Source organism: Brevibacterium sp. FME37 (assembly GCF_014897485.1).
Lineage (GTDB): Bacteria > Actinomycetota > Actinomycetes > Actinomycetales > Brevibacteriaceae > Brevibacterium.
This window is the reverse complement of sequence record NZ_JABUYE010000005.1, coordinates 57290-244987: the sequence shown is the minus strand read 5'-3', so window position 1 is coordinate 244987 and position 187698 is coordinate 57290. Positions and strand designations below refer to the sequence as shown.

Sequence of the window (187698 nt, the reverse complement as noted above, 5' to 3'; positions counted from 1 at the left end):
ACCAGGATCACGAATCCCGCTAGCTCGGGTGTCCACAAAACCAGGCTAACCTCAGGGCTCGGTGGGCTGCAGCCGCCTCGGCGAGGTGGAACGTCGTACCGACTCGACCGCGCAGTACTCCGGTCGCCAACAATTGGTTGATCGCTTTCGCCGCCTCGGCGAGGTCCGCGGCCGAAGCGTTGCTGATCGCGAACCCGAGCACGCTGGCGTCGCGGGTGTAGAGCTGGCCGATAGGCACCCTCGGCGACGATTCCATTCCGGCCATCACGATTACCCGCGCACCGTGCGCAAGAAGGGGAACGGACCCTTCGAAGTTATCGTCACCGCTGGCGTCCCACCAAACATCGACTCCGTGTGGGGCAGCCGATTCAACCTGTGTGTAGTAGTCGGGGGCATGTTTGTCGATGACGACGTCGGCTCCGCAGTCGGCGACCCACTGTTCGTCGTCGGCAGATGCACCGGCGATGACATGCGCACCCATAGCCGCAGCGAATTGGACGATCGCTGTGCCCACGGCGCCGCTGGCCGAACCGACCACGATCGTCTCCCCCGGCCGCAGCCGCGCCTCCCGAACGAGGCCTAAGTAGGCGGTTCCGGCCGCGTGCAGGGTGGGGGCCGCCTCGGCGGGGTCGATGGCTGCGGGAAGTGGGTACAGCCAGTCGACCGGTGCAACGACGTATTCGGCGAACGTGCCTTGGCGACCGTCATGGCCGAGGCTATTGGACCACACCCGATCGCCCGGGCTGAACTGCTTGACCGCCTCGCCGACGGTGACGACGGTTCCCACGAGATCTCGGCCGATGACGAAGAGGAACGGCAGCGGTGTGGGAAAGGCGCCGGAACGGACGAAGAGGTCGACGTGGTTGACCTCGCTGGCCTCCATGCGCACGAGTACCTCGCGCTCGCGAGGACGGGGCACCGGCAGCGCACCGACGTGGATGTCATCGGCGCTGCCGGTGGCCTCGATGAAGGCGGCTTGCATCCGATCGGGGAGGTCCACCGGTCTCATCTCCTCAGTGAATGTGGTTCGTTCACTGCCGACGATACCCCTAGGCGTTCGTGTCACTCGCCGCCGGAGTGTTCACTCCCCATCAATGTGTTCGGCGCTGGACTCCCTGGTGTTCTCAACATTGGCGACGACATCCTCGGACTTCAGCCGGGTCTTGATGCCGACAGCGAAGACGATGACGGTCATGATCAGGCAGGCCAGCTCGCCCCATCCGAAGGTGAGCACGCCCAGGCTGCCCTCGCCGTAGGTGCCGAGGAAGCTCAGCACAGCGAGGCCACCGAGCCACAGCAGCATCCACCAACCCGACTTGAACTGCAGCGGCGGGATCTTGCTGCGGTCGCTGAAGGCGTAGTGCAGCCCGAGGACGACGTAGCCCAGTGCCATCGCGATGAACAGCTTCCAGTTCGTGTCCCAGCCGGTCCAGAAGACGATGAGGTTGGCGGCGAGGAATCCGAGGAAGGGCAGTGTGTCACCACCCGGGAGACGGAACGGCCTTTCCTGATCCGGCAGCTGACGTCGCAGCGCGGCGACCGTGACCGGGCCGCTGCCGAACGAGATGACGGTGCCGGAGGTGATGAACCCGACCATCTTCGCCCACGATGGGAACGGGAAGAACAGGAAGCAGGCCACGATGAACGTCACCAGCAGACCGATCCAGGGAATCCCCCGCTTGCTCAGCTTCGTCAGCCCCGACGGTGCGTTGCCGACTCGAGCCTGCGAATACGACAGGCGGGGGCTGAGCGCGGTGAAGATCAGACCGGTGTCGGCCGGAGACACGACAGCGTCGATGTAGAGGATGACGGCCAGCCACATTGCGCCGAGCATGATCGCGATCTCCGCCCACGGGCCTGCCGAGTTCGAGAACGACAATCCGCCCCAGCCGTCTTTGAGCAGCTCGGTGGGGACGGCGCCGATGAAGGCGACCTGCAGGAGGATGTAGATGATGGCGGTGAGAACGATCGAACCGATCACGGCGAAGGGTACATTCTTCTGCGGGTTCTTCGTCTCCCCGGCGAATTCCACGCCCTGGCGGAAACCCAGGTAAGAGAAGACGATGCCTGCCGCCGGCAGGGAGGCGAAGACCGGGGCGAGTCCGTTGGGAGCGAAACCGCCGAATTCGGCCATGTGGAAGTGGCCCGGATTGAATGCGAGGATCGCCAGTCCCACGAACACCAGGACGATGACAGCGAGCTTCCACCACACGAGCACGTTGTTGAACTGAGCGAAGAACTTCACGCCGAACATGTTGATGACGCAGAAGACTGCGACCATGACGATGCTGACGAGGATGCCCGGTCCGGTGAGGACGAGCACCCCTTCCTTGGTCTCCATCAGCCAGGGCATATAACTCGAGGCGTATTGGACGGCTGCGAGCACTTCGATGCCGACGGTGCCGGCCGCTGCCAGCCAGGTGATCCAACCGCTGGTGTAGCTGGCGAAGGATCCAAACGCGTAGTGCGGATAGCGGACGACTCCGCCGGCGACGGGGAACATGACGCCGAGTTCCGAATAGTTCAGTGCCACGAAGATGATGAGAATGGCGCCGATGGCCCAGGACAGGATCGCTGCCGGACCCGCCATGCTGGCTGCGTCGAAGGCGCCGAAGAGCCAGCCTGATCCGATGATCGATCCGACGCCGGTGAAGAGCAGACCGGTTTTCCCGATATCGCGTTTGAGTCCTTTGTCGTGGACGACTGTCACGCTCGTGTGCGAGCCAGATGACAGTGGATTTCGTGAGGGCACCGTTGCCTCCCGTGATTGTGATGGCAGTTTTCCGGGGCCAGTTTTCCGCTGTCGGTCTGTGATGTCAATTACAAATGGGGCTCATCGTCGGAGGTCAGGAAGCCAAACGCCCCGGACACTGAATTTCCGTGTCCGGGGTCGAATGGTGGAACGTTTCGGGTCACTATGTGAAGTCTGTGGCGAACCAGGCACGGTTCGCCACGTTCGTGCGGGATGGTCGGGCCACCTCGGCGAGAGTCAGCGCTGTTTGTACACCCTCCGGGCGATGATGACGCCGACGAGTGAGAGCAGGGACAGGGCCGCGTAGTAGAAGCCGGGTACGGTCAGTTCTCCGGTGGCGCTGAGCAGTGCGGTGAGGATGAGCGGGGCGAAGCCGCCGAAGATCGCCACACCGAGGCTGTAGGCAATCGTCATGCCGGAGCTGCGCACCTGGACGGGGAAGAGTTCGGACAGCAGCGCGGGCATCGGACCGAAGTAGAAGACCATGAACAGGCCGACGATCGCCTCGCACACGGTCAGGATCGCGATCGAGGGATGGTTCGTGAGCAGGATGAACATCGGCCACGCGACGATGATGCCGACGATGGTCGTCGGGATCATCACGGTCGTCGCGCCCACCTTGTCGGCGAGCTTCCCGGAGAACGGGGAACCGATGAGGGTGATGACACCGGCAACGACGGCACCGGGGAACGCCGCCCACGGTTCGAGCCCGAGGTTGCCGACCGCGAACTGGGGCAGGAACGTAATGAGGTAGACCGAGATCGTGGCCATCGCGATGATGAGGAACGCCGCAACAAGGCGGCCGAAATGCTCGCCGAGGAGGGTCCGCAGCGGGTTGTCGATCTTCACTGAGGCCTTGAACTCAGGAGTGTCTTCCATCTTAGAGCGGATGTACCAGCCGACGGGGCCGATGAGCAGGCCGATCGCGAAGGCCACGCGCCAGCCCCAGGAGTGGAGTGCCTCTTCGCTCAGGGTCGAGCTGAAGATCCAGGAGATGCCGGCGGCGAGGAACATCGAGATGCCCTGGGTCGCGGTCTGGAAGGAGGCGTAGAAGGCCTTGCCGTGTTTGGCGTTCTCGGTGAGGAAGGCGGTGGCTGACCCGAACTCGCCGCCCGCGGAGATGCCCTGGATGATGCGGGCGATGATGAGGCCGATCGCGGCCCACACGCCGATGACCGACTCACCGGGCAGTACGACGATGATGAAGACGCCGAGCGTCATCAGACCGATCGTCAGCGACAGGGCCGACTTGCGGCCGTATTTGTCGGAGTAGCGGCCGATGATGACGGCGCCGAGGGGGCGGACGACGAACGTGATCGCGAACGTCGCCCAGGTCATCAGTTGTGCCGACAGACCTTCGCCGGGGTAGAACACCGCGGTGATGGAGGTCGCCATGAACCCGAAGAGGATGATGTCGTACCACTCGAGGGCGTTGCCCAATCCGGCCGCGAGGACGGCCTTGCGTGCCCGGGCCTTTTCCGCGCGAGTTTCGACGGTGTTCTGTGTCATTGCATGCCTCTTCTAGTTGGCGACGGGTCTCTGTCCGACGCCTGGTCAGTACTCAGGTAGTGAGTCTAATCGCATGCTTGAGACGAAGAGGCTGCTGTCCGTCACACTAGCCCTGCTCCGCTTCCTTCTCCTTCTCCGCCTTGTTGAAGTCCTGATATTCCTTGATGATGTCGGCGGCCGGGCCGTCTGCACGCAGAACCCCCTTTTCGATCCACAGAGCACGGTTGCAGGTGTCTTTGATCGTGCGCATCGAGTGCGAGACCAGGAAGACCGTACCGGCATTCTCGCGGATCGAACGGATCCGCCCCTCTGAACGGTCGCGGAACTTCTTGTCACCGACGTTGAGCGCCTCATCGACGATGAGGATCTCGTGCTGGACAGAAGTCGCGATGGCGAATTTCAGCCGCTGGGACATCCCCGAAGAATAGGTGCGCATCGGCAGGTCGATGAAGTCCTCGAGTCCGGTGAATTCGACGATGTCGTCGAACTTCTCCTCCACCTCTTCGCGGGTGAGGCCCAGGGCCAGGGAGCCGAGCATGATATTGCGGGCACCGGAAAGATCAGGGATCAGTGCTGCACCGACACCGAGGAGGTTCGGCCTCGAGCTTGCGTAGATCGTCCCCTCCGAAGTCGGCGTGAGACCCGTGATCGATCGCATGAGAGTGGACTTGCCGGAACCGTTGCTGCCGATGACACCGATGGATTCGTTCTTGTGCGCAACGAAGCTGACACCCTTGAGTGCATGGACTTCCTGGAGGCCGCGCTGGCGATCGAGCAGACCTCCCCCACCACCGAGCTTGAGCTTCTTGCCCGTGGCCATCGTCTTATAGCGGACGTGGACGTCATCACAGACAACGACCGGAGGGTTGTTCTTCGTGGTCTCCGGGAGACCGCCGGTGTCGTATGTTTCCTGCTCGCTCTGTTCGCTCTGCTCACTCATCGCGACCGTACCTTTCCTCGGCCTGCCAGAAGAAGACGAAGCCGATGATGAAGATGCCGAAGGCCCAGATTGCGAGGTGCCAGAAGTAGTCATAGGGAACATCGCGGCCCACCATGAGGATGCCGCGGGCAATCGCGAGCACGTTGTTCAGCGGCTGCCAGTCCGCAAACACCTGCCAAGCGGGGTCGGGGTTGATCTTCGCCACCATGACCTTGAGGTCGAAGAAGACACCGGAGGTGTAGAAGATCATGCGGGAGATGAAGGGGATGACTTGGCTGAGGTCTCTGAAGTGGACGGTGATGCGGGCGAAGATGAAGGCCACACCCTGGTTGAAGATCCAGAACAGGATGACCAGGGGAATGAAGAGGAACCAATCCCAGGCCGGTCGGGCCCCAAACATCATCGCCAGGATCATCATGAAGATCAGCGTGGGGATGAAGTTGAGCAGGTTCTGAAACACCTTGGAAATGGGCAGAACGATGCGTGGGAACGGCAGGGACTGTACAAGAGACGCGTTGCCGATGATCGACTTCGCACCGCCGTTCATCGAGGTGTTGAAGAACTCGAGGACGAAGACGCCGATGACGACGAAGGGAGCGAAATCATCGGGGCGCGCTGTCGCTCCCTGCATTATGACGCCGAAGACCGTGCCGTAGATCAGAGCCGAGAATGCCGGCCGCAGCAGCACCCAGAGCATGCCGAGACGATTGCGCTCGTTCTCGGACTGCATCCGGTACTTGGCGAGGGTATAGGTGAAGTCGCTGCGAGTGATGAGCTGTTTGATGTACTGGGGCAGTGACGGCCGCCCGCCGACTCTTTCGAGCCCGTGCTCCTCAGCTATCTTAGCCATATCCATGTACAGAAGTTTCTCTCGTCGGCGGCTGGGGGTCGATCACAGGAAGTCTACGTGATGAGGGTAGCCGATTCTCACAGTCGGCTGTGAGCCTTGAAGTCGAAATCCGGGTCCTCGATCTGGGCTCGAGTCGGAATGTTGTTACCTGTCAGTACTCGACGTGCAGCGGCCTGCATCGGAGGCCAGTTGAGTGTCTCGACGCCGATGAGCGCCGCGTCTGGGTTCGATCCATCGAAGTGGAAGACCTGGAATTTCTTGCCGCTGGGATCGTGCCTGATGACCGTGTCAGTGGCATCGGGGCTGGTCAGGCCGGCAGTGAAGACCTTTTCGGGGCCCTGGAAACTCCAGTGCCAGGGGATATCTGACCAGGGTTCAGCTGTGTCGCTGTCGTCGGTGCTCAGCAGTTCGGCGAGGTATTTTCCGTGGCTCTCGGCCACGGGTTCACATGCCCACGGATGGTCCAGGGCGAAGGGCCCGTCGGTGATCTGCGCGCAATCACCTGCCGCCCAGACTCCGGCGTGAGATGTTGCCAACTTCTCATTCACTTCCCACGTTTCGGCGGGTCGGAAGCCATCGATGGGAATCAGGGTGGGGCGGGCGCCGACGCTGGTGACGAACAGGTTGTGAGTGTTCGCGGGAATTTCATCTGGACTGCTCGTGTGGGCCACAAACCTCACGCCGGCTGCTGTGTGGGCATCGAACAGCGCCGAGCGCACAGGCGCAGAGAGCTGTTTGCGCAGGGGTTCATCGCCGCGCAGGTAGACGGTCGCCTCATGACCAGCCGCGACGGCCGAGGTGGCGACCTCCATACCTAAGTATCCGGAGCCGAGGACGCCGACGTTGAGCGCCTCGTCCGTCGTGGCCACCTGCTCGCGGATCCACTCGGCCTCGGACAGGTTGTACACGGGCAGGGCATCCGGGTAGCCGGGGATCTCCGGACGATTCGCTTCCATGCCTGTGGCCAAGATGGCGTGAGTGAAGTCCAGGGTCTCCCCCGACGACAGATGAACGGTGCCGGTGTGCTGGGACTTCGCGGTCGCCTCGGCGAGGGTGATCTCTGTTGCCTTGTCACGAACAAACGTGACGAGCTCACTGGATTCGAGGTGGAAGGGCAGGTGGTACCTGGAGTCGTCGAAGAGGTGCTTCGACAGTGGGGGCCGTTCGCTGGTCTCCCCCGCGGCGGGGTCGATGAGGGTGACCGCCTGGCCGCGTTCGCTGAGCTCCCGGGCGGCGGTGGTTCCGGCCAGCCCTGCACCGATGATGACGATCTTCTTTGCCATGTCTCCATGCTATGCCCGGTGGGAAAGACCCCAGGGACGGGTGCAAGCCGTTCGGGCCCGTGTTTAGACTGGGGCCATGGATGAAGAATCAGTCTCCGTAACAGAAATCCCAGAAGGCGCTGCCATCATCGACGTCCGTGAGGATGACGAGTGGGAAGCCGGGCACATCGACGGCGCACTGCATGTGCCGCTGGGCGATCTGCCGACCCGACTCGACGACCTTCCTCTCGATGACGATATGTACATCATCTGCCGCACCGGCGGTCGCTCTCACCGCGCTGTGGCCTGGCTGACGAACAACGGCTTCGACGCCTTCAACGTCATTGGCGGCATGGGGTCCTGGAACCTCGACCACGGCAAGCCGATCGTATCTGAGACCGGCGAGGAGCCGTGGGTGAAGTGAGTCCGCTTCTCTCAGGCTTACATCTCTCAGACCTACTTCCCTGAGGAGTGATCTGCCGGAGCGGGGATCTCGTCGGGACGGTATTTGGGCAGGCGTGAAGCCGGCAGGGCCGCGATCAGGCTGATGCCGGCGAGGATGAGGAATCCGATCTTCAGGGTGCGCAGACGCTGGTCGGCGTTGAGTTCGACGGCCTGTTCGATCTGAGCCGGCGTCGCCGTGGTCTCAACGAGGACGTCTTCGAGTTCGTCGTTGCTGATGAAGTTGACGTTGTCGAGGTCGACCTGGGCGACGAGGTCTTCCGGCAGCTCGGGATGATCATCAGCTGCACTCACGATTCCCGCGCTCAGCACGGTCACCAGCACGGCCCCCATCATCGCTGTGCCGACCGCCGAGGCGAGGTTCTGGGCGGTGCCGCGAATCGAGCCGACGTCGCCGGCCAGATGTTTCGGTGCGGCGGTGACGAGGACATTGAAGACGAGGGTGACGAGAGCTCCTTGGCCGATGCCGAAGACAATGAGGCCGAGGATCGTCGGCAGCGTCTCCCAGTTGTTCGTAACCACGAAGGCCAACCACACGAGCGCCACTGTGGTCAGCGCGAAGGAGAACAGGGCGATCGTGCGCGGTGAGTAGCGTTTGTAGAAGCGGACGATCAAGGTCGCTGTGACGAACACCGTGAGGTTGAACGGAAGCATCGCCAGGGACGTGTCGAAGGGAGTTCGCCCCTGGACCACCTGGATGTAGGTGGGAACGGTGAAGTTCACCGCCGCCTCCATCGCAACAATGACGAACATCGCGTACACGGCGGCACGCTCCGTGGGGCTGGCGAGGACACTGATGTCGACCAGCGGCACCTTGCCGTTGGCGATGCGTCTGCGCGTCCACATAAAAAAGGCCTGTCCGAGGACGACTCCGACGATGACGAAGACCGGTGCCGGGGAGAGGCCTGCGATGGAGAACGGGGCGCCGTCCTCAGCGCGGATGATGCCCCAGGCGTTGAGATTGTTGAATCCCATGGTCAGCAGCACGATCGCAGAGCCGATGAGCACCGAGGCGACGATATCGATGCGGATCGTGGGATCGCCCTTGTCCGAGTGCAGTTTGAAGCTCAGCGCGAAGACGATGGCGGCCAGGCCGAGGGTGATGAAGAAGATCGGCCGCCACCCGACCAGGGTGCCCAAGGTGCCGCCGATGAGGAAGGCACTCATTCCCGAGAATGCGCGGGCCGATCCCAGCGAACCCACAGCGGCGGCCTGCTGCGATCCCCGGTAGTTCTCTGCGATGAGTGCCACCAGAGCCGGAACGATGATGGCGGCAGCGGCACCAGCAAGAAACTGCCCACCGATCACCCACGCGACCGTGCGCGAGAAGATCATCAGCAGTGACGATGCGGCGAAGATGATGAGCACGAACCGGAAGATGATGACCCAGCCGATGCGCTGGCCCAGTTTCGCACCCGTCATGACAAGGGCCGCCACGGCGAGACCGTAGACGACGATCGTCGATGAGGCGACTGTGGGTGCCACCCCGAAGTCCTCAACCATCCCACCCAGAGAGATGGGGAGGGCTGAAACATTGAAGGACATGAGCACCTGGGCGAGGAAGAGCCCGATCATGGGTGTCCAGGATGCACGAACCTCAGCGTGGTCGGTCGGTTCGGCCGGGACAGTCATAGTGATTCCTTTCAGCGTTGACGAGGTGCGGGTGCTGGGGTGGAGGCGAAGAGATTGAGACCCAAAGCCCTGGAGAGGTCGAAGCAGGCCCGCTGGCCACGGACGCTGTTGCCGGCGGAGTCGAGCCGGGGAGAGAACGTGCCGAGCGCACCCTTGCCCGGAGCGATGGCGACGATTCCGCCCGCGACTCCCGATTTGGCCGGCAGACCGATCTCGAAGAGCCATTCGCCGCTGTTCTCATACATTCCGCACGAAGCCAGCAATGCGAGGGTGTCACGGGCCACCTCGGCGGAGACCACGCGTTCGCCGGTCACCGGGTTCACTCCCCCGTCTGCCAGAGTCGAACCCATCACCGCGAGATCGTGTGCGCTCACCGACAGTGAACACTGGCGGGTGTAGATGTCGACGCTGTCCAGAGGATCAGTGATGATCCTCCCGTAGCTCTCGAGCAGTCGGGCGATCGCCCCGGCATTGACCATCGAATTCATCGGATGCCCATCATTGAGTTCGATGGCCATCACAGAGTTGAAGGGCAGTCCCGTGTTGTTGACCCCGATGCGCTCATGGACGAATTCGTGACTGCGGGCCTGGCAGACGAGGGCGAAGACGAATGCCTTCGAGATCGACTGAATCGAGAAGGTCAGGTCGATGTCGCCTGCCTCATGGGCGCGGCCGGTGATATCGATGAGGCTGAGGCCAAACCATGTGGGATCCGCCTCGGCGAGGATGGGAATGTAGTCGGCGATCTCTCCGTCGTCGAGGTCACGGTAACGGCGATGAGCCTCGGCGAGGATCCGGGCCGTTGCAGAAGGGCCGAGCAGCTCGCCGGTGAAGGCACGCTGCTGGGGTTCAGTGGTGTCGCCTTCGAACACTGCCAATCTCCTCGTCGAGAGCAGGGATTGTTGTTCTAATTTGCTGATTTCAGCCTAATCTCCCGCAGGTGCCCTGGATAGGTGCCGACAGCGAATTTCCGGCGACGTTGGACACTCGCCGTCCACGATGCAAGAACTGGAGGCTCAGAACTGTGTGCATCGGTTCGGGTTTGGCATTGTAGAAGTATGACTACTCGCGCCGGCCAGCTGGCCCAGGATAGGGATCTCGTCGATATCCCCGCACTGCTTGACTCCTACTACGACCTCGTCCCCGACTCCTCAGTGCCAGCGCAGGCCGTGAGCTTCGGAACCTCGGGGCACCGCGGTTCGAGCTTCAACCGTGCCTTCAACGAAGCCCACATCGCAGCGATCACCGCCGCCATCGTCGACTTCCGTAAGAAGCAGGGCATCCACGGGCCGATCTTCTTAGGCCGTGACACCCACGCGCTGAGCGAACCCGCAATCCTCACCGTCCTCGAGGTCCTCGCCGCAGCGGAGGTGCCTGTGCTCATCGATGAGCGTGATGGCTTCACCCCCACCCCGGTGCTCTCCCACGCGATCCTCGGGTTCAATGCCGGGAAGACCGCAACGGATGCCCAAGCCGATGGCATCATCGTGACACCCAGCCACAACCCGCCCTCCGACGGCGGCATCAAGTACAACCCGCCCCACGGCGGTCCGGCAGGCTCCGAGACGACGACCTGGATCGCCGAGCGTGCGAACTCCTACCTTGGAGCCGGGTGGGAGAAGATCCCGCGCACCGGTTTCCAGCGGGCCTTCCACCTGGAGAACACAGAGAACTTCGACTTCATCGCCAATTACACCGAGGACCTCGAGTCGGTCATCGACCTCGATGTGATCCGCGGCTCCGATATCCATATCGGCGCCGACCCGCTGGGAGGTGCAAGCGTCGACTACTGGGCCGCGATCGCCGAGGACTTCGACCTCAACCTCACCGTCGTTCACCCCGAGATCGATCCCGCCTGGTCGTTCATGACTCTGGACTGGGACGAGAACATCCGTATGGACTGCTCCTCGCCCTACGCCATGGCCGGGCTCATCGCCTCCCGCAATGACTTCGATATCGCCACGGGCAATGACGCCGATGCCGACCGTCATGGCATCGTCACCCCGGATGCCGGGCTGATGAACCCCAACCACTATCTGGCGACCGCGATCGACTACCTGCTCGACAACCGGCCCGAATGGTCCACCAGCGCAGGCATCGGCAAGACACTGGTCACCTCGTCGATCGTTGACCGCATTGTGTCGGCACATGGTCGCCAGCTGTTCGAAGTACCTGTCGGGTTCAAATGGTTCGTCCCCGGACTCCTCGACTCGACACTGGCCTTCGGCGGCGAAGAATCCGCAGGAGCATCGTTCCTGCGCCGCAACGGCAAGGTCTGGTCAACGGACAAGGACGGCATCATCATGGCCCTCCTGGCCGCCGAGATGACGGCGAAGACCGGACAGACTCCGTCCCAGCGCTACGCAGGACTGGCCGCGAACTTCGGCACCAGCGCCTACGCCCGCCAGGATGCTCCGGCCACCCGGGAGCAGAAGGCGACACTGGGCTCACTCGACGCCTCCCAGGTGAAGGCGAAGACCGTCGGCGGTGAACCGGTGACCTCAACACTCACCTCGGCGCCGGGAAACAACGCACCCATCGGCGGGCTCAAGGTCACGACCGAGAACGCCTGGTTCGCGGTGCGCCCCTCCGGCACGGAAGACGTGTACAAGATCTATGCCGAGTCGCTGCGCGATGAGGACCACCTGCGGGCCGTCCAGCACGATGCACGGACCTTGGTGGATAGGGTGCTGGAGTAGGTCGGAGCGAAGGGGCTCCCCGTGGCCGGCCGGTTACAGCTCGACGTCCTGGTTCTGGGGCGGCAAGGCGGCGATGGCCGAGTGGTCTCGGCCCGTGTTGCCCAGGCCCGCCGCGCCTCCCGGCGAACCCAGTTCGTCGAAGAACTCGACGTTGTAGGTGTAGTAGTCCGCCCACTCCTCGGGGACATCGTCTTCATAGAAGATCGCTTCGACGGGGCAGACCGGTTCACAGGCCCCGCAGTCGATGCACTCGTCGGGATGGATGTAGAGACTGCGTTCGCCTTCGTAGATGCAGTCGACAGGACATTCGTCGACACACGACTTGTCCTTGACGTCAATGCACGGCTGCGCGATCACGTAGGTCATTCGGGCCTCCGCTCTCTGCTCGGATCGTCCACTTCCTCTGAGTGACGAATGGGATGAACCTCAGGGCCCACTCTAAGCCTTCGAACCCAGTCTTCATATGGCCCAGATCACGTCCGAGGAGAATGCAGAACCACCTCGGCGAGGTCCGGTCACAATCGGGTTTCACTGTGCGGACGAAAACGTCGCAAACCGCGCTCTGCAACAACCGTGTGTCACCGTCTGGTCGAATCCGCCGAGCACTCGTTCGCACCGCGTCACCAGGCAAGAGTCGTTGCCGTATGCGCCCCGTTGGCTCCGCGCACCTCGGCGACCGCCGCAGGACTGCAAACAAGTCGTCTCCTGGCTGTGACCCTCTCCGAGTTTCCTCTCAGACACTGTGGTCCTGGCTTCAAGTGCGGGCGCAATACTGGTCGGCGTCGATGATGTGTCACCTGCCCGGTGACCGCACTCAGCAAAGACATCATTCAGCGACGACATCTCGAAGAAGAAGGATCGATGACATGAAGACCACCATTCGCAATCGCGCAGCAGCCCTGGCCATCGCCGGTATTGCCAGCCTGGCCGGAGTCGGACTCGCCAGCGGACCCGCCCTGGCGGCCCCGGCACCCGCCGCAGCCACCAGCGCGGACGCAGAGCCGCAGTCCGTCCACTACCCGACGGACACCAACATCTATGCCGATGAGCTCGTGCGAGCTTGGGGTGCCGACAATACGGAGCGGGTCGAAGGATTCGCCACTGCAAGCGTCGCCAGCGACCTAGCCGCCCACGGCAATGAGAACGGGACCCATTGGGTTCAGACAGGCGAGGAGGGAGCCGCGGGAACGATCTATGTCGACTACAAGAACACCGTGACGGGAGAAACCATGTCTGTCGGTGTCGCCAACGAACAAGTGTCGAACGGCGGAGAATGGGGCTCACCCCACGGAGTCCATAGCGTCCAGTTCAACAACTGATACGGCACACACTGGTGCGAAGAACCCCGTCCCTGGAAGTCCGGGGGCGGGGTTCATCGTGTGCACGGTTGGGCGGAGCTGCCTCGGCGAAGGCGCCCTTTGATGTGACGCGAGGATTACAGGTGTGACTCCGGGGCGTTCTGCACGTAGTCCTCGAGGGTGTCGTTCTTGTACGCGTCCTGGACCTTCTTCAGTTCCTCTTCATCGACATTGACGATCGACTGACCGTCACTCGAGGTGCCGACGCCAGCGGTCGGGGAGGTGAAGAACTCGATGTCGCCGGGGCGGACGTCGCGCATGCCGAAGGCCGTCGCGGAGATGTACTGGGCGTCGAGTCCGGAGTCGACGTACATGTACGGGGCGAAGTTCTTGACCATATCCTGGATCTTCTTCGGGTTCGACAGGGTGTCGGCGGAGATGATCTCACTGGTCAGACCCCTGATGAAGGCCTGCTGGTTACGAGCGCGCTGGAAGTCGCCGTCCTTGAAGGACTTGCGTTCGCGCACAAAGGTCAGTGCCTCGTCACCGTCGAGGACGTTCTCTCCCCTCGTGAAGGTGTAGCCGTTCTTCTCAAACGACTGCTCCGAGTTCACGCTCACCCCGCCGAGGCTGTCGGTCAATGCCTTGAAGCCTTCGAAGTCGATGATCGCCACGTGGTCGAGGTCCGTACCGATGAAGTCCGACACCGTGGATACGGCCAGCGGAAGACCACCGTAGGAGAGCGCAGAGTTGATCTTGGCCTTGCCGTGGCCTTCGATGTCGACCCAGCTGTCACGCGGGATCGACATGACCTGGACCTTCGATCCGTTCTCGGGCAGGTGCATGACCATGATTGTGTCCGAGCGCAGTCCGCGGGAGTCGTTGACGTCGACCTGGTCCATCGGCTCATCGGAGCCCAGCAGCAGAATGTTCGTGCCGCCGTCTTCCTTGTCATCGGCACGCTTGGTGCCGAAGACCTGCTCGTCGGTGAGCTTGTTCGCGTTGTTGTCATAGGACCGGCCGACGTTCCATAGGTACAGACCCACGCCGAGCACGCCGAGGATGACGATCACGAGGATGACGACGAGGACCTTGCGCCACACCTTTTTCTTCTTGCGGCGGGGGCGCTGCGGTCGTTCGTCCTGGCTGTCGAAGAGATCATCGAAACTGCTGTTGTCCGTCATCGGCACTCCGGGTTTCAGTCAATGCGGCGGGAACGCCGGCGGGGAGAAGATACAATCTCGGCAACTATATAGCTTTTGTTACATTCTTCTTGACACCTTGCGCGCCGAGGTGACTCGACTCACCGGTAACAACGCCGTATTCGTATGGTGAGGGCTTGGTTCGCTGGGTAGACTTTTCTGGTGTTCAACAACTATCGGGAAATTCTGTCTCTTCCCGGTGCTCTCAAGTTCTCCTTGGCCGGTCTTGTTGCACGTATGCCCATCGCAGTTCTGGGCCTGGGAATCGTTCTGTTCATCCAGGGCGTCAGCGGCTCCTATGGTCTGGCAGGCATCGTTGCCGCCGTGTACATGATCATCCAAGCGCTTGCCGGGCCCGGGATCGCGCGTCTTGTCGACCGTCGCGGTCAAGCTGCTGTCATGGTGCCCATCGTCATCACGCACCTCGTGGCGCTCTCGCTGCTCATCGTCTGCGTCTACGCAGACTGGTGGGTGGGCCTCATCTTCGTCTTCGCCGGAATCGGTGGTGCCACTGTCGGCTCCGTCGGGTCGCTGGTGCGTTCCCGCTGGTCTCACATCGTGGATTCGCCGAAAAAGCTGCAGACCGCATTCTCGTGGGAATCCGTGGCCGATGAGCTGCTCTTCGTCACCGGCCCCGTCATCGCCACAGTGCTCGCCACCGCTGTGTTCCCACCGGCAGGCATCATACTTTCGATGCTCACCGCCGGAATCGGCTCGGCCCTGCTCTACGTGCAGAAGTCGACCGAACCCCCACCGATCGAACGCACCACAGAGGCTCGCGGCCACGTGTTTTCCAACCCAGGCATCTTCACGATCATCATCGTCAACGTCTTCCTCGGTGTGAACTTCGGCGCCATCGACGTCATCGCTGTGGCCTTCGCCGACGAGCAGGGAGTGAAATCCCTGGCCGGCATCCTGCTCAGCGCCTTCGCCCTGGGCTCACTCATCGCCGGCGCACTCTATGGGTCGCGAAACTGGAATTCAGCCACCCATCATCGCTTCGGCATCACCGTGTCCCTCCTTGCGCTCGGCGCCTGCTCGATGATGCTGGCACAAGGCATGATCTCCTACACGATCATCCTGTTCCTCGTCGGCTTCACGATCGCCCCGAGCCTCATCGGCGCGAACTCAGTGATCGAACAGCTCGCACCACCTCGGCGTCTGACCGAGGCGTTCGCCTGGCTGGGCACCTCGCTGGGCTTCGGCGTCGCCTTCGGATCGGCGATTGCCGGCAACATCATCGACGCGGCAAATGCCAAGACCGCGATGCTGCTGCCCGCCGGGTGCGCGATCGTCGGTGCGCTGCTGGCGCTGAGCCTGCTCAAGCTGCTCAACCCGAAACGCTCAAGTCACGAGGTGCGGGTCAACCGTCCAGGACGACAGGTGCGCATCGAGGGGTAGTGCGCACTGGGCTCGGACAGCAGGTTGCGGCTGCACCGCAAACCCTTCTCCAGTCCGAAACACCTTCCGAATGTCAACGATCTTTGACACACCTATGTCAACAATGCTTTACTTTCGATGTAAAGAATCATTGACATAGGGAGTGGGATGGAAGTTCAGACCTCGAACCTCAAACACGTCCGCAAGTCGGTCGGTCTCACTCAGGCTCAACTGGCCCAGCTCACCGGCGTATCGCGGCAGACGATCATCGCCACCGAACGTGGCGACTATGCTCCCAGCGTGTACCTGGCGCTGCGGATCGCCCGGGCCCTGGAGACCAGCGTGGAAGAGATCTTCGCGCTGAAGGAGGAATCATGAATAACAGCAACGCGAGCAAACCCCGTCCCAATGCATTCGCCGACAGAATCACCGGTCTCGACGATCCCTCGATGGGTGATGAACGGGAACGTGATGTCATCCTCCGCGCCTATACATTCGGCTCTGTCGTCTCGACACACGTCTTCTTCGCCCTCGCCGTACTCTTCGCCGTCATCGGCGCTGGCCTCTGGACCATCCCTTTGGTCCTTGGAACCGGAGTGGCCGGTCTCGCAGTGCCCGCATACTGCAAACGTGAGGGTGTCGATTTTACTCTGGCGGTCTCGCGGGCAGCCAATAAACGGATCGTTGTCTCCTACGCCGTATCAGCAGTATTCACCGCCGCTTGGGTGGCCGCAATCGCCTTCCAGCAGACCACCGGCCACCCCCTGATCGATGTCGGTCTTGGGTCACCGCTGGCTGGAGCCAGCAACGGCTCGTTTGTCACCGGCGCGATTATCGGCATAGTCATCGCCCTCACCGCATTCGCCGTCTTAAGACACCGCAAGCTCAAACGAGCGCGCCTCGAGGAGGAGAGCGCGGCAGATATCGAAGACGAAGAGTGAGCGAAGACTGCATGAAGAGTGAACAAAGAGGCGCGGGAAGTCGCGGCACCTATAATGTGAGTGATGCTTCTCCCCCAAATCAGTCGCTTGACAAATCAGTCGCTTGACGAATAGTTGACGGTCAACGTAGGAGGATCTGTTGAGAATCGAACTGGACCAAGACGCGTGCATCGGGGCTGGAAACTGCGTCATCACAGCCCCGGACTTATTCGACCAGCGGGATGATGACGGAGTGGCTTTTCTGCTTGAGGAGAATCCCTCTCCCGAACAGGAGAGCTCCGCCAAGGAGGCGGAAGCACTGTGTCCTGCCGCCGCAATCCGCATTCACAAAAAGTGACGAGAGTCGTTTCAGCGAAGAAGGTCGTCATTGTCGGTGCCGGCCCCGCCGGAATCGCGGCCGCCGATGCACTGCGGGCTCAAGGCCACACCGGAGAGATCCTGATCTTCGGCGAGGAACGCCATATGCCCTACGACAGACCACCACTGTCCAAACAGATATTGGCCGGTACCTGGTTGCCCGAAAGGGCCGAGCTGCGCACCGGTGAACTGCTGGCCGATGCCGATGTGACGCTGCGCCTCTGCACCAGAGTCGCCTCAGCAGATGTCGCAGCCCATCAGCTCACCCTCCATTCCGGCGAGCAGATCGCGTATGACGCTTTGATCATCGCCACTGGAGTCACCGCACGAGAGCTGCCGTTCGGACACCATCTCGACGGTGTCCACGTGATGCGCACTCTTGACGACGCTCTGACTCTGCAAACCGGTTTGGAGACGGCCCAACGACTCGCAGTCATCGGCGCAGGATTCCTCGGCGCAGAAGTCGCCGCCGTCGCTCGCTCGCTGGGCAAAGAGGTCACGTTGATCGATCCTCTCGAACTGCCGATGCAGAATGTGGTCGGCGACGAGATCGGATCCATGATCGCCGAGCTGCATCGCCACCATGGAGTCAAGCTTGAACTCGGACATGGCGTCAGCTCCATCGAGGACGGTATGGGGCAGGCCACCGGAGTCACACTCGACGATGGAAGAACGGTATCTGCGGATGCGATTCTCGTCGCCGTGGGAGCCCGGCCTGCCGTTGATTGGCTGCGGTCAAGCTCGGTTCCCCTGACCGCGTCGAATGAGCCCGGCGCCGGTGGTGTGCGCTGTGATGCGAGTGGACGCGCCACCGATGATGTCTGGGCCATCGGCGACGTCGCTGCATGGTGGGATCCCACACAGGAACGCCACGTGCGCGTGGAGCATCGGCAGACCGCGAATGAGCACGCTCTCTCCTGCGTACGCGACATCCTGGAACTCACGCCGGCCTCGGCGAAGTCCGTCCCGTACTTCTGGTCCGACCAGTACGATCTCAAACTGCGCAGCTTCGGCTTCCCCTCCCGTGACAGCGGATTTCACGTGGTCGAGGGAAGTCTTGAGGACCACCGATTCGTTGCCGCCTACACAGACGAATCAGGTCGCATCGTCGGCACAATCGGGTCCGGAATGTTCAAAGCGATGAATTGGTGGCGGTTGCAGATCCTTGACCGCCGGCTCCTCGGCGACGCCCTCCGTGACAGACAGATCACCAAGCGATCTGTCGAATAGTCTACGGAGAACTCCGCTTGATCGCTCAGCAGCACGTGCCTACGGTCAGGCCCAATTCCTGTGCGGCGAGGTGTCACCGACACCGGGGTTGAAGACATTGCACGGGTCGAGTTCCTTGAAGTGAGCTTCCATCTCCGGCGGCACACGGTAGAGGCGACCGTAGTTGTGCTCGGCAGGAACTGCGGCACCTCGTTCCTCAAGCAGCGCCATCATCTGCTTCTTCAACGCGACCGGGTCGACACCCTTCTTCGCCACGTGGTCCTGATGGAGGACGTGGCAGAAGAAGTGACCATAGTAGGAGCTGATGTGCAGCTGCTCGGCGATCTCCGGTGGCAGCACCTCGAGCCAGTCATCCTCGTCCCGACGCAGTGCGACATCGAAGGTGATCATGTCCGACGAGTCGTCACGGTTGAGGTTGAAGTACCGGGTTGCCGCGCTGGCGGCACCGAAACGGTGGAGCATGGCCGATTGAGCCTCATCGGCAGTGCAGATGAAGAAGTCACCGTCATGGCTCGCCTCGGCGAAGAAGGTCGTGAGGAACTCCTCGGTCCTCTGCTTCTGGTCACCGCTGACGACAAGCAGAAGGTGGTGTTCGAAGCGGTCGCGGTACTCCAGCATTCGGTCCGGCAGCTGCTGCGGCAACAGGCTGAACGCGCCTTGGGCGATGGAATCGGCGACTGTCTGGCCGAAGAACGGCAGTTTCGCGAAGACCCCGTTCGCCCAGTTCTTCAACGCGAAGAGCTTGATCTGTTCGCGGCTTCCGGCGTGCTTGACGGAGACGAACGTGTCCTTGCCGTACTTCTCGGCGAGATCGAAGGAGGGCCGTCCCATGTACTCGCCGGAGATCGGCAGCGGCATGTCCGAGGTCAGTATCGCCCGGCGCAGGGCCTCGAGCTCGGCGGGGCTGTCGGTGCCGATGTAAAAGGTCGTCGAGTCCTTCTGCTTGGGGAAGGTGCGGGTGCGCACGGCGAAGACCATGAGCTTGCCCGCCGACCCGGATGCTTCGTGGAGGAATTTCGGGTTGGCGTTGTAGCGTGCGGGAGAGTCGGCGATCTTGCGGACGTGCTCGCCGTATTCGGTCTCCGTGGCGTCCTCCGGCGGCGGCGTGACATCCGCGGGAGCCCAGTCGCCGCGCTGGAGCTTGTCGAGGATGTGCGCGGGATCGTCACCGAGTTCGACGCCGAGGTGGTTGACGAGTTCGACCTTGCCTTCGTCGTTGACTCGGGCGAAGATCGAGTGCTTCGTGAACGCCGGACCCTTGCGGATCTGGCTGCCTCCGGAGTTATTCGCGATGCCACCGACGACCGACGCACCGATCGAGGATGAGCCGATGACCGAATGTGGTTCACGGTCGTGGGCGGCCAGGGCGTCGTCGAGTTCGAAGAGCGTCGAGCCTGCCAGGCATACCGCTTCACGAGCGTCGTTGATGAGGTGGATCTCGTTGATGCGCAACGTCGAGATGATGACGATCTCACGGTCATAGTCCTGATCGCCGGGTCCCGACCCTCCGGTCAGTCCGGTGTTCGCCGACTGCGGGATGACGATGAGGTCGTGATCGACGCAGACCTGCAGGGCCCGCCACATGTCGACGAGGCTGCCCGGCTTGAGGACGGCGAGCACATTGCCGCCGCCGAAGCGATTGCCTTTGGCGAATGGTGCTGTCGCCCGGGCCGAGGTGAGCACGTGGTGTTTGCCCATGATGTCGTTGAAGGCGCTGACGGCTGGTGACGGCTTCTGGTGTGATTGTCCGAGCATGGTGTCGATCCCTATCTGGTCGTTGCGAGCTGTTGTCGTCGTTGAATATCGTCACTGGGCGCGCCGAGGTGACCTCAGTGCTCAGATCTCGGTTCCGTCGTCCTGCGCTTCCTGGTCTTTCTCGTCCTCCTGCATCCGTCTCTCAGCACGCAACCGGTGCCATTCGGCCAGTTTTTCGGCGATGACGCGTTCGTAGCCATTGCCGGTGGGCCGGTACACCCTCTGCGGCTCCATATCCTCGGGAAAATAGTTCGCCCCCGAGAAACCTCCGGGCCGGTCGGGATCGTACTCGTATCCTTCTCCATAACCGAGATTCTTCATCAGCTTCGTCGGGGCGTTGAGGATATTTGCCGGTGGCATGAGAGACCCCGTCTGCTTCGCGAGCTTCTTTGCTGCGTTGAATCCACGGTAGACGGCGATGGATTTCGGTGCGGTTGCGAGATAGACGACGGCTTGGGCGATGGCGAGCTCACCTTCTGGAGATCCGAGACGCTCGTAGACGTCCCATGCCGCCAGCGCCTGCTGGACGGCTTGCGGGTCGGCGATCGCGATGTCTTCGTTGGCGAACCTCACCAGACGTCGGGCGATGTAGAGCGGATCTTCACCCCCGTCGAGCATTCGTGCCAACCAGTACAGTGACGCGTCTGGGTCGGAGCCGCGCATCGCCTTGTGCAGGGCGGAGATGAGGTTGTAGTGGCCTTCCTGGCCTTTGTCGTAGATCGGTGCGCGCTGCTGAACCAGCTCGGCTAAGGCAGAAGGGTCAAGTGTCCCGCTGACTGTTTGGAGCTGTTCGATGAGGTTGAGCAGGTATCGACCGTCACCGTCGGCCATCGCCACCATCGCCTGCCGGGCCTGCGCGTCAACAGGAAGTGATCTTCCCGTGGCCGCTTCGGCACGTTCGATGAGTGTGGTCAGTGTCTGCTCGTTGAGTCGTCTGAGGACGAAGACCTGGGAGCGGGAGAGCAATGCTGAGTTGAGTTCGAAGCTGGGGTTCTCCGTGGTCGCACCGACGAGCACGACCGTACCGTCTTCCACGTAGGGGAGGAAGGAATCCTGCTGGGCGCGATTGAAGCGGTGGATCTCGTCAACGAACAGCATCGTGCCCTGGCCGATCTCGCGGCGCTTGGCAGCTGATTGGAAGACTTTGCGGAGTTCGGCGACACCGGAGAAGGTCGCTGAAACCGATTCGAAGACGAGGTTTGTTCGCTCAGCGAGGAGTCGCGCAATGGTTGTCTTCCCACAGCCTGGTGGCCCCCACAGCACCATGGAGACCAGTCGGCGTTCGTCGACCATCCGGCCGATGGGGGCGTCCTGTCCGAGCAGGTGCTCTTGTCCGAGCACGTCTTCGAGTGTCTTCGGGCGCAATCTATCGGCAAGGGGACGACCTGCCTCGTCAGGTTCAAACAGTGACGGCGGTTCCTGGCTCATAGCGGCACCTCCATCGTCATCGATTCGTCTGCGTGGTGAGGATTCCGTTTTCATCCTAGTTGCCCGTGGCAAGGGGCGTCGGTCGGTCCGCGTCTCTCACCCCGGCCGGTTCGAGGCGCGCGCCACAGCGCCAAGACAGAGCAGGCAGATCACGGCAACCCCAGCCAAGGAGAGGCTGTAGGGCATGACCGGCAGCAGGGCCGCGAGCACTGTAGGCAGCAGGAACCCGGAGTAGGCCAGCGAATAGTAGACGCCGGTGATGCCGGCCAGGTCGTCCGGTTCGGCGATGGCCTGGACGATGACCAGACCGGCCACCACACAGATGCCGTAGGCGATGCCGAGCACGATGGCCACGACCAGGGCGAGGACTGGATCCGCGACCAGGGACGCGACCACGGCGAGCGCTATCCCGAGGGTCATGAGCACGAGGCCGACGACGAGTGCGCGCCCGCCCGTCCACCGGTTGATCCGGGGAACGCTGTTCTGCACGAGCGCCCCGGCACCGAGGGTGACGACGGTGAGCACGGTTGCGTAGAGGGTCGTCCACTCCCCCAGCTCGTCCTGGACCAGTGCCGGCATCACAGCGTAGGCGATGCCCGCTGCACCGAAGACCCAGGGAGCCGCAGGGGCAATGAGGCGCACGAACGTGCGGTGTCCCACCAGGGGAACGCGCAGGCCTCTCCACCAGTGTTGAGAGCTCCGGTGTTCCCGCGACAGAGATTCCGGCGCGGCGAACAGGATGGCCAGGGCCACGATGCTGAGCAGTCCGTGCACCGCATAGGGTGTCGCCTCGGGGACTGGCCCCCATTGTGCCAGGCATCCGGTGACCGCGGCACCGACGGCGAATCCCAGGGTCAGAGTCAGTGCCGGGCGGCGAGCGCCTGCTGTGATTCCGGCCTTGTGGTCGAAGGGCGGCATCGAGAGTTCCTTGATCCAGCTCGTGCCCACCGACATCGCCACACCGACGCCCGCACCGGCGAGCACCCGGCCCAGACACAGAAGCCAGAAGAGGTCGAAGCCGATGCCGAGGAGCACACTGCCGACCAACGCCGCAATGGTGCCGACTATGAGCACGGGTTTGCGTCCGCGACGATCCGATATCGCCGAGGCGATCAGAAGTCCCGGGATCAGCCCGCCGACGTACATGCCCAGGAGAAGATTGGCCTGCCAGACCGCGTATCCTCCATCTTCCTCGTACATATGGACGAGCGGGGTGAAGTGATTGCCGCCCCAAGCAAGCAGGAAGATGGCAGGTGCAACGCGAAGCCAGGCACCGCCTCGGCGACGGACGGGTTCAGGGGGCATCGCTGTCGGGCCTGGCGTCGGCGTGGCCGAGTCTGAGGTCACCGCTGGATCGGGTGTCATCGGGTCCGGTTCTGCTGGAAGTGACCGTGATCGATGTGCTGGCGGACGAGTCTCGTAAATCGTGGGGAATCTCCTTGGCGGGCGCATTCGGTGAGCTGTTCGTGGTCGGCGAAGAGGTCTTCGAGAGCCGAGGGCAGATCGATGACGGCCTGGTAAGTCAGGCGAGCCAGGCGGGGGCCGATGGTGGAGAGCAGTTCGTCGGTGACTGCGTTCCGGCCGCTGCGAATGATGCGGGCATGGAAGGCGTAGTCACTGCTCGCGAAATCCAGCGGGGAGTCGCCGCTCAGAGCCTCGCGCTGCCGACCAAGGAGGAACTGCAGGTCCGCCGCCAAGGCCTCCATCACCTCGGCGTCGGCACTCAGGGCATGGACTGCGTCGATTTCGAACATGGCGCGCACGGCCAGCAGGTCCCGCCGCTCTTCGCCGGTGACCGTTGTGACAATGGCCCCTTTCTTGGGCACGAGGCGGACCAAGCGCCACCGCTCGAGTTGGAGCATAGCCTCCCGGGCCGGGGTGCGGCTGGCCTTCTGCGCCTCGGCGAGATCAGCCTCGGTGAGGAGCATTCCAGGTTCATACCGCTGTTCGATCACCTCGCGAGCGGCCCAGGCCGCCATCCGCGCAGCGATCGGAGAAGCGTCGTCGGTGGTCTCCCAGGGCAGCGTCAGCAGATCATTCACACACCCAAACTATCAGATGCATGCATTGATAGATGCATCAAGTCCGGACCGGAGCAATGCGACCTTGGACAGGACGCTCAGCTCGCCGATCGGCAGTCAGCACCAGCAATAAGGACAATGTCGACAACAAAGAATGCGTCATATTGTGTACTCAACGAACCTTGTCGGTTACTATGGTCTGCGGCGCCATTCAAGCGCTCAATGCCGAGCACATTAGCGGAGGAGATTCCCGGGCACCCACGAGCTGGGTATCCGGTGATGTGATCAACGTGGAATCAGTAGTCTGGAGCGCTATCGCCCTCAGCTTCATCGCCGGAATGCTGTCGAAAGCTCTGCCCCGAGTCCCGGGTGCACTCGTGGCCGCCGCGTGGGGAGCCGTTTCATTGGCAGCAACCGGAGTCTTCTTAACCACAGACACCACCGACGCGGGCCTGGAAATCGTCGCCATCGGACACCTGGCCACCTTCTCGGCCTTCCTCACAGGCTTCACGATGATCAGCCTGGTCGGAGATTGGAAGCGCGAGCTCGCCGCCTGAAGGACCCTCGCGGAGAGCTCGCGCTCGAAGGTTCCGACTCACTCGACGAGCTTGCCGACCTGGCTGATCTCGTCATCTCGCATGAGCTCGGCAACCTCGGGATCGACTGCTGGAATGCTCTCCTGCACGACTCCAGTGGACGGTGACCACACGAGGTTGACCTGCAAATTCTTGTTCTGTTCGGGGTAGTCGCTGCGGTTATGGCAGCCGCGGGTCTCCCTGCGCTCGAGTGCGCATTCCAGGGTTGCCCGAGCCGCGAGTGCCGAGGACTTGAGGTCGAAGGCGTGTGAGAGATCGGAGTAGCCGGCGATGTCCGGGTGAATTCCGACCTCACCCATGCGTGCCTCGATGCCGGCGAGTTTCTCGAGTCCTTCCAACAATCCAGCCTCATCGCGGACGACTCCGGCATGCTCGGTCATGAGATTGCGGATCTCGCGCTGCAGCGCCCGGACATTCTCCGTACCCTCGGAAGCGAGGAGATCATCGATCTCAGCCCGCGCCTCGGCGATGGCAGACCGCGACCGCACCTGCGCACCCAACTCTGATGAGTACGCGACGGCGGACTTTCCGACGATGCGGCCGAAAACGAGGAGTTCGATGAGCGAATTGCCGCCGAGGCGATTGGCCCCATGCAGCCCGGATGACGCTTCGCCGATGGCCCACAGCCCTTCGACGTCGGTGCTGTGCTCGACCGGGTCGACCCACACCCCGCCCATCGAATAGTGCGCGGTCGGGGCGATCTCGATGGGGCTGACGGTGATGTCGAGCATCTGCGTTTCCATCATCGTCTGGAACACGCGCGGCAGGCGGTTCATGATGGTCTCGCGCGGCAGGTGGGAGACATCGAGCCAGATGCCGCCGTTCTCCGTCCCGCGGCCCTCGGCGATCTCGGTGTAGGCGGCCAGAGCTACGCGGTCGCGGGTGGAGAGTTCCATGCGTTCTGGATCGTAGCGTTCCATGAACCGCTCCCCCAGTGCGTTGCGCAGAATTCCGCCCTCACCGCGTGCAGCCTCGGAGACCAGTGTTCCGGCGGCGTTCTCGGGTTCGATGATGCCCGAGGGGTGGAACTGGACGAGCTCGGCATCGCGCAGACGGGCTCCGGCTTCGACGGCCAGGCGGAAGGAATCACCGGTGTTCTCGTCGCGACGTGATGAGGTGCGGCGCCAGATCCGGTTGTGCCCACCAGCGGCGAGGATGACCGCGTCGGCATGGATCCGATACCGGGAGCCGTCGACGATGTCAAAGCCGAAGGCGCCGAAGATGCGCCCGTCGGCGACGAGGAGTTTGGTGATGTAGACGCGGTCGAGGATGGGGACGTTCAGGGCCTCGGCACGATGAATGAGGGTGCGCTGAATTTCGAGTCCCGTGTAATCGCCGGCGAAAGCGGTGCGACGCCAGGTATGGGCGCCGAAGAAGCGCTGCGAGATCCGACCGTCGTCCTCCTTCGCGAAGTCCATTCCATATCGCTCCAGGTCAGCGATTCCCTGTTCGGCTCCTTGGGTGACGATTTCGACGGTGCGGGGGTTGGCGAGGTCATAGGATTCCTTGATTGTGTCGGCGGCGTGCTGCTGCCAGGAGTCGTCGGGGTCCATCGTGGCCAGGGCCGCGTTGATGCCGCCGGCCGCCAGCGAGGTGTGGGCGTCGTCCTTGGGTCGCTTGCCGACGGCGAGGACGTCGGTGCCGGATTCGGCGACCTCGATCGCGGCCCGAAGACCGGATCCGCCGGTTCCGATGACCAGCACCGAGGTGGAGATCGTGTGTTCGTGTGTGCGGGAATTACCCTGTGTGGTCTTCGAATTCTGTGCTGTGGAGTTCATGTTTTCCACGCTAGGCTCGACCACCCCATGCGTCCAATGTATTGTTTCGCTTGACTCGATAGCGATACGCTATATCCATGAATTTGGAACAGCTCGCGAGCTTCGTCGAGGTCGCCAACACCGGTCACTTCACGAAGGCCGCTGCCACTCTTCACCTGGCGCAGCCGTCACTGAGTCGGCAGATTTCGACGCTGGAGAAGGAGCTCGGCTCCGAACTCTTCCATCGCGCCCATGGACACATCAGTCTCACCGCCGCGGGCGAAACGCTTCTGCCGAGTGCACGACGGATGCTCGCCGACGCCGAAGCGGTGCGCCGTGACATGGATGAGCTCGCGGGCCTGCGCAAGGGTCGCATCCGCCTGGGTGCGACGCCGACCTTGTGCGTCAGCCTCGTCGCCGAGGCGATCAGCAGCTTCCATCAGGAGCATCCCGGGGTCGAACTCGAGCTGGTCGAGAAGGGATCGCGGGAGCTCATTGAGGCGCTGGGTACGGGTGAGTTAGACCTTGCGCTCATCACGCGGACGCTGAGTCCGAGTGCGCAGATGCCGCGGCTGCGGATGCAGGGGGTGCTCAGTGAGGATCTGGTGGTGATTGCTGCCACGGAGGCAGGTGAGCCGCTACCGTCCGACGGTCGGGGCAGGTCCGCGCTCCTGCCAGGTGACACGGTGACTCTGGCGGAGGTCGCGGCACTCCCCCAGGTGCTGTTCCATCACGGATACGATCTGCGCGAAGCCACCTCGGCGGCCTTCGACGCCGCAGGACTGGTTCCGAACATCGTCGTCGAGGGCGCTGAGATGGATGCAGTGCTGCGGTTCGTCGAACGCGGTCTCGGCGTCGCCATTGTTCCCGCCATGGTCCTCGTCGACCGGCCCCGGCTGGTCTCAGCACAGCTGGTGGAGCCAAGCCTGAATCGGACGGTCAGCCTCGCCGCCCGCGGCGACGTACGGCCGACCAGAGCCGCCTCGGCGATGGAGACAACGATCCTCGACACCGCCCGGGCACTTGCCTCGGAGGACACCGGGCTGGCGGCGCATGTGCGGCTGGTGGGGTGAGGCAGGTTGTTCACCGTCGAATGTTTCAAGTCCGCGCACGGACTAGATAGCGTCAACGACCTCAATCGAGCCGCCTACAAACGTGTCGATTGTGTCGATGTCGTTGTAGATGCACCACGACTGATCGGCTGGCAATACGAGACTGACGGGACCATATTCGGCGTCGAGTTCGTTCAAGTCACGTAGAACAATCGAGCATTTGGCATAGGTGCGCCCTCTGTATCGGAACGGTTCGCAGCCAGACGGTTCCTCGTCGTTCGCCCACCCTTCCCATATGCAGGCAGACACTCGAGTTTCGACGTATTCAGCAAGCGCGTTCGCGATGAGAAGGGTGAAGACTTCGCTGCAGGTGTGACCCGTCAATATCGGATGCACTGCACGAAGGCCCACCTGAAAACAGGGCAATTCGGCAGAACCGATGGAGCCGAGCTTGTCGAGAACGGTCGGCCTCGCCAAGCGAGCGGACGTGCGCCCGGTCAGGTGAAACCTCTCGATCAGAACCAGGCGTCGGCGAGGAGCTTGAGCGAACGCTCCGCCACTGCAGGGTCGTAGGCGTAGGTGACGGTGATGAGCTCATCGGCACCGGTGCGCTCGACGAATTCCGACATCTGACGGGTGGCCGTCTCTGGTGAGCCGACGGCGCTGATCGCCAGCATCGGGCTCTCACCGCCTCGGGGCAGCTCACTGGGATCGACCGGCGGCTGGAGGTGGCGTCGACGGCCAAGAGCGATGTCGGTGAACATCTGCTTCACCGTGGTGAACTCGCGCTCTGCCTCCTCGTCCGTCTCGGCGACCAGCACATTGATGCCGGCCATGACATAGGGTTCGTCGATCTGTGCGGTTGGGGCCTCGGTGGTGAAGGAATCCCGATAGACACGGATAGCCTCATCGATCTGATTCGGCGCGAAATGCGAAGCCAGGGAGAACGGCAGACCCAGCTGACCGGCGATCGACGCGCCATTCATCGTCGAGCCGAGCACCCAGATGGGCACCTCCGTGCCGACGGAGACAGCGGACTCGATCGGTGCTGTGTGCGCCTTGCCTTCGGCGCCGAACCAGCCCTGCATGTCATAGATGTTCTGTGCGAAGTCCTGCGGTTCGGCCGAGGAGCGGCTCAGTGCCTGTGCCGTCATCCCGTCGGTGCCGGGCGCGCGGCCAAGCCCCAGATCGATGCGATCGCCGTGGATGTTGGCCAGTGTTCCGTACTGCTCGGCGACCATGAGCGGAGCATGGTTGGGCAGCATCACTCCTCCTGAACCCACACGGATCTTCTCGGTCACCGAGGCTGCCTGAGAGATGAGCAAGGCCGTCGCACTGGCGGCCAGTCCCATGGTGTTGTGGTGCTCGGCGAACCAGAGACGGGAGTAGCCGAGTTCATCGGCCAGGCGTGCGGCACGCATCGAGGTGTCGATGGCCTCGCGGGCGGAGGATCCGTCACGGATCGGGACGAGGTCGAGGATATTCAGTGGAACGGACAAAGCGATGCGGTCCTTCGGTCGAGCGTCGAGAAAGTTCAAAGATCAGCTTCCTGGGACAACAGCCGCTCGACATGGTTCTATTCCATCTCACACGCGAGGCCACAATAGACAAGTAGATTGATCAATTTATTTGTACAATAGAGCAATGCCCGATCCGAACCTTGCCGCCGAGTTCCGCAGTGCACTCCGTCCACTCATCCGCCGCTTCTACTCGGAACGGACGACCTCGCGCGGGAAGTCCGGCATCCTCACTCACCTGAATGAGCGGGGACCTGCCACCGCATCCGAACTCTCAGCGACAGAGAGGATCACACCGCAGGCAGTCGCCGTGGCTCTGCGCGAATTGGAAGATCTGTCGTATGTCGCACGCTCACGCGACGAGGTCGACCGACGCAAGGTCCGCGTCCAGATCACCGAGACGGGGCGCATCGCACTCGAACGCGAACATGCGGCCGGCACCCGGTGGCTCGCCGATGCTCTTGTCGAACATCTCGATGACTCCGAACGCGCGACGCTGTCAGCTGCCGTGCCCGTGCTGCGCAAACTCATGCGGGAGGCTGCGGATGAGTGAGCCCGAACCAGGCGGACGGCTGCTCCCCGCACTCATCTATGCGGCATTGTCGACGGCGATCGTCAGCTCGCTGGGCATGCTGCTCGTCCCGACGATCTCCTCCGAATTCCACGTCGCGATCAGCGCCGCCCAGTGGATGCTCACGATCAATCTACTCGTCGGCGCAATCGTCACCCCGGTGATGGGCCGCCTCAGCGATGGTCCACACAAGAAGAGACTCCTCCTCGGCGCTCTCACAATCATCCTCGTGGGTTCGGTGATCGCCGCTTTAGCGACCAACTTCGCCGTCTTCCTGATCGGGCGTGCGCTGCAAGGACTCAGCTACGGCATCGTGCCCATGACGATCGCACTGGCACGGCGCTATCTGCCTGCGGAGAAGAGCACGCGCGGCATCGCCAGCCTGTCGGTGACCGTGTCGACGGGAATGGGCATCGGGTACCCCCTGACGGGACTCATCGCGGGATCCCTCGACTATCAGTTCGCGTTCTGGTTCGCTGCGCTCTTCGTTGCCACAGCCATGGTCGTGGTGATCGTCGCTGTCCCATCGGGACCGGACACACAGGCGCCGCGAGTCCGCTTCGACGTACCAGGTGCGACAGTGCTCGCCTTCGGGCTCGCGGCGCTGCTGCTCGGGGTAAGCGAAGGAGAGATCTGGGGCTGGGCCACCCTGCCGACCCTGAGCTGCTTCGCGGTCGCGATCATCCTGTTCACGATCTGGGTCCTGCTCGAACTGAGGGTGAAGTATCCGCTGATCAATCTTCGGGTCCTCCGCAGCCCGGATGCTCTCGTCGCAAACCTCACGGCCATCACACTCGGCACGGTGATGTACATGGTGCTGTCGATCGGCAGCATCATCGCACAGGCGCCGAGCGAGACCGGATACGGTGTCGCCCTACCTGTGTTCTGGGCCGGGTTCGTGATGCTGCCGTTCTCGGTCGGAAGCTTCCTCGCCAACCGCCTCGTGCGACATCTAACGAAGCGGATTCGAATGACCACCCTACTGCTGCTGGGCGCGACACTGGTCACCACGTCATCACTTCTGCTGCTCTTCGCCCATACCCAACTCTGGGAGATCCTTGTCGGGATGTTCGTCGTCGGCATGGGTGTCGGCACCACCTATGCAGCGATGCCGGCGCTCATCGCCCGCACCGTCGCGACAGAGGAATTGGGCAGTGCGGTCAGCTTCAATCAGGTGCTGCGTACCGTCGGCGGTTCCTTCGGCAGTGCGATCTCCGGCGCGGTGCTTGCTGCGCACTTGGGTGCTGATGGCCATCCGAGCGCGAACGGCATCTTCCTGGCCCTCGCGATTTCAGCGATCGGTTGTGTCGCGGTGCTGATCGGCTTGCTCGCCGACCGGGTGCGCGGGGCGGGCGCTCAACGCTGAGGCAAGAGTCGCCCTCACCGCTGGAGCACCTGTGTCCAGGCGAAACCCGCATCGTTGGCAGGCAAAGAATGGTCCCGGAAGCGTTCACTTCCGGGACCATGCTCAGCTCGGAATACTCTGCCCTGGCCGGTCGCCTCTCGGTCGATCAACGCTCAGTCGGTTTTTCACGTCGCCGAGGACGACATTTTCCGACGCCGCGTTGCTTGAGAGGGGTTCTTCTGCGAAAGCCTGCAGCTCACTCGTCCTTCGGGCCGTCTCCCGAGTCATCACTCTTGGTGGTGCCGGGCAGGCCCTGTGCCTTGCGGCGCATGAGGAGGATGACGATGATGATGATGGCCAGACCGCCGACACCCAGCAACACGATCATCGGTGTCGACATGCCGGAATCGCTTCCGGTCGATTCGCCGATCTCGCCGCGCTCTTCGGTGTCCTTGCCCGGCTCGTCGACGACGCCGCCGCCGAGTCCGGCCTGTGAAGATTCTTCGACCGCACCGCCGGCGCCCTCGGCGTCAGAGATGGTGAAGTCGAAGTCACCAGAGATCGGGTGACCGTCCTGCGACACCACGCGCCAGGTGACTTTGTAGTCGCCGGGCTTGAGGTTGTCGGGCAGTGCGACGGTGAGCTTCTTGCCGTCGACAGCGAGCTCACCAGCAGAGACGTTCTTGCCGTCGATGACGACCTTGACCTCGGAGCCGACCTCCTGGACTTCACCGGAGAAGGTCATCTCAATCCATTCCGGCTGCTGGTCGACCGTCGATCCATCTTCGGGATTCGAAGACACGAGCTGGTCGTGAGCACTGGCCGGGGCAAAAGCAAAGACACTCAAGGCAGCCACCAGCAGGGCAGCGAAGCCGAGCTTGAGGGCGGACCACGTGGTTCGAGTCATGTCAGTTTTCTCCTTCAACAATTACCTTCAGTATCACCGAGTCTGCTCGGCCAAAGAGTGTAGATAGTCTGTGATTCCCGGCACGGACACTTCAATTGTCTCAAGAGTTTCTTCGAATTTCTTCAATTCCCCTGCCCACGGGTCCTCAACGTCCGGCGCCGGGGCATCAACGGCCTCCTCCTGAGACACTCGCGGATCGAATTCGCGCAGCATATGCAGCCGCGGGCGCGCCTCGGCGGGGAGGTCTCCGATGAGGTTCTGCAGGGCACGGTAATGTCTGCGGGTCATCGCGATGGCCACGTCACGTTCGGCCAACCAGTCGGGCGTGATCTGCCGGGCGACATGATCCTCGGTACGATACCCGGCCGTGCGCAGCACCCGCGCCTGCGTAGGGTCGATGGGGTTGCCGGCTTCCTCATCACTGATGCCGGCGGAATCAACAACCGCCTCGGCGTCGTTGAGTTCCAGATGATGTTGGAGCACACGTTCGGCCGTGACCGAACGACAGATATTGCCCGTACACACGAACACCACGGATGCCATCTTCATACGATTCTCCTGATCGATCCGATACCCGCAACGGCTGCGAGACACCGGCGCATCCGCACCGGTAACTTCTGACCGTTCTGCCTACTGATCACGATACTGTTGCACCATGACTTCTGAAACATCGACCGCTTCGGCGCGCCCTCAGGACGATCTGTTCCGCCACATCAACGGCGAGTGGATCGACTCGTTCACCATCCCCGACGACCGTGCCGGCGACGGCGCCATGCGCGAACTCTTCGACACAGCTGAGACCAAGGTCCGCGACATCATAACCGCCGTCTCCGACGCCCCGCAGGAGCCGGGCAGCGAAGGCCAGAAGGTCGCCGACGTGTACTCCTCGTTCATGGACCTCGACCAGATCAACTCGCTGGGCGTGACCCCTCTCGGCTCCTCCTTCGCCGCCATCGACGCCGCTGAGGACAAGTCCGAACTGGCAAATCTGCTGGGTCGCCTCGAAGTGGAAGGCATCGGCGGGGTCCTCGACGGCGGCGTCACCGCCGATGCGAAGGACTCCGACATCTACGCCCTCTACCTCCACCAGGGAGGCATCTCCCTGCCCGACGAGGACTACTACTTCAACGACGACCACGCCGAGGTGCGTGTGAAGTTCGTCGATTATGTGAAGAAGATGTCCGCCCTCGGTGGGATCGGTGCCAAGAGCAACGTCTCCGACGCCGAGGTGGCCGCCAAGGTGATGGCGTTCGAAACCTCCCTGGCCCGCCACCACTGGGACCGGGTCGCCTGCCGTGACGCAGAGAAGACCTACAACAAGGTCAGCCTCGACGAACTGCGCGAACTGGGCCCCGGCTTCGACTTCGACTCCTGGTTCGCGGCACTGGCCGCCGACGTCGATGAGGAACTGAGCTACGTGGTCATCGGCCAGCCCTCCTTCGTCACCGGCATGGCCGAGGTGTGGGACCAGACCGACATCGAGACGATCAAGACCTGGTTGCGCTTCTCCGTCCTCTCCGCCAACGCCGCACTGTTGACCGATGAGATCGTCGAGGAGAACTTCGACTTCAACGCCCGCACCCTCTCGGGCACCCCGGCTCTGCGGGAACGCTGGAAGCGCGGTGTCGGACTGGTGCAGGGCCTCCTCGGCGAGGCTGTGGGCAAACTCTACGTCGCGGCCGAGTTCCCGCCGGAGGCCAAAGCGGCGATCGACCACCTCGTGGCGATGCTCATCAGGGCCTACGACAAATCGATCAACGAGCTCGACTGGATGAGCGAAGAGACGAAGAAGAAGGCCCTGGTCAAGCTCTCGAAGTTCACACCGAAGGTCGGTTACCCCGAGGTGTGGCGCGAGTATCCGGCCGCGATCGACTCCTCTGACCTGGTGGGCAACGTCCGCCGCTGCGCCCGCGCCGAGCATGCGCGCCAGATCAAGCGCATCGGCAAGGAGATCGACCGCACCGAATGGCTGATGACGCCGCAGACCGTCAACGCCTACTACCACCCGGTGATGAACGAGATCGTCTTCCCAGCCGCGATCCTGCAGCCCCCGTTCTTCGATGCCGCCGGTGATGTGGCAGCGAACTTCGGTGCCATCGGCGCGGTCATCGGCCACGAGATCGGCCACGGATTCGATGACCAGGGTTCACGCTACGACGGCGACGGCAACCTCGTCGACTGGTGGACGGCCGAGGATCGGGAGCGCTTCGAGGAACGCACCAACGCCCTCATCGCCCAGTACGAGGCACTTGTTCCCGCCGGTCTGGACGAAGCGCAGCACGTCAACGGCGCGCTGACCGTGGGTGAGAACATCGGAGACCTGGGCGGACTGTCCATCGGCTGGAAAGCCCTCGAGTTGGAATTGGGACGGATGCCGTCAGCTGATGAGGCCGCGACGTTCTTCGAAGCCTGGGCCAAGGCCTGGCGGGCGAAGATGCGCACCGAGGAGCGCGTGCGTCGGCTGAGCATCGACCCGCACGCTCCGGAGGAGTTCCGCTGCAACCAGGTAGTGAAGAATATGACCGCCTTCCACGACACCTACGGCGTGGCTGAAACCGACGGCATGTACCTAGCTCCTGAAGAGCGCGTCACCATCTGGTAGGCGCTGTTTAGGCAGGCTTCCTCCCGGCAACCCGAAGGGCGCTGGGCAACCTCAGGGGACCAGTCCATCTGCAGGTTGCTCAGCGCCCTTCGGGTTGCTGAGATTGAAAGTCCTGGTCCCACACTCGCGTGATGTGCGCTATGCGCTATGCGCTGGGGGTTATGCGCTGTGGGATTGTGCTGCGCGCTCAGCGGTGCTGGCGGATGAGGCAGACCATGCGATAGTCGAACTCTTCCCAGCTCTTGATCGGGGCATCTGCGTACATCGCGGCCTCAAACTCGTCGAGCTCATGGAAGTCCGATTCCAGCGGGATGTCGTAGGGCATCTCGACGTAGAGAAGTCCGCTGACATCGGTATGCACGACGTCGAATCCGACATTCTTCGGCGCCAACTCGTTGTTCATCACGATGAGCAGTTTGCCTTCGGTGCCCGCGTACTCTTCCTCGATGTTGTCGACGTATCCCTGGGATTCGTGCAGTTCACGCTGTGCTCGGATGACGAATTCGGCGTAGGCGCCGATGCCGATGACGGGGATCCGAGAGGTCAGGGCTTCGGTCGCGACCTTGACCATCCGTGACCTCGCCTTGCGCGTCAGTGGGGTGACGTCGCCTCCGGACATGGCGACACCGTCGAAGCCGACCAGCGATTGTGCGATGTCATCGTGGTTCGGGTTGTGCATTGTGATATCGAGTCCGAAGCGGGCGTACCACGGCCGGGTCACCTTCGCGCTTTCTTCGTCCCACCACACGTAGAAGAGGAACGGCACATTGATGCCGGCTTCCGAGAAGTAGAACGGCGGGGTGCGCTCTCCCGCAGTGACCTCGAAGGGAACGACATTGCCCTCAATCGGTGCGGGGCAGGTGGCGAAGGCGGTGAACGCGAACGGGTAGTTCACGGCTCGGTTGAAGTCGACGACGAGTGAACCGTCATGATTCGGGACGCCCAAGTCGAGAGTCCTCCACGCCGGGGTGGTCACGCCATTCGTGGAGTCGTGGAAGTCCAGCTGCAGCCCGCTGGCGGGGTTGCCAGTGGCCAGAAGCTTCACCTCGCCGGCTTCGCTCGTGAAGGAAACTACTCCGACGGCCGGGGTCTCAACGTTGAGGCCATCCTGCGCTGTGTTGATCTTGTGCACTTCAGGCGTCTCAAAGGGAGTGAACTTCGCTAAGAACACGAAGCTGGGGTCCGGATCGAAGACTGGAACTTCGAAGAATTTGCCCAGCAGCGGCGACTTGGAATCCCGGACGCGGATTCCGATGCGACCTGCCCGGTCGATGAGTTCGTAGAGCACATTGCCGACAGTGAACCACTGAAGGGATCCTCCGGTGGGCAGCTTCGCGCTGAATCCATTCTCCTCGACCCGCACTTCAGGCCCTGAGATCTCTGGGATCTTCGGCAGAATCGTGGTGTCGCTCGGTACCGATGCCGAGCTGGAAGGGGACGCATCGTTGGTGCTCAGGCCTGCCTCGGCGGACTTACTCATGAGGTCGAAGGTCGCGGCAGCAGGACCGGCCTTGGTCCCAGGCTCCAGTGCCACGCTGACCCAGCCATCGTCGACGGTGAAGGTGCCGGGTGCGTCCGGCCAGGTCGTGGTCTCGTCGAGCCAATGCAGGCCGGACACGCTCAGCCAGCCGAAGGGAGTCGCCAGTGCCGAGTTCCTAGAATCCCGCCATGTGTTCCATTCGGTCACGAACTGGTTCACGTCGCACACTCCTTGCATTGCATTGCGTTGCTCCTCGGGCCTGGTACTCGGGCGATGGGCGATGAAGCCCGAGCGGCCGATGGCTCCTGTGGCACTGGATTCTTACCCTCCGTCGTCTCGACGCGGACTAGAAGACCAATGCCCTTGTAGCCAAAGCTACCGCAAACGATAGGCTGTGGAAATGAGCACATCGCCCGTGACACCACGTACGAAAACCCAGGTCGCAGCCGATCTGACGGACTTCATCAGTTCTTCTCCCAGCTCCTATCATGCCACCGCGACGGCGGCCGCACGATTGGAGTCCACTGGTTTCCGCCGACTCAAAGAGCGCGAGATTTGGGAACTCGAGCCCGGCCAGGGCTATTACGTCATCCGCGACGGCGCAATCATTGCATGGCGAACTCCAGCGAGCAAAGCTGATGTTTCCGGTGCTGATTCGGGTGGGTCGTCGGCTACGATTCCAGGTTTTCGCGTCTTCGGTTCTCACACGGATTCCCCAGCCTTCAAGCTCAAACCGGGCGAGGAATTCACTGCCGAAGGAACTCGTCAGATCGGCGTCGAAATCTACGGCGGACCACTGCTCAACTCGTGGCTCGATCGGGAACTGGCGCTGGCCGGGCAGCTCAGCCTCGCCGACGGTTCCGTCGTCCTCGCACAGACTCCGCCCATCGCGCGGATCCCGCAGCTGGCCATCCACCTCGATCGCCAGGTCAATGATGGTCTGACGCTGGACAAACAACGTCACACCACTCCGGTCATCGGTCTCGCGGATCTGGCTGAAGCCGATGTCATCGAGATCCTCGCCGCCTCCGCCGAGGTGGATCCTGAGCAGGTCGTGGGACACGACGTCTACACGATCCCGGTTCAGTCCCCCGGGCTCTTCGGTGCCCGGGAAGAGTTCTTTGCCGCACCGAGGTTGGATAACCTGTTGTCTGTCCACGCCGGTATCAGCGCCTTAGTGGAAGTCGATGCGGCGGCGCTGGATTCCGTCGCGCTCTTCGCCGGATTCGACCACGAGGAGATCGGGTCGAACTCACGCTCCGGTGCATGTGGGCCTTTCCTCGCCGACGTCACCGAACGCATCATCGCTTCCTTGTTCCCGGAGTCAACGCGCAGTGACTATTTGGCGTCGCTGGCTTCGTCGATCTGCGTGTCCTCCGACGCAGGTCATGCCGCCCACCCGAACTACCCGGAGCGTCATGATCCCCATGTTCGCCCCCACCTCGGCGGCGGTCCGCTGCTGAAACTCAATGCTCAGCAGCGCTATGCCACTGACGCTGTGGGCACGGCCGCCTGGTCGCAGGCATGCGCGGCGGCCGGTGTGGAGTACCAGAACTTCGTGTCGAACAACGCGATGCCCTGCGGGTCGACGATCGGCCCCCTGACCGCGGCCCGCCTGGGTATGACCACCGTCGATGTGGGCCCGGCACTGTATTCGATGCACTCGGCTCGCGAAATGGTCGCCATCGATGATGTGGTGGCGCTGGGAGCGGCGGCGAAGGCGTTCCTGCAGGGGTGAGCGCTGGAACTGTTCCAACGGTTTGGCCCTACTCGGCTTGGTCCATCGTGTTGGCACCAGCACTCGTCATGTAGCCAAGTTGCGGAACAGTACACGGGTTGCAACTTGTGTACTGTTCCGCAATCTGACGCAGCCGCCGGAAGCCACCGACGCCCAGCTGCTGGCTGCGTCCAGCCTGCTTCCTTCTAGGCGGTCAGTTCGACGCCGTTCCGCTACCGACACAGCGCCGCGCGGCTGCAGGATCAGCGCCGCCCGGCTACAGGACGCTGGCGAACAGCAGTTGAAGCGTGCCCCTCGGGGCCCATGTGGCCACCCTTTGAGATGAAACATGACTTGCTGGAAACGAGGGTAAATTGGAGCCATGAATTCTCCGACTCCGGTCTTCGACGCGCACCTGCACATCATCGATCCGAAACATCCTCTCGTCGAGAACAACGGCTACCTGCCGGACCCCTTCACGGTCGAGGACTATCTCATGCGCATCAGCGGCCTGGGTATTGCCGGCGGAGCAGTGGTCGCCGGGTCATTCCAAGGGTTCGACCAGTGCTACCTTGTCGATGCTCTGAGCATTCTTGGTCCCGACTTCGTCGGCGTGACCCAGCTTCCCACCGACACATGCGACGAACGCATCCTCGAACTCGACCGCGACGGTATAAAAGCTCTGCGCTTCAACGTCGCCCGAGGAGGCTCTGCAGTCTTGGACGACATGGAGTATATGGCTCGTCGGGTCCATGACCTCGTCGGGTGGCACTCGGAGCTTTACATCGATGCCCGCAGCATCGACGAGGATCTGGGTGAGCGCATCGCCGGACTGCCCGCGGTGAGCATCGATCATTTCGGCATGCACCGCGACGGACTGCCGGCCCTTCTGCGCCTGGTCGAACGAGGCGTCAAGGTGAAGGCGACAGGTTTCGGCCGTGTCGAACTCGATCCTGCCGCCACGATGCGAGCCATCGTCGACGTCGACCCCTCGGCGCTCATGGTAGGTACGGACCTGCCGTCGACCAGAGCTCCTCGAGCGTTCGAGAACTCAGATTTCGACATCATTCGTGACGCTCTGTCACCGAAGGAACTCACCGCCGCGTGCTGGGACAACGCCGCGGAATTCTATCTGGGACGCACGCGCGACTGATCCTAAAGCCTTGGCCTCTGTGGACCTCGATCAAGTAGCATTCCACGGATGAACTCCCAACGATCGAATCTCGCCTCCACCCTGCACAGCCTCGATGGTCGCAGCTACGGAAACTACAAGCAGATCCGTGGCAGCTACGAGTTCGGGCCGGTCACCGTGTTCATCGACCGGGTCCAGGTCGACCCTTTCGCCTCCCCGTCGAAGGTCCGGGTCAGGATCGACCGCGCCGAGGCGGGGTTCCCCACTGACATCACCAGCGAACGCGCAGATCGTATCGCGGCCGCCGACTTCCTCTTCCGCGTCGGCGATTCGTTCCTGCACCACAACGGTCGGCGCTCGATCATCCTCGGACGCCCGGGACAAGAGGTGCTTGAGCGCACCAATGTCGTCATCGATGACGAAGGCTTCGAGGCACGTCTGCTCGTCAATCTTCCGGCTCGCGGCAGACGTATCTTGGGCCACCAGGCCGCGGACATCCTCACTCGCGATCTCCCTGAACTCGCTGAGGCCATGTTCGTCCATGCCAATCTGCCCCAGGTCGATAAGGCAAACAGCGGTCGGCCCGGGCAGGTCAACGGCAGCCAGGCCGGTGAAAATCTGCGCGAACATGTCCAGCTCCACAGGGATCAGCTGGAACTGCAGAACCACCTCGGCGAGGCAGGTCTTCTCGCGTTCGTCGGCAACGGTGCGATCCTGCCGAGGCGATCCGGGGATTCGGATCTGCCGATGGAGTCGAACGCTGTGGCCTTCGCCAGCCCGAGTTCACTCGAGCACACCGTCACACTCTCGAGCGGACGCAGTCTCACAGGCATGGCGATCCCTCGTGGTGTCACAGTCATCGTCGGCGGCGGCTATCACGGCAAGTCGACGATTCTGCGCGCTCTCGAGCGCGGCGTCTACCCGCATATTGCAGGCGACGGCCGGGAATGGGTCATCACGGAACCCAGTGCCACCTCCATCCGGGCCGAGGACGGTCGCGCCGTGACCGGCGACGACATCTCGCCCTTCATCAACAATCTGCCATCCGGCACTGACACGAGAGCCTTCACCACGACGAACGCGAGCGGGTCCACCTCACAGGCAGCCAACCTCGTCGAAGCTGTGGAAGTCGGTGCACGTTCGCTGCTCATCGACGAGGACACCTCGGCGACGAACTTCATGATCCGCGACGACCGAATGCGCGCACTCATCCCCGCCGACCGCGAACCCATCACCCCTTTCGTCGACCGCATCCGTCCACTGTTCACCCACCGAGGCGTCTCCACCGTGCTGGTCGCCGGTGGATCGAGCGCATTCTTCGAGGTCGCCGACCATGTCATCGCCCTCGACGCCTACGTGCCCCAGGAAGTCACCGAGAAGGCGCACGAACTCGTGGGTATGAAATCAGCCGATGACACAGGAGAAGTGTTCACCACTCCGCAGCCTCGAGTCCCCACGGCGAAGGCACTGCGTCCCAGCTCGAAGACGAAGTCGGCGAAGGCGAAAGGGCTCGGTCAGGTTCAGTTCGGCAAGGCCTTCATCGATCTGACCGCGGTGTCCCAGCTCGTCGACCCGCAGCAGACGACGGGCATCGCCGAGGCGCTTGAGTATATGGCCGAGATCTTCGACGACCGGACCTCACTGACTGAGGCTCTGGCCGAGGTCGAGGACATGCTCGATGCGCAGGGAGTCGACGGTCTGACCGGCAATCGCGATCATCCGGGGCATGTCGCCCGCCCCCGTGCACAGGAGATCGCGGCAGCGCTCAACCGTTTCCGGGGGCTGCGACTCATCGACTGAGCCGACTCTCCGGAGTCGACTCGCCTTCAGAACCGGGGCACCTGTTCAGTGCTCCTCGACCTCTTTCGAGTCGGTCAGGGTGCGAATACCGAAGATCGACATCACCAGCACGATGCCGGCAAGGACCGTGAACGAAATCTGCTGTGAGTGCACAAAGCCCGCAACCATTGCCGAATCCCAGGCACCCTGCGGCAGTGTGCTGCCGAGAACCGTGGCCATGATCGTGCCGACGATCGCGACGCCCACGGCGTTGCCGAGCTCCTGAGCTGTGTCATTGAGCGCCGATCCGATCGACGTGTGCGTCTCAGGAAGTGCACCGAGGAGAGCGACGGCACCGGTCGTCATGATCGTCCGCATCCCCATGGTCATGATGAGCATCCCGATCGCGCACCAGATGAATCCGTGCGTGAGAGCGAAGATCCAGACGACGAGGCTGATGAGGACGAGTGCGATACCGCCGATCGAGGTCTTGCGGTGACCGAAGCGCGCCATGGCGCGATCAACGAACGGGCCGGCGAGCAGCATGCCTGCCACGAATGGCAGGTTCGCCAACCCCGCCTGGAACGCCGACCATCCCCAGGCGAACTGGTAGAGCTGAGTCGAGACGAACATGACGCCCACCATGGCGATCATTGTCGCGGTCTGGAGGATCGCTGAACCACTCACGGTCGGCAATGCGAGCAGCTTGAGATCGAGCATCGGGTCCTTGGCAGACTTCTCTCGCCAGATGAAGCCGATGAGGGACAGTACTCCGGCGGCGAAGATGATGATCGTCAGCGGTGCGCCCCAGCCGTTTTCAACCCCAGCGGTGAAGCCGTAGAGGAGAAAGCCCAGTGAGGCCACAGAAAGTATGCCGCCGGGGACGTCGGCATCACCTGCGCGCCGGTCAGCAGGGTCATCCTTGGCGATGCCGAACCGCACGCCGAGCCAGGCGATGAGCGCGACCGGTGCGTTGATCACTAGGAGTACTTGCCAGGGCCAGTTCGCGATCGCGAGTCCGGCAATTGTCGGACCGAGCGCGAAGCCGATCATTGAGACGACCACGATGAGGCCGATAGCCCTCGTCCGCAGATCGTCGCGGTCGAAGAGTCGAAATACCAGTGACATGGTCAATGGGGCGATGAATGCGGCGAAGATTCCTGACACTGCCCGCACCGCGATGAGCTGAGCGGGCGTGGAGACGAGCAGCACCGACAGTCCGGCAAGGCCGAAGAGCGCGAGACCGAAGAGGAGGGTCCAGCGGCGACCAAGCTTGTCACCCATTGTCCCGCCGACCATGAGCAATCCGCCGAACGTCAGCGAATAGGCGCCGACGATCCACTGCAGGTCAGATGGAGAAGCATTGAGGTCTCGCCCGATCGTCGGCAGAGCGACATTGAGAATCGAGTTATCGACCATCTCTACGAGCATGGTCAGGCACAGGGCGAGAAGAGCGGGCCAGGCAGCGCGGAGACTCTGCGGTTTGGCTGCTCGAGTCTCGGCGATTGAGGAGGTAACAGAGGAGGAGGACATATGCGTCCTTTCGCGTGTGGGTGATAGTCGGCTGGATAGCCGGTGCGAAAATAACATCAGGATCGAACGACGATCGATGATGGAACGCCGTTCGATGCATCGAACTATGTTCGAGAATAGAACGGTGTTTGGTTGAATGCAAATGGGTGGGTAGATTCAGAGACATGGATTCAGGTGCATCACGACGTTCGGTCCGAGATCTCGACACAGAAACAGAAAGTTCTGACAGCGGAGAAGATCAGAGCCCAGGCGGCACGGGCGGTCCAAGTGACACCACCCCACGTCGTCGCGGCGGACGGGGAAAGCCCCGTTCCCGCGCCTCTCTCTCGCTCGAGACAATCATCGACGCAGCGATTTCGACCCTCGACACAGTTGGAGCGGAGAAGGTCACACTGAGGGGGCTGGCAGCCGAGCTGCAGAGCGGGGTGGCGAGCCTGTACTGGTATGCCTCGGGCAAAGATGAGCTCATGGCGATAGTCGCCGACGAGCTGCTGGGGCGCGCTCTCGAGGAGGCCTCGGCCCTCGAGGAATCAGGGATGACCCGTCCGTCTACCTTTGCCGACTTCCCAGATCCGGAACCAGACACACGCACCAGCGACTCAACTGGTGAGGGGCTTGTGCAGATCCGGCGCCTGGTGCTGTGTCTCTTCATCCAGATGATTGAGCACCGCTGGCTGGCAGGGCAACTCATCAAGGCCGGACCCGATGAGCAGAACTCGCTGACATATTGGGAGCGGATCGGTCAGGCGCTGCAGAAGATGGAACTCAACGTCACCACACAGTTCCATGCCTCTCTGGCGGTCGTGAATTACGCATCCGGAATGGGGGCAGAAGTCTCACAGGGAGCCATCAACCGGGAGGCAGCGGTCGACGCCGAAGCAGAGTTCGCCGAGCAGGTTGACCACTGGTCGAGCTTCAGCCCTGAGCAGTTTCCGTTCGTCCATTCAGTGCTCGAAGAGTTCCAGAACTTCGACGACAAGTCGGAATTCGTTGCGGGCCTCGATCTTCTGCTGTCAGGGATCGAGCGCCAGACCTGGGGCTGAGCACATCGACGACGCAGATGGACCGCTGCCTGTAGCGATCGCCCGTAATGCTGACTCGCCTAACCGTCGAGGAGTGCGACGAGGTTCTCAACCGTCGTCACGGGCAGTGAGCACTGTGTTCCCTGGCAGACGATGGCGGCACCGTCGGGCACCTCGACCTCTGCACCGTTATCACCAGGGACGCCGGTTGAACCGGTGACCAATGTGACCCCAGGATGCCTGGCCGCGATGCTGTTCAGCGCGGCATCTCGGGTGGCGACACGGACTGGTTTGAGAGCTCGTTCGGACTGCCACAGCGCGTGACCGCAGCCGCGTGGGGCGCGTCCGGCGAGCGCCCTATAGACGCCGAGCAGCCGGTCGCGCAGGTCGAGTAGTCCTCCGGTGCTCAGGCCGTCGGTCTCAGCTCCGCCGTCCACGCCGATCTCTGCGAGCAGAAGTGCCACTTCTGCCGCGGCGGACCTGCCTGAGGGCACAGTATTGTCCACCGGATCGGAGGCTCTGACGTCGAGGATCTCGTCGCCCATGGAGTCGAAGACTTCGAGCGTCTCGCCCTCGGCGGTGAAGTCTGTGAACATCCTCGCGCTCCATGACTTCAGGTCACTCACCTGCACCGACGCTCCTGGGAGTTGGCGGACCATGATACCTGCAGTGACGAACTGCGCCCAGTCGGCGAGGCCTGCCTGGCCGGGTCCCGGGGTGCCACCGGTGAAGCTGCGGCGGACCTCGAAACCCGCATCGGCGCCGAAGCGTGCGACCATCGCTTCCCACAAGTGGACAGCTTCACTCCCCCAGCCCGCCGCCGGTTCGATGGCGGCGGAACCACCAACACCAGCACCGCCATCTGCACCAATGCCGCTTCCGTCGGACGCACCGGCGTACAAGGCGACCTCGGCCAATGCAGTGATTGCCAGCGAGTTCCATTCGGTGATCGTCTTCTCATCCCGCGCGGGCTGAGGGCGTGTGCCCAATAGGTGCCTCAGACTCTCCTGCTGTGCGACCGTCGCCGAGGTGGTCCACGGTGCAGGGTGGTTCTCGTCGAAGGGCACCTCGTCCATGCCCAACCAGTCGATGATGCGGATGGCGGCGACGACGGAACCGGAGAGTTCCGCGGCGGCCGGCGAATCGACGAGCTGCAGCAGTCCCTCCTCCCCCACCTCGGCGAACTCTTCGGGTGTCACGACGTAGGCGGCACCTTCTTCCAGCACATCGTCAGCATTGAGGGAGTCCGCGTCGAGTGCGGCGATGAATCGGTCACCATCGGACATGTCCGTGGTGAGGAAATTCGCGGTGTCGGTGACCTCGCGTTCGGCGAGCGCCAACCACTTCGAATCCGGGTTGAGTGCACGTTCGACCTTCGCCCATTGCACGGCGGCGCGAAGGTAGAGCGCATTGTCATAGAGCATCTTCTCGAAGTGCGGCACGAACCATTGGCGGTCGACGCTGTAACGGGCGATACCGCCGCGCACCTGGTCACGCATGCCGCCGCTGGCAATCCGGGCGAAGGTGCTGCGCACCGCGATGAGACAGTCGAGGACGAGCTCGCCTTCGAGGTGTCCGTCGGCTCCCAGCCTGTCGACCACGTCAAGGGCCAGTGCCCCTTCCCTCGCCGAGGTTGTTCCACCCAATCGTACGAATGTGGCCAGGAGCTGCATCAAGTTCATCAGCGGTGGGAACTTCGGGGCCTTGCCGAACCCGCCCCACGCGGGGTCATAGGAGTCGAGCAGGGACTCGGCAGCAGAGTCGAGTTCCTCGGCGCTGAGCAGCTCGGACGCGGCCTCGGCAGGCAGGGCATCCGAGACGGCACTGGCCATATCAGCCAGACCCCGATCCATGCGCGCCGTCATCTCGGTCACCTCATCGCGGCGCTCCGTCCACGACTGGGACACGGCGGCGAGCACCTGCGTGAACGCAGGCAGATTTCCCCGCGGGGCCGGTGGGAAGTACGTCCCGGCATAGAAGGGGCTGCCTTCCGGGGTCGCGAAGATCGTCATCGGCCACCCGCCTTGACCACGCATCGCCTGGAGGGCGTTCATGTAATAGGAGTCGATGTCCGGCAGCTCTTCGCGGTCGATCTTGATCGGCAGGAAGTTCTCATTGATGACGCGCGCGATGGCCTCGTCTTCGAAGGATTCATGAGCCATGACGTGGCACCAGTGGCAGGTGGAATAGCCGATCGAGATGAGCAGCGGCACGTCACGACGGGCCGCCTCGGCGAGGTTGCCCTTCGTCCACATTCGCCAGTCGACGGGATTGTCGGCGTGGGCGCGGAGGTACGGACTGGTGGACGACGCGAGTTCATTGGCCATGCCCCCAGCGTCTCATTCGAATGCCCCCGCTGAGAACCGGCTCGTCATTCCACCGGCGCGAATGCCCAACATGAGGGCAAGGAGCGATGAGGATTCGGGTGCCTTCAGCAGTCGTGCCTCCCCGTTGCTGCATGCCCATCCACTGAGCCATGTCCTCAGCAGAGCTGATCGTAACTATCAGCTGAGGTGCACTGACCAGGGCGCTCGATCTGCTCTCGGCCAGGGGGCCGACCCGCACAACAGCGGGAGGAAAATCCACCGGTCACCCACCAGAGGCCTTGCTCGCAATCCTCCGCTGCATCAGCAAGGTCGCTTCCTGAAAAGAACAGCCTTCCATGAGAGGATCCCACTATGGATGACTCGACCTCACTGGATGACTCGACCACGCTGAACGAGACGACTGCCAAAAACGCTTCGGCCCCGATGCGCTTCACCGTGATCGCACTCGCGTTCGTAGTTCACTTCGTCGCCTGGGTCGGCTACTGCTCACTCATGTTCGCAAAAGCCGAGTATTACTCCGCCCAGAGCCTGCCCGCCGGAATTGCCATGTCCGTCCTGGCCTGCCTGGCCGGCGCCGCTGCCATCGTCGTCGCACGCGAGCTCTCGCCCATTCCGCGCAGCATCGTCACCGTGCTCAGCATTGTCATCTTCGGAATCTCGGCCATCGCCGAGGTAGTGGGACACATCGAACGGCCGAGGCCGGAAATGTTGGCGCTGACCTTCACAGAAGTCGTGCTGCTCATCGGCGCATTCGTGTTCCCCTTCGTCATCGTAGGGGTCCTCGTCGCCGTGGTGGGCAAGACTGCAACGGATGGCAAGCCTCCAGTACCGACCAAGCTTCCGGCAGCGGGCCGGGCGACAACCGGTGCGGGGGTCGTTCTTCTTGTCTGCGTGGTGATCGTGTTCTGCTGCCACGTGCCGTTGTTCCAATTCCTCGGTCCGACTGCATTGCCCTCGTGGTACCGGCCGGCTTGGCCGATCGCCCTGAGCTCGGCAGTCGCCACGGTCGCCGCGGTGTTCCTCCTTGCACGCGCGCAGGGCCGCACTTCTTCACCAGGCTGGTCGCTGGCCATCAGAGTCTCCGGCTTCCTCACCCTGCTCTGCGCAATGTATCTGTGCAGTCTGGCGACCGGTGAGATTGTGGCCTTCCTACCGCTTGGCGACCTGAGCCGGCTGCTATGGCGGGGAGCCGTGTTGGGACTCTTCATCGGTGCAGTGGCTCTGTTCGTCTCTGCGGCAGCGGGGAAGCCTCGACGCTGACCTCAGAGGGCTTCGACGAACTCGACAAGCCGGTCGGGCCTGTTGGTGATGATGCCGTCAGCGCCGAGGTCAATAGCCTTCTCCATCTCCTCGACACTGTCGACGGTCCACACTAGGCTCGACATTCCCAGCTCGTGGACGTGGCCGAGGAAAGTCGAATCGGCCGCGATGTACTGAGGATTGACCTGGTCGACCCAGGTAGCGAAATCGTGCAGTTCGTCCGGGCAGAGCCTCCCCAGAACCCCGACGGGGACTTCAGGCGCCAGGGCATGGAACTCGCGGATGAAGGACCAATCGCCGGACTGGACGACGAGCATCCCCGCCGCCAATGCCCGGTCCAGATAATCGGGCACGGATGTCAGGGACTCAACAAGCACCTCGGCGATTCCGGGGTACTGGGCGGGATGCTTGACCTCGAGCAGCAGGCCGGTGCGGGTGGTGTGCACCAACTCCAGCACCTCGCCGAGGTGGGGCACGGTGACGCCGGCGAAGGAGGACCCCTTCCAGCTGCCGGCGTCGAGGGCTGCGATCTCGGCCGTCGTCATACCGCTTACGCTGAGGTCGGCACGCTCAGGGTGGAGCAAGCGGACGTTGGTGGTGCGCTCGAGAGTGTCGTCGTGGATGACGATGAGGTCGCCGTCCCTGTTCATATGCACATCGATTTCGATCATGTCCGCACCCTGCTCGATTCCGGCGGCGAAGGCGGGAATCGTGTTCTCGGGATACTTCGCCGAGGCTCCTCGGTGAGCGATGACCAGCGGTGGAACACGGACGTGGGAGGTAATTGCTGAGCAGGGGTTCAGGAGCGCGATGGGCATGTGGGGACTCCTCGACGATTGCTGCCGGTGACTGCGGGTCGGAGGCCGAATCGCGAAGACGGTCCACCGACGGTGCAGCCCATTGGCGATCAGATTAGTCATCACGAGCAAGTTCGCGATGTTATGAGAGTGGACTGGAGGTGAATCCTGGCCGTGCCGGGCTCACGAGCGCAGCCGTGGTTCGCTCTGCTCACCCACTGCTTCACTTTCCTTCAATGAGCCAATCGCCCCCACACCTGCGCACTACAGGAGCGGCTTGGTGGCAGACTGAAGACATACACAGCGGAAGTTCAGGCTTTCATCCGCCCGAACCTCTGATCGCATGATTGCCGAAGGAGGCTCAGTTCCATGGAGATGTTGCAGACCGCACTGGACGGCATCGATTCCGTATCGTCCTACGTTCTCGTTGCAGTGCTGATTCCCACTGGTTTGTATTTCACCATCCGCACCGGAGTAATCCAAGTGCGAATGCTGCCCGAAATGTTCCGCACGCTCGTCGAACCGGGAGGAAGAGATTCCGAGGGCAATAGGAACATCTCACCGTTCCGGGCCTTTTCCATCTCTGCCGCATCACGGGTGGGCACGGCCAATATTGCCGGCGTGGCCTTGGCCATCTCGCTGGGCGGCCCTGGTGCGATGTTCTGGATGTGGGTGACTGCCATCGTCGGCGGTGCCACCGCTTTCGCCGAGTCCGCACTCGGCCAGGTCTACAAGATGAAGGACGGCCCGAATTTCCGCGGCGGCCCGGCGTACTACATTCGGCACGGGATGAACATGAAATGGCTGGGTCTGATCTTCGCCGTGATCGTCGCCATCACCTACGGCATCGTGTTCAACACGGTGCAGTCGAACTCGATCGTTGACGCTGTCGGAACATCGTTCAACATTGAGGACTCGAACTTCGCATTCACAGCAATCGCCGGTGTGGTCATCGCCGTCGGTGCCTATGCGATCTTCGCCGGTGGAGCCAAGCGCATCTCGAACGTCTCCGCATACCTGGTGCCGATCATGGCCGGTCTCTACCTGATCGTCGGGATCATCGTCGTGGCGCTCAACCTCGGCGCCGTCCCCGACATGATCGCCACCATCTTCTCCGACGCATTCAGCATGAACTCGATCGCCGGTGGATCGCTTGGTTCCATCATGCTCATCGGCGTTCAGCGCGGCCTGTTCTCCAATGAGGCCGGAATCGGTTCCGTTCCGAATGCCGCGGCAACGGCCTCGGCGTCTCACCCAGCCAAGCAGGGATTCGTGCAGGCCCTGGGCGTGTACTTCGACACGATCCTCGTCTGCTCGATCACGGCGTTCATCATTCTGCTGTCCAACCCCAAGTACGGTGACTCCGGCGAGGGAATCCAGTTGACGCAGACGGCGCTGAGCGGGCAGCTCGGACAGTGGGCGATCCACTTCCTCACCTTCGCGATCTTCCTCTTCGCCTTCTCCTCCATCCTCGGCAACTACTACTATGGCGAAGCCAATATCGAGCACCTGACCACCAGCAGGGTCGCCCTGCGGGTGTATCAGCTGATCGTGATGGTGTCGGTCTTCATCGGAGCGATTGCCGCGCTGGACATCGTCTGGACCGCAGCAAACATCTTCATGGCGATCATGGCGCTGATCAACCTCTTCGCCCTGCTGATGCTTTCGCCGCTGGTGTTCAACCTGCTGAAGAACTACCAGGAGCAGCGCAAGCAGGGACTGGAGCCGGTCTTCCACCGCTCCGATCTGCCCACGTTCAAGCACATCAACACCACCGTCGACGCCTGGGACGGCACGGACGAGGTCACCACTGCGAAGTTCTGGCAGGACCGCGGCAAGAAGGTCCGCCCGGACGAGTGACACCGGCGTCCTGTTCACGCAGCGACAGCGCAATCGCATCGGGCGTTCCCCCTCACGGGAGCGCCCGATGCGCATTCACTGCAACCACTACAAGACGACTGGAAGGAAGTTTCCATGACTGTGGACCGCACAGAATTGGCCGAAGCCCTCGCCGAGGCGACCGGATGGTCGGTCATGGCCGATGCCCGCCGAGTGACGTTCACCAATGATGATCCACCGCAGGTGGTCATCTGGACTGTCACCGACGCTGAGATCGGCGAACTCCGTTACAGCCAAAACCGCATGGCCAAGTCGGCCGGAGCTCGACAGACTGCCGATCTAGGAGCATTGTGGCTGCCTGTCTACGAGGCGCTGGGTCCGTTCGAAGGATCCCGGGGATATATGCACGGGACAGAACTGATCATCCGCGAGTGATCTCGGTCAGGACTTGACCACCCTCACTCGCGGTTGGTCAGCGCTTGACTGACTTCGAGGTTGCCCCGGTTGCCCAACTGATCTGCCCGAAGGTGACCCGATAAGTCTTCTTGCTCTTCGTCTTAACCTTGTATGTGGCCTTGCCCTTCTTAGCGGTCACCGTCTTGATGGTTTTCCACTTGCTGCCGGACTTGACCTGGAATTTCACCTTCGGATTGTAGGTGACCTTCCCGTACTTCTCGGGGTTGTAGACCTTCGTCGTCGAGGTCAGAGTGACGGTCTTGCCGCTGCGCTTAGATGCGAGAGAGGCGTAGGTCTTGCCGCGAACGTAGAAGGAGCCCTTGGTGTAGTCGGTGCGCGCATACCAATGCGAGTTGTAGTTGGCATCATCATAGTCAGCGCTGATCTCAGAAGGCCCGATCCTGTACTTCCCTAGTCCCTCCAAACTCGGGCAGATCATTGCCCGATCTTTCGTTGAAGGCGAATGATAATTGCCAAAGTACGCGGAGGTGGTGCTTCCATGGCGGCCAGCAATATCTGCCTCCACGTCCCAACTGTCCACCTTCGACTTCTTGTACTTCATGTGAACATCAAAATATTTGCAGTTGCCGTTTGAGACAACCATGTTTTTCGCCGACAGCTTCGTCACGTCGAATGACATCGTCGCCGCCTCAGCGGACACAGCCGGACCGACAATGAGTGCCACAGCGGCAATAGCAGAGACAAGGGCACGCCTGATGAACTTCATGGAGACTCCAAAGAGTGGAATTGAACAGAGGAATGCCAGAGTCGGAGTCTTGGAATGTGTCAGTCGGCAGGCAGCGTCACGATACTTGAGGTGTCAATAAGCCGAACAGTATCACACCTGAATTCTGCCCGAGCGAAGAACCGTATCTACACAAAAACTGGTGGCCACGGAACCTCGGCGAAACCCGCAATAGCGGATCTTCCTTGGTTCCGTGACCACCAGTCATGGTGTCCGGAATCCCGCACCCAGCTTCAGCAGCAGATCAACGGATCAGCCACCTCGGCGATGGAGCTATTCAGCTCACAAAAGGATCTCAGTCCTCTTCGACGATGAGCGGGTAGACGCCGTTCTCGTCGTGGGTCTCGCGGCCGGTGACAGGCGGGTTGAACACGCAAGCCATGCGCAGTTCCTCGTCGGCGACAACGGTGTGCTTCTCGTGTCCGTCCAGGAGGTACATGGTGCCGTCGGAGAGGGGGTAGGTCTCGCCTGTCTCCTGGTCGGTCAGAGTGCCCTTGCCCTGCACGCAGTACACGGCTTCGACGTGGTTCTGGTAGTGGAAGGTCGAGGTGGTTCCGGCGTAGATCACGGTGTCGTGAAGCGAGAATCCGACTCGTTCCTTACCCAGCACCATGCGGCGGCTGCGCCAGGTCTCCGACTTGATATCGCGGTCTGTGTCGTTGAGGTCATCGCGGTTGACTACGTACATTCGTGGTCCTTTCAATCGGTACATCAGACGGGTTGCCGATGTGTCGGTCGAAATGTCGACCGATCCACCGGCAACGCGTCATACAAGTTTCATGGTTGAGTCTCGGCGAACCGAAGCTCAGTTTTTCAGGCTCTCGCGCTCAGCTGGGAGCAGGCTCAGACCGCCGCGGTTTCTTTGGCCGGAGCGAACTTCAGCACAGCAGCCTCGATGATGTCGAGGCCCTGTTCCAGATCGTGCGAGGAGATGGTCAGCGGAGGCATGATCTTCGTGACCTCATCCTTGGGACCGGAGGTCTCGAGGAGCAGGCCGTTCTCGAAGGCTTCTGCTGCCACCTTGCCGGCAACCTCGTCATCCTCGAAGAAGATTCCGGCGAGGAGTCCGCGTCCACGGATGGATGCTCCCTCTGCCTTCTCCACGATCGAGTCGAGGCGCTGGTGCAGTGCGGCGATTGTGTCGGCCAATTCGTTCTGGAACGTGTTGTCGGCCCAGAAGTTCTTGATCGCGGCGGTCGCCGTAACGAATGCGGGGTTGTTTCCGCGGAAGGTTCCGTTGTGCTCGCCTGGCTCCCAGACGTCGAGTTCGGGGCGGAACAGGGTCAGTGCCATCGGCAGACCCGATCCGGAGATCGACTTCGACAGGCAGACGATGTCTGGTTCGATGCCAGCCTCTTCGAAGCTGAAGAACGATCCGGTACGGCCACAGCCGGCCTGGACGTCGTCGACGATGAGCAGGATGTCGTGCTTCTTGGTGAGCTCGGACAGAGCGCGCAGCCATTCGGCACGTGCGGCGCGGAGGCCGCCTTCGCCCTGCACGGTCTCAACGATGACAGCGGCTGGCTTGTCGACGCCCGAGCCGGAGTCTTCGAGGACCTTTTCAAGCCACAGGAAGTCAGGAATCTCACCGTCGAAGTAGTCGTCGTAGGGAATCTTCGAGCTGTTGGTCAGCGGGATGCCTGCGCCTTCGCGCTTCATCGAGTTGCCGGTCACCGACAGCGAGCCCAGGGTCATGCCGTGGAATGCGTTGGTGAAGGACAGCATGTGCTGACGGCCCGTAACCTTACGAGCCAGCTTCAGTGCAGCCTCGACGGTGTTGGTTCCCGTTGGTCCGGGGAACATCACGGTGTAGTCGAGTCCGCGGGGCTTGAGGATGAGGTCCTGGAAGGTTTCGAGGAACTCACGCTTAGCTGGGGTCTTCATGTCCAGCGAGTGCAGGACTGCACCCGACTGGAGGTACTCGATGAGAGGGTTCATCACGACGGGGTTGTTGTGCCCGTAGTTGAGAGCTCCGGCGCCGGAGAAGAAATCGATGAATTCCTTGCCGTCTTCGCCCCACTGCTTCGCACCATGTGCCTTGGCGAAGGTGGCGGGCCAGGAGCGCGAGTATCCTCGCACCTCTGATTCGCGAGTTTCGAAGATGTCGGGAGTTGTGGTCTTAGAGCTTTCGGTCATCACTTGAGTCCTTTCGACTTCTGGATTACCCGCTTGCCTCGTGAGCAAGCGGCTAGGCGGTGGCCGCGACCGATCAGTTTCGGATACGGCTGTCGCCGGTCGGCGTCCCAGTCGGGATCAGCTGATCCCCAGGGCGCCTGGTGGCACCAGACTTTTCAGCGGTGCATCAAAGTGGTGCGATTTCGTACAGGTACTCGGTGTCGTGTCCGTCCGGGTACAGATCCGGGGTGATCAGCGCACGCCGTTCGCACGACGCTCCGCGCTGCTCAGCGAATGACTGGAACAGACGGTTCGACGCATCGTTATCATCGGTGATCGTTGTCTCCAGGCGGAGCGAATTGGTGCGGTCGGCCAGCTCGTTGAGCATGGTCTTCGCCAATCCGTGTCCGCGGAAGTCCGACGAGACAGCGACCTGCCAGATCATCAGCGTGTTAGGCCGATCCGGGCGGGTGTAACCGGTGACGAACCCGGCGGGCTCTCCGCCGATTCGCGCGATGGTCGAGGTGGCCGAGAAATCACGGCACCACAGGATGTAGGAGTACGAGGAGTTAAGGTCGAGAACGGCCGAATCTTTAGCCAGTCTCCACATGTGTTGACCGTCCTCCATGGTTGGAGTCCGGACATCGGTTTCTGTTTGAGGTTCAGCGACTGCGTTTCTCACGCCCCCAAACCTAACGACCTGAGGATGAGCGTCAACTCGAAAACCGGCGATTCACGCCACATTCCGGTGTGATTCCCGCGCGTGTTCCGCACGTCACGAACCCGGGTTTCCCCATGGCATCTCTGGGATGCGCCAGGGCGCTCCCGCGCGCTCATGCCGGGACAGAGCTTCGTTATCGTTTCGTTACATTTCAACACCTTTGGAACTGCGGTTCCACGGATGTTCCACGTTTCGCCGCCGCTTCGAGTCGTGACTTCGGGATGACTTTTCGATAGGCGCTGAAGCCAGCGCCCGCCTCATTGAGACGTGCGGCAGGGCTGGTTATTGAATGGGTGTGGGTGTGGAGGGCGCGGGTGCGGGTGTGGAGGGTGTGGGAGAGGAGGGCGCGGATATGTGGGTGAGGGTGTGGAGGGTGTGGGAAAGGGCGCCTCAACGGAGGCTGTCGCCGGCACCCGGCACCGATACAGCGCCGGAGCGTCCATACACCTATGCGTGCGTAGGTGTATGGACGCTCCGGCGTGGTCTCGATGGAGACACAGCCTCACGCATAGGGCGCAAGGGCGCTCCTCGGCGCCTAACCTGTGTTTCGGCCCTTAGCCTGTGTCTCGGCATGCGCGCCGGGCTTCACAGGAGCCCCTGGCCCCGCCTACCTCGGCGGCCCGGGCTACCTCAGCACTCCACGACGTTGACGGCGAGGCCGCCCTGCGCTGTCTCCTTGTACTTCGAGCTCATATCGGCGCCCGTCTGGCGCATCGTCTCGATCACCTCGTCGAGGCTGACCCTGTGCTGGCCATCGCCCCACAGCGCCATCCTCGAGGCGTTGATCGCTTTGCCTGCCGCGATCGCATTGCGTTCGATGCACGGGACCTGAACGAGCCCGGCGATCGGGTCGCAGGTCAGGCCCAGGTTGTGCTCCATCGCGATCTCGGCGGCGTTCTCGACCTGCTCGGGAGTTCCGCCCATGATGGCGGCCAGTCCCCCGGCGGCCATCGACGACGCGGATCCGACCTCACCCTGGCAGCCCACCTCGGCGCCGGAGATCGACGCTCTCTCCTTGTACAGGACACCCACCGCCGCCGAGGTGAGCAGGAAGTCCACGATCGCCCTGTGCTTGGCAGCCTCGCCGCCCTTGACCACAGAATCCACATAGTTCAGTGCGTAGTGGAGCACCGCGGGGATGATGCCCGCCGCACCATTCGTCGGCGCGGTGACCACGCGTCCGCCAGAAGCGTTCTCCTCGTTGACGGCCATGGCGATGAGGTTGACCCACTCCAGGTAGTATCCGGGGTCACGTTCGGGGTCCTCGGCCTTGAGCTTGAGATACCAGTCGTGAGCCCGTCGGCGCACCTTGAGTCCGCCTGGCAGGTAGCCCGAACGGTCCAAGGACGCCGAGGCGCATTCCTCCATCACGGAGTAGATGTGGAGGAGACCGTGGCGGATCTCGTCCTCATCGCGCATCGACTTCTCGTTGACGAGCATGATCTCAGCGACCGACATATCGGTCTCCTTGCAGCGCTGCAGGAGTTCGACGGCCGAGTGGAACGGGTAGGGCAGTTCTTCACTGTAAGCCTGCAGCTCGGCGTCGATGACAGCGTCGGCAACGGCGAACTCGTTGGCGTCATCGGTTCCGGACTCAGCAACAGCCTCGGCGGCCTGCTCCTTCTCACGGAACTCGGTCTCTGAGGTGACGAAGCCGCCGCCCACCGAGTAGTAGGTCTCTTCGGCCATCGTCTTGCCTTCAGCATCGAAGGCGGCAATGGTCATGGCATTCGTGTGGCGGGGCTTGATGGTCAGGGGACGTTTGACCATATCGTTCTCGGTGAAGGCGATCTCGACACCGCCAGCAGCGGCATCCGAGTCCCCGGCCACGTCGCCGAGGAGGATTGTGCCGGTCTCGGACATGCGGGTCCGGCGGGCGGTGAGTTCATTGGCTTCGACGTGCTCGGGAGAACAGCCTTCCAGGCCGATCAGGATGGCGTCAAAGGTGCCGTGTCCGGCACCGGTGGCGGCAAGGGACCCGAAGACATCAACCTTGATGTCTGCAACGGATCCGAGCTTGTCGCCCAGAAGTGTGAGGAAGCTCGATGCCGCTCGCATCGGGCCGACGGTGTGGGAACTCGACGGGCCGATGCCGACGGTAAAGAGATCGAAGACGCTCAGTGGCATGGAAAATACTCCGATTCTTTTCGTGTGATCGATGGGACCGGCCACGGGCCGGATGTTCCAGCCGTGGTCGGTCCCATCGGTCGGAGATTGTGTCAGAGGGAGTTGGCCTCTGCGTAGCCTGCTGCATCCATCACTTCGCCCAGTTCGGTGACGTTGACTTCGAACAGCCAGCCGTCGCCGTAGGGGTCGGAGTTGAGCAGTCCGGGGTTGTCCGTGGCTGCCTCGTTGATGGAGGTGACCTCGCCGGTGACGGGGCAGTATAGGTCAGAGACCGACTTGGTCGATTCGACCTCGCCACATGTTTCGCCTGCGGTGACGGTGTCGCCGACTTCCGGCAGATCCACGTACACGACCTCGCCGAGGGCGTCAGAGGCGACCGCGGTGATGCCGATCTTCACCGTCTTGCCGACAATGGCGTCGGCACCGGCGTTGATCCACTCGTGCTCAGCGGAGTACGTGAAGTTGTCTGGGAGCGGAGGCAATTCAGCCATGATTGTCCTTTTCTGCTGGTTGACAGCTGTATGGGTGAGCAGGTGCCCCCAGTGTACGAGCCACCGGGGGCAACAACATCAGGTTCGGTGGATCAGTTCTCGCCGCGTTTGTAGAACGGAAGTTCGGCCACGGTGAATTCGTGGGACTTGCCGCGGATGTCCACGAACACGGGTGTGCCCGGATCGCCCAGCCCGCGGTCGAGGAACGCCAGGGCGATGGGGTGTCCCAGCGTCGGCGAGGGCTGTCCGGAGGTGATGGTTCCGACGGCAGTGCCGTCCTCGGCACCGACCTCATCTGCAGAAGCGAAGACGGTTGCCCCGGACCGTGCGGCGCGGCGGCCAGCGGAGGTGAGGCCGACGAGCACGCGTGCCGGTTCGGTCTCCCCCAGCTTGGCCAACGCGTCACGAGCTACGAAGTTCTCCTTCGTTTTGAACCCGATCATGCGGCCTAGACCCACGTCGCAGGGCGAGGTCTCGAGGCTGAGTTCGTTGCCGTAGAGCGGCATGCCGGCTTCCAGGCGCAACGAATCACGCGAGGCCAGGCCGCAGGGCACGAGGCCGTAGTCGACTCCCGCGGTTGTCAGGGTCTCCCACAAACGCTCGGCTGCGATGTTGGGAATGTAGAGTTCGAAGCCGTCCTCGCCTGTGTAGCCGGTGCGCGCGAGCATCAGGTCGATGCCCGCGATCGTCAGCGGCATCCATGCGTAGTACTTCAGCTCCCGGACCGCCTCGCCGACGGTGATCCCTGTCGAGTTCACCGAGGAATCATCGCCGGAGCCGTCGACGGCCGCATCGTTGGCCGTCGATCCGTCCGCCGAGGTGGTCGCGGGCCCGAATTCCCCATGTGCACCCTCCTCGAGGGCCCGAAGGATGATGGCCGCGGAGTTCGGCCCCTGCACGGCGATGAGTGCCGTGTCCTCTGACTCGTCGAAGAGTTTGGCATCGGCACCTGGGGACTCCCCCTGCAGGAAGTTCTGCAGGCGTTCCTTCAAGGTCGCGACGACGGTCGGGGTGTTCGAGGCGTTCGGGACGATGAGGAACTCTTCGTCAGCGATCCGGTAGGTGATGAGGTCGTCGAGGATGTAGCCGGCTTCGTTGACCAGCACACCGTACTTGGCTTTGCCGATCTTCATCTTCGAGTACTTCGCCACGAGCGCGTAGTCGAGGAAAGCGGCGGCATCGGAGCCGGTGAGGCGGACTTCTCCCATATGGGAGAGGTCGAAGATGCCTGCTGCCTCACGCACGGCTCGGTGCTCGGCCAGTTCGGATCCGTACTTCAGCGGCATGTCCCATCCGCCGAAGTCGGTGAAAGATGCACCCAGCTGCTCATGGATTCCGTGCAGTGGGGTCTCGCGCGTCGAATTCTCGGTACTCATCAGTCGTCCTCTCCATCGTTGACCTCGAAGGCCTCTGGCGGTGGGCAGGTGCACACCAGGTTGCGGTCGCCATAAGCACCGTCGATGCGGCTGACCGGCGGGAAGTACTTGGTCTGACGCAATCCCTTGACCGGGAACACAGCGGTGTCGCGGGAGTACTTGGCATCCCAGTCATCCATCACGACGGTGGCTGGGTGTGGGGCACCGGCCAGCGGCGACTCCTCGTAGGTGTACTGGTCGCCGATCGAATCGATCTCGGCGCGGATGACGCGCATGGCCTCGATGAAGCGATCGAGTTCGTCCTTGTCCTCGGACTCGGTCGGTTCGACCATCAGGGTCCCGGGGACCGGGAACGCCAGGGTCGGGGCGTGGAAACCGAAGTCGATGAGGCGTTTGGCCACATCCTCGGCGGTCACACCCGACTTCGCTGTGGCCTCGCGCAGGTCGAGGATGGTTTCGTGGCCGACGAGTCCGTGCTCACCCGAGTAGAGAATGGGGAACACATCGTGGAGCTTGGCCGCCAGGTAGTTCGCCCCCAGCAGTGCTGCACGCGAGGCCTCGCGCAGTCCGTCGCCGCCCATCAGCTCAAGGTAGGCGAAGCTGATCGGCAGGACGCCGGCGGAGCCGAACATCGAGGCCGAGATCGGCAGTTCGTGGGCATCCTCGGCACCGGCCACGAGTTCGGCCGCGGTGGGATCGCCGGGCAGGTACGGGGCGAGGTGTTCGCGCACCGCGACCGGTCCGACACCGGGTCCGCCGCCACCGTGGGGGATGCAGAAGGTCTTGTGCAGGTTGAGGTGGGAAACGTCGCCGCCGAACTCGCCGGGCTTGGCCAGACCGACCATGGCGTTGAGGTTCGCACCATCGACGTAGACCTGGCCGCCGGCTGCATGGATCTTCTCGCAGACGTCGCGGACCTCGGACTCGAAGATGCCGTTGGTCGACGGGTAGGTGATCATGATCGCAGCGAGATTGTCCGCGTTCTTCTCGATCTTCGCGTCGAGGTCGGCCATGTCGACCGAGCCGTCCTCGGCGGTCGCGATAACCTGGACCTTGAGTCCGGCCAGGACCGCAGATGCGGCGTTGGTGCCGTGAGCCGACTGCGGGATGAGGACCACGTCGCGGTTGGCGTCACCGTTGGCCACATGGAAGTTGCGGATCGCCAGCAGCCCGGCCAGCTCACCCTGAGAGCCTGCATTGGGCTGCAGGGACACACGGTCATAGCCGGTGACCTCGACGAGCGAGTTCTCCAGACGGGTGATTAGGTTTCGCCAGCCATGAGTCTGCTCGACGGGGGCGAAGGGGTGGATGGAAGCGAACTCCGGCCAGGTGATGGGTTCCATCTCCGCCGCGGCGTTGAGCTTCATCGTGCACGAGCCGAGCGGGATCATGGTCCGATCCAACGCCAGGTCCCGGTCAGCGAGGGTGCGCAGGTAACGCATCATCGAGGTCTCGGACCCGTGTGCGCTGAAGACGGGGTGGGTGAGGAACTCGGTATCGCGGTGGAAGGTCGCGTCGAAGGCTGGGGTCGGAACATGATTGGCACCGAATGTCCCCGCCGAGGCGGCTTCGAAGTCCGCTTCGTCGATGCGGGCGATGATTCCCAGGGCTTCAAGCAGTCCGTTGGCATCGGCGACCGAGTGTGGTTCGCCGAAGGAGACGCCGATGGTGGAGTCGTCGATGACGCGGATATTGAAACCGGCGCGTTCGGACACGACTCTGGCTGCTTCTGCGTCGGCGACGCGGATGGCCACGGTGTCGAAGAATTCGCGGCTGACCACCTCGGCGCCGGGTGCGGTGTCCGCGCACGCTCCGAAGGCCTGGGCCAGGCGGTGGATGCGGGAGGCGATGCGGGTCAGGCCGACGGGGCCGTGATAGACGGCGTACATGGAGGCCACGTTGGCCAGCAGTGCCTGCGCGGTGCAGATGTTGGACGTCGCCTTCTGGCGGCGGATGTGCTGCTCACGGGTCTGCAGGGCCAGGCGGTAACCGGGTTTGCCCTGGGAATCTTTGGAGACACCGACGAGGCGGCCGGGCAGCTGGCGCTGGAGGCCGGACTTCACGGCCATGAAGCCGGCGTGGGGTCCGCCGAAGAACAAGGGAACACCGAAGCGCTGGGCCGAGCCCACGGAGATGTCGGCGCCCTGGGAGGCGGAATCCTTGAGCAGGGTCAGGGCCAGGAGGTCGGCGTCGAAGGTCACAAGTGCGCCGCGATCGTGGGCGCCGTCCACGGCTTCGGTGAAGTCGCGGATGACTCCGGTGGTGCCGGGCTGGGCACAGACGATGCCGAAGATATCTTCGCCTACGAGGCCTTTGGCCAGGTCAGCGACGGTGACGCGGAAGTCCATAGCCTTCGCTCGGGCACGGACGACGGCGATGGTCTGCGGATGGAGTTCGGAGTCGAGGACGACGGTCGTCCCCTTCTTCACTGCTCGACGCATGAGGAGGACGGCCTCGGCGACGGCGGTGGCCTCATCGAGGAGGGAGGCGTTGGCGATGTCGAGGCCGGTGAGGTCCTGGACGACCTGCTGGAAGTTCAGCAGCGCTTCGAGGCGGCCCTGGGAGATTTCGGGCTGGTACGGGGTGTAAGCGGTGTACCAGGCGGGGTTCTCGACCAGGTTGCGGCGGATGACGGCCGGGGTGATCGTGTCGTAGTAGCCCTGGCCGATCATCTGCGTGCGCATGACGTTCTGGCCGGCGATCGCGCGGAGGTCACCGAGGACCTCGGCTTCGGAGCGGCCGGTGGGCAGGTCGAGTCCGTCGATCTGGATGGATTCTGGGACGGCTGCGGCCGACAGCGCTTCGAGGGAGTCGTAGCCGAGTTCGGCCAGCATGGCCGCGGTGTCGTCGGCGCGGGGGCCGATGTGCCGGTCGGAGAAGGGACGTTCGGTGTCTCCGGTGGGGGCGGTGGTGTGCGCGAGTGAACTTGTGTGGGCGTGTGAACTGGTCATGCCGTCCTCGGGTCGGTGTCGCGCCCGCCTATGGAGGACGCACTGAGCAGTGGTGGTCCTCCCCGTTCTGTCGGACTGACAACGCGCGAGCGCGGTAGCGGTCCTTCAGATATGCCTGCAATCGGTGGTACTGGGCCTGAGAGTTTCCCGGGGAGGGAATTGCACCTACGGCGCTGCTTCGCACTGTTCGGGCAACCGGTGGTTGCGACAGTTGAGCAGCTCTCCCACGTCATGTCTTAACGGCAGTATTCAATTGTGTGGTTCTGCTTGTTGCTGGTTTTACTTGTTGCTGATGTGGCTATGTACTTATAGGGCCAAGTCTAGTGGGTGAGATCACGGCGGACAAACACCGTGGACTGGGCCCTGAACCGGGTCCTGAGCAGGGCATTGGACCGGTCACTGGGCCGGTCGCCGGGCCGGTCACTGGGCCGGTCACTGGGCCGGTCACTGGGCCGATCACTGGGCTGGCTACTAGGCCAGTCGGACGAACGGCGAGATAGCGGTCCCAGCTCACGCGGAGCTCGGACTGTTCGCACTCACGTATTCGAGGATTTCGCGGGAACAGAACCTCGAAATTCGTTGATTCGATCGAGGTTCTGTTCCCGCGAAATCCTTGACCGGCTAGGCTTTTCCGCCGGCAGTGATGACTCCACCGTCGGCGGTGAGCACCTGGGCGGTGATCCAGTCGGCATCCGAGGACGCCAGGTAGGCCACTGCAGCGGCGATGTCCTCGGGGGTGCCGAGACGCTTGGCTGGGTAGGCGGAGGCGACTTCCTCTTCTTTGCCTTCGTAGAGCGCAGTGGCGAAGTTCGTCTTGACCACTGCTGGGGCCACAGCATTGACGCGAATATCAGGACCGAGTTCGACGGCCAGGGACTTCGTCAGGTGTGACACCGCTGCCTTCGAGATGCCATAGAAGGAGATGCCGGGGCTGGGAACCTGACCAGCTACGGAGGAGATACTCACGACCCGCCCCTTGTTCTCACGGAAGCCCAGCTTCTCGTGATGGACTGCCTCCTGCACCCAGGCAAGCGTGCCGATGACGTTGACGTCGAGGATCTTGCGAGCGGCATCGAGATCAAGGTCGATGAGCGGACCGTAGACCGGGTTGATGCCCACGTTCGTGACCAACACATCGAGTCGACCGAACTTCTCCGCGATCGTGTCGTAGACCTCCGCGCGGTGCTTGGGGTCATCGGACTTCCCGGCAATAGCCAGGGCAGTGCCTTCGGGGAATTGCGCGACCGCCTCGGCGAGGGCCTCGGGTTTTCGGGCGGTGAGGATGACGGTGGCACCCTCTGCCTGCAGCCGCTTGGCGATGCCGAGTCCGATTCCACGACTGGCACCGGTGATGAGTGCGACCTGACCGGCGAATCGCGCGCCGAGGTGAGTCTGGTCTTGGGTGCTGGCGTGTTCTGTCATGCGTGAACTCCATCGTCCGTCGAGTTAACCGAGCGTTCGCTCAGTGCTGTGTTTGTATCGTAGGCAGGAGCGACCGACAATCACAAGGACGAGTTGGCCGGCAGCATCAGGAGATAACGGATGAACCGATTGAAGCAGACCCTCGACCTGGGACCGGCCGAGGTGTTCCCGATGGCAAGGGAGGCGATCCTGACGTGGAAGCTGCAGGAGTCTGCCGGTGTCATCGCGCGTCCGGTCCGTCGTGTTCATGTCGGTCAGGTCGTGAATCTCTGGCTCAATCCGACCTGGCCGCTGCCTGCACCACGTCTGCGCGGACGCGAGCTCACAATTCCGGTCGGAACCTGCGAAGTCATCGAGGTCATCGACGCAGAATCTGCAGCGGGTTTCGTCTATCGCACTCTGCCCGGGCACCTCGAGTCTGGGGAGCAGATGTTCCTCGCGTCCCTCGGATCGGACGGTCGCCTCGGTGTCTCCATCACTTCGGATTCCGTTCCCGGACACCCGCTGCTGAGAGCCTTCGCTCCGATGTCTGTTGCAGCGCAGAAGATGATGGCCCGGCGATATGCGGCCGGCCTGAAGAGGATGCTGCAGGAGTCAAGTGTGCGCGGGACCGACCGTCAACCTGTGGCTCAATCCGCTATGGCCCATGTCGCCAAGGCGGTCGCAGCAGCCACTCGAACCGGCATTCGCCACTCGGGCTAGTCAAGTTAGTCGAGCTGGCCGGGCCAGTCGAGCTGGTCGAGCTGATCCATGACCTTGGCGGAGAGTTCGATCTCGCTGACAGCGAGGTTCTCCCTCAGGTGAGCAATGGAAGTGGTGCCGGGAACCAGTACGGTATTCGCCGCATGGTGCAGCAGCCATGCCAAGCCGAGCTGCGCCGGTGTGATGCCCGATGCTGCCGCCATGTCACGAATGACAGGATGCGAACCGACTTTTGCGATGCCCGGCTGCGCTCCTCCCAGAGGGAAGAACGGCATCCACACCACCCCGTTGTCGGCACACGCACGGAGAATCGGTTCGTCGCTGCGATCGACGAGGCTGAAGTTGTTCTGCACGGCAGCGGTCACTCCGAGAACTGCCTCGTCGAGGGAGTCGCCGGTGATGCCACTCAGTCCGATGTGACCGATCTTGCCCTCAGCCCGCAGCTGTTCCAGCTCCGCCAGCTGGTCGTCCAATGCGACCAGTTGGTCACCCTCCGCAGTGATTCCGGGCCCCGCATCGAGACGGCGCAGGAAGAGCAGATCGATGTGTTCGACACCGAGACTTCGCAGATTATCTTCGACACCCGCTCGCAACTGGTGCGGCTTCTGCGCCGGACGGAGCGGGATCGCACCCGCCGGATCGTATTCGGCCCCGACCTTCGTCGACATCACGATCTCATCATCGTCCGTCAGCGCTCGCCGCAGAATGTCGTTGACGAACCCGTCACCGTAGAAATGAGCGGTGTCGATCACTCCCACCCCTTCGTCGACTGCTCGCCGAACCACCCCGATCGCTGCCTGCGGATCATCGCCGAGGCGCTCAAGCTGCATGGTCCCGTATCCGACCTTGGAGATGGTGCGACCGGCGAGCTCGATCGTTGCGTCGCGTCTCGTTTCGGCAGTGCTCATGAGAGCCTCCTATGTGATAATCGGCAGTGAGCGGAGGTTCCTCCGCTTTGTGGGCACTACGCTACCGGAGTGTCCTCCGTTTATGAACCCTGAATCCGACCTAATCCCAGGAGCACCCATGCGGGCCGACGCACTCCGCAATCGCAGCAAGATCCTCGCCGCGGCTCGCGATGCCTACTCAGACGGGGACGCCGGTGCGTCACTGGACGCCATCGCGCAGGCCGCAGGAGTCGGCATCGGAACCCTCTATCGCCACTTCCCCACCCGCGAGGCACTCGTTGATGCCCTCTACGCGGCAGAGTTGGACGCGGTCATCGCAGCCGCTCCGAGCCTCCTTGAGGATTACCCCGCCGACAGGGCACTGCACATCTGGGCGGGACGTTACTTCCAATTCGTAGAGCTCAAGCACGGAATGTTCGAAACGCTGCGTTCAGGATGGGCCGCCGGCACCATCGCCACCCCGGACACGCGCTCTCGCGTGACTGAAACCATCGCCGCCTTCCTCTCGGCGGGAAGCAGCGCCGGCGTGCTTCGCAATGATATCGACGCAAAGGACGTCACGGCTTCGCTCATAGGAATCCAGCTCGGCCACGCCGTCGCCGGGGACTCTCCCGCTCAGCGCGAACGCCTCCTCGATCTGCTTCTCGACGGACTCGCGGCCGGAGCACAATCCCAGCCGCAGAACCCAACAGGATGAGAAGCGCTCCGCTCAGCGCAGATGCAGTCAGGCTGGTCCGCAGCGCCTCCCACCTTATCGGGCGCGAGCTGATCTTGGTCGATTTCCTCACCGGCGGTCAGCACGCAACCACCCTGCTAGCGAGCGACGGAAAGACAGAATTCGTCGTCCGCGCCTTCCCTGCCCATGACGATTCGGCCGTCAGGGAAGCTGAGATCCTCAACCGGATATCACCTCTGGGTGACTGGGTTCCCCGACTGATCGCAGTCAGCGATGATCTGCGCGATCCCGTCATCGTGACCTCGCGGGTCGCCGGCACTGCACCCTACCGCGAGCTGCCACCAGCAGTGATCGCCACTGAGATGGCGGCTGCACTGGTGCGGATCCACACACTCGACGGCAGCGGGCTGAGACCCACTCCTGCAGAGCCCCCGCACGGACATTCTGATCTTGCACTCCGTGCTCAGCGAGAATGGGATTGTCTGGACATGCGTGATCCAGTACTCACTCACTCGGACTTCTGGTGTGGGAATGCACTATGGAAGGCGGGCGGGCTCGCCGGAGTCGTCGACTGGTCGGGTGCACACCGAGGTCCGCGCGGAGTCGATATGGCGTGGTGCCGACAGGACCTTGTGCTCCTCGGCTCCCCCGAGGCTGCCGGACTCTTCCTCGAGGAGTACGAACGACTGCTGGGACGCACAATCAGTGATATCCACGCTTGGGATGTGCAAGCAGCAGCTCGAGCCCACGAACGTGTTGAGACCTGGCTGCCCAACTACCACGGCATCGGTCGGACCGAGATGACCTCAGGGATCCTGCGGCAGAGGCTCGATGCGTGGAACGCGACGCTCTGACGCAGCCCGACGATGGGCGCCGCGCCACAAGGTAAGGCGCATCGAGGCAACGCGCGGCACTCACTCTGTTACGACGGTCGGCAGAACCTCCTCCGCGAGGACGAGCACTGCCTCCAGCGACGATTTGCCATGACCGGTCCGATGCGCCAGGTACAGAGTCGAGGGATCCTGCTCGACATCGAGGGGTACGGCCACGGTTCCCGCCTCACGCGTATTCGCCGAGACCGAGTCGAAGGTGATCGAGATACCCAGTCCTGCTGCAACAAGGGCGCCGATCGTCTGCGAATCCGGCGCCGCCTGAGCCAGGCGAGGGGTGAAGCCGGCCTCGTGGCACAGCCGTAGGGTGTTCTCTCGCAGCGTCGAGCTGGGATGGGCAGGCAGGGCGATGAAGTCTTCGTCAGCAAGTTCATCCACGCGCAGAGAGGAATGTTTTGCCAGCCGATGACCTTCGGGCAGTGCGGCGCACAGACGCTCGATCATGACCGGTCGCCCCGTCACCCCAGGCGGCTGCTTGTCCCATCGGACCAAAGCGAGATCAAGGGTTCCGTCGACCAGCCTGGCTAGACCCTCCTCAGCGAAGACGTTGGACTCGAGGCTGAAGACGATGCCCGGACTCCGCCCTCGCGAGGCTGTCACCAGGGCAGCCGCCAGAGCCCGCGAGGATGACCTGGCGAAACCGAAGCTGATGCGCCCGGTCTCCCCCGCTGCCGCCCGCTGGACGGAATCGACCGCAAGACTCTGGTATTCGAGCATTTTTCTCGCAGGCTCGATCAGCGCCTCACCCTCCGACGAGAGCCTCACGTTCCGAGTCGTGCGCTGAAACAGGGAGACCCCGAGGTCGTCCTCGAGAGCCCTGATCGTACGGCTCAGCGGGGGCTGGAGTACACCCAGCCGCGCAGCGGCACGGCCGAAGTGCAGCTCTTCGGCGACGGCGAGAAAGGCACGCACCTGCTGAATCTCCATCATGTTCTGCTCTCCATCTACCTACGACCGCACACAGATCCTGCATTCGCTTAAATACCATTACAGATAATAATCACTTCTCATTATTACTCATATTGCTATATTGTGGGGTGAAACACTCTGAGGAACCTCAGAGTCGAGCAGAATCACCGGGAGCGTTCATCGATGAATGGCGAGACAGCCACGAGCCAGGCACCAGCGGATCACGGGACGACCGCGAGAGATCAGGCCGCGTCCATCGCCGATTTCCTCCCACGCGCTGGCAACGGTCCTCTCTCGGGCCAAGTCGTCGTTGATTTCTCCCGTGTCCTCGCCGGCCCCTATTCCACGATGATGCTCGCCGACCTCGGCGCCACGGTCATCAAGGTCGAAGGTCCGGGCGGTGACGACACGAGGAACTGGAGCCCACCGGTTCGTGATGACGATGCCACCTACTATCTGTCGATCAATCGGAACAAGTTCGACATCGTGCTCGACTTCTCCGATGCCGATGACCTCGAAATCGCCCAGAAGCTCGCTGCCAGAGCCGACATCGTCGTCGAGAACTTCAAACCGGGCGGCTTGAAGAAGTTCGGCCTCGACTACGACTCGATCAAGGACGCCAACGCTGAAGTCATCTATGCCTCGGTCACTGGCTTCGGTGCACACAATGCTCTGCCCGGCTACGATCTGCTGGTCCAGGCGATGTCCGGTTTCATGAGCGTCACCGGCAGCCCCGAGGGCTCCCCCTACCGTGCCGGCGTCGCAGTCTTCGACGTCATCACCGGACTGCACACGACGATCGGCATCATGGCCGCGATCCAACACAAACATCTCACCGGCGAAGGTCAGCTGGTGGAAACGAACCTCATGTCTTCGGCGATGTCGGGCCTTGCAAATCAGTCCGGAGCCTATGCCGCCGCAGGTGTGACACCGACGCGCATGGGCAACGCCCACCCCAGCCTCTACCCGTACCAGCCGATGGCGACAAAGGGCGGCGAGCTCATCGTTGCTGCGGCCAACGACGGTCAGTTCGCGACTCTCGCCAAGGCCCTCGGGCGACCGGACTGGGCCGAAGACGAACGCTTTGCAAGGGCCAAGGCCCGCAACGCCAACCGTGACGAGCTCGAACCCGAACTCCTCGAAGCGCTCCAAGCCCACACCGCTCAGGAATGGTTTGAGAAGCTCACGGCCGTGGGCCTGCCCTGCGCCCCGATCAACTCGATCTCCCAGGGTGTCGAACGCGCCCGGGACCTCGGCCTCGACCCGATCGTCGACACAGGTCAGGGCGAGCGCGTCATTCCCACGATCCGCAATCCGATCCGTCTGGCCAAGTCCGAGGTCTCCTACGATCTCGCGCCGCCCGAGCTCGGGGCCGACTCCGATCGGGTCCGCGCCTGGCTCGACAGCCTCTGACCACCTCGGCGACTACATCACCTTGACACCCCGCCTCACCACATAAGGAGAACGAAGAATGGATACTTCGGAACTGGATGACGTCCTCTCGATCGTCCGCGAATTCGTCCGCGAGAAGGTCGTCCCCATCGAACTCGACATCGAGGCCAACGACGCCATCCCGGAGACGATCATCAAGGAATCCGCCGAGATGGGGCTCTTCGGCTGGGCTCTGCCCGAGGAGTACGGCGGGCTGGGCATGAACGCCGAACAGGACGCCCAGCTGGCAATGGAGCTCGGCTACACGACACCGTCGTTCCGGTCCGTGTTCGGCACGAACAACGGCATCGCCGGGCAGGTACTGGTCAATTACGGCACGGATGAGCAGAAGAGCGAATGGCTGCTGAAGCTGACGTCCGGCGATGTCGTCGCTTCCTTCGCTCTGACCGAGTCCGAGGCCGGCTCCGACCCCTCGGGCATGCGCACCAGAGCTGTGCGCGAGGGTGAGGATTACGTTATCAACGGCAGCAAACGCTTCATCACCAACGCCGAATCTTCCGACGTCCTCATGGTCTTCGCCCGCACCGACCCGAACGCGAAGGGTTCGAAGGGCATCTCGGTCTTCCTCGTGCCTACGAAGACGGCCGGTGTCACGCTCGGAGCTCATGACAACAAGATGGGTCAGGCCGGTGCCTGGACTTCCGAGATCTTCTTTGACGACGTCCGTGTCCCGGCCGCCAACCTCATCGGCGGTGAGGAGGAGAAGGGCTTCTACGCCGCAATGGCCTCACTGAACAAGGGCCGCCTGCACATCGCAGCGATCTGCGTGGGCCAGGCCACCCGCATCCTCGACGAGTCCGTGAACTATGCCGCCGAGGCGAAACAGGGTGGAGAGCCCATCGCCCGGTTCCAGCTGGTCCAGGCCATGCTCGCCGACATCTACACCGAGGTCGCCGCCGCCAAGGCTCTCGTACTCGCGGCCGCGAAGCGCTGGGACGCCGATGAGGATCGGAAGCTCGGGCCCAGCTCCGCGAAGCTCTTCGCCTCCGAGGCTCTGGGCCGCATCGCCGACAAGGGTGTGCAGATCCAGGGCGGAACGGGCTACATGCGCGAATCCGCGGTCGAACGCTTCTACCGCCATGCTCGCCTGTTCCGCATCTACGAAGGCACCTCGGAGGTCCAACGCGTCGTCGTCGCCCGGCAGCTGCTCAAGGGCGCCCACAAACCCCAGTTCAACCTGTAACTCATCCTCACGCACAGCAGATGATTCACGTACAGCTGACTCATCCACCCACAAAGAAGGAAGAACCCTATGACTGATGCACCCACCACTTCCACCGCACAGGGGATCTCCGAGATCCCCGGCCTGCTCACCGGCAAGGTTGCCGTCGTCACCGGCGGCGCCCAGGGGCTGGGCCTGGCCATGGCCCGCAGCCTCGTGAACTCCGGCGCGAAGGTCGTCCTCGGCGACATGAACGAGGAGAGCCTACGCTCAGCCGTTGAGGAACTCGGCGGTACGGAATCAGCTGCCGGTGTCGTGTGCAATGTGGCCTCACTGGAGAACACTGAAAAGCTCGCCGAGACGGCAACGACGACCTTCGGCGGCGTCGACATCTGGGTCAACAACGCCGGCATCACCCGCGACGCTACGATCCGGAAGATGACCGAGAAGGAATTCGACGACGTCATCTCCGTGCACCTGCGCGGAACCTGGAACGGACTCAAGGTCGCCACCGGTCTCATGCGCGAACAGGACCGCGGCGGAGCAATCGTCAACGTCTCATCCATCAGCGGCAAGGTCGGCATGCTCGGCCAGTCGAACTACTCCGCAGCGAAGGCCGGCATCGTCGGCATGACGAAGGCCGTGGCCAAGGAGGTCGCGTTCAAGGGCATCCGCATCAACGCGATCCAGCCCGGCTTCATCAACACCGCGATGACCGCGGCCATGCCGCAGCACGTGATCGATTCGAAGCTCTCCGAGATCCCGCTGGGCCGTCCTGGCGAGCCCGAAGAGGTCGCCTCGGTGGTGCTGTTCCTGGCCTCCGGCCTCTCCAGCTACCTCACCGGCACCGTCACCGAGATCTCCGGCGGTCGCCACATCTGATCACCCAGGCCAGCGTCGAGGTGACGAAATCCCAGCGGCCCAGCGGCCCAGCGGCCCAGCGGATTTGGAGGGAACAGAAGTGCGATTTCTATGACAGAAATCAGTGTTCTGTTCCCTCCAAATTCTGTCTGCGGCTCAATCTTGAGAGCTCAGTCTTGGCCCCGGCGGCTCAGTCTCGGTAGGAGCGCCTGCGCGGGAGTCTGACGACGCCGAAGACGATCATGCCCACCAGCGGCAGCAGCGGCCAGATCCAGGTCACCCCGGTGGCGTTGACCATGCCGACATCGGCCATGATCGCCAGTCCCACGCAGATCGCTGCCGCGGCAAGGATCGGCATCCACACCGGCGGAGCAGGGCGATCGTCGGGCTGCGCAGACTCGAACCGGCCGAAGATCACTACGAGGACGCCGGTGATCGCGAGCAGCCCCAGGCACCACAGGGGTCTGGTCAGCCACCAGACGCCGCTCAGTGGGGTGGGCAGCAAGGCCTCGGCGTTGAGCGCGAGGAGCATATGGGCCAGTGCCGTCAGTGCGGTGAGGTGCCAGAGGAACCAGGTCATGATCCGCTGATTGACCAGGACAGTGAGCATCCACAGCCCGGGGCTGCGCAGCAGTGCCGCCAGCGGTCGCTGCAGCATAAGCACGATTCCTGCCTGTGCCATTCCGAGGAAGGCCATGGTCACCCTGGTCGGGGCCGAGTTGGAGATCGTATCGGTACCGGCGGTGATCATCGAGACCGGGTACGGGCCGAGACCGACGAGAAGTCCCAGTCCCACGGCGCCGATGACGAAGATCAGCAGGCAGCGTTTCAGGCTCGAGAGCCTGCCGTCGAGCCATGCGTAGCCGAATTGGTGGAAGCTGGCCCAGACGAGCAGATAGTTGGGGTAACCGGCCAGGGTGCTGCCGGTGGAGATGCTGATGATGTCGATGATTCCCGCTGCAGCGATGCCGAGGACGATCGACCACCAGCCCCATTTCTCCCACAGCACCAGGCAGGGCGGGGCGACGATCGCGACGATCAGGTAAGCGGCGAGGAACCAGGTGGGCACCAGAGCCATCTGCGATGCCAGCTGGACAGCTGCCGGTTCGGCCCCGAGGCTCAACGCGATGATGCAGGTGGCCAGCCAGACGAGCAGAAGTGGGATGAGGGGCAGTCCCAGACGACGCAGGCGAGCGCGCAGCCATTCGGCGTAGCCGACGTCCTTCCGCCTCGCCGAACGCCAGGACAGAGCATTGGAATAGCCGCCGACCAGGAAGAAGATCGGCATCACCTGGAACAGCCAGGTCAGCGGGTGCGTCCAGCGCGCCTCATCGAGCAGGCCATGCGGCTCGATGCCTCCGGTGACGCTGACCGCGATGATCGTCCAGTGACCCAGCACGACGACGGTGATCGCTGCTGCGCGGAGGAAATCGACTTCGCGATTGCGGGAGTCAGGGGTGGCGGCGTCGATCTTCTGTGCCTGAGCCGTGAACGAACGGGGCATGTGCGGGGTCCTTTTCGGCAGTCTGGGACAGCTTTGGCGTGGCAGATAGGTGGCAGGTGAGCGGTCAGGCGGAGTACTTCACCTGACCACCGACCACGGTCAGTGCAACCCTGGTATCGCGGATCGCCTCGGCATGGGCGAACAGTGCGTCTTCGGACTCGTAGCCGAGTAGGCCGTCGTGCGCATATCGGTCGTGGTGATCGAGCGGACTGTCGTGATCGAGCGGGGCCGAAGCATCGTGCGTACCCGCGGAGTACTTCAATCCCGCAGCGACGCAGGGATCTGTGTCGACGACGATGAAGTCAGCGTCCATGCCCGGTGCCAGATAACCTCGGCGATCTTCGAGTCCTGCGGCATAGGCCGGGCCCAAGGTGTGCTGCCGGACCGCTTCGATTGCGGAGAGCCGACGACGAGGTTGGAAACTCGTGCTCGCATCGCCGGAGATGTTCGCCCTGGTCATCGCCGCATAGATCGCAGCGAAGGGGTTCGCGGGCTCGACCGGGCCATCGGATCCGAATGCCACATGAGCCCCGGCTGTCAGGAGATCTGGCCAGGCGTAGGCAGCGAGTTGGGCGGATTCGTCGATGAGGTGGAGCAGGTGCAGATCGGAGATGCAGTGGCGGGGCTGCATCGAGGCGATGACGTCGAGTTCGGCGAACCGGGCGACATCGGCAGGCTGGATGAACTGAGCGTGCTCGACCCGGTGGCGCAGTGGGCGCTCGAAGCGTTCCTCGGCCTCCTTCGTGGTCTGGCGCAGACGGTCGAAGACGTTGAGCACATGGTGGTTGGCCTGGTCGCCGATGGCGTGGATGGCGACCGAGATGCCGGCTTCGGTGGCCCAGCGTGCGTTCTCGAACAGGTCGTCTTCTGACATCTGCGTGATCCCGTAGTTGGCGTCGTCCGGCTCGCTGCTCAAAGCATCCTCGGGCACAGTACCGGGATAGGTGAAAGTCTCCTGACCGGAGGGCTCATCGGGCGTGCTCGGTTCTTCGTGGGCGCTCGTCTCTTCAGGCGCAACTTCCTCGTCGTGGGCGCTCGCTTCGAGAAACGGTGAGGACATGTGGCAGGTGTGCGAGCCCAGGGCTCCATCGGAGAACAGCTTCAAGCCGCCTCGGTGCAGCCAGTCATCGCCGTCGCCGGTGTGCCAACCGGTTTCGATCGCCCAGGGCACCTCCGGTGAGCGCAGATACTTCGTCACACGGATGTGCTGACGATCGGCCTCCCGCAGGTCATACCACCCCAGGGTTGAGGCGATGCTGTCGAAGTCGTGGATCCCGGTCAGTCCCTGGGAGAGGAAGAGTTTCTGCGTGCGGTCGAGTCGCTCGACCTGTTCTTCGCGGGTGGGTTCGGGGATGAATCTGGCCACCAGGTCGGTGGCGTCCTCACGGACCAGGCCAGTCAGCACACCCTCATCATCGCGAACGAACTCTCCACCGAAAGGATCCGCAGTGAGGTCATCGATGCCGGCGATCTCCAGGCCATGAGCGTTCGTCCAGAGCGTGTGGAGGTCGACCGACCACATTGCCACCGGATGGTCAGGCACGGCCTGATCAAGCAGTTCCCGGTCGGGATAGCGCGGGTCATCCCATTTGTTGAGGTCCCACCCGGAGCCGACCACCCATTCACCGAACGGCATCGAACTGGCGCGTTCACGGATCGCGTCGACCGCCTCGGCGAGGGAGCGCACGTTCGAGAGGTCGAGGTCGGTCAGAGAATCGGCGTAGTGAACCGAGTGCATGTGCGCGTCGACGAGGCCGGGCAGAATGACCTGGCCGGCACAGTCGATCTCTTCGATTTCAAGGCCCGGAATCACCGTGGTGGCACCGATTCCGCCCGCCGGGGCGAGCGCTGCAGTCGTCGAGGACTCCTGGGCTGCGATGTCGAGCAGTTCCGCTCTGGTGCCCACGGCCACGATCGTCTCCCCGTCGACGAGGATCGAGTCAGGTGCCGTGTCAGCGGCAGCGGTTAGTGTGGCAGCATCCGACCCCGGAGAGGAAGGAGCAAAAGTTCGCACGACGGCGTTGGAGAACAGACGCATGAGCACCAGTCTAGAGCTCCAGTGCGCGCGTATCGGCTTGGGGAGCGAGGTGGCTTCTGCGAGTCGATACCGCACGTCTTCTACCGAGAGTAAAATTCGAGGCATGGCCAATGTTTTCAGCTCTCAAGACACCCGGCTCTCTGCAGGTGCCCGCATCATTCTTCCTGCCGTCTGGCTGGGTCTCATCATCGGCATCTCACTCATCGAGGCGCCGCTGAAGTTCACTGCTCCAGGCATCACGATCCCACTGGGGCTAGGCATCGGCCGACTGGTCTTCACTGCCATGAACTGGGTGGAGATCGTCATCGCCGTGATCCTGCTGTGGTCGGTGCTCAAGGACCACATCGGCAGGGCCTACCGGTGGCTTGCCTGCGGCATGATCGCTGTCCTCATCATCAAGGTCACCGTGATCCGACCGCTGCTCAACAAACGCACGGATGCCGTGCTCGCCGGCGTCGATGACGGCGGGTCGAGCCTGCACCTGTTCTACATCGCCGCCGATGGTCTGCTCATCATCGGCCTCATCGCCATGCTCATCGTCGCTGTCCGCAAGTGGGCCACAGTCCGCCCCGAAGTGAGCGCCTGAGCGTCTGAGCGTCTGGAAGTCTGAGCTTCAGATCTTCTGAGCTCTGAGCTCTGAGCTCTGAGCAATGAGGGGTGGGGTCTACTCACCTCATAAGCATCACGGCCCGCGGGGCTCAGAGGGCGAAGGAATGACCGCTGTCGGTCGCCGCAACGAGGTCCCTGTCGTGGGTCGCCCACACCATCGTCTTCCCCGTGGCCGCAAGATTGTTGACCAGCCTAGCGATGCGTGCCGCGTTTGAGGAGTCCAGTGCCGCGGTCGGTTCATCGCAGACGATGGTGTCGATGCCGCTGGCCAGCGCGCGGGCAATGCACACTCGCGCGGCCTGCCCACCCGAGAGCTCCCCGCAGCGATGTTCGGCGATTTCGGGACCCAGCAATGCCAGAGCCAGCAGCTCGTCACGGTCCAGGTCGCCGTCCAACGGACGGTCAGCGGCACGTTCTGCAGCGTCAGCGGCACGTTCGGAGGGTCGAGCGGCACGTAATCCCGGTCCCTGGTGAGCGGGGTCGCTCGATTGCGTCCTGCGGATGCGCATCGTGTGCTCGAGCACTTGAGAGACCCTGAGCCTGGGGTTGAGCCATTCCCGGGGATTCTGAGGAACAAGGACACCGATTTCCCCCTCAATGTGACCGCGGCCGGGAGTGAGGAACCCGGTCATGGCCAGGCACAGGCTTGTCTTCCCGCTTCCCGAGGGCCCCTGAAGCACCGTCACCTGTCCTTCCGGGATGGCCGCGGTCACTGGTCCCACAAGGGTGGAACCGTGATCGATGACGACCTCATGCAGCTCCATGTTCGCCACCTCCCTGCCGATGGCCTGGCTCTGGATTACCGGCGTTGAGACGGACCAGTTCGTCGCCTGCGCGATATGTCCATGGTCGAGGTCGCGGCTCATCCATTACGGGAAGCGGGTGAGCTCCGGCGGCCGGGGCAGCGGCGGCCAATGCTCGAGCATACGGATTGCAGGCCCCTCCAGAGAGGAAGTCGGCGACCGAACAGTTCTCCACGATGTGGCCTGCGAAGATCACCGCCACACGATCATCGGCATGAGCGTTGCGCTGCACCGCCGAGAGATCATGGGTGACGGCCAGGACCGCCCGTCGGTGCGCACGCTCGGCCCTTCCTCTCGCATGGTCGTTGAGGATGGACACCACTGCGTCGGCCTGGTCCGGGTCGAGACCTGCGGTGGGTTCATCGCAGACGAGCAGGCGGGGCGTTCGGGCCATGGCCGCGGCCAAGGAGATTCGGGAGATCTGCCCGCCGGAGAACTGGTGCGGCAACTTCTGCAGCATCGCGGTCTCCAATCCGAACGGTTCGAGGTCGGGAGCCTCGATCCTGGCACGTACGAACCAATCGCGCAGCCGCATCCGCGGAGGGAAAGTGTCCATCGCATTCTGTGGAGCCCACGCGATGACACCCTTCCTGCGCAACCTCGTGAGGTTTCTGCGACCTCGTCCCGTCGCAAAATCGATGTGTGGTGGGATGTGGACGCCTGTGCCGCCAACCCTGCCGCCATCCGCAGTACCATCCGGCGCGAATTCCAATGTGCCTGATGACTTGGCCCCGGCCGGAATCAGCCCGGCCAGGAGATTGCACAGCGTGGACTTCCCGGCGCCGGATTCGCCGACGATCCAGGTCACGCCCCCTGTGCGCAGTTCCAGGTTGAGTGCCGACAGCACCTGATCAGTGTCAGGGAGTCTCAGCGTGCAGTCGGCGATGCGCATGACCGCAGTCTCATTCGGCTCCGCAGACTCGTTCGGCAGCACCGCGTCAGGCCTCGCCACGTCAGGCTTCGCAGCGTCAGGCCTCGCAGCATCGTCCGACGCTGCCGAATCAGCTACCGCCGCGTTATCCAGCTTCTCCTCCCGCCGGACGGACGTCGACTCCGCCTGTCGCAGGGACTTCGACTTCGTCATAATGATCGCGGCCTTTCACCAAGTCGGCGGGCGAGAACCGTCGGCGGCAGCAGCAGAATCATCAGCGCCACCGTCGGCACGAGCAGTGTCCACCATGCCCCGAGGTTCATTTCCGACTGCCCCCAGGCAATCAGCGGCCCCAACGACACGGCCGAAGGGTCGACACCGATTCCGAGAAACGCCGTCGTCGCCTCATGGACGACCGCCGAAGGGAAGATCACGGCCATCGCCGCCGATACCCGACCGGCCGCCGCTGGCAGCACATGCCACCTGAGGATCTGTGCTCGCTTGGCGCCGAGGCGACGGTCGAAACAAACCCATCCGGAGTTCCATTCCTCCCGCAGTTTCGGTCCGATGAGCTGAGCGGCCAGTGGCCAGTGGGTCAGCGCCACGGTCACCATGATCGCAGTTCGCCCACCCCCGAGGAGTCCGACGACGATGAAGGTGAAGAGCATCGAAGGAACGACGAGGGTCGCAATGAGCAGCCCGGTCGAGACCTTCGACAAGGCCGAGGACAGGGTGGACACGACGCCGATCCCGGCACCGATCACCGTGGTGACCACCGCGGTGAAGAGGGCGGCGAGCGCCGATCCGCCGGCCGCGTTCCACACGGTCACGGCGACGCTGCGCCCGAAATGGTCGGTGCCGAGAATTCCCCCATCCCCCGGCGGGGTCAGAGCCCGGGCGAAATCCGTGTCCTGACCGGGAAGGAATCGTCCGCAGATGAGCAACACGAGCAGACACCCGAGCACGATGACGGCCGTGGGACGGATCTTCATAAGCTCACCCCGACCGTCGAGATACCGAAGGTCGCTGCCGTACCCGCGCCGACCAACCGTGCCTCACGCACCTGCCCCAGGGAACGCACGAGCAGCACCAGACCTGTCGTCAGCGCGGCCGCGAGCGCTGTCACCGTCGCCAGCAGCGGCAGATCGGCTCCGGCCGCCGCCTCGACGAGGGCATTGCCCAGACCCGGATACGACAGCACCGCCTCGACGGCGGCCTCCCCGAGGATCACGACGGGCAGGTAGATGACAGCGGGCGAACGCACAGCCGACAGGACACTCGGCAGGATCGTGCGCACTCGTGCTGAGGAGGGCAGTCCCCGGCCGATGAGGGCTCGCGCCCACGGTGTCGACCACACCTCGGCGGCGGCCGACCTGGCTGCGGCGATGAGCATCGCCGACCAAGCCAGAGCGATCGTGAACGACACTGCCGGGATGAGGGTGATCGGTGCGCTTGTCGCGGGGTTGGGCAGCTGGGACCCGAAGCCCACGACGATGAGCAGCGCGATGAGGAAGGAAGGCACAGCTAACCAGGCTCCGATGACCCCCGAGGTCACCGGGTTATGCGCGAGACCGGGAAACCGCGCCAACAGGATGCAGACGACGGCGACGATAACCCCGGTGAGCACCACGGCGGTGGCCGTGGCGGCCACGGTGTTGAGGCCTCTGCCGGCGACCACCTCGGCGACGGGCTCATGGAGGATCCGCGAATATCCGAGATCTCCCGTGGTCACCGCTGTGACCATCCACTGCCACCAGGCCCCGAACCAGCCGCCCGTGTCATAGGCGGTCACGAGGTCCGCACGAGCCTGCGCCGAGGCGAACTCCCACCCGGCCACCGTGTGTGCTAGTGGATTGGCCGGGGAGATCGCGGCCAGGGCGAAGACTCCGGCCCCGCCGGCGAGCAGGGCAAGGATCATCCCGCCGAGGATGATGCCACCTCGGCGCAGGATGTGTGCCGGTGAGCGGGACGGACCCGCCGACCTGCTCGATCGGGGCTGCCTCAGCTCTTCCTCCAGTCGGCCAGGTTCCACCAGGGGCCCCAGTCGGAGCCGTGGACGTGGGGTTCGAAGGTGGTCTTCGGGACGTCCCAACCCTGGGTGTCGGCCACGTAGGTGTGTTCGAGGAAGGCCACGATGAGGTAGCTGGGTGCGTCCATGTACTTATCCTGCACGGACCGGTAGTCGGCGTCGGCCTTCTTCTCATCGGTCTCGACCGCGGCATGGTCGAGCAGCTTATCGGCACCCGGGACCTCGACATTCGAGGGATTGTCGAAGACCCCCGAGGTCTTCGTATGGGTGTGCAGGGAAGCGCTGATCTGGTGGTCGATGTTGTAGGGCTGTTCTCCGCCGGCGTAGACGATCGCCAGGTTGGCCATGTCCTTCTCGATCTCGTCCCATTCCATGGCCTTGACCTTCATCGTGATGCCCAGAGGTTTGAGCTGGGCGGCGATTTCGGCGGCGATGTCTCCGCGCACGGTGTCCCCGGCCGGGTAAGTGACGTCAATGACGGCTTGTGTACCGTCCTTGCTCCGCGGCCCGTCGCCTCCGGCCTTCCAGCCGGCTTTGTCGAGCAGCTGCTTCGCCGCTTCGACATCGTGGTCGAATGCGGCGGATGGTTCGTAGGCGTCGCCGTAGAATTCGCCGACCGGGGTGGAGGCGGGCGTGCCGTGACCGCCAAGCACCTCGTCGACGACCTTGTCCCGGTCGATGGCTAAGTTAAGAGCCTTTCGGACGCTGGCATCGGAGGTCAGCGGGATGTCACTCGGCAGGGTGAGTCCGCGCCAGTCGGCGGTGCGTGCGGTATAGATCTTCTGGTCCTCGCCCTTGATCTTCTCCGCCGAACGCGGGGGCACAGCGGCGCCGGAGACCTTCCCGTCCTTGACCGCGGCGGCCAGGGCCGAGGTGTCGGAGTATCCCTGCAGGGTCACCGATTTCACCTGCGGGGTGGTGCGCCAGTAGTCATCGCGGGCCTTGAGCACGGCGGTGTCGGCGTTGAGCGAATCGAGGGTGTACGCACCGGTGCCCACGGGTGCGGAGTTGACCTTCCAGTCCGCCGCGGGTGTGCCCTCTTCGATGGCTTCCGACGGTAGGATTCCCACAGCCAGGCGGGAGGTGAAGCTCGGTGTGGGCTCGTCGAGTTCGAAGACGACAGTGTGCTCGTCTGGGGTCTTGACGTCCTTGATCATGCGGAAGGCGTCGACGGATTCGGAAGCCGACTTCGGGTCGATGATCGCCTCGTAGGTGGCGGCCACATCCTTGGAGTCCAGCGCCGTTCCGTCGGAGAAGGTGACGTCATCGCGCAGCTTCACAGTCCATTTCGTAGAGTCCTCGTTCGCACTCGGCTGGGCTGAGGCCAGTGCCGGCGCGAGCTCGGGCATCGCACCGGATCCCGAGTCCTCCTGCAGACGCAGGAGACCATCGTAGAAGGGCGAGTTGCCGTCGACGGAGTACCCGTTGACCGGGTTGTACCCGCCCAGGTTCTCCGTGCCGATGACCAGCTCCGAGTCACCGCCGCTGGGTGCCTCGCACCCGGACAGCACCAGGGCCAGGGCGCCGATGCCTGCAGTCCAGGCCACAGCCTTCAGCGCGGTCTTGTGCTGTCGAACCCTTGTCATCTCGCCTCTTTCTGTCAACTGTTCTTTACCGATCAGCCCAAACACCGACGAGGTGGGGGCAGCAGTCCCAGCCCCCACCTCGGCGCCGGTGGTTCTTGTTCTGAAATTATCAGTGCGCGTGGGCGGCTTCGCCCTCTTCATGCGTGTGCATGAAGCCGCCGCCTTCGGCATCCTCATCGGCGTGGAAGTGCGGTGCCATCGGGCCCGGATCGACAGGGGTGTGGTCACCCTTGACGAAGCGAGCATGGACCTCGCGCACCCAATCGGCCAGGGCGTGGACGGTGTCCTCCTGCTTGCGAGAGACGCCGAGCACGGGTCCGCCCTCACGTGCATCCCTGGCATCGGCGAGCATCTGCTCGACGTCGACGTCAACATGGGGGCCGAGGTCGATCTTGTTGATCACGAGCAGGTCGGCACGGCCGATTCCCGGCCCGCCCTTGCGAGCCACGTCGCCGCCGCCGGCAACGTCGAGGACGAAGAGCTGGGCGTCGACGAGAGCCGGGGAGAAGGTGGCGGTGAGGTTGTCTCCGCCGGATTCGATGAGCACGATGTCGAGGGGATCGAAGTCCTCTTCGAGTGCTTCTACGGCGAGCAGGTTCATGCTCACATCATCGCGGATCGCGGTGTGCGGGCAGGCACCGGTCTCGACGGCGCGGATGCGCTCCTCGGGCAGCACTCCGGCCGCCTTGAGGAAGCGTGCGTCCTCATCGGTGTAGATGTCGTTGGTGATGACGCCGATGCGGAACTCCTCGGCCAGGGCCGTGCAGATGTTCGCGATCGACGAACTCTTGCCGGTCCCGACGGGGCCGGCGATTCCCAGGCGCAATGCGCGTTTTCCTGTACTCATGATCTTCCTCCTAATGCGTGTGTGACAGATGTGGTTCGTGATGGTGCGGGTGGGGTACGGCAGTCACCGGGGTACGGCCGACCATCCGGTCTGCCTCCCCCAAGGTTCGCCGAGTTCGGCCAGTGACGCGTCGAGGCGTTTGCGCAGCGCCAACGCATCATCGCCGAGTGCATTGATCTGCACGCAGGTCTCATCGATGGGCAGCAGCGCCGAACGCGGATCGGAGATCGCGGTCGCCTGTGGCAGACCACCCTCGGGTTCGACGATGACGACCGAGCCGACCCCCAGCGCACCGCCGGCCACGGCCGGTGAGTCGAATCCGATGCTGGCCGGACCGAGGTCGAAGCGTTGGATGCTCAGCGGGCGACCACCTCGGCGAACGTTGAGGCGCGAGCTGAGGTTGCCGGGGTCCTCACCGTGACGTCCGAGGACGAGTTCCTCCCGGTAGAACAGGCGGGCATCCTCGGCCAGGTCGATGTCGACCTGATGGGTGTGGTCGCAGGCTTGGGCGGCGATGACGGGTTCGGGTACCCAGATGAGGGTGCCCCCGGCTTCGACCGTGACCCGGCAGTGCATGAGCGAAGGTGCGCCGTGGGCGCCGGGCAGGACGAGAGTGGCCGAGACCTCGCGGATGAGCAGTGTTGAACCGGCACCGACATGGACATCGAAGACGTAATGGTCTCCGCCTAGCGGACCCGCGGCCGCGGTCGTCAGAGCCACTCGGGCAATGTCCGGGTCGCCGTCGACGTAGGGTTCGAAGCCGCTGGCACCGGTGGGACGCGGCACCAGCGGCGCCTGCCGGCGCAGGCCGGAGACGCGGGACCGAGGTGCTCCCGTACGACCGGTGCCGTCGAGTTCCGTGGCCACGGAGGCTCGGCAGGTCATGCCGCTGGCAGAGCCGTCAGAGCTGGCGAAGCCGGCAGTCTGGGACCCCGTCGTCCGGTGAGCCAGCGGTGCCGTCTCGTCGTTATGAGGCGAAGAGTCGAACATTGTCCCCCTCGTGCAGTTCGGAGGCGAAATCGGACAGCGGTGCGCTCAGCGCCGGAATCTCGGCCGCACTTCCTCGACCCAGTTCAGCCGCTTTGTCGGCGGCGGCATCCAGATCGGCGGCAAGGTCGATGACGGCACCGTGGGCTTGGAACGGGTCGATGTGCATGAGCTTCACCGCGGCCGTGGCCGGCCCGGTCACCGCCTCATGCAGCACCACTGCCGCCGTGTCCGCGGCGTCCAGTCCCAGCACACGACCGATGACGCCGTAGACGAGCGGCTGTTGGAGTCCCTTCGGGAACTCTTCGAGCAGCGGATGCGGGTGGATGCTGCGCATCGACCGCAGGAGCAGGGTCCCCAGCCACGCGCCGATCCGGCGCAGGGCCGGAGACGGGGTGCGGGCGAGGAGCTCGGCATCAAGCTCGGCCAGGGCCGCTTCGACCTCGGACGTGATGACGCCGGACCCAGCTCTCGCCTCGGCGTCGGACCGATCCCCCACCGAGTGCCAGGCGGCAGCGGCGAAGGCGGCGTTCATCAGGCCGGTGGTGTGCAGTCGCCCGCGCAGGAAATCGCGCAGACCGTCCACATCGTTCACCCAGCCCTGCCGGATCGCCTGTTCGAGCCCGCCGGAATGAGCATAGCCGCCCGAGGGCAGGCGCCCATCACCGAGGATGAGCAGTGCAGCGCGTGTTCTCATCCGCCCCTTCCTCAGAACAGGAAGTAGCGCTGAGCCATGGGCACGAACTCGGCGGGCCGGTGCTCGATGAGCTCTCCATCGACCTTGACCGCATAGGTGTCGGTATTCACCTCGATGTGCGGGCGGGCCGAGTTTTCGATCATGTCGTCCTTCGTCACCTTCCGCGTCGAGGTGATCGGCACGAAGTCGCGCTGGACCTTATCGAGCTTGCCCGCGATGTCGTCCTCGATGGCCTGCTCGGACACGAACGCAAGGCTCGTGGCTGCCGCCGAGGCGGACCGGAAGTTGAAACCGAGACGTTCGGACACCGGCTGTGGGGTCGGGATCGAAGCGTTCGGATCACCGAGTGCGGCGACCGCTGCCATCCCGCCCTTGAACACTGTGTGCGGCCGGACGGCGAACATCGACGGCTGCCAGAGCACGAAGTCAGCAAGCTTGCCCGGTTCGATCGATCCGACATAGGAGTCGATGCCGTGGGCGATGGCCGGGTTGGCCGTGTACTTCGCGATGTAGCGCCGTGCTCGGTTGTTGTCGGCCCGGTCGTCTCCGGCCAGGGGCCCGCGCAGCTTCTTCATCTGATGGGCCGTCTGCCAGGTGCGCATGGCGACTTCACCGATGCGACCCATCGCCTGGGCGTCGGACGACATGATCGACAGGGCCCCGAGGTCCTGGAGCACGTCTTCGGCCTCGATGGTGCCGGCCCGGACACGCGATTCGGCGAACGCGAGGTCGTTGGGCACCTGCGGGTTGAGATGGTGGGCGACCATGACCATGTCGAGGTGCTCATCGACGGTGTTGACCGTGAATGGGCGGGTCGGGTTCGTCGAGGCTGGGAGCACATTGAGCTCCGAAGCGACCTTGATGATGTCGGGTGCGTGCCCGCCTCCGGCACCTTCTGTGTGGAAGGAGTGGAAGGTCCTGCCGTCGACGGCCTTGAGCATGTCCTCAACGAAGCCGGCCTCGTTGAGAGTGTCCGAGTGGATGGCGACCTGGACGCCGGTGTCATCGGCCACGGACAGGGCCTTGTCGATGACGGCCGGGGTAGCGCCCCAGTCCTCGTGGATCTTGAAGCCGGCGGCACCGCCGCGCAGCTGTTCGTACAGGGCCTCTTCGTTCATCGTGTTGCCACGACCGAGGAAGAGGACGTTGACCGGCCAGGGGTCCATCGACTCGAACATCCGTGCCAGCCACCAGGGGCCCGGGGTCGCCAGCGTTGCCTTCGAACCCTCGGTGGGTCCAGTGCCGCCGCCGACCATGGTCGTCGTGCCGGCCATGAGGCCGACTTCGAACTGGTCGGGGCCCACGAAATGAACGTGAGTGTCGATGGTGCCCGGTGTCATGATCAGACCATTGCCGCTGGCCACCTCGGTGTTGGGGCCGACAACGAGGTCCGGGTGGACGCCATTCATCGTGTCCGGGTTGCCGGACTTGCCGATCGCGACGAACTTGCCGTCGCGGATGCCCACGTCGGCCTTGACGACTCCCCAGTGGTCGAGGATGATCGCACCGGTGATGATCAGGTCTGGGGTTCCCTCAGCGCGAGTGCGTGAGGACTGAGCCATCGATTCGCGGGCGGACTTGCCGCCGCCGAAGACCACTTCGTCGCCTCCGACGCAGTAGTCCTTCTCGATCTCGATGACGATGTCTGTGTCGGCCAGGCGGACACGATCACCGACGGTGGGGCCGAACGATGCAACGTATTCGGACCTCGATATGTCAACCATCCAACTCTCCTCTGCATTCTCCGCGGAATCCCAGTGCGATGCGTGCACCCTGGATCGGGACGAGTTCGACTTCCTCGTCTGCGCCGGGTTCGAAGCGCATCGCACCTCCCGACATCACATTCAGCCTCTTTCCCCACGCTCGAGCTCTGTCGAATTCGAGGCCGGGGTTGACCTCGGCGAAGTGGAAATGCGATCCGATCTGGATCGGCCGGTCGGAGACGTTGGCCACGTGCAGTGCCGTGACTGCGAGTCCCGCATTGATTTCGATCGGTTCTTCCTTGAGGAAGATCTCACCCGGGATGACCCGATCCGCCGAGGTGACCGGTGCGTCATGCTCCTGCCTGGGAGCCTGACGTGAACCACCGCCTGGGCGCCGGGGCTCGCTGGGACTGCTGGGGCCCGACGACGGGTGACGCTCACGGTCGTTGTCGATGCCCGGCTCGACGATGACCATAGTTTCCGGCTCGTCGTATTCACGACCGGGATCATCGGTTGCGTGCTCGGGCTCGACCTCGCGGTCCTTCGGCTGCAGCTCTTCGTTTTCGAAGGGATTGTCGTTGACTGTGGCCTCGTCCGTGTTCTCGCCGGGGGCGTTCTCGTTGCTCATCATTGGAGCGGCCCTGTCACGGTCACGAGTTTGGTTCCGTCGGGGAAAGTCGCCTCGACCTGAACTTGGGTGAGCATTTCCGGTACCCCTTCCATGACGTCATCTCTGCTGAGTACATGTCGGCCCGATTCCATGAGATCCGCGACGCTGCTGCCGTCCCTCGCACCTTCGAGAAGGTAGGAGGTGATGACGGCGGTCGCTTCGGACAGGTTGAGTTTGAGGCCGCGTTCTTTGCGCTCCAGGGCCAATTTCCCAGCCGTGTAGATCATCAGACGCTCTTGCTCATACAAACTGAGAAACACTTTTCCCCCGGTGCGTTCGAAAGGTATGTATCAATTCGCAAAGGTGATGTGAAAGCTGCCTGTCACACCGGGCACTCGAGACCCGGGCAGGGCACGTCGAATGACGCCCTGAAGCAGCGTCTCACCCGCGAGAATACGCTCATGCACGCAACTTGACCCATCACCCTGGGGCAGTCAAGTCCACGACGAAGGTCGTCTGGATTCGCAGTGTCAGCGGTACATGCCTCGCCGCCTTCAGTGCCGTGGATGCGTCGTCGCTGCGCCCGACGATGGCAGCAACGACGCGCCTGACGAGGGTGTCGAAGACACGCGAGATCAGGCGCGTGTCCAGGCGGGTGTCCGCCCCTCCGCGACCTGAATGATCACCTTCTGCGCCCTCGTCGATCACCTTTGGTGCAAGAAGCTAGTTTGCAGACTGGTTTCCTGCACCAAAGGTGATGAAGACCTGGAAGAAGCCCCCGTGCAGGCCAACTGCGCGGCCGCACAGGACACGTGGATTCAGCGTCACTGGTGCATGGGCTCATCCGTCGTCGCATGAACTCATCGAACGGCACCCGTAAATTTCCTCAGCTCGGGTGCTTGGGCGTACAGCTTCGTTGCGAAACTGTTCAGGTGAAGTAAGTCCTTGAACCTCATGCGAATAATCGTGTAGCCCATGGACAGCAGTCGGTTGTGCCGGTCGCTCTCTTTGTTCATGGCCGCCCGGCCTTCGACCAGATACTTGCCTAGGCCATCGACTTCGATGATCGTCTTCGTCTCCTCATGTAAGAAGTCGACGCGGCCGACGAAGCCCCTGGCATCGCGAATGCTCACCTGCTGTTCAAATCCGCTGATCTGAAGAGCATGCAGGTCAAACGAACAGAAGCTCTCGGCGATGCTCTCGGACATCGGGTTGAGTACGTCGACCATCCGCTGTGCTGTCGCTCTGCCGGATGGGAGACGCGCGATGGCAGGGTACCAGTTCTCCACAACCCTTCCACGCGCAAGTCCCCCGAACCCAGATGGATATCCGAACCGAAGGTCGCGTTCCCCCTCGGCTCCTAAGACGGAAGCACGAAGCACTGCCTCCATGGCCGCGAACCCCGCCTGCTGTCCTTCCTGGCGCACGAGGTCCAGAGAAGTTCTGATCGGAGATGTGAGGGCCAGGTGGGAGAAGACACATTGGTCTGCCTTGTCGACTGTCCGCACGGTTCGAATGATCTCTCTCGACCGCGAGGCGCTGGTGGGATGGACGACGAAGATCGGGCCAGATCTCACTCCGAAGAGCGGAATGTCGTGGATCAATGCCGCCGAGGTTCCCCAGACTGTATCGCCGCTTCGATATCTCGAATAGCTGAGAACGCGCAGTCGACGCAGCTGCTCCTGGTACGAGAAGTCATCTTGAAGCTGGGCGGTCGTCTTCTGCGAGTGCAATTCAATCCAACTCGGATCGTCGATGAACCGTGCGATCCTTCGGTGAGCGATGTTCGGACAGTCGAGCAGGACGGTGTACACGCCGCGACACAGTCTCCGTATGCAGCATCCCTGAGCCTGACGAATTGTTCGAGTCGACACTCCTGCCGATACAAGGTCCCTGCAGTAGACGATGTTGTACATCCACCGATCATGAGCCGCAGAGGTCAGAGGATGCCAGAGTCAATTATGTGGCTGTGGACAAGCTCCAGCCATCCACAACCGATCCGCACATGAGTCGCCGGACTCTCCACAGGAGTTCTGCCCTGATTCGCGCGGCTTAGCTAGGACAGAACGATTCGCTCAACTCACCACGACCTACGGAGCCCGACGATCGCCGCGACTCTGCCGATCACCTTTCGTACGCGTTTCGATCACTTTCAGTGCACGCGACCAGTCTGCAAACTGCTCTCCTGCACCAAAGGTGATCGACACCGCGAATCACCCCGCAAGGAGCAGCACCCCGGCGCCGCATCCCGCCCCACGCCCGGCGCCAGCACCCCGGCGCCGCACGTCTCAGTAGTACACGGCCAACCGACCGCGCGGCCCGTCGATGACTTCCACGGGGGTATCGAAGACGCGTGAGAGCACCTCGGGGGTCATGATCTCCTCAGGCGTTCCGAACTCGACGACGCTGCCGGTCTTCACCGCACAGATGTGATCGGCGTAGTGTCCGGCGAAGTTGATGTCGTGGAGGACGATGACGATGGTCCGCCCCATCTCAGCGGCGGCTCGGCGCAGGTGCTGCATCATCTGCACGGAATGTTTCATGTCGAGGTTGTTCAGCGGTTCGTCCAGCAGCACATAGTCGGTGTCCTGAGCCAACACCATCGCCACGTAGGCCCGCTGCCGTTGGCCGCCGGAGAGTTCGTCGATGAACCGGTCCTCGAGGTCGTTGAGCTCAAGGAAGTCGATGGCCTGAGAGATGATCTCCTCATCGGCGGCCGTCAGACGTCCCTTGGAATAGGGGAAACGGCCGAAGCCGACGAGCTGGCGGATCGTCAGCCGTGTGATGAAGTGGTTCTCCTGGCGCAGGATGGAGACGATCTTCGCCAAGTCCTTCGACTTCGTCGACGACACGTCGTATCCGGCGACCTCGATCGCCCCGTCATCGATGCCCAGCAGACGGCCGATCATCGTCAGCAGCGTCGACTTCCCGGCACCGTTGGGCCCCACCAGCGCGGTGACTCCCCCGGCGGGGATCTGCAGATCAACCGGTCCGATCTCGACGTCGTTGCTGTAGGACTTGCGGACATCGCGCAGCGTGATCACAGGCGACCCTTTCTCATGATGACAAAGAGGAATGCGCCGCCGCCGACGACCTCGATGATGATGGATACGACGCCCTCGGCATAGAACAGGTTCTTCATAATGAAGTAAGCCCCGCCGAGGACGACGAAGCCGAGGAGGCCAGCCATCGGCAGCACGTATTTGTGGTCGTAGGTGTCGGAGAACTGATAGGCGAGCATCGCGACGAGGAAGCCGAGGAAGATCATCGGTCCGATCATCGATACAGACACTGCCATGAGGATCGAGACGAAGAACAGGATCTTCATCATCTCGAACCGGTGGTTCAGCCCCAGATTGCTGGTCGTATCCCTGCCCAGGGCGAGGACGTTCAGCCGGGAAGAGCTCAGGTAGATCGCAGCGCAGGCGAGGAGGCACAGTGGGATCGAGACAGGCAGATAGCTGGCGTCCGAGTTCGAGATCGAGCCGAAGAGTCTGGCCGAGAGCACGTCGAATTCGCTCGGCGTCAGGGTCCGCTGCATGAATGTCGCGATCGATCCGAGGCCACCGCCGATGACGACGCCGATGAGGAGCATGATCGCGATGTTGCCGTATCTGCCCGAGAGCAGCCATCCGTAGAGTGCCAGCGACAGTCCCACCATGAGCAGCAGCTGCACGGTGAAGGGGACCAGCCCCTTGAGGTCGACGATCGCTGTGACGCCGAAGAAGTACATCGCCCCGGTCTGGATGGCCACGTACAGTGATTCGAAGCCCATGATCGAAGGCGTGATGATTCGGTTGTTCGTCACCGTCTGGAATGCCACGGTCGCGAACGCCTGACATAGTGCGACGATCGCGATGACGACGAGGTTCTTCATCCGCAGCTCGGCGATGAGCCAGAACCCCTCGTCGGTGATCGGCAGGGGGTTGTCCCAGGCCAGGAGCCCCAGGGCGATGGCCGCCGAGGCGATGACGAGCCCGAACATGATCGTCCAGTACCGCCGTTTGACCGTGGGAGTCGCCAAAGACCCGGATGATCGCCGAGGCGGCCCTCCGTCCCGCTTCACCGTGATCGGTCGGCGCTTCTTCGGGGTCGGTCGGCGCTTGGCCGACCTCGACTCCTGCTTCCTGGAATTCACCCGGTTCGCGGCCGACGGCAGCGTGGATTCTGTCGTTTCGGTCGTTCCTGTCGTTTCTGCAGTCATGGCGCGCCTCATCCTCGCTTCCGCTGTCGCAGGAGAAGTCCGACGAACACGGCGGCGCCGACGACTCCGAGGATGACGGAGACCGGCAGTTCGAAGGGCATGATGATGATTCGGCCGATGAGGTCGCAGATCGTGACGATCGCGATGCCCAGCAGGCACACCCAGGGCAGGTTGCTGCGCAGGTCGTCGCCGCGGATCATCGAAACGACGTTGGGCACGATGAGGCCGAGGAACGGCAGGCTGCCGACCACGACCGTGACGATGCCCGTGGCGGTGGCCACGAGGATGGTGCCGATGAGGATGATCTGGCTGTAGTTGACTCCGACGTTCGTCGCGACCTCTTTGCCCAGACCTGCGACGGTGAAGCGGTCAGCGGTGATGAAGACGGCGATGACGACGATGACGACGACCCAGAGGATTTCGTACTGCCCCCGCAGAATCGACGTGAAGCTGCCGGCGAACCAGATGCCCAGGCTCTGGAGCATATCTGTCTGGACGGCGATGAAGGTCGAGATCGCGCCGACCACCGCGCCGACCACCGCGCCGAGCATGATGCCGACGATGGGCACGATGAGTGATGATTTCAGCGAGACTCGGCGCAGGAACAGGAAGAAGACGAGCGTGCCGATGAAGGCGGCGAAGACGGCCCCGATCATCCGGGCCAGGATCGAGGCATCCGGGTAGATGATGACAGTGAGCATGAGTCCGAGGCCGGCCCATTCCGTGGTGCCGGTCGTCGTCGGCTCGACGAAGCGGTTCTGAGTCAGCAGCTGCATCACCAGACCGCACATGGCCATCGCAGCACCGGAGAGAACGAGTGCGATGGTGCGCGGCACACGGGTTATCTGGAACATCTCTGCACCGCCGTCGCCGCCGAAGACGTCGTAGACACCGGTGAAGAGGGAGACTACGAGGAGCAACGCGACACCGATGAAGCCCGCGAGCAGCTTCCAGCTCAGCAGTGGGTTCTTCGCCGTGCCAGCAGGGCTGGTGATCGGGCTCTTCACTGCCTCGGGGGCACTGGCCTCGGGGCCCTTCGCCGCCCTGCCGTGCGCTGCGGCACCCGACTTCGCCGAGGCGGTGCTCGTGTCCGTGGTTGCGCCACCCCGCCCATCGGGTGGTCTGTTGTCTGTGCTCGTCATCCGGTCGTTCTCATTCGTGACAAGGCGGTGGATGGGCCGGGGCTCATCCACCGCCGTAGTGGCGCTCCCAGATCAGGAGGCTTTCGTCGTGCTGGTCTTACTTCTGCCCTTCGAGCTGATCCGCGAAGGTGTCGAAGAACTCCGTGTACGTCTGGATGCCTTCATTGAGGTAGGTGTCCTCTGGGAAGTAGACGATCTTGTCGTCCTTGATCGCGGGAACGTCTTTGAGCGCTTCAGACTTCTCGAGGACTTCGGCAGCCGGTGCCGAGCCTTCATCGCGTTTCTCGGGCGCGAATGAAGCATCACGATCCATGACGATCATGAGATCGGGGTCGGAGTCTGCGATGGCTTCGACGGAGATGTCATCTCCCTGGTGATCTTCGCTGCTCGCATCGACTTCGAGGGACGGGGTCAGGTCGAGGATGTCGAAGACCGGTCCGACGGTGCGTCCGACCGAAGGTGCGGAGTAGCCGATGTCACCCGCCGAGGTGATTAGGCCCATGGCCTTGTCGTTGCTGTCATAGGCGGTTTTGGCTCGCTCGACCGCGGCATCGTAATCCTCGATGATCTTCTTCGCCTCATCCTGTTTGCCGAAGACCTCCCCCAGAGTTGTCGTCTGGCGTTTGAGTTCGGAGCCGAAGTCCTCACCGTCGCGAGGGTCGAGTTCGAGCACGGTGGCCTCGGGGGCCAGCTTCGCGAGGTCGTCGTGGAACTGCGAGAATCGCTGACCGTTGATGATGAGGTCTGGTTTGGCCTCGACGACCTTTTCGAGGTCGGGCTCGCGGTGCGAGCCGAGGTCGAGGACCGAGTCGTCTTTCGTGTAGCTGAGATCTGAGGACATCAGGGAAACAGCGCCGGCACTGAGTTCGATGCCCCAGGTGTCGAGAGTTTCGAAGGTGCGGTTGTCTGTGGCAACTACAGAGGAAGGCGGGCTCGCCACGGTCTGCGCACCGTTGTTGTCCTCGATGTCGATGGTGCTGCCGGAAGCTGCGTCGGCGCCGGTGTCTTCGGCGGCAGCTTGGCCGCAGCCGGCCAGTGCGAGTGCAACCACGCCGGCCAGGGCGCTGAAACCTGAGTTGCACAGGTTTAGTTACCCTGGCGGAGTCAAGGTGATTGGCCAGTCGGTAGCGCGTCGAGGAGTTCTCTCGCCGCCGGCGGGATATCCGGGGCGAACGTGATCTCCTGATCACCAATGACGCCAGTGAACTCCCGCAACGGACGCAACGTCGTGATGATCTTCTTCAACGACACCCCTGACGCGTCTTGCATAAACCTCGCCACACCCAAAGCAGTGAACACGACCGTCAGATGAGCCTCGATCGCGTCCCGGGTCCGGTGAAACATCGGCCGTGCGTTCAGATCTGTTTTCGACATCCGAAACGACTGTTCGACATGCCAGAGGTCGTGATAGCTGCCGATGACCTCCCTTGCCGGCATGATGGTCTTTGGAATATTGGTGACGTATCCCTTGAACCCGGAGAGCTTCATCGCCCGGTCATAGGCCTTCTCGTCGAAGACCTTCTCCGCTCCCTTGGTTTTGACGAACCTCGCTGATTTCGGTTGCGAGTCTCCCTCGATGATGCTGATAGCTCGGTTGCGCTGCAGATTCAGAGTCTGTTCGTCACGCATCGCTCTCTTGCGTCGGTACTGCCACACCGCCCGCCACGCATCCGGAAACGACTCCGCGTCCCAGACGGGTTCCGACCTCGTTTGTGTTCGGTGTGGGGCAAGTCGTTTCTGGCCACGAGGAGTGATCGTATCGATGACGGTCTGGTCATCGGCCCACTCGCCGTTCCAGGCGAAAAACGTTGCCAGGTCGTGCGGGGCCTTGACCTGCCTGGAACCAACAATGAACCGCAGGCCTGCGTCATCGAGTTCAGTCAAATTCTTCGACGAGAGCATTCCGGCATCGGCAGCCACGACCATGTCCGATACTTGGTGGCGGTCTTGGAAGCGTTTGATCACGGGAATGATCGTGTGGGTCTCTGCTTTGTTGCCTTCGAAGCACCCGATCTCTAACGGGAACCCTGTTCGATCAACGAGGAGTCCGACAACGATCTGTGGATCGACTCGGCGTTCTTTGGAGTATCCGACCTTTCGCAGACTGTCTTCCTTTTCAGCCTCAAAATATAAGGTGGTGACGTCGTAGAGCAACAGACTGATCCCGGTCGTAGCCACTGAGTAGTCGAAACACTTCGCTGCGATCTGGTCGCGATAGTTGTGGTCGCGGGCGCGTTTGAGGCAGGTCAGGAACGTGTTGCGGTGAACGACATCAACACCGAGCTCGGAAAGGACTCTCACGCTATCGGATTTCGAGGTGGGTTCGATCAGGCGGGCGAGGACGAGTTGGAAGAAGGCTTCGTCATCAACAGTGTCGAACCCTAACCGTTGGTAGGCGGCGCGGATCGTATCGACGATGACTTGCGACCGACTCGACTTCACGACCGCGGGTGCTGTGGCTGGTTTGTCGGTGTGGTCGAAGTCGAGGATTCCTTGGCCGGGGTAGAGTTTGTCGCGGCCAAGAGCCATGAGTGCTGCGAGTTCCTCGGGGGTGTGGGCAGAACCGAGGTGCTCGACGATGCGGTAGCGTCCACCTGTTTTGTCAGCGATCTGCACTGCGGTGGCCCCGGACGCTGTGGGGACCTTACGCACGAATGGGCTCATGGTCCCATTTTAGTGTCGAATTTAGTTACCCAAAAGCGCGAGTGATAACTCCCTTACCAGCACAAACATTCCACGACACCGTGAAATCACCGGTCACCTGTGCAAGTCAGGTGTCGAGAGTTTCGAAGGTGCGGTTGTCTGTGGCAACTACAGAGGAAGGCGGGCTCGCCACGGTCTGCGCACCGTTGTTGTCCTCGATGTCGATGGTGCTGCCGGAAGCTGCGTCGGCGCCGGTGTCTTCGGCGGCAGCTTGGCCGCAGCCGGCCAGTGCGAGTGCAACCACGCCGGCCAGGGCGCTGAAACGGAGACGAGACGAAACCATGGTGATCTACTTCCTGCAAAAGTCATTGATGACAGATGAACACGAACTGTGAATTAGCTTAGCCTAAGCTTCACGCAATACGTGACAGCAATCTATCGTTATTCATCTCACATTGACAATAAAAGTAGTTTATGGCCTGGTCAGACAGGGAGCACCGGTGGGTGGAGTCACCGACAGATGGGCCGCATCAGATCGAGTCGATAAGACGCCTGGCTTCCTGCTCGGTTGCCGCGGCCGCAGTGGGGCCACCGGACCCACCCCGCGACACATGAGCACCGGCTTCCGCGGCAATGACGCCGCCACCGGCATAGTCATAGATCCCGAGGCCGCGCTCCGCATAGCTGTTGACCTTGCCTTCGGCGAGCATGCAGAGATCGATGGCGGCCGATCCGCAGCGCCGGATATCGTCGTAACCCTCCATCAGGGTGAACAGCTTGGCCAGCTGCGGGCCGCGGTTGTCGCAGGTATAGGCAAAGCCCGTGGCCAGCAGCCTGCCGGAGAGTCCATCGGGCGTCCCGCGCAGACGCCGGGCAGGGATGCCAGACGCCGAATCGCCACCATTCGTCGAATCACCGCTCTCCGTCGAATCGCTACCCGACATTGATCTCCCAACCGCAGACAGGCGACCTTCAATGCGATAGGAACCACGGCCCTTCACGCCCACCCAAGTGGCATTCAAGCCCGGCGAAGCAACGAGACCGATGAGCCAGCCCTCGTCGCCCAGGCCGCGCCCGTGCGACTCGCCAGCCTCGCAGACCCCGACGGAGAAGGCATAGTGCTCGATGTTGCGCACATAGTTGACGGTGCCGTCGATGGGGTCGACGTGCCACTCCAGCGGCGCACCATCATCGCTCATGTCGAGGAGATCATTGCGGCTGGCGTCAAAGCAGTTGAGCTCACGCACGAACTGCGCATCGAAGAAGTCGATGGGATCCAGTGCCGGCGCACCCTCCTCACCGACCATCGTGTCTGCAGGGCGGACCTTCGCCAGGTACCCGCGGACGAGTGATTCGATCTGCGCATCTGCGAGAGTCACGAGGTCGTTGGGCGAAGTCTTCGTGTCCACCACCGAAGCATCAAGCTGCGCACCGAGGGAGCTGCGCCAGGCCACCATCTGCTCCCACGCCATCGCGGAGAGGTCCGAGGCGATGCGGATCAATGGCAGATCGTTGACAGCACTGGGCAGAAGGTCGGTCTCTGAGCTCATAGTTCAACTCTAGTCGGCCCCGAACGGGCTTCCCCTGTAACAACACTGCAATACAGGCCCGAGTGTGTACTTCTTGCATCTAAGCCGCTTTGATTCAGAATTCAAGGGAACTCGAAGCCTCGAGTTCAACCAACTGAACTTCACCACGGGCAACCGAAATCGATACTCCGGAACCAGGCTTCTCGATCATATGACCGCTGGGTCGAAAGAGCCGTTCACCGACCCTGGGAAATCGCCTGTCTAATGCCACATGCATGCTTTTCACAGGATTTCCACAATAAAGCACTGTTGTTATCAATCAGTAATGAAACGAATGACTCAGGTCACCATTGGGCACCCAAGGCGCACCTCGGGCGCTGATCACGTCACTGTGATGCGCAGGCCCACCGAGCACCTCGGCCCACCGGCTGTCAGCTGACGCTCAAGCAGCGCCCTCCTAACCCTATTTCGCGGGGGCTGGCACGGATGTCGCGGTCTCAGTGCGCTGGATCGGACCATGCCTGCGCACGATCTCCTGCACCGCCTGCGAGGAGGTGCCTGCCGCCTCGGCGATGGACCCGAAGGTGGCCCCTTCTTCACGAGCACGAAGAATCGCCATCACGTAATCTGTATTGACTTTGGCTCGCTGACGAGAAACCTTACGAACGGCACCAACTAAGGCTGTCTGGTCAACTGTTAATTCACGGGCGCGGCGCGACATGGTTTCTTCCCTTACTTATGTCTGTGGCTCGATGCCAGCTAGATGTGTAGTTCCATTAAATACCACGTATATGACAATAGGCCAATTATTCCCGAATTATAGAAGTTCAGGCGCATTTTCGGTCGTTTACATAACGGTTGTGTAACGTTTGCTGAATTTCCTGCTCTGCGCGATCTGGCCATCCCGCCCAGAGACGGTGCCATCCCACTCACCGTCGAAGGAGTACCTCACCGACTACTGAAGTGGCAGAATGCGGACATGACCACATTGGCTCACAGCTCCAGTGCACCTCGGAACTCTGCGGAGACAGAGATGTCTCTCGCCGATGTCCTCCTGACCGAGCTCCGGTCTGCGGGGGTTCGCGACTTCAGCGTCGATGACACCGATCGTGCCGCGTACACCACCGATGCCTCCCTATTCCGCCTGGTGCCCCAGGCAATCGTGTTCCCGCATGACGAGGCCGACGTCTCGCGCACACTGGCGATCTCGCGTCGTCTGGGAGTACCCATCACCAGCCGCGGCGCCGGCACCTCGATCGCCGGCAATGCGATCGGCACGGGAATCATTCTCGACTTCTCCCGCCATATGAATGAGGTCCTCTCACTCGACCCCGATGCGCAGTCCGCATGGGTTCAGGCCGGATGCATCCACGCTTCTCTGCAGACGCAGGCGCGGCCGCACGGGCTGCGTTTCGGCCCGGATCCCTCAACCCATACGCGCTGCACGATCGGCGGGATGATCGGCAACAACGCCTGCGGGCCACGCGCTCTGGGCTACGGGCGCACCGGCGACAACATCCTGGCGCTGGTCGTCATGCTCGTCGACGGCACCATCGTCACCCTCGACGACACCGACTCGTCCGAGCAGTTCCCGCGTCTGCATGAACTCGTGGCCGGGCAGCTGGGCACCATCCGGACGAGTCTGGGCACCTTCTCACGGCAGGTCTCCGGGTACGGGCTGGAGTCCCTGCTCCCGGAGAACGACTTCGACCTGCGCCGGGCCTTCGCCGGGACCGAGGGCACCTGGGGCATCGTCCTCGCTGCGAAGATGCGTCTGGTCAAGGACCCCACCCATACCGCGGCGGTGGTGCTCGGATTTGAGAACATGGTTGCCGCCGCACATGACGCTCCCCTGTTGAAGGACTTCCCGGTCGCAGCCTGCGAGGGCCTCGACTCGCGCATGCTCGATCGGGTCATCGAAACCAAGGGCGCCGAGGCGGTCCCCCACCTGCCAGAGGGTGGTGGGTGGCTCGTCGTCGAGCTCACCGGCGAGGACGAAGCCGAACTGGTCGATGAGACGAAGCGCCTGATCAGGGAGTCCAATGCCCTGGACTCGGCGGTTCTCGGCCCCCAGGCCGCCGCCGAGGTGTGGGCGATCCGCGCCGATGGTGCCGGCTTGGTCTCCCGCACACCCGATGGTCGTGACGCCCACGCCGGGTGGGAGGATTCCGCGGTTCCGGTGGAGCACCTCGGCGACTATCTGCGTGATCTGATGGACCTGCTCACCGAGCATGGCCTGTGGGGCATTCCCTACGGGCACTTCGGCGACGGCTGCCTGCACATGCGCGTGGACTTTCCACTCGACGATCCCGACGGGCCCGAGGTGATGCGCACATTCATGGTCGCAGCGACGAAGCTCGTGGCGCGCTACGGAGGATCCGTCTCCGGTGAGCATGGCGACGGTCGGGCCAGGTCCGAGCTGCTGCGCCTCATCTATCCCCCGGCGGTGCTCGACCTGTTCAAGGAGGTCAAGGAGCTCTTCGACCCGCAGTACCTGCTCAACCCCGGAGTCATCGTCGACCCGGATGCCCTCAGCGAATCACTGCGCCTGACCCGGCTGCCGCTGCGCGAAGAGCTGCCAGGCAAGTTGGCGATGGCCTACGAAGGAGAGTCGGCAGGGTTTGCCTCGGCCGTGCACCGCTGCACCGGCGTGGGCAAGTGCCGCGCCGACTCCGCCGATACCGGTGGAGTCATGTGCCCGTCTTACCAGGCCACCCGCGATGAACGGCACTCCACGCGCGGTCGCGCCCGGGTGCTGCAGGAGATGGTCTCCGGTGACCTTCTCGACTCCTCGTGGCAGTCCCCCGAAGTCGCCGATGCGCTCGACCTCTGTCTGTCCTGCAAGGCGTGTGGCACCGAGTGCCCGACGGGCACGGACATGTCCACGTACAAAGCGGAGGTCCTCTACCAGTCCTATAAGGGCAGACTGCGGCCGATGAAGCATTATTCGCTCGGGTTCCTGCCGCAGTTGGCGCGGGTCATCACGCCATTGGCTCCCGTGGTCAACCGAGTCTCGGGTCTGCCCGGACTCACGACCGTGGCCAAGAAGCTGTCCGGGATCGACGTGCGCCGATCGATCCCGCAGTTCGCGGCGACGACGTTCAAGAAGTGGTGGTCCACCACGGGCACCACCCCCGCCGAGGTGGGGCCCAGGAATTCGGGTGCACCTGGGGCAGGTGCCAGGGCGAAGACACGTGAGGTGATTCTGTTCGCCGATTCGTGGTCGAATCATTTCGCACCGCGCATCCTCGCCGCCGCCGTTGCTGTGCTCGAACGCGCGGGTGTCACGGTGCGCGTCATCGACCAGACCGTGTGCTGTGGCCTGCCCCTGATCTCGACCGGTCAGCTCGATGCGGCGAAGGCGAACCTGGGAGCGACGATCAGCGCGCTCGATGCCACCGGGGATGTGCCCATCATCGGGGTCGAACCCTCATGTCTGGCGACCCTCAAGGATGATTCGCAGAAGCTTCTGGCCGATGAGGCCTCGGCCCGGGTCGCCGCACGTGTGCAGACCTTTGCCCAGTACCTCCTCAGCGTGGGTGCCGAACTGCCACGGCTGGACGAGGTCGAAGCACTCGTGCAGCCGCACTGTCATCAATCGGCGATCTTCGGCAACGCCGCCGACAAGGAGCTGCTGGCCAGGACCGGCGCCACGGCGAAGTTCCTGGGCGGCTGCTGCGGTCTGGCAGGGAACTTCGGCGTCGAAGAAGGCCATTACGAAACCTCCGTCGCCGTGGCCGAGGTGGCTCTGCTGCCAGCCCTGCGCAAACAGGAAGCGCTGCACAAGCGGACACCGAACGCGGTCGGGGCTGGAGGACCAGCGGGGACAGGTGAGGCTGCCGGTGATGGTGACCGAACACGAGTCGTGCTGGCCGATGGCTATTCCTGTCGGACCCAGATCGCTGACCTCAGCAACGCCCAGGGTGTGTCGCTGCCGGAGTTGCTCGCCTGGGGCTGGGGTCTCGAACCCACTCGATGAGCGAGGGCTCAGGCACACGCTACCTGGGCTCCGGCGCACGCCGCCTGGGCTCAGGCTTTGGCGGTGAGGACCGGAACTTCGGCTTCGAGCAGGATTCGCTGGGCCTGCGAGCCGAGAATGAATTTGCCGATGGCTGAGCGTTTGCGCAGTCCGATGACGATGAGCTGAGCGTCGTGTTCTTCGACGAGCTCGTTCAGGGTTCCGGGCAGATCATCTTCGTGATCGGGCTGGAGCACCTCGACCTCGACGTCCGAGTCCTTGCCCAATGCGACGATTCGGTCGATGACGTCCTGGTCGATCTCGGTCGGGGTTCCACTGGCTCCGCGTCGTTGAGAGTTGATCACGACAGCATTGCTCGACCGAAGTTTGGCCTCTGCGAAGCCCGCACGCAGAGCCGCTTCACCCTCAGGAGCAGGAAGATAGCCAATGAGAATCGTCATAACAACAAGTATATTGGCTCTGCCCCGATTAGTTCATTCTCGTGTCATCGTGAGGACATCTCAGGGCCTTCACGACCGGCCCTGCTCACTTGGGCCTCCCGCTCATTTTGCCCGCCCGCTCACCAAGGTCGCGCAGTGCGTCCAACAGTTCCGGGGGCTGGATCACTCGACATTCCACGGGAGTCGCCGCGGTGATCACGGCCGCCCATCCGAGGTCCTCGACACCGAACTCGATGCGGGCACCGTCGTCGGTCTTCGTGATCGTCGCCGTCCTTGTAGGGAACCACGCTTTGGTCTCGGCCACTGTGGCATCGACATCCAGGATCACGGTGTGGCGGTACGCGTCGGTGGTGACGGCGGAACTCACGGCCGCCTCGGCGTCGGGATGGTCTCTGGGCGAGAAGGCGAAGGTCGTTTCGTGAACCTGAGTCATCCGATCGAGGCGGAATACGCGCCAGTCGCTGCGGGTGAGATCCCAGGCATAGAGATACCAGTGCGCGCCGAGAACCACCAGCTGCACCGGCTCCACCCGGCGCTCCATCGCCGTCGCGCGTGAGCTGTCGGCTGGCTTCCGCTTCATGTGGGTGAACGTCAGGACGCTTCGAGACGTGATCGCCGAGGCGGTCGTCATCACCGATGTCATGTCGACTCCAGGCTCGTGACCAGCCAGAACAGAGACCGCCGTGCTGATGTCCCCGATCATCTCGCGCATCACAGCAGGCAGCATTTCGCGCAATTTCGCGGTGGCCGAATCGGCGTTCGACGTACCCAACCCGGCTCCGTTGAGCAGTGCCAAGCCGAGCGCTATGGCCAGTGCTTCACCGGCCTCGAGCTGCAGCGGGGGCAGGACGGTGCGCGAGTGAGCGCGGTATCCGCCGGCCGCGCCCGGGGTTGACTCGATGACATATCCGAGCTGCCGCAGGCTCGTGATGTCACGGCGAATGGATCGCGGGGTGACACCGAAGTGTGCGGCCAGCTCAGTCGCGGAGTAGGTCCGTCCCGAAGCCACCATCCCCAGCAACGACAGCAGACGGAAATCAGCGGTCATAGCGGTCATAGCGGACAGTATATGTCCGCAATCGGTCAGATGCTTGTGTCACAGGTCCGGACGACCGGATCAACGACTGACATTCAGGAGATCCCATGCCATTCTTCGCCCCCTCAGTGACAACCGAGGCCGACGCCCTGTTCGCCTTCCTCGAGCAGCAGTGCACCCAACTCAAGCTCACTGCACGCGACCTCACTGACGAGCAGGCCCGCACCGCCCCGACTGCGAGCGCGCTGAGCATCTCCGGCCTCATAGCTCATGCGGCACAGGTCCTCAACGGTTGGCTGCTGCAGGTGAAGGCACCTGAGCGCTATATCGATGAGGAGGAATATCCGACAATCAACGACGGACTCGGCCTCGAAGGAATGTTCGATGGGTCTGCGCTCCCCGACCTCGACATCGTCGACGTGGTGGCGATCTTTGAGAAGGCCGTCGCCGAGATCGACGTGGCTCGTCGGGCCGTGGACGAGAACGGAACCGACCTCGGCACCGTCGTACCGATGCCCGGCAATCCGTGGATGCCCAAGGACTTCGTCATGAATGTCCGATGGATCCTATGCCATCTCACCACCGAGATCGCTCGCCATGCCGGACACGCCGACATCATCCGCGAGTCCCTCGATGGGGCGATCGCCTATCAGCTCAACGCCCAGGCCGACGGTCAGCCTTGGCCACCCGAGGGGTGGAGCTGAGGCCACACAAAACTGCCCGAGTCTGGAAGACGCAACTGATACCTGTTGCGTTCCCAGATTCGGGCAGCGGGCTATGTCAGCCGGCGGATGGCGATCAGGCCGCGAATACGGCGCCCTTCGACACCCTGTCGACCAGGTGGTCGGTGTAGGCAGGCATGGTGAGGAATTCGGGGAAGTCCTCGCCCAGTGCGCTCTTGCGGAAGATCTCCACAGCCTCGGTGTAGTGGTCAGCGGGGTGGCGGTCGATGACGGCGAGTTCCTCACCCATGTAGCGCTCCACCAGGTCGCGGGTGACCTGCTTCCCGTTGTCCAGTGTCACCGAGTGACGGATCCACTGCCAGATCTGTGACCGAGAGATCTCAGCGGTCGACGCGTCTTCGAGCAGATTCTCGAGTGCAACGTTTCCGTTGCCGCCCAGCCATTCGTTCATGTAGCCGATGGCCACGCGGATGTTCAGGCGAACACCTTCCTCGGTGACTGTGGTGTCCAGACCCGATACGTCGAGCATGTGCTCGGCGCAGGCGTGGGCATCGGCCCGGCGGTTGTCGAGCTGGTTCGGCTTGTCACCGAGTGCAGCGTCGAAGACCTCCAGCGCATCATTCACCAGTCCCGGTTCGGCCACCCAGGTGCCATCGAAGCCCCGTGAGGCTTCGCGAGCCTTGTCTTCGCGCATCTTCGCCAGCTCTGCAGCGACGAATTCCTTGTCCGAGTGTGTGGTCATGAGGTTGCCCATGGTCCCGATCGCGTGTGCTCCACGGCGGTGGCAGGTGGAGACGAGACGGTCGGCGAATGCCTGCAGGAGCGGCAGTCCCATTGTCAGGTGCTCACGGTCCGGCAGCACCCACTTCGGGGAATTGCGGAAGTTCTTCACCAGCGAGAACAGGTAGTCCCATCCTGCGGCGTTGAGGCCGGCGCAGTGGTCGCGCAACTCCCACAGGATCTCTTCCATCTGGAACACGGCGGTGATCGTCTCGATGTGAGCGGTCGCGCGGATGGTTCCCTGCGGGATGCCCATGTAGTCCTGTGCGAAGACGAAGATCTCATTCCACAGACGTGCTTCGCGGAAGGATTCGAGCTTCGGCAGGTAGAAGTATGGTCCCGAGCCGTTGTCGATGAGACGGCGAGCGTTATGGAAGAAGTAGAGACCGAAGTCGACCATGGCGCCCGAGGTCTCTGATTCCCTGCCCTGGTCGTCGATGCGCAGCAGGTGCTTCTCCGGCAGGTGCCAGCCGCGGGGACGCAGACCGATCGTCGGCTGTTCGCGGTTGTTCACGCCCGGCAGGTTGCCGCGGATGGCGTTGAACAGGTTGAGCTGTCCGCCGATGACGTTGCCCCAGGTCGGGCTTGTTGCGTCTTCGAGGTCGGCGAGCCAGACCTTCGCACGAGAGTTCAGCGCCGCAATGACTTCAGGTTCGGAGACGGGGCCGGTCAGCTCGACGCGTCGATCTTCGAGACCGGGTGCGCCGGTCGCTCCGGCAACCTTCCATGAGGTGTCGGCCCGGATTCCTGCGGTGTCTGGGGTGAACCTCGGGAACGTGCCGTTCCGGATGCTCTGCGCCTGACGTCCGCGGACTCCCAGCAGCTTGCCCAGACGGTCGCTGAAACGATCGTGGAGCGCTGCGATGAAGTTGAGAGCGGACTCCGAGAGGATTGTGTCGAAGCCTGGTTCGATGGGGGCGTTGATTTTGATGTGAGACATGGGGCTTCTCCTCACCCGTCGGAATGTGTGCTGCTGATGTGCGTTGCGGTGGCTGTGGTGCGGTGGTGCTCTACTGTCTGTGGTGCCGTTGGTGCAGTGGTGCTGTTCTTCGGTGGTGCTGGTGTCGCCGAGGTTGTGGTTGGATCTGTGATGACCGGTGTGCCGGCGCGGATCAACAGTGCAAACCCCGTGAAAACACTGTCGATCCGCGCCGAGTTCTAGATGACCGGTCCACCGACGAAATCGGTGTCCCTCGTCAAGTACCCGGTCGGGTCACCGAAGGCTCAGCTGAACTGAGCGGATTCGGTCGAACCGGCCAGAGCTGTAGTCGAGGACTCCGGGTTCAGTGCGGTCGAGACCAGGTCGAAGTAACCGGTGCCCACCTCGCGCTGGTGCTTCGTGGCGGTGTAGCCGCGGTCCTCTGCAGCGAACTCGCGTTCCTGCAGATCGACGTACGAAGTCATCTGGTTGCGGGCGTAGCCGTGAGCCAGATCGAACATCGAGTAGTTCAGAGCGTGGAAGCCGGCCAGGGTGATGAACTGGAACTTGTAGCCCATGGCTCCGAGTTCGCGCTGGAACTTCGCGATGGTGGCATCGTCGAGGTGCTTGCGCCAGTTGAACGACGGCGAGCAGTTGTAGGCCAGCATCTGGTCCGGGTACTCGGCGTGGATCGCATCGGCGAACTGCTTGGCAGCTTCGAGATCCGGTGTGGAGGTCTCCATCCACAGCATGTCCGCGTAGGGAGCGAAGGACAGTCCGCGGGCGATGCCTGCTTCGATGCCGTTCGTGATCTTGTAGAAGCCTTCAGAGGTGCGCTCACCGGTGACGAACTTCTGATCGCGCTCGTCGATGTCCGAGGTCATGAGCGTGGCTGCTTCAGCATCTGTACGGGCGATGACGAGGCTGGGCACGTTCTCGACGTCGGCCGCGAGGCGAGCCGCGTTGAGTGTGCGGATGTGCTGCGAGGTCGGGACGAGAACCTTGCCGCCGAGGTGGCCGCACTTCTTCTCCGAACCGAGCTGATCCTCGAAGTGCACACCGGCTGCGCCGGCGGAGATCATCGAGCGCATGAGCTCGTAGACGTTGATCGAACCGCCGAAGCCTGCTTCTGCGTCGGCCACGATCGGTGCGAACCAGTCGTCAACCTGCTTGTTGCCTTCTGAGCTCTCGATCTGGTCGGCACGCATGAGCGCATTGTTGATCCGACGCACGACCTGCGGCACCGAGTTGGCCGGGTAGATCGACTGATCTGGGTAAGTCTGTCCGGCGGCGTTCGCGTCGGCGGCGACCTGCCAGCCGGAGAGGTAGATGGCGTTGAGGCCGGCCTTGACCTGCTCAACTGCCTGGTTGCCGGTCAGCGCACCGAGTGCGTTGGTGTAGTCACCTGACTTGATGTCGGTGGAGGCCACCTGGTTCCACAGGCGCTCGGCACCGTGACGTGCCAGCGTGTGCTCTTCGATCAGCGAACCGCGCAGTTTGACGACATCCTCGGGCTCGTAGTCACGAGCGACTCCCGACCAGCGGGCATTGGTTGCCCAGTCGCGGCGGATGGCCTCAGCATCGTGCAAGCTGCTCTGCGTGGTGTTGTCAGTCATTGTTTCTCACTCCTACTCGTTCGGGGTTGGTGAGACCAGTCTGCCGTGGGCGCAAGGGGGTCGATAGAGGTTTCTTGAATGAATAATCGACAGTTTTCCGTTTTTAGAAATTTCCCCGTTCTGTCATACTTGTTCTCACTGCATGTGAACCAGGACACGATGTCGACGGGAGCCGCCATGACAAGCAACGAGATCGATCTGAAGGACACCGACCAGGAAGCCGACACCCTCAGCATCGGTAGAAGAATCAGGTTTTTTCGCAAACAGCAAGGGCTGACCCTCACCGAGCTGGGCGAGAAGGTGGGGCGCGCAGCCTCCCAGATCTCAACGATCGAGAACGGCAAGCGAGAAACTTCTGTCACGCTGTTGAGCGCGATCGCGAAGGCCCTGCACACCGAAGTCGCCGAGCTCATCGACCCCACGCCAGTCGACGGCAGGCAGGCTCTCGAACTCGAAGCCGAACGCAACCAGGCATCGCCCATGTACTCCTCTTTGGGTCTGCCACAGGTGCGGATCAAATCACTGCCCCACGACGCCCTCGAAGCGATCGTGGGTCTGCAGAGACAGCTCGGCCAGGTCCTCGAACGTCGAGCCGCGACTCCGGAGGAGGCTCGTCGGGCCAACCGGGAGCTGCGCGAGCGCATGCGTGAGAAGAACAACTACTTCGCCGACCTCGAGGCCCAGGCGGCCGAGCTCCTGCGCCTGGCCGGCTATGAATCGGGCACGGTCTCCCAACGGCAGACGGCGACGATCGCGGAGAAGCTGGGATTCAGCCTTCACTACGTTTCCGATTTGCCCACATCAACCCGGTCGATCTCGGACACGGCCAACAACCGCCTCTATCTGCCCAACTCCGATGCCGCCGCAGATCCGCGCTCCCATCTGCTCACGAGCCTGGCCGCACACGTACTCGGCCACGACTCTCCGAAGGATTTCAGCGAGTTCCTCCAGCAACGAGTCGAGGCGAACTATCTGGCTGCGGCGGTGCTGCTGCCGCAGAGCTCTGCCGTGCCGATGCTCGTGGAGGAGAAGAAGAGGCGTGAGATATCGGTCGAGCATCTGCGCGATATGTTCGGCGTCAGCTACGAGATGGCCGCCCACCGGTTCACGAATCTGGCCACCGAACATCTGGGTCTGCCCGTGCACTTCATGAAGGTTCACCGCTCGGGAACGATCCACAAGGCCTACTCCAACGACGGGCTGCCCTATCCCACGGATCCACTTGGCGCCATCGAGGGACAGTTCGCGTGCAAACGCTTCACCTCTCGCACGGTGTTCCGTGTCGCGGACAGGTTCAGCCCCTACTACCAGTACACGGACACGCCGGAGGGCTCATTCTGGTGCACCGCACGCGTACTGCCCGGCGGTGACTTCGCCATCAGTGTCGGAGTCCCCTTCGCCCACGTGAAGTGGTTCGAGGGACGCGAATCGCAGATCCGTTCCAAGTCAGCATGCCCGGACCCCGCCTGCTGCCGTCAGGCACCCGAGGATCTCGCCGAGAAGTGGGAGAACCAGGCCCTGCCTTCGGCGCAGATGCACGCATCCCTGCTTGCGGCCGTTCCGCCCGGCGCCGTCCCCGGAGTCGATGACACCGAGGTCTACGAGTTCCTCGAACGCCACTCGGGTTAGGAGCGCTCACCTCCGCCGTTCACATCAGCTTTTCGTGTCACGCGTTCGCGTCCAGGGCCTGGTCCGCGATGCGCTCCGCGGCAGCCAGCGCCGAGGTGGCCCCTGACCTGGGGAGGCTCCTGACCATGGTGAGCCTGCCGCGCGTGGTCACGCGCAGTTCGTCGACGAGCTTGCCTCCGGCATCGATTGCCTGTGCGCGGATGCCGCGCGTTCCTGGTCGGACGGTCGATGCGTCGATGGCAGGAACGAACTTACGAACCTCCGCGACGAAGGAGGAGGAGCTGACGGCCGACTTCGCACCGCGTGCCGCGGTCTTCGCAGTCTGCGCCGCGAACTTCCAGAACCCCTTGAAGCCGACTGTCGACCCCATATCGCCGAGGTCGAAACCGTGCTTGTCATAGCGTTCGCGCCCCAAGGACACGAATGTGTTCGGGCCCAGGGACAAGGAGCCATTGACGCCCCTGACCACAGACTTCCCGGTAAACGGGGTGCCGGCATCGGGAACCGTTCCGATGATGCCCCGAACCACCTCGGTGGAGTCGTCGACACTGTAGTAGTCGCTGGTGAAGGCCACGATGCGAGGCTCCTCGTCGAAGCCGGCTGCCAACGCCAGACGGTCAGCCTGGAGACCAGCGCAGACGATGACGAGGTCGAAAACCTCCGCGTCCTCGGACCGCTCCGAACGTTCACGCTCGCGGGTACTTGGCCGTTCCTGCTCACGAGCACCTGGCCGTTCATGATCAGGGGCTCCTGGCCGTTCACGTCCCGAGGCCGGGTTGGTGAATCGGTCGCTGAGGTTGCCAATCGTATCCTCGACCTGCTTGAACCAGCCCTGCTCACCGAAACGGCTGCGCAGCTCGTCGCGGAAGTCGATGACCGGCCCAGTCGAGTCCTCACCACGATATGTCCGCGGGGCCTCGTGCACCTGATCGTCGATGTCGTCGCGAACCTGGGAATGGTCGCCACTCTCCCGCCTGTCGGCTCCGGTGTCACTGGCCGCATCCGTGTCAGGCTCGGGTGCTGCAGCACACATGCGGACGCGGACTTCGTTGCTCATCACGTCCAGGCCGGTGACCTCGGTGCCGAAGCGGAAGGTACCCCCGGCTGCGGTGACATCGGAAGCGAACGCCTCGGTCAGGGCGGTGAAATCGGTGACGGCCGTGTGCGGCGAATACAGGGCGAGGACTCCCCTGGCATTGGGTTCGACCTCGCGTATCTCTTTGCGATCGAGTAGCCGGACCCCCGGGATCGCGTTCGCCTCGGCCCGGGCGAGGATCTCTTCGAGCCGGTCGGCTTCGTCGGTGGTCTGCGCGACGAGGAGCTGCCCGCACTCGCGGTAGGGAATGCCGCGTTCGGACACGTAGGGGACCAACAGCTCAACACCTCGACGGGCGAGCTTCGCTTCCGGTGATCCTGCCTTCGCATCGAGGGTGGGATCCACGATCCCCGAGGTGTGCCCGCTCTGATGTGCGCCAACACGGTCAGCCTTATCGAAGACGGTCACTTCAGCGGCTGGAAGTCGGCCGGTGATCTCCCTGGCGAGCGCCACTCCGACGATCCCGGCACCGATCACGGCCACTCGTGAAATACTCATACAGCAATCTTGGCACCGATCGCGGAGAAGGAGAAGGATGTCGACGGCCCTGAACTGGACTGGAAAGGACGCCGCCTTCGCACTCGGCGAACGGCTGGAACAGCAGAGCCACCTCGGCGAGGTTCCGCATTTCATTCGCAATGGTGACACCCACGTTCCGGACGTCGCTGAGAATATGTTGGTCGTCGGGGACAACCTGCCGGCGCTGACTGGGCTGCTGGCCACGCATCGCGGGCGGGTCAAGGTCGTCTACATCGATCCGCCGTACAACACGGGCAATGCGCTGGCGTATAAGGATCATGGGCACGATCATGCGAGCTGGCTGAACTTCATGACGCCGCGACTCATGCTCGCACGTGAGCTCATGCGCGATGACGGCGTGATCTTCATCCACCTCGACGATGGGGAGAGCGCGTGGGCGCAGCTGCTGGGGCATGAGATCTTCGGCGAGGACAATTCGCTGGGCACCCTGATCCATCAGCGCGCGAAGGGCGGCGGCAACTCCCCCTCCTTCGTCCGCGGCCACGACTATGTTCATGTGTGGGCCAAAGTCGCTGATCAGGCGGGTGCGTTCCTGACGGAGAAGAAGGCCCCGGCGAAGCTTGAGATCATCGACGGCAAACGCATGCTCGTCGAAACGGATGTGCTGCGCGCCGGCTTCGGCCGCTACGCCCGGGGTCAGGAACGCCGGCTGATGTACGAGGACATCGTCGATGTCAAAGGAGCGAAGAAGCTCGCCGAGGTGGATGCGAAGTTGGCCTCGGGTGAATATGTTCTGCGCCAATGGGGTGCCCAGGGGAAACATGCGGTCGTGCGAGTCACGCCTGCTGAGAAGGCAAGTTCGAAGCTCTACTCGATCATCAAAGCCCTGGGCGGGCAGAACGACCTCGAAGATCTCGGACTGGGTGGTATCTTCAGCTATCCCAAACCCGTCGACCTGGTCAAGACGCTCGTGGCCTCGCAGACGTTCTTCGATCCCGACGCCATCGTCCTCGACTTCTTCGCCGGGTCCGGTACGACCGCGCAGGCAGTGATGGCTGCCAATCAGAGAGACGAAGGCTCACGGAAGTTCATCCTCGTCCAGACCCCAGAACCGCTGCAGTCGAAGAATGCGCGCAGCCTCGTGGATGCGGACTCCGAGACCGGTTTCCCTGAGATCAGCAGGCTCACCGCGGAGCGGATCCGGCGTGCCGCGAAGCGCCACGACTCCGAGTTTCATTTCACGGAGATCAGGGTGGCCGAGCAGTGAACTCTCGCTGCCACTCTTGAGTCTTTCCTGGTGACGGTGTAGGAATGAATTGAGGATTATCAGTCGGCAATGATTTCGAGAAGAGTGATCCAGTGCCCACCTACGTCTACCGATGCGAGTCCTGCGGCGACACCGAACAGGCTTTTCCGATGAGCCGGAAACCGGAGGCTGTCACCTGCCCCGACTGCCACGGAACGGCCGTCTCAGCGTTCACTTCCCCTCACCTCGGCGCCGGTTCCGGGACTGTCTTCGGAGACATCGACGCCACGAAGAAGACCGCAGAGTCACCACCAGTCATCTCGCGTGTTCCCTCCTCCAGTCGCCGTACGCAGCCGGTGAACCGGGATCCGCGGCACGCCAAGCTTCCCCGCGCCTGAGGTCGATCGGCTTCGGGGGCTTTGGCGTCCTCTTTCATCTCACGATGCTGATTCATCTCATAATGCTGAGACGGGTCGCGGTCTCATGTGGACAATTCAGCTCGGATCCAGATTTCGGTCGTAGCCTCGAGGAAGACACGAACGGTTTCGCCGTCGGTCTGTGAACCGTTGTTCTGCAGATAATTGTTCCCCAGTTTTAGGAGCCAGCATGTCCGTCGTCGCCATCAATACCCTCACCGTTCCCGAAGCGGCACGCGGTGAACTCGAGAAGCGCTTCGCGGCACGCAAGCACTCCGTCGACGGCTCACCCGGCTTCGAAGGCTTCCAGCTGCTGCGTCCGGTCTCCGGCGGCGACCAGTACTTCGTCTACACGCAGTGGGCCACACGTGAGGACTTCGAGAACTGGCGCCAGGCCCGCCAGCCCGCACACGAAGCCAACGGCAAGGAGCCCGTCTCGGAGCAGGCCAATCTTCTCGAGTTCGAGGTCGTCGACCTCGGCGAGTGATCTCCAAGCAGGTCTGCCCTCACCGATCGGTGGGGGCAGACCTGTCTCAGTCCGGCCTCGTGTCAGCTCGGCTGCATGCCAGTTCGGCGGTGGAAGTCGGCCGAACTCAGCTAATCGAGCCCACGACTTACGGGGTCGGAGCTGAGCCTTAGCCTGATTTTGAGCCTGTTGGCGTCGGGGTCGGAGCCTGGGCCTGTACGCGTCGGGGCTCTGAACCGGCCGATGCGTCCGTTCGGAGGTTACTGACGCGGAACTCTCGCTTTTCCTGCTACTGTGCAGAACTGTAATAGCAGGGACATGAGAGGCACGCAATGACGCAGCAGAACACGGAGATCGACGACCGGGGCCACGGTTTCGTCAGATCGCTGGGAACGATCGATGCCCTGTTCATCGGATTCGGAGCGATGATCGGTTTCGGCTGGGTCGTCCTCACCGGCGATTGGCTCACCGGTGCCGGCACCCTCGGCGCGATTCTCGCGTTCATCGTCGGTGGCGTCATCATGTGCTTCGTCGGCACGGTGTACTCCGAGATGGTGGCCGCGATGCCGCACGCCGGCGGTGAGCACAACTACCTCATCCGGGCGATGGGCCCCAAAGTCTCTCTCTTCGGATCCTGGGCGATCACCGGCGGCTATATCAGCGTCGTCATGTTCGAGGCCGTCTCGGTGCCGAAGACCGCCGTCTATCTGTTCCCGAACCTCGAACAGATAAAGATGTGGACCATCGCCGGTTCCGATGTCTATCTCACCTGGGCCCTCGTCGGCACCATCACAGCGATCATCATCGCGTGGATCAACATCCGCGGCGTCAAGCTCGCCTCCATGGTCCAGACCTTCGTCGTCTGGTTCCTCATCATCGTCGGACTCATGCTGCTGGCCGGCGGCTTCACCGGCGGAACGATCGAGAACGCCGAACCATTCTTCTCCGGCGGTGGCGCCGGCTTCATCGGAGTGATGGCTGTCGTCCCGTTCCTGTTCGTCGGCTTCGATGTCATCCCGCAGTCCGCCGAGGAGGTCAAACTTCCTCCTGCGAAGATCGGCAAGCTCGTCGTCATCTCCGTCATCATGGCCGTGGCCTTCTACGTGATCATCATCGGCACCACCTCGGTGGCCATGCCCGCATCCGAATTGGGCACCCACGACCTCGTCACCGCCGACGCCCTCGCGTCCATGTTCGGTTCGCCCATCTGGGGCAAGATCGTCATCGCCGGCGGTCTGGCAGGCATCATCACCTCATGGAACGCATTCCTCATGGGCTCGTCCCGACTGATGTGGGCAATGGCCGCAGCGGGCATGATCCCGAAATGGTTCGGCAAACTGCACCCCAAGTACCGGACCCCGTCCAACGCGATCATCTTCATCGGAGCCCTCTCCGCCGTCGCCCCGTTCTTCGGCACAGCGGCCCTCGGCTGGATCGTCGATGCGGGATCACCAGCGATCGTCATCGCCTACTTCCTCGTCAGCGTCGGCTTCCTGGTTCTGCGCAGGCGCGAGCCGAACATGGAACGTCCATTGCGCATCGGCGGGCCGCGCAATGGTGGCTTCATCATCGGCGTGATCTCTTCTATCCTGACCTTCATCCTCTTCATCCTCTACCTGCCGATCACCCCGGTCTCAGCACAGTTGGATTGGCAGTCGTGGGCCATGTTCGGCCTCTGGCTCGCAGTCGGAGTCTTCTTCATGTTCCGCCTGCCCACCGGCATCAAGGCCGGACCGAATGCTGAAGACGAACTCCTCGCGAAGGTGAAGTCACTCCGCAGGAAGTGAAGTCGCGCCGCAGGAAGTGATGCACTGAGAGTCAGCCCGAACAACAGCGGCTGGAGAGCAGCAGCGAACAATTCTCACCTCGCAAGAGTGCGGCCACTGGCATGTCGCGCAGTGACCGCGCTCGGATCAGGTGGATGGAACCGTACAGCAGAACTTCTCCGCTAGGTAGAGCCCGACCGCTGGACTCAGGCTCTCGCCCGCCCCAGGCTTTCGCCGCGGATCAGACGGCGGCGTCGAGGCCGTTCATCTTCAGACGTTCACGCTGGCTGGGGTTGACGCTCGCTCGGAACGGCATCTCCACCACCTCGGCGCGAACGGGCTCACCCGGGGTGTCTGCGAAGGGTTCGGGGAGTTGAACCCAGTACTCGGTTCCCAGCGCACTGCTCTCGACCGGCACATGTGCCATCGCGATATTGGCTTCGAGCTCCGGTGAGTACCAGGGCGACGTCACATACCCGACCGGGTCGCCACCAGATGTGGCGCTGACCAGCCAGAAGTCGGGAGCGTAGTCTGTGATCGGCTTTCCGCCGACCAGCAGACCCACGAGCTGAGTCTTGAACGGTGGAGTACCGGCAGTGATCTGCTCACGAACCTCCTCGAGTTTCGCTTTGCCGATGTAGTCGGCTTCCTTCTTCCGCGGCACCTGGTATGAGAGGTTGACCTGGAACGGGTAGGTCTCGAAGTCCATGTCCTGACCCCACGACAGGATGCCTGCGGCAATCCTGCGGTGATGGCTGGGAGCAACGACCTTGAGGTTGTAGGGAATGCCGGCTGCGAGCACTGCGTTCCACATGTCCTCGGCGTATTTCGTCGAGTCCTTGAGGTAGATCTCGTAGCCCTTCTCTCCGGTGAACCCTGTCTGGGAGATGATGACGTCGTGCCCGCCGACCTGGGCTTCCATGAGTCCATAGCTGGGCAGCGTGCGCCCCTCTTCACCGACGAGGTCGGCGATGACATCGACGGACTTCGGACCCTGGACCTGCACCGGCGAGACATCGATCTCGGCGATGGTGACGTCGAACCCCTTGCCGACGTTGACGCCCTGCAGCCAGAGCATGAGGTCGGTGTCCGAGAGGCTGAACCAGAATTCGTCGATCGCCACTCGCAGCAGGATCGGGTCGTTGAGGATGCCTCCGGCTTCATTGCACAGGATCACGTAACGGGCGCGCATGACTGGGATTTTGGTCGCGTCACGGGTGATGACATAGTTCACGAACGCCTCGGCGTCGGGACCCTTGACTTGGATCTGACGTTCGACGGCGACGTTCCACAAAGTCACGTCGTTGACGAGAGACTGGTACTCGACCATCATCCCGCCATCCTCGCGAGGCACATAGCCGCGCGGGTGGTACATCCGGTTGTAGATAGAGGCTCGCCAGCATCCCTCTTGCATCGACAGCTCCCAGTACGGAGACTTCCGCACTCTGGTGTCAATGAGCATCTCGACTGGCGTGGGGCCTGATTGGCGTAGGTTGATTGGGACTTGTCTGTCGCTTTGGTCCACTGATGGAACGTTGTTGTCCATGATGTTCCCCCTGCTGATCAGTTCTACATTGTAGAACTCGATTCCCATATTATGGGTAGAATCAGTGTAGGATTGAAGTGTCGACGGAAGCAAGGGTTTCCATCCAGATTCATCAGCCGTCGACCACTTTCCAGGGATCCTCTCAAAGGAGCACGGGATGTCACAGGAAGTTCTGAGCACGCTGCTGAAATCCGCGCGCTATGAAATCCTTCCCACCGCCGGTGTCGTCGACCGTGTCCACGAGTACGTCGCACCCGGCCGGGTGATCACTGTGACCGCCTCGACCGGGCTGACACTTGAGGCCACGCTGTCGACCGCGGAACAGCTGCAGGCGCTCGGATTCAATGCGGTCCCCCACATCGCAGCGAGGATGGTCCAGGGCAGAACCGAGCTCGAGGAGATCGTCGACCGCATCACGCAGGCCGGCATCGATCGGATCTTCGTCCCCGCCGGCGATGCCACGCCCCCAGCCGGAGGTTATGCCGGAGCACTCAACCTCATCGTCGACCTCGCGAGCATGGCGGCACCGATCCAGCACCTCGGCGTCAGCGCCTACCCGGAGACTCACCCGCTGATCCCCGATGACGTCACCATCCAAGCGATGTGGGACAAACGCGACTACGCCACCCACCTCGTCTCGAATCTGTGCTTTGATCCCGGAGTCATCGCCACGTGGCTGGCCAGGGTGCGGGCGCGCGGCATCGAGCTGCCGCTCATCCTGGGCATCGCTGGCAAAGTGGAACTGACGAAGCTGGCCCGCGTCGCGTCGAAGATCGGCGTGGGCGAATCGACTCGGTTCCTGCGCAAGAACACGGCGACCTTCTCCCGAATGGCCAAACCTGGCGGGTACAACCCACGGAAATTCCTCGACAAACTCGCACCCATCCTGGACGATCCGACCATGGGCGTGGCCGGACTCCACATTTATACGTTCAACCAGATCAAGGACACGGAGATCTGGCGACGCAAGCAGCTCGCTGCTCTAGGACACACCGATGAGGTCCCGAGCACGTCGTGAGGCAGCACGTCGTGTGGCAGCGCGTCCTAAGACAGCAGGTGTGAGACGTTCGGTGTGCCCGGCGGACAGAGATTTCGCGTGAACCTGTCACACTTCACCGCCGCCATCCGACGTAGTGGATGACGGGCGAAAGTCGTCCGCAACATTGTTCGCCAGGGAACGTGACACACCTTCAGGAAAGGGCACTCATGGCTCGTATCAACCTCGACCAGGTCAGCAAGAAGGGCTACTCCCACGTTGCTCGACTCGATTCCCACTGCCGCACCGCTCTGGGCGATGAGCTTTACGATCTCATCAAGCTTCGCGCATCGATCGTCAACGGCTGCGGCTTCTGCGTCGACATGCACTCCACCGATCTGGAGAGTCTCGGCGTCTCGTCCCGAAAGCTCTATGCCGTTTCGGCATGGCAGCACGCCGGCGCCCTGTTCGATGAGCGAGAGCGCAGCGTCTTCGCCCTCACGGATGCGGTGACGAAACTCGGTCCGGAGACCGTGACCGACGAGATCTGGGACGAGGTGGCCAAGCACTTCAGCGCCGAACAGCTCGGCGACCTGCTTCTGGCCATCTCCACGATCAACGTCTGGAATCGCCTGGCAATCGCCACCGAGACGACCCCGCCGGTCGCCGATGGCTCTGCCGAGACAGCCGACTGATCTACATTGGAGAGGTGGACGGGATCGAGTTCGGCAGCCCAGGCGAGACGGCTGCCAGCACCGAGGCCGCCCGAGCCGGTCTCGACCGACCAGCTGCCAGAGGATGCGGTCGCGAATCGGGACCTGCTGTCGCTGACACTGCTCCACCTGGCCGAGCAGCTGAACCCGGAGGCCCGCGCGGCCTTCGTTCTCACCAGGGCCTTCGATATGAGCGCCGAGGAGGTCGCCGGAATTCTCGGCAAGAGCTCTGCCGCTGTGCGCCAGATGATCTCACGAGCCGCACGCCGGATCGATCTGGATCGGCAGGTGACTCGCACCGCGGACTCGGTGATGCTCGGTCGTCTCATCGATGCGATTCACAGCGGCGATCTGAGAACAGCACTCGGCCTGCTGCTGGCCGAGGACGCCGTGTTCTGGGCCGATGGGGGCGGCAAGGTCTCCTCTGCACTCAATCCGATCTTCGGTGCCCAGCGGATCATCCGCTTCTTCCACTCGGTCATCACCCCCGGCAGCTCCAGTGGTCAGGACTTCAGAGGAACCGTCAAGGTCAATGGTGGATTCGCCATTGCCGTCGTTCGCGCAGGACGTGATCACATCTCTGATTTCACAGGCAGATTTCTCAGTTCTCTCCGGATCGAGGCATAGCATGGCAGCAGGACGATGCTGCCCGACGCCGCTTTTGAGCACACGGAACCAACGGCGCCCGTCACTGAGATCGTGACCCGAGACTCGGGGCTCCATCGTTCGCTCGGGAGGAGATCACGATGGGACGTTTCCTGGCAATCGCTGCGACACTCGGCATTCTGGTGGCACTGGGGTGGGCGGCAGCAGTCGGACCGTGGGCCTGGTGGGTGATCGGTGCCCTCGTCGCCGCCGTCATCGTTCTCGCGATCTACGATCTCACACAGAAGAAACACGCGATCCTGCGCAACTATCCGGTAGTCGGGCACCTGCGGTTTCTCCTCGAGAGCCTACGACCAGAACTCCAGCAGTACTTCATCGAACGCAACTGGGACGGTCGCCCCTTCGACCGCGACACACGCTCGATCGTCTATGAACGGTCGAAGGGCATCCACGGAGAGAAGGCCTTCGGCACCGAGCGCGACGTCAATGCTGAAGGCTATGAATATCTCGTTCATTCCACTGCCCCAATCCCCGCTCCTGCGACGCCGCCACGTGTCATCGTGGGCGGCCGCGACTGCTCACACCCCTACAGCATGTCCCTGCTCAACGTCTCTGCGATGAGCTTAGGTGCTCTGTCGCCCAACGCGGTGCGAGCGCTCAATCGCGGGGCGGAGATGGGCGGCTTCGCCCACGACACCGGCGAAGGCGGCATCTCGCCTTATCATCTTGAGAACAATGGTGACCTGATCTGGGAAGTGGGCTCCGGATACTTCGGCACACGCACCGACGAGGGCCGATTCGACCCGGATCAGTTCGCACAGCAGAGTTCGCGTGATCAGGTCAAATGCGTGTCCCTGAAGCTGAGCCAGGGCGCAAAGCCAGGCATCGGCGGCGTCCTGCCGGCGGCCAAGGTCAATGCGGAGATCGCCCGGGCCCGAGGGGTCCCCCAGGGCGTGAAGTGCGTCAGTCCCCCGGCGCACTCTGCCTTCAGCACCCCGACCGAACTCATCGAATTCATTGCCCGCATGCGTGAACTATCTGGCGGGAAGCCCGCCGGCTTCAAACTGTGCGTCGGGTCCCGTATCGATGTGCTGGCGATCTGCAAGGCGATCAAGGACGTCGGCACGGCACCGGACTTCATCATCGTCGACGGCTCTGAAGGAGGAACGGGTGCGGCTCCTCTCGAGTTCGAGGATCACATGGGAACGCCCCTGACCGACGGGCAGCTCACCATGCACAATGCTTTGGTCGGCACCGGCCTGCGCGACCAGATCCGGATCGGGGCCAGCGGCAAGGTCGCTGCTGGCAACGACATCGTCAAACGCCTGGCCCAAGGAGCGGACTACACGAATTCGGCACGAGCGATGATGATGGCCGTCGGCTGCATTCAGGCCCAGATCTGCCACACCGGGCTCTGCCCCGTCGGGGTGACGACCCAGGATCCGAAGCGCCAGCGTGCCCTGCACGTCGGCGACAAGAGCGAACGCGTAAAGAACTACCAAGAAGCGACGGTCGAGCAGGCCGTCGAGATAATGGCATCAATGGGTGCCAGCAGCCCGCAGGAGCTGCGCCCGGAACACCTGCAGCGCAATATCTCCCGCAACGAGCACCGCTCCTATGCCGAACTCTACGAATGGCTGCAGCCGGGAGAGCTTCTGGCACAGCCACCGGAGTCATGGGCGAGGGACTGGGCGCGCGCCGACTCAGGAACGTTCCGGAACGCGTGACTCAAGGGTTCGTGCGACTCAGGGGTTCGTCCGACTCAGGGAAACGCGGGACTCAGCGGTGGGTGACCTTGCGCTTGAGGCTGCGGGAGAGCAGACCCGCCTCGTCGACGAGGAGGCGTCCGACGTCGTCATGATGTGCAGCGATGCGCATGGTCGGACCCGAGATTCCGATCGCCGCAACCACCTGACCGTCGACGCCGTACACGGGTGCGGCCAGGGCATCGAGTCCCTCTTCGAATTCCTCGTGCACGAGCGCATACCCACGTTCGCGCACCTCGGCGAGGTTGTCCATGAGCTCCTTCCTGGACCCCAAGGTATACGGGGTGCGGCGCTCCAACCGGCCAGCGGGAACCGGGATGATATCGAAGGCGTACATGATCTTGCCCAGCGCCGAGCAGTGCGGTGGCACCTCCACGTCGACCCAGTTCGTGGCACCGAGAACGAAGGTCGAATCGACCTGTGCAACCTGCACGACACCTGTGGCACTGGGCACGGCGAGATTGACCGTCTCGCCGGTCTCCTCGCTCAGCCGCTGCAGCGTGGGATCGGCCGCCGTGACCAGCGTTTCAACCCGATCGAAGCGCGAAGCGTAGGTCGCGAAAAGGGATCCTCCACGATAGAGTCCATCGCCGTCACGTTCGACCAGCCCGTTGCGTTCGAGGGCGGAGAGCAGGCGTGAGACCGTCGATCGTGCCAGCTCCGTCGACTCCACCACTTCTGTGTAGGAGATCGGGTCATCCGACTTCACCACCAGCGACAATATCTCTGCCGCGCGATCGATCGACTGGGTCCCATTGGTCATAGCGCTCAACTCCGTCGGGGAAAGATGTGCCGCGGCGCCATCGGCGCTCCGGCGGCATTCACCCTACATCACCCGTGATTGAACCCTGTTCGTGTTGTGTCATGTGAGTTACAGTTTCGAAATGAGCAACAGCGAGACGAATTCCGGCTCCGTGCAGTCAGTCGACCGCGCGGTCACGATCCTCGAGGTCATCGCCCGCACCGGGCTCGCCGGGGTCACCGACATCGCAGTCGAACTCGGCGTGCACAAATCGACCGCCTCCCGCATCGTGTCCACACTTGAGGCCCGCGGCCTCGTCGAACAGGACCAGCATCGCGGCAAGTACCGCCTGGGTCTTGGCATCCTCCGCCTTGCCGGAGCCACCACCGCACGTCTCGACATCGTCCAGGAAGCCCGCCCCATCGCGAAGCTCTTAGCAGAACGCACCGGTGAGACGATCAACGTCGCCGTCCTCTCCGACGGTGCGGCACTCTACCTCGACCAGGTCTCCGGCAGTGCCTCTGTCCAGAGCCACAACTGGGTCGGCCAGCGCATCCCCCTGCACGCGACATCGAACGGCAAGGTCCTCCTGTCGGGCCTGAGCGAGGCAGGCATCCGCGCCGCACTCGAAAAGAGACTGCCGACCTACACTCCGCACACGGTGACCGCGATCCCCCACCTGCTCGCTGAAGTCGCCGAGGTGGTCGCCGCCGGACACTCGATCGTCATCGATGAGCTCGAGATCGGCCTCACCGCCGTTTCTGCCCCGATTCGCAACGCCCACGGCGATGTCATCGCCTCGGTCTCTGCCTCGGGACCGGGGTTTCGCTTCACGGAGGAAAAGGTCGAAGCTGCCAAGGATCTGCTGGTGGCTGCGGCCGCCGACATCTCGTCACGGTTCGGCTGGCGCGAGAGCTGAGGAACGGTCGCCGAACAGACCCCTTGACACACCTCGGCGGGCGGAGGACGATCAGAGCACCTAGTTTCACATAGTGCGTCACGTTGCATAGTACGCAACATGTGCCGTTGAAGGCGAAGATGCCTTCGGAGAGGAGCCTCCCGTGGCCTCCATTCCCGCCCAGGCCAGTGTCGTTGTCGTCGGTGCAGGCATCGTCGGCAACAGCCTCGTCCACCATCTGGCCGAGCTCGGCTGGAGCGACATCGTCCAGGTCGACAAGGGTCCGCTGCCCAACCCGGGCGGCTCGACCGGACATGCCTCGAACTTCATCTTCCCGGTCGACCACTCCCGCGAGATCACGGACCTCACCCTCGACAGCGTGCGCCAGTACAAGGAACTCGGCGTCTTCACGCAGTCCGGCGGCTTCGAAGTCGCCCGCACCCAGGAGCGCATGCAGGAGCTGCAACGGCGGATGGCCTCGGCGAAGGCCTGGGGCATCGAATCCCACCTGGTCACTCCCGAAGAAGTCGTTGAGAAGGTCCCCTTCCTCGACCCGTCCGTCATCGTCGGCGCCTTCTGGACACCCACGGTCGGCGTCGTCGACTCCGTGGGGGCTGGCACGATGATGCGCGAATCCGCACAGAACAAGGGCGCGCTCACGGTGTCACCGAACACCGAGGTGACCGGCATCGACGTCGAGAACGGGGCGATCGCACGCGTCCACACGACCAAGGGGCCGATCGAGACGGATAAGATCCTCATCGCCTGCGGAGTCTGGAGTCCGCGCATCGCGGCCATGGCCGGTGCCGCGATCCCGCTGACTCCGGCGGTGCACCAGATGATCAGCGTCGGCCCGGTTCCGCAACTGGCCGAGCAGACGGGTGAGATCTCCTTCCCGATCGTGCGCGATATGGACACCTTCTGCTACGAACGGCAGCACGGCTCGGACATGGAGATCGGCTCCTACGCTCACCGGGCGATTCTCCACGAACCCGACGAGATCCCATCGATCGAGGCCGCGAAGCTCTCCCCCACGGAGATGCCCTTCACCGACGACGATTTCGACCCGCAGCTCGAACAGGCCCTCGAACTCATGCCCGATGTCCTGTCCAACCCCGACGTCGAGATCCGCTACGCGATCAACGGCCTCCTGTCTCTGACTCCCGACGGCGCTCCCATCCTCGGCGAATCACCCGAGGTCAAGGGCTTGTGGTCGGCGGCAGCGGTGTGGGTCAAGGAAGGCCCAGGCGTGGGACGAGCCGTGGCCGAGTGGATGACGAACGGATGTCCGGAGGTCGACGTCCAGGGCGCCGACGTCGCCCGCTTCCACCCGCACCAACGCACCCGCGAACACGTACAGGCCCGCACCTCGGAAGCCTTCATCAAGACCTACGGCATCGTCCATCCCGGCGAGCAGTGGAACTCCGACCGCAACGTTCGCCTCTCCCCCATGCATGAGCGCGAGAAGGAACTCGGCGCCGTCTTCTTCGAAGTCGCCGGCTGGGAACGCCCCCAGTGGTACGAATCGAATGCACCGCTGCTCGAAGAATTCGGCGACAAGGTCATGGACCGCACTGCGGAATGGGACTCGCGTTGGTGGTCGCCGATCACCAACGCCGAACACCTAGCGATGCGCGAGCGCGCCGGACTCGTCGACCTCTCAAGCTTCGTCATCTTCGATGTGTTCGGCCCCGCCGCCCTCGATGCCGTCCAGTCCATCGTGCTGGCCCAGATGGATGTGAAGATCGGCAGGGTCGTCTACACCCCGGTCCTCGACGAGGCAGGTGGATTCCGCTCGGACCTGACCATCATGCGACTGTCCCACGACCGGTTCCGCGTTGTCACGGGAGCCGCCCACGGCATGGTCGACGTCAAATGGTTCGCCGATCGGCTCCCGAAGACAGGTGCCCAGATCGCCGACCTCACCTCGTCATGGACGACGATCGGATTGTGGGGGCCGCGGGCACGCGACATCCTCTCCCAGGTCACGAACGCAGACGTCTCCCACGAAGCCTTCAAGTTCGGCACGGCCCGGACCATCGAGATCGGCTCGCTGACGGTGCTGGCCTCCCGCATCTCCTACGTCGGTGATCTGGGCTGGGAACTCTACGTCCCTATGGAATCCGGACTCAAACTCTGGGACGTCCTCACCGAGGCCGGAAAAGAGCACGGTCTCGTACCGGTGGGACTCGGCGCCTACGGCACCACGGGCCGCATCGAGAAGAGCTACCGCGCCTTCGGTGCCGAACTCGACTCCGACCGCACCGTCATCGAGGTCGGCATGGCCCGACCGAAGGTGAAGTCGCAGAACTTCGTCGGCCGCGACGCCCACCTGCGACACCGCGAGGAGGACCCGAAGGCGATCCTGTGCTCACTCACGGTCGACGATCATACAAGCGCCAGCGGCGAGAAACGCTACATGCTCGGCGGGGAACCCATCCAATCCAAGGACGGCGGGCCGCTGGTCGACGGGCACGGGCACCACTCCTTCGTCACCTCGGCGGGGTCTGCCCCGAGCCTGGGCAAGCATGTCCTCATGGCCTTCCTCCCTCCCGCCGAGGCGGTCCTGGGCAACCAGCTCACCGTCGTCTACATGGAGGAGGCCTACCCCGTCACGGTGGCCTCGATCGACGCCACGCCCCTCTTCGATCCCGACAACGAGAGCATCAGGAGGTAGGCCGTGGACATCCTCGTCTGCATCAAACGCATCCCCGACATCTCTGGCCAGATCACGCTCAACGAATCCGGCACGAACATCGACGACTCAAGCCTGGGCCACACCACCTCGGCGCACGAGGAATGCGCGGTGGAGTTGGCCATCCAGACCGCGGCTGCCACCGGCGGCACGGTCACAGTACTGACGTTGGGCCCCGCCGAGGCGGTCGAACAGCTGCGCGCAGCCGTAGGCGTGGGCGCCAACGACGGAATCCTCATCGAAGCCGACAATCCCGAGGCGTTCGGCCCCGAAGACATCGCCTCGATCATCGGCGACGTCATCCGCGACCGCGCCGAAGGGGGCCAGAGTTTCGATCTTGTGCTGCTGGGCAATGATGCCGCTGACACCGGTGACTTCCAGGTTCCCATCCGCCTGGCCTACGACCTCGGATACCCGGTGCTGACGGGGATCCAGACGCTGAGTGCGAGCACGGGTTCCGGCGGCTCCGGCGCGATCGAGGCCCACGGGATCGGGCCGGCCGGGACCGAGGCCTTCTCCCTTGAGCTGCCCGCCGTCATCGCCGTCCAGGAGGGCGGTATCGACCCGCGCTATCCATCGATCACCGGTCGGATGAAGGCGAAGAAGGCTCGCATTGCCGAATATGTGGCGCCCGAGCCGGGTGCCGGAAATCCGCGCATTGGCCTCGAATTGCCGCCGGAGAAGGCAAGCGCGGTCACGATCCTCGGCGAGGGCCGTGATGCTGCCGGTGCCTTGGTCGATATTCTCGAAGAGATCGGAGTGATCAGGTCATGACTCTCGTATACGTCGAAACCGATGAGAGTGGTCAGGTGCAGCTGACCTCCGCCGAGGCGCTCACCTTCGCCCGTACGAACGCGGACGTCCTCGCCGGTTCGGTCCTCGAAGCTGCCGTCATCGGCTCGCTCACCGAGTCAGCCCACAAGCAGCTCGCAGCACTCGGCGTGGACCGGATCCACCACCTCGAGTCTGCGGACCTTGAGGCCTATTCAGCCGCAGCCTGGGCTCAGGCTCTCGTCGACATCGCGCCGGAGACCGGGACGGTTCTGGCCTCGGGGACTCCGCGCGGGATGGAGCTCATGACACATGTGGCCGTGCGCATCGGTGAGCGGATGGCGGCCAACGTCGTGGCCGCCGACGACGAGGGTCTGCTGCGACAGGTGCTCGGTGGGGCCGCGTTCGAACGCCTCCGACTCGGCGGTGACCTGCAGGTTCTTACGGTCGCCGGCCACGCCTGCAACCCGGAGGAGACCACACCGACGACACCGGAGGTCCTCACGCACTCCCCCGAAGCCGCGGAGGAGGATCTGCGCACCCGCGTGCTTCGCACCGAAGTCGAAACCACCGATGGCAATGACACGACAGGGCTGACTCAGGCCAGAGCCGTCGTCGGAGCCGGTCGCGGAGTCGGTTCGGAGAACGGATTCGGCGAGGTCCTCGAACTCGTCGACCACCTCGGCGGAGCCCTGGGAGTCTCTCGCGTGGTCACGGGTCTGGGCTGGCGACCGCATTCCGAACAGGTCGGTCAGACCGGCAGTCGGATCACCCCCGATGTCTACATCGCGTGCGGAATCTCCGGCGCGATCCAGCACATGGCCGGAATCGAGGGCGCGAAGACGCTCATCGCGATCAACACCGACGAGGAGTCGACGATGGTTCAGCGCGCCGATTACGCCATCATCGGCGATCTCCACGAGGTCGTCGGCGCCGTCAACGAGGAGATCAGGAACCGTCGCGGCTGATGCCGCTCACAGACCCAATTCGGCGATCACCGCGTCGGTGTCGGCACCGATAACCGATGCCCGCCGAGGTTGGCCTGCACTGTCCGCGCCATCCGAGGTGGCCGCGCCAGTTGAGGTGGGGGTGCCTGTTGAGGTGGGGGCAGTTGCCTGGCCGAACCTCGGTGCCGGTGCGGGTTGCTCGATTCCGGCCTCATCGGTGTAGAAGAGTCCGCGGTACTGGTTATGAGCATCGGTCTTCGCCTCAGCCATGGTGCGGACCGGTTCGACGCAGGCGTCGCTGTCGGCGAAGAGTTCTTCGAGTTCAGCCAAGGTGCGTGAGGCGAGCTCCTCGGCGAAGACTGGCCGCATGAGGGGCCAGTGCTTCGGCTGCCAATGGTTGATCTCGCCCAGCGGTTCGGGCAGGCGGTCCTCGATGTCGAGAGTGCGGATGAATTCGGCGAAGAAGGCCGGTTCGATGCAGGCAACGGACACGTACCTGTCATCGGCGGTGGGATAGACGTCGTAGAACGGTGCTCCGGAATCCAGGAGGTTGCGCCCGCGTGCGTCGTGACGCCACATGCCGACCTCGGAGAAGCCATGCATCATCGAATACAGGAGATTCGCGCCGTCGATCATGGCGGTGTCGACGACGGTGCCGATGCCGCTGGTGCGGGCACTGGTGAGGGCGCCGAGAACGCCGACGACGAGGAGCATGCCGCCCCCACCGAAATCGCCGATGAGGTTTGCGGGGAACTGCGGTGGCCCATCAGCGCGACCGAGCTGGTTGAGCAGTCCGGCAGAGGCGATGTAGCCCAGGTCGTGCCCGGCCTTCTGCGCCTTCGGTCCGTCCTGTCCGTAGCCGGTGATGCGGCCGTAGACGAGGGCAGGATTGAGCGCGTGGAGATCGTCAGGGCCCAGGCCCAAGCGTTCCGCGGCGCCTGGGCGGAAGCCTTCGATGACGATGTCGGACTTCGCAGCCAGGGACCGGGCGAGGTCGATGCCGGCTTCGGACTTGAAGTCTGCGGTCATCGACCTTTTGCCACGGTCGAGAACAGGGTTCATGGGCTGGCCGGCTGTCTTCGGCGGATCAAGGCGAATCACCTCGGCGCCCATATCTGCCAACATCATTGAGGCGAAGGGGCCGGGGCCGATTCCGCCGAGGTCGAGGACACGCACGTCTTTGAGCACTGTCATGATTTCCTTTCGTCGATCTGTCCTGTTTAACTATAGAACGATCGATCAGGTCCGAAGAGGCAGCAGGGCCGCACCCGACGATAAGAGGTCCCGGTGATCTGGATCGTCCGGTCGCCCTGGTAGCGTCCCATAGTCGGAGGTGGAGAGTCTCCGAAGCAGATGAGTCGAAAGGTTGTCCGTGAAGACATTCGAGTATTCCCCAGAGGTTCGCTGGTCCGATCAGGATCTGCTGGGTCATGTGAACAATGCCCGCATGATCACCCTCATCGAGGAGTGCCGCATCAGGTGGCTCCACGAGGCCAAGGCCGGGAGCTTGACCGGCGGTGGCATGCTCGTCGCCAACCAGTCGATCGACTACCTGCTCCCCGTCATGTACGGCCCCGAACTCACAATGACGGTGACCATCAAGAGGATCGGCAACTCCTCATTCACCGTCCACACCCGCGGTGACCAGAGCGGCCAGAAGGTGTTCAACTCTGACGTCGTCCTCGTCCACATCGACCGGGAGACCGGCAAGCCCTCGCCGATCCCCGAGGGCATTCGCAGCATCCTCGGGGAATACCTCGCCGAAGCCGACTGATGACTCAGTGGACCATCGGCGCGCAGATGCAGGCTCGGTTGCCGTCGGGATCCTCTAGAACCCAATAGGACGGAGCAGCTGTGTCGCTGACGAGGTGGCCGCCCGCAGCGAGAGCTGCAGCAATCCGTCCTTCGGCCTCGTCATGGCTCACCCAGACATCGAGATGCCAACTCTGCGGGACGGCTGACTCCGGCAGAGGGAACCGGCTGTCGTCTCGTGGCCTCTGCCACCACAGCAGCGTATTCACCTGACCAGTTGGGTCGACGAGGTCACCACCCGCATGCACTCCCGCAGGTTCACCGCCGAGGAGTGCCGCGTAGAAGTCGGACACTCGATCACTTGAATTCGTGTCGAGAGCGAATTCGGCCTGCATCAGGCTTGCGGTGTCAGCACTCAGGTCCGCTTCAGCGGCGATCGTGCTGATCTTTCGAGCGAGAGTGATATCCCGTTCGGTCACGCCGCCGACGTCGTGACTGCCCACAGTCACGGTGACACCGGTCTTCGTGAGAGTGATGTCGGGGGCATGGTTCGACAGTTCTGCCGCCTCCCCGACCGCGTTGACGAAGGCAAGACCTCGGCCGAATTCGTCGGTTCTGAATCTGGCCCTGATCGGCCCTGCCAACTGCCGCCAGTCCTCGAGGTCAGCGTCGAAGATCTGCGAACTGGTGAGAACGCCATCGTGTCCCACAACTCGCTCCTCCCGTGATGCGTGTGCGTTTGGTCGCAGGAGTCACGCTATCGGAGGAATGGTGCCTCTGCGAGAAGATGGCCGTTCTGTTCATGCTCGGCCAGGCCTCGTGCCCATAGCCTGGGAACATGAAACTCGACGCGATCTCAATCATCACCGCAGACATGTCCGCAGCAGTGCGGTTCTACTCCGCACTCGGCCTCGACTTAGTCGACGGCGGCGCGGATGCTCCGCACACGGAGTTCTCCTCGGGCACCCTCCGCCTGCTCCTCGACACTGAGGCGGTCATGCTCAGCATCGATCCCGAATGGACCTGGCCGACCGGTGGCCACAAGATGTCCCTGGCCTTCGACTGCTCCACCGCCGAGGCGGTTGATACGACATTTACCCAGCTCACTGCCGGTGGTGCGGGTTCAGATCCCGTGGCCGGAGTCGTTCACGAACCTTGGGATGCGTTCTGGGGTCAGCGGTACGCCGTGGTCTCCGATCCCGACGACAACTATGTCGACCTCTTCGCGGCACTGGGTTCACCGGCCCAGCAGTGACTTCTCGTCTCTCCACAGATAGGCCGCATCGGCGTAGCCCGTTGCGGTTGCGGCCGCTGTGCGGGTGGAGCCTGCGTCGATGAGTGCCCGTGCGGCCTGCCAGCGCAGGACCTTCGACAGGTGTTTGGGTCCGTAGACGAACCATGCGGAAGACAGCCTCCGCAGCTGTCTGGGTGAGTATGCGAACTGTGCGGCCACCTCGGCGATGTCCAACAGCCGCCTCTGCCCGACACCGGGTCCGGGCTCGGGGACGGTTGCGAGACTGCCTGCAGTCACCACAGCATCGAGAGGGGTCACCCTGTCGGCGAGCTCGGCCGCCGAGGTGGCCAGCAGCTGCGGGAGCACGCCGGGGTCGAAGCGCAGACCCACGACCGGCTGGGCTGCACCACTCGTCGACGCAGAATGGAAGGTTCGTGCGGTGGAGTCTGCTCCGGCGACGACGAGGGAATCGATGACGATGAGATCCATGCAGCCGTCGGGCACGATGAGGGAAGGCTTCGACGGGACGCTCACAGCCACCTCGGCGAGGGCCGATGTCGGGCGGGCGTCGGGGGCCGACGTCCACAGCGAAGCGCGGAGCCTGGGGATGCGCATCTCCGTGTACATAGGGGCGCTCGTCCTTCTTCAGTTTCGAGCGGTATTCTTGAAACTCGTCGGCAGTCTCCCGAGTCGACGCCGCCTCCAATTCCAACGCTGTCTGTTCTCAGACTAGCCGGTACTCGACTCCCCAGGAAGGAACAATGGCAACTGCATCCCCCTCGACGTCTTCAGCACGTCGGCAGGCACGGCATGTCACTGTCTTCCTCGACGTCGATGGAGTCCTCAACTCGTACCCAGTACCCAAACTGCGCATCATGATCGAAGGGCGCAAGAAGCTGCAGGCCTGGCATTACGAACTGCACTACAAGCCCGCGGTGATCGCGTTCTTCGATCGTCTCGTCGAAACCCATGAAGTCGATGTCGTATGGCTCTCCACCTGGTCAGAGCGGTGTAAGACGGAGTTGGAGCCGAAGTTCGGTCTGCGCAACTCCTTCGACGTCATCGAGATGCCAGATGAGACCCACAACCGGTACGCCAACGATCCGCACCTGTGGTGGAAGGCCCGTGCCATGGAGGAGTGGCTCGCAGCGCACGAGCAAGGTCGGGCCGTGTGGATCGATGACGATCTCGCCGCACCAGCCACCCACGACTACTTCGTCGAGCACTATTCGACGAGCAGACTCAAACTCATTGCTCCGAAATTCGCGCAGGGCCTGACGAAGGCGCACCTGAAGGAGATCAAGGAATTCGCCTACCCGAAAGAGGCTTCATGACACGTATCGGTCTGCTCGATTCCGGTCTGGGGCTGCTCGGCACCGCAGATGCACTCTTCCATCTGGCACCTCATGCCGACCTGGTTCTCGCGATGGACCCGGATTTCACCCCGTATGGCAGCCTCAGCCCCGAAGCGCTTGAGGCCAGGGCACTGAATTCTGCGGCCGTGCTCGCCGAGTGGGACCCAGATGCGATCGTCATCGCCTGCAACACCGCCTCGGTCCAAGCCCTGGAGGCCGTACGCGCCCGCTACGAACCTGACATCCCCGTCATCGGCACCGTCCCCGCGGTGAAGATGGCGGCCGGCACCGGGCAGGACTTCGCCATCTGGGCGACCCCGGCAACAACGGGCAGCGCCTATCAGCAGAACCTCATCGGCGCCTTCGCCGCCGAGGTGACCGTGTCCAAAGTGGCATGTCCGGGCCTCGCCGAGGCGATCAATGAAGCTGATCTGCCCACCATCGACTCCGCGATCGACGCAGCCCTGAACCAGATGGACCCCGGCATGGAGACCATCGTGCTCGGGTGCACCCACTACGGCTTGGTCGCCGAGCGGATCATGGCCGCTCGGGCGGGGGCGATCACGCTCTTCGACTCCCCGATTCCAGTGGCGAAGCAGACCCTGCGCAGAATCGGCGTCGAAGCACACGGGCTGAGCCCGAACCAGCCCGATACCGGTGAGGTCATCGCCACCTATGCCTCGGGCCGCCGAATCCAACTGCCACGGTCCCTTGATGCCTATCCTGCGGGCAAACGCCTGCTGGCTCGGGAACGGGCAACCGCAACAACGCTCTGAGTCACTAGCGATTCTGCTCACAGACCCTGGACGAGTGCGCGACTCCTTGAACCGTCGCCGAGAGTCGGATCGGCATTATCATCCGGCCGGGTCTTTTTTGCCGCAACGGGGTTAATCTGAAAGGACAGGCAATCGTCTGAGGAGGCGGTTCGATGTTCTTCCTGTACATCATCTTCGGTCTGATCGTGCTCGGTGCCATCGGCTTTGGAAACAGTCTGAAGATCGTCAAACAGTACGAGCGCGGTGTCGTGTTCCGCTTGGGCCGAGTCAGCAGTGAACCCAAGCGCCCCGGGATGACAGCCATCGTCCCATTCGTGGACAAGCTGGAGAAGGTCAATCTGCAGATCATCACCATGCCGATCCCAGCCCAGGAAGGCATCACCCGTGACAATGTCACCGTCCGGGTTGATGCCGTCATCTACTTCAAGGTCGTCGACCCCAAGCGGGCCATCGTCGATGTCGAGAGCTATCAGCTCGCCGTCGGGCAGGTGGCGCAGACGTCTCTGCGTTCGATCATCGGTCAGAGCGAACTCGACGATCTGCTCACCAACCGGGAGCGGCTCAATCAGGGGCTGGCCATCATGATCGACAGCCCGGCCGTCGACTGGGGTGTCCACATCGACCGGGTCGAGATCAAGGACGTCGCCCTGCCCGAGTCGATGAAGCGTTCGATGTCGCGTCAGGCCGAGGCCGAGCGGGAGCGTCGCTCACGGGTGATCATCGCCGATGGTGAGTTCCAGGCCTCGGCCAAGCTCGCTCAGGCCGCAGAGTCGATGGCGGATACGCCGGCAGCTTTGCAGCTGCGTCTGCTCCAGACGATCGTCGAAGTCGCTTCCGAGAAGAATTCGACACTGGTTCTGCCCTTCCCGGTCGAGCTTCTCCGTTTCCTCGAGGGGAACACACCGAAGGCGGCTACGGCTTCAGCCGAGGACGCCCCCGTGGGAACGTCGAGCAGCAACAGCACCGGCGCGGCGGCGAACGCCTCGTTGAGCGCCACCTTCGGAGCAAAGGACACCAAACACTCGCTAGATGATCTGGGCGGGATGGTCCGTGCCCTCTCCGATTCGATGAGACTGAACGAGACGATGCACCTGCCCGCATCGCTCAAGCTGCCCGGCATGGAAAACGACACGGCCACCTCGGGGAGCACAGCTGCGAACGACAAAAAGACGCCTGCATGATGTGCTGTGATCTGTTGTGCTCAGCGAGCTTCCATCCCAAGTGACTAGGCTTGAGTCATGGACTTGAAACGCACCAGCAGATCAGTCATCGTCAACGGCGTCATCGCGATTCTCGTCGGATTGCTGATGGTGGTTTGGCCTGGCACCAGCGCCGAGGTGGTCGTGCGCATCTTCGCCATCTGGCTGGCCGTCATCGCCGTTTCATCCTTCGTCCTGGCGCCGAAGGGCACACGTTCGGGAAGTCTGGTGGCTCGCTCCGTCCTGTTGATTCTGCTGGGCGCGCTCATCTTCTTCTCGCCCATGTTGTTCGCATCCTTCGTCACCATACTGACCGGATTCGCGGTCATCTTCTTCAGCTTCCTCGCAGTCACCGCCTCGCTGTTCATTCGCCGCATCGGGGTGCGCATGTGGTGGCTGTTGACGGCCATCGGCGTCGCCGGCATCATCCTCGGCGGATTCTTCCTCTTGGCCCCGGGCGCTGGCATCACCGCACTGATCTTCACCCTCGCGGGCTTCATCGTCGTCGTCGGCATCGGCCTGGTCGCCCTCGGGTGGCGTCTGCGCAAGACCGCTCAGACGATTCGCCAGGATCCGCACCGCAGGCCACCTGAGGATGGTGGCGGCGACGTCATCAGCGGCGAGATCATCGAATAGGTTCGACCGCCTCGGCGACGGGACACCACCAGTCGCCAGCCGGACCACGCCGGCAGACCAGTCGCCAGCCGGACCTCGCCGGCGGACCAGTCACCAGGCGGACCAGACGCCGGCAGACCAGTCACCAGGCGGACCACTTATCGCCGAGCGCACAGGTTACAACTGGTCCGCTCGACGATAACTGGTCCGCTCGATGTTCTAGTGCGCCGGCTTCCGATAAATGCGGACAAAACTCTGGATCAAAGGCAGGGCTCCGTGTTAGCTTATTCACCATGGGAACATTAAACTGCAGCGCAACGACAGCGCTGAGCTTCTACATTCGTGATCGCCGCGCCTGACAGCGCGCTCGATTCACTTCCTGCGATCCGCTGACCTCATCGAACCCTCGGCACCACCGGTCCATTGATGGACCCGTCGCCACCGAACCGATCGAGCAGGATCTGTAGCAGCGCGTTGTCGACCCGGACAGACATCAGCATCCGGGGCGAAGCCGCAATTCTCTGACACGTGTCTTTGCACATTGTGCTGCCCTGGGTGCTCCCTTCTTCATTTCCGGAGCGCGCCCATGCGACCTCATTCATCATTCGGCGGCCGACACGAACTCGGCCAGAACTTCCTGCATTCACCCTCAGCTCTCACTACGATCGCAAACCTCACCCGCGCCACCACCGGTTCCATTCTGGAGATCGGGCCTGGCACCGGTGCGGTGACTGCCCAGCTGTACACGCTGGGCAGACCGCTCACGCTCGTGGAACTCGACGAAACGAGGATCAGTCACCTTGAACACTCATTCCCGCGCGCCCAGGTCAGACACGCAGATGTCCTGAGGTCCAGGCTCGATCAGCCCGTGATCGTCGGCAGCCTGCCCTTCCACCTGACCACGCCCATTCTGCGCAGACTCCTGCGCGCCAGCAGATGGCAGAACGCCATTCTGCTCACCCAATGGGAAGTGGCCCGCAAACGCGCCGGTGTCGGCGGATCGACCATGATGACCGCCCAATGGGCACCGTGGTTCGACTTCCGGCTCATCGAACGCGTACCTGCCCACGCCTTCACACCGAAGCCCAGCGTCGACGGCGGCATCCTCACCATCGATCGCCTGGCAAACAGCCTCGTGCCTGATCGGCACAGGTCGGACTACCAACAATTCGTCCGCACAGCCTTCACCGGGCGCGGACGTGGGATGAAAGGAATCCTCACGACAATGAACCTCACTGACCGCACCACGCTGCAATCGACCATGGACCGCAACGACGTCAGAGGAGACACCTTGCCACGAGATCTCAAACCCGAACAGTGGGCCGGACTGTATTCGGCCCTCGGCACGACCGAGACAAGCACCGCGAAGAACCCATCAGCTGCACAGAAGCAGAGCAGGAAATCACAGAAGAAGGGAAACACCATGCGAAACGACAAAGGACATAAGAACCCCAGCGTCGCGGCCGGAACGGGAGAGATCCCCGTGATTGCCGAGAAGCCGGTGATCACGGGTGAGATCCCCATCGTCGGCGCCGCCCAGGCGGCAAAGAAGCTCGAGGCCCAGATTCCGGGAGTCGACTCTGAGGCCAAGACGAAGAGCCACGACAAGGGACACCTGCAGGCCGAGCGCGGTTTTATGCCGCAGCACGGCAAGCCGTCCCAGCCTCAGCCGCGGTGGAATCTGCCACGGCGCCAAGGCTGACGGCTGACAGCTGACAGCTGACAGCTGACAGCTGACGGTCACACCACACGCGGGCACGAGCCAATCGTGCCCGCGTGTCCATCATCACAACCAGAATTCCGCTCGGCAGACACACTCACTGAGCTCGGATCAGATGACGGCCATATACCATCTGACCAGGAACTTCACGTAAACACACGATAAACTACGGCTATTGTGCATCTCCTGTTCGCCGGAGGAGCTGAGTGTGTTCATCTTCCATTCATCAACCCCTTAACCTTGCGGACATCCAGAGTGCGAATCATGGGAGACAGCTGGAAATACATCTCATGATCCTCGCTAGGAGACGCGCATGACCCAGGCTCTGGCACCAGAGACCTTCACACCGACGCAGACCGTCGGCCGCAGCAATGATCGTCGCTGGCACCTGGCCTTCGGCCTGCTGCTCGCGATCACTCTCATCGCCTTCACCTTGTGGTCATTCGACTATGTCAGCCAGGGCGCACCGCGCATGGTGCTCATCACGACGGTCATCTTCGGTGCGTTCATGGCGTTCAACATCGGAGGCAACGATGTGGCGAACGCCTTCGGCACCTCGGTTGGTGCGGGCACCCTGACGATGAAGCAGGCGCTCCTTGTTGCGGCTGTCTTCGAGGTCAGCGGTGCGCTGCTGGCCGGCGGCGATGTCACTGACACCATCAAGAGCGGAATCGTCGACCTGGGTGCCGTCTCCCTCGACCCGATGGAGTTCGTCTACATCATGATGGCTGCCCTCCTCGGTGCGGCAGTGTGGCTGCTGATCGCCACTCGCATGGGCTGGCCGGTCTCGACCACGCACTCGATCATCGGCGGCATCATCGGCGCCTCCCTGACCATCGGCTTCGTCACCGGCACCGGAGGCTTCGCCATGGTGCAGTGGTCAGAGGTCGGCATGATCGCCATCTCATGGGTCCTCTCCCCCGCGCTCGGCGCGCTCGTCGCCTTCCTCATCTACGGGGCGATCAAGAAGTACGTCCTCGGCGATGCCCTGTCAAAGACCCTGAAACCCCACATGCTCGCTCCCACCGGCGAGAACAGCCACGCTGCAGGCGTCGGAATGGACCGTGAACGCGACCCCGGTACCGCGGCTTCGGCCGATCAGCCGGTCGGTTCGCACTCCACACTTCAACGTTGGGTTCCGCTCATCGCCGCAAGCGGTGCCGTCATCCTCACCGCGATGCTGCTGTTCAAGGGCCTGAAGAATCTCGACGTTGCAGTCAACGCCGTCGGAGGCACCCTCATCATGGCGATGATCGGCCTCGCCGTGTGGATGGCGGTCTTCGTCTTTGCCAAGACCCTGCGCAAGCAGACAGTTCCCCGCGCGACCTACGTCCTCTTCTCCTGGATGCAGGTGTTCACCGCCTCGGCGTTCGCCTTCAGCCATGGCTCCAACGACATTGCGAACGCGATCGGGCCCTTCGCCGCAGTCCTCGACGTGCTCAAGACCGGCACCATCAGCTCCGAGGCGACCGTCCCCTTCGCTGCCATGCTCACCTGCGGGATCGCCCTTGTTGCCGGCCTCTGGTTCATCGGCCGCAAGGTCATCGCCACAGTCGGGACCAAACTCACGGAGATCCACCCTGCATCCGGCTTCGCCGCCGAGCTCGCTGCCGCGGCCGTCGTGATGGCAGCTTCAGTCAGCGGTCTGCCCGTCTCTTCCACCCATATCCTCATCGGTGCGATCATCGGCGTAGGTCTGGTCAACCGATCGGCGAACTGGAAGCTGATGAAGCCGATCGCCATGGCTTGGGTCATCACCCTGCCGGCCGCCGCGAGCATCGGTGCCATCAGCGTCCTCAGTCTGCGCACGTTCTTCGGCTGACCCTCCGATAGTCGCCTCAGCGGCCTGCACAGCGGGCCGCCGAGGCGACTTTCTCATTCACCGACACCGGTGGGGATATCGACACCGACGGTTCCGCTCCTGACATCCGTGTCAGCCTCTGCCGCTAGAATCATTCACACGTTCACGAGTCGTGGCCATCGGTACCTGGCCGGCCACGCGGCAACCCGTCATCGACCGGGTGCCCCAGGGATAGAACGGGTCAGCGCCACATGGCGTTGGCAAGATTCGATCCGGGCGCATGGTGCCCGAGAAACGAGTGTCACTGTGTCTCACGAGGCAACCGAACGCTGGCCGGGATTCTCCGAAACAGAAGCCCTCGAATGGAGCCGTGTAATCCTCCACCATTCTCCTGGCCCCCTACCAGCCAGCATCAAGGCTCAGATGTCGGCGGCGATCAGGAGAGGCACTCCGGTCGCGGCACCTGGTTGGGCTCGGACGGCCGAACAGGCACGCGACTGTGGATTCACACCGATCCTCTACCACTCACTATTCGCAGTGCTCCATGTGATCGATCCGAATTCCTTCAGGTTACATCCGCACCATCGCCAGGTCACCCACCGCAACCAAGTTCCGGGCGTCCCGTTCGAAGCCGAGCTCTGGCAAGAGTGGCCACGGCTGGTGCTCAAAGAGGGTTTCTCACCGGGGACAGCGGCCGAACTGGTGCTCCTGTTCGCGACATCAACCTGATGCCTTCAGATACACCGCCGAGGCGACCGGACGATCCACGTCTATGCGTTTCACGTCGCTCTGTCCTGCTCCGGGCTGCTCCGATTCGAAAGGTTCGCTGAACACCGAAATCGAGACAGCTCCGCCGCTTTCTCTCTCGGTGACGTCGAGGCGTGCACCCGGGCGCACCCCCACCTCGGCGAGGTGGGCAAGGACTGAGGGATCCGCGTCCGAGACCCGGATGACCGTGTAGGACCCGGGTTCCGCCTCAGCGAGGAGGAGCGAGGAACCATGGGACTCGATCTTCCCGTCGGGGCCGGGGATCGGGTCCCCGTGAGGATCGGCCTGGGGGCGGCCGAGGAACGCGTCGATGCGATCGACAAGCCGATCCGAGGCCGCATGTTCGAGGATCTCCGCCTCGTCGTGGACTTCGTCCCAGCCATACCCCAGGGATTCGACGAGGAACGTTTCGAGCAGGCGATGCCTGCGCACCATCGATAGGGCTATCGTCTCCCCCTTCGAGGTCAGCACCGGAGGACGATAGGGCACGCGGACGATGAGCCCGAGCTCGTCGAGACGTTTGAGCACCTCGGTGACGTTGGCCTTGGTGGTGCCGAAGCGGTTCGCCAACTCGGTGGCAGTCATCGGTGTCCCGCCCCATTCCTGAGCCGACCAGATCGCCTTGAGATAGTCCTGGCTGACCTCGGAGACTTCGCCTGCACGCATGCGCTCAGCGTAGCCCATGGGATCAGAATCGGTCCTCGTCGACAGTCGAGGGTGAGACCTGAGCAGATCCAGTGCGATGAATGCCGGACGGCCGTTGAGATCCGACGATGCTGCCGACCCGGGCCCGAGTCTGACCTTCGACTCAGGTCAAATCTGGCTCTTGCGCCGACAGGAGGGGTCACGGATCTGGAACATCTTTCGTCTGCGGGAAAAGATACAGCCTGGAAGAATCACAGTATGAGGATGAGAACGCATAGATTGAGCACGACCCTGGTCTATGGAGTGACGCTCGCACTATTCATGTTGGTCATCTTCTTCCTTACGAACGCCGGCATCGACCCGCGTGCCAACCGCATCGGTGATTTCGACCCCAAAGGCGCCGCGACGGTGTGCTTCGGCCTGCTCGGCCTCTATCACTCGATTGCGATCATCTTCTTCGACGAGGATGACTCATCGAAGCCAGCCGCTCCGGCCGCCGATTCCCACCTCCCCAGGGCACCCGATTCGTACACCGGTTTCATCCGACAGTCCTGGTACAAGGTGCTGTCGGTGGGGCTCATCTTCGCGGTCTTCTGCGCAGCCTCGGTGTTCATCTGGCATTCGTTTGCCGAATTCCCGGGAAGTCCGGGAACGGTGTGGGGTGACTACGCCACATCGCCAGCTCCCGCCCTCACCCTTTTCCTCCTGTGCTGGGCCAGCACCAATATCGGGTTCATGTTCGCCTCCATCGCCGAGGCGTTCAACCGTGATCGGTTCGGTCTCTTCATCACGGCGATGGTCATCATGTTCATCGTCTCCCTCGGCGTCACTGTCGGTTTCATATTCCTCCCGGAGCAGTCGACAGGCCCGGCGCTGACGATGGCCGCATTCGCTCTGCCTTTGACCCTGATCGCCGTCATCGGTGCCCGCGCCTGGGCCATCGCCCGAGTGGATCGCTACGATGCGAACCACCCCCGACTGAGTGCTCGGGAGCGACGGCGTTCGGAGCAGTTCGGTCCCGATCATCAACGCCGGCCCGCTCCAGGTCCGCCGCCGTTCGACATGCTCCGAGATGGGGAGCAGCTGCTCATGCACTTCAAGAGCGAGCGGACCCCGGAACCGCAGATGCTCATCGCCACGAATCAGAGGTTCGTCCGTGCCTCGATCCTCGGATCCGATCGGACCTTCATTCTCGAACAGGCCAGTCCCGGGCAGCTCCTCGGCGCCAGTCCTGAGCGAGTGGGCCACGATCTGATGACGACTGCGCACTTCCGCGACCGCCAGGACATGCGCGTCGTCGGTGGAGATCCCGAACAGTCCCGGGCCTTCGCCGAGGCGGTCACCCGTCTCGCACGAACCGGACAACTCCGCGGCTGAGAGCCGGACCTAGTCCGTGGCTGAGAACCGGACCGTCACGGCACCTCCTCACTGCCTCTGCCGGGCTACGCGGGCTGCCTGAAGGTAACGAACTTGCCCTGAAAATAGGGGGCGGAGTCCCTGGCAAAGCACCGAGAGCCTAAGATAGATCGGTGCCCTTTTGGGCGAGTCCAGAGTTTCCGACCGGAGGTTATGCGTGCAGGATCCCAACGAAGAGAAGATGAAACGGCCCATCGTCGAGCGTGAGCGCTTCGGCGGTACCGACAGATCTGCCCGAGACGTCGACCCCGAGAAGCGCCCTCCGATCTCCAGCACGGAGATGAGCCGCGGTCCCGCCGAGCTCACGGATGAGCGGGGATCTCGCGTCAACTTGAAGGTCTTCCTCATCTCCTCCGCGGTGATCCTCGCCTTCTCCGTGTGGGCGATGCTCATGCCTGACTTTGCGCAGTCGACGATGAAGTCGATCGTCGACTGGATCGCGACCAACCTCGGTTGGTATTACGTCCTCACCGTCACCGTCGTCATCGCCTTCGTCCTCTGGGTCGCTTTGTCCAAGGAAGGCTCGGTCCGGCTGGGACCAGACCATTCCCGGCCGCAGTACAACCTGTTCACCTGGGTCGCGATGCTCTTCGCCGCAGGTGTGGGCATCGACATGCTCTTCTATTCGGTGACCGGACCGATCACCCAGTTCCTTCAGCCTGTCAATGCCGATCCCGAATCAGCGGCCGCCGCCCAGGACGCTGTTGTGTGGACCATGTTCCACTACGGCATCGCCGGCTGGTCGATGTACTCGCTGCTGGGTATGGCCATGGGCTACTTCGCCTACCGCTGGGGGATGCCCCTGTCGATCCGTGCGGTCCTCTACCCGCTGCTGGGCAAGCGTGTGCGCGGGGCCACCGGTGATGTCATCGACATCTTCGCCCTCGTCGGCACCGTCTTCGGTGTGGCCACCTCGATGGGGATCGGCGTCGTCCTGCTCAACGTCGGATTCTCCGAACTCTTCGGCCTCCCGCAGGGCCTCGGCCTCCAGATCGCCCTTGTCCTCGTCGCAGTCGTCATGACGATCGCGGCCTGCACCTCGGGTGTGGACAAGGGCATCCGCCTGGTCTCCGAGCTCAACCTGTGGTCCTGTGCCGCGATGATGCTCTACATCCTGATCACCGGCAAGACCGCGTTCCTGCTCAACGCCATGGTCGAGAACATCGGGCGCTTCATCTTCACCCTGCCCGAGCGGACCCTGGCCACCTTCGCCTACGTCGATGACGGTTCCGCCTGGATGGGTGCCTGGACCCTGTTCTTCTGGGCCTTCTGGCTCGCCTGGGGTCCCTTCGTCGGACTGTTCCTTGCCCGCATCTCTCGTGGACGTACTCTGCGCGAATTCGTCATCGCCGCCATCACCGCACCGGTGCTCTGCGACTTCATCATCGTCACGATCTTCGGAAACTCCGCACTGGCGGAGGTCTTCGACGGCAACTCCGAATTCGCAAAACTCGCCATCGACTCACCGGAGCAGGGTTGGTACGCCCTCCTCGACATGTTCCCTGGGGCGGCCTTCCTCATCGGACTCGCCACACTCTCGGGTCTGCTCTTCTACCTCACGAGTGCGAATTCGGGCGCCATGGTGATGTCGAATTTCTCGTCCACGATCCCCAACCCGGAAGAGGATGGGGCGAAATGGCTGCGCATCTTCTGGGCCCTCGTCACCGCCGTGCTCACCATCGCCATGCTCGTTGCCGGAGGAGTGACGACGATGGAGTATGCGACCCTGATCTTCGCTCTGCCGGTCACCGTCATCGCCTACCTCGTCATGGCCTCCTTCTCGAAAGTTCTGCGCATGGAACGAGCCGAGCGCGAGGGCAGGACCCGCAAGCGTCGGACAACTGCCGTCCACGGTGGCAGGACTCCGGAGAAGACCTGGCGGCAGAGGCTCGCCACCCTCCGCTCCTACCCTTCGAAGAAGTCCGTGGACCGATTCGTCACCGAGGTGGTCGAACCTGCCCTCGAAGCCGTGGCCGCAGAATTCCGGGAACTCGACTACACGGTCGACCTCACCAAGGAACCCGGCCCGGAGTCGGGAATCACGGAGAGCACCCTCTTCGTCGACATGGGCCAGCAGCGCGACTTCCACTATCAGATCGCCGCTGTCGAACACAATGTCCCCACCTTCGGCGCACGCAATGCACCTCGCGGCGACGACGTGTACTACAGGGTCGAGGTCTTCACACAGACCGGGTCCGAGGGCTATGACCTCATGGGGCTGAGCAGCCAGCAGATCATCGACGACGTCCTCGACCGCTACGAGAACCACCTGTCGTTCCTCGCCTACTCGCACGAACACTCGTATCAGTCGGTCGTGACCCCGCCGAGCCCTCCGGCCACGGATGCGATTCCGGCGGTGCCCACCTGGGCGGATGAGGTCGAGGAGATCGGCGAAGCTGATCCGGAGCCTGCTGGCGAACGACGCTGATGAGACGCAGGGTGCTGATGCGCTGAATCCGAGCGCCGGCACACCGTCGACGAACATGAACCGAGGCTGTCCCCGAAACCGGGGGCAGCCTCGGCGCATTCAGCAGGGTATTGCACGAAGTCGTCTTTGGCACCATAGTCGAGACTGGGAACTCGAGAACCATGCGAACGCACGAACCGGGAGGTGGCCTGCGTGGAGATGACCGCGGTGCTGTCGTTCTTGTCAGCCGGCGACTACACGATCGCGCGCGAAGTCATCCAGCGCGGCTTCGCCCTCCTGTTCTTCATCGCCTTCCTCAGTGCCTGGAACCAGTTCCCCGCCCTGCTGGGTGAGCACGGGCTGACCCCGGCACCGCGCTTCATCGCGGCCACCACCTCCGCGCAGGCACCGAGCCTGTTCCGGTGGAAGCGCTTCACCTACACCGACCGGCGGCTGCACATCGTGTGCGGCATCGGCATGCTCGCAGCAATGACCGTCATCATCGGACTCCCCCAGGCAGGGCCCGCGTGGACCACGATTCCGGTGTTCTTGCTGATGTGGTGGCTGTACTTCTCCATCTCGAGCATCGGGCAGCGCTTCTACGGCTTCGGCTGGGAGTCACTCCTCCTCGAGGCCGGATTCCTCGTCGGATTCCTCGGCTCCCACGAGGTGGCTCCCTCCCTGCTGATGATCTTCTTCCTCCGCTGGTTCGTCGTCCGCGTCGAGTTCGGGGCAGGCATGATCAAGATGCGCGGTGACAGCTCCTGGCGGGATCTCACTGCCATGGACTATCACCATCAGACCCAGCCGATGCCGGGCCCCTTCAGCCGCCGAGCCCACCTCATGCCCGGATGGTGGCATCGCGGTGAGACTCTGGGCAGTCACGTCATCCAGCTCAGCGCACCGTGGCTGCTGTTCCTGCCCCAACCCATCGCTTCCTTCGCCGCCGCGACCATCATCATCACACAGCTCGCGCTCGTCATCACCGGCAACTATGCCTGGCTGAATTGGGCGACGATCCTCCTCGCCTTCGCCGGAATCAGCGACTCGTTCCTGGGCTGGATCATCGGCGGCCCATGGCCCGGGTGGGGACTGTCCGGTCTGTCCGGCGCCGAGGCGGACGGTGTGTCGGCATCGACCAGTGCCCTCGCCTCCTCGGCGGCTCTGCCTCTGTGGTGGGCGGTCCTCGTCACCGCCTTCGTCGTCTGGCAGTGCGTGCTCAACGTCCCCGCCCTGCGCAATCTGTTCTCGCGCCGACAGAAGATGAATGCCAGCTTCAACCGGTGGGGACTGGGCAATGCCTACGGTGCCTTCGGCTCGATGACCGAAACTCGTGACGAGATCATCATCGAGGGCACTCTCGATCCCGATGCAACGATGACTGACGGTGACTGGCGCCCCTACGTGTTCAAAGGCAAGCCAGGCGATGTGCACCGCCGCTCACCGCTCGTCGCGCCCTATCATCTGCGACTGGACTGGCTGATGTGGTTCGCGGCCCTCGGCGACTACCGGCAGTCCTGGTTCTATGCACTCCTTGAACGCATCGATTCCGGGGATGCGCAGATCCGAACGCAACTGGGCCCTGACCCCTTCGGTGGTCAGGCACCGGCCCTCATCCGGGTCCGGATCTTCACCTACCGCTACGCCACCAGGCAGGAACGGCGTGCGGCTGCGGACGAAGGCCAACCTCGGCCGTGGTGGGTGCGTTCGAATCCTCGCACCATGGTCGAGCCCACGGACCTGCGCGAGGGCTGAAGACGCTGCAACACCATCGGACTGGGTTGCACATTTGCGCAGATGAGAAAGTTGCCACGGAGACCGGACGGATCTAAAGTTAACCTACATTAACTTTCCGATCCTGACTTAGGCTCGGGCACCAGTTTCCGAAGCAGGAGCCACCTTGCCCCACCCCAGCCATCCACATCTCACCTGCCCCCACCGCAGACGCCGCCATCTCTCCCGCACACTCACAGCCGCCATCGCGTCCGCCCTCACGCTCGGCCTCACCGCCTGCACAGCCGGCGCCCCCTCGGCTAGATCGGCGGACGGCGAGGGAGACAAGCCGGTCGTGCTGACCACCTTCACCGTGCTCGCCGATATCGCAGAGAACGTCGCCGGCGACCATCTCGACGTCGCGTCCATCACCAAGGCCGGCGCCGAGATCCATGGCTATGAACCGACTCCCGGAGACATTCGCAGAGCATCGCAGGCCGACCTCGTCCTCGACAACGGGCTCAACCTCGAACAGTGGTTCGAACAGTTCGTCGGCGACCTCGACGTTCCCCATGCCGTCGTCAGCGAAGGCATCGAGAAGCTATCGATCACCGAGGATGCCTACGCCGGCAAACCCAATCCCCACGCCTGGATGAGTCCGCTCAACGTCCAGATCTACGCGGACAACATGGCCGAGGCCTTCAGCGACCTCGACCCCGCGCACGCCGACGACTTCACAGCCCAGGCGGAGGCCTACAAAGCCGAGTTGCAGACGGTCCAGGACGAACTCGTGGAGGACCTGTCGGCTCTGCCGAAGCGACAGCGAGCACTCGTCACCTGCGAAGGCGCATTCTCCTACCTCGCCAGAGACGCCGGCCTGAGTGAGAAGTACATCTGGCCGGTCAACGCCGAGGCACAGGCGACACCCGGCCAGATCACCTCGGCGATCGAGTTCGTCGAGGACAACGGGGTGCCCGCGGTGTTCTGCGAATCCACTGTCTCCGCGGCACCCATGAAGCAGGTCGTCGAGGCCACCGAGGCTGATTTCGGCGGCACCCTCTACGTCGATTCGCTCTCCGAAGCCGACGGCCCGGTTCCCAGCTACCTCGATCTCATCCGGCACGATTCCGCGGTCATCTCCGACGCCCTGACCGGGAAGAGCTCATGAGCGCCCCCGCCATCGCCGTCGACGAGGTGACCGTCCACTATGGACAGGTCCTGGCCCTCGATCGGGCCGCCCTCACCCTCGAGACCGGGCGGATCTGCGGGCTCATCGGCATGAACGGGTCCGGAAAGTCGACCCTGTTCAAGACGATCATGGGACTGCTGGAACCCGACCAGGGACGCGTGCTGATCAATGGCGCATCCACGACGAGCGCACGCCGGTCGGGCATTCTCGGCTACGTGCCGCAGAGCGAGGATGTCGACTGGGACTTCCCGCTGTCGGTGCGGGAAGTCGTCACCATGGGTCGGTACGGGCATATGGGACCGCTGCGGATACGGCGGAAGACCGACCGTGAGGCCGTCGACCGCGCCCTCGAACGCGTCGAACTCACCGAGTACGCCGACCGCCAGATCGGCCAGCTCTCCGGCGGTCAAAAGAAGCGGGCATTCGTCGCACGCGGCATTGCGCAGGGGGCCACGATCCTGCTCCTCGACGAGCCGTTCGCCGGTGTCGACAAGCGCACCGAGGCCACGATCACGCGACTGCTGCGAGAGCTCGCCGAGGACGGCGCCACGGTGCTCGTGTCCACCCACGATCTGCATGCGCTGCCGGACCTTGCCGACGAGGCGATCCTGCTCATGCGCAGGGTGCTGCTCCACGGCGACCCCCAGGAGGTGCTCCGGCCTGAGAACCTCGCCCTGGCCTTCGGGCTCGATGTGATGAACAGCGGTGATGGAGCATGAGCGCCATTCAGCTCGTGCTCGAGCCTCTCGGTTACGATTTCATGCTCCGTGCCCTGGCGACGACGCTGATCGCATCGATAGTCTGCGCCGTCCTCTCCTGTTGGCTGGTGCTCATCGGCTGGTCGCTCATGGGTGACGCTGTCTCCCATGCGGTGCTGCCCGGCGTCGTCCTCGCCTACGTCCTCGGTGCGCCGTTCGCCCTCGGTGCCGTGGTCTTCGGGTTCCTCGCCGTCGGCCTCATCGGTGCCGTGCGCGACACCAGTCGGATCAAGGAAGACGCAGCGATCGGCATCGTCTTCACGTCCCTGTTCGCGCTGGGTCTGGTCCTCATCTCCGTCACGCCTTCGCACACAGACCTCAATCACATCATCTTCGGCAATCTCCTCGGCGTCTCATGGTCCGAGCTGCTCCAGGTGGCGATCCTCGGCGCCATCACTCTGACGGTGCTCGTGGCCAAGAACAGGGATTTCACGCTCTTCGCCTTCGATCCCACTCACGCTCATGCTCTGGGGCTCAATCCGAAGCTCCTCGGTGCGACTCTGCTCGGCCTGCTCGCGCTCACCTCCGTCGTCGCGCTGCAGGCCGTCGGGGTGGTGCTCGTCGTCGCCATGCTCATCATCCCCGGCGCCACCGCATACCTTCTCACGGACCGCTTCCAACGGATGCTGTTCATCGCGCCGGCGATCTCGATCGCCTGTGCGGTGGCCGGGCTCTATTCGAGCTACTACCTCGACACCGCCTCGGGTGGGATGGTCGTGCTCTCCCAAGGTGCGATCTTCGCGCTGGTCTACCTCTTCAGCCCCCGCCACGGACTCATCGGACGCCGATTGTCTGCACGGAGGAGACGTCGAGACCTCATCGGTGCAGACGCGGGCGCATGATGCGAGGGTGTCTTCGGCGTCACGAGGGCCCCGATGCTCCGATCAGTCGACACCGAGGGCCAGGAGCACGATGAGCACGATGTTGAGGGCGATAATGAGCACCGAGGCGAGGATGGCGATGATCGTGATGATGCGCGAGTTCGCGTACTGACCCATCACCGTCCGGTTCATCGTCAGCCTGACCAGGGGAACCATGGCAAAGGGGATGCCGAGGCTGAGCACGACCTGGCTGAGCACGAGTGACCAGGTCGGATCCACCCCGAGGCTCAGGATGATGAGTGCGGGAATCATCGTCACCGCGCGCTGCCACACGATCGGCACGTTGATCCGCAGCAGTCCCTGCATGATCGAGGCCCCCGCATAGGACCCGACCGCGCTCGAGGCCAAGCCGGAGGCGAGCAGTCCGACACCGAAGAACAGACCCACAACCTCGCCGAGGTTGGCCTGCACGACCGCGTGCGCGCCCTCGATCGTGTCGGTCCCGGTCTGACCCCGCAGCGATGCCGCGGCCAACAGCAGCATCGCGATATTGACCGAACCGGCGATGACCAGTGAGAGCACGACGTCCCACCGGCTGGCCTTGAGCAGCTGGGGAATCGAGGCACGCGGGGCACTGCCGTGTCGGTCGACGGACAGTGCCGAGTGGAGGTAGATGGCGTGGGGCATCACGGTCGCGCCAAGCATGCTGGCGGCCAGGACAACGGAGTTCGTGCCCTCGAGCCTGGGCACGATTCCACCTGCCGCTTGCCCCCAGTTCACATCGCCGACGAACAGGCCTGCTAGAAATCCAATGGCGATGATTGCGAGCAGGGTGATGATCACCGTTTCGAAGGGACGCTGACCACGGGTGGACTGGATCGAGAGCAGGAACAGAGACACGACGCCGACAATGAGACCACCCAGCAGCAGCGGCAGGTCGAAGAGGATCTTCAACGCGATGGCGCCGCCGATCACCTCGGCGATGTCGGTGGCGATGGCCACGATCTCCGCCTGCCCCCAATATGCCAGCCGCGATCGTCGACTGAGCCTGTCGCCGAGGAGGCCGGGCAGGGACTGCCCGGAGACCAGGCCGAGCTTCGAGGACAGGTACTGCACGAGAACGGCGATGAGATTGGCCGCGACCAAGACCCACACCAGCATGTATCCGTACTCGGCACCCGCGCTGAGATTGGCGGCGACGTTGCCCGGATCGACGTACGCGATCGCGGCGACGAAGGCCGGACCCAGAAGGAAGAAGGTGGAGACCTTCTTCGGACGTGCAGCGGCGATGGAGGTGCCGGAGTCCGGTGGATCGACGTTCATAAAGTTAAGGTACATTAACTCTACCTTGCGGGCAACATCTTCTCAATTGGCCTCATTTTGCGACCGCATCTGGTAACTGAACACGGAAAGGCTTACGCTTCGACCATGCCTACTGAACACGTTCATTCATTTACAGACCGCCGGCTGCGCACCGAGGAGAAGATCATCTCCGCCGCCGCCGATCTGTTTCTCGAATCCGGCTACAAAGCCACGACAGTCAGAGGCATCGCCACCCGCGCCGAGGTGTCCGTGGGCAGGGTGATGGCCGCCGGCGACAAGGATGTCCTCCTCATTCGCTGCTACGACCGCTGGATCGCACAGCTCCAGTCCGGGACCTATACCCTTCCAGTTCGAGCGCGCACGGGGTCAGTGGCATCTGCACGAAGTCAGCCGGCATCGTCTGCACGTGGCCGGGTGAAGCCAGCGGCCACCTCGGCGGTGCAGAACCACTTGGTGGGCATCTTCCTGCCGTTCCTCGAATTCTTCGCGGCTCACGAGGACCTGTCTCGGGACTATGCGGCCGCGCTGATGCGGGTGCCCGGCAAGCCCCAGGTATTTGAGTCTCTTGCCGTTGACCTCCAGGAGAAGCTGTCCTCGAGCTTGATCTCAATCGGGATCAGCGAAGCATATGCACTGGCCAGCGCCGTGGCGCTCTACGACTCCTACCTCGGAATCCTGTTCCGATGGGCGGCCAGCGATATGAGCCTGCCCGAGGCGACCGAGGCGCTCTCTCAGAGCATCGCGTTCCACACCCAGCTGAGGAGACCCGCATGAGGCCGCCTCCCGAAATACGGAAGTCCACATGACCCTGTTCCCCGATCCCTGGTGGCCTGTGGCGGTGATGGCTCTCATCGTCCTCGTCGACGGCCTCATGACATTCTGGCCGCCGAAGGCCATCGTCGACTGCCTCGACGGAGTCGGACTCCCCAGCGACTGGTGGTGGGCCCTCGCCGTGGTGAAGTTCCTCGCGGTGGCGGGCCTGGTCGCCGGTTTCTGGATCCCGGGCGTCGGCCTGGCAGCGACCGTCGGCCTCATCGCCTACTTCCTCACCGCCGCCGGTGCCCATCTGCGCGCCCACTACGTCGGCCGCGACTTCTGGGTCAACTGCCTGGGGCTGCTCGTGCTCAACATCCTCATCCTCGTCTTCTGCTTCCTCACCTGAGCCACTGCCACGGGGAAAGTTCGAACACCTTCGGACCCGCTTACCTGGATGCTTGTTTTCACCCGCCGGAGATTTCATAGTGGAGTCAGGGCCGAGAGTTCGGCTCCGCGACGGAGGGATTGGCGGCGTGGCCGAATCAGCAGAGGACCGATACGCCCGCTGGGCATGGATCCACGAAACCGCAGTGATGACCGGCTGGAACTTCGACCCCCTCGGCTCCAGGGTCGTCGCCGATGACCCGCCCTGGGATTTCGACTTAACCTGCGCCAAAGCGATGGCGCAGTCGATGCCGTGCCTCGACATGGGAACCGGCGGAGGCGAGCGCCTCGGCGAACTCGTCAAACATGTCAGCACCATTGGAGGCTTCCTCAATCGCGGATCCTCGGTCTTTGCCAGTGAGGGGTGGAAGCCCAACCTGGAGCTGGCCACCTCGGCGCTGGCGGAATACGGCATCGAGGTTTGTGAGTACGACAGCGAGACCGGCGAACCCATGCCCTGGCCCGACGATTTCTTCGAACTCGTGATGAACCGGCATGAGAGCTACGATCCGTCCGAGCTCGCCCGCGTGGTGATGCCAGACGGACGCTTCCTCACCCAGCAGGTCGACGGAACCGAGGCCGGCGAGTTCAGGCGCTGGTTCGGCGGCACACCTGAGGCTCCCGACAATCGCCTCGAGCCCTGCATTGACGAACTCGAGGCGCACGGTTTCACGATCAGCGATGCCGATGAGTGGACAGGCACGATGGAATTCGCCGACGTCGAGGCGATCATCGAATATCTCGCCTACGTCCCCTGGGACGTTCCCGGCTTCAACGTGGCGGACAATCTTGTGGCCCTTGACCGACTGGCGGCCCGCAGATCGCCGATTGAGGTGGCGCAGAAGCGCTTCCTCATCGTCGCCGAGCGATAGTCCTCCCGCTCCTCGGCGGACTGTAGTATTCCAACCTCCGGGGGACGGTCAGGTTTTCCCGACCTGGGTCACAGGGAAGCCGCATGGGCGGGTGATGGTCGGCGCGCATAGTGTCGAAGACATGACCTCGCCGGACTTCATGTACCCCCAGCCCACCGATGACGAATTGGCCGCACAGCAGCCCTATACCGCGGCGCTGGGAAGTCAGGTGAGCACCTTGAGTCGCTCACCCGTCTCGTCGCCCGCAGATGCGAACCGGCCGCTGCTCGGCAAGGTCGCCCTGGGCATCACAATCATTGCCGCAGGACTGTCTCTGCTCGCCTCGATCACCCTCGGCGTCACCATCGGCCCGATGGAGAACGAACACGGCCACTTCTTCACCGACATTCCAAGTTGGTACCAGAACCTTGCGATCGCAATTGCCGGCCTGCAAGTCCTGTGCGCGGCTCTTGGGGTCACCGGCCTCATCATGGGCATCGTCTCAGCTGCCAGCGACCGCGCCAGAACTCAGGGAATCATCGCCATCGCCATCGCCGCCCTGGCCCCATTCATCTCCTTCGGACTTTTCATAATCCTGAGCCTCGCCATCGCCTGAGGCCGTCGTTCGACTCGGTTTCGTCCGACATTCAGACTGACTCTTGACACGATCCGCGTCGCCAGGGACGATTAGACAAATCGATTTGGCCGCCAATGTCGCCAGGCCCGATCATGATGCGTTTCCGAGGAGAGTCCTATGACCGCCGCACCAGAAGCAGCCGAGACCGTCCACCCCGTCGATCAGCTCCGGCCGATGCACCGACTCATCCCGTTCGCGATCCAGCATGTTCTGGTCATGGTGGCCACACCGATCTCCTCGGTCTTCCTCATCGCCGGCGCATTGGACCTCAATGAAGCGGCCACCTCGGCGGTCTTGGCTGCGGTCTTCATCTTCTCCGGCCTTGGGTCGATCCTCCAATCCGTCGGCGTGTGGAAGATCGGGGTCAAGCTGCCCTTCGTCATGCTTCCAGGCGGTGCGGCCACCGTTCTGTTCATCACGATCGGCCAGGGCACCGACATCGAGACGGCCGTGGGCGCGGTCATCCTCACCGGCGTCTTCTACATCCTGGCAGTCACCCTCTTCGTGAAGCTGCTCAAGTTCTTCCCGCCGCTGGTCATCGGAATCATGGTCATCGTCATCGGCGTCAACCTCGTCCAAGTCACCGGCAAACTCATCGTCGGTGAGGCCGATACGAAGGAGTTCGGTGATCCGCAGAACCTGCTGCTCGGCCTCATCACGGTTGTCATCACGGTGCTGTGCTTCCGCTTCCTGCGCGGAATGCTCGGCAAGCTCTCCGTGGCTCTCGGACTCATCGGCGGCACCATCGTCGCCGCGTTCATGGGCGTGACCGACTTCGCAGCACAGACCAGCGGCCCGCTGCTGGCAGCCCCGACGCTCTTCCCCTTCGGTACCCCGAAGTTCGATGTCATCGCCGCGATCCCGATGCTGCTGTGGGCATTGGCCTCCATGGCCGAGGCGACGGGACAGACGATCATCAACGGTGAGATCGTCGAGAAGAAGGTCGACCCCAGTCGCGATGTTCCACGGCTGATCCGCGCCGATGGCATCGTGACGATCTTCGGTGGGCTCTTCGGCACACCGGCGATGGTCACCAGTGGTGAGAATGTCGGCATCGTGCGTGCTTCGGGCGTGCGCAGCAGGTTCGTCACAGCCTTCGCCGGTGTCCTCCTCATCATCATCGGCATCAGCCCCATCGCCAGGATCCTCAACGGCATCCCGGCGGCAGTCGTCGGCGGAACGGCAGTCGTGGTCTTCGCGATCATCGCAGTCCTGGGCATACAGATGCTCGCCAAGGTCGACTTCAACCAGACAGGCAACCTCATCACGGCCACCGTCGGACTGGCAGCCGGACTGCTCCCAGTCCTCATTCCGGGCATGTACTCGCAGCTGACTCCCAACGTCGCATCGCTGCTGGGCAGCGGAGTCGCGATGGCCGCCTTCGTCTCGGTCGTGCTCAATCTGCTCTTCCATCACACAGGCAAACGGAACCGGCACCCGAAGAGTCGTACGGCGATCGACGACCCCAGCCACCTGGATCAGCGTCCCGGCGACTATCGGATCTGAGCTGGTCAGGCGGGCACCGGCCCGCAGCGGTTGATCAGGCGGACACCGCTCTTCTACGACTGCTCAGGCGGGACCGGCCGTCGATTCTCTGACGACCAAAGTCGGTGCGGATGCTCCGCTCGACGCTTCCGGCCCGGAATCGCCGTCGAGAATGGCCACGAGGCTTTCGACGGCCTCGCTCGAGATCGCATCGAGTCCCAGATCGACTGCGGTCAGCGGCGGAGTGCTCGTGCGGGCGCGCAGACCGTCATACCGTGTGGCGATGAGCAGATCGCCTCCGATGGTCCGTCCCGCTTCCTGACCTGCTCGCACGGCGCCGGTCGCGAATGCATCGATGGGGACGACCAGTCCGTCGACCTCCGGATGCTCGGCCAGCAGCCGAGTCGATGCGCGGTACCCGCCGTCTTCACCATCACTTTCGTCCGCCTCGGCGATCACAGGGGTGAAGCCGATACGAGCGGCAGCAGCCTCATAGACCTCCCGGGCGGCAGCCTGTGATCTGCGCCGATCCGAACCCATGACGAGCCCCGGGTGCTGTGCTCCGCGCTCCACGAGATGTGAGACGAGGAGCTCTGCGGTCTCTTCATGGTGCAGGTCCACTGTCCGTTGACTCGGCGGACTATCGATCGCCACGAACGGAATTCCTCGTTCGTTCAGTGCTGCGGCGATGGGATCATCGGTCGCGGGTTCAAGGAGGATCGCGCCGTCGATGTCGAGCCGGTCGACGGGGCTGGCGTCGCCGTCGGGCGGGGCGAGGACGAAGACATAGCCCTCGAGCAGTGCCGTGCGGGCGCAGCCCATCGCGAGCTCGGTGAAGAAGCCCAATTGCGAGGGCCCGGCGGAGACCGCCGAGGGCATCGACGACAGCAGCGCGAGCGTCTGGGAACGGCCGGAGCGCAAGCTCTGAGCCCGGACGCTGGGTCGATAGTTGAGGCGGGCGGCGACCTCTTTGACCCTGTCCCGAGTCGCGGAATTGACCTTGCCCAGACCGTTGAGGGCATGGGAGACGGTCGTGCGTGAGACACCGGCCTCACGTGCCACATCAGCGATCGTGGCTCGGACCGGTCGCGAAGTTTCACCCATGGTTTCAGCCTACTGGATGGGAAGTCACGACTGGATGATGACGATGGCGCCGGAGACGATCGCGAAGCCGAGGACGATGTAGCGCAGCACCGGGCCGTCGAGGCGGTGGTGGACGTATCGGCTGAGGAACGAACCGATGGCCAAGAAGGGCAGCATGGCGAGTGTGAACAGCATCGTCGGCCCATTCACCTGACCGCTGATGGCCAGGACGATCAGTGAGATGACCTCCCCGACGAGGAAGCACACGGCTACCGTGGAGCGCAGCTCCGGGCCGGGACTGTGCTGGTAGGCCAGGGCGTAGGGCGGTCCGCCGATACCCGTCGAGGTCTCTGTGACACCGGTGATGAGGCCGACGATGGCCAGAACGGGTTTGTTCGGAGCGAACTTCGGGGCGAGGAGCGCGATGACGGCGGCCACCAGCGTCGACCAGCCGATGAGCAGGGCGAGTTGGTGGAGGTTGACGATGACGAGGATCCAGAGCCCGAAGAACGTGCCGGCAAAACGGCCCACGCTGATCCACTTCACCCCGTGCCAATGGATGTCGGATCGCTCCCGGGCCGCGACGTAGAAGTTCAGCGGAATCATCAGCACGAGCAGCATCACGGGGATCAGGCTCGGGTCGATGAAGCTGACGACGGGGGCGGTGATCATCGCGAAGCCCATGCCTGTCGAGCCCTGCACGAAGGCCGAGAGCAGCACGGTGACCGCGACGATGCTGAAGGCGAGGATCGACAGGCCCAGGACCGTCACAGTCGGTGCTCACTCATCCACGCGGCGCGGTGTTCGCTCGCCGATGGGTCGATGCGGGTGATCGGAGAATCGGCGACGACTCGGCCTGAGACCTCGCGGGCACGCTCTAAGAAGGCACGTCCGTCCCAGTCAACAGGCCACCCCTTCTCAAGCCGGAGTCTGCCGTCGACGATCACTGCCTCGATCTGATCGCGGTTGGCGATGCGCACGAGTTCCCAGGGCACATCCCAGGAGGGAACGAATTCGGGGACGTCGAGATCAACCACGAGCAGGTCTGCGAGTGCTCCTGGGCCGATCTCTCCGACCTGTCCGGCCAGTCCGACGGCGTCTGCTCCCCCGCGCAGCCCTTGTTCGAGCCAGGTCCAGCCACCGCCGCTCGATGAGTCGCCGACGACGGTTCCGCCAGTCAGTCGCTGTGCTGTTTCGGCTGCGTCCAGGAGGCGGAAGGCATCGGAGCGGGTCCCGTCGGTGCCCAAACCGATGCGCATGCCGAGTTCGTGCATGAGCAGTGCCGGTGCAACCGCGTTGCCTTTCCAGGAACTCGCGACAGGGTTGTAGGCGATGGCTCCTCCGCTGTCGGCCAGCAGTCTTATTTCGCGGGGAGTCAGCAGTGTTGCGTGCGCGGCCAGAAGTTCGGGTCCCAGGGCGCCGAGGCGGGCCAGTCGTTCCAGCGGACGCTCTTTGTTGGCGATGAGGGATCGTTCGACCGCGGCGAGGTGTTCGTTGAGGTGGGTCTGGAAGGGGACTCCGGCTTCGCGTGCCAGCTGTGTAATCGCGACAAGGGCCTCGTCCGAGGCGACCTCGGGGATGGACACGGCCAGCGAGGGGTGGACCAGAGGTTCGGCGACCCACCTGCTCAGGTGATGCTGGGCGGCGGCGAGAACCTCGGCGAGGTTCGCGGTTTTCGCCCCTCCGCCCAAATCGTTGCAGATCACGCCGAGGACGCACCGCAGTCCGACAGCGGAAGTGACATCGGCGATGGCGGAGACGTCGACGCTGGCGCGAGTGCCCGCGTCGGCGACCGTCGTGAACCCGCCGCGCAAGGATTCCCAGGCGGCCAGTCGGGTGGCGACGTCGATGGCCTCGGCGTCCATGTTCGCCTCCATCGGAACCCAGACGCGCTGGAAGATCTCGGAGGGTTCGCCGAAGACGAGCGATTTGCCGAAGGACTGTGTGAGGTGATGGTGCGAGTCGATGAAGCCCGGCATGAGGAGCCGGCCGGGCAGGTCGATGCGCACCATATTCTCCGGAGCCGCTGCGGTGACAGCCTCGAGGGGTCCGACGTCGACGATGCGCCCCTCAGCGATGAGCACCGCATGATCGCGCTGCGGGCCTTCGGGAAGGAGGACCTGTTCGGGAACGAGCAGCGTCGGGGCCTGGTGCAGTGTGCGCAGCTGGGTCATGTCATCCTTCGTCGTCGCAGGGGCCTCTTCGACCCTGCATTTCCTCGTGGTCCACGATACCGAAAGGTCGCCGGTCAAAGGCGAGCCAAATCGATTTGGTTCTCTTCAGTCTACGCGGCAGCGGCGGTGCGCGTCAACGGCCGGGGAGACTATGGCCGGCTTGGCGAACGACAGTGAAGCACGCACCGAACCGACGCCGTAAAATGGGGTCATGACACCATTGCCCCTCACCCCCACCTCGGCGGCTCACGGGGTTTTGGACTGTCACTACTTCGACAAGGGACTGTGCCGCTCCTGCACCTTCATCGAAACCACCCACATCAATCAGGTCGCGAACAAAGAGGCATGGTGCCGCGAGGTACTTGCCGACCACTCCCCCGATGTCTGGCTGCCTGCCGTGGTCGGGGCCGACAGCGATTTCCGCAACCGGGCGAAGCTGGCGGTGGGCGGCTCGGCCGGCGCCGTCACCTTAGGCATCCTGGACCAGGACTTCCACGGGGTCGACCTGCGCGAGTGCGGGATCCAGTCCGCACAGATCCGCACTGTGATCCCGACCCTTGCGGGCTTTCTCGACCACACGAACCTCGACCCCTATGACATCAAAGCTCGCCGAGGTGAGCTGAAGTTCGTCCATGTCACCGCGGCACCGTCCGGAGACCTGATGATCAGGTTCGTCGTCCGCAGCCAGCACGGACTCGACGCGCTGCGGTCCAGGCGTGACCAGCTCATCGAGCTGATACCCATGGCCACTGTCATCTCCGTCAACCTGCTGCCCGAGCATAAGGCAGTGCTCGAAGGCAGTCACGAAGAGTTGCTGCTGGGGGACTCGCTGCGCATGAATCTCGACCGGGTCGACCTGCATCTGCGCCCGCAGTCCTTCTTCCAGACGAACACCGAAGTGGCGATCGCTCTCTACAATCAGGTCGCTGAGTGGGTGGACGAGATCTCACCCAGCTCGCTGTGGGATCTGTACTGCGGAGTGGGCGGGTTCGCGCTGTATTGCGCGAAGGAGTCTGATCAGCAGACTTCGCGCACCGTCACCGGCGTAGAGCTGAGCGAGCAGGCCATCGATTCCGCGAAGATCAGCGCTGCCGAACTCGGCTTCGGCACCCAGTCAGGTACCACGGTCGAGTTCATCGCCGATGATGCCACTGAGTTCGCTGAGGCGAACCTGGCGACCGGCGAACGACCGGATTGTGTGATCGTCAACCCACCTCGGCGAGGGATCGGGGCACGGCTGTCAGCGGCTCTTGAGGAATCCGGGATCGATCACATCGTCTATTCGAGCTGCAATCCGCTCACTCTGGCCAAGGACCTTGACCGGATGCCCAGCTGCACCGTCGAGCGGGCGCAAGTCTTCGACATGTTCCCGCACACCAAACACCTCGAAGTTGCGGTGGTGCTGCGGCGGCGGTGACATCAGCCATCTCATCAGCATGACGGTGAAGCAGCTGACATGACATTTTCCCTTCCAGCGCCGTAGCCAAATCTGATACCACATTGGTATCATTGACACATGGCAATGACACTGCGTTTGAACAAGAATGACGAAGAGCTCCTGACTCGCCTCGCGGAGCAAGACGGGGTGAGCCGCCAGGCGCTCATCATCAATGCAATCCACGAGGTGGCCGAGAGGCGGGGCCACGAGGCACAAGTCAGCGACGCCTCGAAGCGCGCCCGCGAACGGTATGGCGATCTGCTCGACCGGCTCGGAAAGTGACGATCTACCTCCACACTGAAGATCTCCTCGAATTGGTCGCCGATCTCAATGTTGGACCGGTTCGGGACCTCGGTCTGCTTGATTCCGCTGCCCACCGACCTACGACGACCTTGTGGGCCACCGAGGTCTATCCGAGCACAGACGAGAAGGGCGCGGTCCTGCTGGAGTCGATCGTCCGAAATCATCCTCTCGTCGATGGCAATAAGCGGCTGGGCTGGCTCAGCCTCGCCGTCTTCTATGATCTCAATGGGGTCAGTTTCGATGCGCCGGACGACGATGCCTACGCTCTTGTCATTTCGATCGCGAGCGGCAGCATGGAGACGGCCGAAATCGCGGCGAAGTTGAGAACGTGGCACGGCTGAAAACAGGATCCCGGAAGGGCTTGAACCCTCACAATTAGTCACACTCAACAGACTGCGATTGCAGTTCTGCTGCGATATCACGCCGCTCAGTAGTCCATGCCCATCGCGGCCCGAACCTCGGCGAGGGTGGAATCGGCGATCGCGTTCGCGCGATCGTTGCCTTCCGCCAGGATTCCGTCGACGTACGTCTTGTCCGCCTCCAACTGCCGACGACGGCTGCGATGTTCCGATAAGAACTCATTGACCGCCTCGGCAGTGGTGGCCTTGAGCGCACCCGATCCCGCATCACCCAGTTCATCCGCGATGGCTTGCGGAGTGGATCCGGAGCAGAAGGCAGCGGTCGTCAGAAGCGCGGACACACCTGGTCGTTGCTCGGGGTCGAAGCTGATATGCGGATCAGAATCGGTGCGGGCCTTACGGATGAGCCGAGTCGTCTCGTCTTCGTTCATCCCCAAAGCGATCGCATTGCCGTAGCTCTTCGACATCTTCCGCCCGTCGATGCCCGGCACCTCGGGCGTCTCGGTGACCATGGCCTCGGGTTCTCGGAAAACGTGCCCGTAACGCTCGTTGAAGCGCCGGGCGATCGTCCGCGTGATCTCGACATGCGGCAGATTGTCCTTGCCCACCGGCACTAGGTTGCCCTTGCAGAAGAGGATGTCGGCGGCCTGGTGGACGGGGTAAGTCAGCAGCAGACCGCTGAGTGGCCGGTCGGAGGCCTCGAGGTCGGACTTGACCGTGGGATTTCGTCGCAGCTCGCTGTCGGTGACGAGGCTGAGGAACGGCAACAGCAGCTGGTTGAGGGCCGGGACCGAGGAATGCGTGAAGATGGTCGTCTTTGCCGGGTCGATCCCTGCCGCCAGATAGTCGAGGATCGCCTCAGCAACGTTGTTCTTCACATTCGCCGAGGTGTCCCTGTCGGTGATCACCTGATAGTCCGCGAGGATGATGAAGGTTTCAATCCCCTTGTTCTGCAGCCTCACGCGCTCGAGCACCGAACCGAAGAGATGCCCGAGGTGAAGTCGGCCCGTCGGCCGTTCGCCCGAGAGCATGCGATAGTTTCCGGGATTCGCGTCAACATCGTTGTGAAGGCGCGGCATGCGGGACAGTGTGGCGTCGTAGGAATCCATGTGTTCTCCAATGCGTAAAGGGCTGCACGGAGGGGTCCCACAGGTGAAGCGGGCTGCCATGCAGCCCGCGAAAATGCGTCAGTCGGCTGCCAGTTGCAGCCACCACCAGTTGAGTCGGGAAAAACGCATGCGACCAGTGTATGCCTGTCGCGATTGCGCTTCGACTGCGGGTCGGTTGGACTAAGCTGTGATCTATGACCGGACAGGCCTTCAGCCGCTCACGGATCGGTAACCCGGTCCTCAGTTGAGCCGCAGTGGACGCGAGCCCAGAGTTCGCGGTCCGCCCCCTTTCGAGAAGCTCTCTCATTGAACCCACTTTTCGAAAGGACACCATGTCAGCAACCTTCAACCACACCATCATCGCCGCCGCCGATCCGGCGGCATCCGCTCAGTTCTACGTCGACATCCTCGAGGCCGAGCACACTCAGTCATGGGGAGTCTTCTCCAACATCATGCTCGACGGGGGTGTGATGCTGCAGTTCGCGTCTCCCCCGCAGACCTTCGACATACAGCCCGTGCATATGGCCTTCGTCTGCACGGATGATCATTTCGATCGCGCGGTGGCGCTGTTGGACGAACGTGGCCTCGACTTCTGGGCAGACCCGCAGCGGACTCGACTGCATGAGACGAACACCGAGCATGGGGGCCGTGGCGTGTACTTTTTGGACCCGTCGGGCATGTATTTGGAGCTCATCACCCAGCCCTATCTGTGAGCCGGCGCCGGGTCGCGCGTCGAAAGCACACCTTAGCGTCGAGCGCATATTTTAGGGAGTATGCGCTCGACGCTAAGGTGTGCTTTCGGCGAAAAGGAGGGGTCGCTGGCACTAGGCCTACTGGGGCGAGAAACGTCACACTCTCCACTGATGTGCCGAAACGAGTCGGTCTTTCCAATCGAAAGCGAATACACTCGTCACCTACAAGGCTCCACGAACACCCCAGTTCGCGGAGCCTGTTTCTTGCCATTGCGCACTACCCCCACCGCCCCCTGACGAAGACTCCTGCCCGCCGCCGAGGCTGGCTCGAGCTTGGAGACCACGATGACGATGCTGGACAACCACGTACCTGAACCGGAGCCTGACCCCGGGCCTGAAGCCGACTCGGAGCCTGCCCCCGCGGCAAGGACCACTGCATCCGAAAGGATCGCCGCGGACGCGGCAGCCGCGCAAGCAGAATCACAGGATGCCGACTCCGCTCAGCGAAGCCCCATCGGCAGCGTCTTCTACTGGTCGGTGGCCTTCGTCATCGCCTTCGTGCTCTGGGCTGCGATCTCACCGGAGAGCCTGGGCAACATCATGACCACTGCGATGACCGCAGTCTCATCGGGCTTCGGCTGGATCTATCTCGTCGTGCCATTCGCCGCGATCGTCATGCTCGTGTGGTTTGCGGCCAGCAGATTCGGCCGTCTTCGTCTCGGGTCCGCGGATTCGAGGCCGGAATACAGCACCTTTGCCTGGCTGGCGATGATCTTGGCAGCGGTCATGGGCATCGGCCTCGTCAGCTACGGTGTGGCCGAGCCGATGTCGCACTTCATGGTCCCGCCACATGGCTTGGCAGAGCCGGAGACCATGGACGCCGCGGTCCGCGCCATGCAGTTCTCCTATCTCGACTGGGGCTTCCAGGCTTGGGCCATCTTCGGAGTCTTCGGCCTGGCCATCGGCTATTCCACACATCGGAAAGGTCGCCCGGCTCTCGTATCGACGATGCTGCGCCCAGTGCTCGGGCGGTTCGTCGACGGGTGGGTCGGCAAGTTCATCGACATCCTCACCATCATCGCCACCCTGTTCGGCACGACAACCTCACTGGGCCTCGGCGCCTCTCAGATCGGTGAGGGCCTCAAAGTCGTGTTCGGCGTCGACGCCACCCTGACTCTGCAGGTCGTCGTCATCGGCGTGCTGACGCTACTCTTCACCGGCTCGGCTCTCTCCGGCGTCGGCCGCGGCATCAAATACGTCTCCCAGATCACTCTGACTATGGCGACCGTCCTCGGGCTGTTCGTCTTCATCACCGGGCCCAGCGGCTTCGTCGCCGATCTGTTCGTGCGCTCGGTCGGTTCCTTCGCCGGCGACTTCCTGCAGTTGAGCTTCATGACGCCTTCAAGCGCGGCAGACAGCGAATGGATGCTGGGCTGGACCTACTTCATGATGGCCTGGTGGCTGTCGTGGAGCGCCTTCGTCGGAATCTTCCTGGCCAAGATCTCCAAGGGCCGCACGATCCGCCAGTTCGTCGCCGGCGTGCTGCTCGTTCCGAGTGCCGTGTTCTTCCTCTGGTTCACCATCATGGGCGGGTCTGCGATCAAGCTCGACATGGGCGGAGCGAAGATCGGGGAGGCCACTACGGCCAATCTCGATACCGCATTCTTCAGCCTGCTCGAAGAACTGCCGCTCTCGCTTCTGGCCTCGATCTTCACCGTCATCATGGTGATCCTGTTCTTCGTCTCCTCTGCTGACTCGAACACCTTCGTGCTCAGTTCGCTGTCCTCGCGAGGCTCGTTCGAGCCGCACCGTCCGGTCATCGCCACCTGGGGATTCCTCACCGGCGCGTGCGCGATCGTGCTGCTCCTCCTTGGTGGACTCCAGGCTCTGCAGCAGGCGGCGATGCTCTCTGCGGTGCCATTCACCGTCATCGTCGTCGTTCTCGGAATCGCTCTGATCAAGGAGCTGCGCAGCGACCATCAGATCGTTGAGGAAGTCGCCCGCGAAAAGCGCGTGCTCGGACTCTGAGCCTCACTCTGGCCCCACGCTACATCGAGCGGACCACTGAGCTTCGATGGGAGACGCTACAACCTGCTCCCTCGACGACAAGTGGTCCGCTCGATTGTTCTGGATGAGGATGGTCACCGCAGCCAGAGGTCATTTCGGCGGCGGCACAAACCATAAAGCGCTGACGTCATTTTTATGAGAAACTTATATAATTCATAATTTTTGGGATGGTGACGATGAGTTCCGGAAACCTCGAACCAGCACGAAGCAACGCTCTAAACTGGCCGCCGATCGGGGCCGAGACCTACGACTGGACATCGCGCTCAGGCTTTGGCCCGAGCGCAGCGATTCATGCTGGAAGCGTGAAATATGACTCCTCAGTTCCACCGACGATCGCTGACCGAACCCCCGCTATAGACCCTGAAGTAGCCGCAGTCGCTGAGGAAGCAATTCGGGAGCTGAGCCGATTCGACGCCGAACTGGGATTTCAAATTGCAGGTTTTGCACCAGTCCTCCTGCGGTCAGAGGCAGCATCGTCATCTCAAATTGAAAACCTGACAGCCAGCGCTCGCGCAATCTTCTCCGCAGAGCTCGGAGCTCGGTCTGGCAGCAACGCTGAGCTGATTGCGGCAAATACGAACGCTCTGCTCACAGCACTCAAAAGCGCTGATTCCATTTCAAGCGATTCGATACGAACGATCCATCAAGTTCTCATGGGGACTCAGACTCGACACACTCCGGGCGAGTTCAGGGACGAACAGGTGTGGATAGGTACCCGTGCCGATTCCCCTGTAGGTGCGGAGTTCGTGCCACCTCATCATTCCCGAGTGCCGGAACTCATCAAAGACTTGACAGCTTTTGCAGAACGGGCCGATGTTCCAGCGATGACGGCGATAGCGATCACGCACGCACAGTTTGAGACGATCCATCCGTTCACAGACGGCAATGGGAGAACTGGGCGCGCGATTGTGCAGACAATGCTTCGACAGCGGGGAATCACTCGCAATGTAGCTGTACCAGTATCAGCTGGACTGCTTGCTGATGTTTCTCGTTACCACAGCGCATTGACAGAGTATCGGCGAGGCAATGTCGATCCGATCATTCGAATTTTCGCAGAGGCTGCGTTCCGGGCGATAGATAACAGTACTCAACTCGTGACAGATCTGCGAAGGATTCGTGAGAGCTGGGATTCGAAATTGACCGCCAGGAAGAATTCAAATGCTTGGAGATTGCTCGACATCCTGATCGAGCACCCGGTCCTCAATTCCGCCACCGCCGCAGAGGAACTGAGAGTTGCACAACCGAACATCTATCCACCCTTGAAAGCGCTCGTCGATGCAGGAATTGCCAGCTCGAAGGCTGAACATGGCTTGGGTCCGTTCTGGCGCAGTGACGAAATCCTCGCGGCGATCGATGCCTTTGCCCAGCGTGCCGGACGGCGGCAGAACTCATAAAGCGTTGACGTCATTTTTATGAGAACAACTTCTAAGTCATAAAAATCAGGAGCGCTGTTTATGAGTTCCACACATCTCTCAACTAGTGAAAGCGGTGGCCCCACGCTTCATCGAGGGGACCACCTAGCTTCGACGGGAGACGCCACAACCGGCTCTTTCGACACCAAGTGGTCCGCTTTGTTGTTCTGGCTGAGGACGGTCGCCGACGCTTGAGAGGTCACCGCAGCTTGGCGGTCACCTCGGCGGCGGCGGCGAGGACCTTGTCCACGAGCGGTTCAGTGACAGCGTCCTCGTCCAGCGCGTCACCGGAGGCTCCAGAGCCCAGCGCGTCACCGGCGAGCGAAAGACCGATTGCTGCGATCGGGCGGGAGAGAACGTCGTAGACGGGGGCTGCGATGGTTGAGATCCCGGGGGTGACCTCGCCGTGTTCGATCGCCCATCCGGCCCGCCTGTCCTGGGCCAGGATTGCGTTGAGCGCCTTGACCGTGGTCGGGCCCTGGCCGGTGCGGGTGACGAATCCGGACTCGGATTGGAACATCGCCAGCACCTCTGACTTGGGCAGATGCGCGAGTATCGCCCGCCCGGTCGCCGTCAGGTAACTGGGCATGCGCACTCCGGTGGCGGTGATGACCGCGACCGACTTCAGCGACTGCTCCTTGAGCAAGTACACGGTTTCCCAGCCGCGGATCACGGCCAGCTGTGCCGTTGCCGAGGTCTCCTCGGCCAGCTGCCGCACGATGGGCTGAGCCAGGCGCTGCAGCGGGTTCGTGCGCAGGTAGGAACTTCCCAGTTCGTGCACGCCGGCGCCCAGCACGTAACCGGATTCGGTGCGCACGACGAGCCCGAGTTCCTCGAGCACGGTGAGCAGCTCGTAGGCACTCGAGCGCGGGATCTCCAGCGCCCGGACCAGGGCACCGGCGGTGATCGGACGATTCGATGAGGCAAGATGCCGCAGAATCGCGATCGAGCGCCGCAGCGCCGGAACCTCAGCCACTGTTCAGTCCTCCATCCCGAGGGCCGCGAAAGCTGCCCGGTACAACTCCGAAATCGACCCTAGTTCGGTGTGCACGCCGTCGCGGACTCGCACATGTGCGCCGCTGACGGTCATTGCCACGTCTGCCGAGGTGGCCGAGAGGATGACCTGCTCCCCCACCGATCCGAAGGTGCGCATGCTGTCGGTTCTCACCGCAATGAAGTCACACGCCTTACCCACGGCCAGTTCGCCGACGGGCAGGTCGAGGCTGCGTGCCCCGCCCGTGGTCAGGGAGCTGATGAGCTCGGCCGGTGAGAATCGTCCTCGTTGGCCCGAGTGCAGTCGCTCCCCGGCTTCCAGGCCCTGGGTCTCGCGTAGTGCGTCGAGGACGACGTGCTGATCGGAGCCGATCGAGATCGTCGCTCCCGCATCGGCGAGTTCGCGGGCCGGTCCGATGCCGTCGGCCAGGTCGGCCTCCGTGCAGGGGCACATCACGATGTTGGCTTCGGCCCCGCCCAGGCTCGCGATGTCGTCATTGCTGAGGTGCGTGGCGTGGACGGCCGAAAGGTTCGACGCGACCACACCCGAGCGGTCGAGGACCTGCGTGGGTGTCGTGCCGTAGGCGGCTTGGCAGGCTTCGTTCTCCGCTGGCTGCTCGGACAGGTGCACGTGGACTGGTTCGTCAAGTTCGGCGAATCTGGGCAGGTTGGCTGCCGGGACCGCGCGGATCGAGTGGATGGCCGATCCCACGTGGACGAAGCTCTCGCCAGGGGAAATGACCGGGAACTCGGTGGCGAAGGACTCCGATAGCGCGGCATGGCGGTCCATGTAACCGTCGATGGTTCCATCACCGAACCGAGCCTGTTCTGCCGAGAGCTCGGAGTCGATGCCGCCGGTGAGGTAGCAGGTGTCGAGGAGTCGGATCCGCATCCCCGCCGAGGTGGCCGCTCGTGCCAGCGCCCGTTCCATCGCGTGTGCGCGGGTGGAATCGCCGGCACTATACGGTGTCCCGTCGGGTGCGTGGTGGACGTAGTGGAATTCGCCCACCGAGGTGTAGCCGCCGGCGAGCATCTCCGCGAAGACCGCGCGGGCCACGGTTTCGTAGTTCTCCGGGCTCAGCTTCGCGGCCACGGAGTACATGACTTCGCGCCAGGTCCAGAAGGTCCCGCCGTCGCCGTGGGTGCGTCCGCGCAGGATGCGGTGGAAGGCGTGGGAGTGGGCGTTGACTCCACCGGGCAGGGTGAAGCCGGGAACCACCTCGGCGATGGTGGGTGGGGTGTCGATCCCGGTCTCGACCGAGGTCAGGGTGCCGGTCTCATCGGCGGTGAGCAGGACGCCGGTGGCGACCTGCCCGTCGACCCAGGCGGTCTCGCACCAGAAGCGCGTGCTCATGATGCGGCCCCCAGTTCCCCTTCGAGGACCTTGACCAGGGCGGAGACTCCGGCGCGCTGGTCATCGACTTCGCAGGCCTCTTCGGGTGCGTGGGAGACTCCGGTCGGGTTGCGTACGTAGAGCATCGCCGAGGGCACGTGTGGGGCCAGGATGCCCGCATCGTGTCCGGCACCCGAGGGCAGCAGCGGTGCGTCTGGCAGCACGGAGGTCAGCCGGGAGTTGAGTTCGGCGGTGAAGTAGGTCGTCGGTGAGTAGGACTCCTGGGAGATCGACACCTCAACGCCGGCACCCTCGGCATGCTCGCGGGCGCGCTTCGAGATCGCCTCGAGGACCTGCTTGACGACAGCGTCGTCGGCGTGACGGATGTCGAGCCAGAAGCTCATGCCCGAGGCGATGACGTTCGTCCCGCCCGGGTGGATGAGGGTGCGTCCCACGGTGGCGACCGCCTGGTCGTGGCTGGCGGCGAGCACCGGGATGTCACCGATGACGCGGCTGCCGGCGACGACCGGATCGGCGCGGTGGCTCATCGGCGTGGTCCCGGCGTGGTTTCCCTGACCGGAGAACGCGAAGTGCCAGCGGCCGTGGCCGATGATCGAGGAGCCGATCGCCACAGGCTGGTCGGTGTTGATGAGACCGATGCCCTGCTCGACGTGGAGTTCGATGAAGGAGCCGACCTTCTCCAGCCGTGCGGTGTCGGTGCCGATGCGGTTCGGGTCGAGACCGTAGCCGCGGGCGACATCGGCAAAGGTGTCGCCGTTGGCATCGGTGAGACGCAGCGCCCGGTCTGAGTCGATGGCGCCGGCGATCAGGCGTGATCCCAGGCAGGCCACACCGAAGCGCGAGCCCTCTTCCTCAGGGAAGACGGCGAGCGCCAGTGGACGCTGGGCGCGTTCGAGTGCACCGGAGGACTTGAGTTCGTCGAAGGCGGCCAGCGCCGAGGCGACACCGAGGGGGCCATCGAAGGCTCCGCCGCCAGGGACGGAGTCCAGGTGGGAGCCGGTGACGACGGCATTGTCACCGGGCGCAGTCGCCCACGCCCAGGTGATGCCGTTGTCATCAATCTCGGTGTCGAGGCCACGACGGGCCGCCTCGGCGAGGAACCAGTCACGCAGTTCGCGTTCGGTGTTCGAGAACCCGGACCGCTGGTAGCCGGGACCGCGAGTGTCACGGCCGGTGTCCTCGATCTGGGACAGGAGGGAGACGACATCGCTCATCTCAGTTCGCCTCGCCCGAACCGTTGGAGTCGGCTGCATCCTGGTGAGTCGTTGCCGCATCCGTACCGGAGGCTGCGGCGGCAGCGTCGAGGTTGCCCAGTGCGGTGAACTCGGGGTCGTTGACCGCGGGTGATCCGCCTTCGGGCAGCCAGGTTCCGGCAGCTTCGGTGACGGTGTGCTGCAGCGGTGAGACAGATTCGGCCGCGGCGACCAGGGAGCCGTCCTTGACCTTGGAGATCGTCTCGGCCAGCTCCGGGGACAGGAAGCGGTCCGGGCCGGGGCCGGGCACGGTTTCGCGGATCGCGGAGATCACGGCGCCGGTGACCGGTGCCGGTGACGCTTCGCGCATATCGCAGGCCCGGGAGGCGGCGTAGAACTCGATGCCGACGACGCTGGCGAGATTGTCGACGACCTTGCGCAGCTTGCGGGCGGCGGACCAGCCCATGGACACGTGGTCCTCCTGCATGGCCGAGGACGGGATCGAGTCCACCGAGGCGGGGCTGGCGTTGCGCTTGGCCTCGGAGACCATCGCGGCCTGGGTGTAGTGGGCGATCATCAGGCCCGAGTCGACGCCGGCATCGTCGGCGAGGAACGGGGTGAGGTTCTGGTTGCGGGTGACGTCCATCATCCGGTCGGTACGGCGTTCGGACATCGAGGCCACATCGGCGGCGACGATGGCGAGGAAGTCCAGGGCGTGGGCCAGGGGTGCGCCGTGGAAGTTGCCGTTGGAGGAGACCATGCCGTTGGTGAGCACGACGGGGTTGTCGATGGCCGCACGCAGTTCGCGCTCGGCGACCTGCGTGGCGAAGGCCACGGCGTCGCGGGCTGCGCCGTTGACCTGTGGGGCGCAGCGCATCGAGTAGGCGTCCTGGACGAGGTGGGTCGAGTCGCGGTGGCTGGCGGTGATGCCGGAGTCCTTCAGCGAGGTCAGCATGTTCGCGGCTGCCGCGGACTGGCCGTCGTGGGGGCGCAGTGCGTAGTGGAGTTCGGGGGCGAAGACCGCGTCGGTGCCGAAGAGGCCTTCGATGCTCATGGCAGCGGAGACGTCGACGGCGGTGAGCAGGTTCTCCAGGTCGGTCAGGGCCATGATGAGCATGCCGAGCATGCCGTCGGTGCCGTTGACCAGCGCCAGGCCTTCCTTCTCGGCCAGCGTGACCGGAGCGATTCCAGCCGCGGCCAGCACTTCGTCGGCGGGTCCGGCGACCCCGTCTGGTCCGGCGGCCACGCCTTCGCCCATGACGACGAGTGCACAGGCAGAGAGCGGCGCGAGGTCACCGGAGCAGCCCAGCGATCCGTATTCGTGGACGACCGGTGTGATGCCGGCGTTGAGGAGGTCGACGTAGGTCTGGAGCACCTCGGCGCGCACCCCTGCTCGGCCGGTGGCCAGGGTGCGGGCACGCAGGAGCATGAGTGCGCGCACGACCTCGCGTTCGACGGGTTCGCCGACGCCGGCGGCGTGGGAGCGGATGAGCGATTTCTGCAGCTGGGTGCGCAGTTCGGCGGGGATGTGGCGCTGAGCCAGTGCCCCGAAGCCGGTGGAGACGCCGTAGACGGGCTTCTCGGCCTGGGCGAGGGCGTCGATGGCTTCGCGGTATTTGTTCACGCGTGCCAGGGTGGTCTCACTCAGGGCCACCTTCGCATCGTGGCGGGCGACGTCGACCACCTGGGCGAATGTGAGGGTATCGGGATCGAGATCGATGAAGACTGACATCTGGGACCTTTCGGTTGAGTGAGTTATACGTTCATGTGGTGTCATCAGACGGTGAAGACGCGGGAGTGCCGGACCCGGCCCTCAGAAGTTCAGACCCGGGGTCTGTTGTCGGCGACGAGTTCGCCGCCGCGGTAGACGCGTTCGACGAGTTGGACACCCGGCCGGTAGGCCAGGTGGCGGTAGCTGGGGGCATCGAGGATGACGAGGTCGGCCCGAGCTCCGGCGCCGAGGTGGCCGACGTCGGTGCGCTGCAGGGCGTTGGCTCCACCGGCGGTGACGGCCCACACGGCCTGTTCGACGGTGAAGTGCATATCGCGCACGCCGATGGCGATCGTGAAGGGGATGCTGTTGGAGAATCCTGAGCCCGGGTTGCAGTCCGTGGCGATCGCCAGTCTCACGCCGGCCTCGACGTAGCGGCGAGCGTCGGGGTAGGGCTGGCGGGTGGAGAATTCGATGCTCGGCAGCAGCGTGACGACGGTGCCGGCTGAGGCGAGGACAGCGAGGTCGTCATCGGAGGCGAAGGTCGCATGGTCGACGGACACGCAGCCGAGTTCGGCGCCGAGCTTGAGTGCTCCCCCGTCGGTGAGCTGGTTGGCGTGCAGGCGCGGTTTCATGCCCGCGGCCTTGCCGGCTTCGATGATGCGACGCGTCTGGTCTTCGGTGAATGCGCCCTTTTCGCAGAACACGTCGATCCACTTGGCCTGGCCGGTCGCGGCCGGGATGATCTCGTTGATGACGAGGTCGACGTAGGCCTCAGGGTTGTCCTTGTACTCCGGCGGGACAACGTGGGCGGCGATGAGGGTGGATTCCTCGGTGTGCCGGTTGATGATGCGCAGCGCCTGCAGCTCGTCGGCGAGGGTCAGCCCGTATCCGGACTTGATCTCGAAGGTCGTCGTGCCCTGCCGTGTGGCCTGGCCGAGGAGGTGGACGAGGTTCGCCTCGAGCTCCTCCTCGCTCGCCGCGCGGGTGGCTGCGACCGTGGTGGCGATGCCCCCGGCCGAGTATTTCTGCCCGGCCATGCGCGCGGCGAACTCCGCCGACCGGTCCCCGGCGAAGACGAGGTGGTTGTGGCTGTCGACGAAGCCGGGCAGGACGGCCTTGCCCCCGAGGTCGATGGTTTCGAATTCGACGCCGGCACTCGCCGAGGTGACTTCGCCGTTGGTGATGTCATCGTCCTTGAGGACGGTGCCGGTCGAGGTCTCAGATCGTGCCTCGCCGAGGTGGTCCCGGAGCACGGTGTCCGCCTGAGCGGACGGTCCTGACCAGACGACGCGACCATCGTCGATGAGGAGAGCCGCGTCTTCGATGACGTTGAGCTCGCCCACATTGTCGAGGTCGTTGACGACCAATTCGCTGATCCCGGTGAAGAGCTGCACGACAAGGTCCTTAACGGTTGAGAATGGTTCATCCTCAGTATGGACCGCCGGGGCGTATGGCAGAACCGGGTCGGGCAGAATTTGTCTGATATTTCGGACAGACCGTGATCGGGCACTCAGGGCGTTCGGGCGTCAGGCGGGGACGATCTTCGTTCTCGACTGCTCAGCTCCCGCGCAGCTGGCCCTTGACGATCTTGCCCACGGAATTCTTCGGCAGGACTGCGTGGATGTTGATCTCCGTCGGGAGTTTGTATCGCGCAAGTCGCGGTTCGAGGAAGGCTAGCAGGTCCTCTTCACAAGCGGCGGCTCCTTCACGCAGAGCCACATGGGCCACGGGGATTTCCCCGTAGATGTCATCGGGGCTTCCGACCACCGCTGCCTCGAGAACCTGAGGATGTTCGAAGAGCGCATCCTCGATCTCCTTGGGATAGATGTTCTCCCCGCCGCGAATGATGAGATCCTTGATCCGATCGACGAGGACGAGGAAGCCGTCCTCATCGAGGTATCCGACGTCCCCGGTGTGCAGCCACCCGTTCTTGAGCACTTCGGCGGTGGCCTCCGATCGGCCGAGGTACCCGCGCATCACCGTCCTCCCGGCGATCACGACCTCTCCGACATCCCCAGGTTCGAGCAGTCGATCGTGCGGGTCGGTGATTCCCACGCTCACTCCTGGCAGTGCTGGCCCGACGGTTCCCGGCTTGCTCGTACCATCGTTTCGGTTGATCGTGGCGCACACCGAGCACTCCGAGAGACCGTAGCCCTCTACCATGTCGACATCGAAACGAGTCTGGAACCGGGTGATCGCGTCCGGGGACATCGGGGCGGCACCGCAGATGACGAAGCGCAGGGAACTAGCGTCGACATCCCGAGTCGTCGTCGCCTCGAGGATCGAGAAGATCGTCGGCACAGCAGAGAAATAGGTTGGGCGCTCCTCCTCCACGACGTCCCAGAATGACTCGGGGTCGAACTTCGGGATCATATGCACGCTGCCGCCGAGCATGAGAGGTGAGACCGTTCCAGCGAGCAGGCCGTTGCAGTGGAAGAGCGGGAGAACCAGCAGGCTGCGAGCGTTCTCACCGAAGTTGAGACCATTCAGGATCGACCAGACCATGGCGGCTATGTTCGACTGCTCCAGAACGCAGCCCTTCGGCTTTCCCGTCGTCCCCGAGGTGTAGACGATGAGCGCCACGTCGTCATCCCGGACGTCATCGAGGCAGTGGGAAGAGACGCCAGTGCAGTGCTCCATGTCACCGTGGGTACCGATGTCACCGTGGAAGCAGCCGTCGGTCACCGGAAGGCAGCCGATCCCGCGTCCTCTGGCGAGCGCCTCGGCGCGGGAGTCCCCCACGAGCAGGGCACAGCCGGAGTCATCGAGCTGGAAAACCACCTCGTCGTCGGTGAGCGCCGGGTTGATCGGGGTGAGGCCGGCGCCGAGAGACCAGGTGGCGAACATCGTGGTGATGATTTCGGGGACATTGCGCAGCAACACACCAACCACCGAACCGCGACCGATTCCGAACCGCGAGCGCAGTATGTGGGTTGTGGCCGCGACAGCGGAGGCGAACTCAGCATTGTCGAAACTGCCTCCGAGCCAGCTGAGGCAGGGTTCGTGGGGGTTGGTTCGGGCGCGGGCATGGGGCAGCCCCACCACCTCGGCGACGGGATAGACGGAGGATTCCGCGTCGATGAGGGCAGGATTCGAAGTCATCATGGCCTCACACTAGCCACGCAATGACGCACGTTCACTGGGCACGGTGACCAAATCACCATCGCCATTTCGGTCAAAGATACAAACACAGCTCGCGCTTTCGTCGACTCGGCCGTCCCCACGGGCCTCAATCGGCGGTACTGTGCAGACATGGTCGATCATCTGCTCTGGCCACCCAATGACGGGCTGAAGGCCGACAGCTCCACCGCGGAGGCGCGGACCCACGCGTCGCGGATCGCTGCGGGCATGACCCCGCACATTCCCGAGCTCACACGGCGGGTCTACGACTATCTGGCGACGAGGATCACCGAGCTCGGTGCCGAACCGGCTCTCCTCGATCTCCTCAGCGCAAGCATCGAGGGCAATGTCGAAACGATCCTCCACGCGCTTCAGCACGGCATCTCCTCGGACAACTTGGAACCGCCGACCGCCGCATTCGAATACGCCAGACGGCTGGCCCAACGCGGAATCTCCGTCAATGCACTGGTCAGGGCCTATCGTCTGGGGCAGCAGAGAATGCTCCAGAGCGCCTACGATTTTGTCATCGAGGACGAGGAGCTGCCGGCGGAGCTCGTCTCTGCGGTCTTCCAGCACCTCGTCGACGAGGTCTCGGAGTACATCGACTGGATTTCGCAGAAGGTCGCTGAACTCTACGAGCAGGAACGGGAATCCTGGCTGGCCAATCGCACAACGGCCAGGGAGACCCAGGTCAGACGCATCATCGCGGGGGAGCCCATCGACGTCGCGGCGGCCGAGCGGATCCTCGCCTACAGCCTCGGCGGTCGTCATGTCGCGGTCATCGCATGGACCCACCACTCGGCCCCTGACGCGAACGGTCAGCTGAGTCGGTTCACCGCAGCCATCAGAGACCTCGCCGGCGCGCTCGGCTCCCACCGTGCTTGCCTCATCATCGGCCGGGACCAGGACACCGCCTGGGGGTGGATCCCTGTGCCGACCGACTGGGAGTACGACGACTCTCTTCGCCGGCGTGTGCCGCCGTCGGGCTCGATCCATCTGGCGATCGGCTCCGCGCACGCCTTGTCCGCCGGTTTTCGCCTCTCCCATCAGGAAGCAGAACGCGTGCAGCGCGTCTGCATCGCCGGGCGCGCTCCCGCCGAGCTGAGATCACACGATGACCGGGGTATGGCCGTTACCTCGTTGCTGGTCCAGGACGTCGAAGCCGCTCGAGTGTGGGTGAGATCGGTGCTCGGTCCGCTGGCCGATGACACCGAGGCGAATGCCCGCCACCGGAACACCCTCTCGGCCTTTCTGCGCCATGAGCTCAGCTACACGGCGACAGCGGCCTCGATGACCATGCACAAGAACTCGATCCGGTACCGGGTCGAGATGGCCGAGGCGGCCCTCGGAGTGAGACTGACAGAGAACCGCTTGAACATCGAGTCCGCTTTGCACGCTCACCATTATCTCTATGGAACCGAGGGCTGACAGGCGGCAGCCTCACCTCGGCTGTGGCCGAGCGCCCCAGAGGGAAACACATGAAAGGGGCTCTCTGCCACGCTGATTCCCGCCCGAGGGACATTCGCCGCACGGAGCGTCCGGGTGAAGGGCCGTGTTGTATCGGGAGTACAAATTCTTCGCGGAGCTTCGGCTGAGCATCCATGGGATCCATGGCACATCCTCCCTAGGGTGATTCCAGGTCCACTTGCTCGACATCGGAGTCGGGCACCTGCCTGTGAAAGGAAGCGACATGGGACTCACAACTCCGGATGCTCCTCCGGTTGACGCTGAGACATTCGAATCCCTCCCCCTCTCGGAGAGAATCAGGGCCGTCGTCCTGCACTGGGTCGACTGCGGGTTCGGCTCACCGAAACTGTTCCACATCATCTACATCCTCAAGCTCGCCGTTCTCTACATCGGCGTCGGCGTCACCCTGGCCACGCTCACCTCGGGTATCGGCGCCCCGTGGCAGGTGGCTCAGTGGTGGAACGAGCCGATCGTGTTCCAGAAACTCGTGCTCTGGACGTTCCTGCTTGAGACCATCGGCGTGGCCGGATCGTGGGGGCCTTTGGCCGGTAAGTTCAAGCCGATGACGGGTGGTTGCCTGTTCTGGCTGCGGCCCGGCACCATCCGGATGCCGCCGTGGCCCGGGAAGGTTCCCGGAACCAACGGATTCAACCGCACGGTATTCGATGTGGTCCTCTATGCGCTGCTGCTCATTGCGCTCTTCGTCCCGATCATTCTGCCGGGGGTCACCGGATCGACCGTGGCCGCTGGCTCTCCCGAGGACCTCGGGAACCTGGTCAGCCCGCCGCTGTTGTTCGTGCCACTCGTGCTTCTCGTCATCATGGGACTGCGCGACAAGGTGATCTTCATCGCCGCCCGTGCCGAACAGTACGGACCCGCCGTTCTCATCTTCGGGCTGGTTCCCTTCCTCGGCAACGGCCTCGTCGACATGATCATTATGCTCAAGCTGCTCATCTTCTCCGTCTGGGTGGGGGCCGGAGTCTCGAAGATCGGCAAGCACTTCTCCTTCGTCATCCCGCCGATGATCTCGAATGCGCCGATCATCCCGGGCAAGGCGATCAGGCGTCTGCACTATCGCAACTACCCCGACGATGTCAGGCCGTCCCATCTGGCCTCCGGCATCGGGCACGTCCTCGGCACTCTCGTCGAGATCGTCACTCCGCTTGTCCTTCTCCTCTCGACGGATTGGACCCTGGCTCTCGCCGGGACACTGCTGATGATCCTCTTCCACGGGTTCATCACGAGCACCTTCCCTTTGGCTGTGCCCCTGGAATGGAATCTTCTGTTCATGTACATCGCGGGGTTCCTCTTCCTCGGCCACCCCAATGGGGACGGCTATGGGCTGGGCGATGCGAGCTCTCCGTGGCTCATCGTCGCGACCCTGGCCTGCCTGTTCTTCTTCCCCGTGCTCGGCAATCTTCGCCCGGACCTCGTCGCCTTCACGCCGTCGATGAGACAGTATGCGGGCAACTGGGCCTCGGCGCTCTGGGCCTTCCAACCCGGTGCCGAGGACAAGCTGAATGCCGTGAATCGTCCGACGAAGAACCAGGTCGACCAGCTGCAGGAGATGGAGTTCCCGCGGGTGGCGGCGGAGATCACGATGCTGCAGACCGCGGGCTGGCGATCGATGCACAGTCAGGGTCGTGGGCTGTTCTCGCTGCTGTACCATCACGTCAACGACGTCGATCGGGCCACGATCCGTGAGGCGGAGTTCTCCTGCAACTCGCTGCTGGGCTTCAACTTCGGTGACGGTCACCTCCATAACCACCATCTCATCGCCGAACTCCAGCGTCGCTGCCAGTTCGAGCCCGGCGAGTTCGTCGTCGCCTGGGTTGAGTCACAGCCGATCCACAAGTCGACTCAGGACTACATGGTCATTGACGCGGCCGTGGGTATCGTGGAACGTGGTACCTGGAACGTCGCCGACTGCGTCAAGGAGCAGCCGTGGCTTCCCAACGGACCGATTCCGCTCAACGTGACGTGGAGGGATCCGCACTACACTCCAGCCTCCCGGGCCACGGTGACATCAATGGAATCCGCTCCGCAATCCGCGGGTGCCCAGAAACCCGAGTCTGCGGTGAGGCATCACGACCTCGCCACGGAGCCGGCCCTGCAGGACGCCGCCGAGCGTGACTAGACGAGGAGCCCGAGAATGACGACCGCTGCTGTGATCGGCAGTGGACCGAACGGACTGGCGGCGGCCATCACCCTGGCCGCTGCCGGCGTCTCGGTCACTGTGTACGAGGCAGGTGATCGGGTGGGGGGCGGCGCCCGCAGCTCCGAGCTCACCCTTCCTGGTCTTGTGCACGACGACTGCTCAAGCCACCATCCTTTCGGACTGGCCTCGGAGTTCGCTCGGACGTTCCCGCTAGAACAGCACGGACTTGAATGGGCCTATACGGATGTCGAGTTCTCGCACCCTCTCGATGGCGGTCGCGGAGCCCACGCCGTGCGATCCGTGGTGGAGACCTCACGCACCCTCGGTGCGGATGCTGAACGATATCGGAGGTTCTTCTCCCCCGTGGCCTCACGGATGCCGACAGTTGCCGATGAGTTCCTCCAGACCCTCATCCACGTCCCCAGGCATCCCTTCCACCTCGCAACCCTGGGAATGCGGGCGGCACTGCCCGCGGCAGCCGTCGCGAGGTACTTCCGCACCGAGGAGGCCCGCGCCCTGTGGTCTGGAGTCGCGGCGCACACCTTCGGCCCATTCAACGCACCGCTCTCTTCAGCAATCGGCACGTCTCTTGCCTCGGCCGCACACTACTACGGCTGGCCGGTGGCAGTCGGCGGGTCGGGTCGGATCACCTCGGCGATGGAGTCGCTCCTTCTGTCCCTGGGCGGGCGGGTCGAGACCGGACGGAGGGTCGAGGACGTTCGGGAGTTGGGCAACCCGGATGTGCTCATGCTCAACACCGGTCCCGCCGAGGCGGCCCGCATCGCGGGCAGCTCACTCCCGGTGCATGCGGTGCGAGGTCTGGAACGATGGCACGACGGACCGGCGGCATTCAAGGTGGCGCTGGCGGTCGACGGCGGGATCCCGTGGACCTATGAGCCGTCACGACGTGCCGGCACTGTCCACCTCTCAGGAACCTACGAGGAGACGGCGTTCGCTGAAATGGAGACCACACGAGGCCGGATGCCGGAGAGGCCATATGTGCTACTCGCCCAGCAGCACCTTGCGGATCCCGGGCGGGCGAAGGGCTCGATTGTGCCGATCGACGCCTATGCGCATGTACCGAACGGCTACGACGGTGATGCCACCGAAGCGATCATTGACCAGATCGAACGCTTCGCACCCGGAACCCGTGATCGGATTGCGGCGGTGACGCCACGCGAGACTGCAGCTATCGAATCGCTCAATGCGAACTTCGTCGGCGGAGACATCCTCACCGGCAGGAAAGACCCACTCCAGCTGGTCCTCGGTCCGACACCGGGTGTCAACCCGTATCGGCTGAGTTCGCCCGGTCGCGATCGGCCGGGAGTCTATCTGTGTTCCGCGGCGGTCCCTCCTGGTCCCGGCGCCCACGGAATGTGCGGCTTTCTGGCCGCCAAACAATCACTGAAGGATATCGTCGGACGTAGCGAGCGAGCTCTCGCTGCTGGAACCACCCAGACGATCAATGCTGACGACTCATGAAGGAGAGACACCATGACCACTGACACCAACCTCGGCGGCGAACAGTCTGTCGCCGAGGCGGTGTCGAGGACAGCCGAGACATTCGGCGGGATCGACATCGTCGTCAACAACGCGAGTGCGATCGACCTGTCGAAGACGGACGATCTGGCGATGAAGAAGTTCGATCTCATGCAGTCGATCAATGCACGAGGTTCGTTCCTCCTGGCCAAGACCGCACTGCCGCACCTGCGGAAGTCCACGGCCGCTCACATCCTCACGCTCTCGCCACCGCTCAATCTCAATCCGCGGTGGGCGGGCGAATACCTCGGCTACACCATGGCCAAGTACGGAATGTCGCTCGTGACCCTGGGGCTGGCTGAGGAACTTCGCGGCGACGGGGTTGCGGCGAACAGTCTGTGGCCGAGAACGACGATCGCCACGGCCGCAGTGGCGAACCTCCTCGGCGGAGAAGAGATGGTCGCCCGCAGCCGGACGCCGGAGATCATGGCGGATGCGGCCTGGGCCGTCCTCACCAGCGACCCACGCGAGGTCACCGGCAACTTCTTCATCGACGACGAGGTGTTGGCTGGCGAGGGCATCACCGACCTCTTCGTGTATGCCCACGATGAGTCGAAGTCAGGCACGGTCGGCCATGGCCCGGACGACCTCGAGCTCGACCTCTTCCTCGATGCCTGAGGCCGCGCCGGGGCAGCTCGCTGGCGTCCGCGTTGGACAGGTCGCTGGGCACAAGTACTCACGCACGCCTTTGCAGAGTCACCTCAGCGCGGAACCACCCCGTGCTTCTCACTGCGCGGCGGACTCCTCGTCGCGCTTGTCGAGCTCCGGGATCATCGGAACGCGCATGCCGCGCTCTTCGGCGACCTCGGCGGCACGGTCATAGCCGGCGTCGACGTGGCGGATGACGCCCATGCCCGGGTCGTTCGTGAGCAGGCGGGCGAGCTTCTTCGCAGCGAGCTCGGTGCCGTCGGCCACGGAGACCTGACCGGCGTGGATGGAGCGGCCGATGCCGACTCCGCCGCCGTGGTGGATGGACACCCAGGTGGCACCCGATGAGGTGTTGACCATGGCGTTGAGCAGCGGCCAGTCGGCCACGGCGTCGGTGCCGTCGAGCATGGATTCGGTCTCACGGTAGGGGCTGGCGACCGAGCCGGAGTCGAGGTGGTCGCGGCCGATGACGATCGGGGCCGAGATCTTGCCTTCGGCGACGAGCTGGTTGAACAGCAGACCGGCCTGCTGACGCTCCTTGTACCCGAGCCAGCAGATGCGTGCCGGCAGGCCTTCGAACTCGACGTACTCGTTGGCGGCATCGAGCCAGGTGTGGAGGTGCTCGTTTTCTGGGAAGAGTTCCTTCAGAGCTTTGTCGGTGACCTCGATGTCCTTGGGATCACCGGACAGGGCGACCCAGCGGAAGGGTCCGAGTCCTTCGCAGAAGAGCGGGCGGATGTAGGCGGGGACGAAGCCGGGAAACTCGAAGGCGCGCTCGTAGCCGGCCTTGCGGGCCTCATCGCGGATCGAGTTGCCGTAGTCGAAGACCTCCGCGCCGCGATCCTGGAATTCGACCATGGCACGCACGTGCTTGGCCATGGACTCCTCGGCGCGGATGGTGAATTTCTCCGCGTCCTGCTCAGCCTCGTCATGCCAGTCATCGACGCTGACACCGATGGGCAGGTAGGACAGCGGGTCATGCGCCGAAGTCTGGTCGGTGACGATGTCGACCTCTGCAGCCTCAGGACGGTCGAGGATCATCGGCAGGATCTCAGCGGCGTTGCCGACGAGTCCCACAGACAGCGCCTGATTGTTCTTCTTGGCCTCGATGACCTTGGCGAGCGCAGTATCGAGATCGGTCTCAACCTCGTCGAGGTAGCGCTTGGACTTGCGACGATCCAGGCGGGTCTTGTCGACGTCGATGATGAGGCAGGCGCCGCCGTTGAGGGTCACGGACAGAGGCTGAGCTCCGCCCATGCCTCCGCAGCCGCCGGTGATGGTCAGGGTTCCGGCCAGGGTGCCGTTATAGCGTTTGCGGGCGATGGCACCGAAGGTCTCATAGGTACCCTGCAGGATGCCCTGCGTGGCGATGTAGATCCAGGACCCGGCTGTCATCTGGCCGTACATCATCAGGCCCTCGGCCTCGAGTTCACGGAAGTGCTCCCAATTGGCCCAGTCGCCGACGAGGTTGGAGTTGGCGATGAGCACCCGTGGTGCCCATTCGTGGGTGCGCATGACACCGACGGGCTTGCCCGACTGGACGAGGAGAGTCTCATCGTCCTCGAGGTCATCAAGGGTGCGCACGATCGCGTCGTAGGCCTCCCAGGAGCGAGCCGCGCGACCGGTGCCGCCGTAGACGACGAGGTCTTCGGGACGCTCGGCAACCTCGGGGTCGAGGTTGTTCATGAGCATGCGCTTAGGAGCTTCGGTCTGCCAGGACTTGGCGGTGATCTGCGTGCCACGGTCGGCGCGGATCACGCGTGAGGGGTCATGCTGGGTGAACGACGGCTTCGTCGCTGCGGTGCTCGAGTTGGAGGTGCCCGAGGTTTCGGAGACGCTGGTCATGTGACTCTCCTTCTTCATTCTGTCTGACGGAGCGGAACGATTCTCATGTTCGGATCATGGCGAGCGGGAACCAGTCCCCCTCATTGTCATCGCTGACTACACATCCCATTCTGTCCCCTGCGCGGAAAAGCGATAGTGGCCTGGATCAAGTTCTGTCCGACATTTCGGACAGCGTTGTCGGCGTGCCTCAACTCTGAGTCTCGCCAGCCATGGTCTATGCCTCCACAGCACTGGGTAGTCGACTGGCGACTCCACAGACAATCCGACACCTCGGACGAAACTCGAGGTGAGAGCGTTGTATTCCTCTGTCTTCCCCGCAGAGGATGAAGAGCATGAACGCAACGAAGCAACTACTCTCCGGGGTCAGAGTCGCGGACTTCTCGCGCGTGCTGGCCGGACCTTACGCCACGGCCATGCTCGCCGATCAGGGCGCAGAGGTGTTCAAGATCGAGATGCCAGGGCACGGGGACGACTCCCGCCACCTGGGGCCCTTCACGGAGACTGGCTCGACCTATTTCACCTCGCTCAACAGAGGAAAACGCTCCATCGAGGTCGATCTCAAGGCCCCGGAGCAGCGGGCGAACCTCCTTGCTTTCATCCGCACCTGCGATGTCGTCGTCGAGAACTTCCGGCCGGGAGTCGCGGCCAAGCTGGGTCTGTCCTTTGAGGACATCAAAGCAGTCAAACCCGACATTGTCTACGCCTCGATCTCCGGCTTCGGCCAGACCGGCGCCCAGGCGAAACGACCCGCCTACGACACCGTCATCCAGGCCCTCAGCGGTCTCATGTCGGCCACCGGATTCCCCGACGGGTCCCCCACCCGGGTGGGTGAGTCCATCGCCGATGTCTCTGCCGGAGTCTTTGCCGCCTTCGGCGTCTCGAGCGCCCTCTTCCATCGGCAGATCACGGACGAAGGCGCCCACATCGACATTCCGATGCTCGACGTCATGCTGGCCATGCAGCCGACGAACACCGCCATCCACGCAGCGGGCTCGGCACCGGACCGCGTCGGCAACCGCCATCCGATCTCCGCTCCCTTCGACACCTACCAGGCTGCTGACGGTCTTGTCGTCATCGCCGTCGCCAACGACAAGCTCTTCGCCGTCCTCTCGGCCACGCTCGGCAAGCCCGGACTCGTCCTCGACTCGCGTTTCGCCACCGATTCCGACCGTTCGGACAACGATGACGCCCTGCGCGCCGAGATCGAGGAGTTCACCACCGGTCACACGGTGGCCGAGCTGTGCGCGATCTTCGACGCGGCAGGAGTTCCCAACTCTCCCGTCCTCAACTTCGCCGAGGCGGTCAACGGACCGATCACCGACGGCCGCGGACTCACCACCACCGATGCCCGCACCTGTCATACGCACCTGCGCCACCCCCTCCTCGTCGACGGTGTCAGGCCGACATCCGCGCTTCCGGTGCCCCACCTCGGCGAGCACAATGACGAGCTGAGCGCAGAACGAACTGACGCACCCCGTTCAGCAGAACCGACGAAGGAGTAGGACCATGGGATTCGACATCAGCGCGGACGAGCAGGAACTCGTCGCCGCCGTCACACAGATCAGCAGGGACGTGCTCGCCCCGCAGGCCGCGGCCGCGGATGCGAACGAACGCGTCTCGGACACAACATTGCAGACCCTCGCCGAGGTGGGGGTCCTCGGTCTCAACCTGCCCGAGGAATTCGGTGGGCCCGGCGTCGGGTCCGTGGCGATGAGTCAGATGGTCGCCGCAGTCACCGAGGCGTGCGCCTCGACGGCGTCGATCATCACCGCACAGTTCCTCGCCACCGACTCGATCCTGCTCGGCGGCACCGATACCCAGCGCGAGAACTGGCTGCCCAGGGCCGCCGCCGGTGAGATCATCGGTTCCTTCGGACTGACCGAACCGGGGGCGGGATCCAACCCTGCCGAGATGTCGACGAAGGCGACGAAGGTCGATGGCGGGTGGCATCTCAAGGGCACCAAGTGCTTCATCACGAACGCCGGATTCGCCGACTTCATCGTCGTCTACGCAAAGACTGATGTCGAGGCCGGGCACAAGGGAATCAGTGCATTCATCGTCGACACCAAGGCCGCCTCGGCGGGGCTGGATTTCAATCCTCCGGAGAAGACCATGGGTCTGCGCGGCAGCCCGGTCTACGAATTCGTCATCGACACGATCGTGCCCGATGACGCACTGCTGGGCGTCGAGGGCGAAGGCTTCACCACGGCCATGCGCGTCCTCGACCGGGGCCGCATCGAGGTCGCGGCAATGAGCCTGGGCATCGGCAAGGCCGCCCTCGACGCAGCCGTGGCCTGGGCCGGCGAGCGCAGGATCAGCGGCAAGCCCCTCAACCGACTGCAGGGCATCGCCTTCAAACTTGCGGACATGTACACGAAGTACCGTTCGGCCTGGCTGCTGACGATGGACGCAGCAGAGCAGAGGGACGCCGAGGTGGACTTCACCCGGTCATCTGCCACCGCCAAGCTCGCCGCTTCCGAAGCTGCCGCGTTCATCGCCGACGAAGCGCTGCAGATCCACGGCGGCTACGGCTTCACCAGGGACTTCCCGCTCGAACGCTACGTCCGTGACGCCCGCATCTATCGGATCTACGAGGGTTCCTCGGAGATCCAGCGCACGATCATCGCCCGGTCACTGTCGAACTGAACCCGCCGAAACAGACCCGAAACCTGCATCGGAATACGATCAGTTCGGGGTTCAAGGGTGATCGATTCGCCCGTGAACCCCACTATTCATTCCACGACCGCGATGATCCGATATGTCGGACAGTTTGTGTGACTCAGGTCTCGTATCGCTCTGATTTCGGGTGTTGACTGGGTCTGATTCATCATTCTAAGGAGAAACCCATGGCGAGCTCATCCAATTCGGGGATCGAGAAACGATCCATCGAAATGGTGCCTGACAATGAACGTCACGGCACCGCACGTTCCCAGTTCACGCTGTGGTTCGGCGCCAATACCCAGATCACCGCCATCGTCGACGGAGCACTCGCCGTCGTCTTCGGTGCCGATGCGCTGTGGGCCATCATCGGCCTGCTCATCGGCAACATCATCGGCGGAATCGTCATGGCCCTCCACTCCGCGCAGGGCCCACAACTGGGTCTGCCGCAGATGATCTCCTCCAGAGCTCAGTTCGGCATCATCGGGGCAATCATTCCGCTGGTGCTCGTCGTGCTCATGTACATCGGCTTCGCCTCGACCGGTGCAGTACTCTCCGGCCAGGCCGTCAACCTCATCATCGGCGTCGATACGCCGGCAGTGGGCATCGTCATCTTCGGCGCGCTGACCGCTGCGGTCGCCCTGCTGGGCTACAAGTACATCCACGTGCTCGGCCGGATCTCCTCAGTCACGGGCCTGCTCGGGTTCCTCTTCATCACCTACTGCGTGTTCACCAAGGTCGACGTTCCCGGACTGATCTCCAACTCGTCCTTCGCGTTTCCAGCATTCCTGTCAGCGATCGCGCTGTCTGTGGGCTGGCAGCTGACCTACGGCCCTTACGTCGCCGACTACTCGCGCTACCTGCCGCGCTCGACCCCGGCGTCGAAGACCTTCTGGTTCACCTTCGGCGGCTCGGTCATCGGGTCACAGTGGTCCATGACTTTGGGCGCCCTCATCGGCGCTGCCGCAATGACCGAGACCGGAAACTCATTCGTCGAGAACCAGGTCGGCTTCGTCGGTGACATCGTCGGCGGAGGCGTCTACGCGCTCCTCATCTTCATCGTCATCCTGCTGGGCAAGCTCACCGTCAACACGCTCAACGCCTACGGTGCGTTCATGTGCACGCTGACGATCCTCACCTCTTTCGGGGAGAAGACGAACATCCGTCGCTGGACGCGTGCGGTCTTCGTCATCGGCATCGTCACCCTGACCGTGCTTGTGGCGCTGTTGGCGTCGGAGGACTTCCTCGCGAACTTCAAGAACTTCGTCCTCGCCCTGCTCATGGTCTTCACTCCATGGAGCATCATCAACCTCACCGACTTCTACCTGATCTCAAAGGACCGCTTCGACATCCCCGCCTTCTACGACCTCAAGGGTCGCTACGGCAAGTGGAACTGGCGAGCCTTGGTGGCCTATGGAGTCGGTGTCGTTGTGCAGATTCCGTTCCTCGCCCAGTCCTTCTACACCGGACCCATGGTCGAGAAGCTCGGCGGCGCAGATATCTCGTGGATCGTCGGCATCGTGGTGACATTCCTCCTCTACTTCTTCATGCTCCGCAACCGCAGCGTTGCCCCTTCGGAGACCATCTACCCGGATGTGGAGGCACTGGACGCCCAGCGCAGCCGAGGCTAAAGCTGGAGTCACCGCAGCAGCGGGAACATCGCGAGTGCATGCGGAAAATGCACATTTCAAGTCAGGCTGAGTAGGTTGCAACCTACTCAGCCTGACTTGAAATGTCTGCCGACAGGAATCACCCGGCGACTGGCCCACCTGCACATTCGCGCTTCTCGATTGACCGATAAGAAATGTTACTGATAAGTTCTACCCTCGAGTAGGATTGTGATGTCTGTCACCATACAGGCCTTGCATCAGAGACGATCGGAAGGACGGGCACACTTGTCCCGTCGGTCGGCGACACCACAACTGTTCGCGCATTCTCAATGCCGAGACACATGACAGAACAGGACCAGACACATATGGGCACGTCCCGTCATAGAACGCTTCCACACGCACGACGCTTCGCAATGCTGAGCGCTGCCACCATCACCGGGCTGACACTCGCACTTGGCACAGTGTCGGCACCCGCCCAGGCACAATCTTTGGTCCCGCAGAGCGAAGACGAAGCCAAGAGCATGATCGAGGACAGGCAGGCCGAAGACTCGGACTCCCTGAACAGAAGCAATGTCCCAGAGAGCGTCAGCGTCGAGGATGCGAAGGCAGCCGTCGACAAGTCGGATGAGATCTCCACTGCTGATGTCGAGTACGCAGCAGCGCTCGAAGACCTTCCCGACTCCGGCGTCCCCGAGGACTTCTACCAGACGCCGGACCAGTTGCCGGAGGAGAACGGCGGCGTGGTCAAGCAGACGCCGTCGAAGTTCTACGTCGATCCCATCAAGCTCATTGAGCACAATGCGAAGTCCACGACGTATATGTACAAGACCACCGACGAAAAGGGCACAGCACGAGCGGCCACTGCCACGCTGCTGACCCCGGAAGGTGCGGAGGGCGACGCGAAAGACGCTGTCGTCATCTCACCTGGCACGCAGGGCATCGCCGATAAATGCGCTCCCAGCCAGCAGATGGCAATGGGCACCGAATACGAGGGCATCTCCGTGACCTCTGCGTTGGCGGCGAAGCGTCCGGTTCTCGTCGTCGACTATGTCGGGCTCGGCACCGAAGGCGCACACAGCTACCTCAACCGCGTGGAGGAAGGTCGATCCGTCCTCGATGCGGCCAAGGCGGTTCAGAACGTCGAAGGCAGCACCATCAATGAAGACACGAAGCTTCAGCTGCGCGGCTACTCGCAGGGCGGACATGCCACGACCGCGGCATTGGAACTCGCGGATGACTGGGCGCCAGACCTCAGCCTCGCCTCCGCCTCGGCGGGTGCCGTTCCGACGGACCTCTACAAGACGGTCTCCGGCCTCTCCAGCATGCAGACAGGACTCCTGCTCTACGGAGTCTCCTCGTTCGCCGATCAGGCAGATGTCGACCTGACTGAATTCCTCAATCAGGAAGGCCTGGACAGAGTCGAAAGCGCCTCCAACCAGTGCACGATCGAAGCAGTCCTGTCGAACGCCTTCCTCGACACGAGCACTCTGACGAAGGACGGAAGTTCATTCCAGGACCTCGTCCAAGAGAAGTTCATGGATGTTGCCGATAAGCAGCGGTTGGGAGATGCCGAGATCCCAGACATCCCGGTCCTCGTCAACCACAGCCGCCTCGATGACGTCGTGCCCTTCGAACTGGGCAAAGAACTGGCCTCGAAATGGTGCGACGCCGGCCACAAGGTTGCGTTCGAGGGCAATCTCGGCCCGACGCACATCGGCGGCTACATCGCCTCGCTGCCTCGCGTCGAGTTGTTTACGAATCGCACCTTCGACGGCAAGGCACCCGTTGACAGCTGCTGGAGATTGTGAGGACAGCACAATGAGCTGACCCTCAAGACCAACACCATGAAGTGCGGTGCCGCCTGTTCACTAAGCAGGCGGCACCGCACTTTTCGTTGTGCGCTGCACTTTTCGTGGGGCACCGCCTCGCCTGACCGCGCCGGTCAGACACTCCTCAGATCTTGAGGTAGGACAGGAACATCGACACCAGCGTCGCCACGACGACCGAGTTGAAGACGAAGGCGACAATGACATTGCTGCGCACCATCTTCCATCCCTCGCGGGTGATTGCTCGCCCTGGCAGAGCTGCCGTCATCGTCGAGGACAGCACCGCGAACGTCAGATAGTCACCGAATGCCCGCTCTTCCGGCATGTCGAACTCGAGTTGCCTGGCACCGAGGCTTCCCCCTCCGCCGAGGTCGAGTCGCATGAACTCCAGAGCAAACGAGTACACCATGACCGACCACGAAGCGACCACGTTCGCCAGCCCGAGAATCACGGATAGGACGATGCTCCCGTCCGAGCCCATGGTGACGAGGTAGATGTTGAGCACGATCGCGACGTACGCAGCCAAAGTCGCCCATGACACGGCCCCGCCGTTGCTGAAGTATCGCGACCACCAGCGCCGCTTGCGAGCCAGCGCCCAGCGCGAGTGCACTATGAGCTCGGTTTCGTCGAGCTCGTGCAGCCCGGCGTGAGTCCACAGCAGATAGATCAGCGCGAAGATCGGCCATGCGAAGAGGAAAATCGCGATGAGCTTTTCAACGACATCCCCCAGCTGCCCTGCCTCCGCACCGAGCGGGTTGAAGTCGAGGCCCAGGACGAGCACGAGGCCGACGACCAGGGCTGGCACCATCGCCACGTTCGCCCGCATATCGTCGGTGATCGTGATCATCTGGCTGTGCGTGGGCCTCATGACGGGGCGGCTCCGCTTCGTTCGTGGCTGCTGAATTTGTCTTCAGCGTAGCCGAGACCCGATCAGAGCCTAGAGACGAACTCGAGCAGTCTCTCGTCACTGCGCGGTGGGCCGACGATCTGCACCGACTCGGGTTTCGCCGGCTTGGCCGACCCAGGTGAGTTGGCCCCAGCTGCCATGCGGCTCTGGGCCTCCCCCACGGTTGCTCCGATCGGCAACGTCACTGCCGGCCACCCGAGAACGTTGAAAGGCAAGGAGTAGCGCATGAATTTCGCGGCAGACTCCGGTCCGAGCTCATCCCACGCAGCCACTTCACCGTCCATGGCAGGCGTGATGATGAAGTCAACGTCGTCGAAGAACGATTCGGCGGTAGCCCGAAGTTCTTCCAAGGAAGCCACATTGGACTGATACTCGGCCTCGGTGATGTTCTGGCCCGATAGGATCTTCGCCCAGACGCCTGGCTGGTATTGCTCGCCCTGGTCATCCAGGAACTGCTTGTGCAGAACATAGGCTTCATAGCGGCGCACAATGTCATAGAAGTCGATCCCCCGCTCAATGAGCTCCGTCAGATAATCGACGTTCGCCGAGGTGGTCGTTGCCTTCCCCGATCCACTGAGATGTTCGCTCGCCCACGCTCGTACCCCCGCGGCCGATTCGTCTGCCGCGTTGAGTAGGCTCAGGTCGATCCTCGGCGTCTCTGCAGGTGAGGAGACTGCAGGACTTGCATCCGCCCCATTCCCAGAGATCACCCTGAAGGCTGCGGTGAGCAGCGGCAGGTCTCGTGCGAACAGGCCCACCGTGTCGAAGGACGGCGACAGTGGGAAGACCCCTTCGGCCGAGACTGTGCCGAAGGTCGGTTTGAACCCGATGACGCCCTGACAGGCGGCGGGCACTCTCACGGAACCTGCGGTGTCAGTTCCCAGCGCCAACGGCACCACTCCGGCAGCAACGAGAGCTGCCGACCCCGAGCTTGACCCACCGGTGCACAGCGCGGGGTCAACCGGGTTGATGACTCGCCCGAAAGCACTCTCATCACCGAGGATGCCGTAGGAGTACTCCTGACAGTTCGTCTTCACCACCGGCAGCGCACCGGCGCGCTCCAAGAGACTCACCACCGGAGCCGATGCACTCGGGTCGGGTCCACTGCTGACGTTCGACCCCATCGTCGTGGGGAATCCAGCCACATCGATGACGTCCTTGACCGCGAAGGGAATGCCCTCGAGAGCTCGTGCTTCTTCACCGGCAGCGGCACGCTCCGCTGACTTCTTCTCAAGGGTGCGTGCGCGATCGCCCATCACCGAGGTGACGGCATTGAGGTCTCGACCGATTCCTTCGACTGCAGCCAGTGTCTGTTCGAGGCTCTGCATTGAACCCTGCTCCCCTTGCGCTCCGTTGGTTTCGCCCACGCTCCTCATCGTGCCAGAAGGCTGAGCGACGTGTCAGACGACATGCTGCTCAGCCGTGGCAAGCAATCACCCCGGTGCGATCCCCGTCCACGGCACCAGCTGCTCGACTGCAGCGGCGACGTCGAAGGCCGTGCGGTCGTCGAAGGGATGGGCGATGACCTGTAGGCCCGTCGGGATTCCGCAGTCGGCCATGCCGGAGGGCACGTTGACGATCGGCACCCGGTTGCAGATGTTGAAGGGCATCGTCATGTGCGACTGCCAATAGTGCTCGAGCCGCACTCCCCCGCCGTCGCCGCCAGCGCCATTACCAGCACCGACTTCTTCCCGGCCCACACCGTTCGAGTCGATCGTGATCCCGTCGAGGTAGCTGGCATCGGCTTCGAGTCCTGCCACCGCCGAGGTGGGGGCCAGGAGGACATCGAATCTCTCCATTGCGGTCGCAAGTTCCGCCTGGATCTGCGCCTCAGCGGCCAGCCCTTCGTAGAACGTATGACGGCTGGCGACCGCCTCGGCGTCGGCCATGATCTGGAGCGTGTAGTCGGCCAGCGTGTCCTCGTGCCCGCGCGTCGCGGCCCGCATCGCGGGGGCGAGGATATTGCCGAAGTGCGTGAACGCGGTTTCGAAGATCCGCTCCGCCGTCCACGGCAGTTCGACCTCTTCGACAATTGCCCCCGCAGCCTCGAGCGCCGAGGCGACCGCCCGGGTATTGGCGATGATGTCCTCACCGACGGGGAAGTCACCCAGGCGCAGGCAGAGAGCGATCCGCTTCCCCTTCAACCCTTCGACCACCTCGGCGGAGGTGGCATCGAAGCCGTCGAGGAAACCGGGTGAGGTGATGGTGGCGTGGTCGCTGGGATCGACGCCGACCATCACCCGGGCAAGCAGAGCGGTGTCGGCGACGGTGCGCGCCATCGGTCCGTCCCCGCGGTACCAGTCGGCGGCCAAGGGCTGGACGCCGGGAATCCGACCATAGGGTGCCTTGAATCCGACGGTGCCGGTGAACGCGGCGGGCAGCCGGGTCGATCCGGCGATGTCCGAGGCTGTGGCCAGGGGCGCGAAGCCCGCCGCCAGCGCCGCGCCCGAGCCGCCCGAGGACCCGCCGGGTGAGAGTTCAGGGTTCCACGGATTGCGGGTCACGCCCCACATCGGGGAATGGGTGACCGTCGCGCAGCTGAGTTCCGGCGAGGTCGCTCGGGCATGGACGAACCCTCCGGCTGCGCGGATGCGGGCGATGATCGCCCCGTCTGCTCCGGCCACGGTGTCGCGTTCGTGGATGAGCCCCTGGCTCAGCGTCCGCCCGGCGATCGCGTGCTTCTCCTTGGCGATCACGGGCAGGCCGAGCAATGGCCGGGTGGCGGCCGCCTCGGTGAGCTCATCATTCGATGCGTGTGCGTAGAAGCCTTCGGCCTCCCTCGCCGAGGTGACCGCCTCCTCCACGACCTCCGTGACCGCATTGATGCGCTCGTCCTCGGACGTGATCCTTCCGATCTGGGAGGTGAGGTATTCGACCGGGGAGAGTTCCGTCGACCGAAACTTCGTCAGTGCCTCGCTCGCGGACAGTGCCCAGGGTTCGCTGTTGGTCATGCGCGTGCCTCGGCGACGGATTTCCCGACCCACACTTCACCCTCGCGGTCCTCACTGAGTTCACCGTTGACCAACTCCGTGGCGACGTTGGTGAGGACACCGAGGCCGCGGATCATGTCCTCGTCCGTAGTGAACTCGCGTTCGCAGTGGGAGACGCCGTCGACGCTGGGCACGAACATCATCACGGCGGGCACCCTGTGGTTCATGGCCACAGAGTCGTGGCCGGCCATGGTCTCGAGGCGACGGATCGACAGCCCCTCATTGGCCACGGCCTTCTCAGCCAGCTCGACACCGGTCTCCGGGAAATAGAGCTTGCCGCGGACGTCGAAGTCCTCAACCTTAATCGTGATGTCATGCTCCAGGGCGATGCTCGCGATCTGCTGGTGCAGGGTATCCCGGGCGGCCTTGACGATGTCCGGATCGGAGGACCGGAGGTCGGCGACCATGTGCACGCGGCGGGGGACGACGATGGGTGAGTTGGGTTCGACGACGTGCTGGCCGACCGAGGACACGAGTGCTTCGTCGGCGAACTCGTTGACCACGTCGGCGACGGCGAGGACGATCTTTGCGCCTGCGACGAGGGCGTCGTGGCGATCGGCCATGGCGGTGGCGCCGGTGTGGGACTGTTCGCCGAGGACGTCGATGTCGAGCTTCTGCGTGTACCAGCTGGATTCGACGACGCCGATGTTCGTGGCCTCACGCTCGAGTATGCGGCCCTGTTCGATGTGGATCTCCGCGTAAGAGATCGCCTCGGGTGGGGCGTCGGTGCCGTTGTAGCCGATTGCGGCGAGCGCCTCGGCGACTGACGTGCCTTCGAGGTCTTGGACGGCGAGCATCTCGTCGAGGTCGAAGAGTCCGGCGTAGACGGAGCTGCCCATGATGGACGGGGCGAAGCGTCCGCCTTCCTCGTTGAACCAGTTGACCACGGCGATATTGAATCGGGGCTTCTGCCCGGATTCGGCGACGTTCTCTTTGACCCGCAGGGCTGCGAAGAGGGCTGCGATGACTCCGTAGGCACCGTCGAAGCGACCGCCCAGAGGCTGGGAGTCCAGGTGTGAACCGATGAGGACGTAGGGGGCGTCGGGGACGAGTTCGAGGCAGGCGAACATGTTGCCGATCGCATCCACGCGAACCTCGAAGCCGTTGCCTTCGGCCCAGCCGCGCATCCAGTCACGGCTCTGCTTGTCCTCGAGAGTCAGTGCCTGCCGGTCGACGCCGTCGTTGTCGGTGGCGCCGAATGTGGCGACGTGGTGGAAGTAGGTGAGGAAGGCAGCGTCGCTGGACGCTGCCGCAGACGATGAGGCTGCGGTCGAAGTTCCGGGGGATGCTGTGGTCATGGTGCGTCTCTTTCTCTTGCGAGTCTGGTGCTGAAGTGGGATTCGGATCGCCGAGGTGGCCCGGCGGTCACCCCAGCCGGCCCCGGGTCTCGGGGAGGCGGGTGACGAAGATGAGGACGAGGACGATCACCGCGCAGATGGTCATGTAGAACCCTGGTGCGGTGTTGACGCCGGTGATGTCGACGAGCCAGGTGCCGACGAACGGAGCGGTTCCGCCGAGGATGGCGTAGGAGATGTTGTAGCTGATCGCTGCCGAGGTGAAACGGGTCTTCGTGGAGAAGCGCTCACAGAAGAAGGTGTAGCAGCCTCCGCCGTAGCAGCACAGGGAGATGACGAAGATCGTCTGTCCGAGGAACGCCAGGCCCATGTTGCCGCTGGTGACCAGGCCGAATGCGGGGATCGATGTGATGGCCAGGAGGATGGAGCCGGCGATGAGCATGGGTTTGCGTCCGACTCTGTCGCCGATGGCTCCGGCGATGGGAAGGAAGATCGTGTAACTGGCCATGGCGATGGCATTCGTCAGCAGTGATTGTTCGCGGGTGAGGTCGCCGGTGGTCTGGATGTAGGTGACGAAGTAGGCCGAGAGCATGTAGAAGCCCAGGGCGGTGAGTCCGAGGACGAAGAAGACCTGAAGCATGCCCACCGAGTTCTCGCGGAAGGAGTCGCGGATCGGGCTGAACTCCTTGGGGCGTTCGGCCGCGGTCTTCTTGAACAGATCGGACTCGTCGGTGCGCGAGCGGATCCAGAGACCGACGGCCGAGAGCGGCAGAGCCAAGAGGAAGGGAATGCGCCAGCCCCAGGAGTCGAAGGACGCGTCGCTCATCACAGTCGAGAGCAGCAGAATGAGGCCGCCGGCGAAGACAGAGGGCAGAGCAGTGGCGGCCAGGGTGATGTTGATCCACAGTCCGCGCTTGCCCACCGGTGCGTGCTCGTAGACGAAGGAGGGTCCGCCGACCGATTCGCCGCCAGCGGAGAAGCCCTGGCCCAGTCGGGCGAGGATGAGCAGGATGGGCGCGAACCAGCCGATCTGGTCGAAGCCCGGCAGAATGCCGATCAGCGCGGTGCAGATGCCGACGAGGAAGATCGTGACGGTCAGAGTCTTGCGCCTGCCCACCTTGTCGCCGAGGGCACCGAAGAACAGTCCGCCCAGGGGCCGCATGACGAAGGCGACGCCGAAGGTGGCGAAGATGACGAGCAGGCCGGTGACCCGGTCGCCGTCGGGGAAGAAGTACTCGGAGAGGATGACGGCCGAGAGCCCGTAGAGCGTGAAGTCGTAGAACTCGACGAACTGGCCGATGCTGCCGCCGACGAGCACCTTCTTCTGCATGCTCGTGGTCTTGCCGGACTGTTTCGGTTGTGTCGTGGGGGTCGCAGGTGTCGCGGACATAGAAGCTCCCTTGCCTAGTCCTCAGGTGTGGGAACCATTGTTGCCCGGCTTCGTGCATCAGTCCAACAGATACTTTTTAACCTGGCCATAGATCTACTTGATGAGCCGTAAGTCCAGTTGTTGAGTGGCGCGGGTATGCGCCCGAGCACGGTGCCGTGCGAGACTGCTCGCAGGCTCAAACTCGCAGTCACACAACTGCGCGAGGCCCCATACCCACAGACCACTCAAGGAGACGAACTATGTGCCGAGCAGTCACCTGCACTACCTGCGGCAAGACGACCTGGGACGGATGCGGACTCCACATCGACTCCGTCAAACGCGAGGTTCCTGCACAGCAGTGGTGCGGCGGACATGATCCGGAACCCGAGCAGAAGGGCAACCTCGTCCAGAGGCTATTCGGACTCGGAAACTGACCCCAGAGACTCGGTCCCGGAGCCGTCCACCTCGGGCCGGCTGACTAGCCCGGGCCTGCCGTCGGCCTACTGCTCCGCGGGTCCCAGGATCTCCCTGGTCAATTCGCTGAACGCACGCGCTCGTCGGCTCAGACGTACCTCTTTGGGCCACACCATGGACAGGTCGATGCTCGGGAAATCGTCGAGCAGCGGCACATCGACGGTCATCGACCCGATGTACGTTCCCGAGGACACGCTCTGGCTCAGCAGCGAGTATCCGTGGCCCATCGCGACGAATGATCGGACGGTCTCATAGCCGGCGAAGCTGTGCCGCACCTTCGGCACGATGCCGGCGATGCGAAAGAGCTCATCGTAGTACTGCCGGGAGAACGGCAGATCGAGCTGGATGTAGTCTTCGTCGGCGAGTTCACTCAGATGGATCGGACGCGGTCCTTCCGCTCCCCCGCCGAGGTGGTGGTTGAGTGAGACGAGTGCGTGAGGTTTGACGACGTCGATGAGGAACGAGTCGAACCGGTCGGTCAGCCCCAGCGTGTACGTCAGCGGAATGTCGCAGAATCCGGCGATGACCGCGGTCTGGAGTTCGTGGAGGTCGGCCTCGAAGTAGTTGACCCGCACATCGGGGTAGCGTTTCTCGAACTCGGCGTGGATGAGCGGCAGCCGGGTCGGAGCAATCGGTGAGAACACCCCGACCGTGAGATTCCCGCTCAGCGACTGCGCCAGCCCGTGGGCGGTCTCGCCGAGGGCATCGGAGGATTCGAGGAATGGATTGACCTCGAAGAGGAAACGTCTGCCTGCAGGTGAAAGGACCACGGAGCGGTTCTTCTGCCGGATGAACAGGTCGATGCCCAGGGTCCGCTCGAGCTGAGCCATGGCCGTTGAGATCGCCGACTGGGTGACGTTGAGATGCTTGGCCGCCTCGGTCATATTCTCCCTGCGGGCAACCTCCTGGAAGTACCGCAGTTGAACGAGGGTGAAGTCGAGTGCCATAGGTGTCATCATCTCACTCGACGGTGCTGGCACCCCTCAACCGGTGGACGAAGCTGCGCACGGCTGCTGGAATGTCTATTCAGGGGGTCGAGGAAATAGACTGGCACCGTGCTTGCCAATCCAGCGGTCGACGACCTGCCCACGCTGCCCCACGATGTTCTGGCCTCTATTCCCAGCCCGAGCGTCTCCAGCTTCTCGCTGGGCCCCCTGACGATTCACTTCTATGCGCTGTGCATCCTCGCGGGAATCGTCATCGCCATCGTGTTGACCAATCACCGTCTGACCAAGCGCGGAGTCGAGGAATGGCAGGTCCTCGACATTGCGACCCTGGCCGTCCCGATGGCCATCATCGGGGCCAGG

General features: G+C 63.1%; 163 protein-coding genes, 1 pseudogene and 2 riboswitches (1 of these 166 running past the window's edge). Of the genes and pseudogenes, 78 read left to right on the top strand and 86 right to left on the bottom strand.

Translation table 11 applies throughout. The features are described 5' to 3' along the window. Positions 1 to 19: 19 nt before the first annotated feature. From INT29_RS08745 to INT29_RS08720, 6 genes are all read right to left on the bottom strand, one after another. A complete protein-coding gene (locus INT29_RS08745) occupies positions 20 to 1009 on the bottom strand; it encodes an NADPH:quinone reductase (RefSeq protein ID WP_226841752.1) in 990 nt (329 codons plus the stop codon). 72 nt (positions 1010 to 1081) lie between these two features. Further along, positions 1082 to 2710 carry an APC family permease gene (locus INT29_RS08740; protein ID WP_193071389.1) on the bottom strand — a complete coding sequence of 543 codons (1629 nt, stop codon included), beginning with the start codon at positions 2708 to 2710 and terminating at the stop codon, positions 1082 to 1084. A gap of 279 nt (positions 2711 to 2989) precedes the next feature. Then, positions 2990 to 4261, bottom strand: a complete 1272-nt coding sequence (locus tag INT29_RS08735; protein WP_193071388.1) for an MFS transporter — start codon at positions 4259 to 4261, stop codon at positions 2990 to 2992. Between the two features lie 106 nt (positions 4262 to 4367). Further along, positions 4368 to 5201, bottom strand: coding sequence for an ABC transporter ATP-binding protein (locus INT29_RS08730; RefSeq protein WP_101573311.1), 834 nt, complete (start codon positions 5199 to 5201; stop codon positions 4368 to 4370). Further along, on the bottom strand, positions 5194 to 6051 hold the full coding sequence (locus tag INT29_RS08725) for an ABC transporter permease (protein WP_319020864.1): 858 nt from the start codon (positions 6049 to 6051) through the stop codon (positions 5194 to 5196). The genes INT29_RS08730 and INT29_RS08725 overlap by 8 nt, the downstream gene beginning before the upstream one ends. Positions 6052 to 6128: 77 nt before the next feature. Continuing rightward, positions 6129 to 7334 carry an FAD-dependent oxidoreductase gene (locus tag INT29_RS08720; RefSeq protein ID WP_193071387.1) on the bottom strand — a complete coding sequence of 402 codons (1206 nt, stop codon included), beginning with the start codon at positions 7332 to 7334 and terminating at the stop codon, positions 6129 to 6131. Between the two features lie 76 nt (positions 7335 to 7410). Between INT29_RS08720 and INT29_RS08715 the strand changes: the two genes are divergently transcribed. Beyond that, positions 7411 to 7737, top strand: coding sequence for a rhodanese-like domain-containing protein (locus INT29_RS08715; RefSeq protein WP_101573305.1), 327 nt, complete (start codon positions 7411 to 7413; stop codon positions 7735 to 7737). 32 nt (positions 7738 to 7769) lie between these two features. Here INT29_RS08715 and INT29_RS08710 read toward each other — a convergent pair whose 3' ends face one another. Together INT29_RS08710 and INT29_RS08705 are read right to left on the bottom strand one after the other, a co-directional pair. Continuing rightward, positions 7770 to 9407 carry an MFS transporter gene (locus INT29_RS08710; protein ID WP_226841751.1) on the bottom strand — a complete coding sequence of 546 codons (1638 nt, stop codon included), beginning with the start codon at positions 9405 to 9407 and terminating at the stop codon, positions 7770 to 7772. An 11-nt stretch (positions 9408 to 9418) separates the two neighbouring features. Then, complete coding sequence (locus INT29_RS08705; protein WP_193071386.1) at positions 9419 to 10279, bottom strand: glutaminase; 861 nt, start codon at positions 10277 to 10279, stop codon at positions 9419 to 9421. A 186-nt stretch (positions 10280 to 10465) separates the two neighbouring features. Between INT29_RS08705 and pgm the strand changes: the two genes are divergently transcribed. Then, entirely contained in the window at positions 10466 to 12106 is a 1641-nt protein-coding gene (gene pgm / locus INT29_RS08700; RefSeq protein ID WP_193071385.1) for a phosphoglucomutase (alpha-D-glucose-1,6-bisphosphate-dependent), read from the top strand. A gap of 33 nt (positions 12107 to 12139) precedes the next feature. Here the strand turns inward: pgm and fdxA are convergent, their stop codons facing one another. Then, on the bottom strand, positions 12140 to 12472 hold the full coding sequence (gene fdxA / locus INT29_RS08695) for a ferredoxin (RefSeq protein WP_101573299.1): 333 nt from the start codon (positions 12470 to 12472) through the stop codon (positions 12140 to 12142). Between the two features lie 500 nt (positions 12473 to 12972). Here fdxA and INT29_RS08690 point away from each other — a divergent pair, with 500 nt between their 5' ends. Continuing rightward, positions 12973 to 13425, top strand: coding sequence for a hypothetical protein (locus INT29_RS08690; RefSeq protein WP_193071384.1), 453 nt, complete (start codon positions 12973 to 12975; stop codon positions 13423 to 13425). A gap of 116 nt (positions 13426 to 13541) precedes the next feature. Here the strand turns inward: INT29_RS08690 and INT29_RS08685 are convergent, their stop codons facing one another. After that, positions 13542 to 14588 (bottom strand): LCP family protein, encoded by a 1047-nt coding sequence (locus INT29_RS08685; protein WP_193071383.1) that lies wholly within the window; start codon positions 14586 to 14588, stop codon positions 13542 to 13544. A 180-nt stretch (positions 14589 to 14768) separates the two neighbouring features. Between INT29_RS08685 and INT29_RS08680 the strand changes: the two genes are divergently transcribed. From INT29_RS08680 to INT29_RS08660, 5 genes are all read left to right on the top strand, one after another. Next, complete coding sequence (locus INT29_RS08680; protein ID WP_193071382.1) at positions 14769 to 16007, top strand: MFS transporter; 1239 nt, start codon at positions 14769 to 14771, stop codon at positions 16005 to 16007. A gap of 147 nt (positions 16008 to 16154) precedes the next feature. Further along, positions 16155 to 16364 (top strand): helix-turn-helix transcriptional regulator, encoded by a 210-nt coding sequence (locus INT29_RS08675; RefSeq protein ID WP_193071381.1) that lies wholly within the window; start codon positions 16155 to 16157, stop codon positions 16362 to 16364. After that, the gene (locus INT29_RS08670) at positions 16361 to 16927 is read left to right on the top strand and encodes a hypothetical protein (protein ID WP_193071380.1); all 567 of its coding nucleotides are present in this window, start codon (positions 16361 to 16363) and stop codon (positions 16925 to 16927) included. The genes INT29_RS08675 and INT29_RS08670 overlap by 4 nt, the downstream gene beginning before the upstream one ends. Before the next feature lie 139 nt (positions 16928 to 17066). Further along, positions 17067 to 17264: a ferredoxin gene (locus INT29_RS08665; RefSeq protein WP_101573287.1), complete on the top strand. Its 198-nt coding sequence runs from the start codon at positions 17067 to 17069 to the stop codon at positions 17262 to 17264. Next, positions 17261 to 18514, top strand: a complete 1254-nt coding sequence (locus INT29_RS08660; protein ID WP_193071379.1) for an NAD(P)/FAD-dependent oxidoreductase — start codon at positions 17261 to 17263, stop codon at positions 18512 to 18514. Before INT29_RS08665 ends, INT29_RS08660 begins: the two co-directional genes overlap by 4 nt. Before the next feature lie 45 nt (positions 18515 to 18559). Here INT29_RS08660 and dld read toward each other — a convergent pair whose 3' ends face one another. The 4 genes from dld to INT29_RS08640 all read right to left on the bottom strand — a co-directional run bounded on the left by dld (position 18560) and on the right by INT29_RS08640 (position 23739). Then, positions 18560 to 20269: a D-lactate dehydrogenase gene (gene dld / locus INT29_RS08655; protein ID WP_193071378.1), complete on the bottom strand. Its 1710-nt coding sequence runs from the start codon at positions 20267 to 20269 to the stop codon at positions 18560 to 18562. Positions 20270 to 20350: 81 nt separating this feature from the next. Continuing rightward, positions 20351 to 21697 carry a replication-associated recombination protein A gene (locus tag INT29_RS08650; RefSeq protein ID WP_193071377.1) on the bottom strand — a complete coding sequence of 449 codons (1347 nt, stop codon included), beginning with the start codon at positions 21695 to 21697 and terminating at the stop codon, positions 20351 to 20353. A gap of 96 nt (positions 21698 to 21793) precedes the next feature. Beyond that, positions 21794 to 23062 (bottom strand): MFS transporter, encoded by a 1269-nt coding sequence (locus tag INT29_RS08645; RefSeq protein ID WP_226841750.1) that lies wholly within the window; start codon positions 23060 to 23062, stop codon positions 21794 to 21796. After that, positions 23059 to 23739 (bottom strand): GntR family transcriptional regulator, encoded by a 681-nt coding sequence (locus tag INT29_RS08640; protein WP_193071376.1) that lies wholly within the window; start codon positions 23737 to 23739, stop codon positions 23059 to 23061. Before INT29_RS08640 ends, INT29_RS08645 begins: the two co-directional genes overlap by 4 nt. Before the next feature lie 269 nt (positions 23740 to 24008). Here INT29_RS08640 and INT29_RS08635 point away from each other — a divergent pair, with 269 nt between their 5' ends. After that, positions 24009 to 24275 (top strand): hypothetical protein, encoded by a 267-nt coding sequence (locus INT29_RS08635; protein WP_193071375.1) that lies wholly within the window; start codon positions 24009 to 24011, stop codon positions 24273 to 24275. Positions 24276 to 24313: 38 nt separating this feature from the next. Here the strand turns inward: INT29_RS08635 and INT29_RS08630 are convergent, their stop codons facing one another. Beyond that, on the bottom strand, positions 24314 to 26092 hold the full coding sequence (locus INT29_RS08630) for an FAD-dependent oxidoreductase (protein WP_226841749.1): 1779 nt from the start codon (positions 26090 to 26092) through the stop codon (positions 24314 to 24316). 77 nt (positions 26093 to 26169) lie between these two features. On the opposite strand from INT29_RS08630, the gene INT29_RS08625 reads away from it, so the two are divergent. Continuing rightward, positions 26170 to 27144: a LysR family transcriptional regulator gene (locus tag INT29_RS08625; protein WP_193071374.1), complete on the top strand. Its 975-nt coding sequence runs from the start codon at positions 26170 to 26172 to the stop codon at positions 27142 to 27144. A gap of 494 nt (positions 27145 to 27638) precedes the next feature. Here INT29_RS08625 and INT29_RS08620 read toward each other — a convergent pair whose 3' ends face one another. Next, positions 27639 to 28622, bottom strand: coding sequence for an LLM class flavin-dependent oxidoreductase (locus tag INT29_RS08620; protein ID WP_101573345.1), 984 nt, complete (start codon positions 28620 to 28622; stop codon positions 27639 to 27641). A gap of 145 nt (positions 28623 to 28767) precedes the next feature. On the opposite strand from INT29_RS08620, the gene INT29_RS08615 reads away from it, so the two are divergent. Both INT29_RS08615 and INT29_RS08610 read left to right on the top strand, forming a co-directional pair. Next, complete coding sequence (locus INT29_RS08615; protein WP_101573272.1) at positions 28768 to 29193, top strand: MarR family winged helix-turn-helix transcriptional regulator; 426 nt, start codon at positions 28768 to 28770, stop codon at positions 29191 to 29193. Next, positions 29186 to 30577 (top strand): MFS transporter, encoded by a 1392-nt coding sequence (locus INT29_RS08610; protein ID WP_193071373.1) that lies wholly within the window; start codon positions 29186 to 29188, stop codon positions 30575 to 30577. The genes INT29_RS08615 and INT29_RS08610 overlap by 8 nt, the downstream gene beginning before the upstream one ends. A 235-nt stretch (positions 30578 to 30812) precedes the next feature. Here INT29_RS08610 and INT29_RS08605 read toward each other — a convergent pair whose 3' ends face one another. Together INT29_RS08605 and INT29_RS08600 are read right to left on the bottom strand one after the other, a co-directional pair. Beyond that, positions 30813 to 31463, bottom strand: coding sequence for a copper resistance protein CopC (locus INT29_RS08605; protein WP_193071372.1), 651 nt, complete (start codon positions 31461 to 31463; stop codon positions 30813 to 30815). A 33-nt stretch (positions 31464 to 31496) separates the two neighbouring features. Next, positions 31497 to 32012, bottom strand: coding sequence for a low molecular weight protein-tyrosine-phosphatase (locus INT29_RS08600; protein WP_101573266.1), 516 nt, complete (start codon positions 32010 to 32012; stop codon positions 31497 to 31499). Positions 32013 to 32118: 106 nt separating this feature from the next. Between INT29_RS08600 and INT29_RS08595 the strand changes: the two genes are divergently transcribed. Beyond that, a complete protein-coding gene (locus tag INT29_RS08595) occupies positions 32119 to 34065 on the top strand; it encodes a M13 family metallopeptidase (RefSeq protein ID WP_193071371.1) in 1947 nt (648 codons plus the stop codon). Between the two features lie 187 nt (positions 34066 to 34252). On the opposite strand, the gene INT29_RS08590 is transcribed toward INT29_RS08595, so the two are convergent. Next, on the bottom strand, positions 34253 to 35764 hold the full coding sequence (locus INT29_RS08590; protein ID WP_319020863.1) for a DUF1684 domain-containing protein: 1512 nt from the start codon (positions 35762 to 35764) through the stop codon (positions 34253 to 34255). 181 nt (positions 35765 to 35945) lie between these two features. Between INT29_RS08590 and INT29_RS08585 the strand changes: the two genes are divergently transcribed. The 3 genes from INT29_RS08585 to INT29_RS08575 all read left to right on the top strand — a co-directional run bounded on the left by INT29_RS08585 (position 35946) and on the right by INT29_RS08575 (position 40194). Then, positions 35946 to 37283 carry a M18 family aminopeptidase gene (locus tag INT29_RS08585; RefSeq protein WP_193071369.1) on the top strand — a complete coding sequence of 446 codons (1338 nt, stop codon included), beginning with the start codon at positions 35946 to 35948 and terminating at the stop codon, positions 37281 to 37283. A gap of 361 nt (positions 37284 to 37644) precedes the next feature. Continuing rightward, positions 37645 to 38415 (top strand): amidohydrolase family protein, encoded by a 771-nt coding sequence (locus INT29_RS08580; RefSeq protein WP_193071368.1) that lies wholly within the window; start codon positions 37645 to 37647, stop codon positions 38413 to 38415. A 48-nt stretch (positions 38416 to 38463) separates the two neighbouring features. Then, positions 38464 to 40194, top strand: a complete 1731-nt coding sequence (locus tag INT29_RS08575; RefSeq protein ID WP_193071367.1) for an ABC-ATPase domain-containing protein — start codon at positions 38464 to 38466, stop codon at positions 40192 to 40194. Between the two features lie 45 nt (positions 40195 to 40239). On the opposite strand, the gene INT29_RS08570 is transcribed toward INT29_RS08575, so the two are convergent. Then, positions 40240 to 41706, bottom strand: coding sequence for an MFS transporter (locus INT29_RS08570; RefSeq protein ID WP_193071366.1), 1467 nt, complete (start codon positions 41704 to 41706; stop codon positions 40240 to 40242). A 164-nt stretch (positions 41707 to 41870) separates the two neighbouring features. On the opposite strand from INT29_RS08570, the gene INT29_RS08565 reads away from it, so the two are divergent. Continuing rightward, positions 41871 to 42749 carry a TetR/AcrR family transcriptional regulator gene (locus INT29_RS08565; protein WP_226841748.1) on the top strand — a complete coding sequence of 293 codons (879 nt, stop codon included), beginning with the start codon at positions 41871 to 41873 and terminating at the stop codon, positions 42747 to 42749. Between the two features lie 59 nt (positions 42750 to 42808). On the opposite strand, the gene INT29_RS08560 is transcribed toward INT29_RS08565, so the two are convergent. Next, positions 42809 to 45055: a thioredoxin domain-containing protein gene (locus INT29_RS08560; protein ID WP_193071365.1), complete on the bottom strand. Its 2247-nt coding sequence runs from the start codon at positions 45053 to 45055 to the stop codon at positions 42809 to 42811. A gap of 12 nt (positions 45056 to 45067) precedes the next feature. Beyond that, a complete protein-coding gene (locus INT29_RS20755) occupies positions 45068 to 45163 on the bottom strand; it encodes a PEP-CTERM sorting domain-containing protein (protein WP_226841774.1) in 96 nt (31 codons plus the stop codon). 243 nt (positions 45164 to 45406) lie between these two features. On the opposite strand from INT29_RS20755, the gene INT29_RS08550 reads away from it, so the two are divergent. Further along, a complete protein-coding gene (locus INT29_RS08550) occupies positions 45407 to 46315 on the top strand; it encodes a hypothetical protein (protein ID WP_193071364.1) in 909 nt (302 codons plus the stop codon). Between the two features lie 2 nt (positions 46316 to 46317). Here INT29_RS08550 and INT29_RS08545 read toward each other — a convergent pair whose 3' ends face one another. Further along, entirely contained in the window at positions 46318 to 47133 is an 816-nt protein-coding gene (locus INT29_RS08545; protein ID WP_193071363.1) for a glycerophosphodiester phosphodiesterase, read from the bottom strand. Positions 47134 to 47481: 348 nt separating this feature from the next. On the opposite strand from INT29_RS08545, the gene INT29_RS08540 reads away from it, so the two are divergent. Both INT29_RS08540 and INT29_RS08535 read left to right on the top strand, forming a co-directional pair. Beyond that, the gene (locus INT29_RS08540; RefSeq protein WP_101573244.1) at positions 47482 to 48972 is read left to right on the top strand and encodes an alanine/glycine:cation symporter family protein; all 1491 of its coding nucleotides are present in this window, start codon (positions 47482 to 47484) and stop codon (positions 48970 to 48972) included. Positions 48973 to 49086: 114 nt separating this feature from the next. Then, the gene (locus INT29_RS08535; protein ID WP_101573242.1) at positions 49087 to 49386 is read left to right on the top strand and encodes a hypothetical protein; all 300 of its coding nucleotides are present in this window, start codon (positions 49087 to 49089) and stop codon (positions 49384 to 49386) included. 37 nt (positions 49387 to 49423) lie between these two features. Here the strand turns inward: INT29_RS08535 and INT29_RS08530 are convergent, their stop codons facing one another. The 9 genes from INT29_RS08530 to INT29_RS08485 all read right to left on the bottom strand — a co-directional run bounded on the left by INT29_RS08530 (position 49424) and on the right by INT29_RS08485 (position 61355). After that, positions 49424 to 50134 carry a hypothetical protein gene (locus INT29_RS08530; RefSeq protein WP_101573240.1) on the bottom strand — a complete coding sequence of 237 codons (711 nt, stop codon included), beginning with the start codon at positions 50132 to 50134 and terminating at the stop codon, positions 49424 to 49426. A gap of 313 nt (positions 50135 to 50447) precedes the next feature. After that, a complete protein-coding gene (locus tag INT29_RS08525; RefSeq protein WP_101573238.1) occupies positions 50448 to 50840 on the bottom strand; it encodes an ectoine synthase in 393 nt (130 codons plus the stop codon). A 155-nt stretch (positions 50841 to 50995) separates the two neighbouring features. Continuing rightward, entirely contained in the window at positions 50996 to 52288 is a 1293-nt protein-coding gene (gene ectB / locus INT29_RS08520) for a diaminobutyrate--2-oxoglutarate transaminase (RefSeq protein WP_101573236.1), read from the bottom strand. Between the two features lie 166 nt (positions 52289 to 52454). Then, entirely contained in the window at positions 52455 to 52895 is a 441-nt protein-coding gene (gene ectA / locus INT29_RS08515) for a diaminobutyrate acetyltransferase (protein WP_180959005.1), read from the bottom strand. Between the two features lie 723 nt (positions 52896 to 53618). After that, a complete protein-coding gene (locus INT29_RS08510) occupies positions 53619 to 55115 on the bottom strand; it encodes an L-serine ammonia-lyase (RefSeq protein WP_101573232.1) in 1497 nt (498 codons plus the stop codon). 92 nt (positions 55116 to 55207) lie between these two features. Continuing rightward, positions 55208 to 55606, bottom strand: coding sequence for a glycine cleavage system protein GcvH (gcvH, locus tag INT29_RS08505; RefSeq protein ID WP_180959004.1), 399 nt, complete (start codon positions 55604 to 55606; stop codon positions 55208 to 55210). Between the two features lie 92 nt (positions 55607 to 55698). After that, positions 55699 to 56982, bottom strand: coding sequence for an aminomethyltransferase family protein (locus tag INT29_RS08500; protein WP_193071362.1), 1284 nt, complete (start codon positions 56980 to 56982; stop codon positions 55699 to 55701). Next, on the bottom strand, positions 56982 to 59933 hold the full coding sequence (gcvP, locus tag INT29_RS08495; RefSeq protein ID WP_193071361.1) for an aminomethyl-transferring glycine dehydrogenase: 2952 nt from the start codon (positions 59931 to 59933) through the stop codon (positions 56982 to 56984). Before gcvP ends, INT29_RS08500 begins: the two co-directional genes overlap by 1 nt. Positions 59934 to 60048: 115 nt before the next feature. Then, positions 60049 to 60170, bottom strand: a riboswitch (glycine riboswitch). A gap of 384 nt (positions 60171 to 60554) precedes the next feature. Continuing rightward, positions 60555 to 61355, bottom strand: a complete 801-nt coding sequence (locus tag INT29_RS08485; RefSeq protein WP_193071360.1) for an SDR family oxidoreductase — start codon at positions 61353 to 61355, stop codon at positions 60555 to 60557. 120 nt (positions 61356 to 61475) lie between these two features. Between INT29_RS08485 and INT29_RS08480 the strand changes: the two genes are divergently transcribed. Further along, positions 61476 to 62057, top strand: a complete 582-nt coding sequence (locus INT29_RS08480; RefSeq protein ID WP_101573224.1) for a DUF1990 family protein — start codon at positions 61476 to 61478, stop codon at positions 62055 to 62057. A 5-nt stretch (positions 62058 to 62062) separates the two neighbouring features. Here INT29_RS08480 and INT29_RS08475 read toward each other — a convergent pair whose 3' ends face one another. Beyond that, positions 62063 to 62965: an aldo/keto reductase gene (locus INT29_RS08475; protein ID WP_101573222.1), complete on the bottom strand. Its 903-nt coding sequence runs from the start codon at positions 62963 to 62965 to the stop codon at positions 62063 to 62065. Between the two features lie 118 nt (positions 62966 to 63083). Between INT29_RS08475 and INT29_RS08470 the strand changes: the two genes are divergently transcribed. Next, a complete protein-coding gene (locus INT29_RS08470; RefSeq protein WP_226841746.1) occupies positions 63084 to 63662 on the top strand; it encodes a TetR/AcrR family transcriptional regulator in 579 nt (192 codons plus the stop codon). Continuing rightward, positions 63659 to 64495 carry a phosphotransferase family protein gene (locus INT29_RS08465; RefSeq protein WP_193071359.1) on the top strand — a complete coding sequence of 279 codons (837 nt, stop codon included), beginning with the start codon at positions 63659 to 63661 and terminating at the stop codon, positions 64493 to 64495. The genes INT29_RS08470 and INT29_RS08465 overlap by 4 nt, the downstream gene beginning before the upstream one ends. Before the next feature lie 60 nt (positions 64496 to 64555). Here the strand turns inward: INT29_RS08465 and INT29_RS08460 are convergent, their stop codons facing one another. Beyond that, complete coding sequence (locus INT29_RS08460; RefSeq protein WP_101573216.1) at positions 64556 to 65461, bottom strand: LysR substrate-binding domain-containing protein; 906 nt, start codon at positions 65459 to 65461, stop codon at positions 64556 to 64558. Between the two features lie 162 nt (positions 65462 to 65623). Here INT29_RS08460 and INT29_RS08455 point away from each other — a divergent pair, with 162 nt between their 5' ends. The 3 genes from INT29_RS08455 (at position 65624) to fabG (ending at position 68936) form a co-directional block, all read left to right on the top strand. Then, positions 65624 to 66853 carry a CaiB/BaiF CoA transferase family protein gene (locus tag INT29_RS08455; protein WP_101573214.1) on the top strand — a complete coding sequence of 410 codons (1230 nt, stop codon included), beginning with the start codon at positions 65624 to 65626 and terminating at the stop codon, positions 66851 to 66853. A 58-nt stretch (positions 66854 to 66911) separates the two neighbouring features. Beyond that, complete coding sequence (locus INT29_RS08450) at positions 66912 to 68075, top strand: acyl-CoA dehydrogenase family protein (protein ID WP_101573213.1); 1164 nt, start codon at positions 66912 to 66914, stop codon at positions 68073 to 68075. Between the two features lie 69 nt (positions 68076 to 68144). Continuing rightward, positions 68145 to 68936 (top strand): 3-oxoacyl-ACP reductase FabG, encoded by a 792-nt coding sequence (gene fabG / locus INT29_RS08445; RefSeq protein WP_101573211.1) that lies wholly within the window; start codon positions 68145 to 68147, stop codon positions 68934 to 68936. Between the two features lie 169 nt (positions 68937 to 69105). On the opposite strand, the gene INT29_RS08440 is transcribed toward fabG, so the two are convergent. Further along, positions 69106 to 70419, bottom strand: coding sequence for an acyltransferase family protein (locus INT29_RS08440; RefSeq protein ID WP_101573209.1), 1314 nt, complete (start codon positions 70417 to 70419; stop codon positions 69106 to 69108). A gap of 64 nt (positions 70420 to 70483) precedes the next feature. Then, complete coding sequence (locus tag INT29_RS08435) at positions 70484 to 72457, bottom strand: amidohydrolase (RefSeq protein WP_180959003.1); 1974 nt, start codon at positions 72455 to 72457, stop codon at positions 70484 to 70486. Between the two features lie 103 nt (positions 72458 to 72560). Between INT29_RS08435 and INT29_RS08430 the strand changes: the two genes are divergently transcribed. Continuing rightward, a complete protein-coding gene (locus INT29_RS08430; RefSeq protein WP_101573205.1) occupies positions 72561 to 73043 on the top strand; it encodes a hypothetical protein in 483 nt (160 codons plus the stop codon). 112 nt (positions 73044 to 73155) lie between these two features. On the opposite strand, the gene INT29_RS08425 is transcribed toward INT29_RS08430, so the two are convergent. The 13 genes from INT29_RS08425 to INT29_RS08365 form a co-directional block, all read right to left on the bottom strand. Further along, the gene (locus INT29_RS08425) at positions 73156 to 73830 is read right to left on the bottom strand and encodes an ATP-binding cassette domain-containing protein (RefSeq protein ID WP_180959002.1); all 675 of its coding nucleotides are present in this window, start codon (positions 73828 to 73830) and stop codon (positions 73156 to 73158) included. After that, positions 73817 to 74953 carry an ATP-binding cassette domain-containing protein gene (locus tag INT29_RS08420; protein WP_101573201.1) on the bottom strand — a complete coding sequence of 379 codons (1137 nt, stop codon included), beginning with the start codon at positions 74951 to 74953 and terminating at the stop codon, positions 73817 to 73819. The genes INT29_RS08425 and INT29_RS08420 overlap by 14 nt, the downstream gene beginning before the upstream one ends. Then, positions 74950 to 75732 (bottom strand): ABC transporter permease, encoded by a 783-nt coding sequence (locus INT29_RS08415; RefSeq protein WP_101573199.1) that lies wholly within the window; start codon positions 75730 to 75732, stop codon positions 74950 to 74952. Before INT29_RS08415 ends, INT29_RS08420 begins: the two co-directional genes overlap by 4 nt. After that, positions 75729 to 76772: an ABC transporter permease subunit gene (locus INT29_RS08410; protein ID WP_145997442.1), complete on the bottom strand. Its 1044-nt coding sequence runs from the start codon at positions 76770 to 76772 to the stop codon at positions 75729 to 75731. Before INT29_RS08410 ends, INT29_RS08415 begins: the two co-directional genes overlap by 4 nt. Continuing rightward, positions 76742 to 78355 carry an ABC transporter substrate-binding protein gene (locus tag INT29_RS08405; protein WP_180959001.1) on the bottom strand — a complete coding sequence of 538 codons (1614 nt, stop codon included), beginning with the start codon at positions 78353 to 78355 and terminating at the stop codon, positions 76742 to 76744. The genes INT29_RS08410 and INT29_RS08405 overlap by 31 nt, the downstream gene beginning before the upstream one ends. A gap of 109 nt (positions 78356 to 78464) precedes the next feature. After that, positions 78465 to 79202, bottom strand: a complete 738-nt coding sequence (gene ureG, locus INT29_RS08400; RefSeq protein ID WP_101573193.1) for an urease accessory protein UreG — start codon at positions 79200 to 79202, stop codon at positions 78465 to 78467. Between the two features lie 63 nt (positions 79203 to 79265). After that, on the bottom strand, positions 79266 to 80192 hold the full coding sequence (locus tag INT29_RS08395) for an urease accessory protein UreD (protein WP_101573191.1): 927 nt from the start codon (positions 80190 to 80192) through the stop codon (positions 79266 to 79268). Then, on the bottom strand, positions 80170 to 80886 hold the full coding sequence (locus INT29_RS08390) for an urease accessory protein UreF (RefSeq protein WP_101573189.1): 717 nt from the start codon (positions 80884 to 80886) through the stop codon (positions 80170 to 80172). Before INT29_RS08390 ends, INT29_RS08395 begins: the two co-directional genes overlap by 23 nt. An 11-nt stretch (positions 80887 to 80897) precedes the next feature. After that, on the bottom strand, positions 80898 to 82610 hold the full coding sequence (locus INT29_RS08385; RefSeq protein ID WP_193071358.1) for an urease subunit alpha: 1713 nt from the start codon (positions 82608 to 82610) through the stop codon (positions 80898 to 80900). Beyond that, entirely contained in the window at positions 82603 to 82911 is a 309-nt protein-coding gene (locus tag INT29_RS20750; RefSeq protein ID WP_374701031.1) for an urease subunit beta, read from the bottom strand. Before INT29_RS20750 ends, INT29_RS08385 begins: the two co-directional genes overlap by 8 nt. A 305-nt stretch (positions 82912 to 83216) precedes the next feature. Next, positions 83217 to 83519, bottom strand: a complete 303-nt coding sequence (gene ureA, locus INT29_RS08375) for an urease subunit gamma (protein WP_101573187.1) — start codon at positions 83517 to 83519, stop codon at positions 83217 to 83219. A 160-nt stretch (positions 83520 to 83679) separates the two neighbouring features. After that, positions 83680 to 83907: a hypothetical protein gene (locus tag INT29_RS08370; protein ID WP_193071357.1), complete on the bottom strand. Its 228-nt coding sequence runs from the start codon at positions 83905 to 83907 to the stop codon at positions 83680 to 83682. Between the two features lie 152 nt (positions 83908 to 84059). Then, the gene (locus INT29_RS08365; protein ID WP_180959000.1) at positions 84060 to 84407 is read right to left on the bottom strand and encodes a DUF559 domain-containing protein; all 348 of its coding nucleotides are present in this window, start codon (positions 84405 to 84407) and stop codon (positions 84060 to 84062) included. A 307-nt stretch (positions 84408 to 84714) separates the two neighbouring features. On the opposite strand from INT29_RS08365, the gene INT29_RS08360 reads away from it, so the two are divergent. Further along, entirely contained in the window at positions 84715 to 84852 is a 138-nt protein-coding gene (locus INT29_RS08360; RefSeq protein ID WP_180958999.1) for a hypothetical protein, read from the top strand. Between the two features lie 635 nt (positions 84853 to 85487). On the opposite strand, the gene INT29_RS08355 is transcribed toward INT29_RS08360, so the two are convergent. The 8 genes from INT29_RS08355 to INT29_RS08320 all read right to left on the bottom strand — a co-directional run bounded on the left by INT29_RS08355 (position 85488) and on the right by INT29_RS08320 (position 93336). Continuing rightward, positions 85488 to 86243 carry an ABC transporter ATP-binding protein gene (locus tag INT29_RS08355; protein ID WP_193071356.1) on the bottom strand — a complete coding sequence of 252 codons (756 nt, stop codon included), beginning with the start codon at positions 86241 to 86243 and terminating at the stop codon, positions 85488 to 85490. Continuing rightward, the gene (locus INT29_RS08350; RefSeq protein ID WP_226841743.1) at positions 86240 to 87403 is read right to left on the bottom strand and encodes an iron chelate uptake ABC transporter family permease subunit; all 1164 of its coding nucleotides are present in this window, start codon (positions 87401 to 87403) and stop codon (positions 86240 to 86242) included. Before INT29_RS08350 ends, INT29_RS08355 begins: the two co-directional genes overlap by 4 nt. A gap of 8 nt (positions 87404 to 87411) precedes the next feature. Continuing rightward, positions 87412 to 88545 (bottom strand): ABC transporter permease, encoded by a 1134-nt coding sequence (locus INT29_RS08345; RefSeq protein ID WP_226841742.1) that lies wholly within the window; start codon positions 88543 to 88545, stop codon positions 87412 to 87414. A 97-nt stretch (positions 88546 to 88642) separates the two neighbouring features. After that, the gene (locus tag INT29_RS08340; protein WP_193071355.1) at positions 88643 to 89596 is read right to left on the bottom strand and encodes a siderophore ABC transporter substrate-binding protein; all 954 of its coding nucleotides are present in this window, start codon (positions 89594 to 89596) and stop codon (positions 88643 to 88645) included. 53 nt (positions 89597 to 89649) lie between these two features. Beyond that, positions 89650 to 91209 carry an IS1634 family transposase gene (locus INT29_RS08335; protein WP_029417779.1) on the bottom strand — a complete coding sequence of 520 codons (1560 nt, stop codon included), beginning with the start codon at positions 91207 to 91209 and terminating at the stop codon, positions 89650 to 89652. Between the two features lie 106 nt (positions 91210 to 91315). After that, positions 91316 to 91531, bottom strand: a complete 216-nt coding sequence (locus INT29_RS08330; protein ID WP_193071354.1) for a hypothetical protein — start codon at positions 91529 to 91531, stop codon at positions 91316 to 91318. A 187-nt stretch (positions 91532 to 91718) separates the two neighbouring features. Then, a complete protein-coding gene (locus INT29_RS08325; RefSeq protein WP_193071353.1) occupies positions 91719 to 92738 on the bottom strand; it encodes an inositol monophosphatase family protein in 1020 nt (339 codons plus the stop codon). Between the two features lie 442 nt (positions 92739 to 93180). Beyond that, positions 93181 to 93336: a hypothetical protein gene (locus INT29_RS08320; protein WP_193071352.1), complete on the bottom strand. Its 156-nt coding sequence runs from the start codon at positions 93334 to 93336 to the stop codon at positions 93181 to 93183. A gap of 414 nt (positions 93337 to 93750) precedes the next feature. Here INT29_RS08320 and INT29_RS08315 point away from each other — a divergent pair, with 414 nt between their 5' ends. Next, complete coding sequence (locus INT29_RS08315) at positions 93751 to 96696, top strand: FAD-binding and (Fe-S)-binding domain-containing protein (protein WP_193071397.1); 2946 nt, start codon at positions 93751 to 93753, stop codon at positions 96694 to 96696. Positions 96697 to 96746: 50 nt separating this feature from the next. On the opposite strand, the gene INT29_RS08310 is transcribed toward INT29_RS08315, so the two are convergent. Further along, positions 96747 to 97136 carry a universal stress protein gene (locus INT29_RS08310; RefSeq protein ID WP_101573175.1) on the bottom strand — a complete coding sequence of 130 codons (390 nt, stop codon included), beginning with the start codon at positions 97134 to 97136 and terminating at the stop codon, positions 96747 to 96749. 85 nt (positions 97137 to 97221) lie between these two features. After that, complete coding sequence (locus tag INT29_RS08305) at positions 97222 to 98193, bottom strand: helix-turn-helix transcriptional regulator (protein WP_226841741.1); 972 nt, start codon at positions 98191 to 98193, stop codon at positions 97222 to 97224. A gap of 86 nt (positions 98194 to 98279) precedes the next feature. Here INT29_RS08305 and INT29_RS08300 point away from each other — a divergent pair, with 86 nt between their 5' ends. Beyond that, complete coding sequence (locus tag INT29_RS08300; protein ID WP_193071351.1) at positions 98280 to 98876, top strand: DUF664 domain-containing protein; 597 nt, start codon at positions 98280 to 98282, stop codon at positions 98874 to 98876. Positions 98877 to 98970: 94 nt separating this feature from the next. Here INT29_RS08300 and aceB read toward each other — a convergent pair whose 3' ends face one another. Both aceB and aceA read right to left on the bottom strand, forming a co-directional pair. Further along, positions 98971 to 100575 (bottom strand): malate synthase A, encoded by a 1605-nt coding sequence (aceB, locus tag INT29_RS08295; protein ID WP_193071350.1) that lies wholly within the window; start codon positions 100573 to 100575, stop codon positions 98971 to 98973. A 284-nt stretch (positions 100576 to 100859) separates the two neighbouring features. Further along, the gene (gene aceA, locus INT29_RS08290) at positions 100860 to 102170 is read right to left on the bottom strand and encodes an isocitrate lyase (RefSeq protein ID WP_101573168.1); all 1311 of its coding nucleotides are present in this window, start codon (positions 102168 to 102170) and stop codon (positions 100860 to 100862) included. Positions 102171 to 102347: 177 nt separating this feature from the next. Here aceA and INT29_RS08285 point away from each other — a divergent pair, with 177 nt between their 5' ends. Then, a complete protein-coding gene (locus INT29_RS08285; RefSeq protein ID WP_101573335.1) occupies positions 102348 to 103799 on the top strand; it encodes a helix-turn-helix transcriptional regulator in 1452 nt (483 codons plus the stop codon). Positions 103800 to 103836: 37 nt separating this feature from the next. Here the strand turns inward: INT29_RS08285 and INT29_RS08280 are convergent, their stop codons facing one another. Next, positions 103837 to 105393: an FAD-dependent oxidoreductase gene (locus tag INT29_RS08280; protein WP_226841740.1), complete on the bottom strand. Its 1557-nt coding sequence runs from the start codon at positions 105391 to 105393 to the stop codon at positions 103837 to 103839. A gap of 37 nt (positions 105394 to 105430) precedes the next feature. Between INT29_RS08280 and INT29_RS08275 the strand changes: the two genes are divergently transcribed. From INT29_RS08275 to INT29_RS08260, 4 genes are all read left to right on the top strand, one after another. Continuing rightward, the gene (locus INT29_RS08275; RefSeq protein ID WP_101573163.1) at positions 105431 to 106642 is read left to right on the top strand and encodes a site-specific DNA-methyltransferase; all 1212 of its coding nucleotides are present in this window, start codon (positions 105431 to 105433) and stop codon (positions 106640 to 106642) included. Between the two features lie 92 nt (positions 106643 to 106734). Then, a complete protein-coding gene (locus INT29_RS08270) occupies positions 106735 to 107019 on the top strand; it encodes an FmdB family zinc ribbon protein (protein ID WP_101573161.1) in 285 nt (94 codons plus the stop codon). Between the two features lie 208 nt (positions 107020 to 107227). Next, a complete protein-coding gene (locus INT29_RS08265) occupies positions 107228 to 107524 on the top strand; it encodes an antibiotic biosynthesis monooxygenase family protein (RefSeq protein WP_101573159.1) in 297 nt (98 codons plus the stop codon). Between the two features lie 311 nt (positions 107525 to 107835). Further along, positions 107836 to 109290, top strand: a complete 1455-nt coding sequence (locus INT29_RS08260) for an APC family permease (RefSeq protein ID WP_101573157.1) — start codon at positions 107836 to 107838, stop codon at positions 109288 to 109290. Positions 109291 to 109510: 220 nt separating this feature from the next. On the opposite strand, the gene INT29_RS08255 is transcribed toward INT29_RS08260, so the two are convergent. Then, positions 109511 to 110602, bottom strand: coding sequence for an aminomethyltransferase family protein (locus INT29_RS08255; RefSeq protein ID WP_226831400.1), 1092 nt, complete (start codon positions 110600 to 110602; stop codon positions 109511 to 109513). 370 nt (positions 110603 to 110972) lie between these two features. Between INT29_RS08255 and INT29_RS08250 the strand changes: the two genes are divergently transcribed. The 4 genes from INT29_RS08250 to INT29_RS08235 all read left to right on the top strand — a co-directional run bounded on the left by INT29_RS08250 (position 110973) and on the right by INT29_RS08235 (position 114837). Then, positions 110973 to 111833 (top strand): methylenetetrahydrofolate reductase, encoded by an 861-nt coding sequence (locus INT29_RS08250; RefSeq protein WP_193071349.1) that lies wholly within the window; start codon positions 110973 to 110975, stop codon positions 111831 to 111833. Positions 111834 to 112021: 188 nt separating this feature from the next. Continuing rightward, the gene (locus INT29_RS08245) at positions 112022 to 112486 is read left to right on the top strand and encodes a carboxymuconolactone decarboxylase family protein (protein WP_101573153.1); all 465 of its coding nucleotides are present in this window, start codon (positions 112022 to 112024) and stop codon (positions 112484 to 112486) included. Between the two features lie 6 nt (positions 112487 to 112492). Then, positions 112493 to 113131, top strand: coding sequence for a sigma factor-like helix-turn-helix DNA-binding protein (locus tag INT29_RS08240; protein WP_193071348.1), 639 nt, complete (start codon positions 112493 to 112495; stop codon positions 113129 to 113131). 119 nt (positions 113132 to 113250) lie between these two features. Beyond that, entirely contained in the window at positions 113251 to 114837 is a 1587-nt protein-coding gene (locus INT29_RS08235; RefSeq protein WP_193071347.1) for an FMN-binding glutamate synthase family protein, read from the top strand. Positions 114838 to 114889: 52 nt separating this feature from the next. Here the strand turns inward: INT29_RS08235 and INT29_RS08230 are convergent, their stop codons facing one another. Beyond that, a complete protein-coding gene (locus tag INT29_RS08230) occupies positions 114890 to 115639 on the bottom strand; it encodes an IclR family transcriptional regulator (RefSeq protein WP_101573147.1) in 750 nt (249 codons plus the stop codon). Positions 115640 to 115760: 121 nt separating this feature from the next. Between INT29_RS08230 and INT29_RS08225 the strand changes: the two genes are divergently transcribed. From INT29_RS08225 to INT29_RS08210, 4 genes are all read left to right on the top strand, one after another. Further along, positions 115761 to 116537, top strand: a complete 777-nt coding sequence (locus tag INT29_RS08225) for an IclR family transcriptional regulator (protein WP_101573145.1) — start codon at positions 115761 to 115763, stop codon at positions 116535 to 116537. 142 nt (positions 116538 to 116679) lie between these two features. Further along, the gene (locus INT29_RS08220) at positions 116680 to 119193 is read left to right on the top strand and encodes a GcvT family protein (protein ID WP_193071346.1); all 2514 of its coding nucleotides are present in this window, start codon (positions 116680 to 116682) and stop codon (positions 119191 to 119193) included. A 3-nt stretch (positions 119194 to 119196) separates the two neighbouring features. Next, a complete protein-coding gene (locus INT29_RS08215; RefSeq protein WP_193071345.1) occupies positions 119197 to 119985 on the top strand; it encodes an electron transfer flavoprotein subunit beta/FixA family protein in 789 nt (262 codons plus the stop codon). Beyond that, positions 119982 to 120950 carry an electron transfer flavoprotein subunit alpha/FixB family protein gene (locus tag INT29_RS08210; RefSeq protein WP_101573139.1) on the top strand — a complete coding sequence of 323 codons (969 nt, stop codon included), beginning with the start codon at positions 119982 to 119984 and terminating at the stop codon, positions 120948 to 120950. Before INT29_RS08215 ends, INT29_RS08210 begins: the two co-directional genes overlap by 4 nt. A gap of 6 nt (positions 120951 to 120956) precedes the next feature. On the opposite strand, the gene INT29_RS08205 is transcribed toward INT29_RS08210, so the two are convergent. After that, complete coding sequence (locus INT29_RS08205; protein WP_193071344.1) at positions 120957 to 122123, bottom strand: CaiB/BaiF CoA transferase family protein; 1167 nt, start codon at positions 122121 to 122123, stop codon at positions 120957 to 120959. Between the two features lie 178 nt (positions 122124 to 122301). Here INT29_RS08205 and INT29_RS08200 point away from each other — a divergent pair, with 178 nt between their 5' ends. Continuing rightward, positions 122302 to 122703, top strand: coding sequence for an acyl-CoA thioesterase (locus INT29_RS08200; protein WP_193071343.1), 402 nt, complete (start codon positions 122302 to 122304; stop codon positions 122701 to 122703). Positions 122704 to 122707: 4 nt separating this feature from the next. Here the strand turns inward: INT29_RS08200 and INT29_RS08195 are convergent, their stop codons facing one another. Further along, positions 122708 to 123391 carry a 4a-hydroxytetrahydrobiopterin dehydratase gene (locus INT29_RS08195; RefSeq protein WP_096158083.1) on the bottom strand — a complete coding sequence of 228 codons (684 nt, stop codon included), beginning with the start codon at positions 123389 to 123391 and terminating at the stop codon, positions 122708 to 122710. Between the two features lie 128 nt (positions 123392 to 123519). Between INT29_RS08195 and INT29_RS08190 the strand changes: the two genes are divergently transcribed. After that, positions 123520 to 123936, top strand: a complete 417-nt coding sequence (locus INT29_RS08190) for a VOC family protein (protein ID WP_193071342.1) — start codon at positions 123520 to 123522, stop codon at positions 123934 to 123936. Here INT29_RS08190 and INT29_RS08185 read toward each other — a convergent pair. Continuing rightward, complete coding sequence (locus INT29_RS08185) at positions 123919 to 124542, bottom strand: DUF6597 domain-containing transcriptional factor (RefSeq protein WP_193071341.1); 624 nt, start codon at positions 124540 to 124542, stop codon at positions 123919 to 123921. The two genes, INT29_RS08190 and INT29_RS08185, sit on opposite strands and share 18 nt — an antisense overlap. A 134-nt stretch (positions 124543 to 124676) precedes the next feature. Here INT29_RS08185 and INT29_RS08180 point away from each other — a divergent pair, with 134 nt between their 5' ends. From INT29_RS08180 to INT29_RS08155, 6 genes and pseudogenes are all read left to right on the top strand, one after another. Then, a complete protein-coding gene (locus tag INT29_RS08180; RefSeq protein WP_101573358.1) occupies positions 124677 to 125249 on the top strand; it encodes an HAD domain-containing protein in 573 nt (190 codons plus the stop codon). Beyond that, on the top strand, positions 125246 to 126046 hold the full coding sequence (locus tag INT29_RS08175) for a glutamate racemase (RefSeq protein ID WP_193071340.1): 801 nt from the start codon (positions 125246 to 125248) through the stop codon (positions 126044 to 126046). Before INT29_RS08180 ends, INT29_RS08175 begins: the two co-directional genes overlap by 4 nt. A 152-nt stretch (positions 126047 to 126198) precedes the next feature. Further along, on the top strand, positions 126199 to 127227 hold the full coding sequence (locus tag INT29_RS08170; RefSeq protein ID WP_193071339.1) for a slipin family protein: 1029 nt from the start codon (positions 126199 to 126201) through the stop codon (positions 127225 to 127227). A gap of 57 nt (positions 127228 to 127284) precedes the next feature. Further along, a complete protein-coding gene (locus INT29_RS08165; RefSeq protein ID WP_193071338.1) occupies positions 127285 to 127881 on the top strand; it encodes an HdeD family acid-resistance protein in 597 nt (198 codons plus the stop codon). Positions 127882 to 128446: 565 nt separating this feature from the next. After that, positions 128447 to 129205, top strand: a pseudogene (gene erm, locus INT29_RS08160) (23S ribosomal RNA methyltransferase Erm); the annotation flags it as partial. A gap of 688 nt (positions 129206 to 129893) precedes the next feature. Continuing rightward, on the top strand, positions 129894 to 131402 hold the full coding sequence (locus INT29_RS08155) for an inorganic phosphate transporter (protein ID WP_193071336.1): 1509 nt from the start codon (positions 129894 to 129896) through the stop codon (positions 131400 to 131402). A gap of 140 nt (positions 131403 to 131542) precedes the next feature. Next, positions 131543 to 131654: riboswitch (SAM riboswitch) on the top strand. Positions 131655 to 132101: 447 nt separating this feature from the next. Here INT29_RS08155 and INT29_RS08150 read toward each other — a convergent pair. Next, positions 132102 to 132815, bottom strand: coding sequence for a metal-dependent transcriptional regulator (locus INT29_RS08150; RefSeq protein WP_101573553.1), 714 nt, complete (start codon positions 132813 to 132815; stop codon positions 132102 to 132104). Positions 132816 to 133058: 243 nt separating this feature from the next. Here INT29_RS08150 and INT29_RS08145 point away from each other — a divergent pair, with 243 nt between their 5' ends. From INT29_RS08145 to INT29_RS08120, 6 genes are all read left to right on the top strand, one after another. Beyond that, the gene (locus tag INT29_RS08145; RefSeq protein WP_193071335.1) at positions 133059 to 134171 is read left to right on the top strand and encodes a hypothetical protein; all 1113 of its coding nucleotides are present in this window, start codon (positions 133059 to 133061) and stop codon (positions 134169 to 134171) included. 220 nt (positions 134172 to 134391) lie between these two features. Beyond that, entirely contained in the window at positions 134392 to 136638 is a 2247-nt protein-coding gene (gene betT, locus INT29_RS08140) for a choline BCCT transporter BetT (RefSeq protein WP_193071394.1), read from the top strand. A 198-nt stretch (positions 136639 to 136836) separates the two neighbouring features. After that, a complete protein-coding gene (locus INT29_RS08135; protein ID WP_226841763.1) occupies positions 136837 to 138372 on the top strand; it encodes a lipase maturation factor family protein in 1536 nt (511 codons plus the stop codon). Between the two features lie 223 nt (positions 138373 to 138595). Beyond that, on the top strand, positions 138596 to 139498 hold the full coding sequence (locus INT29_RS08130; RefSeq protein WP_193071393.1) for a metal ABC transporter substrate-binding protein: 903 nt from the start codon (positions 138596 to 138598) through the stop codon (positions 139496 to 139498). Next, positions 139495 to 140238 (top strand): metal ABC transporter ATP-binding protein, encoded by a 744-nt coding sequence (locus INT29_RS08125; protein ID WP_096158071.1) that lies wholly within the window; start codon positions 139495 to 139497, stop codon positions 140236 to 140238. The genes INT29_RS08130 and INT29_RS08125 overlap by 4 nt, the downstream gene beginning before the upstream one ends. Then, positions 140235 to 141119, top strand: coding sequence for a metal ABC transporter permease (locus INT29_RS08120; protein WP_101573371.1), 885 nt, complete (start codon positions 140235 to 140237; stop codon positions 141117 to 141119). Before INT29_RS08125 ends, INT29_RS08120 begins: the two co-directional genes overlap by 4 nt. Before the next feature lie 42 nt (positions 141120 to 141161). Here the strand turns inward: INT29_RS08120 and INT29_RS08115 are convergent, their stop codons facing one another. Beyond that, the gene (locus tag INT29_RS08115) at positions 141162 to 142421 is read right to left on the bottom strand and encodes an Nramp family divalent metal transporter (protein WP_193071333.1); all 1260 of its coding nucleotides are present in this window, start codon (positions 142419 to 142421) and stop codon (positions 141162 to 141164) included. Positions 142422 to 142526: 105 nt separating this feature from the next. Between INT29_RS08115 and INT29_RS08110 the strand changes: the two genes are divergently transcribed. The 5 genes from INT29_RS08110 (at position 142527) to INT29_RS08090 (ending at position 146615) form a co-directional block, all read left to right on the top strand. Then, on the top strand, positions 142527 to 143195 hold the full coding sequence (locus INT29_RS08110) for a TetR/AcrR family transcriptional regulator (protein WP_096159441.1): 669 nt from the start codon (positions 142527 to 142529) through the stop codon (positions 143193 to 143195). A 28-nt stretch (positions 143196 to 143223) separates the two neighbouring features. Continuing rightward, positions 143224 to 143583, top strand: a complete 360-nt coding sequence (locus INT29_RS08105) for a DoxX family protein (protein WP_101573377.1) — start codon at positions 143224 to 143226, stop codon at positions 143581 to 143583. Between the two features lie 127 nt (positions 143584 to 143710). Next, complete coding sequence (locus INT29_RS08100) at positions 143711 to 144493, top strand: class I SAM-dependent methyltransferase (protein ID WP_193071332.1); 783 nt, start codon at positions 143711 to 143713, stop codon at positions 144491 to 144493. Positions 144494 to 144614: 121 nt separating this feature from the next. After that, the gene (locus tag INT29_RS08095) at positions 144615 to 145088 is read left to right on the top strand and encodes a hypothetical protein (RefSeq protein ID WP_193071331.1); all 474 of its coding nucleotides are present in this window, start codon (positions 144615 to 144617) and stop codon (positions 145086 to 145088) included. 138 nt (positions 145089 to 145226) lie between these two features. Then, positions 145227 to 146615, top strand: a complete 1389-nt coding sequence (locus INT29_RS08090) for a uracil-xanthine permease family protein (RefSeq protein WP_101573384.1) — start codon at positions 145227 to 145229, stop codon at positions 146613 to 146615. A 63-nt stretch (positions 146616 to 146678) separates the two neighbouring features. On the opposite strand, the gene INT29_RS08085 is transcribed toward INT29_RS08090, so the two are convergent. From INT29_RS08085 to INT29_RS08075, 3 genes are read right to left on the bottom strand one after another with little or no spacing between them, the layout of a single operon-like run. After that, the gene (locus INT29_RS08085) at positions 146679 to 147698 is read right to left on the bottom strand and encodes a LacI family DNA-binding transcriptional regulator (RefSeq protein ID WP_193071330.1); all 1020 of its coding nucleotides are present in this window, start codon (positions 147696 to 147698) and stop codon (positions 146679 to 146681) included. Positions 147699 to 147722: 24 nt separating this feature from the next. After that, on the bottom strand, positions 147723 to 148448 hold the full coding sequence (locus INT29_RS08080) for a sulfite exporter TauE/SafE family protein (protein WP_257930197.1): 726 nt from the start codon (positions 148446 to 148448) through the stop codon (positions 147723 to 147725). Then, positions 148445 to 149851, bottom strand: coding sequence for an amidohydrolase family protein (locus tag INT29_RS08075; RefSeq protein ID WP_101573388.1), 1407 nt, complete (start codon positions 149849 to 149851; stop codon positions 148445 to 148447). Before INT29_RS08075 ends, INT29_RS08080 begins: the two co-directional genes overlap by 4 nt. 211 nt (positions 149852 to 150062) lie before the next feature. Between INT29_RS08075 and INT29_RS08070 the strand changes: the two genes are divergently transcribed. From INT29_RS08070 to INT29_RS08060, 3 genes are all read left to right on the top strand, one after another. After that, positions 150063 to 151268, top strand: coding sequence for a methyltransferase domain-containing protein (locus INT29_RS08070; RefSeq protein ID WP_193071329.1), 1206 nt, complete (start codon positions 150063 to 150065; stop codon positions 151266 to 151268). 99 nt (positions 151269 to 151367) lie between these two features. After that, positions 151368 to 151571 carry a CopG family transcriptional regulator gene (locus INT29_RS08065; RefSeq protein WP_101573392.1) on the top strand — a complete coding sequence of 68 codons (204 nt, stop codon included), beginning with the start codon at positions 151368 to 151370 and terminating at the stop codon, positions 151569 to 151571. Next, entirely contained in the window at positions 151568 to 151933 is a 366-nt protein-coding gene (locus INT29_RS08060) for a type II toxin-antitoxin system death-on-curing family toxin (RefSeq protein ID WP_101573394.1), read from the top strand. Before INT29_RS08065 ends, INT29_RS08060 begins: the two co-directional genes overlap by 4 nt. 86 nt (positions 151934 to 152019) lie before the next feature. Here INT29_RS08060 and trpS read toward each other — a convergent pair whose 3' ends face one another. Beyond that, a complete protein-coding gene (gene trpS, locus INT29_RS08055) occupies positions 152020 to 153060 on the bottom strand; it encodes a tryptophan--tRNA ligase (RefSeq protein WP_101573396.1) in 1041 nt (346 codons plus the stop codon). 332 nt (positions 153061 to 153392) lie between these two features. Between trpS and INT29_RS08050 the strand changes: the two genes are divergently transcribed. The 3 genes from INT29_RS08050 (at position 153393) to INT29_RS08040 (ending at position 157213) form a co-directional block, all read left to right on the top strand. Next, positions 153393 to 153773: a VOC family protein gene (locus INT29_RS08050; RefSeq protein WP_101573398.1), complete on the top strand. Its 381-nt coding sequence runs from the start codon at positions 153393 to 153395 to the stop codon at positions 153771 to 153773. A 324-nt stretch (positions 153774 to 154097) separates the two neighbouring features. Next, positions 154098 to 155780: a BCCT family transporter gene (locus tag INT29_RS08045; RefSeq protein WP_193071328.1), complete on the top strand. Its 1683-nt coding sequence runs from the start codon at positions 154098 to 154100 to the stop codon at positions 155778 to 155780. A 206-nt stretch (positions 155781 to 155986) separates the two neighbouring features. Continuing rightward, complete coding sequence (locus INT29_RS08040; protein ID WP_226841736.1) at positions 155987 to 157213, top strand: Fic family protein; 1227 nt, start codon at positions 155987 to 155989, stop codon at positions 157211 to 157213. A 217-nt stretch (positions 157214 to 157430) separates the two neighbouring features. Here the strand turns inward: INT29_RS08040 and INT29_RS08035 are convergent, their stop codons facing one another. The 6 genes from INT29_RS08035 to INT29_RS08010 form a co-directional block, all read right to left on the bottom strand. Beyond that, positions 157431 to 158207, bottom strand: a complete 777-nt coding sequence (locus INT29_RS08035; protein WP_193071327.1) for an IclR family transcriptional regulator — start codon at positions 158205 to 158207, stop codon at positions 157431 to 157433. Positions 158208 to 158210: 3 nt separating this feature from the next. Further along, positions 158211 to 159578, bottom strand: a complete 1368-nt coding sequence (locus INT29_RS08030) for a formimidoylglutamate deiminase (RefSeq protein ID WP_193071326.1) — start codon at positions 159576 to 159578, stop codon at positions 158211 to 158213. Beyond that, the gene (locus INT29_RS08025; RefSeq protein WP_096158056.1) at positions 159575 to 160792 is read right to left on the bottom strand and encodes an allantoate amidohydrolase; all 1218 of its coding nucleotides are present in this window, start codon (positions 160790 to 160792) and stop codon (positions 159575 to 159577) included. The genes INT29_RS08030 and INT29_RS08025 overlap by 4 nt, the downstream gene beginning before the upstream one ends. Position 160793: 1 nt before the next feature. Then, positions 160794 to 162503 carry a histidine ammonia-lyase gene (hutH, locus tag INT29_RS08020; RefSeq protein ID WP_193071325.1) on the bottom strand — a complete coding sequence of 570 codons (1710 nt, stop codon included), beginning with the start codon at positions 162501 to 162503 and terminating at the stop codon, positions 160794 to 160796. 89 nt (positions 162504 to 162592) lie between these two features. Further along, positions 162593 to 163879 (bottom strand): imidazolonepropionase, encoded by a 1287-nt coding sequence (hutI, locus tag INT29_RS08015; RefSeq protein ID WP_193071324.1) that lies wholly within the window; start codon positions 163877 to 163879, stop codon positions 162593 to 162595. A 163-nt stretch (positions 163880 to 164042) separates the two neighbouring features. Next, complete coding sequence (locus tag INT29_RS08010) at positions 164043 to 165590, bottom strand: class I adenylate-forming enzyme family protein (protein ID WP_219618362.1); 1548 nt, start codon at positions 165588 to 165590, stop codon at positions 164043 to 164045. Positions 165591 to 165737: 147 nt separating this feature from the next. On the opposite strand from INT29_RS08010, the gene INT29_RS08005 reads away from it, so the two are divergent. From INT29_RS08005 to INT29_RS07990, 4 genes are all read left to right on the top strand, one after another. Then, positions 165738 to 167033 (top strand): PucR family transcriptional regulator, encoded by a 1296-nt coding sequence (locus INT29_RS08005; protein WP_193071323.1) that lies wholly within the window; start codon positions 165738 to 165740, stop codon positions 167031 to 167033. 262 nt (positions 167034 to 167295) lie between these two features. Next, positions 167296 to 169209 (top strand): DUF3556 domain-containing protein, encoded by a 1914-nt coding sequence (locus INT29_RS08000; RefSeq protein WP_096146932.1) that lies wholly within the window; start codon positions 167296 to 167298, stop codon positions 169207 to 169209. A gap of 15 nt (positions 169210 to 169224) precedes the next feature. Beyond that, on the top strand, positions 169225 to 170712 hold the full coding sequence (locus INT29_RS07995; RefSeq protein ID WP_096146931.1) for a phytoene desaturase family protein: 1488 nt from the start codon (positions 169225 to 169227) through the stop codon (positions 170710 to 170712). Between the two features lie 12 nt (positions 170713 to 170724). Continuing rightward, positions 170725 to 171387 (top strand): SDR family oxidoreductase, encoded by a 663-nt coding sequence (locus INT29_RS07990; RefSeq protein WP_096158054.1) that lies wholly within the window; start codon positions 170725 to 170727, stop codon positions 171385 to 171387. A gap of 108 nt (positions 171388 to 171495) precedes the next feature. Here the strand turns inward: INT29_RS07990 and hutU are convergent, their stop codons facing one another. Continuing rightward, positions 171496 to 173262: a urocanate hydratase gene (hutU, locus tag INT29_RS07985; RefSeq protein ID WP_193071322.1), complete on the bottom strand. Its 1767-nt coding sequence runs from the start codon at positions 173260 to 173262 to the stop codon at positions 171496 to 171498. A 332-nt stretch (positions 173263 to 173594) separates the two neighbouring features. Between hutU and INT29_RS07980 the strand changes: the two genes are divergently transcribed. The 4 genes from INT29_RS07980 to INT29_RS07965 all read left to right on the top strand — a co-directional run bounded on the left by INT29_RS07980 (position 173595) and on the right by INT29_RS07965 (position 179338). Continuing rightward, positions 173595 to 174764, top strand: coding sequence for a CaiB/BaiF CoA transferase family protein (locus INT29_RS07980; RefSeq protein WP_193071321.1), 1170 nt, complete (start codon positions 173595 to 173597; stop codon positions 174762 to 174764). Between the two features lie 4 nt (positions 174765 to 174768). Continuing rightward, positions 174769 to 175908 (top strand): acyl-CoA dehydrogenase family protein, encoded by a 1140-nt coding sequence (locus INT29_RS07975; RefSeq protein WP_096158051.1) that lies wholly within the window; start codon positions 174769 to 174771, stop codon positions 175906 to 175908. A gap of 200 nt (positions 175909 to 176108) precedes the next feature. Continuing rightward, positions 176109 to 177551, top strand: a complete 1443-nt coding sequence (locus tag INT29_RS07970; protein WP_069599298.1) for a purine-cytosine permease family protein — start codon at positions 176109 to 176111, stop codon at positions 177549 to 177551. A 392-nt stretch (positions 177552 to 177943) separates the two neighbouring features. Then, positions 177944 to 179338 carry a lipase family protein gene (locus tag INT29_RS07965; protein ID WP_193071320.1) on the top strand — a complete coding sequence of 465 codons (1395 nt, stop codon included), beginning with the start codon at positions 177944 to 177946 and terminating at the stop codon, positions 179336 to 179338. A gap of 145 nt (positions 179339 to 179483) precedes the next feature. On the opposite strand, the gene INT29_RS07960 is transcribed toward INT29_RS07965, so the two are convergent. The 5 genes from INT29_RS07960 to INT29_RS07940 form a co-directional block, all read right to left on the bottom strand. Next, on the bottom strand, positions 179484 to 180224 hold the full coding sequence (locus INT29_RS07960) for a DUF1345 domain-containing protein (protein ID WP_226823967.1): 741 nt from the start codon (positions 180222 to 180224) through the stop codon (positions 179484 to 179486). A 62-nt stretch (positions 180225 to 180286) separates the two neighbouring features. Beyond that, positions 180287 to 181630, bottom strand: a complete 1344-nt coding sequence (locus tag INT29_RS07955; protein WP_193071319.1) for an amidase — start codon at positions 181628 to 181630, stop codon at positions 180287 to 180289. A gap of 66 nt (positions 181631 to 181696) precedes the next feature. Then, positions 181697 to 183214, bottom strand: coding sequence for an amidase (locus tag INT29_RS07950; RefSeq protein ID WP_193071318.1), 1518 nt, complete (start codon positions 183212 to 183214; stop codon positions 181697 to 181699). After that, a complete protein-coding gene (locus INT29_RS07945) occupies positions 183211 to 184551 on the bottom strand; it encodes a M20 family metallo-hydrolase (protein WP_069599294.1) in 1341 nt (446 codons plus the stop codon). Before INT29_RS07945 ends, INT29_RS07950 begins: the two co-directional genes overlap by 4 nt. 67 nt (positions 184552 to 184618) lie before the next feature. Next, entirely contained in the window at positions 184619 to 185938 is a 1320-nt protein-coding gene (locus INT29_RS07940) for an MFS transporter (RefSeq protein WP_226830416.1), read from the bottom strand. Positions 185939 to 186177: 239 nt separating this feature from the next. On the opposite strand from INT29_RS07940, the gene INT29_RS07935 reads away from it, so the two are divergent. Then, a complete protein-coding gene (locus INT29_RS07935; RefSeq protein WP_096162499.1) occupies positions 186178 to 186351 on the top strand; it encodes a hypothetical protein in 174 nt (57 codons plus the stop codon). Between the two features lie 66 nt (positions 186352 to 186417). On the opposite strand, the gene INT29_RS07930 is transcribed toward INT29_RS07935, so the two are convergent. Beyond that, on the bottom strand, positions 186418 to 187338 hold the full coding sequence (locus INT29_RS07930; protein ID WP_193071317.1) for a LysR family transcriptional regulator: 921 nt from the start codon (positions 187336 to 187338) through the stop codon (positions 186418 to 186420). A 108-nt stretch (positions 187339 to 187446) separates the two neighbouring features. On the opposite strand from INT29_RS07930, the gene lgt reads away from it, so the two are divergent. Beyond that, on the top strand, positions 187447 to 187698 hold the 5' end (the start) of the coding sequence (gene lgt, locus INT29_RS07925) for a prolipoprotein diacylglyceryl transferase (RefSeq protein ID WP_096163134.1). Its footprint extends 672 nt past the window's final position; the window shows 252 of its 924 coding nt (coding positions 1-252); it begins with the start codon at positions 187447 to 187449; its stop codon lies beyond the right edge, outside the window.

What these genes read in the sequence shown, in the direction of transcription:
- INT29_RS08745 (WP_226841752.1), bottom strand. Translation starts at nt 1,009, where the DNA reads ATGAGACCGGTGGACCTCCCCGATCGGATGCAAGCCGCCTTCATCGAG.
- INT29_RS08735 (WP_193071388.1), bottom strand. Translation starts at nt 4,261, where the DNA reads ATGACACAGAACACCGTCGAAACTCGCGCGGAAAAGGCCCGGGCACGC.
- INT29_RS08730 (WP_101573311.1), bottom strand. Translation starts at nt 5,201, where the DNA reads ATGAGTGAGCAGAGCGAACAGAGCGAGCAGGAAACATACGACACCGGC.
- INT29_RS08725 (WP_319020864.1), bottom strand. Translation starts at nt 6,051, where the DNA reads ATGGCTAAGATAGCTGAGGAGCACGGGCTCGAAAGAGTCGGCGGGCGG.
- INT29_RS08720 (WP_193071387.1), bottom strand. Translation starts at nt 7,334, where the DNA reads ATGGCAAAGAAGATCGTCATCATCGGTGCAGGGCTGGCCGGAACCACC.
- INT29_RS08715 (WP_101573305.1), top strand. Translation starts at nt 7,411, where the DNA reads ATGGATGAAGAATCAGTCTCCGTAACAGAAATCCCAGAAGGCGCTGCC.
- INT29_RS08710 (WP_226841751.1), bottom strand. Translation starts at nt 9,407, where the DNA reads ATGACTGTCCCGGCCGAACCGACCGACCACGCTGAGGTTCGTGCATCC.
- pgm (WP_193071385.1), top strand. Translation starts at nt 10,466, where the DNA reads ATGACTACTCGCGCCGGCCAGCTGGCCCAGGATAGGGATCTCGTCGAT.
- fdxA (WP_101573299.1), bottom strand. Translation starts at nt 12,472, where the DNA reads ATGACCTACGTGATCGCGCAGCCGTGCATTGACGTCAAGGACAAGTCG.
- INT29_RS08690 (WP_193071384.1), top strand. Translation starts at nt 12,973, where the DNA reads ATGAAGACCACCATTCGCAATCGCGCAGCAGCCCTGGCCATCGCCGGT.
- INT29_RS08685 (WP_193071383.1), bottom strand. Translation starts at nt 14,588, where the DNA reads ATGACGGACAACAGCAGTTTCGATGATCTCTTCGACAGCCAGGACGAA.
- INT29_RS08675 (WP_193071381.1), top strand. Translation starts at nt 16,155, where the DNA reads ATGGAAGTTCAGACCTCGAACCTCAAACACGTCCGCAAGTCGGTCGGT.
- INT29_RS08670 (WP_193071380.1), top strand. Translation starts at nt 16,361, where the DNA reads ATGAATAACAGCAACGCGAGCAAACCCCGTCCCAATGCATTCGCCGAC.
- dld (WP_193071378.1), bottom strand. Translation starts at nt 20,269, where the DNA reads ATGCTCGGACAATCACACCAGAAGCCGTCACCAGCCGTCAGCGCCTTC.
- INT29_RS08650 (WP_193071377.1), bottom strand. Translation starts at nt 21,697, where the DNA reads ATGAGCCAGGAACCGCCGTCACTGTTTGAACCTGACGAGGCAGGTCGT.
- INT29_RS08645 (WP_226841750.1), bottom strand. Translation starts at nt 23,062, where the DNA reads ATGACACCCGATCCAGCGGTGACCTCAGACTCGGCCACGCCGACGCCA.
- INT29_RS08630 (WP_226841749.1), bottom strand. Translation starts at nt 26,092, where the DNA reads ATGAACTCCACAGCACAGAATTCGAAGACCACACAGGGTAATTCCCGC.
- INT29_RS08625 (WP_193071374.1), top strand. Translation starts at nt 26,170, where the DNA reads ATGAATTTGGAACAGCTCGCGAGCTTCGTCGAGGTCGCCAACACCGGT.
- INT29_RS08615 (WP_101573272.1), top strand. Translation starts at nt 28,768, where the DNA reads ATGCCCGATCCGAACCTTGCCGCCGAGTTCCGCAGTGCACTCCGTCCA.
- INT29_RS08610 (WP_193071373.1), top strand. Translation starts at nt 29,186, where the DNA reads ATGAGTGAGCCCGAACCAGGCGGACGGCTGCTCCCCGCACTCATCTAT.
- INT29_RS08605 (WP_193071372.1), bottom strand. Translation starts at nt 31,463, where the DNA reads ATGACTCGAACCACGTGGTCCGCCCTCAAGCTCGGCTTCGCTGCCCTG.
- INT29_RS08600 (WP_101573266.1), bottom strand. Translation starts at nt 32,012, where the DNA reads ATGAAGATGGCATCCGTGGTGTTCGTGTGTACGGGCAATATCTGTCGT.
- INT29_RS08595 (WP_193071371.1), top strand. Translation starts at nt 32,119, where the DNA reads ATGACTTCTGAAACATCGACCGCTTCGGCGCGCCCTCAGGACGATCTG.
- INT29_RS08585 (WP_193071369.1), top strand. Translation starts at nt 35,946, where the DNA reads ATGAGCACATCGCCCGTGACACCACGTACGAAAACCCAGGTCGCAGCC.
- INT29_RS08580 (WP_193071368.1), top strand. Translation starts at nt 37,645, where the DNA reads ATGAATTCTCCGACTCCGGTCTTCGACGCGCACCTGCACATCATCGAT.
- INT29_RS08575 (WP_193071367.1), top strand. Translation starts at nt 38,464, where the DNA reads ATGAACTCCCAACGATCGAATCTCGCCTCCACCCTGCACAGCCTCGAT.
- INT29_RS08570 (WP_193071366.1), bottom strand. Translation starts at nt 41,706, where the DNA reads ATGTCCTCCTCCTCTGTTACCTCCTCAATCGCCGAGACTCGAGCAGCC.
- INT29_RS08565 (WP_226841748.1), top strand. Translation starts at nt 41,871, where the DNA reads ATGGATTCAGGTGCATCACGACGTTCGGTCCGAGATCTCGACACAGAA.
- INT29_RS08560 (WP_193071365.1), bottom strand. Translation starts at nt 45,055, where the DNA reads ATGGCCAATGAACTCGCGTCGTCCACCAGTCCGTACCTCCGCGCCCAC.
- INT29_RS08550 (WP_193071364.1), top strand. Translation starts at nt 45,407, where the DNA reads ATGGATGACTCGACCTCACTGGATGACTCGACCACGCTGAACGAGACG.
- INT29_RS08545 (WP_193071363.1), bottom strand. Translation starts at nt 47,133, where the DNA reads ATGCCCATCGCGCTCCTGAACCCCTGCTCAGCAATTACCTCCCACGTC.
- INT29_RS08540 (WP_101573244.1), top strand. Translation starts at nt 47,482, where the DNA reads ATGGAGATGTTGCAGACCGCACTGGACGGCATCGATTCCGTATCGTCC.
- INT29_RS08535 (WP_101573242.1), top strand. Translation starts at nt 49,087, where the DNA reads ATGACTGTGGACCGCACAGAATTGGCCGAAGCCCTCGCCGAGGCGACC.
- INT29_RS08530 (WP_101573240.1), bottom strand. Translation starts at nt 50,134, where the DNA reads ATGAAGTTCATCAGGCGTGCCCTTGTCTCTGCTATTGCCGCTGTGGCA.
- INT29_RS08525 (WP_101573238.1), bottom strand. Translation starts at nt 50,840, where the DNA reads ATGTACGTAGTCAACCGCGATGACCTCAACGACACAGACCGCGATATC.
- ectB (WP_101573236.1), bottom strand. Translation starts at nt 52,288, where the DNA reads ATGACCGAAAGCTCTAAGACCACAACTCCCGACATCTTCGAAACTCGC.
- ectA (WP_180959005.1), bottom strand. Translation starts at nt 52,895, where the DNA reads ATGGAGGACGGTCAACACATGTGGAGACTGGCTAAAGATTCGGCCGTT.
- INT29_RS08510 (WP_101573232.1), bottom strand. Translation starts at nt 55,115, where the DNA reads ATGCCACTGAGCGTCTTCGATCTCTTTACCGTCGGCATCGGCCCGTCG.
- gcvH (WP_180959004.1), bottom strand. Translation starts at nt 55,606, where the DNA reads ATGGCTGAATTGCCTCCGCTCCCAGACAACTTCACGTACTCCGCTGAG.
- INT29_RS08500 (WP_193071362.1), bottom strand. Translation starts at nt 56,982, where the DNA reads ATGAGTACCGAGAATTCGACGCGCGAGACCCCACTGCACGGAATCCAT.
- gcvP (WP_193071361.1), bottom strand. Translation starts at nt 59,933, where the DNA reads ATGACCAGTTCACACGCCCACACAAGTTCACTCGCGCACACCACCGCC.
- INT29_RS08485 (WP_193071360.1), bottom strand. Translation starts at nt 61,355, where the DNA reads ATGACAGAACACGCCAGCACCCAAGACCAGACTCACCTCGGCGCGCGA.
- INT29_RS08480 (WP_101573224.1), top strand. Translation starts at nt 61,476, where the DNA reads ATGAACCGATTGAAGCAGACCCTCGACCTGGGACCGGCCGAGGTGTTC.
- INT29_RS08475 (WP_101573222.1), bottom strand. Translation starts at nt 62,965, where the DNA reads ATGAGCACTGCCGAAACGAGACGCGACGCAACGATCGAGCTCGCCGGT.
- INT29_RS08470 (WP_226841746.1), top strand. Translation starts at nt 63,084, where the DNA reads ATGCGGGCCGACGCACTCCGCAATCGCAGCAAGATCCTCGCCGCGGCT.
- INT29_RS08465 (WP_193071359.1), top strand. Translation starts at nt 63,659, where the DNA reads ATGAGAAGCGCTCCGCTCAGCGCAGATGCAGTCAGGCTGGTCCGCAGC.
- INT29_RS08460 (WP_101573216.1), bottom strand. Translation starts at nt 65,461, where the DNA reads ATGATGGAGATTCAGCAGGTGCGTGCCTTTCTCGCCGTCGCCGAAGAG.
- INT29_RS08455 (WP_101573214.1), top strand. Translation starts at nt 65,624, where the DNA reads ATGAATGGCGAGACAGCCACGAGCCAGGCACCAGCGGATCACGGGACG.
- INT29_RS08450 (WP_101573213.1), top strand. Translation starts at nt 66,912, where the DNA reads ATGGATACTTCGGAACTGGATGACGTCCTCTCGATCGTCCGCGAATTC.
- fabG (WP_101573211.1), top strand. Translation starts at nt 68,145, where the DNA reads ATGACTGATGCACCCACCACTTCCACCGCACAGGGGATCTCCGAGATC.
- INT29_RS08440 (WP_101573209.1), bottom strand. Translation starts at nt 70,419, where the DNA reads ATGCCCCGTTCGTTCACGGCTCAGGCACAGAAGATCGACGCCGCCACC.
- INT29_RS08435 (WP_180959003.1), bottom strand. Translation starts at nt 72,457, where the DNA reads ATGCGTCTGTTCTCCAACGCCGTCGTGCGAACTTTTGCTCCTTCCTCT.
- INT29_RS08430 (WP_101573205.1), top strand. Translation starts at nt 72,561, where the DNA reads ATGGCCAATGTTTTCAGCTCTCAAGACACCCGGCTCTCTGCAGGTGCC.
- INT29_RS08425 (WP_180959002.1), bottom strand. Translation starts at nt 73,830, where the DNA reads ATGGAGCTGCATGAGGTCGTCATCGATCACGGTTCCACCCTTGTGGGA.
- INT29_RS08420 (WP_101573201.1), bottom strand. Translation starts at nt 74,953, where the DNA reads ATGACGAAGTCGAAGTCCCTGCGACAGGCGGAGTCGACGTCCGTCCGG.
- INT29_RS08415 (WP_101573199.1), bottom strand. Translation starts at nt 75,732, where the DNA reads ATGAAGATCCGTCCCACGGCCGTCATCGTGCTCGGGTGTCTGCTCGTG.
- INT29_RS08405 (WP_180959001.1), bottom strand. Translation starts at nt 78,355, where the DNA reads ATGACAAGGGTTCGACAGCACAAGACCGCGCTGAAGGCTGTGGCCTGG.
- ureG (WP_101573193.1), bottom strand. Translation starts at nt 79,202, where the DNA reads ATGAGTACAGGAAAACGCGCATTGCGCCTGGGAATCGCCGGCCCCGTC.
- INT29_RS08395 (WP_101573191.1), bottom strand. Translation starts at nt 80,192, where the DNA reads ATGTTCGACTCTTCGCCTCATAACGACGAGACGGCACCGCTGGCTCAC.
- INT29_RS08390 (WP_101573189.1), bottom strand. Translation starts at nt 80,886, where the DNA reads ATGAGAACACGCGCTGCACTGCTCATCCTCGGTGATGGGCGCCTGCCC.
- INT29_RS08385 (WP_193071358.1), bottom strand. Translation starts at nt 82,610, where the DNA reads ATGGTTGACATATCGAGGTCCGAATACGTTGCATCGTTCGGCCCCACC.
- INT29_RS08365 (WP_180959000.1), bottom strand. Translation starts at nt 84,407, where the DNA reads ATGTCCGAGAGCATCGCCGAGAGCTTCTGTTCGTTTGACCTGCATGCT.
- INT29_RS08360 (WP_180958999.1), top strand. Translation starts at nt 84,715, where the DNA reads ATGATCTCTCTCGACCGCGAGGCGCTGGTGGGATGGACGACGAAGATC.
- INT29_RS08350 (WP_226841743.1), bottom strand. Translation starts at nt 87,403, where the DNA reads ATGACTGCAGAAACGACAGGAACGACCGAAACGACAGAATCCACGCTG.
- INT29_RS08345 (WP_226841742.1), bottom strand. Translation starts at nt 88,545, where the DNA reads ATGACGAGCACAGACAACAGACCACCCGATGGGCGGGGTGGCGCAACC.
- INT29_RS08335 (WP_029417779.1), bottom strand. Translation starts at nt 91,209, where the DNA reads ATGAGCCCATTCGTGCGTAAGGTCCCCACAGCGTCCGGGGCCACCGCA.
- INT29_RS08330 (WP_193071354.1), bottom strand. Translation starts at nt 91,531, where the DNA reads ATGGTTTCGTCTCGTCTCCGTTTCAGCGCCCTGGCCGGCGTGGTTGCA.
- INT29_RS08325 (WP_193071353.1), bottom strand. Translation starts at nt 92,738, where the DNA reads ATGAGCTCAGAGACCGACCTTCTGCCCAGTGCTGTCAACGATCTGCCA.
- INT29_RS08320 (WP_193071352.1), bottom strand. Translation starts at nt 93,336, where the DNA reads ATGGCGATTCTTCGTGCTCGTGAAGAAGGGGCCACCTTCGGGTCCATC.
- INT29_RS08315 (WP_193071397.1), top strand. Translation starts at nt 93,751, where the DNA reads ATGTCTCTCGCCGATGTCCTCCTGACCGAGCTCCGGTCTGCGGGGGTT.
- INT29_RS08310 (WP_101573175.1), bottom strand. Translation starts at nt 97,136, where the DNA reads ATGACGATTCTCATTGGCTATCTTCCTGCTCCTGAGGGTGAAGCGGCT.
- INT29_RS08305 (WP_226841741.1), bottom strand. Translation starts at nt 98,193, where the DNA reads ATGACCGCTATGACCGCTGATTTCCGTCTGCTGTCGTTGCTGGGGATG.
- INT29_RS08300 (WP_193071351.1), top strand. Translation starts at nt 98,280, where the DNA reads ATGCCATTCTTCGCCCCCTCAGTGACAACCGAGGCCGACGCCCTGTTC.
- aceB (WP_193071350.1), bottom strand. Translation starts at nt 100,575, where the DNA reads ATGTCTCACATCAAAATCAACGCCCCCATCGAACCAGGCTTCGACACA.
- aceA (WP_101573168.1), bottom strand. Translation starts at nt 102,170, where the DNA reads ATGACTGACAACACCACGCAGAGCAGCTTGCACGATGCTGAGGCCATC.
- INT29_RS08285 (WP_101573335.1), top strand. Translation starts at nt 102,348, where the DNA reads ATGACAAGCAACGAGATCGATCTGAAGGACACCGACCAGGAAGCCGAC.
- INT29_RS08280 (WP_226841740.1), bottom strand. Translation starts at nt 105,393, where the DNA reads ATGAGTATTTCACGAGTGGCCGTGATCGGTGCCGGGATCGTCGGAGTG.
- INT29_RS08275 (WP_101573163.1), top strand. Translation starts at nt 105,431, where the DNA reads ATGTCGACGGCCCTGAACTGGACTGGAAAGGACGCCGCCTTCGCACTC.
- INT29_RS08265 (WP_101573159.1), top strand. Translation starts at nt 107,228, where the DNA reads ATGTCCGTCGTCGCCATCAATACCCTCACCGTTCCCGAAGCGGCACGC.
- INT29_RS08260 (WP_101573157.1), top strand. Translation starts at nt 107,836, where the DNA reads ATGACGCAGCAGAACACGGAGATCGACGACCGGGGCCACGGTTTCGTC.
- INT29_RS08255 (WP_226831400.1), bottom strand. Translation starts at nt 110,602, where the DNA reads ATGATGGTCGAGTACCAGTCTCTCGTCAACGACGTGACTTTGTGGAAC.
- INT29_RS08250 (WP_193071349.1), top strand. Translation starts at nt 110,973, where the DNA reads ATGTCACAGGAAGTTCTGAGCACGCTGCTGAAATCCGCGCGCTATGAA.
- INT29_RS08245 (WP_101573153.1), top strand. Translation starts at nt 112,022, where the DNA reads ATGGCTCGTATCAACCTCGACCAGGTCAGCAAGAAGGGCTACTCCCAC.
- INT29_RS08235 (WP_193071347.1), top strand. Translation starts at nt 113,251, where the DNA reads ATGGGACGTTTCCTGGCAATCGCTGCGACACTCGGCATTCTGGTGGCA.
- INT29_RS08230 (WP_101573147.1), bottom strand. Translation starts at nt 115,639, where the DNA reads ATGACCAATGGGACCCAGTCGATCGATCGCGCGGCAGAGATATTGTCG.
- INT29_RS08225 (WP_101573145.1), top strand. Translation starts at nt 115,761, where the DNA reads ATGAGCAACAGCGAGACGAATTCCGGCTCCGTGCAGTCAGTCGACCGC.
- INT29_RS08210 (WP_101573139.1), top strand. Translation starts at nt 119,982, where the DNA reads ATGACTCTCGTATACGTCGAAACCGATGAGAGTGGTCAGGTGCAGCTG.
- INT29_RS08205 (WP_193071344.1), bottom strand. Translation starts at nt 122,123, where the DNA reads ATGACAGTGCTCAAAGACGTGCGTGTCCTCGACCTCGGCGGAATCGGC.
- INT29_RS08190 (WP_193071342.1), top strand. Translation starts at nt 123,520, where the DNA reads ATGAAACTCGACGCGATCTCAATCATCACCGCAGACATGTCCGCAGCA.
- INT29_RS08185 (WP_193071341.1), bottom strand. Translation starts at nt 124,542, where the DNA reads ATGTACACGGAGATGCGCATCCCCAGGCTCCGCGCTTCGCTGTGGACG.
- INT29_RS08180 (WP_101573358.1), top strand. Translation starts at nt 124,677, where the DNA reads ATGGCAACTGCATCCCCCTCGACGTCTTCAGCACGTCGGCAGGCACGG.
- INT29_RS08175 (WP_193071340.1), top strand. Translation starts at nt 125,246, where the DNA reads ATGACACGTATCGGTCTGCTCGATTCCGGTCTGGGGCTGCTCGGCACC.
- INT29_RS08170 (WP_193071339.1), top strand. Translation starts at nt 126,199, where the DNA reads ATGTTCTTCCTGTACATCATCTTCGGTCTGATCGTGCTCGGTGCCATC.
- INT29_RS08165 (WP_193071338.1), top strand. Translation starts at nt 127,285, where the DNA reads ATGGACTTGAAACGCACCAGCAGATCAGTCATCGTCAACGGCGTCATC.
- INT29_RS08155 (WP_193071336.1), top strand. Translation starts at nt 129,894, where the DNA reads ATGACCCAGGCTCTGGCACCAGAGACCTTCACACCGACGCAGACCGTC.
- INT29_RS08150 (WP_101573553.1), bottom strand. Translation starts at nt 132,815, where the DNA reads ATGCGTGCAGGCGAAGTCTCCGAGGTCAGCCAGGACTATCTCAAGGCG.
- INT29_RS08145 (WP_193071335.1), top strand. Translation starts at nt 133,059, where the DNA reads ATGAGAACGCATAGATTGAGCACGACCCTGGTCTATGGAGTGACGCTC.
- betT (WP_193071394.1), top strand. Translation starts at nt 134,392, where the DNA reads ATGAAACGGCCCATCGTCGAGCGTGAGCGCTTCGGCGGTACCGACAGA.
- INT29_RS08135 (WP_226841763.1), top strand. Translation starts at nt 136,837, where the DNA reads ATGACCGCGGTGCTGTCGTTCTTGTCAGCCGGCGACTACACGATCGCG.
- INT29_RS08125 (WP_096158071.1), top strand. Translation starts at nt 139,495, where the DNA reads ATGAGCGCCCCCGCCATCGCCGTCGACGAGGTGACCGTCCACTATGGA.
- INT29_RS08120 (WP_101573371.1), top strand. Translation starts at nt 140,235, where the DNA reads ATGAGCGCCATTCAGCTCGTGCTCGAGCCTCTCGGTTACGATTTCATG.
- INT29_RS08115 (WP_193071333.1), bottom strand. Translation starts at nt 142,421, where the DNA reads ATGAACGTCGATCCACCGGACTCCGGCACCTCCATCGCCGCTGCACGT.
- INT29_RS08110 (WP_096159441.1), top strand. Translation starts at nt 142,527, where the DNA reads ATGCCTACTGAACACGTTCATTCATTTACAGACCGCCGGCTGCGCACC.
- INT29_RS08105 (WP_101573377.1), top strand. Translation starts at nt 143,224, where the DNA reads ATGACCCTGTTCCCCGATCCCTGGTGGCCTGTGGCGGTGATGGCTCTC.
- INT29_RS08095 (WP_193071331.1), top strand. Translation starts at nt 144,615, where the DNA reads ATGACCTCGCCGGACTTCATGTACCCCCAGCCCACCGATGACGAATTG.
- INT29_RS08090 (WP_101573384.1), top strand. Translation starts at nt 145,227, where the DNA reads ATGACCGCCGCACCAGAAGCAGCCGAGACCGTCCACCCCGTCGATCAG.
- INT29_RS08085 (WP_193071330.1), bottom strand. Translation starts at nt 147,698, where the DNA reads ATGGGTGAAACTTCGCGACCGGTCCGAGCCACGATCGCTGATGTGGCA.
- INT29_RS08075 (WP_101573388.1), bottom strand. Translation starts at nt 149,851, where the DNA reads ATGACCCAGCTGCGCACACTGCACCAGGCCCCGACGCTGCTCGTTCCC.
- INT29_RS08070 (WP_193071329.1), top strand. Translation starts at nt 150,063, where the DNA reads ATGACACCATTGCCCCTCACCCCCACCTCGGCGGCTCACGGGGTTTTG.
- INT29_RS08065 (WP_101573392.1), top strand. Translation starts at nt 151,368, where the DNA reads ATGGCAATGACACTGCGTTTGAACAAGAATGACGAAGAGCTCCTGACT.
- trpS (WP_101573396.1), bottom strand. Translation starts at nt 153,060, where the DNA reads ATGGATTCCTACGACGCCACACTGTCCCGCATGCCGCGCCTTCACAAC.
- INT29_RS08050 (WP_101573398.1), top strand. Translation starts at nt 153,393, where the DNA reads ATGTCAGCAACCTTCAACCACACCATCATCGCCGCCGCCGATCCGGCG.
- INT29_RS08045 (WP_193071328.1), top strand. Translation starts at nt 154,098, where the DNA reads ATGACGATGCTGGACAACCACGTACCTGAACCGGAGCCTGACCCCGGG.
- INT29_RS08040 (WP_226841736.1), top strand. Translation starts at nt 155,987, where the DNA reads ATGGTGACGATGAGTTCCGGAAACCTCGAACCAGCACGAAGCAACGCT.
- INT29_RS08030 (WP_193071326.1), bottom strand. Translation starts at nt 159,578, where the DNA reads ATGAGCACGCGCTTCTGGTGCGAGACCGCCTGGGTCGACGGGCAGGTC.
- INT29_RS08025 (WP_096158056.1), bottom strand. Translation starts at nt 160,792, where the DNA reads ATGAGCGATGTCGTCTCCCTCCTGTCCCAGATCGAGGACACCGGCCGT.
- hutH (WP_193071325.1), bottom strand. Translation starts at nt 162,503, where the DNA reads ATGTCAGTCTTCATCGATCTCGATCCCGATACCCTCACATTCGCCCAG.
- INT29_RS08010 (WP_219618362.1), bottom strand. Translation starts at nt 165,590, where the DNA reads ATGATGACTTCGAATCCTGCCCTCATCGACGCGGAATCCTCCGTCTAT.
- INT29_RS08005 (WP_193071323.1), top strand. Translation starts at nt 165,738, where the DNA reads ATGGTCGATCATCTGCTCTGGCCACCCAATGACGGGCTGAAGGCCGAC.
- INT29_RS08000 (WP_096146932.1), top strand. Translation starts at nt 167,296, where the DNA reads ATGGGACTCACAACTCCGGATGCTCCTCCGGTTGACGCTGAGACATTC.
- INT29_RS07995 (WP_096146931.1), top strand. Translation starts at nt 169,225, where the DNA reads ATGACGACCGCTGCTGTGATCGGCAGTGGACCGAACGGACTGGCGGCG.
- INT29_RS07990 (WP_096158054.1), top strand. Translation starts at nt 170,725, where the DNA reads ATGACCACTGACACCAACCTCGGCGGCGAACAGTCTGTCGCCGAGGCG.
- hutU (WP_193071322.1), bottom strand. Translation starts at nt 173,262, where the DNA reads ATGACCAGCGTCTCCGAAACCTCGGGCACCTCCAACTCGAGCACCGCA.
- INT29_RS07980 (WP_193071321.1), top strand. Translation starts at nt 173,595, where the DNA reads ATGAACGCAACGAAGCAACTACTCTCCGGGGTCAGAGTCGCGGACTTC.
- INT29_RS07975 (WP_096158051.1), top strand. Translation starts at nt 174,769, where the DNA reads ATGGGATTCGACATCAGCGCGGACGAGCAGGAACTCGTCGCCGCCGTC.
- INT29_RS07970 (WP_069599298.1), top strand. Translation starts at nt 176,109, where the DNA reads ATGGCGAGCTCATCCAATTCGGGGATCGAGAAACGATCCATCGAAATG.
- INT29_RS07965 (WP_193071320.1), top strand. Translation starts at nt 177,944, where the DNA reads ATGCTGAGCGCTGCCACCATCACCGGGCTGACACTCGCACTTGGCACA.
- INT29_RS07960 (WP_226823967.1), bottom strand. Translation starts at nt 180,224, where the DNA reads ATGAGGCCCACGCACAGCCAGATGATCACGATCACCGACGATATGCGG.
- INT29_RS07950 (WP_193071318.1), bottom strand. Translation starts at nt 183,214, where the DNA reads ATGACCAACAGCGAACCCTGGGCACTGTCCGCGAGCGAGGCACTGACG.
- INT29_RS07945 (WP_069599294.1), bottom strand. Translation starts at nt 184,551, where the DNA reads ATGACCACAGCATCCCCCGGAACTTCGACCGCAGCCTCATCGTCTGCG.
- INT29_RS07940 (WP_226830416.1), bottom strand. Translation starts at nt 185,938, where the DNA reads ATGTCCGCGACACCTGCGACCCCCACGACACAACCGAAACAGTCCGGC.
- INT29_RS07935 (WP_096162499.1), top strand. Translation starts at nt 186,178, where the DNA reads ATGTGCCGAGCAGTCACCTGCACTACCTGCGGCAAGACGACCTGGGAC.
- INT29_RS07930 (WP_193071317.1), bottom strand. Translation starts at nt 187,338, where the DNA reads ATGGCACTCGACTTCACCCTCGTTCAACTGCGGTACTTCCAGGAGGTT.